Source organism: Stenotrophomonas sp. 99219_Sma, from assembly GCF_056480785.1.
Window position 1 is genome coordinate 1,740,033 of sequence record NZ_CM151117.1, and the last position, 223,241, is coordinate 1,963,273.

Consider the following 223,241-nt stretch of genomic DNA (forward strand, 5'->3'; position numbering starts at 1 on the left):
CAGATCCCGCAGAAGGTGCTGACCAGCAAGGACTATGCACAGGGCCTGCGGGCGACCATCCATCCGGAGAAGGCCACGCCCAGCGACCTGCTGTCGGGCAACCCGACGCCGCTGGAAGACGACGAAACCACGCACTTCTCGATCATCGACCGCGACGGCAACCGCGTCGGCGCCACCCAGACCGTCAACCTGCTGTACGGCTCGGGGCTGATTCCCAAGGGCACCGGCGTGCTGCTGAACAACGAGATGGACGACTTCGCGCTGAAGCCGGGCACGCCCAATGCGTTCGGCGTGATGGGCTATGAAGCCAATGCGCCGAAGCCGGGCAAGCGCATGCTCAGCTCGATGACGCCGACCTTCATGGAGAACGCCGACAAGGTGGTGGTGCTGGGCACCCCGGGTGGCAGCCGCATCATCACCATGGTGCTGCTGGGCATCCTCGGCTACGACGACGGCCTGGATGCGCAGCAGGTTGCCGCACTGCCGCGCTACCACCACCAGTGGCTGCCGGACCTGATCGAAGCCGAGGACGATGCGTTCGACGCGGCGACGGTGAAGCAGCTGCAGGCGATGGGCCACAAGATCGACCTGCCGGGCAATGTCGCCGCGGGTGGCCGCGGTTCCAGCCACGTGTGGGGCAACCTGCAGACCGTGGAATGGGACCGCAGGGCCAACAAGCTGTTCGGTGGCAGTGACCCGCGCAACCCGGTGGGCAGTGCCCAGGTGGTGCCGGCACACTGATCCGGTGGTGCCGGCTGCGGGCCGGCAATCCGGCTGATTATCGAAACCCCGCCTTTGCCGGCGGGGTTTTCTGTTTCCCTTCTAGCGATTATTTAACGAGCCGGCGCCGATAATCGACACATGAAACTCTGGTCTATTCGTGGAAACTCGCAGCGGCTTGATGGCGGCGCGATGTTCGGCAACGCGCCGCGCGCGTTGTGGGAAAAATGGGCGGCACCGGACGAGCTCAATCGCATCGAGCTGGCCTGCCGTGCGCTGCTTGCCAGCCCGCTGGAAGGCAAGACGGTGCTGTTTGAAACCGGTATCGGCGCGTTCTTCGATCCGCGCATGCGCGAGCGCTACGGCGTGCAGGAAAGCCAGCACGTGCTGATCGATTCGCTGCGCGAAGCCGGCTTCGAGCACGAGGATATCGACGTGGTGGTGCTTAGCCACCTGCATTTCGATCATGCCGGTGGCCTGCTGGCGGCATGGAGTGAAGGGCGTGAGCCCGAGCTGCTGTTCCCCAACGCAACCTACGTGGTCGGCGCACAGCATTGGCAGCGCGCCGTGCAGCCACACCCGCGCGATCGCGCCAGCTTCATTCCGGAACTGCCGGGCCTGCTGCAGGCCAGTGGCCGGCTGGAAGTGGTGGACGGGGAGTACTCGAAGGCGCTCGGCCGCAGCGTGCGCTTCAGTTACAGCGACGGGCATACACCGGGGCTGATGCTGGCCGAGATCGTCGGTCACGCGCATCCAGGCGAAAGTGCGCATGGTGGCGTGGTGTTCTGTGCCGACCTGATCCCGGGCCGTTCATGGGTACACGTGCCGATCACCATGGGCTATGACCGCAATGCCGAGCTGCTGATCGACGAGAAGCGGCAGTTCCTGGAAGACAAGCTGGCGCGCAACGTGCGGCTGTTCTTCACCCACGACCCGCAGGTGGCATTGGCGCAGCTTGGCAGGGATGACAAGGGGCGTTTCGTGACCCTGCACGAGCAGGGTGAGCTGAAGGCACGCGCCCTGGGGTAATGGCATGGCCGGGCAATGCCCGGCCTTTTACTGATGACGGTATATCCACGCCATGCGTGGATGGCGTTTCATCCGGACACGACCATTACGACGCCTTCAGGCAGCTGCTCATGAAGGTCTTGCGCGCATCACCGGCCAGCTTTTTGGCGCCCGCGTCAGCGTTGCACTTGCGCATGCGTTCCTGCTGCGTATTGACCGGCTTGGCGTCGGCCGCGTGGCCGCTGAGGCAGGAGCTCTGTGCAGTCTTGTAGGCATCGCCCTTCAGCCCCTTGTTCTTGGCCGAACATTCGGCCATGCGCTGCTGCTGCGGAGTGGTGGCATTGGCAGCCAGGGGCAGGCCGACCAGCAGGACGGCGGCCAGCAGGAAAGAGGCTTTCATCGGGAGCTCCAAGGGTGGCGGGTGCGCGGAGCATTCGCTTCCCGGCGCCAAGAGCACGTGAAGAATCGCAACGCGGCCGCGATGGCCTGCGCTGTTGGGGTCAGACCCCTTTCGCGGCGAAAGGGCTCTGACCCCGGTTCTTCGGATCAGCCGACGCGGGTACCGAAGATGCGGTCACCGGCATCGCCCAGGCCCGGCAGGATGTAGCCCTTGTCGTTGAGCTGGGCATCGATGGCCGCGGTGTAGATCTCCACGTCCGGGTGCACGGCCTTGACCGCCTCGATGCCTTCCGGCGCGGCCACCAGGAAGATGCCCTTGATGCGGCGGGCGCCGGCACGCTTGAGCATGTCGATGGTGGCGATCAGGGTGCCGCCGGTGGCCAGCATAGGGTCCAGGATCAGCGCGTCGCGCTCTTCCAGGCGCCCGGTCAGGCGCTCGAAGTAGGGCACCGGCTGCAGGGTTTCCTCATCGCGCTGCAGGCCGACCACGCTGACACGGGCCGCCGGGATCAGCGACAGCACGCCGCTGAGCATGCCCAGGCCGGCGCGCAGGATCGGCACCACGGTGATCTTGGCGCCCGCAATGCGCTGCACGGTGACCGGGCCGGCCCAGCCGGGCAGGGTGTGCGGCTCGGTGTCCAGGTCGGCGGTGGCCTCGTAGGCCAGCAGCGTACCCAGCTCGTTGGCCAGTTCGCGGAAATCCTTGGTGCTGAGCGCAGCGTTGCGCATCAGGCCGATCTTGTGCTGCACCAGCGGGTGGCGCACTTCGACGATCTTCATGGTCGGGAAGGGAAAAAGGAGAGAGGGCGCCATTTTGCCGGATCGGCGGGCCGAACCCAAACCTGGCCCGGAGCGGCGTTACTCGAAATGTGCAGGCGCATGTCACGGCCATGCAACCTTGCGGACATACCGTGCAGACCCATTCTTAACAGGAATGGGGATTCCCAGTGCATATCAAGACTCCGTTGGCCGTTGCCATCACCCTGACCCTGGCGATGGGGGCCGCAGCCCCGCTGCAGGCGGCCGGGCAGCAGGCGGTTGCCGCCACCGGCGCCGTGGCCGCTGATGCGGTCGACCTGGACCGCATCGAAGTGCGCGCCCAGCTCGAATCACAGATCCGCGCGGTTGACCTCAAGCGCAGCAGTGATGCGATCGAAGACGCCGTGTCCTCCGATGCACTGGGCCAGTACCCGGACAAGAACGTGGCCGAGTCGCTGCAGCGCCTGCCGGGCATCAGCGTGACCCGCGACCAGGGCGAGGGGCGCTTCGTGGTCATCCGTGGTCTGGACGCCAACCTCAACAGCGTCAGCGTGGATGGCATCGCCATCGGTACGCCGGAGGATTCCAGCCGCGCCGCACCGCTGGACGTGATCCCGTCCGACTCCACCGAGCGCCTGCGCGTGGTCAAGTCGCCGACCCCGGACATGCCGGGTGATGCCATCGGTGGCGCCGTGCTGGTGGAATCGGCCTCGGCCTTCGACCGCAACGGTCGCAGCCTGCGTGGCAAGATCGAAGGCAGCCACCAGCAGTTGTCCGGTGAGACCAGCCCCAAGGCTGCCTTCAACTACAGCGAAGTGTTCAACGACACCTTCGGTGTGGCGCTGGGCGTGAACTACCAGAAGCGCAAGTTCGAGTCGGACAACACCGAAGTGGAGTATGACGGCAAGGACGATGCCGTCCCCGGCGATGTCACCGCGATCAACCTGCAGCACCGCAAGTACGAGATCGAGCGCAAGCGCATCGGTGCCAACCTCAACCTCGACTGGCGCCCGAATGAAGACAGCAAGTACTACCTGCGCACGCTGTACAGCCAGTTCGACGATGCGGAGACCCGCCAGCGCGTGATCTTCAACTTCGACGACGCGAAGATGGTCAAGACCGGCACCGACCAGTACCGCCTGGATGGAATGCCGAAGGATTCCATCGACAAGCGCATGCGCTACCGCACCAAGAAGGAAAACACCTTCGCGGCCAGTCTCGGTGGCGAGAACAAGCTGACCAACGCCGTGGTCGATTACCGGATCGGCTACACCCGTACCGAAGAGCGCGTGAACGACGAGATGGAGGCCCGTTTCAAGCTTGATGGCAAGGCCTTCAATGGCACCCTCGACCAGCGCAGCCGCCTGCCCAGCTACAGCTTCGACAACCCGCAGTGGCTGGACAACAGCAACTACGCGTTCGACCGCTTCGTGCTCTCGCCCAAGCAGGTCAACGACAAGGAACACAGCGCGCAGGTCAACGTACGCTTCGACGGCGACAGCAGCAGCATCAAATTCGGCCTGCTGGGTCGCTGGCGCGACCGTGACGTGAATGTGGACGAGCGCGAACTGCGTGTCGGCCCGAAGGTGGCGCTGTCGAGCTGGAGCACCTCCTCGCCGGAGCACCGCCACGGCAACCTCGGTGACGGCATGGATTCGGCCGCGATGCGTGCCTTCTGGGCGGCCAATGGCGGCCAGTACAGCGCCCGTCCCCAGGATGCCGGTGGCAACGCGATGACATCGCTGGAAGAGGACTACGTGGCCAGCGAAGACATCTTCGCCAGCTACGCCATGGGTACCTGGGATGTGGGCGCGCTGCGCATCATCGGCGGTGTGCGCGTGGAAAACACCCAGTTCAAGGCGATCGGCAACCAGGTGGACGTGGCCGCCAACGGACGCAGCTTCACCGTCACCCCGCGGGTGGCCAACAGCAGCTACACCAACGTGCTGCCGGGTCTGCACCTGCGCTACGACGCGGCCGATGACTGGGTACTGCGCGCCTCGGCCAACAAGACCGTATCGCGTCCTTCCTTCGGCGATGTCTCGCCACGCGTGGGCTACAGCCGCGGCGACGAGGAAGTGCGCCTGGGTAATCCGGAACTGGATCCGTACGAGTCGAAGAACATCGACCTGTCGGTGGAGAAGTACATCGGCAGCACCGGTATCGTTTCACTTGGCCTGTTCCACAAGTCGATCGATGGCTACATCGTGCAAACGGTGCGGACCAATGATCCCGCTTATGGCGGCTTTGACGTGACCCAGCCGATCAATGGCCGCAAGGCCACCGTGCGCGGTGCGGAATTCAACTGGCAGCAGCAGCTGGCCTTCCTGCCGGACGGCCTGGATGGCCTGCTGGTCGGTGCCAGTGGCACCTGGCTGGATACCAAGTTCGATGCCGGCATCAAGGACCGTGCAGGCGAGGACTTCACACTGCCGCGCGCCTCCAAGCATGTCTACAGCGCACACATCGGCTATGAAAAGTACGGTGTGAGTACACGCCTGGCGGCGGTGTACCGCAGCGAGTACCTGGACAGCATCGGCAAGGGCCGGGCGTTCGACATCTACGTTGCACCGAACACCCAGCTCGATTTCTCGCTGGACTACAAGTTCACCCCGCGGGTGAGCATGTATTTCGAAGCACAGAACCTGCTGGACAAGCCGCTGGAGCTGTACCAGGGCACGCGCTCGCGCACCCTGCAGATGGAAGAGTACGGCCGCACCTATGCGCTGGGCCTGAAGGTGGCACTGTGATGGGGCGTGGCATCACCGTCCTGGCGGTCGCGCTCGCGGCGACCCTGGCCGCCGGCTGCACGCCGGCGACCGGCAACGATCCGGCCGCGGCCCCTACGGCAGCGAAAGCCGGGGGCGCGCGCACGGTGACCACCATCGCCGAAGCCTTCCTGTCACCGATGACCCCGGCCGACAACATCGATTCGCCGGCGGCGTGGCGTGCGCCGGATGGCAAGCTGTGGCTGATTGCCACCGCCAAGGCCACCGACAAGCTGGTGGTCTACGATGGCAGCACCGGCCAGCACCTGCGTGACGTTGGCAGCAGCGGCACCGGGCCAGGGCAGTTCGATCGCCCAAACGGCATCGCGGTGACCGACGACCTGCTGTGGATCGTGGAGCGCGACAATCACCGCGTGCAGGTGCTGAGCCTGCCGGACTTCGCGCCGCTGGCGACGTTCGCTGCGGACGACCTGCGCAAGCCGTACGGGCTGTGGGTCGACCGCCGTGCCGATGGCTACAGCGTCTACGTTACCGACTCCTGGGACAACGGCGAGGATGCGCAGGGGCGTGACATCCTGCCGCCGCTGGCCGAGCTGGACAAGCGCGTGCGCCAGTACCACGTGACCCGCGACGGTGCGAAGGTCGAGGCGAAGCTGGTGGCCAGCATCGGTGACACCAGCGAAACCGGTGCGCTGCGCGTGGTCGAGTCGATCTGGGGCGATCCGGAGAATGATCGCCTGTTGATCGCCGAAGAGGATGAGAGCTACGCCAGCGAGTTCAAGGTCTACACCCTGGCCGGACGCTTCACCGGCACCACGTTCGGCCGCGACGTGTTCAAGGCGCAGGCCGAAGGCGTGACCCTGCGTACCTGCGGCAAGGACGGCTGGTGGATCACCACCGAACAGGGCAAGCAGCGCAGCGTGTTCCATCTGTTCGACCGGCACACGCTGAAGCCGGTGGGCGCGTTCCAGGGGAATACCGTGGCCAACACCGACGGCATCTGGATGATGCAGCAACCCAGTGCGCGCTTCCCGCACGGCGCACTGTATGCAGTGCATGACGACCAGGGCGTGGTGGCGTTCGACTGGGAGAGCATCGCCAAGCAGTTGGCATTGCCGCTGGAGTGTGGCGCATGAGCCGGCAGTGCGTGATGCGCACGCTGGCGTTGGGCCTGCTGCTGGCACTGCCGTCGCTGTCGTTCGCAGCGGCCGAACCCAACACCCAGGTGCCAGCGGGCAGCCGCCACTACGCAGCGACGCCGGTGCCGGATCGCATCGTCGCCTCGCCGGCGGTGGATCCCAGCTACGGTTTCGCCGTGGCCTGGCGTACTGACGGCAGCGTGCAGGCACCGCTGCTCGAGATTGCCCTCGCCGGGGATTCGCCGGCCATCGAGGGCATCCGCCAGGTGCGTGCGACGACGCGAGCACTGCAGACCGAGAACGGGCTGTCGCACCATCATCGTGCCGACATCGCTGGCCTGCAGCCGGACACCCAGTACGTCTACCGCGTGCAGGGCAATGGCAGCTGGAGCGCCTGGAACCAGCTGCGCACGCTGGCCGCGGCCGACAAGCCGCTGACCCTGCTGTACTTCGGTGATACCCAGAACAAGAACGTCAGCCATGTCAGCCGCGTGGTGCGTGCCGCACAGAAGGCTGCACCGCAGGCGCGCATGAGCCTGTTCGCCGGTGACCTGGTCAGCGGCGGCGACAACATGGACGACAGCGAATGGGGCGAGTGGTTTGCCGCCACCGGATGGCTGGCGCAGGAAACACTGGTGGCCCCGGCGATCGGCAACCATGAGTACTTCGAGGAATTCGAGGACACGCCGCAGGAGCGTCGCGTGCTGGGCCGGCACTGGCCGGTGACCTTCGCGCTGCCGGGCAATGGCGCCACCGCCGCGCAGCAGACCAGCTACTGGTTCGATGCGCAGGGTGTACGCGTGGCGGTGGTCGATGGCACCTCGGCACTCGACCTCGGCACCGCCAAGGCGCAGGCACAGTGGCTGGACAAGGTTCTGACCGGCAACCCGCAGCCGTGGACCATCGTGCTGCTGCACCAGCCGTTCTACTCACCCCGCGAAGGCCGCGAGAACGCTGCGCTGCGTGACGTGCTGTTGCCGGTGGTACGCCGCCACAGCGTCGATCTGGTGCTGCAGGGCCACGATCACACCTATGGTCGCCGTGGCGAAGGGCATGCCGCGACGCCGCAGTATGTGGTGACCGTGGCCGGACCGAAGCAGTACCGCCTTTCCGACGAAGCACGCAGGACGATGGATCCGGTGGCCGAGGATACCCAGTTGTTCCAGGTGTTGAACATTGATCCGCAGCACCTGCGCTATGAAGCACGCACGGTGACCGGCCGTCTCTACGATGCCTTCGAACTGCGCCGTGATGCCAAGGGTGGCAAGCAGCGCACGGAGCTGACCGAAGGTCGCATCAGGCCACGCGACTGCCCGCGTGCACAGACCGCCAAGGGCCGTGCCGACCGCTGCTGGGAGTGAGAAGACGCATATGACCACGCCCCGGCGCATCCTTCCGCTCGCCGCCATCGGTGCCGCCCTGCTGTTGCTGGCCAGTGCGGTGACCGCTGCCGATACCGTATTGCATCCGTTCCTGGTGGCCCAGCCGAAGCAGGCCCCACAGGAGGTGAATCTGGCGGTGGAGATTCCGGCCGGCAGCTTCACCAAGTACGAGATCAAGGAAGACGGCCTGGTCCATGTGGACCGCTTCCAGTCGATGCCGGTCGCCTATCCGGCCAACTACGGTTCGATGCCGCGCACTCTGGCCGGTGACAACGATCCGCTGGACGCGCTGGTGCTGACCCGTGAACCGCTGCATCCGGGCGTGATCGTGCGCTTCCGGCCGATCGGCTATCTGAAGATGATCGATGGCGGTGAGCACGACGAGAAGATCATCGGCGTGCCGACCGATAAGGTCGACCCGACCTACGCCAGCATCCGCGACCTGAAGGATCTGCCGGAGGTCGAGCGTCAGCGCATCGAGGCGTTCTTCCGGGTCTACAAGGACCTGCCGGCCGGTCGCAACCCGGTGCAGCTCAATGGCTGGGGCAACGCCGCCGAGGCGCGGGTACTGATCAGCGAGGCGATGCAGCGTTTCGAGAAGTAGAGCCACGACATGCGTGGATTCAGTCCAGCAACGTCCCGATGAACGACTCGGCCTGCAGGCGGTCGCCCAGTACCCGGGCCACCGCCTGTACGGCTGCCTCCTGGTGTTCAGGACGGATGCCGCCATCGTCATCGTCGTTGTAGAGGTCATCGCCGGCATCGAGGTACACCGTGCCTGCAGCAGCCAGAGCCGCCATCAAGGTCGGCACATCGGCAGTGATCTCGCCGGCATCCAGCAGGCCCGCACCGTGGTGACTGAACAGCACACGGCCGTCATCCAGGTCGAGGATGAACGGATCAGCGCCGCGATCGGCAATCACCAGCCAGTTCGATGGCCAGTTGTCGATCGGATCGCCGCTGATGCCATGCCAGCGATAGCCGGCCTGGTGACTCCACACGCGTCGCAGCGGCGGTATCCAGACTTCGAGGCCCGGAATGGTGATTCCGGAGTTGCCCACCTTCGCATTGATCTCATGACCCAGCGGTCCCACCTGCGCGTAGAAGCACGCCAGCACCGGTGGTAACGGGAACGGTCCCTGCCAGTCACCTTCGTGCTGGGCCCGCAGCAGCCCGAAGCGGGCGAATGAGGCGTACAGATCATCCATGGCGGGTCCAACGAGGAGCGGCCCAGCAGCCTAGCAGACGGCGTCTGCGTGCAGCGCCTTCACCGCCGCTGGCTATCATGTCCGCCTTCAACAACGAAGGCGGTGTCTGTGTCGGTAGCGTTGGTATGGTTCCGCCGTGATCTGCGGCTGCAGGAAAATCCGGCCCTGCAGGCCGCGCTGGATGCCGGTCACGACGTGGTGCCGATCTACATCCATGCGCCCCACGAAGAGGGTGAGTGGGTGCCGGGTGCCGCCTCCGATGCGTGGCGCCACCGTTCACTGGCCGCGTTGGACGCCGACCTGCGCGTGCGCGGTTCGTCGCTGGTGCTGCGCAGTGGTGACAGCCTGCCGGCCCTGCAGTTGCTGATCGAGCAGACCGGCGCCGGGGCGGTGTACTGGAACCGCAAGTACGAACCGGCCACCCAGCCACGCGACGCCACCATCAAGCGCACGTTGCGCGAGCAGGGCATCGACGCACAGAGCTGCAATGGCAGCCTGCTGTTCGAGCCGTGGGACATCGCCACCCAGCAGGGCCAGCCCTACAAGGTATTCACGCCGTACTGGCGCAATGTACTCAGTCATTGGCGCCTGCCCGCGCTGCAGGCCGCACCGGAAGCATTGGCGACGCACGCGGTCGACAGCCTGGCATTGGATGATCTCCAGTTGGCACCGACGCTGGACTGGGATACCGGCTTCTGGGAGCACTGGCAGCCGGGTGAAGCCGGTGCGCTGGAAGCGCTGTCCGTGTTCGAGGACGGTGCGCTGCGCGGCTACCGCGAGCAGCGTGACCTGCCAGATCGCGTGGGCACCTCGCGACTGTCGCCGCACCTGCATTTCGGCGAAATCGCACCCTGGCGGATTGCCCATGCGCTGGAAGGGCTGCGCAGTGCCGACACCGACGCCGACATCGACGGCTACCTTCGCCAACTGGGCTGGCGTGACTTCGCCTACCACCTGCTGCATCACTTCCCGAAGACGCCGACCGACAACCTCAACCCGCGCTTTGACCGTTTCCCGTGGGCCACACCGAGTGCCGCGCAGCTGCACGACTGGCAGCGCGGCAACACCGGCGTGCCGATCGTCGATGCAGGCCTGCGCGAGCTGTGGCACACCGGTTACATGCACAACCGGGTGCGGATGATCGTGGCCAGCTATCTGTGCAAGCACCTGCGCGCGCACTGGCTGCATGGCGCGCGCTGGTTCTGGGACACCCTGGTCGATGCCGACCTGGCCAACAACACGATGGGCTGGCAGTGGGTGGCCGGGACCGGTGCCGATGCCGCACCTTACTTCCGCGTGTTCAACCCCGTGACCCAGGCCGAGAAGTTCGACCCCCAGGCCCGCTACATCAGCCGCTGGGTGCCCGAACTGGGGGCGCTGCCGGTGAAAGCGCGCTTCGCGCCGTGGCAGCATCCGTTGCTGCTGGCGGCACATGCCCCGGGCTATCCGCGCACGCCGCTGGTGGATCTGGCGGTTGGCCGCGATGCCGCGCTGGCTGCCTATCGGCAGTCGGGAGCGGGGTAAAGTGCGGGCCGAGCGATCCGGTCAGTTAGCTGAACGCGGCCCTGTCGACGTGCCCGATCATCATTCCGGCATCGCATCGGGCTGTTTATTCTCTTTGCGCCCGCAGGCCGCCGGCCGACCGGAAACCAAGGAGAACCTCATGATCCGCAATACCACCCGCAACGTCGCACTGGCCCTGATGAGTGCGGCCGTCCTGTCGGCCTGCGCCACCGGCGGCTCCTACGTACAGAGTGACCAGTACGGCAACCCGACCGAGCAGCAGAACCGCACCGGCCGCAACGCGCTGATCGGCACCGCCATCGGCGTAGCCGCCGGCCTGCTGACCGGTGACAGCGCCACGGAGCGTCGTCAGCATGCGCTGATCGGCGCCGGTATCGGCGCGCTCAGCGGCGCCGCGGTAGGCCAGTACCAGGATCGCCAGGAACGCGCACTGCGCGAGCGCACTGCCAACACCGGCATTGATGTGCAGCGCCAGGGCGACAACATCATGCTGAACCTGCCGGACGGCATCACCTTCGACTTCGGCAAGTCGACCCTGAAGCCGCAGTTCTACGGCTCGCTCAATGGCGTGGCAGGCACCCTGCGTGACTACAACCAGACCATGATCGAAGTGGTCGGCCATACCGACAGCATCGGCAGTGACGCGGTCAACAACCGCCTGTCGAAGGAACGTGCCGACTCGGTCGCGCAGTACCTGATCGGCCAGGGCGTGCAGAGCGTGCGCATCGAAACCCTGGGCGCCGGCAAGTCGTACCCGATTGCCGACAACAGCACCGATGCCGGCCGCGCCAAGAACCGCCGCGTCGAAATCCGCGTGATTCCCCTGAAGCAGTAACGCGTAGCGTTACGGTTCCGGCGTAGCCGGAACGAAAATGCCGCCCTTGCAGGCGGCATTTTCTGTAGGTGCCGAGCTTGCTCGGCACACCGATAGCGCTCCCGGTTGCGGTTTCTCCAAACGCCGCCGACCAAGGTCGGCATCTACCGAAAGCCACGTAGCCGGAACGAAAATGCCGCCCTTGCAGGCGGCATTTTCTGTAGGTGCCGAGCTTGCTCGGCACGCCGATAGCGCTCCCGGTCGCGGCTTCTGCGAACGGCGCCGACCAAGGTCGGCATCTACCGAATGCCAGGCAGCCGGAACGAAAATGCCGCCCTTGCAGGCGGCATTTTTGTGGGTGCCGAGCGTTGCTCGGCACGCCGATAGCGCCCGTAGAGTCGAGCTTGCTCGACTGAAGCGCAAGAGCAGTCGAGCAAGCTCGACTCTACGGAATGCCGGTAGATCCACGCCATGCGTGGATGCTTCCGGTCATGCGGCCGAAGCGGCCACCTTCTCCAGAATCCGCTTGCCGCTGCTTTCCAGCGCCGCGTCTTCCTTTTCCTTCTGCTGCTGCGCCAGCTTCGCGCCCGGGCACTGCGCCAGCATGTAATTGGCGTCGAAGTTGAGCTTCTCGACCAGGAAGTCGACGAATGCACGCACCTTCGGCGAGACCAGGCGGCCACCGGCGAACACGGCGTTGAAGTCCACTTCCGGCCCGGTCCAGCCAGCCAGCACGCGGCGCACCATGCCCGACTCAACGAACGGCTTGGCCATCACGTCCCCGGTCAGCAGCAGGCCTTCGCCGCACACCAATGCACCATTCAACGCAGACATGTCGTTGGCGGTCATCAGCGGGGTAACAGGGAAGTCGCGCAGCTCGCCGCCGTTCTCGCCCAGCTGCCAGGTGAAGCGCGGCGAGTTGCCGGTGTGGTACGGCTTGCGCATCGCCAGGATGCGATGGAACTGCAGCTCTTCCGGGTGCAGCGGCTCACCATAGCGTTCGATGTAGGCCGGGCTGGCGAACACCTGCGTGCGCAGGCTGCCCAGCTTGCGTGCCACCAGGTTGGAATCGGGCAAGGCACCCACGCGCAGGGCCAGGTCCGCCTCACCTGCAATCAGGTCCAGCTTCTCGTTGCCCATGTGCATGTCCAAGCGGATCTCTGGATACTGCGCATGGAACTGGCCCAGCAGCGGTGCAATCCAGGTGATGCCGATCGAGTAAGGCACGGTGAAGCGCAGCCAGCCGCGCGGACCGGACTGGAGCTGGCTCACCGCGCTCTCAGCTTCTTCCAGTTCGCGCGCGATGCGCTGGCAATGTTCGTGGTAGATCGAACCCGCTTCGGTCAGGCCGAGGCGGCGGGTGGTCCGGTGCAGCAGGCGCGCACCCAGGCGCGTTTCCAGCTCCTGCACTTTGCGACTGACCGTGGTCTTGGGCAGGCCGAGCGATTTGGCAGCGGCAATGAAACTGCCTTGCTCGACCACTTTGACGAAGATCAGCGTCTCGTTGAGATCGTGGGACATGGTCTGGGATCCTGGACGTCGGGGATGGGACAATCGTGACAGAACGATTGGACCGGGAGCGGGATGATTATTCCCCTTAATCAGGACTAATCAAGTAAAGGTTTGAGGTCTATCGTGGCGCCATTCGTTATTTGGAGCCCGTCCGCCATGAGCCTGCGCAACATTCTTGCCCGTCTCCGGAACGCCGGCCAGAGCACCCTGGACCTGGCAATGACCGTTGAAGTCCGCCCGAGTTCCTTGGTACACAAGGACTTCCGTGAGTTTACCGCGCCGATGCGTCAGCAGCGTGGCGGTGCCATCCGCCTGGCCCCGCACAAGGGCGACCGGCTGCGTCGAATCGGGACTATCCCGGATTTGGGAGGAAATGTCCCGTGAATGGGATGCTGACGCCCGAAGTCCTGGTCCTCGGCGGCACCGGTGCCGTCGGCCAGGGCGTGGTTGGCGCACTGCTGGAAGCCGGCAGCCCGGTGCTGGTGGTCGGTCGCGACCCGGGCCGGCTGGCGGCGCTGCATGAGCAGTTCGCCGATGAGCCGGGCCTGGAGACGCTGCTGGGTTCGCTCAGCGATGACGGCTCGGCGCGCGCACTGGCCGAACGCATCGCGCATCGCCCGCGTCCGCTGGCGGCAGTGATCGCCGCAATGGGCGGCCCTTACCGTCGCGGCCGGGTGACTGACCGCAACGGCGATGAACTGCTGGGCGCGATGCAGGCCGATCTGATGCCGCACGTGCACGCGGTGCGTCATCTGCTGCCGCTGCTGCAGGACAACGTGCATGCGCGCCGCTACGTGATGATCGGCAGCCCGGCCAATGCCAAGCCATGGGCGGGCTACGGCGAAACCTCGATCACCACTGCGGCGCTGCGTATGTACGCGCAGGTGGTGCACCAGGAAGCCCAGGCATTGGGCGTGCGCGCGCAGATGCTGGAAGTCTGCAGCCCGGTGTGTACGCCGGCCAACGCGGCCAATGCCTGCATCGAGTGGCCCAGCTCACTGCTGGTCGGCCGTCGCGTGGTCTCCCTGCTCGACGGCTGCCGCGACAACCGCGCCATCGTCCGCTGCGACAGCAGTGATGCCGAACTGCCGCGCGGCCTGCTGCACCTGGACGTTCCTCCCCTGTGGCGCGATACCGCAGGCGTCGCTTGACCTCGACCATGGTTGAGGTCGCAGGATACGCCGCCTGTTTTTGCAACACGTTCTCATCTAGCTGTACCACCCCTCCGTACGGATGCATGCCATGACTTCCCCCAATTCCACCCCACATCGTTTCGGCCATCGCATCGCGATGGTTGGCGTGTCGATCCTCGCCGCAGCCGTGCTGGCGGCCTGCAGCGGCGGCCACGCCGAAGAAGCCGGTGCACCGCCGCCGCCGCAGGTCAGTGCTGCACCGGTGCTGGTCAAGCAGGTCAGCCAGTGGGACGAGTTCAGCGGCCGCGTCGAAGCGGTACAGAGCGTTGAACTGCGCCCGCGCGTGTCCGGCTACATCGACAAGGTCAACTACGTCGAAGGCCAGGAAGTGAAGAAGGGCGAAGTGCTCTTCACCATCGACGCGCGCAGCTACCAGGCCGAGTATGATCGCGCCGCTGCCGAACTGGCCCGCGCCCGCACCCAGGCCACGCTGGCCCGCAGTGAATCCGAGCGTGCCAAGCGCTTGTCCGAGCAGCAGGCCATTTCCACCGAGACGGCCGAGCAGCGTCGCGCTGCGGCTGACCAGTCCGGTGCCGCCGTACAGGCGGCCCAGGCTGCGCTGGATGCGGCCCGCCTCAACCTGGAGTTCACCAAGGTGCGTGCGCCGATCGACGGCCGCGCCGGCCGCGCGATGGTCACCGCCGGCAACCTGGTCACCGCCGGCGACAGCGCCAGCGTGCTGACCACGCTGGTCTCGCTGGATACCGTGTTCGTCTACTTCGATGCCGATGAAAGCACTTTCCTTCGCTATGCACAGATGGCACGCAAGGGTGAACGCCCGAGCGAGCGTGACAGCGATCTGCCGGTGAAGGTCGGCCTGTCCGGCGAAGAGGGTTACCCGCATTCGGGCAAGGTCGACTTCCTCGACAACCAGGTGGCACGCAGCACCGGCACCATCCGCGTCCGCGCGCTGCTGGACAACGCCGATCGCCAGTTCACGCCGGGCCTGTTCGCCCGCGTGCAGCTGCTCGGCAGCGGCCAGTTCCAGGCCCTGCTGATCGACGAGAAGGCTGTTCTGACCGACCAGGATCGCAAGTACGTGTACGTGGTCGACAAGGATGGCAAGGCCCAGCGCCGTGACATCCAGCTCGGCCGCACCGCCGACGGCCTGCGTATTGTCGAGCACGGCCTGGCCGCCGGCGACAAGGTGATCATCGACGGCGTGCAGAAGGTCTTCATGCCGGGCATGCCGGTGCAGGCCAAGGCCGTGGCGATGCAGCCGCAGGCTGCGCCACCGGCACCGGGCCGCGATGCCACCGCCGCGCTGAACCACTGATCCGCCGTCTCCTGATCCGCGTCCCCGCTTAGCTGCCGGCGCCAGCAGCAGCCTTCCCTGCCTTCGTCATCTCGGCGAGGGGCGGGGAGGCTGTTGCCCGCCGAACGCCTTTCCCAGGAATTCCTCCATGGACTTTTCCCGTTTCTTCATCGACAGGCCGATCTTCGCGGCGGTGCTGTCGATCGTGATCTTCGCCGCAGGCCTGATCACGATTCCAATCCTGCCGATCAGCGAGTACCCGGAAGTGGTGCCGCCGTCGGTGGTCGTGCGCACGGTGTATCCGGGCGCCAACCCCAAGGTCATTGCCGAGACCGTCGCCACCCCGCTTGAAGAGGCCATCAACGGCGTCGAAGGCATGATGTACCTGAAGTCGGTCGCCGGCTCGGACGGTGTGCTGCAGATGACCGTCACCTTCCGCCCGGGCACCGACCCGGACGCGGCAGCGGTGAAGGTGCAGAACCGCGTGGCGCAGGCGCAGGCGCGCCTGCCCGAGGACGTGCGCCGGCAGGGCGTGACCACGCAGAAGCAGTCGCCGACCTTCCTGATGGTGGTGCACCTGACCTCGCCGAACGGCAAGTACGACACCCTGTACCTGCGCAACTATGCCCGTCTGCACGTCAAGGATGCGCTGGCGCGTATTCCGGGCGTGGGTGACGCGCAGATCTTCGGTGGTGGTGACTACGCCATGCGCGCCTGGCTGGACCCGGACAAGGTCGCCTCGCGCGGCCTGACCGCCAGTGACGTAGTGCGCGCCATGCGTGAGCAGAACGTGCAGGTCTCGGCCGGCCAGCTCGGTGCCGAACCACTGCCGAACAGCCAGTTCCTGACCCTGATCAATGCCCAGGGCCGCCTGAAGACTGAAAAGGAATTCGGCGACATCGTGCTCAAGAGCGGTGTTGATGGCGAGATCGTGCGCCTGGCCGATGTGGCCCGCCTGGAACTGGGTGCCGGTGACTACACCCTGCGTTCGCAGCTGGACGGCAAGAACGCGGTGGGTATCGGTATCTTCCAGTCGCCGGGTGCCAATGCACTGGAGATCCGTGACCAGGTCATCTCGACGATGGACGAGATGCAGAAGACCATGCCGGCCGACGTGAAGTACGAAGCCGTGTATGACACCACCATCTTCGTGCGCGACTCGATCAAGGCCGTGGTCTCCACGCTGCTGGAAGCGATCGCGCTGGTGGTGCTGGTGGTGATCCTGTTCCTGCAGACCTGGCGTGCGTCGATCATTCCGCTGATCGCGGTGCCGGTGTCGGTGGTCGGTACTTTCGCCGCGCTGTACCTGCTGGGCTTCTCGATCAACACGCTGAGCCTGTTCGGCCTGGTGCTGGCGATCGGCATTGTGGTCGATGACGCGATCGTGGTGGTGGAGAACGTCGAGCGCAACATCGAAGAAGGCCTGTCGCCCACCGCCGCGGCCCACCAGGCCATGCGTGAGGTGTCCGGCCCGATCATCGCGATCGCGCTGGTGCTGTGTGCCGTGTTCGTGCCGATGGCCTTCCTGTCGGGTGTCACTGGCCAGTTCTACAAGCAGTTCGCGGTCACCATCGCCATCTCCACGGTGATCTCGGCGATCAACTCGCTGACCCTGTCGCCGGCCCTGGCCGCGCGCCTGCTGAAGGCCCATGGAGCGCCGAAGGACGGCCCGAGCCGCTTGATCGACCGCCTGTTCGGCTGGGTGTTCCGTCCGTTCAACCGCTTCTTCAAGTCCAGTTCGGAGAAGTACGAGCGTGGCGTGGCTCGCATCCTCGGCCGTCGTGGTGCGGTGTTCGTGGTCTACGCGATCCTGCTGGTCGGTACCGGTGTGATCTTCAAGCTGGTGCCGCCGGGCTTCATCCCGACCCAGGACAAGCTGTACCTGATCGCGGGTGTGAAGTTGCCGGAAGGTTCGTCGATCGCGCGTACCGATGAAATGCTGCGCAAGGTCGCCAAGATCGCCCAGGAAACCGATGGCGTGGCCCACACCATCTCGTTCCCGGGTTTGAACGCGCTGCAGTTCACCAACACGCCGAACACCGGTGTGGCGTTCATTCCGCTCAAGCCGTTCGCCGAGCGTCATGGCCGTACCGCCGCGCAGATCAACGCCGAGATCAACCAGAAGATCGCCGGCCTGCAGGAAGGCTTCGCCTTCTCGATGATGCCGCCGCCGATCCTCGGCCTGGGCAACGGCAACGGCTACCAGATGTTCATCGAGGACCGTGGCAACCTGGGTTACGGCGCGCTGCAGAATGCCGTACAGGCGATGCAGGGCACCGTTGCGCAGACGCCGGGCATGGCCTTCCCGATTTCCAGCTACCAGGCCAATGTGCCGCAGCTGGATGCCGAGGTCGACCGCGTCAAGGCCAAGGCACAGGGCGTGCAGCTCACCGAACTGTTCGACACGCTGCAGACCTACCTCGGCTCGGCCTACGTCAACGACTTCAACCAGTTCGGCCGTACCTGGCAGGTCATCGCGCAGGCGGACGGTCCGTACCGCGAAACGGTCGAGGACATCGGCAAGCTGCGTACCCGCAATGACCGCGGCGAGATGGTGCCGATCGGTTCGATGGTCACCATCAAGCAGACCTTCGGCCCGGACCCGGTGCTGCGCTTCAATGGCTATCCGGCGGCGGATCTGGCCGGTGAAGCCGACCCGCGCCTGCTGTCTTCGGCCGAGGCGATGAACAAGCTGACCGAGATCGCCGGCAAGGTGCTGCCGGTAGGCATGACCACCGAATGGACCGACCTGAGCTACCAGCAGGCGACCCAGGGCAAGGCGGCCTTCATCGTGTTCCCGGTGGCGATCATGCTGGCCTTCCTGGTGCTGGCCGCACTGTACGAGAGCTGGTCGCTGCCGCTGGCGGTGATCCTGATCGTGCCGATGACCCTGCTGTCCGCGCTGTTCGGCGTGTGGCTGACCGGTGGTGACAACAACGTGTTCGTGCAGGTCGGCCTGGTGGTGCTGATGGGCCTGGCGTGCAAGAACGCGATCCTGATCGTCGAATTTGCCAGAGAGCTGGAGATGGGCGGCAAGGGTATCGTTGAAGCTGCGCTGGAAGCCTGCCGCCTGCGCCTGCGCCCGATCGTGATGACCTCCATCGCGTTCATCGCCGGCACCGTACCGCTGGTGCTGTCGCACGGTGCAGGTGCCGAGGTGCGCTCGGTGACCGGTATCACCGTGTTCGCCGGCATGCTGGGCGTGACCCTGTTCGGCCTGTTCCTCACCCCGGTGTTCTACGTGGCCCTGCGCAAGTTCGTCACCCGCAACGGTGGTGGCCAGCTGGTGCAGCACGGCGAGCCGACCATCCACCACTGACATGGAACCCCGTCGCCGCCGGTCGCTGGCCGGCGGCGGCTTCCCCCTCACGAGGCAAGAATCCATGAACTCTCATCAGAACAAGATCGCGCTGGTCACCGGCGCCACCCGCGGCATCGGCGCCGAGACCGTGCGCCAGCTGGCCCAGGCCGGCGTGCATACGCTGCTGGCCGGCCGCAAGCGCGAGACCGCCGTAGAGCAGGCGCTGAAGCTGCAGGCCGAGGGCCTGCCGGTGGAAGCCATCCAGCTGGACGTGACCGATGCCGCCAGCATCGCCGAAGCGGTCGAGCAGGTACGCCAGCGCCATGGGCGCCTGGACATCCTGGTCAACAACGCCGGCATCATGATCGAGAACCCGGCGCAGGCGCCGTCCGAACAGTCGCTGGATACCTGGAAGCGCACCTTCGACACCAACGTGTACGCGCTGGTCGCGGTGACCCAGGCCTTCCTGCCACTGGTCAGGCAGGCCAAGTCCGGGCGGATCGTCAACGTTTCGAGCATGCTCGGCTCGCAGACCCTGCACGCTGATCCGACCTCGGGCATCTACGATTTCAAGATCCCCGCGTACAACGCGTCCAAGGCGGCGGTGAACAGCTGGACGCTGGCGCTGGCGCATGAACTGCGCAGCACCCAGATCAAGGTCAACACCGTGCATCCGGGTTACGTGAAAACCGATATGAACGGCGGCCACGGCGAGATCGAGATCAGCGAAGGCGCGCGCTCCAGCGTGCAGATGGCACTGATCGGCCATGAAGGCCCGAACGGCAGCTTCACCTACCTGGGTGAGGTGCTGCCATGGTGATCCGCACGTTGGCGATGGCCGTCTCCAGCCTGGTGCTGGCAGGCTGTGTCAGCGTCGGCCCGAACTACAAGGCCCCGGTGCAGGAACCGGTGGTGCTGCAGGGGGCGCAGCAGCCGGTGTTCAGCACCACCTCGCCGGTGGCGAGCTGGTGGGCGCAGTTCGATGATCCGGTGCTGGAAGAACTGGTTCACGGCGCACTTTCGGACAACCTGGACCTGCGCGTGGCCGTGGCCCGCGTCAGCCAGGCCCGCGCGGTGTTCGTCGAAAGCCGCTTCGACCAGGCGCCCCACGTTACCGCGGGCGGCAGCTACGATCGCCGCAAGCAACCCGATCCGCAGCTGGGTGGGCAGCGGGTGTTCAGTGAAAGCTACCAGCTCGGCTTCGATGCGGGCTGGGAGCTGGATCTGTTCGGCCGCAAGCGCCGTGCTGCAGAAGCCGCCCGTGCCGACCTCGATGCCGAGCAGGCCAACCTGGCCGACGCACAGGTACTGATCGCCGCCGAAGTGGCACGCAACTACTTCGAGCTGCGCGGCACACAGAAGCGCATCGCCGTGGCCCAGCACACCCTGGTCAATCTGCGCGAGACGCAGAAGCTGACCGAGGCACGCTGGGAGCTGGGCGCCGGCAGCGAGCTGGACGTGCAGAGCAGTCGTGCCCGGCTGAAGGCGATCGAGGCCGACATTCCGCTGCTGGAAGTGGCCGAAACGCAGTCGCGCAACCGCCTGGCGGTTCTGCTGGGCCAGCGTCCGGAAACGCTGACCGCCATGCTTGCGCCGCACGAAGTGCCGGCATTCGCCAAGGCGCTGCCGCTGGGCGATACCCGCGAGCTGCTGCGCCAACGCGCCGACGTGCGCGTGGCCGAGCGTCGTCTTGCCGCCGCTACCGCGCGGGTGGGCGTGGCCACGGCGGATCTGTTCCCGCGGCTGTCGCTGTCCGGATTCGTCGGCTTCCTCGGTGGCGATGCCAGTGGCCTGGTCAATGGCAACAACAAGGCCTGGTCGCTGACGCCGTCGCTGAGCTGGGCGGCCTTCGATTTCGGCACCGTGCGTGCACGCCTGCGTGCCAGCAAGGCCGAGGCCGAAGGCGTGGCAGCACAGTATGAGCAGACGGTGCTGCTGGCACTGGAAGACACCGAGAACGCGCTGACCCGCTATTCCAAGCAGCAGGCGCGGCTGGCGATCGTGGTCGAGCAGGCGCAGGCGGCACGCCGTGCCGAGTCGCTGGCGCAGATCCGCTATCGCGAGGGCTCGGAGGACTTCCTGACCCTGCTGGATGCGCAGCGTACGCAGCTGGCAGCCGATGATGCGTTGGCCGCGGCCGAGTCCGAGGTCAACGTCAGCGTGGTGGGGGTGTACAAGGCGCTGGGTGGTTGGGGTCAATCACCGCAGCCGGCGAGTGTGGCGCAGGTGCAGTAACCGCAGGGGACGGAAGCAGTGGCTTCCGTCCCTTTCTTCTTTCAGGGCCAGCGATTGGCCGGTACCTCGCGCTCGCGCATGCGCACGATGCAGAAGCGATGGCCGGTCGGTGCTTCCATCACCCACCAGCGTTTGACGAAGCCTATCCGCCGCGCGCCGAGCTTCTCCAGGCGGTCGGCCTCGGCGTCGATGTCGTCACTCTCGATGTCCAGGTGCACCCGTGAAGGGTGATTGACGCGTTGCACCTCCACGTTCATGCCTGCGGGCGCGCCCTGCAGGTCGGCGTACTCGGCGCCGTCTTCGGCATAGGCGGGCTGCGCCTGCAGGCCGAGCGCGGCGGACCAGAAGCGGGCGCCTTCGTCGGCGGGAATGCCCTCGCAATCGATGATGAAACCGGCCAGGCGACTCTGGTGTGCCATGCCCTTCTCCACAGTTCGGGAACGGGGGCAGGGTAGCGCGGCGTGTGCTGTGGACGTTGTCACAGTCGTGACGTTTCTGACTCTGCCGGAAGCCGTGTCCGCCGTGTAACTAGTGGGGCAGATTCCAGGGAGTACATACGATGAGTGATGACAGGCGGGATACCCAGCGCATGCTGTTTGGCGACCCGGGGCCACCCGGCGCGGGCCTTTCGGTGGCGGTCGTTGTGCTGCTGGTGCTGGCGACGATGGCCGCTGCGATCGGTTTCCTGCGACTGCCTGATCCGATGCTGGGGCTGGGCCTGATCGGCGTTGCCGTGTTCCTTGCTGTCGGCGCCCGCATCTGCCAGGCGCGCAACCAGCACCTGGCGTTGTACCGGCTGTTGTCGCGGCAGCCGCCGCGGTAGCCACGGCTGCCGCAGAGATTCAGTGCTTCGGCCAGTCCAGCTCGACCACCAGCGGGAAGTGATCCGACGGCAGCACGCCGTCGATGCGGCGGTCATCGGTGAGGAAACTGCGGGCATGGAAGCCGCGCACCAGCACCCAGTCCAGCTGCACGGTGGCCTTGCCGGTGAAGTCGTGGAAGGTCAGGCGTGGTCCCTGCGGTGCCTTCACCTGCGTGCGTGTGTCCTGCAGCAGGCGGGTGAACGCCTTGTAGGTGTCACCGCCGGGCTCGCTGTTGAAGTCACCGGTCAGGACCACCGGCAGGTCGGCAGGCAGGGCTTCCAGGTGCTTGCCGATCAGCTCGGCACCCTTCACCCTGCGCGGTTCGTCCTCGTCGCGGTAGGGCAGGTGGGTATTCATGAAGTAGAAACGGCGGCCATCGTCCAGGCGCCGGAACAGGGCCCAGGTGACCATGCGCGGGTACAGGTTGCCCCAGGTGATGCTGCCGGGGACTTCGGGCGTATCGGATAACCAGAAGTTGCCGGATTCCTCGATGGCCAGCACCTTGCTGTCGTAGAACACGCCCATGTGTTCATCGCCGCTGCCACCGCGGCGGCCTTCACCGAACCAGCGGTAGCCGGGCAGATGCCCGGACAGGAAGTCGGCCTGTTCCTTCACCAGCTCCTGCGTGCCGATCACGGCCGGGTGTGCATCGAGGATGACCTTGACCATGGCATCGCGACGGTCCGGCCAGCGCTTGCCCGGTTCGGTATCGGCCGGGGTACGGACATTGAACGACATCACTTTCAGTGGCACCGGCGCAGCAGCCCAGGCGACGGCAGGCAGAGCAAGCGCCAGCAGCGCACACAGCGCAGGGCGACGGAAACGCGACAACATCGTGGAATCCCTCCATTCCATGAAAACGGTTTCATGAAGCATGCCATGGACGGTGGGGTCGGCGATATGCCGGGATGGGCGGATGGAAGATGCCGGGCGGGCGGTGAAGGTCCCGCCCGGCGGATAGCGCGGGCGCGATCAGAAGGTCATGGGTTCTTAGTCGGCAGGCAGGTACCACTGGCCATTCTGGTCAATCCAGTACACCTGGATGTAGGGAGTGCCGTCCTCGTCGAAGTACGTCACTTCGCAACGTTGATGGTAATAGGGCCCCATCTTGACCCGGGCGCAGTTCGTGTTCTCCGGACCACCGCCACCACCGCCGGCGGTGGCCTGGGACGGCGTGGAGAGAGCTCCCACGGCAAACATCAGTGCGGCCATCGAGGCCAGGTGCAGTTTCATGGGCATCATCCTTGTGTCTGCAATCGCGCATCTGCGCGGTGTCGTGCAACTACCCCCGGGTAGAGCATGCACCCGAGCGGCAGCTGCTGCATGCGCGCCGGCCCGGCGGGCGGCCCGGCGCAGTCCCCTGCCGGCTCAGTCGCGCAGGTAAGGGTTGCCGTACTCGTCGATCCAGTACTCGGCTTCGTACACGTTGCCGAACTCATCGGTGTAGGTTTCCGTGCAGTGCTGGTGGACCCGGTTGTGGTCCACTTTCACCGGCACGCACGAAACATTTTCTTTCGGTCCCCCGGCATTGGCGTCCGCCACCGGAGCCAGGGTTGCCGTTGCCATCACCAACGCGGCCATCGCGGCCAGTTGCAGTTTCATAAGCATCGTCCTTGCTTTCTGCAATCGCGCACATGCGCATGGCGTGTGTAACACGCGAACCAGAGCGCCGGAAGTGTCTTGCCCGGATCAGTCCTCGATCTCGCCGCGCCGACTGGCAGCACGCACCGCCTGCGCGGTGGTTGCCACGCCCAGGCGCTGGCGCGCGCGTCGCAGATGATTCTCCACTGTACGGGCGGAAAGCCCCAGCGTGGCCGCGATTTCCGCCTGGCGACGGCCGGCGGCGACCCAGCGCAGCACCTCGCGTTCGCGCGTGCTCAACGCACTTCCGGAAAGCTCGGTGGGCGTCTCGGAAAGCCGGCGTGCGGCACGGAATGCTGCAGCTGCAGCAGCATCCAGCAGCAGTCGCGCGCTGGCCGATGCATCGATCGCTGTCCCGGCAAAACTGATCGCGCCTTCCAGCCCTGTGGTGCCGAACACCGGCACCTGCAGACCGTGCAGGCCTTCACCACGTGGCTGCTTTACCACCTGATAGCGTTCGCCGCGAACGCCCTGGCGCTTGCTCCAGAAGAACGGCGCGTCACTGTCCAGAACGTGGCGATTGACCGGACAGGCGTGCAGGTAGCGCGCGAGGTCGGTAGTGCTGCCGTCGCCGAACCAGTCGCCCTCGATCCAGTACACGCGCTGGGTACCGCGTTCCAACCCCGTGCCGGTGGCGAACACCAGCACGCGGTCGTAGCCCAGCGGTGCACAGATGCCGCGCAGTACCGCGCCCACCGTACTCAGTGAGCGGGCGCGTTCCAGTTCCAGCAACGCCTGCACCAGATCGCTCACGCCAGTCAGCGCCCGGCCAATGCGTCGAGCAGCGTGCGCGCGGCCAGCTTGCCCAGCGCATTGCCGGCCAGCGGGCTGTCGCCGGTCAGCAGCAGGCGGTCCTGCAGCACGCTGCCATCGATGCCGTCGTTGACGATCTGCACGCCCTGCTGCGCCAGGCGCTCACCGAAGAACCACGGCAGCTGCCCGGGCATGTAGCCGATCTCTGGCGTCTGCCGGTCCATCGCATCGGGGAAGGCACAGATGCGGTAGCCGCGGAACAGCGAGCCACCCTCGGCCTCGTCAACGCCTGCGGCCAGCAATGCGGCCGGGCCGTGGCAGAGGGTGATGATGTGACGTTGCTCGGCCATCGCCCAGTGCAGGGCCGCCTTTACCGCGCGACTCTGCGGCAGCCCGATGAGGGCGCCGTGGCCACCGGGAATGAACACGGCTGCATAGTCCGACGCGGCATCGAGGCCTGCCACCACTTCTTCCAACGGCAGTGGCTGGCGGAAGCGGGCTTCGTAGCGGTCGTACAGTCCGCCGATCTCCTTGTCCTCATGCGGGAACGCCCACCACTCGAACTTGGCGGCGTTGCCGGACAGCGTCGCCACATCGATGTCGAAGCCGGCCTTGTCCAGGTGGTACATCGGCAGCAGGGTTTCCACCGGATGGTTGCCGGTGGAGAACAAGTGGCCGTTGGCGGTGGGCAGATAGCGTTCGTCCGCAGCGATCATCAGCACCTTCCAGCGGCCATCGCGGCGCGCGTCGGGATAGTCGGCGCCGGACAGGTCGCTCTTCGCCGATGTGAACTGTGACAGCGAGTACGGCGACGGGAAGAAGGCGTCGCGCTCGGCCGGATCGGGGCTGGGGTGGCGGCTGGGCTCTTGCGTGTTCATGCGGACCTCCAGTGGGGTAGTGGAGCCAGCATAGAAGGGCGGATGCGTACAGGCGATGAGGGTTTTCCCCTCATTCGCGCGACGTTGCCACCTGTTGGCGCCAGGCATTCGGGCTCATACCGAAGGCGCGGCGGAAAGCACGACTGAATGCCGGTTCGGAGAGATACCCGACGTCTCCGGCGATCTGAGAAACCCGCCGGTTTCCGCTGCGCAGCAGCTCTGCGGCCAGTTGCAGCCGCGATCCAGCGAGATAGCGCATGGGTGACATGCCAGTGGCCAGGCTGAACCGCTGCGCGAAATTCGAGCGCGATTGATTCAGGCTTGCCGCCAGAGACTCGACCGTCCATGCCTGTGCGGGGTGTGCCTGCATCAACGCCAGTGCCCGCCCGATCAATGGGTCGGCCAGCGCATGCAGACGCTGGCAGTTGTGTGGACTGGAGGTTCCCAGCCAGTAGCGCAGCGTCCAGACAAACAACAGGTCGAGCAGGCGTGACAGCATAAGCCCACTGCCCAGGGTGGGCCGGGCCGCTTCAACCTGGATCGCGCCCAGGGTAACCGCCACCCAATCGGCCGAGCTGGCGGGAAATCCGTTTGGCATCCGGTCCACCCCGGGGACATGCAGCCAGCCGGGCAGGGCATCAAGCAGCAACTGGCTGCCTGGGCCGTCAAATCCAAAGGATGCCGTGGTCAGATGGACGGGCTGCAGAGCTTCGCCGGCACAGTCGATGCGATGTGTCCGGCCATGCGGCATCAACAGCAGCTCGCCGGCCTGCAGTGGCACGACCGCTGCATCCGCATGCAGACGTGCCGTGCCCTGTTCGATGAAATGGAAGCAGCCGCGCCCCTCGGCAATGATGCGGGTTCCATCGGGCTGCACGACGTGGCGGGTGATGTCGCCGCCGTGCATGCGCGAGGACTGGAAGATCGCAAACAAGGCATCGGATCCGGCCTGGAGCGATTCGGTGGTGTGGAGCCTTGGCATGGTTTTCAGGAGTCCGTGCATCGCCGCTGGCAGTGGCGATCCGTAGTCTGGTCGGGTGGCTTCAGGCAGCGCTGGTGGCTGTCGGGCAACGATCCCATCCAAGTGAGGAGTTCTGCAAGATGAGCAAGCCAAGCATCGTTCTGGTTCATGGTTTCTGGGGTGGCGCCGCGCATTGGTCCAAGGTGATCCTGGAACTCGATCGCCGGGGTTTCCACGACCTGCATGCCGTGGAACTGCCATTGACGTCGCTGGCCGACGACGCAGAGCGAACCCGGCGCATGATCCGCCAGATCCCGGGGCCGGTGCTGCTGGTCGGTCATTCCTATGGTGGCGCGGTGATCTCCGAAGCCGGAAACGAACCCAACGTGACCGGCCTGGTGTTCATCGCCGCGTTCGCGCCGGATGCGGGTGAGAGTCCCGGTGGCATTACCGAGCAACAGCTGCCGCAGGCGGCGGCCAATCTGGCGCCGGACAGCGACGGCTATCTGTGGCTGCAGCCCGGCAAATTTCACGAGAGTTTCTGCCAGGACCTGCAGGCCGACGAGGCGCGGGTGATGGCGGTCACGCAGAAGGCGCCGATGGCGAGCACGTTCGGTGATGCCGTCAGTGACCCGGCGTGGCGACACAAGCCGAGCTGGTACCAGGTCTCCAGCGCTGACCACATGATCCACCCTGACAACCAGCGGCGCATGGCGGCCCGCATGCAGCCACGTGCCAGCATTACGCTGGACGCCAGTCATGCTTCGTTGGCATCGCAGCCGGTAGCGGTGGCCGAACTGATCACCGACGCTGCGGCCCACGGACAAGGCTGAGTACGCCGGTCATGCCTCAGTGGCGGTGTCCCGGCCCGCCAGAGCACTGCTGCCGTGATGCCGCCACGCTTGCGTTACTTGTTCTGCCGGTCGTGCTCCTGCATGTCTTCATGCAGGATCCGCCGCAGTTCGACGATGGCTGGCGTGGCTTCCTGCACGCTGTGCCCGGACACGATCACCTTCTCCGAATCCGCGTGCGGAAGGTGCGAGCTCCAGTAGGGCACCAGCCCGTCGTCGGTCTTTTCCAGCGGACCATCTGCCTTGGCGCGCGCGATGATCGAGTGGTAACGCACCTTCGGTGCCATCGGCAGGTCGGCCACGGCGCGCACGAAGGGATCGTCCTTGTCCAGGTTCTGGATGCTGTTCATCTGGTAGCCGTGCTTGCCGTCGTTGCGATCGATCTTGCCGTCGTTGGCGATGGTGGCCACGTCCTCCAGGACGGTCAGTGGCAGCCGTACCAGGCGGCCGATCCAGCGGCCGAGGCGGGTGCTCGCCACATCGGTACCGCGGTGCGGTGTGGCAATGAATACCACGCGAGATACTTCCGGTTCCGGCAGGAAGGTCAGCACCGGCGCGCCCTTGGTGCGCAGCAGCTCCTGCTGCGCAGGCGTCATCTGTGCGGTCGCCAGCAGGGTCTCTACCAGGTGGTCGCCGGAAGAAGACACCATCAGCCGTGAGATCACCCCACCCATGCTGTGCCCGACCAGCACCATGTCATGAGAGGCCTGCGCCTTGCCGCTGGGGTCGAAGTGCTTGAACACCTCATCCAGCGTGTGGCGCATCGCATCGTGGCTCATCGCGATGGGCATGTTGGTCGGGTAGTAGAACTGCCAGACCTGGAAGTCCTGGCGGATCTCGTCGTCGCGCATCAGCTCGTTGGCGACGTTGACCCAGGCTTCCGGGCTGCTGGCCAGGCCATGGATCATCAGCAGCACGCGGCGGTTCGGGTCGTAGGGCTGCATCATGTACAGATGCGGCGTGTCGATGCCGCCCTTGCCACCGAACAGCGAACGCAGCGATTGGTGGCTGAAATTGGAGCGCGCCAGCCACAGTGCGTAGCCTGCGGTGAAGTTCGCGGCCAATGGCACCTGCTGCCCATGCAGGGTGACTTCCGTGACCTGGTAGGGATCGTGGATCTCCAGTTCCGGCTCGTCGTCGTGCAGTACTTCCCACAGGTTCTTTCCGGAGAAGCGCAGCAGCACCGTCATCGATGGCGACGGCATCTCGCTCCAGCTCTGCGTGACGGGCGTGGTGGCCTGCGCGGCGGCTGTGGTGGCCGGCGGCGTGGTGGCCGTAGTGGCGGCGGGATCATCCATCACGGCCACCAGTTCGGCACCGAAGCCATCGCGGCGATGCACGCTGCGCAGCGTGCCGGTGAACGACAGCGAGGCTGCCGGTACCAGTTCGGTGGGCGTACGCGTATCCAGCGGTGATGCTTGGCCCGACGGCGCCAGCACGAACGTCCAGCGGCCCAGCTGGAAGTGGCTGGCTTCACCATGCACGCGCCCGGTGGCATAGGCGTTGTACAACTGTACCGAGGCTTCCTGCACGGCCAGGTTGTAGTAGTCGCGCACCTGGGTCTGGCGGTCTTCGAAACCGCGCTGGTTGGCCGTGCGCTCGGTGAAGAACAGGTAGGCGTAGGCCTGCCGCGCGACCTGCATCCACGCGTCCAGGCGCGGCTGGAAGTCCGCATCCAGTTCGGTGATCGCGCTCTTGGCACGGCCTGACGTGGAGTACTCGCGCTTGGGCGCGGGCAAGGTCATCGCATACTGCAGCCACAGTTCGGCCAGGCTTGAGCGCTTGTCCTCCTCGCGCACCACGATGCTGCCTTCCATCGCCTCGATGCAGGGCAGGCCTGGCTTGGCGCAGACGCCTTCGTCGAGGCCGGCGACGCGCAGCGTCTCCATGGTGGCCGAACTGAGCTTGCCGGTGGTCAGGATGTCTCCGCGTTTCAGGGCGATGTACTGGCCGGGGGTGACCGAGGCCACCTGCACCGACGGCCCGAACTGGCGCAACGTCGCGCAGCCGCCCAGGGTGAGCAGCACGGTGATGATGAGGGTCGTGCGGCCGATGAAGCCCAAGCCCGTGGTTGCCATACGATCCTCCTGCGCGGTGGCGCCACTCTAGCGGTCGGCATGTCAAAGCGGAAGATACCGGGCGGTCGGTTTGGAGCGCGGAAATGCCGCCAACCGGGCGATTCAGGCATTCCCGTGTGACACTGGGGTGAACAGGATGAATGCGGGGCTGCGATGCGATGGCTTGAGACCCGTGTTCCTCCGCCTCTCGTGATGCTGTTGTGCGCCGCCATCGGCTATATGGTCAGCCGATGGCAGCCGGGCGGGGCGCTGCAGCTACCCGTGCCGGAGTTGCTTGCGGGTCTGGTGATGGCCTTCGGCGTGGTATTGAACCTGCTGCCGAAGCTGGCCTTCCGGCGCGTGGGCACCACGGTCAACCCCCTGCGGCCAGCGACGTCGAGCATGCTGGTCACGCACGGCGTGTACCGCTATACGCGCAACCCGATGTATCTGGGCCAGGCCACTGTCCTGGCAGGTGCCATGCTGTACCTGCAGAACCTGACCGCACTGCTGGCCGTGCCGTTGTTCGTGCTGTACATCAACCGATGGCAGATCATGCCGGAAGAGCGGGCACTGTCGGCCCGCTTTCCCGAGGCATACGCAGCCTTCCGCCAGCGGATACGGCGCTGGCTCTAGCGCGGGTCAGGCCGTCACGGTGTGATCTGGCACTTCACGGCAGCGGAATAGCCTTCGTAATCATCACCGGCAATCACGTGCAGGGTGTGGTGCTTGTCGACGCGCTTCACGTAGGACGGTGCTTCGGTGTTGGCGTATTCGTTGACCGTGGTCACCGACCAGGTCTTGGCCAGGCGCTTGGGGTCGACACCGTTCAAGTAGACGAAGATGCTCTTCTCGCCCTCGGCGACATTCACGTCGGCATGGGTGACGGTACCGCCGAACAGGGCGACCGGCGTGGTTTCCGGCTCGAACGTGCCACCAGGCTTCCTGGCCAGGCCGGCTGCCTGCAGGGCATCGATGGCCTCGGCTTCGCTGAAGGTCGAGCCTGCCTTGCAGGCCAGCAGGGCTTCGAGTGTTGCGGTGCCGGGCGGCGCGATGGCGGGTGCAGCCGCGTGCGCAGCCGGGGTCGCGGCACAAGCAGCCAGGAGCAGGGCAGAGGTGATGATCACGATTCTCATCGCAGGTCCTTCTGTAGGTAGTGGGCAGCAACACGGACGGAGGATGCCGCCTCATTGTGCGATGTTCCAGTCAGTGCCGCGTGCAGCAATGGATCATGACCCATTCCGGCTGCCGTCGTCCGATTCAAGCAAGACGGCCCCGTCGCCGCGTTGTGACAACTGGTCGCCAGGGTTTCGCAACGGACAGTCCTTCAGTGACAGGCAACCACAGCCGATGCAGCCGTCAAGCTGGTCGCGCAGCTGGACCAGGCTGCGGATGCGCTCGTTCAGCATGTCGCGCCAGTTGCTGGACAGCCTTGCCCAGTCCTTCGAACTGGGCGCCCGTTCGGCTGGAAGATCATCCAGCGCGATCTTGATCGTGGCCAAGGGAACGCCTGCACGCTGTGCGACCTTGATCACGGCAATGCGCCGCAGCACGTCGCGGCGGTAGCGGCGCTGGTTGCCGTTGTTGCGCCAGCCATGGATCAGTCCCTTGGCTTCATAGAAGTGGACGGTGGCAATGCTGACCCCGCTGCGACGCGCGACTTCGCCCACGGAAAGCGGAACGCTGACATCGATCTTCATGGCCGGGGTTCCTTGACCTCATCAATACATGAGGTTTTATAAGGCAGTTCCCTTTTTCCTGCATGTGAACCCTGGGCTGCAGGTCATGAATCATAGGTTTGAACGAAAATGGAACAGCAAGGCATCGCCGTCCCCGGCACCCGCTGGGGCGATCTCCTGTCCGGCCGCAATGCAGTGCGCTCACTTGCCCTGGCGGGCGGGGTCGCACTGCATGCGGTCAACGTCTACATCGCCACCACCATGTTGCCAACCGTGGTGGAGGACATCGGTGGCCTGGATCTCTACGCATGGAACACCACGCTCTTCGTGGTCGCGTCCATCCTGGGGTCGGCATTGTCGATCAAGCTGCTTGAACGTGCCGGGCCTCGTGGAAGCTATGCACTGGCGACGCTCATCTTCGCAGCCGGTGCCGTGATCTGCGCGCTCGCGACCTCGATGCCGATGATGCTGGTGGGGCGGCTGGTGCAGGGTGTTGGCGGCGGCTTCCTGTTCGCACTGGCCTACGCCATGATCCGGCTCGCGTTCGAAGAACCGCTCTGGCCCCGCGCGATGGCCCTGGTTTCGGGGATGTGGGGCGTGGCGACGTTGATCGGGCCTGCGGTGGGCGGCGTCTTCGCCGAATGGGGCGTATGGCGGGCCGCATTCTGGTCGGTCACCGCGGTTGCCGTGTTGTTCGCGCTGCTGGCGTCGAACGTCCTTCCGCAGAGGGAGGCATCGTCTTCAGCTGCGGCCAGGTCTTCGGTCCCGTGGCTGCAGATCCTGCTGCTGACCCTGGCCGTCATCAGCGTCTCCCTAGGCAGTACATCCTCGAGCGCAGTCAACAATTTCATCGGCATCGTGATGGCCGTGTTCCTCGTAGTGGTGCTGGTGAGGATCGAGTCCCGAGCGAAGCAGACGCTGCTTCCTTCCGGCGCTCTCCGGCTCCGCTCGCGGCTGGCCGCGTTGTATGGGCTGATGTCGCTGCTGGTGGTGATGATCACCAGCGGCGAGGTCTTCGTGCCACTGTTCCTGCAGGTGCTGCATCAGCAATCACCGCTTGCTGCGGGCTACCTCGCGGCGCTGATGGCGGCCGGTTGGACGCTCGGGTCGTTGGTCGGCTCCGGCTTCAGCGGGCGCGCCGTTGACCGGGCGTTGATGATCGGCCCGGCGCTGGGGTGGGTGGGCATGATCGGGCTGGCGCTGCGGGTGCCGGCTGCGGGCAGCGGTACGTGGTTGCAGATGGTGCCGATCTGCGTGGCGCTGGCCGTCATCGGGATCGGCGTGGGTCTGGCTTGGCCTCACCTGCTGACACGTGTTCTGACCTCTGCACCGCCGGAGGAACAGGAGCGCGCCGGTGCGTCGATCACCACCATCCAGCTGTTCGCCACCGCGGCCGGGGCAGCGCTTGCCGGGATGGTCGCCAATGCAGCGGGACTGATCGAGCCGGGCGGGGCCGAGGGAACCGCGCGTGCGGCCCGGTGGCTGTTTGCCACCTTCGCGCTGGCGCCGATGCTGGGCATGCTGCTGGTGAAGCGATGCCGCTTTCCGGCAGACGTGAACTGAGGAACGGAGGAGGGCGCAGCGACCTTGCCGGGCCGCTGCGCCATGCCATCAGTTGCTGGCTGCCTTCACGGCTTCGGCCGCGTCAATGATGCCTGGCCCGCAGCCACCCGGGCAGTTCGCTGCGGCGATCGGGTGCGCAGTGCGACGCAGGATGTCCTTGACCTGGTCGGTGGTCTTTGGCACCGGCGCCACCGCTTGCATCAGCGCGACGATGCCAGCGACGTGAGGCGCCGCCATCGAAGTGCCGGACATGAAGTCGAAGGCGTTGTTACCCACCGTGGACAGGATGCCCTGTGCCGGATGCTGACGGGTCGGGGCGCAGTTGGCCTGGCTAGGCGGCGTGGCCAGCGGCAGGAACTCGCCGACGGACGCGCGGCAGGACCAGGTTTCACCACCGGGTGCGGTGATATGGATGCCTGCGCCATAGTTGGAGTAGAACGCGCGTCGCCCGCCCTGATCGTTGGCAGCCACCGCGATCACGCCCTTGCAGTTCGCCGGAGCAAACTCGGACACATCCAGATTGCTGTTGCCGGCGGCGACCACCACGATCGTGCCCTGCGCGGTGATGTCGTCGATTGCATCCTGCTCGGCCGGCGAGCAGGCGCGGCGGCCGCCCAGGCTGAGATTGATGACTTCGGCCGGGTTCGCATTGGCCGGGACGTTGGGCACGTTGATACCGGCACTCCAGAGCATGCCATCGATGATGTCGGCGGAACCGCCATTGCCCTGGTTGCCGAGTACGCGTACCGGCACGACCTTCGCGTTGTAGGCCACGCCGGCCACGCCGATCTGGTTGTTGGTCACCGCAGCGACCGTTCCAGCGACGTGGGTGCCGTGTGCGATGCCCGAGGCATCGAAGGCATCCGCGTCGCGTCCATCGCCATCGTCGGAGCCGCCACAGCCGGGATTCATTCCGCCGATGATGCATTGCCAATCACTGAACGGACGGGTCGACGAGATCATGTCGTAGCCCGGCAGCAGGTTGGCCTGCAGGTCGTTGTTGTTGAGGTAGCCCGAATCGACCACAGCCACCACCACGCCCTGGCCAGTGGAGCGATCCCACGCGCCGGGCAGGCGCGCGCCACTGGTCGGATTGCTGTAGTGCCACTGCTCGCCGTAGCGTGGGTCGTTCGGTGTGGCGAATGCGCTCATCATGTAGTTCGGCTGCACATACTCGACGTCCGGATCGTCGGCGATGCGCTGCATCAGGATCTGCGCTTCCGGGAGGTCCAGTGGCTTGTCCGTGGTGACCACGTCGGCCCCGCCGCCCATGCGGCGTTGATGGGTTACGGACGCGGCTGCTGGCGGTGCGTTGCCGATCGAACGCTTGCTGCGCTGCTGGACGCCGAGGCGCTTCTTCAGCGCATCCTGCGCGGTGGTGGCGGAGACGCGCTTGCTGCTGCCGTCCCGGTACTTGACGATGAAACTGCTGTACTGCTCGTTGCTGGCCATGCCTCGCGTCCATACCCGTTCGGTGGGTTGGGCGAAGGCGGGGGCGCTGGCCAGGACCAGGGTGATGGCGCTGGCAAGGGAAACCCGAAGCGACGTACGCATGGATACAGTTCCTTTGTGGAAGATGTGTCGAGCAGGCCGTGCCCTTCGGGCTCGGCTTGGATGTGAAGGGTGCAGGTGTCCCGTGGTCTCCTTTTGATGGCGACCAAGGACGAACGGCTTCGCGGACACATCCCCCCCAAGGAGAGGGTGGGAAATTTCTGAAGTGGTTTAGTGATGTCGAAAGCGAGAGAAGATGGCGGTTGCCGACATTGCTTGACGGCATCGGACCGCGATTGCGCCGGGGCGTCGAACTTCGCAGCGGCGTAGAGCAGCCAATAAAAAAGCCCGGAAACCCACGCTGGTGGAATTTCCGGGCTTCTCCGGTCCTTGACGAACCGTTCGTTGGTGGAGGTGGGCGGAATTGAACCGCCGTCCGAAGGCACTCCATCCCCAGCACTACATGCTTAGCTCACCGTTGAATCTCATCCCCGAGCAGCACGGTGTGCAAAGCGCACCCGGGAACCAGCCTGTTGTGTTCTAGTGCCGGACTGACAGGCAGCCGCCCAGCGCGATTCCATGATAATGACTCTACGCTGCGAGCATGGACACAAGCAGTTTCGAGGCTCCGCCTAAGTCGGCAGAAGGTCACGCACCGCAGTTTTTAGGCTGCGAGAGCGACCGGAGCGTAGTTGTCGTCGTTGGCAACTAGAGTTTTGCAGCTGGATTTACGAGGAAAGCTACCCCCTCGGCATGCGCCAGGCGACTTCACAACCCCCGTCGAAACCAATGCACCCCCGGTTTCTTCAAGCATTGCAAGGCTTTGGGGCCAATGCCGTCATAAAAGCTGACACTGACCCTGCCCAACGAGACGGATCTTACGGCAATCTTCCTGAACAGTCACGCGGGTGAGCGTCCGTCTCCCAGCTGATTGGCACGTTGCGATCCCTTGGGACGCCGTGCTCGAATTTGCGGACATCACTCCACGGGGGCTCATGGCCATTTCCGTCAGCCCCGGCAACTGGGGACAGTATCGGATCGGGCAAGAGGTGCGCGCTGGCATGCTGTCGGCTGAATCGTCCTGGTGCATCCAGCCACACGCAGATCGTGCGGCGAAGGCCCTCGCGGCAGCGTTTCCGGCAACGGGTCCTGCACCAGGGCTGCAGGCCGATCCGTTGTTGAAGGCAGTGGCATCGGTCTGTGCTCAAGACGGGCCGCAATAGCGCCAAACGCTGAAGCGGGCCGGCGTAGGTGCGATCAGGCTTGATAGCATCCAGATTCCTGAAGTTGAGCCAGTGGAAGGACGCCATGACGCTAGACGTTGCAGTAACAGATGAACCCAGCGACGAAGCGCTGGAGGTGATTGGCACTGGCTTGGACCAGTTCAATCTGGAGGCTGCAGGGTGTGCCGATCGACGCGCGCTGGCGGTACTGGTTACCGATCCGGCCAGCGGCAAGGTAGTAGGGGGCCTTACCGGGCGAACCTCACTGGGCCTGTGGTTCGTGGATCTGTTCCATCTGCCAGCGGCCCATCGCGGCAACGGGCTGGGGTCGCGTGTGCTGAAGGCCGCAGAGGATGAAGCGCGGCGTCGCGGTTGCCGTTCCGGCGTGCTGTACACCCTCAGCTTCCAGGCGCCCGACTTCTATGTGAAGCATGGATGGGTCGTGTTCGGCCGGGTGCCATGCGATCCGGTCGGCACATGCAGGGTGTTCCTCAGCAAGGATCTGTCGGCGGGGTGAGCGCTGCGGGCGAGCCGCGCGTCCTGTCAATCCGCAACTTGTTGTAGAGCGTCTGTCATAGCGGATTGCTAACTTCGTGGGCACGAATTTGCGACACACTGGCGATGACCATCCGAGCCAGGACAGACACGGAGACCACGGGTGACCGATGCAAGCCAACAACGCAGCCTGCGGCAGCTGATCGGGCCGGTCGGTGCCGACTACCAGCGGCGTGCGTTGCCGCCGGGCTGGGTCTGGGCGGTGCTGGCGGTGCTGCTGGCGGCCACCTGGGTGACGGAGTTGCCGGCCACGGCAGCTGCGGCACTGGTCGCCAGCGCGGTGGTGGTGCACTGGTCGCAGCGCGGCCGCATCCATTGGCTGGGGTGGCGCCTGCCGGGCCTGGCAGTGCTGGCCGCCCTGCTGTGGGGGCCGGAAGTGCTGTCGCAGTGGTTCGAGCACGGGCTGGCTGTGGTGCTGATGTCGCTGGCCAGTCTCAGCATCGGCGTGCATGTGTGGCAGTCGCGACAGATGGCGCGCCAGCTGCAGGGCGCGGCCGATGCACTGGACGACGCCCAGTTGCTGGCGTTGCTGCCGGCTGATGCCGCGAACCTGGCCCAACAGTGGCGCTTGGGCGATGACCGTTACGCACCGGAGCTGGCGGTAGTGATGCACCTGGCGGTGATGCACGCGGCGCTGTCGCCGCGGATGCGCAGGCAGGGCATGCTGGCGGGGTGACCTGCCTTTTGTAGAGTCGAGATCCTATGTTCGTGGTCAAGCCTGCTGGAAGCAGGCTTGACCCACCTTCAGCATGGCCGGATCGAAGTCCCGGCCGCTTTTGAAGACACCCCAGGCGATCCTGGCCAGCTTTCTGGCCAGGATGTTGAAGACGGCGGTGCTGGGGTGACCGCGTTTTGACAGCTCGTCGTAGAGCGGTTGCCCCCGGCGACACCGCTTGAGCCCCATTGCGGCCATGTAGAGCATCTGGCGCAGCACTGGCGCGCCCTGTTTGGACAGCCGACGCCGTCCCGTTCTGCCGCCAGACTCGTTGGGCCGGGGATCCAGGCCCGTGCAGGCGATCCACGCGTTGGCGTTGGCCAACGGCCAGCGCGTCATGTAGTAAATCAGGTGAGCGGCGACGGCGGGGCCGATACCAGGGATGGTCAACAGGCGCTTGTAGAGCGTGCCATGCTCTCCATCGCGACCCAAGCGCTGCAGTTCGCTTTCCAGCTCGGACAGCGTCCCAGCCAGAGCGCAGAACAGATCTGACAGCTCCCCGGGGGCACTTTTGCTTACCCCGAAGGATTGCTCCAGGCGCGCGCGTGTCTTTACCAGCGTCTGCCGCTTGCGCAGCAAATCGTGCATCTGCTGCTGCTCGTCGGTACGCGGTACGTATTCACGCAGGCGATCGCTCTCCTTCTTCACGTACCGGGCGATCGCTTCGGCGTCCATGGCGTCCGTCTTGCCACGCGAGCCCGTCGCCCGGCCGTAGTGCTTGATCAGACGTGGATTGATCACATAGACAACGTGGCCTGCCTGGCCAGCCATCCGAGCCAACAACTCGTAGTACCGCCCCGTCGCCTCCATGCCAATCCGGCATCGCTGGGGCAAGGTGTTGAGCCACTGGGCTATGCCGGCCCGGGTGTTGGCGATCCTGTCGCCGGCCTTGCGGTCGGCCACTGCCGGTACGAACTCCTTGGAGTCCACGTCCACGCCAATATCGAGAGAATCAGACATTTGTACGGCTCCCAGCTATCTTTAAGGGGCTGGGGTGGTACCGCACCGACGTTAGCTTGCCTACATCGACGATCCCCTTTGGGGGCCGTACGATCCTTTATCGACGTTCGTGTGCGGGATGGGGATCGCTCGACTCGTCTGTCGGCTAGTATCCGCAGATGCATGCTTGACGGTCCCTCCACCCTGGCTCCTACATACCGCGTAGGAGCCGGGAGGAACATACAAGCCATGCTCGACTGCTTTTCTTACCGAAGCCGAGCATGGCTCGGCTCTACAGAAGCCAAGGCAGTCGAGCATGGCTCGACTCTACAGGGTGATGCGCAGACGCCTTACGCGTCGCGGTTGCCGCGACGCATCACGCGCTGCTTCTCGATCGCCCAGTCGCGGTCCTTGGCGGCATCGCGCTTGTCGTGGGTCTGCTTGCCCTTGGCCAGCGCGACTTCGAGCTTGATCTTGTTCTTGCTCCAGTACATCGCGGTGGGCACGATCGTGTAGCCATCGCGCTCGACCTTGCCGACCAGCTTGTCGATCTCGCTCCGGTGCAGCAGCAGCTTGCGATCGCGCCGGTCGTTGGCCACGACATGGGTCGAGGCCTGGATCAACGGAGTGATCTGCGCGCCGATCAGGAAGATCTCACCATCCTTCACGTAGGCGTAGGCGTCGACGATGTTGCCGCGGCCAGCACGGATCGATTTCACCTCCCAGCCCTGCAGGGCCAGGCCGGCTTCGAAGCGGTCTTCGATGTGGTACTCGTGGCGGGCACGCTTGTTCAACGCGATGGTTTTGTTGGCCGTCGCGCTCTTTGCTTTATCCTTGCCGCTGTTCTTGCTCATTTCCGTATTGTCTCCGATTCGGGCCCGCCCGGTCGATTGCCGAAACGTCCTGTATTCATGCCTACTATCCGCCGCAGCGCCCTGGTCGAACATTCGGCCGCGCGCATGTTCGACCTGGTCAATGATGTCCAGGCCTATCCGCGCCGTTTCCGCTGGTGTTCGGCTGCCCAGATCCTGGAGCAGGGCGAGGACCGGCTGGTAGCGCGCCTGGACCTGGGCCTGGGCTCGTTCAGCACCTGGTTCCAGACTGAAAACACACTGCAGCGCCCGCACAGCATCGATATGCAGCTGCGCGATGGCCCGTTCAAGCAGCTGCACGGCCGCTGGGAGTTCCATGCGCTGGCCGAAGATGCCTGCAAGGTCACCCTGACCCTGGACTTCGAGCCCAGTTCGCGCCTGCTCGGTCCGGCGCTGGCATTGGGCTTCCAGAGCCTGGCCGACCGCATGGTCAACGACTTCATCCGCGTTGCCGACGAGGCCTGAGCGATGATCGAGGTCGAGGTGGTGCTGGCCTGGCCGCAGCGGGTGCTTTCGCGCCGGTTGCAGCTGGACGAGGGCGCGACCGTGGCCGAGGCCATTGCCGCTGCTGCGCTGGAAGGCAGTGCCGACTGCCCGGCGGCGGCCGTGCATGGGCTGCTGGCGCGCCCGCAGCAGGTGCTGCTGGATGGCGACCGCATCGAGCTGCTACGCCCGTTGCAGGCCGACCCCAAGGACAACCGCCGGCGTCGCGCGCTCGGCGGTTGATTCCTGTCGCCCGTCCGCGAGGACGGGCAGGGGGCGTCAGCGACCCTTCTTCTTCTTGTCCTTCGGCAGATTGCGGCCGAACTGGCGCACGGTCTGCTGGGCCAGGGCCTTGTCGTTACCCGGGAAGTAATCGCCTTCCCAGCGGGTCACGTTGTCATTGTCGAAGAACACGGTGAAGTTCTTCACCTCGGTACGGCCCAGGCGGTTCACGCGCTGGCTGGAGGTGTAGTCCCAGCGCTGGGCGTGGAACGGGTCCGGAATGGACGGGGTGCCCAGCAGCGCAGTGACCTGCTGCTTGCTCTGCCCGACCTGCAGCTTGGCCACGGCATCTTCCCGGATCAGGTTGCCCTGATAGATGGGTTGCTTGTAGATGATGCCGCACCCGGTGGTGGACAGGGCGACGGCGGCGACCAACAGGAGATTGCGCATCGGGACTGGCGGTTGGGGAAATCAAACCGATGATACACTCCCGGCGTGCCACCGCGACCCAATCCGAGGCAGCTGGCGCTAAATCGCCAATGAACGGAGACCTATGGAAACCCACGACCTGCGAAAAGTCGGCCTGAAGGTGACCCATCCACGGATGCGGATCCTGGCGCTGCTTGAACAGCGCAATGCCCAGCACCACATGACCGCCGAAGACATCTACCGCCAGCTGCTCGAGCATGGCGACGAGATCGGCCTGGCGACGGTCTACCGGGTGCTGACCCAGTTCGAGGCCGCCGGCCTCGTGCTCAAGCACAATTTCGAAGGCGGCCAGGCCGTCTACGAGCTGGACCGTGGCGGCCACCACGACCATATGGTCGACGTGGACAGCGGCAAGATCATCGAGTTCGAAAGCCACGAGATCGAGGAGCTGCAGCGCAAGATCGCCGCAGACCACGGCTATGAGCTGGAAGAGCACTCGCTGGTGCTGTACGTGCGCAAGAAGCGCAAGTAAGCCGTTCGGGCCAGCTGTATGCGACGAAACCCCGGGCCTTCCCGGGGTTTTTCGTTGCTTACGGCAGATCCGCGCCATGTGTGAGGGGCCCCATCAACACCTCCAGATCCACCGCCTCGGCCATGGCCCGGTTACCCGCATCGCCCGGATGCAGGTGGTCGCCGGAGTCGTAGGCGGCGGCCATCCGTGACGGATCGGCCGGGTCGCGCAGCGCCGGATCCAGGTCGATCACTGCATCGAACGGGCTGTCGCTGCGCAGCCAGGCATTGAGCTGCTGGCGCAGGGCCTCCTTGTCCGGCTGGTAGTAGTCGTCCAGCGGCGTGCCGGGCAGGGCGCCGGCGAACGGCGTCAGGGTGGCGCCGAGGATGCGTAGACCCCGCCGATGGGCCTGCTCGGCCAGGGTGCGATACCCCGCCTGCAGTTCGGCCAGCGTGGGCCGGGCCTGGTTCCGGGCGAAGGCGGTGCCGGGCCAGCTGATGTCATTGATGCCGATCAGCACGACTACGCTGACCACGCCTGGTTGATCCAGCACGTCACGCCGGAAGCGGGCCAGGGCGGATTCGCCCATGCCATCGCGCAGCAGCCGCCCCCCGGAAATACCGGCGTTGACCACGGCAACGCCCCGCGGTGCCAGACGCGCCGCCAGATGGTCGGTCCAGCGCTGGTCCTGATCGAGGCTGGCGGTGGCGCCATCGGTAATCGAGTCGCCGATCACCACCACGCTGCGTGCGCTGGCAGCGGCCTCGACCTCGATGCCGGCCAGGAACAGGCGGGCAGTGGTGCTGCTGGCCCCGCTCAGAGCTTGGGTCAGGCTCTGGTCGCCGGGCGCAATCCAACTGGTCTGCCTGCCCTCCCAATGGAACGTCTGTACCGGCATCGGTTCCGGCACAAAGACACTGATCTGCAACGCCTGGCGATCATCCGTGGCCAGTGGCAGCGGATCGCTCAGCCGTTCCTGACCGGGCTCGATCGATACGCCGGGCTGGCCGTCGAAACTGAGCGGCTGCGGGGTGACACCGGCGTGTGCGGCCACGCTGGCCGCCCCGATCCGCAGCGGCTGGGTGCCGTAGGCATTGCTCAGCCGCACCCGCAGCCGGGGCCCGCCCAGGCTGATGCGCGCGGTCTGGCGGAAGGTCTGGTCCTGCAGCGTGGCCGGGACCAGGGTCGGGAACAGGAAATCGGCGCCCCAGACCGGTTGCGGACTGGCCTGCCAGCTGGCGACCCAGTGCGGGGCCGGGGCGGCACTGGCTGCGCTGGAGAGGGCGATCAAGGCGGTCGCGGTGAGCTGGCTGAGGCGGTTCATCGGGCAATCCCGGGAGGAGGGAGGGCCATGGTGATTCTCCGTCGATCTGTGAACTAGACTGCGCATGGATAATCATCTGTGAACTGGATTCATCGCCATGGCGCGACCCGACATCAACCGATCCGGCGAACTGGAAGTGTTCGTGCGGGTGATCGAGACCGGTGGCTTCTCCGCCGCGGCCCGTACCCTGGACATGACGCCGTCGGCAGTCAGCAAGCTGGTAGCCCGGCTGGAGCAACGGCTGGGTACGCGCCTGCTGCAGCGCTCCACCCGCCAGCTGCAGCTGACCCCGGAAGGCTGCGCGTTCTACGAGCGCGGCCTGCGCGTGCTGGCCGACCTGGAGGAGGCCGAGCGCTGCGCCAGCGCCCATGCCGAGCCGCGCGGACGCCTGCGGGTCAATTCCAACGTGCCGTTCGGCCAGCATTTCCTGTTGCCGCTGCTGCCGGCGTTCCTCGAACGCAACCCGCAGGTGGGGGTGGATCTGACCCTCAACGACGAGGTGATCGACCTGCTTGAGCAGCGCACCGACGTGGCGGTGCGGGCCGGCCCGCTGAAGAGCTCCAGTCTGGTGGCGCGACGGCTGGGCGCGACGCGGATGATGATCGTGGCCGCGCCGGCCTATGCGCAGCGGCACGGCCTGCCGCGCAACGCTGAGGAGCTGCAGTCGCACAACCGTCTGGACATCGGCCATGCGCGTGCGATGCAGGGCTGGCCGCTGCTGCAGGACGGACGCGAGCGGATGGTGCTGCCCAGTGGCAATGCCCGCGCCAGCAATGGCAACGCTCTGCGGCAGCTGGTGCTGGGCGGGTTGGGCATGGCGCGGCTGGCGACCTACCAGGTGCAGGAGGACATCGCCGCCGGACGCCTGCTGCCGGTGCTGGAAGAGGCCAACCCCGGTGACCTGGAAGAGGTGCACGCGGTGTTCCTGGGGCAGGGCGGCTACCTGCCGCTGCGGGTGCGCGCCTTCCTCGATTTCCTGGTGGAAACGGTGGATCTGGCGCGGCCACGGGGGTAGTGCCGGCCGCTGGCCGGCAACCTCATGATCTTCGTTCACCTGTGTTGGGTTGCCGGCCAGCGGCCGGCACTACCTCGCGCGTTGTAGATCCACGCCATGCGTGGATAACCGCGAACAGGCCTCAGACCTGCAGCAGCTTGCGTGCGGCGGCACGCGCTTCCTTGCTCACTTCCACGCCGCCGAGCATGCGCGCCAGTTCTTCCTCGCGCGCCTTGCTGTCCAGCTTTTCCACTGCGCTCTGGGTCATGCCTTCCACCGGGGCCTTGCTGACCCGGTAGTGGGCATGGCCCTTGGAGGCGACCTGCGGCAGGTGGGTCACGCACAGCACCTGGCGCTTCTCGCCAAGGGCGCGCAGCTTCTGGCCGACGATGTCCGCCACCGCGCCGCCGATGCCGGAGTCGACCTCGTCGAACACCATGGTCGGTACCGCATCCAGGTCCAGCGCGGCCACTTCGATGGCCAGCGAGATGCGCGACAGTTCACCGCCGGAGGCCACCTTGCGCAGGGCGCGCGGTGGCTGGCCGGCGTTGGCCGCCACCAGGAATTCCACGCGCTCGGCACCCTGCGGGTCGGGCTTGCCGGCGTCCTGCGGCTCCAGTTCGATCAGGAACTGGCCACCGCCCATGCCCAGCTCGGCGATGATGCCGGTGGTGGTGGCCGACAGTTCGGCAGCGGCGCTGCGACGGCTGGCGGTCAGCACCTCGGCCTGTACGCGCCAGGCCGCAGCGGCCTTGTCGATTTCGCCGGCCAGGCGCTGCAGGCGTTCGTCGGCGCCGCGCAGCTGTTCGACTTCGGCATGCATGCGCTCGCGCTGCGCGCCCAGCTCGTCCATCGGCACGCGGTGCTTGCGGGCCAGGTCGTGCAGGCGGCCGAGACGACGCTCGTTCTCCTCGAACTGCTCCGGGTCGGCGTCGAGGTCGTCATGCACGCGGTCCAGCAGCGACAGGGCTTCGTGCAGCTGGATCGAGGCGTTCTCGATCAGGCCGTCCACCTCGCCCAGGCGCGGGTCGTGTTCGATCAGGCGCGACAGCTCGTGGCGCACCTGCTGCAGCAGGTCCAGCGCGGAACTGCCGTCGTCGCCATTGAGCTGGTTGCTGGCCGCCTGGCAGGCGCTCAGCAGGGCGCTGGCGTGGGCCTGGCGGCGGTGGCTGGCACCGAGTGCGACGATCGACTCCGGTTCCAGATCTTCGCGGTCCAGTTCGCGCAGCTGGTGCTCCAGGAAGCCGATCCGGTCACTGACGTCGCCCTGTTGCGACAGCGCCAGCGATTCATCGACCAGAGCCTGCCAGGCCGCGGCGGCGCGGCGCACCTGGCGGCGCTCGTTCTCGTTGCCGGCATAAGCGTCCAGCAGGGCCAGCTGCGACGGGCGCGTCAGCAGGGCCTGCTGTTCGTGCTGGCCATGGATCTCCACCAGCAACGAGGCCAGGTCGCCCAGCTGGGCCAGGGTCACCGGGCGGCCATTGATCCACGCCCGCGAACCGCCATCGGCGCGGATCACGCGGCGCAGCTGGCACTGTTCCTCGTCGTCCAGCTCGTTGTCGGCCAGCCACTGGCGCGCGGCCTGCAGCTGGTCCAGCGCGAATTCGGCGGAAAGTTCGGCGCGCGCAGCGCCGTGGCGGACCACGCCACTGTCGGCGCGCAGGCCGGACAGGAAGCCCAGCGCGTCGACCATCAGCGACTTGCCGGCGCCGGTCTCGCCTGAAACCACGGTCATGCCTGGCCCGAACTCCAGTTCGGTGGCGCGGACGACGGCAAAATCCTTGATCGAAAGATGTCTGAGCATGGGTAAGGGGGTATCAGCAGCCGCGCAACGCTAGCACGCGGGCGAGGGAGGTCCAATGACTTGCCAAGGTGATGCGCCGCCATTATCTAGTGTCCGTGTCTCACAGGTTGATTCCATGCACGGTTCTCCCGACCAGCTTGCCCCGCGTGCGCGCCATCTGCTGCGCACGCTGATCGCGCGTTACATCCAGGACGGTGAGCCGGTCGGCTCGCAGACGCTGGCGCGCGTGGCCGGCCTGGAGGTCAGCCCGGCCACCATCCGCAACATCCTCGGCGACCTGGAAGACCTGGGGCTGCTGGCCTCGCCGCACACCTCGGCCGGGCGCATCCCGACCGCGCATGGCTACCGGGTGTTCGTCGACAGCCTGCTGCAGATGCAGCCGCCGGGCGAGGGCGAGCTGGCCCGTCTGCGTCAGGAGCTGGCCAGCGGCGGCAGCACCCAGGCCCTGCTCGGCAGCGCCTCGGAGCTGCTGTCGGCGATGAGTCACTTCGTCGGCGTGGTCAGCGCGCCACGGCGCGAGCAGTTCGCCTTCCGCCAGATCGATTTCGTGGCGCTGGACGGGCGCCGGGTGCTGGCGATCCTGGTGTTTGCCGACAACGAGGTGCAGAACCGCGTCATCGAGACCCGGCAGGAGTTCGCGCCGGGCCAGCTGGAGCAGGTGGCCAACTACCTCAATGCGCATTTCGCCGGCCTGCCGATGGCCGAGATCCGCACCCGCCTGCTGCTGGAGCTGCGCGATGCCCGTTCCGAGCTGGAGCAGCTGCTGGCGCACAGCATCGAACTGGCCGAGCAGGCCCTGCAGCCGGCCGCCGACGACATGCTGGTGGCCGGCCAGACCCGCCTGATGGGGGTGCAGGACCTGTCGGACCTGGAGCGCCTCCGCGAACTGTTCGAGCTGTTCTCCAGCAAGCGCGAGATCCTGCAGCTGCTGGAGCGGACCATCCAGGCCCCAGGCGTGCGCATCTTCATCGGCGAAGAGACCGGGATGATGCCGCTGCAGGGGGTCTCGCTGGTCACCGCCCCGTACACCGCCAATGGCCAGGTACTGGGCGTGCTGGGCGTGATCGGCCCCAAGCGGATGGCCTACGACCGCATGATTCCGCTGGTCCAGGCCACTGCCGATGTGCTCGGCGCGGCCTTTTCACCGGCCGGGCGCACTCCCGGAACATCCGACGCTTGAAACGCAGCATCCCGCCCACACTAGGGTGGGTGGAGGCGGAGATTGACCGCCAGGGACCCAGACATGAACCACGAACATCCAGATATCGAATCCCAGCAGACTGCCGCCGATGCGGCCGCCGCCGCCGGCGTCAACGACGAAGTGGAGCGCCTGCGCGCCGAAGTCGAGCAGATCAAGGCCGATGCGCTGCGTGAGCGCGCCGACCTCGAGAACCAGCGCAAGCGTGTTGCCCGTGACATTGAGCAGGCCCGCAAGTTCGCCAACGAGAAGCTGCTTGGCGAGCTGCTGCCGGTATTCGACAGCCTGGATGCCGGCCTGAAGGCCGCCGGCGACGACCCGCATCCGCTGCGCGAAGGCCTGGAGCTGACCTACAAGCAGCTGCTGAAGGTCGCTGCCGACAACGGCCTGGTCCTGCTGGACCCGATCGGCCAGCCGTTCAACCCGGAACACCACCAGGCGATCAGCCAGGTGCCGACCCCGGGCGCCGCCCCGGGCAGCGTGGTGACCGTGTTCCAGAAGGGCTACCTGCTCAACGAGCGCCTGCTGCGGCCGGCGCTGGTGGTGGTGGCCGCCGATTGATCGGCCGGGCCATGCCCGGTCCCGGTCGTGCCAGGCCATGCCTGGCAAGGTTTTCCAGGCGCTGAACACAGCGTTCGGGAGGTGGCTTGAATGTTCCACGAGCCTCCCCCACATCGTATTCATCCACCGGCCGAGCGGCCGGACTGACCCCAACAAGCATCCTCAGGAGTCTCCCCCATGGGCAAGATCATTGGTATCGACCTCGGCACCACCAACTCGTGCGTGGCGATCATGGACGGCGGCAAGGCCCGCGTCATCGAGAATTCGGAAGGCGATCGCACCACCCCGTCGATCGTCGCCTACACCAAGGACGGCGAAGTCCTGGTCGGCGCCTCGGCCAAGCGCCAGGCCGTGACCAACCCGAAGAACACCTTCTATGCGGTGAAGCGCCTGATCGGCCGCAAGTTCACCGACGCCGAAGTGCAGAAGGACATCGCGCACGTCCCGTACGGCATCCTGGCCCATGACAATGGCGACGCCTGGGTGTCGACCAGCGACGGCAAGAAGATGGCCCCGCAGGAAATCTCGGCCAAGGTGCTGGAAAAGATGAAGAAGACCGCCGAGGACTTCCTCGGTGAGAAGGTCACCGAAGCGGTCATCACCGTGCCGGCCTACTTCAACGACAGCCAGCGCCAGGCGACCAAGGACGCCGGCCGCATTGCGGGCCTGGACGTCAAGCGCATCATCAACGAGCCGACTGCGGCTGCGCTGGCCTATGGCCTGGACAAGGGTGACAACAAGGATCGCAAGATCGTGGTGTACGACCTGGGCGGCGGCACCTTCGACGTCTCGGTGATCGAGATCGCCAACGTCGACGGCGAGAAGCAGTTCGAAGTGCTGGCCACCAACGGCGACACCTTCCTGGGCGGCGAAGACTTCGACAACCGCGTCATCGAGTACCTGGTTGAAGAGTTCAACAAGGACCAGGGCATCGACCTGCGCAAGGATCCGCTGGCCCTGCAGCGCCTGAAGGACGCCGCCGAGCGCGCCAAGATCGAGCTGTCCAGCGCCCAGCAGACCGAAGTGAACCTGCCGTACGTCACCGCTGACGCCTCGGGTCCGAAGCACCTGAACATCAAGCTGACCCGCGCCAAGCTGGAAGCGCTGGTGGAAGACCTGATCAAGAAGTCGATCGAGCCGTGCCGCGTTGCCCTGAACGATGCCGGCCTGCGTTCGAGCGACATCAGCGAAGTGATCCTGGTCGGTGGCCAGACCCGCATGCCGAAGGTGCAGCAGGCGGTGACCGAGTTCTTCGGCAAGGAACCGCGCAAGGACGTCAACCCGGACGAAGCCGTGGCACTGGGTGCTGCGATCCAGGGCGGCGTGCTGGGCGGCGACGTCAAGGATGTGCTGCTGCTGGACGTGACCCCGCTGTCGCTGGGCATCGAGACCATGGGCGGCGTGTTCACCAAGATCATCGAGAAGAACACCACCATCCCGACCAAGGCCTCGCAGGTGTTCTCCACCGCCGAGGACAACCAGTCGGCCGTGACCGTGCACGTGCTGCAGGGTGAGCGCGAACAGGCCCGCTTCAACAAGTCGCTGGCCAAGTTCGACCTGTCCGGCATCGAGCCGGCCCCGCGCGGCCTGCCGCAGGTGGAAGTGTCCTTCGACATCGACGCCAACGGCATCCTGCACGTGTCGGCCAAGGACAAGAAGACCAACAAGGAACAGAAGGTCGAGATCAAGGCCGGTTCGGGCCTGTCCGAGGAAGAGATCGCACGCATGGTCGCCGACGCGGAAGCCAACCGCGAAGAAGACAAGAAGTTCCAGGAGCTGGTGCAGGCCCGCAACCAGGCCGACGCCCTGATCCACGGCACCCGCAGCGCCATCACCGAGCACGGCAGCAAGGTCGGCGGCGATGTCATCGGCAAGGTCGAGGCGGCGCTGGCCGACCTGGAAACCGCGATGAAGGGTGACGACAAGGCACAGATCGAAGCCAAGTCGAAGGCACTGGAAGAAGCCGGCCAGTCGCTGTTCGCCGCCGCTTCGGCCGACCAGGGCGGTGCCGCCCCGGGTGCCGACGCTGGCAATGCGGGCAAGCCGCAGGATGACGTGGTGGACGCCGAGTTCACCGAAGTCAAGGACGACAAGAAGTCCTGATCCGGACCGACACGGGACGCTGGCCATCAGCGTCCCGTTGTCGCATCAGGGTCCTGACCGCCCACCGGTGTGTCGGGGCGCCCGACGCAAGAGCGGACCTGGTTCCGCTCTTCCGCTTTGACGAATCCCGACTTTCCGGAACCCGATTCACGATATGAGCAAGCGCGATTACTACGAAGTGCTGGGCGTTGCCCGCACCGCCAACGACGAAGAGCTGAAGAAGGCCTACCGTCGCTGCGCGATGAAGTTCCACCCGGACCGCAACCCGGGTGATGCGGCGGCCGAAGCCTCCTTCAAGGAGTGCAAGGAAGCCTACGAAGTGCTGTCCGACGGCAACAAGCGCCGCATGTACGACAGCCATGGCCACGCCGCGTTCGAGCACGGCATGGGCGGAGGCGGTCCGGGCGGCCCGGACATGAACGATATCTTCGGCGATATCTTCGGCAACATCTTTGGCGGTGGCGGCGGTGGTCCGCGCCAGGCCCGTCGTGGCGCCGACATCGGCTACGTGATGGAACTGGACCTGGAAGAGGCCGTGCGCGGCGTCGAGCGCCGCATCGAGATCCCGACCCTGGCCGAGTGCGGCGACTGCGATGGCAGTGGCTCCGAAGACGGCAAGGTCGAGACCTGCAACGTGTGCCATGGCCGCGGCCAGGTGCGCATCCAACGCGGCATCTTCGCCATGCAGCAGGCCTGCCACAACTGCGGCGGCCGCGGCCAGATCATTGCCAAGCCCTGCAAGACCTGCCACGGCAATGGCCGTGTCGAGGAAGACAAGGTGCTGTCGGTGAAGGTGCCGGCGGGCGTCGATACCGGCGACCGCATCCGCCTGCAGGGCGAAGGCGAGGCCGGTCCGGCCGGTACGCCGCCGGGCGACCTGTACGTGGAAGTGCGCGTGCGCGAGCATGCGATCTTCCAGCGCGATGGCGACGATCTGCACTGCGAAGTGCCGATCCGCATCTCGCAGGCGGCACTGGGTGACACCGTGCGCGTGGCCACCCTGGGCGGCGAAGCGGAGATCCGCATCCCGGCCGAGACCCAGACCGGCAAGCTGTTCCGCCTGCGTGGCAAGGGCGTGCGTTCGGTGCGCAGCCGCAGCGAAGGCGACCTGTACTGCCGTGTGGTGGTGGAGACCCCGGTCAACCTCACCAACGAACAGCGCAAGCTGCTGGAGCAGTTCGAAGCCACCTTCGTCGGTGAGGAAGCGCGCAAGCATTCGCCGAAGTCGGCCACCTTCATGGATGGTGTGAAGGGCTTCTGGGACCGGATGACGTCCTGATCCATCGACGCATGTGTTGAACGACAGCGCCGGGCAATGCCCGGCGTTTTCGTTTGTGGTGCCGCACTGCCGCCGCCGGGCATGGCCCGGCGCTACCGGAAAAACGCCGCCGGCGTCTGCCCGAGCTGGCGCTTGAACATGCTGGTGAATGCACTCGGGCTGTCGTAGCCCATCGCCAGCGCGACATCGATGACCTTGTCGCCGACCGCCAGTCGCTCCAGGGCGGCCAACAGCCGCGCCTGCTGCCGCCACTGCCCGAAGGTCATGCCCAGTTCACTGGCGAAATGACGCTGGATGGTTTTCACGTCCACCTGCAGCGCCTGCGCCCAGTCCTGCAGGGTGGCGTCGTCGCCGGGATGTTTCTGGATGTGCTGGCAGATCCGCTGCAGGCGCGGGTCGGAGGGCGAGGGCAGGTGTAGCGGCAGCACGTCCATGCGGTGCAGCTCGTCCAGCAGCAGGCGCACCACGCGGCCGTCGCGGCTGTCATCCACATGCGCGGTCTCGATCAGGCTGGCGGCGAGCAGCAGCTCGCGCAGCAACGGCGCTACCTGTACCGCGAACGCCTCGTCCGGCAGCTGCGGCGCGAAGTCCGGTTCCACATACAGGCTGCGCATATGCACCTCAGCGATGCAGTCCACCGCATGGGCCATGCCGGCCGGCACCCAGATCGCGCGGGTCGAGGGCACCACCCAGCGGCCGCCGTCCGCACGCACCACCATCAGTCCGGACATGGCGAACACCAGCTGGTGACGGCGATGCCGGTGGGGCGCGATGTGGGTGCCGGGTTTGTAGTGGCGGGCGCGGCAGGTCACCGGGCGGTGCACCGGAACCTCGTTCCACGGCGCAGTCTCGCGGACCGGGCAGGGAGTGTCCTTTTTGCGATATGCCATGACCCGAACGCGGCAGAAGGGAGGGGGAGGCCACCGTAGCATGCGTGGCTCGCCCCCAACCTGACTGTGTCCATGTCGACCCTGGCTTCTCCCGCAACGACCTCACGCCCGGTGGCCCCCGGCGTGCTGGCCGCCATCTCCACCTCGCATGTCGTCAACGACATGATGCAGTCGCTGATCCTGGCCATCTATCCGGTGATCAAGGGCGGCTTCAATCTCAGCTTCACCCAGATCGGTCTGATCACGCTGACCTACCAGCTTACCGCCTCGATCTTCCAGCCGTTGATCGGCATGGCCACCGACCGTCGCCCAGCCCCGTACTCGCTGCCGATCGGCATGGCCTCGACCCTGTGCGGCATGCTGCTGCTCGGCTTCGCACCGAACTACGCGGTGGTGCTGATGGCGGCGGCGATGGTCGGTATTGGCTCGGCCATCTTCCATCCGGAAGCCTCGCGCATCGCGCGACTGGCCTCGGGCGGCCGTCACGGCTTCGCGCAGTCGGTGTTCCAGGTGGGTGGCAATTTCGGAACAGCGCTGGGCCCGTTGATCGCTGCCGCAGTGATCGTGCCGTATGGCCAGCACGCCGCATCGTGGTTTGCCGGCGCCGCTCTGATCGGCATCGCTCTGCTGACCTATGTCGGCCGCTGGTACGCGTTGCATCTGGGCACGCCACGACCGGTCAGCACGGCTGCGATGGCGCCGCGGCATCCGCCGCGCACCGTGGCCAAGGTACTGGCGATCCTGCTGGTGCTGATCTTCAGCAAGTACTTCTACATGGCCAGCATCGGCAGCTACTTCACCTTCTACCTGATCCACCACTTCGGCATTCCGGTGGCGCAGGCCCAGCTGCATCTGTTCGCGTTCCTGGTGGCGTCCGCCGCCGGCGGCTTCCTTGGTGGCCCGCTGGGTGACCGCATCGGCCGCAAGCCGATCATCTGGACCTCGATCCTGGGCGTGGCGCCGTTCGCGCTGATGCTGCCGCATGCCGATCTGCTGTGGACGACCGTGCTGGCGGTGCTGATCGGCTTCGTGCTGTCGTCGGCGTTCTCGGCGATCGTGGTGTACGCGCAGGAGATGATGCCGCACCGCATCGGCATGGTGTCCGGCCTGTTCTTCGGCTTCGCCTTCGGCATGGGTGGGCTTGGGGCGGCTGTGCTGGGCCTGCTGGCGGACAAGACCAGCATCGAGTACGTCTACCAGTTGACCGCGTTCCTGCCGCTGCTGGGCATCGTGGCGGCGTGGCTGCCACCGTCGCGGCCTGCTGCTCACTGAGGGGGTGGGGTTTGCAGGGCTTGCAGCCCTGCACCTGCAGAGGCAACGTCAACGTCAAAAGCCTGCATTCCGCGGGTTGGCGGGGTGGGTCCGGTAGGTGTCGACCTTGGTCGACACGGTAGATCCACGCCATGCGTGGATGAATTCATTCGATATCTGACAGATGTGTCGACCAAGGTCGACACCTACCAACAGCCGCGCGGAACAACAGCCGCAGTTACCAACAGCCGCGTGAACCTGTCGAAGGTGGGGCGGTGTCGGATTGCGGGGTGTCAGCGGCATGGATGCCGCTGCCAAGCCTACAAGGACGTACTTGCGGCATCCCCGCACTCCGACACCGCCCCGCCACCCCACGGAAGGCCGCTTTGGCTTCGGCCGTTGCGATTGCCGTTGCATTGAGCAGGTGCAGGGCTGCAAGCCCTGCCGAAAACTCCCTTGGGCGTAGAATGCGGCCATGAGCGAATCCCTTGATAACCACCTGGTCCACGGCCGCCGCCAGCGGCCGGATGGTCCGTCGCCGATCGATGTCATCTCGGTCCAGTCGCAACTTGTCTACGGCCACGCCGGCAACAGCGCCGCCGTACCGCCGATGCGCGCACTCGGCGTGCGCGTGGCGGAGATCCCGACCGTGTTGCTGAGCAACGCGCCGTTCTACGACACCACGCGTGGTCGCGTGCTGCCCGCCGACTGGTTCGCCGACCTGCTGCTGGGCACCCACGAGCGCAGCCTGCCGCAGCGGGCGAAGATGCTGGTTTCCGGCTACTTCGGCAGCACCGCCAACGGTGCCGCCTTCGCCGACTGGCTGGACAACATCCTGCCGGCCTGTCCGCAGCTGCGTTACTGCCTGGATCCGGTGATTGGTGACACCCACACCGGCCCCTACGTGGAACCGGGCCTGGAGGCGATCTTCGCCGAGCGATTGCTGCCGCATGCCTGGCTGGTGACCCCGAACGCCTTCGAACTGAATCGTCTGACCGGTATGCCGGCACTGGCCGAGGCCGATGCCATCGCCGCCGCGCGCACGCTGCTGGACCGTGGCCCGCACTGGGTGATCGCGCACAGCGTGGGCGGTAACCCGGGTGAGCTGGTGACCCTGGCGGTCGGTCGCGAGGAAACCTGGCGCTGGACTTCGCCGCTGCTGCCGGTGGACGTGGCCGGCACCGGTGACGTGCTGATGTCGCTGGTGGTGTCGTTCCTGTTGCGAGGTGAATCGATGCAGCAGGCGATTTCGCGTGCGATTGCCGGTACCCATGCGGCGCTGGAGGCGACTCTGGACAATGGCTTCGAAGAGTTCGACGTGATCGCGGCGGCGCCTGCCGCACTGGCCGAAGGCACGCGCTTCCGTGCCGAACGCGTGGCATGAGCGGTCTGCACGAACGCACGCCGCGCACGGTCGGCATCGTCGGCAGTGCCGGCGCCTATGGGCGCTGGCTGAGCCGCTTCTTCCAGCAGCACATGCAGCTGCAGGTGATCGGCCACGATCCGGCGGATCCGGACTCGCATACGTCGGAACAGCTGCTGGCGCAGGCCGACGTGCTGGTGTTCTCGGCACCGATCCGGCATACGCCGGCTCTGATTGCCGAGTACGTGCGGCAGTCGGCCGGCCGTGAGCAGGACCGGCTGTGGCTGGACGTGACCTCGGTGAAGGAAGCGCCGGTGCAGGCGATGCTGGCCTCTCAAGCCGAAGTGGTCGGCCTGCACCCGATGACCGCGCCGCCGAAGGCGCCGACCCTGAAGGGCCGGGTGATGGTGGTCTGCGAAGCGCGGCTGCAGCACTGGCAGCCATGGGTCGATACGCTGTGCACGGCGCTGCAGGCCGAGTGCGTGCGGGCCACGCCGCAGCACCACGACCAGATGATGGCGCTGGTACAGGCGATGGTGCATGCCACCCACCTGGCCCAGGCCGGCGTGCTGCGCCAGTACCAGCCGCAGCTGGGCGATCTGGCCGCGATGATGCCGTACCGCTCGGCATCGTTCGAGTTGGACACGGCGATCATCTCGCGCATCCTGTCGCTCAACCCGGCGATCTACGAAGACATCCAGTTCGGTAACCCGTACGTGGCGCCGATGCTGGAACGGCTGGTCGGCCAGCTGCAGGCCCTGCAGGCGCAGGTCGGGCAGGGCGACGACCGTGCGCGTGGTGAATTCCGCGAGCAGCTGCTGTCGGCGAACCGCAGTGCCTTCGGCGAGCAGGCGCTGGCGGACGGCAACTACACCTTTGAACGCGTGGGTTATCTGCTGGCTGACCTGACCGAGCGTAATGCGTTGTCGGTGCACCTGCCGGAGGACCGGCCAGGCTCACTGCGTGAGCTGCTGAACGTGTTCGAGCAGCATCGCATCAGCCTGGCTTCGATCCATTCCTCGCGCACGCCTGGTGGCGAAGTGCATTTCCGCATCGGGTTCGTGGCCGGCAGCGATGCTGCGGCGATCACCCGGGCAGCAGCCGACGTGGACGCCAGCGGCATCGGGCGGGTACTGAGCTGAATTCATCCACAGGCGGTGTGGATGGTTCCTGAGCAAACGTGTGGATAACCTTGCTCAGGCCTTGGCAGCAAAGGCTGTCAAGATGCTTGGTGAAAAATTGATCACGCCTTTTGTAGAGTCGAGCCATGCTCGACCGCCTTGGGCAAAAGGCGTGTCGACCAAGGTCGACACCTACCAGAGGCAAGAAAGCGGGTCGATCAAGGTCGACACCCGCCAGAGCGGGGCGATACGAAATCGGGTAGCGCCGGGGTCATGCCCGGCGAACCTCAGATCGTCAGTCGCAGCTCGCCGCCACTGGTGGTGAACTCGCGGCCATCGCGCACCAGCGGCCGCCCGTCATCCAGTTCGTAGCGTGGCGTGGCTTCGGAGTGATGCCCGCTGCCATTCGCCTCGGGCTTGAACTCGATGATGATGTGGCTTTCGCCGTTGCTGTCGACGGCGGGGAACTGACGGAACGACATCGTGCACCTCCTTCAGCGGATGCGGTTGTTGCGCGGCCAGCTTGGCCGCGCCGATGTTAGCCGGACGTCATCAATCGATGAACTGCAGGCGCGCAAGTTCAGCGTACAGTCCACCTTCGGCCAGCAGCTGTGCGTGCGTGCCCTCGGCGACGATGCGGCCCTGGTCCATCACCACGATGCGGTCGGCCTTGAGCACGGTGGCCAGGCGGTGGGCAATGACCAGTGTGGTGCGGCCCGCCATCAGCCGCTCCAGCGCTTGCTGCACGCTGTGCTCGCTCTGCGCGTCCAGCGCGCTGGTCGCTTCGTCCAGCAGCAGGATCGGCGCATCCTTCAGCAGCGCACGGGCAATCGCCACACGCTGCTGCTGGCCACCGGACAGGCGGGCACCGCGCTCGCCCAGCTCACTGTCATAGCCCTGCGGCAACGCGCGCAGGAAGCCATCGGCCTCGGCAGCACGCGCGGCAGCCTCGACTTCGGCGTCGCTGGCCTGCAGGCGGCCATAGCGGATGTTGTCGCGCGCACTGGCAGCGAACAGCGTCGGCTGCTGCGGCACCAGCGCCAGCTGCGCACGCAGCTCGGCCGGGTCGACCTGGCGCACGTCGATGCCGTCCACGTCGATGCGGCCGCTGGCTGGATCATGGAAGCGCAGCAGCATCGAAAGCACCGTGCTCTTGCCCGCCCCCGACGGACCCACCAGCGCCACGGTCTCGCCGGGGTGCACGTGCAGGTTGAAGTGGTCCAGTGCGGCCTGGTCCGGTCGCTGCGGGTAGTGGAACACCACGTCGTCGAACCGGATCTCGCCACGCAGCGGCTGCGGCACCGCGTGCGGCTGTGCCGGCGCGCGGATCTCGATGTCTTCCTGCAGCAGTTCGCCGATACGGCCCATGCCGCCGGCCGCGCGCTGCAGTTCGTTCCACACTTCGGCCAGCGCGCCCACCGAGCCGCCACCGATCAATGCATACAGCACGAACTGGCCCAGCGTACCGGCGCTGAGGCGGCCGTCGATGACGTCGTGCGCGCCCAGCCACAACACACCGACGATGGCGCCGAACACCAGCAGGATGGCGCTGGCGGTGACCAGCGACTGTGCGCCGATGCGGCGACGGGCGGCGCCGATGGCATCACCGAGTGCCTTGTCGAAGCGCCCGCGCTCGTACGGCTCGCGTGCATGTGCCTGCACCGTGCGTACCGCACCCAGGGTTTCACTGGCCAGGCTGTTGGCATCGGCGATGCGGTCCTGGCTGTTGCGTGCGACCGTGCGCAGCTTGCGCGCGCCGATGATGATCGGCAGCACCGCCAGCGGAATGCCTAGCAGCGACCATGCGGCCAGCCGCGGGCTGGTGACGAACAGCATTGCCAGGCTGCCGATGACGGTGACCGTGCTGCGCAATGCTACGGACATGGTCGAGCCGACCACGCTGCGCAGCAGTTCGGTGTCCGCGGTCAGGCGCGAGACCAGCTCTCCGCTGCGGCTGCGGTCGTGGAAGCCGGCGCCCAGCTGGATCAGGTGGGCATACAGCTGGCTGCGCAGGTCGGCCACGACCTTTTCACCCAGCAACGATACGAAGTAGAAGCGCGCGGCCGTGCCCAACGCCATGACGACCGCCACCAGCATCAGCAGGGCGAAGGCGCGGTTGATCTGGCCGCCGCTGCTGAAACCGTGATCGATCATCTGCTTCACCGCCGGAGGCAGGCTCAGCGTGGCTGCAGAAGACACCGCCAGGGCCAGCAGCCAGGCGGTGAACAGGCCGCTGTGGCGGCGCACGAACGGCCACAGCGTGCGCAGGCTGCCGAGGCGCCGCAGCGGCGGGGTCGAAGCGGGGGCGTCGTCCTTGTCAGTCATCCTGGTCGTCGTCTTCTATGCGGATACGGTCACGGGTGGCGTCGCGCAGGCGGATTTTCAATGCGTCGACCTGATCGGCAGGCAATTCGATCCGCAGGCACACACCATTGGCATCGAACTGTTCATCGCGCTTTTCGGCACCGAAGGCGGGCAGGGTGGCATGCAGGGTACCCAGGTCCTCGAAGCCGGCCAGCAGCTGCAGCCGGGCCATCGCCACCAGCGGCAGGCGCGGGGCGGTGCGCAGGCACTCGGCGGCGGCGCCGCCGTAGGCGCGCACAAGGCCACCGGCACCGAGCTTGATACCGCCGAACCAGCGCGTCACTACCACCATCACCCGGTCGAAACCCTGGCCGTCGATCGCCGCCAGAATCGGACGTCCAGCCGTGCCGGCCGGCTCACCATCGTCGCTGGAGCGATAGTCCTGCCCATGCCGGTAGGCCCAGCAGTTGTGGGTGGCATCGGCCACCGCAACCTGCTGCAGGAACGCCATGGCCGCTGCGGCGCCATCGATCGGCGCGGCATGGGCGATGAAACGGCTGTGTTTGACTTCCAGCGTGTGGCTGACCGGCTGGGCGAGAGTATCGAGCATTCCCGTCATTCTACGGGGTTGCCGGGTATTCCCGTCCGCTTCAGTCGTCCAGCAGCGGGCGCAGGTCGCGCGGCAGGCGTGCTTCCGGGTACTGCTGCATGTAGCGCTCCAGGCTGGCACGGGCCAGATCGCGCTGGCCGTCGTCGCGTCGTGTACGGATCTTCTGCAGCCACTGCCGGCGCGGCAGTCGTGCGTCAGCGTCCACCTCGGCCTGCACGGCATCCGCGCTCAGGCCCGCATCGCTGCCGCGGCGCATGATGCCAGGTGCGGAACGGCTGGAAGCCTCGCGCTTCATCGAGGTGATTTCTACCCGGTCCAATGCCGGGGCCTGTTCGGCCTGCACGCTGTTGGACTCTGGCGTGCCTGCCGAGCGCGCCTTCAGCGAACCACTGGCGACAACCGGCGCCATCAGCGGCGCGGGTGCCGAGTAGGCGGTGGGAGCCGGAGGCGCAGGGGGGCTGCTGCCGGCGCTGCGGCCGGAGCGGGCGGCAGGGCCGTAAACGAGGTATCGGCGGCCGCATCCGCAGCCATCGATCGTGCAGCCTGGGCCGGCGCTTCAGCGGTCCCGGCCGGCGCAGGCTTGCTTGCGCGCGCGATGGCCGGTGCCGGGGCAGCGGCAACCGGGGCTGCCTCGGGTGCTGCGGGCGCAGCGGCCGGTTCCGCAGTCGCCACCGCGCTGTCGGCTGCACTGCGCTCAGCGGCCTGATCGGCAGCCGCGACGTCTTCTGCCGCAGCCGGTGCCGCCGCAACAGCGGCCTCACCCGCCGGAATCGGTGGCGGTTCCGGACGCAGCTGCCAGGCGATGCCGATGGCGAACACCATCGAGGCGGCGATGCCGAACACCGCCGGCCAACGCGGGCGTGTGCGCTGCGTACGTGGTGCTTCGGGAGAGGCGACCGCATCGGCAGCCGGAGCGTCCACGGCAGCGCGGGCCGCGGCCAGGATGGCGGCGTCCAGTGCGGCGGGCGGTGCCTGTTCGGCGCGACGGCCGAGCAGCCGGGCCAGCTCGCGTTCTTCCGGCGTCAGCGGTTCGTCTCGGTTCATGCGTTCAATCCCGCACGCAGCTTGTCCATCGCATAGCGCAGCCGCGATTTCACGGTTTCCCGGCCTACGCCGGTGATCTGGCCGATCTCCTCCAGGCTCAGTTCCTGATCCAGCCGCAGTTGCAGCACTTCGCGCTGCTCCGGCGGCAGTTGTTCCATCGCCAGCTGGATGCGGCGACGTTGTTCGAATTCGGAAAGCTCGCCTTCCGGGGTCTGTCCATCCTCGATCGCGGCCAAGCGCAGGTCGGCATCGGCCGGAGCAGCCGGCCGGTGGCGGGCGGCGCGCCAATGGTCGTTCAGGCGGTTGTGGGCGATGCGGAACAGCCAGGTGCTGAACGCCGCGTCCGGTTGCCACCCCGCACGGGCGCTGATCACCCGCTGCCAGACGTCCTGGAAGATCTCCTCGGCCAGCGCGTTGTCGCGCAGTTGCCGCAGCAGGAAGCCGAACAGGCGCTTGCGATGGCGCGCATACAGGCTTTCAAACGCGCGCAGGTCGCCACCGGCCCAGGCCAGCATCAAGGCTTCATCGGTTGGCAGTGCGCTGGCTTCCACGGCGTACAGGGTAAGGCCTGCAGGCGATGGCGCATAGCCGGTGGCGAGGGCGGGCAGGGCGAGGGTCATGGCTCGGAAGGGGCTACGGTCAGCAGGAAAAACGTACGGGCGCACGATTCGGGGTTTACGGGCTTCCATTGCCCCCCGGGTGGCGCGCTATGCTCGGCGGCTCAGGGGAGGCGACGCACTGACGGCGCCAAGAGATTGTCATTTGTCCACGCATGCTGAACCGGCGGAAGAGCCACCACACGAGGCCGTGCTGAGCACGGCGCTGGTGCGCGCGTTGCATGCGCTTCTGCCGGAAACGGCCGTGGTCCGCGTCGGCTGGGATGACCCGCAGCTTGGCCGTGGCCAGGGGGCCTGGCCGAGGGCGGCTGCCGGAGGTGATGCGGCAGCGCCAGGCGTGGGCGATGGCCAGCACGGCTGGGAACATGATGGGGCGCGCCTGCTGTTGTCGGTGGAAGGCGCGGTGCCTTCGCCGGCATGGTGGGGGGTTGCCCGGCAGGCGATGGAGCTGGCGCTGCAGCGCGGCCGCCAGGCCGGCCAGATCAAGGCGCTGGAAGAGGCCGAGCGGTTGCAGCAGGCCTTGTTCCAGATTGCAGATCTGGCCGGTGCCGACCTGGAAATGCCCGAGATGCTGCGCCACGTGCATGGTGTGCTGGGCACGCTGATGTATGCCGAGAACTGCTACATCGTGGAATACGACGATGTGCGCGACCAGATCCGTTTCCTGTACTTCGCCGATCAGGTCGATGATTTCGTTGCCGATCCCACGCAGAGCCATGACGCCAGCGAGATGCCGCGCAGCCTGACCGTGGCGTTGCTGCGTCATGGCAAGCCGCTCAGTGGTCCCTCGCGCGAACTGCTGGCGCAGGTGATGGAGCAGGAGCACGACCCGCAACGCGGGCCCGAAAGCCTGGATTGGCTGGGGGTGCCGATGCTGCGCGATGGCCGCGTATGCGGTGCCATCGTGGTCCAGAGCTATGAGCAGGCGGCCCGCTATGGCGAGGCCGAGCGCGCATTGCTGGGCTTCGTTGCGCAGCACGTGCAGACCGCGATGGACCGGCGCCAGGCGCAGGTGCGGCTGGAGCAGCAGGTGGCGCGGCGCACCCAGGAACTGCAGCGCGCCAATCACAGCCTGCAGGACGAGGTGGCCGAGCGTCGACGCGCCGAACAGCTGCAGACCGCCCTGTACAACATCGCCGAGATGGCGATGTCGGCCGACAGCCTGGCGCAGTTCTACGGACAGGTGCATGGGGTGGTCGGGCGCCTGCTCGACGCTCGCAATTTCTACATCGCCCTGGTCAACCCGGCCGGCAACGGCCTGGACTTCGTCTATTCGGTGGACGAGCACAACGCCAGCCGCGCGCCGCGACCGTTCAGCCGGGGCCTGACCGAATATGTCGTGCGCAACCGGCGGCCACTGTTGGCGTCACGCGCGCAGATCGATGCGCTGCTGGCCAGTGGCGAAGTGCGTGAATCCGGTGCGCGCTCGCACTGCTGGCTGGGCGTACCGCTGCTGCGCGACGACGAAGTGGTCGGCGCGATCGTGGTGCAGAGCTACAGCGAGAACAGCATTTTCAGCGTGCATGACCAGCGCCTGCTGACCTTCGTCGCGCAGAACATCGGTACCGGCCTGGCCCGTCAGCGCGACCAGCAACGGCTGCGCTCGGCGCATGCCGAGCTGGAAAAGCGCGTGGAAGAACGTACCCGCGAGCTGGCCGAGGTCAACGAGAAGTTGCTCGGCCAGATCGGCGAGCGCCTGCGTGCCGAACAGCGCCTGACCCACCAGGCCATGCACGATGCGTTGACCGGGCTGCCCAACCGCCTGCATCTGCTGGACCGCCTGCAGGATGCGCTGGCACTGGCCAAGCGTGAGGGCGGCCCGGTGTTCGCCGTGCTGTTCCTCGATCTCGACCGCTTCAAACTGGTCAACGACAGCATCGGCCATGCCGCCGGCGATCGCATGCTGGTGGAAGTGGCCAAGCGCATCGTCTCGATGGCCGGCACCGAGGACGTGGTGGCACGCTTGGGCGGCGATGAGTTCGCCGTGTTGCTGCAGTGCCCGCAGGGCTTGGCGCAGGCGTTGGACTTCGGCCAGCGGCTGCTGCTGGCCCTGCAGGAATCGATGTGGATCGCCGGGCGTGAGCTGTTTCCGTCCGGCAGCCTTGGCATTGCCTTGTGGAACCCGCGCTACCGGACCGGTGAGGAGCTGCTGCGCGACGCCGATGCGGCGATGTATCGTGCCAAGGCACAGGGTCATGATCGTTGCGCGATCTTTGACGAGGACATGCGCGAGCAGGCCATGCGCAGCCTTGATCTGGAAGCCGACCTGCGGCGTGCAATCAACAACCACGACTTCGTGCCGTTCTACCAGCCGATCGTGCGTCTGTCCGATGGCGAGGTAGTGGGGCACGAGGCGTTGCTGCGCTGGCAGCACGAGCGCCGTGGCCTGCTGCTGCCGGGGGCGTTCCTGGAGCTGGGTGAGGAAAGCGGCCTGATCGAGCAGGTCGACTGGCTGATCTACGAACAGGTGATTGCCGGCCTGGCCGAGGGCGGGCAGAGTTACGTCTCGGTGAACGTATCACCGCGCCATTTCCGCTCCGCCGGGTTCAGCGGCCGCCTGTTCGGCCTGCTGGATGCATGTGGTGCCGATCCGCGCCGGCTGCGCCTGGAGATCACCGAGGTGGCGCTGCTGGACGATGGCCCGCACACGCTGCGCATCCTGCAGGGCCTGCGCGAGCGCGGCATCCAGGTGCAGCTGGACGATTTCGGTACCGGCTTCTCGGCGCTGTCCTACCTGCACCGTTTCCCGATCAGTACGCTGAAGATCGACCAGAGCTTCATCGCCGGCCTGCATGGGCCGGAAGTGCAGAGCACGCGGGCGCTGGTCGAGGGCGTGCTGTCGTTGGCGCGTACGCTGGGCATCGAGACCATCGGTGAGGGCATCGAAACCGAGGCGCAGCGGCAGACCCTGCGCGAACTGGGTTGCGACTACGGCCAGGGCTATCTGCTGGGGCGGCCCGCACCGTGGAGCTGCGCGGCGGTCTGAGCCGCCGCGCAGGAAAGCATCAGCGCAGGGCGGCGCGACGCTTTTCGTCGATCCACTTCGAGGCCTGCGCCGGCTGGTAGTTCTTCATCCACTCCAGCATCTCTTCGATGTCCGAGCCGTACCACAGGTCCTGGCGCTGGTCCGGGTGCAGGAAGCGCTCTTCCACCATGCGGTCGATCATGCCGATCAGCGGGGCATAGAAACCTTCCACGTCGAGGAAGGCGCACGGCTTGTTGCCGATGCCAAGCTGGCGCCAGGTCAGCATCTCGAAGATCTCTTCCATGGTGCCGAAGCCGCCGGGCAGGGTGACGAAGCCATCGGCGAGGTCGAACATGCGCGACTTGCGCTCATGCATCGAACCAACGATTTCCAGTTCAGTCAGGCCGCGGTGGGCCACTTCCCAGTCGGCCAGCTGGCGCGGGATCACGCCGGTCACTTCGCCACCGGCGGCGAGCACGGCATTGGCCACGGTTCCCATCAGGCCGACATTGCCGCCGCCGTACACCAGGCGCATCCCGTCGCGGGCGATGCGGTCGCCCAGGGCAAGGGCGCGTTCGGTGTAGGCCGGCTTGCTGCCAGCGTTGGAACCACAGTACACACAGATCGATTTCATGGATCTTCCTGTCTCTTGGCCGGAAACGAAAACGCCCCGTCGCCGACCGCAGGGCGGTCAGGGACGGGGTGCCCAAGGATTATGAGGCCTTCAGGGGCCTTCTGTAGAGCCGCGCCGCGCTCGGCTGCTCTTCGTTCAGACCGCGGTGGGCCCCTGTAGAGCCGAGCCATGCTCGGCTGCTCTTCGTTCAGATCGCGGCTACGGCTGAGTCGAGCAAGCTCGACTCTACAAAGAACGAGACTTACGCCGCCGCTGCCTGCTCGCGGCGCGGGCCTTCACGCAGCGCCCGGCCGACCATCCCCACCAGCAGGTCCAGCTCTTCGCTGTCCATGCCGAAGTGCGGAGTGAAGCGCAGCGAGTTCTCGCCACCGTGAATCACGTTGATGCCGTGCTGGCGCAGCCATTCCTCGGTGGAGTTGGCGCCGTAGCACTTGAACTGCGGCGCCAGTTCGCAGGAGAACAGCAGGCCGGTGCCCTGCACCTTGGTGATCAGTCCGCCCAGCTCGTTCTTCAGCTGTTCAAGCTTGCGCACGGCCTCGGCACCACGCTCGGCGATGTTGGCGCGCACCTGCGGGGTCAGCTGGGCCAGGGTGGCGCAGGCCACGTCCAGTGCACGCGGGTTGCTGGTCATCGTGTTGCCATAGATGCCCTTGCGGTACAGCTGCGCGGCATGCTCGGTCACCGCCAGCACCGACAGCGGGTACTGCGCGGCGTTGAGTGCCTTGGAGTAGGTCTCCATGTCCGGCGGGTCCAGGCCTTCGAAGCCCGGGTAATCGACCACCGAGAGCACGCCATGCGCACGCAGGCCGGCCTGGATCGAGTCCAGCAGCAGCAGGCTGCCATGGGCATGGGTCAGTTCGCGGGCAACGGCATAGAACGACGGCGGCACCGAGCGGCCCGGGTCGCCTTCGCCCATCACCGGTTCCAGGAACACCGCCTCGATGAACCACTGGTTGCGTGCGGCATCCTCGAACACCTTGCGCAGGCCGGCTTCGTCGTACGGCGCCACGGTGATCACCGAATCCTCGCCACGGTAGCTGGCCAGGTGCTGCATGTAGCTCTTGCGGCTGGAGTCCGAATAGAGGGCAGGGCGGTCGGTACGGCCGTGGAAGCTGCCCTTGACCACCACGCGCTTGATCGCAGCACCGGCGTGGCGTGCGCCCGGGTCGGTCTGCAGCTTGGCGTTGACGTCGGCGATGCGCGCGGCCAGGCCGACCGCCTCGGAACCGGAATTCAGGCACATGAAACGGGCGAACGGGCAGCCGCCACGGCGGTGGCCGATCTCGGCGCGCAGGGCGGTGATGAAGCGCTGCTGCGACAGGCTGGGGGTCATGATGTTGGCCATCACCTGCGGGCGGGCCATCGCCTCCAGCACGGCGTCCGGGGTGTGCCCGAAGCCGAGCATGCCGTAGCCGCCGGCGTCGTACAGCACGGCGCCTTTCAGGGTGACCACCCACGGGCCGCGCGCAGCCAGTGCCACATACGGGGTCACCGCGTCATCGGCATAGAAATTGACGAAACCGTCCTGCATCGCGTCGATCTGCGCCTGTTCGTCCTGCGCCAGCAGCGGCCCGAGGTCGGCCTGCACGCGCGCGAATTCCTCGGCGGCGGCGTCCACCGCGGCGATCAGCTGCGGGTGGTTGGCGGACAGGGCGGTCAGGGTGGCGTCGTCCAGGCCGGAGGTGAGGCGGGTGCCGGGCTGGTTGCGCAGGGGGGCGAGGCGTTCGATGAAGCTCATTGCAGATCTCCTGAAACAATGGGTCGCACGGGTCTTCAAAAGCAAAACGCGCGTCATCACGCGCGCTTGGGGCAGGCTCGTGCAGCGGACTTCCGAGTCGATGCTAGCACTTGTTTTTTTGCGCGATAACCCCGCAGAAGCCTGCTGCATAGCAGCATTTTGCGCGACGTTCGCCGCGAAGCACGCCGGCTCGCAGACGCTGGACGTACAATGCGCGCCATTGTCGACCTGTTGCCGCCCACTGCCTTGAAGAAGTCCGATTTCAACTACGACCTGCCGGCTGAACTGATCGCGCAGGCGCCCCTGGCCGAACGTTCCGCAAGCCGCCTGCTGCTGGTGCCTCCGGCGCCCGATGCCTTCACCGACCTGCAGGTGCGCGACCTGCCGTCGCTGCTGCAGCCGGGCGACCTGCTGGTGTTCAACGACACCCGGGTGATCCCGGCGCGCCTGTTCGGGCAGAAGGCCAGTGGCGGCCGCGTGGAGATCCTGATCGAGCGCCTGCTGGGTGGCCAGCAGGCCCGCGCGCAGGTGGGCGCCAGCAAGTCGCCCAAGGCCGGCAGCCGCATCGCGCTGGATGCCGGTGGCGAGGCCGAGGTGCTGGGCCGCGATGGCGAGTTCTACGTGCTGCAGTTCCATGTGCCGGAATCGCTGGAACAGTGGCTGCTGCATGCCGGCCGCCTGCCGCTGCCGCCCTATATCCAGCGCGAGCCGGGTGTGGATGACCGCGAGCGCTACCAGACCGTGTTCGCGCGTGAAGTGGGCGCGGTGGCCGCGCCGACCGCCGGCCTGCATTTCGACGAACCGCTGCTGGCCGCATTGAATGACAAGGGCGTGGACTTCGGCCACGTCACCCTGCACGTGGGTGCGGGCACCTTCCAGCCGGTGCGTGCCGATGACCTGAAGGACCACGTGATGCACCGCGAGTGGCTGAACGTCGGCGCCGAGCTGGTGCAGCAGGTACGGCGCACGCGCGCCGCCGGCGGCCGGGTGATCGGCGTCGGCACCACCGTGGTGCGCGCGCTGGAAAGCGCGATGCGTGACGGTGAGCTGCTGCCGTTTGCCGGCGAGACCCAGATCTTCATCACCCCGGGCTACCGCATCCGCAGCGTCGACGCGATGGTGACCAACTTCCACCTGCCGGAAAGCACGCTGCTGATGATGATTTCCGCGTTCGCCGGCAAGCAGCGCGTATTCGAGGCCTACCAGCACGCGATCGAGCAGCGCTACCGCTTCTTCAGCTACGGCGACGCGATGCTGCTGTTCCCGCAGGCGGGGTAGGGCGCTGACCTCTGCCTGCTTGTGGTGGGTGCGCACCGTTGGTGCGCACTTGCAGATGACTGAAGGCCAGGGAAGCCACGCATGGCGTGGCTCTACTGTCTTCGGCGCTGTAGTAAATCCACGCCATGCATGGATCATTCCTTCCGCAAGTGGGTTCCGCCGGGCTGCTCAGCCCAAATCCACCTTGCATTCGCTGAGCGGAACGGACTGGCCGTCGGAGATGATCAGGTGGTCATCTTCAATGCGGGCCAGGCTAAGGCCGAGGTTGCGTGCCCCGGCTTCCACAGCCTTCCGCCATCCATCCAGATCGCCGTGGAAGGAAAGGGCGAGGAAGCGCTGGCCGTTGGGTAGGGTTATCCGGCAGCTGTCCGATACGATGCCACCGCTGCTCGCGGTGAACTCGCCAGCAGAGGCCAGCAATTTGCGGAACTGACTTGAAGCGCTGCTGGTATGGAAATTCTCGTAATAGATGAACTCCACTCCGGCTACAGGATTTATGCCCGGGGCGATTCGATCGGCTCGTTGCTCGATTTTTCCCCCAAGAATTGCTTCTAGTACCTCGCGGTCACTTCTATTCATCTTGGGCCTGATTTCCTGGCGAAATACGTAGTCCGCCCATCTTGGAGGGGCGACCAGTCAGGGCCAAGGCCAGATGCGACAGTCCAGCAGCCGCGTCGCTCAGGTCATTGGTTCCGTTCAGGCCTGAATGGGCGGTCGATCCGGTTTTGGGAGACAATAGGCGACTATTTGCCCGAATGACCGCTCCATGTCCCGATTGCAGTTCCAGCTCCAGACCCGCGACGGCCGTGCCCGCCGTGGCCGCCTGACCTTCCCGCGTGGCACGGTGGAAACGCCGGCCTTCATGCCGGTGGGGACCTATGGCTCGGTCAAGGGCATCCTGCCGGACCAGGCGCGTGCGCTGGGCGCCGAGATCATCCTCGGCAACACGTTCCACCTGTACCTGCGCCCGGGCCTGGACATCATCGCCGACCACGGCGGCCTGCACGGCTTCTGCCGCTGGGATGGCCCGATCCTGACCGACTCCGGCGGCTTCCAGGTGTTCTCGCTGGCCCACCGCCGCAAGATCACCGAGCAGGGCGTGACCTTTGCCTCGCCCACCGACGGTGCCCGTGTGTTCCTGGGCCCGGAAGAGAGCATGAAGATCCAGAAAGTGCTCGATTCGGACGTGGTGATGATCTTCGACGAGTGCACCCCGTACCCGGCTACCGAGGATGTGGCGCGCCGCTCGATGGAGCTGAGCCTGCGCTGGGCCCAGCGCAGCCGCAACGCGCATGACGAGCTGGGCAACGACGCGGCCCTGTTCGGCATCGTCCAGGGCGGCGTGCATACTGACCTGCGCAGCCGCTCGGCCGAGGCCCTGCAGGCGATCGGCTTCGACGGTTACGCCATCGGTGGCCTGGCCGTGGGCGAGCCGGAGCACGAGCGCAACGCCATGCTCGACCACCTGGACCCGGAACTGCCGGGCGACCGCCCGCGCTACCTGATGGGCGTGGGCCGGCCGGAGGACCTGGTCGAGGGTGTCGCACGTGGCGTGGACATGTTCGACTGCGTGATGCCCACCCGCAACGCGCGCAACGGCCACTATTTCACCTCGTTCGGTACCGTCCGCATCCGTAATTCCCAGTACGCGCGCGACATGGATCCGATCGAGCCCGGCTGCGGCTGCGTGGCCTGCACCGGCGGCTATACCCGTTCCTACCTGCGCCACCTGGACCGCTGCAACGAGATGCTGGCGCCGATGCTGGGCACCCTGCACAACCTGTTCTATTACGAAAAGCTCATGGCCGACATCCGTGCGGCGATCGAGGCGGGAACCTTCCTGGCCTTCCGTGAGTCTTTCTACGCGGCACGCGGGGCGGTAGCACCGCCCTTGTAACCCGAACACCCCCTGCCAAACGGCCCAAGGACGAACGCCCGGGGCCGTGGCATACTTCAAGGCTGACCCAGATCCGCGGTCGACACCTCGTGCCCGTGAAAGGGCCGAAGCGCCGCCCAACCAAAGGACCAACAATGAACCTGCTTGCCTTCCTGATTCCCGCCGCCCACGCCCAGGCCGCCGGCGGCCAACCGCAGGGCATGGGCCTGACCACGCTGCTGTTCCCGGTCATCCTGATCGCCATCATGTACTTCCTGATGATCCGCCCGCAGATGAAGCGGCAGAAGGAGCACAAGGCCATGCTGGAGAAGATCAAGCGTGGCGACGAAGTGCTGACCAACGGCGGCATCGCCGGCATCGTCACCGACATCGGCGACAACTTCATCACCATTGAAGTGGCGGACAACGTGCGCATCCGCGTGCAGAAGGGCGCTGTCGGCAACGTGCTGCCGGCCGGTACCCTGAAGTCGGCCCAGTAAGCCACTCCCTTTCCGATGCACAACCGCGGCGCCGGGGATGGCGCCGCGCGGGACCCAAGCAATGCTCGAATTTCCACGCTGGAAGTACGTCGTCATCCTGATCGTACTGGCGCTCAGCGCGCTGTACGCGCTGCCCAACATCTACCAGAAGGACCCGGCCCTCCAGATCACCGCCAACCGTGGCGGCCAGATCGACGATGCGCTGCGTGACCGTGTGCTGGCCGACCTGAAGAAGGCCGGTGTCGCCACCGTCGGTGCCGAGAAGGAAGGGGAAAGCCTGATCGTCCGCCTGCCGGACCTGAAGGCGCAGTCCGCTGCCAGCGACGCCCTGCGTGACACGGTCGGCGAAAAGTACACCGTGGCCTTGAACCTGGCCTCGACCGTGCCGGACTGGCTGGCCAACCTCGGCGGTCGCCCGATGGTGCTGGGCCTGGACCTTCAGGGTGGCGTGCACTTCGTGCTGCAGGTCGACCAGAAGGCCGCCCTGGACAAGCGCCTGGACGCCTACACCGAAGACGTGCGCAGCACGCTGCGCGACGCCCGCATCCCGTACCAGTCGGTGGAACGCCGCGCTGACAACAGCATCGTGGCGAACCTGAGCCCGTCCGCCGGTGACGACGCCGCGCAGCGTGCCCGCACTGCCCTGGTGAAGGCGCAGCCGACCCTCGGCTACGACGTCAGTGGCAATCGCATCACGGTGACCGTGCCGGAAACCGAGATCACCCAGATCGCCAACGGCGCCATCGAGCAGAACATCAACACCCTGCGCAACCGCGTGAACCAGCTCGGCGTGGCCGAGCCGATCATCCAGCGACAGGGTGCCGACCGCGTGGTGGTGCAGCTGCCGGGCGTGCAGGACACCGCCGAAGCCAAGCGCATGATCGGTGCCACCGCTACCCTGGAATACCGGGCCGTGGTGGACGGTAATCCGACAAGTGTCGCTGACAAAATTGCGAGTGGCCGTATTCCGCCGGAGGCGAAGATCTATCAGCGTCGTGATGGCGGTGGTCCGGTCCTGCTGAACAAGCGCGTGATCGTCACCGGTGACCAGATGGTCGGCGCGCAGGCGGTGACCGATTCGAACAGCGGCTCTCCGGCGGTCAGCGTGACGCTGAACAATGTCGGCGGCCAGCGCATGTTCGACTTCACCAGCGCCAACGTGAACAAGCCGATGGCGGTGGTCTACACCGAGCGCGTGCCGACCGTGACCGTCGTCGACGGCCAGGAAGTGCGTGGCTTCAAGGTCAACGAGGAAGTGATCTCGGTCGCCAACATCAACGGCGTGTTCGGCAAGAACTTCCAGACCACCGGCCTGCAGAAGAAGGAAGCCGAGGACCTGGCCAAGCTGCTGAAGTCCGGCTCGCTGGCCGCGCCGATGGACTTCGTCGAAGAGCGCGTGGTGGGCCCGAGCCTGGGTGCCGAGAACGTCAAGAACGGTATGCGCGCGGTGGTGTTCGCATTCCTGTTCACCCTGGTGTTCTTCAGCGTCTACTACCGCATGTTCGGCGTGATCACCTCGATCGCGATGCTGTTCAACCTGCTGATCGTGGTGGCGGTGATGTCGCTGTTCGGCGCGACCATGACCCTGCCGGGCTTCGCCGGTCTGGCGTTGTCGGTCGGCCTGTCGGTGGACGCCAACGTGCTGATCAACGAGCGTATCCGTGAAGAGCTGCGTGCCGGCGTGCCGGGCAAGACCGCGATCGTGACCGGTTACGAGCGTGCTTCCGGCACCATCCTCGACGCCAACCTGACCGGCCTGATCGTCGGTGTGGCGCTGTTCGCATTCGGTACCGGTCCGCTGAAGGGCTTCGCGCTGACCATGATCATCGGTATTTTCGCCTCCATGTTCACCGCGATCACCGTGTCGCGTGCGCTGGCGACGCTGATCTACGGCCGCCGCAAGAAGCTCCAGAACGTGGCCATCTGACGGGACGACACGCACATGAAACTGTTTCCGCTGCACATCCTCCCGAACGACACCAAGATCGACTTCATGCGCTGGCGCCATGTCGCGATGGTCGTCACGGTCATCGTGTTCCTGGCCTCGATCGCCATCATCGGCGTCAAGGGCTTCAACTACGCCCTGGACTTCACCGGCGGCACGCTGATCGAAGCCCGCTTCGACAAGGCGGTGGACGTCGAGCAGGTCCGCACCAAGCTCGAGGAAAGTGGCTTCGACGGTGCCCAGGTGCAGAGCGTCGGTGGCAACACCGATCTGCTGATCCGCCTGGCCCCGCACGGTGAGCACGCTGCCGGTACCGGCGACGCCGCGCACGAGGACAAGGCCACCGCCGCAGCCGTGGTGAAGGCCCTGTCCACCGCCGACAACCAGGCCACCGTGCTCCGCAACGAGTTCGTGGGTCCGCAGATCGGCAAGGACCTGGCGATGAATGGCCTGTACGCCACCATCTTCATGCTGGCAGGCTTCCTGATCTACATCGCGGTTCGCTTCGAATGGAAGTTCGCGGTCACCGCCAGCATCGTGGCGATGTTCGACCTGATCGTGACGGTCGCTTACGTGTCCCTGCTGGGCCGTGAGTTCGACCTGACCGTGCTGGCCGGCCTGCTGTCGGTGATGGGCTTTGCGATCAACGATCTGATCGTGGTCTTCGACCGCGTCCGCGAGAACTTCCGCAGCCTGCGCGTGGACTCGATGGAAGTGCTGAACCGTTCGATCAACCAGACGCTGTCGCGTACGGTGATCACCGCGGTGATGTTCTTCCTGTCGGCGCTGGCCCTGTACATGTACGGCGGCAGCTCGATGGAAGGCCTGGCCGAGACGCACATGATCGGTGCGGTGATCGTGGTGTTGTCCTCGATCCTGGTGGCGGTGCCGATGCTGACGATCGGTTTCCTGCGCGTCAGCAAGCAGGACCTGCTGCCGAAGGCGAAGGACATCGAGGCCCTGGCCCGTCGCCCGTAAGCACCTGCTGCACGCAGCACACAGAGAACCCCGCGCAAGCGGGGTTTTTTGTGTGCAGGGCTGGTACGCGTCATCGCATGCGCGCTGTCGCTCCCACGCTTCGCTGCGCGAACCGTGGGCCCCACTTACCAGCTCCCAGACCCCCGCCGCTTCGCGGCCGCCCCCTGACTCAGGGGGCTCTGCCCCAGACCGGTTCCGCGCGGCTGTTGGTAGGTGTCGACCTTGGTCGACACATCTGTCAGATATTGAATGAGTTCATCCATGTCGACCAAGGTCGACACCTACCAGAGCAGGATGCCGTTCCGACAGATCGCGGGAAGCTGTCGAAGGCGGGGTGGGTCCGGTTGCGGGGGTGTCCGCGGCATGGATGCCGCGGCCAAGCCTCCATGGACGGATTTACGGCGTCCCCCGCAACCGGACCCACCCCGCCAACCCACAGGAACCCAGCTTTTGAAGTTGCTCCGGCTCCGGCCGTTGCTCCGGCCTCTGCGGGTGCAGGGTGCAACCCTGCAGAACAAACCCCACCCTACGCCGCCGTCGGTTGTGCAATCTTCCCCCGCGCACTACGATCCTGCGGTTCGCGCGCGCAGGCGCGCGCCCGTATTCCTGCTGAGCGCCCCGCGCGCCGCATCTGCCAACCCGAGGTATCCATGGTCATCAAACCGCGCGTCCGCGGCTTCATCTGCGTCACCACCCACCCGACCGGCTGCGAAGCCGCGGTCAAGCAGCAGATCGACTACATCCGCGCACGTCCGCCGATCCAGAATGGTCCCAAGCGCGTGCTGGTGATCGGCGCCTCCACCGGCTACGGCCTGGCTGCGCGCATCACTGCCGCCTTCGGCAGTGGCGCCGCCACCCTGGGCATCTTCTTCGAACGCCCGGGTAGTGAAACCAAGCCGGGCACTGCGGGCTGGTACAACTCCGCCGCGTTCCACAAGTACGCCGACGAAGCCGGCCTGTACGCCAAGAGCATCAACGGCGATGCCTTCTCCGATGAAGTGAAGGCCAGGACCATCGAGATGATCAAGGCCGATCTCGGCCAGGTCGACCAGGTCGTCTACAGCCTCGCCGCGCCGCGCCGCAAGCACCCGAAGACAGGAGAGATCATCAGCTCCACGCTGAAGCCGATCGGCGAGCCGATCACCCTGCGTGGCCTGGATACCGACAAGGAAGTGCTGACCGAGACCCATCTGCAGCCGGCCACCCCGGAAGAAATCGCTGGCACCGTCGCGGTGATGGGCGGCGAGGACTGGCAGATGTGGATCGATGCGCTGGCCGACGCCGGCGTGCTGGCCAATGGCTTCACCACCACCGCCTTCACCTACGTGGGCGAAGAGATCACCCAGGCAATCTACTGGAATGGCTCGATCGGTGCGGCCAAGAAGGACCTGGACAACAAGGTGCTGGGCCTGCGCGAGAAGCTGGCCAGGATCGGTGGCGACGCGCGCGTGTCGGTGCTGAAGGCCGTGGTCACCCAGGCCAGCTCGGCCATTCCGACCATGCCGCTGTACCTGTCGCTGCTGTTCAAGGTGATGAAGGAAAAGGGCACGCACGAAGGCTGCATCGAACAGCTCGACGTGCTGTACGACATCCTCTACGGCGGCAAGGCCGATGGCGTGGCGGTCGATCGTCTGCGCCACGACCTGGTCGATGGCGATGGCCACACCGTCGCGCTGGTCGATGACGAAGGCCGCCTGCGTGCCGATTACAAGGAAATGGCCGCGGACGTGCAGGGCAAGGTGGTCGCGCTGTGGCCGCAGGTGACCAACGAGAACCTGTACGAGATCAGCGATCTGGCCGGCTACAAGGCCGATTTCCTGCGCCTGTTCGGTTTTGGCGTGGAGGGTGTCGACTACGAGGCCGACGTCAATCCGGACGTGAAGATCGAAAACCTGGTCGACATGACCTGATCAACGAAGAGGCCGGCGAAAGCCGGCCTTCTCTTTGGGTAGTGCCGGCCGCTGGCCGGCAATCCCGGGTACCTGAGGTTGCCGGCCAGCGGCCGGCACTACCATCGGTCACCCGAACTCGAAGCCCATCTCCGGCAACGCCGGGCCGACGAAGTCGCCCTGCACGTAGTCCACGCCGGCACTGAACAGCAACGTCATCGAATTGGCATCGCTGACGAACTCGGCGATGGTGCGGATGCCGGCTTCCTGCGCGCGCGCGGTGATCTGGCTGATGCGGTCGATGTTCTCGCGGGTGGCTGCCAGGTCGCTGGTGAAGCCACGGTCCAGCTTGAGGAACTGCGGCTGGAAGTGGGCCAGCAGCTGGAACGAATCCAGCCCCGAACCGAACTGCTCCAGGCCGATGCGGCAGCCCAGCGGTGCCACTTCGGCAAGGAACTGCTGTGCACTGCGCAGGTGGGTGAACACCTTCGCTTCCGGCGCATGCAGCCACAGCCGTTCGCCGGGCACACCCTGAGCCTGCAGCTCGCGGCGCAGGGTAGCGATCATCTGCGGGTCGTCGAAGGATTCCGGCGTCACTTTCACCAGCATCTGCGTGGCATGGCCTTCGCGTGCACGCTGGCCCAGCACCGCGATGGCCCGTGACACCACCCAGCGGTTGATGTCGGCCAGCAGGCCGTGCTCCTCCGCGATACCGAGGAACGCGGTCGGGCTCAGCAGCTCGCCATTGTTCTCCAGGCGCAGGTAGGCCTCGTACAGCTCCAGTGACTCGCCCTGCAGGTTCAGCACCGGCTGGTAGTGCAGCTGGAAGCCGTCACCGGCCAGCGCTTCACGGATTCGGGCGACCCAGCGCAGCACGCGTTCTTCCTCCACGCGGTCGGCGGCGGCCGGGTCGAAGATGCGGCAGGTATTGCCCAGTTCGGCGGCGGCCTGCGTGCATTCGCTGGCGCGTGCCAGCACCTGGCCGATGCTGGCGATCTTCTCGCCCACCTGCACGCCACCGATGCTGACCGTTACCGTGGCCGAGCGCGCGCCGATGCTGAAGACGTGCGCGGCGTAGGCTTCGCGGATGCGCTCGGCCAGCGCCACGGTCTGCGCATAGGGCCCGGCCTGCAGCACGGCGAAATTGTGTTCGCCGAAGCGGGCCAGCTGTGCGTCCTCGCCGACCACCTCGGCCAGCAGGCCGGCAAGGGCGCCGATCAGGGTGTCGGCCGAGGCCAGGCCAATGTCCGGCAGCAGGCGCGCGTAGTGGTCCGGCTCGATCAGCAGCAGGCCGAACTGGCCTTCGCTGCGCCCGGCCTGGGCCACCGCGCTTTCCAGCTGCAGCATGAAGGTCGGGCGATTGAGCAGGCCGGTGACCTGGTCGCGCTGGCGCAGGTCCTCGACCTCACGTGCCAGCTCGGGGTCGAATTCCATGCGGCGGCGGAGCACCACCTGCAGGCAGGATTCGCCTTCGTAGGTGGCAGCGGCAAACTCCATCGTCGCCGGGAACGCACTGCCATCCTCGTGGCGCGCGTCGAGCTGGTACTGCGGCGGCGGCGCCTCGCCACGGCTCAGCCCCTTCAGCAGCTGCTTGAAGCCCTCCACGTGCTGGGCGGCGACCATGTCCAGCAGCGAGATGCCTTCGATGTCGTCGAAATGTTCGTAACCAAACATGTCCAGATAGGCATCGTTGGCGCGGATGTGCATGCCTTCATGCACGTAGGCGATGGGGTCGCGCGAGGAGGCGATCAGCGCGTCGCAGCGGCGCTCGGTTTCGCGCATCTGCGCCTCGATGCGGCGCAGGCCACGACGCGCCTGCAGGTCCACCCACTGGTCGCGGACCACGGCGAGCAGATGCTCCGGACGTTGGCGCAGGGCGAGGGCGCGGATGCCGTGGCTACTGGCCTGCACCAGTTCATCCTCGTCGATGCGCTCGGCCAGCAGCACCAGCGGAATGTCCTTGCCGCTGGCAGCAATATGCTGGGCCACCAGTGGCAGCGGGATGCCCTGGGAGGGCGAAGCCAGCACCAGGTCGATGGCCTGGCTGGCCAGCACCTGGGCCAGCTCGGCTGCATCCTGCGGACGCCACGGGCGTACCGCGATGCCGCTGTTGCGCAGCGTGCTGACGATGGCTTCGGCATTCTCGCCGCTGTCATCGACGATCAGCAGGCGGATGGTGATGTCGTTCGCGTTCTGCATGCACTGCTCCCCAATCTGCAAATCTAGATACACGATGCGCGGCGAACCGTCCATGCGCGCACCCCTTGCACGCATCGAACGGCGATGTGGTTCACACCACGCCACCGGCTGCGTGGCCGCTGGCCCAGGCCCACTGGAAGTTGTAGCCGCCCAGCCAGCCGGTCACATCCAGCACCTCGCCGACGAAATGCAGGCCGGGTACGCGCTTGGATTCCATCGTCGAGGACGAGACCTCGGCAGTATCCACGCCGCCCAGGGTGACCTCGGCGGTGCGGTAGCCCTCGGTGCCACTGGCCACCAGCGGGAACGCGCCCAGCAGCTGTGCGGCCTGGCGCAGCACCGGCTCGTCCAGCTGGCGCACGGGCCGGTCGGGCAGCCAGTGTTCGCACAACCGCTGTGCCAGCCGCTTCGGCAGTACCTCGCCCAGCACCGTGCGCAGCTCGGCGGCAGGACGTTCGCGCTTCATCTGGCGCAACCACTCGCCGGCATCCTGGCCGGGCAGCAGGTCCAGCTCCAGCGCGTCGCCGGGTTGCCAGAACGAGGAGATCTGCAGGATCGCCGGGCCACTCACGCCGCGATGGGTCAGCAGCATGAAATTCTGGAAGCTCTTTCCGTTGCAGCGCGCCTCGATGGGCAGAGCGACGCCGCTGAGGTCGGCCAGCCGTTCCTGGTGCTTGCCGCTGAGCGTCAGCGGCACCAGCCCGGCGCGGGTCGGCAGCACCTGGTGGCCGAACTGTCGGGCCACTTCATAGCCGAAGCCGCTGGCGCCCATGCTGGGAATGGAGAGGCCGCCGGTGGCCACCACCAGCGAGGCGCAATGGAACAGGCCCTGCGTGGTGTGCACGCGGAATCCATCGCTGCCATGCTCGATGCGCTGCACGCTGCAGTCGGTACGCACCTGCACGCCTGCCGCCTGGCATTCGTCCACCAGCATCTTCACGATCTGCTTGGACGAGACATCGCAGAACAACTGGCCCAGCTCTTTTTCGTGATACGCGATGCCGTGCTTGCTGACCAGCTCGATGAAGTGCCAGGGCGTGTAGCGCGCCAGTGCCGACTTGCAGAAGTGCGGGTTGGCCGACAGGAAGTTGGCCGGGGTGGTGCCGGTGTTGGTGAAGTTGCAGCGGCCACCGCCGGACATCAGGATCTTCTTGCCGACCTTGTTGGCATGGTCGATCACCTGCACCTGGCGGCCGCGCTGGCCAGCCGTGATCGCGGTCATCAGCCCGGCCGCACCGGCGCCGATGACAACCACGTCGCAACGGATCGTGCTCATGCCTTGGCGCGCTTGCGCCAGTTCGGGATCACGTCGAGCTGGATCTGGTCGTTGAGCAGCTGCACTTCACCGTCCTGGATCAGCACGCTCCAGCGCATGGCGCGCTGGATCTGCTGGCCCCAGCGCTCGACGAATTCACCGTCCAGATCAACCACCGAGAGATTGTCGAAGCGTGCCAGGCCCTTGCTCTGCTTGCCCCACCAGATCTCCGAGGCGTTGCCGCCGTAGTTGATCACCTGCACCTGGCGGCTGCGGTTGCTGGCCTTGCGGATGCGCGACTCGTCCGGATGGCCCAGGTCGATCCACTGCAGGATGTCGCCGGTGTAGTCGTGTTCCCACAGATCCGGCTCGTCATCGGTGCTCAGGCCGCGGCCGAATTCCAGGCGGTCGCCGGCGTTCAGCGCGAAGGCGAGCAGGCGCACCATCAGGCGATCGTCGGTCTCGGACGGGTGCTGGGCCAGGGTCAGGTTGTGGGTCGCGTAGTAGCCGCGATCCATGTCGCTGATCTGCAGTTCGGCCTTGCGGATGGTGGCGGTGAGGGCCATGGGGGGTCCGTGGACTAAAGACGACAATGATAGAGGTTTGCTCCAGGGGTGTCCGTTGCCGGTCTGTCTGCGCAGCGTCAACGGTGGCACTCTTGCGCTCTTTCCCGTGGCCGGAGTGGACGCCATGACCTTGCCCAGCCGCCTGCAGCTGCCGCCCGGCCACTGGTCCAGCCTGCTCGATGGCCTGTGCGCGCGTTTCCCGCGCATCGACCGTGCGCAATGGCAGGACCGCTTCGCCCGAGGCCGCGTGCAGGATGCGCAGGGCAGGGCACTGGCGCCGGACATGCCTTGGCAGGTGGGGCTGGAAATCCAGTACTTCCGCGAGGTGGCCGACGAGCCGGTGATTCCCTTCGCCGAGACCATCCTGCATCTGGATGCGCACCTGCTGGTGGCCGACAAGCCGCACTTCCTGCCGGTGACGCCGGCCGGTGGGTATGTACGCGAAACCCTGCTGTCGCGCCTGGTCGCCCGCACCGGCAACACCGAGCTGGTGCCGCTGCACCGCTTGGACCGGCTGACCGCCGGCCTGGTGCTGTTTTCCACCCAGGCAGGCACGCGTGATGCCTACCAGCGGCTGTTCCGCGAGCGGCGCATCGGGAAGACCTACGAGGCGCTGGCACCGGCGCTGCCGGGGCTGGCGTTTCCGTTGCAGCGGGACAGCCGGCTGGTGCCAGGGGAGCCGTTCTTCCGCATGGCCGAAGTGCCGGGCGAGCCCAATGCCCGCAGCCGGATCGAGCTGATCGAGGCCGAGGGGCCGGTCTGGCGCTACCGGTTGCGGCCGGAAACCGGCCGCAAACACCAGCTGCGCGTGCATATGGCGATGCTGGGCGCCCCCATCGAGGGCGATGACCTGTATCCGCAGCTGATGCTGCGCCCGGATGAAACGGTCGAGGCGCCCCTGCAGCTGCTGGCGCAGGAGCTGGCCTTCGACGATCCATTGAGTGGGGAGCCCAGGCGGTTCAGCAGTCAGCGTCGCCTGTGCCTGCCGGGCCAGAGCGGGTAGGGCCGTTCAGCGAACCGGGCGCCGCGCAAGCCAGCGGTCCAGCTCGGCGGCGAACAGCTGCCGGTCGCGCGGGCCCAGCGGCGGTGGGCCCCCGGTCTGCACCCCGGCGCCGCGCAGCTCTTCCATGAAATTGCGCATCGACAGCCGCTCGGCCATGTTGTTCGGGGTGTACAGCTGGCCACGCGGGTTCAGCGCCACCGCCTTCTTCTCCAGCACCAGCGCGGCCAGCGGGATGTCCTGGGTGACCACCAGGTCACCGGCGGCGACCCGCTCGACGATGGCGCTGTCGGCCACGTCCAGGCCCTGGGGGACCTGGATCGAACGCAACCAACGCGACGGCGGGGTGCGGATCCACTGGTTGGCAACGAGGGTCAGTTCGATCCCGACCCGTTCAGCGGCCCGGAACAGGATGTCGCGGATGACGGTGGGGCAGGCATCCGCGTCCACCCAGATGCGGGGGAGGGCGGGTTCAGCTTGGGTTTCAGCTTCAGTCATTTACCCAGTGTAGGGTAGGAAAATCCTGAATGGGGACTCGGGGTTAGCCTCGATCGGCTGCCAGCCCTTGTCACGTCTAGCGGGCGGGGCCAGCCGATGAACGTCCGGGCTATCGCTTTTTGCAGAAAACACGCGTATCGTTCGTCCCACTGTGTTTGCTAGGGTCACCGTGAATCGTGGCCTGGTGCAGTTGATCTCACGATCCGCTCATCGATCCGCTTTACCAACGCCTGCAACTCAGTCTCGGCCCCGATACCCGGTGGCTGCGATTTTTTCAACATGTGTTTCAGGAGTTAGTCAAATGTCTGATCGTCAGACCGGCACCGTCAAGTGGTTCAACGACGCCAAGGGCTTCGGCTTCATCACCCCGGAAAGCGGCCCGGACCTGTTTGTGCACTTCCGTGCCATCCAGGGCACCGGCTTCAAGACCCTGCAGGAAGGCCAGAAGGTTACCTTCATCGCCGTCCAGGGTCAGAAGGGTATGCAGGCTGACCAGGTGCAGGCGGTCTAATCCGTCTGCTACCGTTTGGTAGCCAGAACGCCGGAAGCGAAAGCTTCCGGCGTTTTTTATTGCCCGCCGTTTTTTGTAGAGTCGAGCCACGCTCGACTGTTCTCAAAGCCAGTCGAGCATGGCTCGACTCTACAAAGGGCATGCACTGCGCGCGGTACGATGTGGGCCTCCCCAAGGATCACCCCCCATGCGCATCGTCCACCATCTGGAAAACTCCCGTTCCCTGCGCGTGCTGTGGATGCTGGAGGAGCTGGGGCTGGACTACGAACTGCGCCGTTATCCCCGCGATCCGAAGACGCTGCTGGCGCCGCCGGAACTGCGCAACGTGCATCCGCTGGGCAAGTCGCCGGTGCTGCAGGATGGCGAGCTGGTACTGGCCGAGTCCGGGTCGATCCTCGACTACCTTGCCGACCGCTACGACACCCAGCGCCAGCTGTCGCCGTCGCCGACGCCTGCCGATGGTGCCGAGCGCATCGCCTACCGCTACTGGCTGCACTACGCCGAAGGCTCGGCGATGCCGCCGCTGCTGCTGACCCTGGTGATGGGCCGCATCCGCAATGCGCCGATGCCGTTTTTCGCGCGCCCGATCGCACGCAGCATCGCCGACAAGGCCGAGCGCGGCTTCATCGGTCCGCAGCGGCGCCTGCACCTGGACTGGATGGAGCGCCGCCTGGCCGAAAGCCCGTGGTTTGCTGGCGAGCGCTTCAGTGCGGCCGACATCCAGATGAGCTTCCCGATCCAGGCCGCTGCCGCACGCGGTGGTGGCCTCGACGACAAGCCGGCACTGCGTGGCTTCCTCAAGCGTATCGGTGAGCGCCCGGCCTACCAGCGTGCCGAGGCCCACGGCGGCCACCTGCAGGCGCTCAGCGGCAATTGAGGCGGGCGGCGGCCGCCCCCATCTTCAACCCCATGGATACCGACAGCCCCCGTTTCGACAACCGCCTGCTGCATGCCCTGCCGGGCGACCCCGAATCCGGCCCGCGCAGGCGTGAAGTGCTGGGCGCGGCCTGGTCGCCAGTGATGCCGACCCCGGTGACGGCGCCCACACTGTTGGCTTGGGCGCCGGACGTGGCCGAAATGCTTGGCTTCGATACCGCTGAGGTCGAGAGCGAAGGCTTCGCCCGTGTATTCGGTGGCAACGCACTGTATGCAGGCATGCAGCCATGGGCGGCCAACTACGGTGGCCATCAGTTCGGCCATTGGGCCGGCCAGCTCGGCGACGGCCGTGCGATCTCGCTGGGTGAACTGGTCGCGCCGGATGGCCGCCACTGGGAGCTGCAGCTGAAGGGGGCCGGCCCCACGCCTTACTCGCGCGGCGCCGATGGGCGCGCAGTGCTGCGCTCGTCGATCCGCGAATTCCTGTGCAGCGAAGCGATGCACCATCTGGGGGTGCCGACCACGCGCGCGTTGTCGCTGGTCGGTACCGGCGACGACGTGGTGCGTGACATGTTCTACGACGGCCACCCGCGCGCGGAGCCGGGTGCCATCGTGTGCCGGGTATCGCCGTCGTTCCTGCGCTTTGGTTCCTTCGAACTGCCGGCCTCGCGTGGCGAAACCGCGTTGCTCCAGCAGTTGGTCGACGCCTGCATCGCCCGCGACTTTCCGGAGCTCGAAGGGCAGGGCGAGGCGCTGTATGGCGACTGGTTCGCGCAGATCGCGGTGCGCACCGCCGAGATGATCGCGCACTGGATGCGCGTGGGTTTCGTGCATGGCGTGATGAACACCGACAACCTGTCCGTGCTCGGCCTCACACTCGATTACGGCCCTTACGGCTGGGTCGAGGATTTCGATCCGGACTGGACGCCGAACACCACCGACGCGCAGGGCCGGCGTTATCGCTTCGGTACCCAGCCGCAGGTGGCGTACTGGAATCTGAGCCGATTGGCCCAGGCGTTGTCGCCGTTGTTCGCCGATGTGGCGCCGCTGCAGGCCGGTCTGGCGGCCTACCAGTCCACCTTCGTGGCCTGCACCCGTCGCGATGCCGCAGCCAAGCTGGGCCTGGCCGCTGCCGACGATGACGACCTGCAGCTCTACCTGCGCTGGCAGCAGTTGATGCAGGACGGTGCCATGGACATGACCCTGGCCTGGCGCGCGCTGATGCGCCTCGATCCGGCGGCAGCGGATGCGGCGCTGCTGGACGCGGTGTACTACGACGAGGCGCGCCAGCAGGCGGTGCAGGCGCCGTTGCAGCAGTGGCTGCAGGACTACGCGGCACGGTTGCAGGCCGATCCGCTGTCGGCCACTGAGCGCACGGCGAAGATGGCCGCGGCCAATCCGCTGTACGTGCTGCGCAACTGGTTGGCGCAGGAAGCCATCGACCGCGCCGAACAGGGCGATCTCGGCGGTGTTCATGCGTTGCAGGACGTACTGCGTGATCCGTACACCGAGCGTGCCGGGCTGGAGCATTTCGCCGGCAAGCGCCCGGCGTGGGCCGACAACCGCGCCGGCTGCTCGATGCTGTCCTGCAGCTCCTGAGGGTGGGTTTCGGCAGGGCTGCGCCCTGCACCCGCAGAGGCCAGGGCAACAGCCAGAGCAAAAGCGGATTCCGTGGTCTGGCGGGGCGGTGTGGGGCTGCAGGACACGCCGTAAACCCGTCCATGGGGGCTCGATGGCGCCATCCATGGCGCCAACGGTCCTGCAGCCCCACACCGCCCCGCCTCCGACAGATTCCCGCTGCTGTGGGTAGGTGTCGACCTTGGTCGACACGGTAGATCCACGCCATGCGTGGATGCTCTTCGTTCAATTCTCGAAACATTCGATTTCGATAGAGATCCATCCACGCATCGCATGGATCAACAGATCGCAGAAGTCTGTCGAAGGCGGGGTGGGTCCGGTTGCGGGAGTGTCCGCGGCATGGATGCCGCGGCCAAGCCCCCATGGACGGGTTTACGGCGTCTCCCGCAACCGGACCCACCCCGCCATCTCTCGGAATGCGGCTTTTGCTTTCGCTTTTGCTTGCGCGGTAGCCTCTGCAGGTGCCGGGCGCAGCCCGGCCGAACACCCCCAACAGGCAGGCGGCGCCCGGAACAGGTACCCTATGCCGCCATCAGATAGCCAACGTGACATGACCGACGCCATCGTCGCTCCGCAGTGGGCCTCCCGCCTGCGCGACATCGCCGACTTCCCCAAGCCCGGCATCCTCTTCAAGGACATCATGCCGCTGCTCGCCCACGGCGAGGACTTCCGCGGTGCCATCACCGCGATGGCCGACCGTTGGCGCGACCAGAAGCTGGACGCGGTGATCGGCATCGAATCGCGTGGCTTCATCCTCGGCGCCGCGATGGCGCTGGAACTGGGGGTGGGCTTCGTGCCGGTGCGCAAGCCGGGCAAGCTGCCGGGCCAGGTGCTGCGCGAGGAATACACGCTGGAATACCGCAGCGACTGCATCGAAGTGCACGCCGATGCGCTGCCGGCCGGTGCCCGCGTGGCAATCATCGACGACGTGCTGGCTACGGGTGGCACGCTGGTCGCCGCGTTGTCGCTGGTGCGCCGCCTGGGCGTTGACGTGGTCGGTGCCGGCGTGCTGGTCGAACTGGACGGTCTCGGCGGCCGCGCCCGCTGGGAAGCGGACCTGCCGCTGCACACCGAACTGGTGTTCTGATCGAAGGGTGGGTGCCAACCAAGGTTGGCATCTACCAGAGCGAATGGCCTGGAGCCGGTAGTTGCCAACCTTGGGTGGCAGCGCTGTTGCCGTTCGCTGTTCCCACAGAGTCGAGCATGGCTCGACTCTACAGGTCACCCGGTTACATCATCCGCACGCGGAAACGTCGGCCCTTGATCTTGCCGGCTTCCAGCTTGGCCACGGCCTTGTTGGCCTGCTCACGCGCGATCGCCACATAGGAGCGGGTTGGGAAGATCGCGATCTTGCCGATGAACTTGCTCGACAGGCCGGCGTCGCCGGTCAGTGCACCGAGGATATCGCCCGGGCGCAGCTTGTCGGTCTTGCCACCGTCGATACGCAGCGTGCGCATCGCGGCCTGCGGCAGCTCGGCCGGGCGCGAAGTCGCCAGCGGCGTCTTCTGCCAGTCCAGTGGCTGACCCATCTGCGCTTCGATGGCTTCGGCACGGGTCTTCTCGCGGCCGGCCACCAGGCTGATCGCCAGGCCGCTGGCACCGGCACGGCCAGTACGGCCCACGCGGTGCTGGTAGCTCTCCACGTCGGTCGGCAGCTCGTAGTTGATTACCGCCGCCAGCTCTTCCACGTCCAGGCCGCGTGCGGCCACATCGCTGGCCACCAGTACGTTGCAGCTGCGGTTGGCCAGCAGCAACAACACTTCCTCGCGGTCGCGCTGCTCCATGTCGCCGTGCAGGGCCAGTGCGGAGAAGCCGAACTGCTGCAGTGAGTTGGCCACTTCGTCCACGTCCTTGCGGGTGTTGCAGAACACCACCGCCGATTCCGGCGTGTACTTCAGCAGCAGGCCAGCCAGCGCCTTCTGGCGGTGCGCCGGTTCCACCTCGCAGAACAGGTGGCGGATCGCCGGAGCCTGGTCGGCACCCTCCACGGTCACTTCCACTGCGTCGCGCAGCAGGTCACGCGCCATGGCGCGGATGCTGTCGGGGAAGGTGGCGGAGAACAGCAGGCTCTGGCGGTCCCTGTGGGTGCGGCCGGCGATCTCGCGGATCGGCTCCTCGAAGCCCATGTCGAGCATGCGGTCGGCCTCGTCCAGCACCAGCGTGCGCACCGCGCCCAGGTTCAGCGCGCGCTTGCGTGCCAGCTCCTGCACGCGGCCGGGGGTGCCGACCACCACGTGCGGGTCGTGGCCTTCCAGCGACGCCAGCTGCGGGCCCAGCGGCACACCGCCGACCAGCAGCAGCAGCTTCAGGTTGGGGATGCCGGTGGCCAGCTTGCGGATCTGCTTGCCGACCTGGTCGGCCAATTCGCGGGTCGGGCACAGCACCAGCGCCTGCACGCGGATCAGGCTGGGGTCGATGGCCTGCAGCAGGCCGAGGCCGAAGGCGGCGGTCTTGCCGCTGCCGGTCGGCGCCTGTGCGATCACATCGCGGCCATCCAGGATGGCCGGCAGGCTCTGCGCCTGCACGGGGGTGAGGGTGGTGTAGCCGAGGGCGTCCAGGCCGGGCTGCAGGGCCGGGCTCAGCGGCAGGGTCGAGAAGTCAGTCATGGCGCATTGTACCCGTCCGCGCGGCCGCTCCCGCCTAATGGGGTGGGGTCGGATCCCTTTCCGCAGGAAAGGGCTCTGACCCCCAATTGGAGCCGCCATCCACGCATGGCGTGGATCTACTGGTGGGTGCCGACCTTGGTCGGCACGCTCCTGCTCAGCCAAGCACCGCCAGCACGCCCTGGTGGATCGCCAGGCCCCCGAACAGCAGCCAGGCGAACAGGATCAGTGCCAGCAGCAGCGGCTTCAGGCCGGCCTGGCGCAGCGCCGAGACGTGGGTGGTCAGGCCCAGCGCGGCCATCGCCATCGCCAGCAGCACGGTGTCCAGCTGCACCAGCCCCGCCTGCAGGCTGGCCGGCAGCAGATGCAGCGAGTTGAAACCGGCCACCGCCACGAAACCGAACGCGAACCACGGCACCACGATGCGCGCCTTGCTGCCGTCGGCGCCGGCCTTGCCGCCACGCGCCAGCCACAGCGACAGCGCGACCAGGAACGGCGCCAGCAGCATCACCCGCACCATCTTGGTGATCACTGCCGTATCAGCTGCCGCTTCGTTGACCGCGCGGCCGGCCGCCACCACCTGTGCCACTTCATGCACCGTCGCACCGGTGAACAGGCCGTACTGTCGCGCGTCCATCGCCAGCCAGCCGTGCGACTGCACCAGGGCATACAGCGCCGGGTACAGGAACATCGCCAGCGTGCCGAACACCACCACCGTCGACACGGCCACCGTGACCTGTGCCGCGCGGCCACGCACCACCGGTTCGGCGGCCATCACCGCTGCCGCGCCGCAGATCGCGCTGCCGGCACCGATCAGCATTGCCGCCTCACGCTCCATCTTGAACACACGCACGCCCAGCCAGCAGGCCAGGCCGAAGGTGCTGGCGACCACCAGCACGTCCATCAGCACGCCGCTGACGCCGACATGGCCGATGTCCTGGAAGGTCAGGCGCAGGCCGTAGAGCACGATGCCGGCGCGCAGCAGCCAGTGCTTGGAGAAGCCCACACCGGCTGCGCTGCTCGGCGCCAGCCGCGGGTAGAGGGTGTTGCCGACCACGATGCCGGCGACGATGGCGACGGTCAGTGCACTCAGGCCATGCGCCTGCAACCAGGGAAGCTCGGCCAGGTACAGCGACGCCGCCGCGATCAGGCCCACCAGCAGAAGGCCGGGCAGACGCGGCTGCCAGCGTTGGCGCAGGGCGGGCAGGGACCAGGGGGAGAGAGCGGGGGCGTTCATGACAGGGGCAGGGCTGGGGTGACGTGGCAAGCGTGCGCCTGAGTCTCTGACCTGTAAAACGAATAATATGGGTGAAACCTACCTATCAAACGGGTAAATAGCATGCGCCTGACCTTGCGCCAGCTGCAGGTCTTCGTCGCCATCGCCGACCATGGCAGCACCACTGCTGCCGGCCAGGCCATTGCGCTTTCGCAGTCGGCCAGCAGCGCCGCCCTGCAGGAGCTGGAAGCGCACTTCGGCACGCCCCTGTTCGACCGCATCGGCCGCCGCCTGGCGCTGAATGGCCACGGCCGCGCCCTGTTGGAACCCGCGCGCACGCTGCTGGTCAACGCCGCCGACCTCGAGCGCCAGCTCGCCGCCGGCGGTGACCCGTCGCAGGGCGCGCCACTGCGGCTGGTGCTGGCCGCCAGCACCACCATCGGCAATTACCTGCTGCCCCCACGCATCGCCGATCTGCTGCGCCAGGCGCCACAGGCCGAGGTCGACCTGCGCATCGACAACAGTGCCGGCGTTGTCGCCGCCGTGCAGCGACTGGACGTGGACGCCGGCCTGATCGAAGGCCCGTGCCACGAGCGCGGCCTGCAGGTCACCGCCTGGCAGCAGGACCCGCTGGTGATCGTCGCCGCCACCGATGCCCCCGCGCGCTGGTCGCTGGACGAACTGCGCCGCGCACGCTGGCTGCTGCGCGAACCGGGCTCGGGTACCCGCGAAGCGGTGGAGCAGGCCTTGTTGCCGCACCTGCGCGGTTTCGCGCAGACCCTGCAGCTGGGCAATACCGAAGCGATCAAGCAGGCCGCCATCGCCGGGCTCGGTCTGGCCTGTCTCTCGCGTCATGCGCTGGAAGAGCCGCTGGCCCTCGGCCGCCTGCGCGTGCTTGAGACCCCGTTGCCCGCCCTGCAGCGCACCCTGTGGCTGGTACGGCATCCCGGCAAGCAGTGGCTGCCGGGGTTGCAGGCGTTGCTGGGGGAGGTGGGGTAATCCATCAGAACCCCAGTTGATTCCATCCATCGACACTTCTTGTAGTGCTCATCCACGCATGGCGTGGATCTACTGTGTCGACCAGGGTCGACACCCACCAGAGCAGAATGCCGTTCCGACAGATCGCGGGATCCACTCCGCCATCCCGCAGGAAACCCGCTTTTGACGTTGCCGTTGAGGTTGCCGGCCAGCGGCCGGCACTACCGCGGGTGCCGGGTGCAGCCCGGCCGACGCCCCCAACCGGTACAATGGCCGGATGCCTCTGATTACCCTACAGAACGTCGACTTCAGCGTCGGCGGCCCGTTGTTGCTGGAAAAGGCCGAACTGTCGATCGAGCCGGGCGAACGCATCGCCCTGATCGGCCGCAACGGCGCCGGCAAATCCACCCTGCTCAAGCTGCTGTCCGGCGACCACAAGCCCGATGACGGCGAAGTCCGCGTGCAGCAGGGCGTGCGTGTCACCCGCCTGGAGCAGGAAGTGCCGCACGGCGCTGCTGGCTCGGTGTTCGACGTCGTCGCCGACGGCCTCGGCGAACTGGGCCAGTGGCTGGCCGAGTTCCACCACCTCAGCCATGCCGAAGTATTCGATGGCGAAGCCCTTGGCAACGTACAGGCCAAGATCGACGCCGCCAACGGCTGGGGCCTGGACCAGCGTGTCAGCGAAACCCTGACCAAGCTCGACCTGGATGGCGAGGCCGAGTTCGGCCGCCTGTCCGGCGGCATGAAGCGCCGCGTGCTGCTGGCCCGTGCGCTGGTGTCCAGCCCGGATGTGTTGCTGCTGGACGAACCGACCAACCACCTGGACATCGAAGCCATCGACTGGCTGGAAGCGTTCCTGAAGGGCTGGAGCGGCAGCGTGGTGTTCGTCACCCATGACCGCCGCTTCCTGCGTGCACTGGCCACCCGCATCGTCGAGATCGACCGCGGCCAGGTCACCAGCTGGCCGGGCGACTGGGCCAACTACGAGCGCCGCCGCGAGGAACGCCTCAACGCGCAGGCGCAGGAAAACGCCCGCTTCGACAAGCTGCTGGCGCAGGAAGAAGTCTGGATCCGCCAAGGCATCAAGGCCCGGCGTACCCGCGATGAAGGCCGCGTACGCCGCCTGAAGGCGATGCGCACCGAACGCTCGCAGCGCCGCGACCTCAGCGGCAACGTCAAGATGGAAGCCGCGCAGGGCGTCAGCTCCGGCAAGAAGGTCATCGACGTCAAGGACATTTCGTTCGCCTTCGGCGAGCGCACCATGGTCCGTGACTTCAGCACCACCATCCTGCGCGGCGACCGCATCGGCCTGATCGGTCCCAACGGCAGCGGCAAGACCACGCTGCTGAAGCTGCTGCTGGGCGAATTGCAGCCGCAGAAGGGTGAAGTCAATCCCGGCACCAATCTGCAGATCGCCTATTTCGACCAGTACCGCGCGGTGCTGCGCGAAGACTGGAGCGCCATCGAGAACGTGGCCGAGGGCCGTGATTTCCTCGAATTCAACGGCAAGCGCAAGCATGTGCATGCCTACCTGCAGGACTTCATGTTCACGCCGGAGCGCGCGCGTGCGCCGATCACCCGCCTGTCTGGCGGTGAGCGCAACCGCCTGCTGCTGGCCAAGCTGTTCGCGCAGCCGTCCAACCTGCTGGTAATGGACGAACCGACCAACGACCTTGACGTGGAAACCCTGGAGTTGCTGGAAGAGCTGCTGGGCGAGTACACCGGCACGCTGCTGCTGGTCAGCCACGACCGTGACTTCATCGACAACGTGGTGACCTCCACGCTGGTGATGGAAGGCGATGGCGTGATCGGTGAGTACGTCGGTGGTTACAGCGACTGGCAGCGCTATGCGGCCAGTCTGGCGACGCCTGCTGCGGCCCCGGCAGCCAAGCCGGCGGTCGCTGCACCGGCCGCCACGGCCGCTGCTCCGGCTGCGCCCAAGCGCAAGCTGGCCTACAAGGAAGCGCGCGAACTGGAGCAGCTGCCGAAGACCATCGAGAAGCTGGAAGGCGACGTCGAAGGGCTGACCTCGGCGATGAACGACCCGTCGTTCTACACCCGCAGCAGTGCCGAAGTAGCCGCGCACACCCAGCAGCTGGCCAAGGTGCAGGCCGAGCTGGATGCCGCGTACGCGCGCTGGGAAGAGCTGGAAGGCTGAGCGTCTGCCACGGCCGTCTCGCCCGGCGGGCGGCTGTGGCTTTTGATCTGATTCCGCCTTGAAGCGAGCCGAGCACCGCAGGTCCGGCGAGGGCGAAGAGGCGCGGGTGTCTGAGCGTAGCGAGTTCCCGCGCCGTCCCTCGGTGGGCCGAGGAGCGCAGGGTGCCGGTGCGCAGCATCGGCTCGCGGACGGCGGAGCGTTTCTTTTGGTTACTTTTCTTTGCGCGCAAAGAAAAGTAACGCCCATGAACGCCTCAGATTGCAGCAGTCATGATCCGCGCAGCGTGGTCATTTAACCCCGTGCAGATCCCGCAGCTGGCTCGGCCGGCTGCCGAAATACGCCGCCAGATCAGCGATGTCCTGATCGCTCAGGTCCTTCGCCTGTGGGGTCATCAGCGCATGCTGGCGGTCGCCGGCACGGTACGCCTGCAGCGCATGCGCCAGATAGTCGCCGTACTGCCCACCGAGCTTCGGGTAGGTCGCATCGATCGGCGCGTTGCCGTCGGCGCCGTGGCAGTCGATGCAGCTCTGGTTGGTGGCCTTGCTCTTCACCTTGGCGCGGGCCTCGCCGGCGGCCTCGCGGCCCGGTGGCAGGCCGGCGGAGGATGAAGAGCCGTGTTCGCCGCTGGCATGGCCCGGGTCGGCGGCGGATTTCTCGCTGTTTTCCACCTGCGACTGTGAACAGGCGGCCAGCAGCAGGGCAACGGACAGGGCGATGGCGTGACGCATCGGATGCGCGGCTTTCGACATGGGCGGGCCTTACTTGACGGTGGACAGGTAAACAGAGAGATCGGCGATCTCCTGTTCGCTGAAACTCATCGACTGCGCCTGCATCGTCGGATGCCTGCGCTTGCCCTGGCGGTACTCGGTCAGGGCCTGGGCCAGGTACTGCTGGGTCTGGCCGCCGATCTTCGGCACCCGGTAACTGGGGTAGGCGTTCTTGTAGCCGGTGATGCCATGGCACCCCTGGCAGGTGTAGGCCAGGACACGGCCATTGTCGAAGTTGCCGGTGGGGGCGGCAGGCGCCGGGGCAGCGGCGGGAGCCGGGGCCGGGGCAGGTGTGGCAGGAGCAGGAGCGGGCTGTGCGGCGGCCCCAAGGGGCAGGAGGACGGCCAGAGCGAGACAAGCGGCGAGCGGCTGCGGGCGCATGGTGTCGTTTCCGGGGATTCGGGTCTGGTCGTTCCGGCGTGGGGTACGGAACGACCCGAGTATAGCCCCAGGTTTCATCTAGCTGAAATGGGGGGCGGGCCGACCAGTGGCACGAAGACACCATGACCTTTGGGATATGGTGTTGCCGTGAAGTGGTGCATTACTTTGCTACCACACCTGTCCACGCATCCTCCAGGGATCTGACGATGTCGCACCCAACCTTCCTGTCAGGCCGTCGCAGCGGAATCTGCGCTGCCGCACTGCTGATCTCCACCTCCCTGCTGCTGGGCGGTTGCGCCGCAGGGCCCAATTCCGAAGCCAAGGCCGCCGAGACCAAGGAGGAGAAGAAGGTCGATGCGGTCCCGGTCGAAGTGGCCGTGGCCAGCCACCGTGCTGTCGCGGCCAGCTACACCGGTACCGCTGCGCTGGAACCACGCGCCGAGTCGCAGGTGGTGGCCAAGACTTCCGGCGTGGCGCTGGCGGTGCTGGTTGAAGAAGGCCAGCGGGTCACCGCCGGCCAGCCGCTGGTACGTCTTGACCCGGACCGCGCTCGGCTGGCTGTGGCGCAGAGCGAAGCGCAGATGCGCAAGCTGGAAAACAACTACCAGCGCGCGCAGAAACTGGTTGGCCAGCAGATGGTCAGCGCCGCCGACGTCGACCAGCTGCGTTACGACCTGGAAAACGTTCGCGCGCAGTACCGCCTGGCCACGCTGGAACTGTCCTACACCACGGTGGTGGCGCCGATCTCCGGCGTGATCGCGTCGCGCTCGATCAAGACCGGCAACTTCGTGCAGATCAACACGCCGATCTTCCGCATCGTCGACAACTCGCGGCTGGAAGCCACCCTCAACGTGCCCGAGCGCGAGCTGGCCACCCTGCGCGCCGGCCAGCCGGTGACGCTGGCCGCCGACGCGCTGCCGGGCCAGAGCTTCACCGGCACGGTCGATCGCATCGCACCGGTGGTGGATTCGGGCAGTGGTACGTTTCGCGTGGTCAGTGCCTTCGATGGCGCCGCGCACGCGTTGCAGCCCGGCATGTTCGGTCGCATCCGCATCGATTACGACCAGCGTGCCGATGCGCTGGTGGTGCCGCGCCTGGCGCTGCTCGACGATGGTGAGCCGGCGGTGTTCCGGGTGCGCGAAGGCAAGGTCGCACGCGTTCCGGTCAAGCTGGGTTACGCCGAGGGCCCGTGGGTGGAGATCCGTGATGGCCTGGCGGCCGGTGATCAGGTGGTCACCGCCGGCAAGGTCGCCCTGCGCGACGGCACCGCAGTGCAGGTGATCGCCGATCCGAAGGCAAAGGCGAAGACGGTCGCAGCGTCGGCCAAGCCGGCAGACAAGGCCGGGAGCAAGCAATGACCGCCCCGGGCCACGACCACGGTGCCTCGCCGGCGAGCGACGGCGCCGCCGCCAGCATGCGCGGCGGCCTGGTGGAATTCGCCACCCGCCGCCGCGTGACCATCGCCATGTGCACGGTCACCCTGTTGCTGTTTGGCCTGATCGCGCTGGGCAACCTCAAGGTCAACCTGCTGCCCGACCTGAGCTACCCGACGCTGACCGTGCGCACCGAGTACACCGGTTCGGCGCCGACCGAAATCGAAACCCTGATCACCCAGCCGGTTGAAGAAGCGGTCGGCGTGGTCAAGAACCTGCGCAAGCTGAAGTCGGTCTCGCGCACCGGCCAGAGCGATGTGGTGCTGGAGTTCGCCTGGGGCACCAACATGGACCAGGCCAGCCTGGAGGTGCGCGACAAGATGGAAGCGCTGAACCTGCCACTGGAGGCCAAGGCCCCGGTGCTGCTGCGCTTCAATCCGTCCACCGAGCCGATCATGCGCCTGGTGCTGTCGAACAAGGTGGCGCCGACCAGCGATGCCGATGCGGTCCGTGAGCTGACCGGCCTGCGCCGCTATGCCGATGAAGACCTGAAGAAGAAGCTGGAGCCGGTCAGCGGCGTGGCGGCGGTCAAGGTCGGTGGCGGCCTCGAGGACGAGATCCAGGTCGACATCGACCAGCAGAAGCTGGCCCAGCTGAACCTGCCGATCGACACCGTCATCAAGCGCCTGAAGGACGAGAATATCAACATCTCCGGCGGCCGCCTGGAGGAGGGTTCGCAGCGCTTCCTGGTGCGTACCGTCAACCAGTTCGCCGATCTGGAGGAGATCCGCAACCTGCTGGTCACCACCCAGGCGTCGAACGGCAGCGCGGCCGACTCGGCGTTGCAGCAGATGTTCAACATCGCCGCGTCGACCGGTTCGGCGGCAGCCATCGCGGCGGCATCGGCGGCGCAGAGCGCATCGTCCGGCGGTGGTTCCAGCGTGGTCGCCAACGGTGTGCCGGTGCGCCTGAAGGACGTGGCCACCGTGCGCCAGGGCTACAAGGAGCGCGAAGCGGTGATCCGCCTGGGCGGCAAGGAATCGGTCGAACTGGCGATCTACAAAGAAGGCGACGCCAATACCGTGTCCACCGCCGAAGCGCTGCGCAAGCGCCTGGAGCAGATCAAGGGCACGTTCCCGTCCGATGTCGAGATGACCACCATCGAGGACCAGTCGCGCTTCATCGAGCACGCCATCGCCGACGTCAAGAAGGATGCAGTGATCGGCGGCCTGCTGGCGATCCTGATCATCTTCCTGTTCCTGCGTGATGGCTGGAGCACGTTCGTGATCAGCCTGTCGCTGCCGGTCTCGATCATCGCCACGTTCTTCTTCATGGGCCAGCTCGGCCTGAGCTTGAACGTGATGTCGCTGGGCGGTCTGGCACTGGCCACCGGCCTGGTGGTGGATGACTCGATCGTGGTGCTGGAGAGCATCGCTAAGGCCCGCGAGCGTGGCCTGGGCATCCTGCAGGCGGCCATCGCCGGTACCCGCGAAGTGAGCATGGCGGTGGTCGCCTCCACCCTGACCACCATCGCGGTGTTCTTGCCGCTGGTGTTCGTCGATGGCATCGCTGGCCAGCTGTTCCGCGACCAGGCGTTGACCGTGGCGATCGCCATCGCGATCTCGCTGCTGGTGTCGATGACCCTGATCCCGATGCTGAGCTCGCTGAAGGGACGGCCGCCGCTGGCGTTCCCGGAAGAAGCGCCGAACGAACCGTGGCAACCGCAGAACCGCTGGCAGAAGCCGGTGGCACTGGGCCGTCGTGGTGCCGTGGCGACTGCGCGCTGGAGCTTCTACGCGCTGGCCTGGCTGGTGGTGCGGGCGTGGCGTGGCGTGGTGGCGGTGGTGGGCCCGGTGATGCGCAAGGCCAGCGATCTGGCGATGAAGCCCTATGCCGGTGCCGAGCGCGGTTACCTGCGCCTGCTGCCGAGCGCACTGGCGCATCCGGGCAAGGTGCTGGGTGTCGCCTCGATCATCTTCGTGGCGACCATGGCGCTGGTGCCGATGCTCGGTGCCGACCTGATCCCGCAGCTGGCGCAGGACCGTTTCGAGATGACGGTGAAGCTGCCGGCCGGCACGCCGCTGAAGCAGACTGATGCACTGGTACGCGAGCTGCAGCTGGCGCACGGCAAGGGCGAGGGCGTGGCGTCGCTGTACGGTGTCAGCGGCAGCGGCACCCGCCTGGATGCCAGCCCCACCGAGAGCGGCGAGAACATCGGCAAACTGACCGTGGTGATGGAAGGCGGTGGCAATGCACGCACCGAGGCCGAGATCACCGAGCGCCTGCGTGACACCATGGGCCAGCATCCGGGGGCACAGGTCGACTTCGCGCGGCCGGCGTTGTTCAGCTTCTCCACGCCGCTGGAAATCGAGTTGCGCGGGCAGGACATGGCCACGCTGGAAGTGGCCGGCCAGCGCCTGGCGGCGATGCTGCGCGGCAACGCGCACTACGCCGATGTGAAGTCGACGGTGGAAGAGGGCTTCCCGGAGATCCAGATCCGCTTCGACCAGGAGCGTGCCGGTGCGCTGGGCCTGACCACCCGCCAGATCGCCGACGTGGTGGTGAAGAAGGTGCGCGGCGATGTCGCAACCCGCTACAGCTTCCGTGACCGCAAGATCGACGTGCTGGTGCGTGCGCAGGAGGGCGACCGCGCCAGCGTGGAGAGCATCCGCCGGCTGATCGTCAACCCGGGCAGCACCCGTCCGGTCACGCTGGACGCGGTGGCCGATGTGGTCGCCACCACTGGCCCCAGCGAGATCCACCGCGCCGACCAGACCCGCGTTGCCGTGGTCTCGGCCAACCTGCGTGACATCGATCTTGGCGCAGCCATGCGTGAAGTGCAGCAGATGGTCGCCGAGCAGCCGCTGGGTGCGGGTGTCGGCCTGCACATCGGTGGCCAGGGTGAGGAGCTGGCGCAGGCGGCGAAGTCGTTGATCTTCGCCTTCGGCCTGGCGATCTTCCTGGTCTACCTGGTGATGGCCTCGCAGTTCGAATCGCTGCTGCACCCGTTCGTGATCCTGTTCACCATCCCGCTGGCGCTGGTCGGTGCGATCCTGGCGCTGATGCTGACCGGCAAGCCCATCTCGGTGGTGGTGTTCATCGGCCTGATCCTGCTGGTCGGCCTGGTCACCAAGAACGCGATCATCCTGATCGACAAGGTCAACCAGCTGCGCGAGGCCGGCGTAGCAAAGCACGAGGCGCTTGTGGAAGGCGCGCGCTCGCGCCTGCGGCCGATCATCATGACCACGCTGTGCACGCTGTTCGGCTTCCTGCCGTTGGCGGTGGCGATGGGTGAGGGCGCTGAAGTGCGCGCGCCGATGGCGATCACCGTGATCGGCGGCCTGCTGGTGTCGACCCTGCTGACCCTGCTGGTGATCCCGGTGGTGTACGACCTGATGGACCGTCGTGGCGATGCGTATTACCGCGAACGTGGCCGCAAGCATGCCGGTGAGATCGAGCCGGGTGCAGCGGACAGTGCGGCGGGTGCGGAGGAACCGGCATGAGTGTGGCCGAGTTCTCCATCCGCCGTCCGGTCACCACCATCATGTGTTTCGTGTCGCTGGTGGTGATCGGCCTGATCGCTTCGTTCCGGTTGCCGTTGGAAGCGCTGCCGGACATCTCCGCGCCGTTCCTGTTCGTGCAGATTCCGTACACCGGCTCCACCCCGGAGGAAGTGGAACGGACCATCATCCGTCCGGTCGAGGAGTCGCTGGCGACGATGACCGGCATCAAGCGCATGCGCTCGTCGGCCACCTCCGAAGCGGCGCTGATCTTCATCGAGTTCAGCGACTGGGACCGCGACATCGCCATCGCCGCCTCCGATGCACGCGAGCGCATCGATGCGATCCGCAGCGACCTGCCCGACGACCTGCAGCGCTACAACGTGTTCAAGTGGTCCAGCAGCGACCAGCCGGTGCTGAAGGTGCGCCTGGCCAGCACCACCGACCTGACCACCGCCTATGACATGCTCGACCGCGAGTTCAAGCGGCGCATCGAGCGCATTCCCGGCGTGGCCCGTGTCGACATCACCGGTGCGCCGCCGAACGAGGTGGAGATCGCCATCGATCCGAACCGCCTCAACGCGCACGGCCTGAGCATCAATGAACTGAGCGAGCGCCTGCGTACGCTGAATTTCTCGATCTCGGCCGGGCAGATCGACGACAACGGCCAGCGCGTGCGCGTGCAGCCGGTGGGCGAGATCACCGACCTGCAGGAAATGCGCGATCTGGTGATCAACGCCAAGGGCCTGCGCCTGGGCGATATCGCCGATGTGCGCCTGAAGCCGGCGCGGATGAACTACGGGCGCCGCCTGGACGGCAACCCGGCGGTTGGCCTGGATATCTTCAAGGAGCGCAGTGCCAATCTGGTGGAGGTGTCGCGCGCGGCACTGGCCGAGGTTGAATCGATCCGTGCCGAAGCGTCGATGCGCGACGTGCAGATCAAGGTGATCGACAATCAGGGCAAGGCGGTGACCTCCTCGCTGCTGGAACTGGCCGAGGCCGGTGCGGTCGGCCTGATCCTGTCGATCACGGTGCTGTTCTTCTTCCTGCGCCATTGGCCGTCCACGCTGATGGTGACCCTGGCCATTCCGATCTGCTTCACCATCACCCTGGGCTTCATGTACTTCGTCGGGGTGACGCTGAACATCCTGACCATGATGGGCCTGCTGCTGGCGGTGGGCATGCTGGTCGACAACGCCGTGGTGGTGGTGGAGAGCATCTACCAGGAACGCGAGCGCATGCCGGGGCAGCCGCGGCTGGCCTCGATCATCGGCACCCGCAACGTGGCCATCGCGCTCAGTGCCGGTACGCTGTGCCACTGCATCGTGTTCGTGCCGAACCTGTTCGGCGAGACCAACAACATCAGCATCTTCATGGCGCAGATCGCGATCACCATCTCGGTCTCGCTGCTGGCCTCGTGGCTGGTCGCGGTCAGCCTGATCCCGATGCTGTCCGCGCGCATGGCCACGCCCAAGCTGGTGCACTCGCAGACCGGCCTGATCGCGCGGCTGCAGCGCCGCTACGCCAGGCTGCTGGACTGGTCGCTGCACCATCGCGGCTGGAGCCTGCTCGGCATCGTGCTGGTGGTGCTGGTCAGCCTGGTGCCGATGAAGCTGACCAAGGTCGACATGTTCGGAGGGGATGGCGGCAAGGACATCTTCATCGGCTACATGTGGAAGGGCGCCTACACCTATCGGCAGATGTCCGAGGAAGTGACGCGCGTGGAGAACTGGATCGACGCCAACCGCGAGCGCCTGCACGTCAAGCAGGTGTACTCCTGGTACAGCGAGCAGGAAGGGAGCTCCACCGTGGTCACCCTGGACGAGAAGTACGCCAAGGACATCAAGGCGCTGCAGGAAGAACTGCGCAAGGGCCTGCCGAAGTCGGCCCGCACCGACTACTTCGTCGGCAACCAGGGCGGTGATGGCGGCGGTGGCGGCAACCAGGGCGTGCAGGTGCAGCTGGTCGGCGACTCCAGTTCGATGCTGCAGGAGATCGGCCAGGAAGTGGTGCCGCTGCTGGCCCAGCGTGCCGAGCTGCGCGACGTGCGCATCGACAAGGGCGAGAAGGGCGGTGAACTGAAGGTGCGCGTTGACCGCGAGCGCGCTGCGGCGTTCGGCTTCAATGCCGAGCAGGTGGCCAGCTTCGTTGGCCTCGCACTGCGCGGTGCGCCGATGCGCGAGTTCCGTCGTGGTGACAACGAAGTGCCGGTATGGGTGCGCTTCGCCGGCGCCGAGCAGAGCAGCCCGGAAGACCTGGCCGGCTTCAGCGTGCGTACCGGCGATGGCCGCAGCGTGCCGCTGTTGAGCCTGGTCACCGTCGATGTCGGTTCGTCAGCCACCCAGATCGGACGCACCAACCGCCAGACCACGCTGACCATCAAGGCCAACCTGGCCGAGAAGGTCACCGCGCCCGATGGCCGCAAGGCGATGGAATCGGTGCTCAAGCCGATGAACTTCCCGGCCGGCTATGGCTTCACCTTCGATGGCGGCGACTACGGCAACGACGACGAAGCGATGCAGCAGATGGTGTTCAACCTGCTGATCGCGCTGGTGATGATCTACGTGGTGATGGCGGCGGTGTTCGAGTCGCTGCTGTTCCCGGCGGCGATCATGAGCGGCGTGCTGTTCTCGATCTTCGGTGTGTTCTGGCTGTTCTGGATCACCGGCACCTCGTTCGGGATCATGTCCTTCATCGGCATCCTGGTGCTGATGGGCGTGGTGGTGAACAACGGCATCGTGATGATTGAGCACATCAACAACCTGCGGCGCGGCGGCATGGGACGCACGCAGGCGCTGGTGGAGGGCTCACGCGAGCGATTGCGGCCAATCATGATGACCATGGGCACGGCGATCCTGGCGATGGTGCCGATCTCGCTGACCAATACGCAGATGTTCGGCAATGGCCCGGAGTACGCGCCGATGGCGCGCGCGATTGCCGGCGGCCTGGCGTTCTCCACGGTGGTCAGCCTGCTGTTCCTGCCGACCATCTATGCGGTGCTGGATGACCTGCGCAGTGCGGTCACGCGACTGATCCGCCGCGCCCGCGGTCTGGAGATCGTGCCGGGTACCCCGGTGTAGTGGTCGAGCTTGCTCGACCGTAATGCGCGCCAACGTGTTGTGGTGTGGGGGAGGCCGGTCGTAGTGGGGCGGCCTCCCCCTTTTTTTGATGTTCTGCGCAGAGCATGCTCGGCCGATCTTTACGGTCGGCGTAAAGCGTGCCAACCAAGGTTGGCACCTGCCGGTCGCGCGCGCAGACGCCGTGCGGCCGGTAGCGCCGGGCCATGCCCGGCGGGGCGTTGCAATCAACCGGCGACCTTGCCCCACACCTTGAACGTGGTCAGCCACAGGCCCAGCATGCTGCCGATGTTGGTCAGCATGAAGGTCAGCACCACGCGGGTGACGCGGTTGCGATACCAGCCCTTCAGGCTCTGCGCATCGTCGCGCAGCTTCAGGAAGTCCTCATACGCCGGCTTGCGCAGGCGCGCTTCCACCAGGGCCGAGAATGCGCCGGTCGGGATGCTCAGGCGGAACGGCTTGAACGGCGCCACCGCGATCGCGGTGAGGATGCTCAGCGGATGGCCGCCGGCCAGCAGGCAGCCCAGGCCGGCGAGGCCGCCGGTATACATCGCCCAGGTCGCCAGCAGTTCGGTGCCCACGCCCAGACCACCGCGGTAGAAACCTACGCCGATGCCGGTCGCTACGATGGCCAGGATGCCCAGCGTGAACCACGGAATGTTGCGCTTCTTCGGCACCGCTTCGAGCTCGGCGCGCAGCGGTGCCGGTGCTTCGGTGTCGGTTTCCAGGTAACGCGCCAGGCCTGCCAGGTGACCCGCACCGACAACCGCTAGCACTTCACGCTGCTGCGGGTTGTGTTCCTCGCGCAGGCGCGTGGCCATGTAGCGGTCGCGCTCGCCGATGATGGTCTCGTACAGTGCCGGGCTCTCGCTGGCGAACTCGCCGAAGCTCGATTCCAGCATGTCGCCCTGCTTGAGCTTCTCGATCTCGTTCTCGCCCACTTCCTCGGACGAGAACAGGCCGGCGCCGAGACCGGCAACCAGCTTCAGCTTGCCGAAGAAGCCCAGCCGCTGCGAGGCGCGGCGGAAGGTCAGGCCGACCTCGCGGTCGATCAGGTGCACCGGCAGGTCGCGTTCGCGCGCCAGTTCCACTGCGCGCTTCAGTTCCGCGCCCGGCTCGATGTCCAGCTGTTCGGCCAGGCGGCGCTGATAGGCGGACAGGGCCAGGTTGGCGGCGAACAGGGCGACGCGGCCCTTGCGGATCACTTCGACCAGATCGAGCTTGGCCAGCGTGTCCGGGTCGCTCAGCGCCTGCAGGCGCTGCGGGTCCAGTTCAACGGCAACGGCATCGAAGCGGCCGCTGTCGATGGCTTTTTCCACCGCCTCGACGCTGGCGCGGGAGACGTGGGCAGTGCCCAGCAGGGTATAACGCACGCCGTCGCGTTCGACGACGCGCACCGGCTGGCCGGCGAACAGGTCGTCGCCGGTCTCGGGAAGGGTTTCAGTCATGGATTCATTCATTGGAAGGTGCGGTGTCGGCGCCATCGCCGAGCGCGCGCTGCATCTGCACGGTATCCAGCCAGCGGCCGTGCTTGCGGCCAAGGCCACGGAACACGCCGACCAGCTCGAAGCCGAAGCGTTCGTGCAGCTTGATCGACGCGGCGTTGGTCGGTTCGCCGATCACGGCTACCATCTGCCGGTAACCACGCGCCACGCAGGCATCGATCAAGGCCTGCAGCAGGCCGGTGCCCACGCCCTGGCCCTGGAACGCGGCATCGACGTAGACCGAGTTCTCCACGGTCCACTGGTAGGCAACGCGGGTGCGGTAGGTGTTGGCGTAGGCATAGCCGGCCACCTGGCCGTCGATCTCGGCGACCAGGTAGGGGAAGCCGCGATCGATGATGTCGCGCATACGGCGCAGCATCTCGGTCGCGTCGGGGATGTCGTACTCGTAGGTGTTGACGAAGTCGGTCACTTCCACCGCGTAGATCGCGGTGATCGCGGCGATGTCGGCCGGGCCGGCATCACGGATGAGGACGGCCATGCGCGGGCTCCGGCTCAGTCGATGTAGCGCTTGAGCAGGTCACCGTACGCGTCGATGCGGCGATCGCGCAGGAACGGCCAGATGCGGCGCACGTGCTCGCTGCGCTGCAGGTCGACATCGCACAGCAGCACGGTGGCGTCAGTGCCGGCTTCGGCCAGGAATTCGCCCTGCGGGCCGAGCACGTGGCTGTTGCCCCAGAACTGGATGCCCGACGCGCCCAGTGGCGATGCCTCGTGGCCGACGCGGTTGCAGCTCAGCACCGGCAGGCCGTTGGCCACGGCGTGGCCGCGGTGACTCAGCACCCAGGCGTCGCGCTGGCGGGTCTTCTCGTCCTGCACGTCGTCCGGGTCCCAGCCGATCGCGGTAGGGTACAGCAGCAGCTCGGCGCCGGCCAGCGCCATCAGGCGTGCCGCTTCCGGGTACCACTGGTCCCAGCACACCAGCACGCCGAGGCGACCCACCGAGGTATCGATCGGCTTGAAACCGATGTCGCCCGGGGTGAAGTAGAACTTCTCGTAGAAGCCCGGATCGTCCGGGATATGCATCTTGCGGTACTTGCCGAGCAGCGTACCGTCCTTCTCGAACACCACGGCGGTGTTGTGGTACAGGCCGGCAGCACGGCGCTCGAACAGCGAGCCGACCAGCACCACGCCATGCTTCTTCGCCAGCGCGCCCAGGCGCTCGGTGCTCGGGCCCGGAATCGGCTCGGCCAGGTCGAACTCGTCCACCGATTCGTGCTGGCAGAAGTACGGGCCGTTGTGCAGTTCCTGCAGCAGCACCAGCTTGGCACCCTGCGCAGCCGCCTCGGCCACGCGTGCTTCGATCACCGCCAGGTTGGCGGCGGCATCACCGTGGTTGCGCTCCTGGATCAGGGCGACGGTAAGGGGGCTGCGCGAGTTCATGCGGGGCGTTCCTGCGGGGGAAAACCTGCATGTTAGCGCGGATGGGCGGCGACGGCGTGTCGCGCGCTGAATGGGCCGCCCTTTGTAGAGTCGAGCCATGCTCGACTGCTCTCCGGTCAGTCGCGCGGAAAGGCAGTCGAGCATGGCTCGACTCTACAAGGAGAGCGCCGGGCGGGGCCCGGCGTCATCTGTCAGGCCTTCAACAACCCGGCCGGCAGCTGCATGGTGATGCAGTGCAGGCTGCCGTTCTGCCAGATCAGCGAGCGGCAGGGCACCTGCACGATCTCGCGGCCCGGGTGCGCCTGCGCCAGTACATCGCGGGCCAGGTCATCGGCCGGATCGCCATAGGCCGGCATCAGCACCGCGCCGTTGACGATCAGGTAGTTGGCGTACGAGGCAGCCAGGCGACGGCCTTCGTCGATCACCGGCTGTGCCCACGGCAGCGGGAACAGGCGGTACGGCTGGCCATCCTTGGTACGCAGCGCGGCCAGCTCATTGCCCATCGCCTGCAGTTCGGCGTAGTGCGAGTCGCTCTCGTCGTCGCAGGCCTGGTAGACGATGCTGTCAGCCGAGGCGAAGCGGGCGAGGGTATCGATGTGCGCGTCGGTGTCGTCGCCTTCCAGGTAGCCGTGGTCCAGCCACAGCACGCGGTCCTGCTGCAGCCAGTCGGCCAGGTCGGCGCTCAGGCTGGCGCGGTCGCGGTCCGGGTGGCGCTCGTGCAGGCACTTCCAGGTGGTCAGCAGGGTGCCTTCGCCATCGGTTTCGATGCCGCCGCCTTCCAGCGCGAACGGAATGCTGCGCACCGGTGCGTCGTTGAACACGCCGGCCTGGTCGAGCACGCCCACCAGCTGGTCATCCAGGGTGGCGTCGAACTTGCCGCCCCAGCCGGTGAAGCGGAAATCCAGCAGCTGGAAGCCGCCGTCGGCACGGCGCAGGGTGATCGGGCCGGAGTCGCGCAGCCAGGTATCGTCGTAGGCCGCCGTGGTGAAGTGGACCTTGTCCATGTCGATGCGGTTGGAGCGCAGCCGCATCTCGGCATAGGTCTCCACATCGTCGTCGGCCACGCAGATCAGCACCGGCTGGAAGCGGGTGATGGCCGCGACCAAGGCGATGTAGGTCTCTTCCACCTGGCCCAGGCGGTCGGCCCAGTCGGTGTCGGCGGTGGGCCAGGCAATCAGGACGCCGCTCTGGGCTTCCCACTCGGCAGGAAAACGAAGGGTCTGGTTCATGGTCTCGCTACACAGGCCCGCCCAGGGCGGGTAAAGGGATCAACGGATCGGCGGTTTCGGGCCGATTTCGTTCGGGTCCGCCTGGTTGGCCACCACGTCGATCACCTTCTGCTTCTCGAAGTAGACGGTGAACTGCGGGTACACCCAGCGGTTGATGGTCGGCCATTGCCGCTTCTGCCCGCCACGCGGCTGCAGCTGCTCGCTCGGCGCGCCGAACTGCGCCTGTACCTGCTGCATGCTCTGGCCGCGCACGGGCAGGGCACCGGCCGGCTTCTCGCGGGCACGGTCGACAAGCAGGGTATCGGCCAGCGCCGGCGTGGCGGTGGCCAGGGTGGCCATCACGGCCAGGGCGGACAGGTAACGCTTCATCTCGATCTACTCCCCAGTGGTCAAGAAAGGCGATTACAGCAAAAACGGCAGGAAAAAGCCGCATAAACAAAAAACCGCCCGAAGGCGGCTTTTTGCATCGGGTCGGCCCCGCGTAGGGCCAGCCGCAGCCGCGAAGGCTGTTGGGCTTAGCGCTGACGCGCCTTGAAACGCGGGTTCGACTTGCAGATGACGAAGATCTTGCCACGACGACGCACGACCTTGCAGTCACGGTGACGGGCCTTCGCCGACTTCAGGGAGGACAGGACTTTCATGGCATACCTCGGCGTAAACAGTAGTTGTTCGGGTGGAGCGTGGCCGCGATATGCGAAAGACAATCGGCAGTTGACGCTCGTTCAAGCCCGCCATTCTACCGGGCTTTTCCTCGTGGTTTCAAGTGGTTGCACAAAAGATCCCATTGGGGGCGTCTGACAGGGGCTAGAATGACCCCTTCACACGCTCTGGGAACCCCATGAATCCGCTCGCTCCCGTCCTGACCATCGACGGCCCTTCAGGGGCTGGCAAGGGTACCATCAGCCGCATCATCGCGCGCCGCATGGGCTGGCATTACCTGGATTCGGGCGCGCTGTACCGGGCGGTGGGCGTGGCCGCGAGCTGGGCCGACATCGATACCTCCGATGCCTCGGCGCTGGTCCGCTGCACCTTTGATACCCACGTTCAGTTTGTCGAGCAGGGTGAAGCCATGCGGGTCATGGTGAACGGGACCGATGCCACCGACGAGCTGCGCCTGGAGACCACCGGCGCGCTGGCCTCGGCCATCGCCGCCATTCCCGAGGTCCGGGCTGCCCTGAAGGAGCGCCAGCGCGCATTCAGGGAGCTGCCCGGCCTGGTCGCCGATGGCCGCGACATGGGCACGGTGATCTTCCCGGACGCCTCCTACAAGGTCTTCCTGACCGCCAGTGCCGAGGAGCGCGCCGAGCGCCGGCATAAGCAGTTGAAAGACAAGGGGGTTTCTGTTAACTTTGATGACCTCCTGCGCGAGATCATGGCCCGCGACGCCCGTGATGCTCAGCGTACCGTGGCGCCCCTGAAGCCGGCAGACGATGCTGTCCTCATCGACACCACAGGCATCGGCATCGCAGATGTCGTTGCCAGAGTGATGGATCTGCTTCCGGTTCCGGCTGCCTGATCCGTTCGCGCGGGAGCACTGCCAGCAGCATCGGTGGTGGTCGCGCATAGCAGTGCTGTACCAGCTCCGTCGCGCAATGATGCGTGGCGGTTTTCCTACTACACACGACCTGCGTTTCCGGGGTCGACCAACAGGCGGGCGGTCGCCATTCCCCTGAAGGGGACGCCACCGACCCATGTGTCCAACAGAGTAAATCTAATGACCGAATCATTTGCCGAACTGTTTGAAGCCAGCCAGGCCAATCTGGCCAAGCTGAAGCCGGGCGCCATCGTCAGCGGTACCGTTGTTGAAGTCCGCGGCGACGTCGTGGTGATCAACGCTGGCCTGAAGTCCGAAGGCATCGTGCCGATCGAACAGTTCCGTAACGACGCTGGCGAAATCGACGTCGCCGAAGGCGACATCGTCAAGGTCGCCCTCGACTCGATCGAGAACGGCTTCGGCGAAACCGTCCTGTCGCGCGAGAAGGCCAAGCGCGCGATGGTGTGGGACGAGCTGGAAGAAGCGTTGGAAAAGAACGAAACCATCACCGGCCGCATCAGCGGCAAGGTCAAGGGTGGTTTCACCGTGGACATCAAGGATGTCCGCGCCTTCCTGCCGGGTTCCCTGGTCGATGTGCGCCCGGTGCGCGATCCGGCCTACCTGGAAGGCAAGGAACTCGAGTTCAAGCTCATCAAGCTGGACCGCAAGCGTAACAACGTCGTGGTCTCGCGCCGCGCTGTCGTCGAAAGCGAGCACTCGGAAGAGCGCGAGCAGCTGATGGACAAGCTGCAGGAAGGCGCGATCCTGAAGGGTGTCGTCAAGAACCTGACCGATTACGGCGCGTTCGTGGACCTGGGCGGTATCGACGGCCTGCTGCACATCACCGACATGGCGTGGAAGCGCGTGCGTCACCCGTCGGAAGTCGTGAACGTCGGCGACGAGCTGGACGTCCGCGTGCTGAAGTTCGACCGCGAGCGCAACCGCGTTTCGCTGGGCCTGAAGCAGCTGGGCGAGGATCCGTGGGACAACATCGGCCGTCGTTACCCGGCCAACAGCCGCGTCTTCGGCAAGGTCTCCAACGTCACCGATTACGGTGCGTTCGTTGAGATCGAGCCGGGCGTCGAAGGCCTGGTGCACGTCTCCGAGATGGATTGGACCAACAAGAACGTCAACCCGTCCAAGGTTGTCCAGGTTGGTGATGAAGTCGAAGTGATGGTGCTGGACGTCGATGAAGAGCGTCGCCGTATCTCGCTGGGCATGAAGCAGGTTGCCGCCAATCCGTGGGAGACCTTCGCTGCCACCCACAAGAAGGGTGACAAGGTGTCGGGCCAGATCAAGTCGATCACCGACTTCGGCATCTTCATCGGCCTGGACGGCGGCATCGACGGCCTGGTTCACCTGTCCGACATCAGCTGGAACACCACCGGCGAAGACGTCGTTCGCAACTTCAAGAAGGGCGATACCCTGGACGCCGTCGTCCTGGCTGTCGATCCGGAGCGCGAGCGCATCTCCCTGGGCGTGAAGCAGCTGGAGCAGGATCCGTTCGGCCAGTACATGGCTGCCAATCCGAAGGGCTCCAAGGTCGAAGGCGTGGTGAAGGAAGTCGACGCCAAGGGCGCGATCATCGAGCTGGCTGACGGCATCGAAGGTTACGTCTCGGCACGCGACATCGCCAACGAGCGCGTTGACGACGCCACCCAGCACCTGAAGGTCGGCGACAAGGTCGAAGCCAAGTTCGTGGGCATGGACCGCAAGGGCCGTACCCTGCAGCTGTCGATCAAGGCCAAGGACGACGCTGAAATGCGCGAAGTGCTGGAGGAATACCAGTCCTCTTCGGCTTCCAGCGGCACCACCCAGCTGGGCGCGCTGCTGCGTGCACAGCTGAACGGCAACAAGTCCGAGTAATCGGCCTTACGCTGTTCGTTGTTTCCTGGACGGCCCGGGCATTGCCCGGGCCGTTTCAGGCTGAGATACCCCTGATGTGAGCCGGTAATGACCAAATCCGAACTGATCGAAATCCTTGCGCGCCGCCAGGCGCACCTGAAGGCCGATGATGTCGATCTGGCGGTGAAGTCGTTGCTGGAAATGATGGGCGGATCGCTGTCCGCCGGGGATCGCATCGAAATCCGTGGTTTTGGCAGCTTCTCGCTGCACTATCGTCCGCCGCGCCTGGGTCGCAACCCGAAAACCGGCGAATCGGTTGCCCTGCCGGGCAAGCACGTCCCTCATTTCAAGCCGGGCAAGGAACTGCGTGAGCGGGTCAGCAGTGTGCTGCCGCTGGACGCCGATCCGGCCTGAGCCTTCCGTCGCGCCACCGCGTGCGAATCCAGCCGCGAGTCGGATAAGCTACGGACTCCTGCCACTGGAGCTGTCGCATGAAGGTTTTTCGTCTGCTGGTCCTGCTGGCGGTTCTGATCCTTGGGTTGATCATCGGTGCGGTCAACATGACCGCGATGTCGATCAACCTGCTGTTTACCCAACTGCATACCTCGGTAGGCGTGGCCCTGATCGCCGCGCTGCTGGTGGGTGTCATCGTCGGTGCCGGCCTGGTGCTGGTGAGCGTGGTCATTCCGCTCTACAGCCAGTTGCGCCGCGCCAACAAGTCCGCTGTCGCCACGCCGGCACCGGTTGCTTCCCCCCAATCTTTTGATGGACGCTGATCGAAGATGGATTTCGTCACCGAGTGGTTCTGGTTCTTCCTGTTCGTTCCGCTGGCCGCACTGGCCGGGTGGGTGATCGGACGGCGTGGTGGTCAACGCCACGGTGACAGCCAGGTCAGCCGCCTGTCCAGCACCTACTTCCGCGGCCTGAACTACCTGCTCAACGAGCAGCCGGACAAGGCCATCGAGCTGTTCCTGCACATCGCCGAGCTGGACAAGGAAACCTTCGAGACCCAGGTCGCGCTGGGCCACCTGTTCCGCCGCCGCGGCGAAGTCGACCGCGCCATCCGCCTGCACCAGGGCCTGGTCAACCGCCACGACCTCAGCGATGCGCAACGCGTGCAGGCGCTGCTGGCACTGGGCGAGGACTACATGAAGTCCGGCCTGCTGGACCGCGCCGAGACCGTGTTCACCGAACTGGCCCAGCTGGATCAGCGTGCTCCGCAGGCACTCAAGCACCTGATCGGCATTTACCAGGCCGAGCGCGACTGGGAAAAGGCGATCGACAACGCGACCCGTTTCGAGGACGTCACCGGCGAGCCGATGGGCAAGCTGATCGGGCAGTTCGAGTGCGAACTGGCCGAACGCTTCCGCGGTGCTGGCAAGCTGGAAGAGGCGAGGGCAGCGATTGCCCGGGCCTACCAGGCCGATGCGATGTCGGTACGTGCCGGCATCATTGAAGGACGCCTGGAAACCGATGCCGGCAATCCGGAAGCGGCCGTACGCGCCTTCGAGCGTGCCGCGCGCAACGATCCGGAGTACCTGCCGGAGCTGCTGCCGGCGCTGATGCAGAACTACCGCAAGGTCGGCGATCTGGCAGGCGCACGCGCGTTCCTGTCGGAGATGACCGAGCACTACCGCGGCATCGCCCCGGTGCTGGCGCTGACCCGCCTGATGGAAGAGCAGGAGGGCGTGGCGCCGGCTCGTGCCTACCTGGGCCGCCAGCTCAAGGATCGCCCGTCGGTGCGTGGCGAGTCCGCGCTGATCGACCTGACCCTGGCTGAAGGCGCCGATTCCACGGCGACCCTGCACGACCTGAAGCACATCACCGACCAGTTGCTGGTGCGCAATCCGGCCTATCGCTGCACCCGTTGTGGTTTCGGTGCGCGCACCCACCACTGGCAGTGCCCGAGCTGCAAGGAGTGGGGTACGGTCAAGCCGCTGCTGAACTACGCGGTGCTCTGATCCATGCCGTGGCTCGTGATGGGCGCGCTGCTGGGCCTGGCCCTGCTGAGTGCGGCACTGACCTGGGCGGCGCGGGGTTACGCGCTGCGCCGGCAACTGTTTGACCAGCCGGGCGAGCGCCGCAGCCATAGCGTGGCGACCCCCCGCGGCGGCGGCATCGCCATTGTCATCAGCCTGCTGGTGACCGCCGGTGTTGCCATGTGGGCCTGGCCCGAAGCCCGTCCGAGCCTGCTGGTCGCCAGCCTTGGCCTGGCGCTGGTGGCGGGTATCGGCTGGTGGGACGACCACCGGCCGCTGCCGGCCATGCGCCGCCTGATGGTGCACTTCATCGCCGCCGCGCTGCTGGCCGCGCTGGTCAAGGTCCACGGTGGCAGCTGGCTGCTGGCCGTACTGGTCCTGCTGTTCACCGCCTCGCTGATTAACATCTGGAATTTCATGGATGGGATCAACGGCATCGCGGCCAGCCAGGCCATCGTGGTCGCGCTGGGGCTGGCGCCGCTGCTGCCCTGGCCGTACTCGCTGGCGGCGGTCGCGTTGGGCCTGGCCTGCCTGGGCTTCCTGCCGTTCAACTTCCCGCGGGCCCGGATCTTCATGGGCGATGTCGGGAGTGGCGCGCTGGGCTACGCGGTGGCGGCAGTGCTGGCACTGGCCAGCGTCAAGACCGACATCCACTGGATCCTGCTGCTGGTGTCGGCATCGCCGTTCCTTGTGGACGCAGGCTTCACACTGCTGGCGCGCATCATTTCGGGACAACGCTGGATGGAACCCCATACCCAGCATGTCTACCAGCGCGCGGTGCAGGCAGGAGCCAGTCACGCCCAGGTAACAGGGATGTACTTTGCTTTGGGCCTGTTCAGTATTACAGTGCTTAATGTCTGCTCCAATTTGCAGCCGAGGTGGGAGGCTGCCGTGGCGATCGCGTGGTTCATTGCGCTGAGCGTCCTCTGGCTCCTCCTGCGCAATGGATTGCGCCACCCAAAAGGAAATACCTGACTTATGGCTTCACCCTGGCGGGACAGAATCCTCGGCCTGATGCCGCGTTCGGCCATCGTCTGCCACGACCTGTTCATGGTCTGGGCATGCTGGCAGCTGCTCCACGCGGGGCGGTATTCGATCCTGGCCAACGCCCCCGAGCTCCCTCTCTGGAACGTCGACACCACGCTGGTGCTGCTGCTGCAGGGCATGGTGTTCTGGCGCGTGGGCCTCTATCGGGGCCTGTGGCGGTTCGCCAGCGTCAGCGACCTGCTGAACATCTTCAAGGCCAGCTTCATCGGCATGGTCGCCATCGTGCTGGTGCTGATGTGGAAGCGCTTCGACGGCGTGCCGATGTCGGTGCTGGTGATCTATCCGTTCGCGCTGTCGGCGCTGCTGGGCGCGCCGCGCCTGCTGTACCGGGCCTGGAAGGACTATCAGGCACTGCAGTCGGACTCGTCCGCGCGCCGCGTGCTGATCCTGGGTGCCGGCCAGGCCGCCGAGACCCTGGTCCGTGACCTGCGCCGTTCCGGTAATTTCGAGCCGGTCGGCCTGCTGGACGACGCGCCGCACCTGCGCGGCGCCAAGCTGCAGGGCCTGCCGATCCTCGGCACCCTGGACGATGCGCCGACAGTGGTCCGGGAGACGGCGGCCAAGCTGCTGGTGATCGCCATTCCGTCGCTGGACGCGGCGGGCATGCAGCGGATCGTCGCCATCTGTGAAAGCACCGGTGTGCCGTTCCGCACCGTGCCCAAGCTCAGCGACATCCTGCAGGGCCAGTCGCTGCCGGGGCAGCTGAAGGAAGTGGCGATCGAGGATCTGCTGGGCCGCAAGCCGATCATGCCGGACTGGAACCTGATCCGTGGCTGGCTGGGCGGGCGTACGGTGATGGTCACCGGTGCCGGCGGTTCGATCGGCTCCGAGCTTTGCCGCCAGTGCGCACGGCATGGTGCCGGCCGCATCATCCTGCTCGAGATCAGCGAACTGCTGCTGCTGACCATCGAAGGCGAGCTGCGGCGCAGCTTCCCCGATGTCGAGATCGAAGCGGTGCTGGGCGACTGCGGTGACCCGGCGGTGATCCGCCACGCCCTGTCGCTGCATCCGGTCGACACCGCCTTCCACGCGGCTGCCTACAAGCACGTGCCGGTGCTGGAGCGGCAGCTGCGCGAAGCGGTGCGCAACAACATCCTGGCCACCGAGAACGTGGCCCGCGCCTGCCTGGAAGCGCGCGTTGAGCATTTCGTGTTCATCTCCACCGACAAGGCGGTCGACCCGGTCAATGCACTGGGCGCCAGCAAGCGCTATGCGGAGATGATCTGCCAGAGCCTGGACCAGAAGTCCACGCATACCCGTTTTGTTACGGTGCGCTTCGGCAACGTGCTGGCCTCGGCCGGCAGCGTGGTGCCGCTGTTCCGCGAACAGATCCTGCGTGGCGGTCCGGTGACCGTCACCGACCCGGAAGTCAGTCGCTACTTCATGACCATCCCGGAGGCCTGCCAGCTGATCCTGCAGGCGGCCGCTTCGGCATCGCATGGTGCGATCTATACGCTCGACATGGGCGAGCCGGTGCCGATCCGCGTGCTGGCCGAGCAGATGATCCGCCTGGCCGGCAAGCAGCCGTACAAGGACATTCCGATCATCTACACCGGGCTGCGTCCGGGCGAGAAGCTGCACGAGACGCTGTTCTATTCGGACGAGGACTACCGTTCCACCGCGCACCCGAAGATTCTCGAGGCCGGTGTACGTACGTTCTCGCGTGACCTGGTGCTGGGCAATGTCCCGCGCCTGCGCGATGCCGTGGCTGGTTACGACACGACCAGCATCCAGGAGATCCTGTTCGCGACGATGCCGGAGTTCTCTCCCATCGAACAGGATGCTTACATTTCATCCGCTAAAGTCGTGCCCTTTCCGGCACGTGAGGCCAACAGGCACCAATGAGCAAGCGAATTCGCAAGGCAGTTTTTCCAGTGGCAGGGCTCGGGACGCGCTTTTTGCCGGCAACCAAGACGGTTCCGAAGGAAATGTTGCCGATCATTGATCGTCCGCTGATCCAGTACGCGGTCGATGAAGCGATTGAAGCCGGTTGCGACACGCTGGTGTTCATCACCAACCGCTACAAGCATGCCGTGGCCGACTACTTCGACAAGGCCTACGAACTGGAGCAGAAGCTCGAGCGCGCCGGCAAGCAGGAGCAGCTGGAGATGATCCGCCATGTGCTGCCCAATGGCGTGCGCGCGATCTTCGTGACCCAGGCCGAAGCACTGGGCCTGGGCCATGCGGTGCTGTGCGCCAAGGCCGTGATCGGTGACGAGCCGTTCGCGGTGCTGCTGCCGGACGACCTGATCTGGAACCGCGGCGACGGCGCACTGAAGCAGATGGCAGACCTCAACGAGGCCAGTGGTGCCAGCGTGATCGCCGTTGAAGACGTGCCGCACGACAAGACTGCCAGCTACGGCATCGTTGCCACTGACGCGTTCGACGGCCGCAAGGGTCGCATTTCGCAGATCGTGGAGAAGCCGAAGCCGGAGGACGCACCGAGCGACCTGGCCGTGGTCGGTCGCTACGTGCTGAGCCCGAAGATCTTCGAGCTGCTGGAGCAGACCGGCAGTGGTGCTGGTGGCGAGATCCAGCTGACCGATGCGATCGCGCAGCTGCTGAAGACCGAAGAGGTCGATGCCTACCGCTTCGAGGGCACCCGCTTCGACTGCGGCACGCACCTGGGGCTGGTGGAGGCGACGATCCGCTTCGCGCTGGACAACCCGAAGCTGGCAGGGCCGGCGCGGGAGAAACTGACGGCGATGTTGGCGGAGTAAGGGTTCTATCAAGCGCTCCGTGCTGCGCCTTGATTGATACGTGATGGGCGGGACGGGTGGGCCTTTGCAGGACACGCCGTAAACCCGTCCATGGGGGCTCGGTCGCCGCATCCATGCGGCGAACGGTCCTGCAAAGGCCCACCCGCCCCGCCTGTCATGTTTCCTGCGGGCGCGGACGGGAAGGGCGGAATCAAAGGCAAAAACAGAAACGAAAAAGGCAGCCAATGGCTGCCTTTTTCGTTTCCGCGAGCATCCACGCATGGCGTGGCTCTACTGCCCTTGCCTTTGCTCACTCCTCCGCCGGGGGAGGCTGGAAGGGCCGGGTCGGCAGGGCCGGACCCCGGAGGGGGTTCACGGCGTGTCCCGGGCAGCCCTGCCGACCCGGCCCACGCCATGAAGCCCAACGAGGCAACGCTTTGAACCTTACAGCGCCTCGAAAATACCCGCTGCGCCCATGCCGGTGCCGATGCACATCGTCACCATGCCGTACTTCTGCTGGCGACGGCGCAGGCCGTGCAGCAGGGTTGCGGTGCGGATCGCGCCGGTCGCGCCCAGCGGGTGGCCCAGGGCAATCGCGCCACCCAGCGGGTTGACCTTGTTCGGGTCCAGGCCGCAATCGCGGATCACCGCCAGCGACTGCGCGGCGAACGCTTCGTTCAGCTCAATCCAGTCCAGCTGGTCCTGGGTCAGGCCGGCCTGCTTCAGTGCCTTCGGGATCGCGGCAATCGGGCCGATGCCCATCACTTCCGGGCGCACGCCGGCCACCGAGAAGCTGACGAAACGGGCCAGCGGGGTCAGGCCGTAATCCTTGATCGCCTGTTCCGAGGCCAGCAGCACGGCACCGGCGCCGTCGCTCATCTGCGACGAGTTGCCAGCAGTGACGGTGCCGCCGAACTGGCCGTTGCGGAACACCGGGCGCAGCTTGGCCAGGCCTTCGGCCGAGGAATCCGGGCGCGGGCCTTCGTCGGTGTCGGCGATCTTGTTGCGGGTGATGATGCGCTGGCCATCGGCCAGGTCCGGCAGGTGCGAGACGATCTCGTACGGGCTGATCTCGTCCTTGAAGTCGCCGTTCTGGATCGCGGCCATGGCCTTCTGGTGCGAGGCCAGGGCGAAGGCGTCCTGGTCTTCGCGCGAGACCTTCCACTCTTCGGCGACCTTCTCGGCGGTGATGCCCATGCCGTAGGCGATGGCGACGTGGTCGTTGTCGAACACGCTCGGCGCCATGGCGATCTTGTTGCCCATCATCGGCACCATCGACATCGATTCGGTGCCACCGGCCAGCATCAGGTCGGCATTGCCCAGGCGGATTGCGTCGGCGGCCTGCGCCACGGCCTGCAGGCCGGAGGAGCAGAAGCGGTTCACGGTCTGCGCCGCGATGGTGTTCGGCAGGCCGGCCAGCAGCACGCCGATGCGCGCCACGTTCATGCCCTGCTCGGCTTCCGGCATGGCGCAGCCGATGATCGCGTCATCGATGCGGTTGACGTCCACGCCCGGGGCCTGGGCGACGACGCTGCGCAGCACGTGCGCAAGCATGTCGTCGGGGCGGGTGTTGCGGAACATGCCCTTGGGCGCCTTGCCAACCGGGGTACGGGTGGCGGCGACGATGTAGGCGTCCTGGATTTGCTTGGTCATTGCAGTGATCTCTCGAATAGGTTTTGTAGAGTCGAGCCATGCTCGACTGCCACAGCAGGGAGTGCCGACCAACGGTCGGCACCCACCGAAAGCAGGGAGGGGCGATCAATTACGCAGCGGCTTGCCGGTCTTCAGCATGTGCGCGATGCGGGCCTGGGTCTTTTCCTGCTGGGCCAGTTCGACGAAGTGCTTGCGCTCCAGGGTCAGCAGCCACTCTTCGTCCACCAGGGTGCCGCGGTCGACCTTGCCACCGCACAGCACGGTGGCAATGCGCTCGGCGATCTCGTAGTCGTACGGGCTGATGAAACGGCCTTCCAGCATGTTGACCAGCATCATCTTGAAGGTGGCGATACCCACGTCGCCGGCCACCTGGATGCGGCGTGCCGGCAGCGGCGGACGGTAGCCCGCTTCGGCCAGGGCGCGCGCTTCGGCCTTGGCGATGTGCAGGGCCTCGTAGCTGTTGAACACCACCTTGTCGGTGCTGCGCAGCAGGCCCAGTTCCTTGGCGTTGACCGCCGAGTTGGAGACCTTGGCCATCGCCACGGTTTCGAAGGTCTTCTTCAGTTCGGCGAACACGTCACCGCCCGGGCCAGCGGCCTGCGAGGCGCGCACGGCCAGTTCCTTGAGGCCACCACCGGCCGGCAGCAGGCCGACGCCGGCCTCGACCAGGCCGATGTAGCTTTCCAGGAAGGCCACGGTCTTGGCGCTGTGCATCTGGAACTCGCAGCCACCACCCAGCGCCAGGCCACGCACGGCAGCCACCACCGGCACCAGCGAGTACTTGATGCGCTGGCTGGTGCGCTGGAAGTTGGCGACCATCTCTTCGAACTGGTCGACCTTGCCGGCCTGCAGCAGGCCGAGCGCACCGGCCAGGTCGGCACCGGCGGAGAAGGGTTCCTTCTGCTGCCAGATCACCAGACCCTGGAAGTTCTTTTCGGCAAGTGACACGCATTCCTGCAGGCCGTCGAGCACGTGGTCGGACACGGTGTTCATCTTGGTCTTGAAGCTGACCACGGCGATGCCATCACCGTCGTGCCACATGCGTAGGCCGTCGTTCTCGAACACGGTCTCGCCCGGCGCGAACTTCTCGCCCAGCAGCGGATCCGGGAAGCGCTGGCGCTGATACACCGGCAGCGACGAGCGCGGCAGCTTGGCGTTGCGCGACGGGCTGTAGCTGCCTTCGGCGGCGTGCACGCCGTCGCGGCCATCGAACACCCAGTCCGGCAGCGGGGCGTTGCTCATGCTCTTGCCGGCGACGATGTCATCGGCAATCCACTGCGCCACCTGCTTCCAGCCGGCGGCCTGCCAGGTTTCGAACGGGCCCAGCGACCAGCCGTAGCCCCAGCGGATGGCCAGGTCGACGTCGCGCGCGGTTTCGGCGATGTCGGCCAGATGGTAGGCGCTGTAGTGGAACAGGTCGCGGAAGGTCGCCCACAGGAACTGCGCCTGCGGGTGCTGGCTTTCGCGCAGCTTGGCGAATTTCTCGGCCGGGTTCTTGATCTTCAGGATCTCGACCACTTCCGGTGCGGCGGCGCGGTCGGCCGGACGGTAGTCCTGCTTCTCCAGGTCCAGCACCACAATGTCCTTGCCGACCTTGCGGAAGATGCCGGCGCCGGTCTTCTGGCCCAGCGCGCCCTTGGCGATCAGCGCGTCCAGCCACTTCGGCGACTTGAAGAATTCATGCCACGGGTCGTTGGGCAGGGTGTCGCCCATGGTCTTGATGACGTGGGCCATGGTGTCCAGGCCGACCACGTCGGAGGTGCGGTAGGTGGCCGACTTCGGGCGGCCGACCAGCGGGCCGGTCAGGCCGTCCACTTCATCGAAGCCCAGGCCGAACTGCTGGGTGTGGTGGATGGTGGACAGGATCGAGAACACGCCGATGCGGTTGCCGATGAAGTTCGGGGTGTCCTTGGCGTACACCACGCCCTTGCCCAAAGTGGTGACCAGGAATTCTTCCAGGCCTTCCAGCACGGCGGCGTCGGTGGTGGTGGCCGGGATCAGCTCGGCCAGGTGCATGTAGCGCGGCGGGTTGAAGAAGTGCACGCCGCAGAAGCGGTGGCGCAGCTGCTCGGGCAGCACGTCGGCCAGCTTGTTGATGCCCAGGCCCGAGGTGTTGGAGGCCAGCACCGCGTGGTCGGCCACGAACGGCGCGATCTTCTTGTACAGGTCCTGCTTCCAGTCCATGCGCTCGGCGATGGCCTCGATGATCAGGTCGCAGTCCTTCAGCTGCTCCAGGCCGGACTCGTAGTTGGCCGGGGTGATGGCTTCGGCCAGCGACTTGCTGGCCAGCGGCGCCGGGCTCAGCTTGCCCAGGTTGGCGATCGCCTTCAGCACGATGCCGTCAGCCGGACCCTCCTTGGCGGGCAGGTCGAACAGCACGGTGTCGACGCCAGCGTTGGTGAGGTGGGCGGCGATCTGGGCACCCATGACGCCGGCACCCAGCACGGCGGCGCGGCGGACTAGCAGGGAATTGGACATGGTGTAGGGCCTTTGTTGGTCAGCAGTTACTGGGTGGAATCAAGGGGAAGCGGGCAGGGCGCTGGCGCGTGCGGCGGCGCGGAACCCGGCTTCGGCGAAATGGATCAGTTCGTGGGCGGCATGGGCACGATGCGCCGCTTCGGTGACACCGGCGGGACGCTTGATCAGCCCGAAGTCGGCCATGGCATAGGTGAGCGAGCCGGCCAGGAAATCCAGGCGCCAGTACAGCTCTTCCTTGCTCAGGTCGGGGGCGCATTCGGCAATCGCCTTGCCGAACGCACGCAGCACGTGACCGTAGTGGTCGGACAGGAACTTGCGCAGGTTGTCGTTCTTCTCGGCGTAGGCGCGGGCGATCACGCGCACGAAGGCGCCGCCGTTCTGGCGGTCCTGGGCCAGCGCCAGTGCCGGCTCGACGAAGGCGGCCAGCACCGGGCGCAGCTGCCCGGGGTGTTCGCTGCGGGCGCGCTCGAGCTGCGCCAGGCGCGCGCCGGTCATCTCGTCCATGCGGCGGCGGAACACCTCGTTGACCAGGTTTTCCTTGGAGCCGAAGTGGTAGTTGACCGCAGCGATGTTGACGTCGGCCTGACTGGTCACCTGGCGCAGCGAAGTGCCGGCGAAGCCGTGCTGTGCGAACAGCTCCTCGGCCGCGCCGAGGATCCGGTCCTTGGTCGAGAAGTGGGCGGGTTTGGCCATCGGCGGGCGGACCTTAATCAAACGATTGTTTGATACTAGGACCAGACGGTAGCGTATGGCATTTTGCAGTGCAGCAAAAATGCCCGGACCGGTCAGATTTCACTCAGGTGGGTGAATGGGCGCAAAGGGTAGTGCCGGCCGCTGGCCGGCAACCGCAGGCAGCCCGTGAGGCGCCAGCCTGCCGGCCAGCGGCCGGCACTACCACCCTGCCGCTTTATCTTTTACAATTCGCCTACGTTTATCAGGCTAAGCCCGCGTCCCGACGCGGGTTTTTTTCATGTTACCCTTCGGGCCATCAGCGGCCCGATTCCATTGGAGACATCCCATGGCGCTGGAGCGCACCCTTTCGATCATCAAGCCGGACGCCGTTGCCAAGAACGTCATCGGCGAAATCTACGCCCGCTTCGAGAAGGCCGGCCTGAAGGTCGTGGCCGCCAAGTACAAGCAGCTGTCGCGCCGTGAAGCCGAAGGCTTCTACGCCGTGCACCGCGAGCGTCCGTTCTTCAACGCGCTGGTCGAGTTCATGATCTCCGGCCCGGTGATGATCCAGGCCCTGGAAGGCGAGAACGCCGTCCTGGCCCACCGCGACCTGCTGGGCGCCACCAACCCGAAGGAAGCCGCTGCGGGCACCATCCGCGCCGACTTCGCCGAATCCATCGATGCCAACGCCGCCCACGGCTCGGACTCGGTCGAGAATGCCGCGATTGAAATCGCCTACTTCTTCGCCGCCACCGAAGTCGTTTCGCGCTGAGAGTAATGCCGTGAACGAGGTCGTACAGTCCCCCGCCATCCAGCCGCTGCCGAAGTCGGCACCCACGGCTGGCAAGCAGAACCTGCTCGACCTCGATCGCGCGGGCCTGGAGAAGTTTTTCGTCGAGGTTCTCGGCGAGAAGAAGTTCCGTGCCCATCAGGTGATGAAGTGGATCCACCATCGCTACGTCACCGATTTCGATGAAATGACCGACCTCGGCAAGGTCCTGCGCGCCAAGCTGCAGGCCCATGCCGAGGTGCTGGTTCCCAACATCGTGTTCGACAAGCCCTCCGCCGACGGCACCCACAAGTGGCTGCTGGCGATGGGCGTGGATGGCAAGAACGCCATCGAGACCGTGTACATCCCGGACAAGACCCGCGGCACGCTGTGCGTGTCCTCGCAGGTCGGTTGCGGCCTGAACTGCACGTTCTGCTCCACTGCCACCCAGGGCTTCAACCGCAATCTGACCACCGCCGAGATCATCGGCCAGGTGTGGGTTGCCGCACGCCACCTGGGCAACGTGCCGCACCAGATGCGCCGCCTCACCAACGTGGTGATGATGGGCATGGGCGAGCCGCTGATGAATTTCGACAACGTCGTGCGCGCCATGAGCGTGATGCGCGACGACCTGGGCTACGGCCTGGCCAACAAGCGCGTGACCCTGTCGACCTCCGGCCTGGTGCCGCAGATCGACCGCCTGTCTGCCGAAAGCGACGTGTCTCTGGCGGTGTCGCTGCATGCGCCGAACGACGCGCTGCGCGAGACCCTGGTGCCGCTCAACAAGAAGTATCCGATCGCCGAGCTGATGGCCTCGTGCGCACGCTACCTGCGCGCCAACAAGCGCCGCGAATCGGTCACCTTCGAATACACCCTGATGAAGGGCATCAACGACAAGCCCGAGCATGCCCGCGAGCTGGCCCGCCTGATGCGCCAGTTCGACAACGCGGTGCAGGCCAAGGATTCGGGCAAGGTCAACCTGATTCCCTTTAATCCGTTCCCGGGCACCCGCTACGAGCGTTCGGAAGAAGCGCATATCCGTGCCTTCCAGAAGATCCTGCTCGACAGCAACGTGCTGACCATGGTCCGCCGCACCCGAGGCGACGACATCGACGCCGCCTGCGGCCAGCTCAAGGGCCAGGTGATGGACCGCACCCGCCGCCAGGCGGAGTTCAACAAGACGCTGCAGGCGGGGAAGGGGAGCGATGCCACGGCCTGACCGCCTCTGGCTGGTTCTGTTCGCAGGCGTGCTGGCCGTTGCGGTCGGCGGCTGCAAATCCCATCCCAAGGCCAAGCTGGGCCCCAGCGAGGCGCCGGTCTACTCGGTCCGTGATCCGGACAGCGTGCGCCGCCAGGTGCGCCTGCAGGACCTGCTGGCCCTGGCCGCCCGCGACATGCAGGTGGGCAACCTCGATGCGGCCGAACGCAAGGCGCGCGAGGCGCTGAAGCTGGCCCCCGAGTCGCCCGATGCGCTGGTGCTGCTGGCCGGCATCGACGAGCGGCGTGGCCGCACCCAACAGGCTGGCGAGAGCTTCCGCAGGGCTGCCGAGCAGGCGCCGCAGCGCGGGGACATCCTCAACAATTACGGCGCGTGGCTGTGCCAGCAGGGCCGGCCGGCCGAGTCGCTGGTCTGGTTCGATCGTGCGCTGCAGGCGCCGGGCTACGCCACGCCGGCCGAGTCCCAGGCCAATGCCGGGGGCTGTGCACTGGATGCCGGCCAGTTCGAACGTGCCGAGCGCGACCTGCGTGCGGCGCTGGCAACGCTGCCGGGAAACCCGGTCGCGCTGGAGGCGATGGCCCAGCTCAGCTTCCGCCAGGGGCGCTTCATGGAGGCCCGGGCCTTCGCCGAACGTAGGATTGCGGCTGCACCCGCAACGCGTTCCGTGTTACAACTTGCGTCTCAAATCGAAGCGCGGCTGGGAGATCGGGCGGCATCTGACCGCTATCTTCAGCGCATTCGACAGGAATTTCCGCAGGAAGCGGGCTCCTAACTCCAGGGTTGATGCATTGTGATTGATGACCAGACTGTGAGCACTCTCGAGACTGCGGCCGGCTGCGGCAGCCGCCTGCGCCAGGCCCGCGAGGCGGCCGGACTGACCCTCGAAGATGTCGGCTCGCGCCTGCGCATGCCGGTCCAGGTGGTCAAGTCGCTGGAAGAGGAACAATGGCAGAAGCTGGGGGCGCCGGTGTTCGTGCGCGGCCAGCTGCGCAGCTACGCGCGCCTGCTGGACGTGGATGTGAGCCAGCTGCTGGAGCAGGCCCAGGTCGGCCCGGTGGTTCCGCCCACCCTGGTCAGCCATACCCATACCCCGCGTGCGCGCCGCATTGCCGAGAATCTCGGCCGTCGCGTGCTGTACGTCGGCATCACCGCCGTGCTGGCCGTGCCGGTGTGGTTCGCCACCCGCGGCCATTTCGATGGCAGCGCCACGCCGTCGCCGAACACGGCCTCGCTGGACGCGATCCCGGCCGCTGTGCCGGTGGCCCCGTCCGCTGCGGGTGTCGAGCCGGCAGCCCCGGCTGAAGTCGCGAGTGCCCCGGCCAGCAAGCCGGCCGCCACCCCGTATGTCGCTTCGCTGTCCCCGGTGCCGCGTTCGGCACCCGCTGCGCCCGCAGCCGCCAATACGCTGGAGATGCAGTTCAGCGGCGACAGCTGGGTCGATATCGGTGGTCCGGACGGCGCCACGGTCGAAAAGGCGCTGATCAAGTCCGGCGAGAGCCGCAGCTTCACGCCGGGCCAGGTGACCCGGGTGACCCTGGGCAACGCCTCGGCGGTCCAGGTTCAGCAGAACGGCGCTATCGTCGATCTGACCCCCTACCAGCGAGCCAACGTGGCACGCTTTCAGGTATCCTCTGAAGGCTCCGTAGTCCCGGTTTCGCACTGAGGCGCGGTTTCACCACCTTCGATTAATCCCAATGGTCCCTCCCGATGGGCGGGGCGAGAGTACGCATGGCGATCGACGATCTGCTCGACGAGCACGAACAAAGTGAACGCGTCCGCAGCTGGCTGCGGAAGAATGGCGCCAGCATCCTCGGTGGCGTAGTCATCGCCATCGGTGCCATTGCCGGTTGGCAGTGGTACCAGAAGGATCAGGGCGGCAAGCTGGCCTCGGCCAATGTCGAGTACCAGAAGGCACTCGTTGGCCTGCAGCAGAACAAGCTCGACGACGCCTCCAAGGCGGTCAAGGCGCTCGAAGCCGGCCCGTCCAGCATCTACGGCGACCTCGCGGCGCTGCAGCTGGCCAAGGCCCAGGTCGACGCCGGCAAGAACGAAGAAGCCCTGGCCACCCTGCGCGGCGTGAAGGTCGAAGGTGACCTGCAGCGCGTGGTCGACCAGCGTGTGGCCCGCCTGCTGGTGGCCACCGGCAAGAGTGACGAGGCGATCAAGCTGCTGGGCAGCGCCACCGACAGCAGCAGCCTGGAAATCCATGGCGACGCGCTGATGGCGCAGGGCAAGCGTGACGACGCCCGTGCACAGTACGAGAAGGCGCTGAAGTCGCTGGACGTGGCAGCGCCGCAGCGGCGCCTGCTGGAAACCAAGGTTATGGACGCCGGCGGCACCGTTGCCGCCCCTGCGGAGTCGGTTTGATGAGTCAGAAGGTCATGATCACCCGCGTCGCCACCGTGCTCCTGATGGGCATGGCCCTGACCGGCTGCAGCACCGTGAAGGGCTGGTTCGCCGGCAAGGACGCGGCCGCGAAGAAGGCACAGGAACCGGCTGAGCTGGTCAAGTTCGAGCCGACCCTGAAGGTCAACAAGGCTTGGTCGGTCAACCTCGGCAAGGGCGAGCGCCGCATCGGCGTGCGCCAGGGCCCGGCCGTGGCCAACGGCCACGTGTTCGCTGCGGCACTCACCGGTGGCGTGCACGCCATCGACCTGCAGACCGGCAAGAAGGTCTGGACCTGGGAGCCGAAGAAGGAAAAGAAGAAGGCCAAGCTGCGCCTGTCCGGCGGCCCGGGGGTCGGTGAGAACCTGGTCGTGATCGGCACGCTCGATGGCCAGGTCATCGCCTTGGACATCAACGATGGCAGCGAGAAGTGGCGCGCCCGTGTTCCGGGTGAAGTCATCGCCGCGCCGGCCATTGCCCAGGGCGCGGTCTACGTGCGCAGCAATGACGGCCGCATCACCGCATTCGATGCCGGCAACGGCACCCAGAAGTGGTTCAACCCGAGCGAGCTGCCGGCGCTGACCGTGCGTGGCAACGCGCCGGTGGTGACCGGCCCGGGCGTGCTGTTCATCGGCAAGGACGAGGGCGCGGTTGCCGCCCTGGCCCAGCAGGATGGCCGCACCCTGTGGGAACAGAATGTGGGCAACGGTGAAGGCCGTACCGAGCTGGAGCGCATGGCCGATGTCGACGGTGCGCCGGTGCTGGATGGCAACACCCTGTTCGTGAGCAGCTTCAAGAACCAGACGATGGCCATCGAAGGCCCGACCGGTCGCCCGCTGTGGGCGCGCGACCATGGTGGTGCCGGTGGCGTGGCGGTGTCGTCTGGCAATGTGTTCGTCACCGACAACAAGGGCGGCGTGTTCGGCCTGGACAAGGCCAGCGGTGCGGCGATGTGGTCGCAGACCGCACTGGCCCGTCGCTCGCTGACCGGCCCGGCACTGCACGGCGACTACGTCGTGGTCGGCGACTACAAGGGATACGTGCACTGGCTGCAGACCTCCGATGGTGCGATGGCGGCACGGGCAAAGAGCGGCGGTGACGCCCTGCTGGCCCAGCCAATCGTCGTAGACGGGGTGCTGCTGGTGCAGAACGTTGATGGCAAGCTGACCGCCTTCCGGTTGGCAAATTAAAAATTGGAGTAATCGCGATGCTGCCTTTGGTCGCCCTGGTTGGACGGCCGAATGTCGGCAAGTCGACTATTTTCAATGCGCTTACGCGCACCCGTGACGCCCTGGTCCATGACCAGCCCGGCGTCACCCGCGACCGCAACTACGGTGTCTGCCGTCTGGACGAGGACAATCATTTCCTCGTCGTCGACACCGGCGGTATCGCGGAAGAGGAAGAGGGTCTGGCAGGGGCTACCACCCGCCAGGCCCGTGCCGCTGCGGCGGAAGCCGACCTGATCCTGTTCGTGGTCGATGCCCGTGAGGGTACCTCGGCGATGGACGACGAGATCCTGGCCTGGCTGCGCAAGCTGTCGCGCCCGACGCTGCTGCTGATCAACAAGATCGACGGCACCGACGAGGACACCGTGCGTTCGGAGTTCGCCCGCTACGGCTTCGGCGAGATGCTGACCGTGTCGGCCGCGCACCGCCAGGGCCTGGACGACCTGCTGGACGAAGTGGTCCAGCGCCTGCCGGAAGAAGGCAGCGGCGAAGAGCTGGACAACGATCCGAACCGCATCCGCATCGCCTTCGTCGGCCGCCCGAATGTGGGCAAGTCGACGCTGGTCAATCGCATCCTCGGCGAGGAGCGCATGATCGCCTCCGACGTGCCGGGCACCACCCGCGACTCGATCGCAGTGGACCTGGAGCGTGATGGCCGCGAGTACCGCCTGATCGACACCGCCGGCCTGCGCCGTCGTTCGCGCGTGGACGAGGTCGTCGAGAAGTTCTCGGTGGTCAAGACCATGCAGTCGATCGAGCAGTGCCAGGTGGCCGTGCTGATGCTCGACGCCACCGAAGGCGTGACCGACCAGGACGCCACCGTACTCGGTGCCGTGCTCGACGCCGGCCGCGCGCTGGTGATCGCCATCAACAAGTGGGATGGCCTGACCGAGTACCAGCGCGAGCAGGCCGAAACCATGCTGTCGCTGAAGCTGGGCTTCGTGCCGTGGGCCGAGTCCGTGCGCATCTCGGCCAAGCATGGCTCGGGCCTGCGTGAGCTGTTCCGTGCGGTGCACCGCGCGCACGAATCGGCGAACAAGAGCTTCACCACCAGCGAAGTGAACAAGGCGCTGGAAGTGGCGTACGAGACCAACCCGCCGCCGACCATCCGCGGCCATGTCTCCAAGCTGCGTTACGTGCACCCGGCCGGGGCAAACCCGCCGACCTTCATCGTGCACGGCACGCGCCTGAAGGAGCTGCAGGAATCGTACAAGCGCTACCTGGAGAACTTCTTCCGCAAGCGCTTCAAGCTGATCGGCACGCCGGTGAGCTTCATCTTCCGCGAGGGCACCAACCCGTACGAGGGCAAGAAGAACGTCCTCACCGAGCGGCAGGTCAAGGCCAAGCGGCGCTTGATGAAGCACGTCAAGGGCAAGTGATGCAGAGAAAGGCGGCCGCAGGGCCGCCTTTTTCGTTTGTGGTAGTGCCGGCCGCTGGCCGGCAATCCCCCGTGTTCGCAGATACCGGTCGAGGCGGTCCGGCGCCCCGTGCCCGACAATATGGCCACGAGCATCGAAGAGCTTTCCCCCGCGTAGGCGTGTGAGCGCCTGGCCTACGGCGCCGCGATGATTGATGTGCGCTGGGCGGTCGCTGGGGGACCTACCTCGATGTGGAACTCGACGAGGGGACCTTTCAGCGACGGGATTTGGGCATGGACGCTTCTTTATGGCCAGGACCGGGTTCGACTTATGCAATTCCTGCTGTCATCTGCCTGGCTGAGGCCAGCACGAATTCATCCTGATAGTGACCGGCGGCAACAGAGAGTCCAACCGGGCAATTGTCGACAGTCAGCAACGGCATGGAAATCTCGGGCAGCCGCGCGACACCGGAAAAGGTGGTGATCGCCATTGTCCTATCGTAGAAGTCCAGCACGGCCTCCAGCGTCGTCAGCGATCCCTTGAGGGGGGCAATGACAGGCGTCGTGGGGAAGCAGATGACGGTTCCGGGCATGAGGAAAGCATTGATCCTCTCGAAGAACCATTCGCAGCGGGTGATGCTGTCGAGTGCGGTAAGCCGGTCGAACGATTGCACATTTCCATACGCCATGGAGAAGGCAAAGCCAAGCTCGGGCTTGTGTGTTTCGATCCAGCTGCCAACCGTGCTCTGGAATTCGGCCGTCTGCAGATTCCGAAGCGCCTTCACATTGCAATCGACTAGCGGAACGTCCGCGCCGACGATCTGCGAGAAGCGGACTGTCTCCGGCTCGATGCCTGTGCGGGTGGCGATCGCCTGCAAGGCGGCCTCCGCCTGGTTTCTCACTGCTTCGTCAGCAATGTCCAGCGCATCGGCGAGGACCAGGATACGTCGCAGCGGCGCCGGCTGGCTTGAGCTGCTGCGCAGCAAAACCCGTGTCGCTGCATCAAGCAGGTTCAATGATGCAGCAACGACGCCCACCGTGCTGACGCTCGGCATGAAGGGCAGCACGCCGGCTTCGGAAATCCGGTGCAGGGATGGGCGCATGCCCCAGATGCCGCACAGGCTCGCAGGAACACGGATCGAGCCGCCCGAATCGGTGCCGATGGAGAAATCGGCTACGCCATTGGCGACCGACGCTGCCGATCCACTTGAAGAGCCGCCGGGAATGCGATCTGGAGCCCTGGCATTCACCGGCGTGCCGAAGAATTGGCTTTCGCCATCGAGGCTATACGTGAATTCGTCCGCGACGACCTTGCCCACGCAGCGCGCGCCCGCAGCCAATACCTGATCGACGCAAAGCGCATTGAGCTTCGGCGCAGGATGCCTGGCCCGCCAGGCCGGGCTGCCATAGGAGGTCTTATGACCCGCCAGATCGATATTGTCCTTCACCGTGAAGGTTGTTCCCTCCAAAGGCCCTGCTCCAAGCGGTGCTATGTCGATCCTTTCGACGATCGAGCCGGACGGATCATCAGGGTAACTACTGTGCATGCTCATCTCGTGGTCGGTTCCGAAGCGTTGTGACGATTGTCCGTGCGAACATCGGCCTAATAGTATGAAACCCGAACGCTGCTGTTGCGGGCGCGCTGGGCGCGCCAGCCAGGCATGGGTTTGGTTCTCGATGTCTCGATCATGGCGGACTGCTGCGACGTGCGCGGCAATGCGGCAACGCGCATGGGATGCCTCGGCCGCGCCGCGATGTTGAAGCCGGTTGCACCTGGCTTGTGGCGGGGATCGATTCCGGCAGCTGCACCTGCCCCGTGATGCTTGCCCAGACCAGGGTCGTACCCAGTGCACCTGCCAGGTACGCCACCGACACCGCCCCGATCAGCAGGCCCGCGGCATGCTCCAGCCATGGAAGCAATCGGCAACACCCCTGTGCCCTGCGCGGGTGGCTGCCGAGCCACGCCATCAGCAGGCCGAGCGACAGCGCGACGCCACTCAGGCAGGCCACGTAAGCGGCCTGGGTGCCCGTGTCGGCAACGAGGCCGGTAACCAGGGCTGCAATCGCGAACTGCAGCATCCAGTTGCTGCTGCTGGCGAGCGCCAGCAGGCATCCTGCTTCGGCGTGCGGCCAACGGGAGCGGGCGCGCAGGCCCAAGGGCATCTGCAGGGAAAGCGGAGAGAACGGGGTCAAGCCGGCGTCGCGCAGGCACATGCCCGCCAGGCGCAGCAGCAGGAGGCAGCCCGCGCACTGCATCGCCAGCGTCCACAGGCCGCGGTTTCCCAGCATGCCCGCTGCAACGAAAGCCGTCGCACAGATGACGCCCGTACCGGTGGCGATACCGAACGACGCGGCCATGGCGGCGTGCCCGCCCGCGCCCATTGCGGTGCGCAGGATCTTCGCGTGATTGGAAGCAGGCAGGAGCATGGCGAAGCCGTACAGCACCGCGACGATGAAGAACTGCTGCACGTAAACCTGCCACCGACCTACAGAAAGTGCCGAGTGTGGGTTGGTGCGGACGCGCCGTATTGAACGCAATTGCGACAGGCGCGAATCGCCGGCATCAGCCCACCCACAGCGACACGACGATCCATAGCGCCAGCGCAATCATCAGGAGCCCTGCGGCGCGCTCCAGCCAGGGCAGGGCGCGTGCGAATCGGCCCAGCACCCACGGGTGGCCGACCAGCGCGGCTACCAGCAGATCCCAAAGCAGGACGATGCCGAACATCCACGCGCCATAGAAGAACTTCGTTGCGGCGTTGGCCTGGGGGCCATTGAGCATTGCCGCCAACGTTGCGTAGAACAGCGCATTCTTCGGGTTCAGCAGCGCAGACAGGGCGCCCAGCCCTGCCGCCTTCCACCATCCGTGTGCACCGCCCGCTGGCGATCCGGCGGCAGCTTCAGGTGCCTGCAGCGTCGTCGAACCCGCATGGCGCAGGAACAGCGTGCCGAGGTACAGCAGGAAGCCGCAGCCTGCCAACTGCACCGCAATGAATCCTGCGCTGCCCGCGCGCAGCATGGCCATTCCAGTGAAAGCCGCCACGATGAAGACGCCGTTGCCGACGGCGATGCCTGCGCAGGCGCCACTGGCGGTGCGCCAGCCAGAGGTGATCGCGGTGCGTGCAACGAGGAAGAAATCGGGACCGGGTGAGAGCAGGGCGAGAAAATGTACGGTGGCGATGACCAGGAACTGTTCCATCGGGTCCGGCGGCGGCTGGCGGGGGCGCCAGTGTGGGGATGCGCCGCGCGATGGTATTGAACGTTATTGCAGGCTCAGCGCCGGTACTGGCCCGGGGTCGCACCGGCGTGGGCCTTGAAGACCCGCTGGAAATGACTCTGGTCGGCAAAGCCCAGTGCATGCGCGACCACGGCCAGTGCCTGCCCTTCGCACAGCCGCCGCCGGGCCTCCTGGATGCGCTGGTCGATCTGCCAGGCGTGCGGGGTCAGGCCCGTGGCACGTCGGAAGGCGCGGATCAGCTGGTAGCGGCTCATGCCTGCCAGCGATGCGAGCTCCTGCAGGGCCGGGGTGTGTTCGAGCCGCTGGCGCAGAACGTCCATCACCGGTTGCACCCGCTGCTGCAATGCGGCGTCTTCAGGCGGGCCGGCGACGGCTACACCATCGTGTTCATCCAGATCGCCGACGAACGCGATCAGGGCCGCTTCCTTGACGCTGACCGGATCGTCGGAGAACAGCGTCTCGTTGAGCTGGCAGTACTGCTGGTAGCGCGGGCGATGGTGGGAAATCCGGATGGGTTCCTGCTGCCAATCGGGTCCGGGCAGGCCGTCATACTCGGCGCGGACATCGGCCATCCAGCGCGCGTCCAGGTGCAGCATCTGGTAGCTCCAGACCTGGCCGGGCAGGGGGTTGCAGGCATGCACGCGGCCTGCGGGTACGCCGACAAGATTGCCGGGTTGCAGCAGGCGCGGTCCTTCCGCCGCGCCGGTGAACACGCTGTTGCCGGCGTCCACCGCGCCGATCGAGAAAGTGTCATGGCTGTGCGGGCGATGGCAGGCGCGGCTGTCGCACGCCCGTCGGCTTTCGACGAAGGGCATGCGCGGGTCACGCCAGAATTCGGTGGCAGAGCGCATGCAGCGGTTCCGGGATGCAGGGAGCAACGCCCGCATGGTGCCATGTTCGGGGCAAGGCGCGTCGAGGGTGTCTGCGCGATAATGCGGCCATGAGCATCCAAGAGCTTTCCCCCGCGCAGGCGCGTGAACGCCTGGCCCACGGCGCCGTGCTGATCGATGTGCGCGAGACGCATGAACGGGCCGGGGGCATGGCCGAGGGCGCGCGTGGCGTGGCCAAGGGCGAGCTGCAGGCCGACCCGGCCGCGCATCTGCCGCGACTCGACCAGGAAATCCTGCTGATCTGCCAGAGCGGCAAGCGCTCGGCCGATGCCGCGCAGTTCCTGCTGGAGGCTGGATACACCAATGTGGCTTCCGTGAGCGGCGGTACCGTGGCCTGGCGCGAGCAGTCGCTGCCGCTGGTGCAGCCGCTGGCCAGCGCCGCCGACCGCGATTTCTACGACCGCTATTCGCGCCACCTGCTGCTGCCGCAGGTGGGCGAGGCCGGCCAGCGCCGGCTGCAGCAGTCGCGGGTGCTGGTGCTGGGTGCCGGCGGCCTGGGCGCGCCGGCCGGCTTCTATCTGGCCGCGGCCGGGGTAGGGCACCTGCGCTTCGCCGACCACGACCGGGTGGAGCGCAGCAACCTGCACCGGCAGATCGTGCATACCGAAGCCAGCGTCGGCCAGCTCAAGGTCGATTCCGCGCGCGAGCGGCTGCTGGCGCTGAACCCGTCGATCGAGGTCGAGGCGGTGCCCGAGCGGGTCACCTCCGAGAACGTGGATGCGCTGCTGGAGGGCGTGGACGTGGTGCTGGATGGGTCGGACAACTTCCCGCTGCGCTACCTGCTCAACGACGCCTGCATCAAGCACGCCACGCCACTGGTGTATGCCGCCATCGAGCGCTTTGACGGCCAGGTAAGCGTGTTTGACGCCGGCCGCCAGCGCGGTGTGGCGCCGTGCTACCGCTGCCTGTTTCCGGAGCCGCCGCCGCCGGAGTTTGCGCCGAACTGTTCCGAGGCCGGCGTGCTGGGTGTGCTGCCGGGATTGGCCGGCGTGCTGCAGGCCACCGAGGTGCTGAAGCTGCTGCTGGGCATCGGCGAGCCGCTGGTCGGCCGCCTGCTGCGCTTTGATGCGCTGGGCATGCGCTTCCGCGAGACCGGCATCCGGCCGGACCCGCATTGCCCGGTGTGCGCGCCGGGCGTGCCGTTCCCGGGGTATATCGATTACGCCGCGTTTTGCCGGGGCGGGTGAACCCGGCCGGGGAATGCCTTGGTAGATGCCGACCTTGGTCGGCGCTTTCGTGCCAACCAAGGTTGGCACCTACCGAAGCGGGTGCATGGTTTCGGAATCCGGCATCCGGCCGGGCCTGCACTGCCCGGTGTGTGCGCCGGGTGTGCCGTTCCCGGGGTATATCGATTACGCCGCGTTTTGTCGGGGCGGGTGAGGCTGGCCGGGGAGTGGATTGGTAGATGCCGACCTTGGTCGGCGCTCTTGTGCCAACCACGGTTGGCACCTACCGAAGCGGGTGCATGGTTGGCGCCCGCCGATGCGCATGCATGGTTTCGGAATCCGGCATCCGGCCGGACCCGCATTGCCCGGTGTGCGCGCCGGGCGTGCCGTTCCCGGGGTATATCGATTACGCGGCGTTTTGCCGGGGTGGGTGAGTTCGGCCGGGGAATGCCTTGGTAGATGCCGACCTTGGTCGGCGCTCTTGTGCCAACCAAGGTTGGCACCTACCGAAGCGGGTGCATGATTGGCGCCCGCCGATGCGCATGCATGGTTGGCACCCATCGACGCGCATGCATGGTTTCGGGATGATGCTGGGGTCGCTCCCTGCATCGTTCCATCTCCAAGACAATCCGGCGCAACATGCGTGCTATTGCCGTCATCGGCATTGCTCTATTGTTGAACCCGATTCTGGATCTTGGGGAAAACACCGCATGGCGGTAGAAGCAGCGACCAGCGAGCTGGTCAAGGTCGTGGCCCTGCTGGGCGCGGCGGTGGTGATGGTGCCTTTGTTCCGCCGGGCCGGCCTGGGCTCGGTGCTGGGCTACTTCGCCGCTGGCCTGGCGATCGGACCGTTCGGGCTGGGCTGGTTCTCCGACCCGCAGGCCATCCTGCATACCGCCGAGCTCGGCGTGGTGATGTTCCTGTTCGTGATCGGCCTGGAGATGCGGCCCTCGCACCTGTGGAGCCTGCGCAAGGAAATCTTCGGGCTGGGCACGCTGCAGATCGTCACCTGTGCGGTGGTGCTGACCAGCATCGCCAAGCTGTTCGGGTTGCCCTGGCAGGTCGCCTTCATCGGCGCCACCGGCTTCGTGCTGACCTCCACCGCGGTGGTGATGCAGCTGCTGGCCGAGCGTGGTGACATCGCGCTGCCGTCGGGGCAGAAGATCGTCTCCATCCTCCTGTTCGAAGACCTGCTGATCGTGCCGTTGCTGGCGCTGGTGGCCTGGATGGGCCCGAGCGCGGGCAGTGCCGATGGCGAAGGTTCGCGCTGGTTGTCGGTGGCGATCGGCGTCGGCGCCATCGTCGGCCTGGTGCTGGTCGGCCGCTTCTTGCTCAACCCGCTGTTCCGCGTGCTGGCCGAATCGAAGGCGCGCGAAGTGATGACCGCCGCTGCGCTGCTGGTGGTGCTGGGTGCGGCGCTGCTGATGCAGCTGTCCGGCCTGTCGATGGCGATGGGCGCGTTCCTGGCCGGCGTGCTGCTGAGCGAGTCGACCTTCCGTCACCAGATCGAGGCGGACATCGAACCGTTCCGCGGCATCCTGCTCGGCCTGTTCTTCCTCAGCGTGGGCATGGCGCTGGACCTGGGCGTGGTGGCTGGCAACTGGCAGCTGATCCTTGGCCTGGTGCTGGCGTTGATGGCGGCCAAGGCGCTGTGCATCTACGTGGTCGCGCGCATCATGGGCAGCGACCACGCGCAGGCCCTGGACCGTGGCGTGCTGATGGCGCAGGGCGGCGAGTTCGCTTTCGTGCTGTTCTCCGCCGCCGCATCGGCCGGCGTGATCAACCTGGAGATCAATGCCAACTTCACCGCCGTGGTGGTGCTGTCGATGGCGCTGACCCCGCTGGTGGTACTGGTCTACAAGCGCATCGCACCGAAGCCGACGGTGAACATGGACGGTGTGGACGAGGCCGACGGCCTGTCCGGCAGCGTGCTGCTGATCGGCTTCGGCCGCTTCGGCCAGGTCGCGAGCCAGTCGCTGCTGGCGCGCGACGTGGACGTGACCATCATCGACAACGATGTGGAGATGATCCAGAGCGCGGCGCGGTTCGGTTTCAAGATTTATTACGGCGATGGCACGCGTCTGGATGTATTGCATGCGTCCGGTGCAGCAACTGCGCGTGCGATTGCGGTGTGCGTGGACAAGGCCGAAGCGGCTGACCGCATCGTTGAACTGGTGGCGCACGAGTTCCCGCAGGCCAAGCTGATGGTGCGCTCGTTCGACCGCGAGCATTCGCTGCGGCTGATCCATGCCGGTGTCGATTTCCAGATCCGCGAGACGTTCGAGTCGGCGGTGCTGTTCGGCCAGGCCGCGCTGGTGGAACTGGGGGCGGATGAGGACGACGCGGTGGAGATTGCCGAGCAGATCCGCCGTCGCGATGCCGAGCGTTTCGAGCTGGAGATTGCCGGCGGTGGTTTGAATGCCGGCGCACGGATGATCTATGGCAACAGCCCGCAGGGCGTACCGACGCCGACGCCGTTCACCGCACCGAAGCGGGAGAGCAAGACGCTGAACCCGCAGGATGTGCCGGAAGAGGAAGAATAGCCCGGTAGTGCCGGCCGCTGGCCGGCAACCTCAGCGCACCACCCGTCGGTAGTGCCGGCCGCTGGCCGGCAAATACGGAAACGTTCCGACGTCATGAGGTTGCCGGCCAGCGGCCGGCACTACCGGAGGTTTGCAATTTGCGTAACCCCGGGGTCAGAGCCCTTTGCCTGCGGCAAAGGCATCCGACCCCATCAGGACCCATTCCGCGGTGGGCGAGGGGGCCTGAATCGGGGACAATAGCGTCCCCGCCGCCCCACGCCCGCTCCCGATGACCGATTCCGCCCCCCAGCTTCCTGCCCGCATCCTTGATGGCCGCCGCATCGCCGAGGACCTGCTCGACAGCCTGAAGGTGCGCGTCGACGCCCGCGTGGCCGCCGGCGGCAGCCGTCCGGGCCTGGCCGTGGTGCTGGTCGGTGGCGACCCGGCCTCGACCGTGTACGTGCGTAACAAGCGCCGTGCCGCCGAGAAGGTCGGCATCGAAGCGCATGACTACGACCTGCCGGCCGGTACCACCGAAGCCGAGCTGCTCGACCTGATCGACCAGCTCAATGCCGATCCGAAGATCAACGGCATTCTGATCCAGCTGCCGCTGCCGGGCATCCCGGACGCGCGCCGGTTGATCCAGCGCATCGACCCGCGCAAGGACGTGGACGGCTTCCACCCGGAAAACGTCGGCCACCTCGCCCTGCGCGAGTTCGGCCTGCGCCCGTGCACCCCGCGCGGCATCACCACGCTGCTGGGCCACACCGACCAGCCGGTGCGCGGCCGCAACGCCACCATCGTGGGTGTGAGCAACCACGTCGGCCGCCCGATGGGCCTGGAACTGCTGATTGCCGGCTGCACCGTGACCAGCTGCCACAAGTTCACCCCCAAGGACGTGCTGGAACAGGCCGTGCGCAACGCCGACATCCTGGTGGTGGCGGTGGGCCGTCCGGGCATCGTGCCGGGCGAGTGGGTGAAGCCTGGCGCGGTGGTGATCGACGTGGGTATCAACCGTCTGGACGACGGCCGCCTGGTGGGCGACGTCGGGTTTGAAGCGGCCGCCCAGCGGGCGAGCTGGATCACCCCGGTGCCGGGTGGCGTGGGCCCGATGACCGTGGCAACGTTGATGCAGAACACCCTGGAAGCCGCGGAAGCGCTGAGCTGACCTGCTGTTGGGGAGATCTGCCGTCGGTGGGTGCCGACCGTTGGTCGGCACAATGCCAGAGGGGTGGGGCTCCTGCTGGGGCACCGGTGTCTGAGAGAGAGTGCGGACCAACGGTCCGCACCCACCACAGGCAGGCCGACGACCGGCTGTTGGTAGGTGCCAACCTTGGTTGGCACGATCCGTCCGCCGCTGGACCCCAGATGGGGTGAAGGCCCCTCCCTGTTTGTGCCAACCAAGGTTGGCACCTACCAAAGGCGGTGCGTTTGGGTGCCCTGAACGGATCACCGCTGGCGCGACACTGTGTCGCGCAGAAATCCAATTCTGGCTACCAAAAAATGCTGTTCTTGGCTCCAGAAACAGGGTAAAATGTCGCGCTTCCCCACATCTCGGGTATGCCGATGCTGCGCATCCAGGCTGAAGCACTCACTTACGACGACGTCTCGCTCGTCCCCGCCCACTCGACCATCCTGCCCAAGGACGTCAACCTCGAAACGCGGTTGACTCGCGACCTGAAGCTCAAGCTTCCGATCCTGTCTGCAGCCATGGATACCGTCACCGAAGCCCGCCTGGCCATCGCCATGGCCCAGCTCGGCGGCATGGGCATCATCCACAAGAATCTCAGCCTGGAACAGCAGGCCGCGGAAGTGGCCAAGGTCAAGAAGTTCGAGGCCGGTGTCATCCGCGACCCGATCACCGTCGGCCCGGAAACCACCATCCGCGACGTGCTGGCCCTGACCCAGGCGCACAACATCTCCGGCGTGCCGGTGGTGGGCAGCGACGGCCTGCTGGCCGGCATCGTGACCCACCGCGACATGCGCTTCGAGACCGAGCTGGACGATCCGGTCCGCCACATCATGACCAAGAAGGATCGCCTGATCACGGTCAAGGAAGGCGCCGCCAGCGATGAAGTGCTGCAGCTGCTGCACCGCAACCGCATCGAAAAGGTGCTGGTGGTCAATGATTCGTTCGAACTGCGTGGCCTGATCACCGTCAAGGACATCCAGAAGAACACCGATTTCCCGAACGCTGCCAAGGACCTGTCGACCCGCCTGCTGGTCGGCGCTGCCGTCGGCGTGGGTGGCGATACCGATCGCCGCGTGGAAGCGCTGGTCGCCGCCGGCGTGGACGTGATCGTGGTCGATACCGCGCACGGCCACTCGCAGGGCGTGCTGGACCGCGTCAGCTGGGTCAAGAAGAACTTCCCGAACGTGCAGGTCATCGGTGGCAACATCTGCACCGGCGAAGCCGCACTGGCGCTGCTGGACAGCGGCGCGGACGCAGTCAAGGTCGGCATCGGCCCGGGCTCGATCTGCACCACCCGCGTCGTCGCTGGCGTCGGCGTGCCGCAGGTCACCGCCATTGATCTGGTGGCCGAAGCGCTGCAGGACCGCATCCCGCTGATCGCCGACGGTGGCATCCGCTACTCGGGCGACATCGGCAAGGCGCTGGCCGCCGGTGCCTCGACCATCATGGTCGGCGGCCTGCTGGCCGGTACCGAAGAATCGCCGGGCGAGACCGAGCTGTACCAGGGCCGTTCGTACAAGAGCTACCGCGGCATGGGTTCGCTGGCTGCCATGGAGAAGGGGTCGAAGGACCGCTACTTCCAGGACGCCGCCACCGCCGACAAGCTGGTGCCGGAAGGCATCGAAGGCCGTGTGCCGTACCGCGGCCCGGTGGGCGGCATCATCCACCAGCTGATGGGTGGCCTGCGCGCCACCATGGGCTACGTGGGCTGCGCCACCATCGAAGACATGCGCAGCAAGCCCAAGTTCGTGAAGATCAGCGGCGCCGGCCAGCGTGAGAGCCACGTCCACGACGTGACGATCACCAAAGAGCCGCCGAACTACCGCGCCTGATGCGCTTGCGAACTGCTCTTGCGATCACGGGCAGCCTGCTGATGGCAGGCTGTTCGTTGTCCGAACCGCCGCCGCGCTCCGGGTCTCCGGGCGCGGCGGTTTCGCAATTGCAGGACGTGCAGGCGTGCCAGAACGCGTTCTCGTTGCCGAAGGGCTGGCAGGTGCAGGCCGCTGGCGAGCAGCATTGGCTGCTGAAAGGCACCGGCGAGCGTCCGCTGCAGGTCACGCTGCAATGCATTACCGAGCTGCTGCACGGGCCGGATGATCCGGTGCTGACGCCGGTGCTGGGCGCGCTGGAGCCCGCGCGGATGAGCGTGCGCTGGGCGTCCTGGGGCGCTGCGGATTCGGGCTTCTCGATGGCCGCGCTGCAACGGCGCATCGTGTCCGGCACCGAAGTGCAGGAAATCGCCGAGCTGCCGCGCGCCGACCGCTCCAACCCCAACGCACCGCATGGCCTGCTGATGCTGCGCTGGGACGAGGAAGACCCCTCACATATTCAACAACGCGAGGCGTTCATCGCCACGCTGACGCAGAGCCTTGAAGCGCCGGGCGCTGCGAAAAACACCACTGGAACGGCACCATGACCAATATCCATAACGACAAGATCCTCATCCTCGATTTCGGCGCGCAGTACACGCAGCTGATCGCCCGCCGCATCCGCGAGCTGGGCGTCTACTGCGAAATCTGGGCGTGGGACCACAACCCGGCCGAGATCGCCGCGTTTGGCGCCAAGGGCATCATCCTGTCCGGCGGCCCGGAATCGACCACGCTGCCGGGTGCGCCGGCCGCGCCGCAGGAAGTGTTCGACAGCGGCCTGCCCATCTTCGGCATCTGCTACGGCATGCAGACCCTGGCCGCGCAGTTGGGCGGCGCCACCGAAGCCGCTGACCAGCGCGAGTTCGGCCACGCCGAAGTGAACGTCATCAACCCGGATGCACTGTTCAAGGGCCTGAGCGACCATGGCGGCGAGCCGAAGCTGAATGTCTGGATGAGCCACGGCGACCACGTCTCCGTTGCACCGCCGGGCTTCACCATCACCGCCACCACCGACCGCATTCCGGTGGCCGCCATGGCCAACGAAGAAAAGCGCTGGTACGGCGTGCAGTTCCACCCGGAAGTGACCCACACCCTGCAGGGCCAGGCGCTGCTGCGCCGCTTCGTGGTGGATGTGTGCGGCTGCCAGACCCTGTGGACCGCCGCCAACATCATCGACGACCAGATCGCCCGCGTGCGCGAACAGGTGGGCGATGACGAAGTGATCCTGGGCCTGTCCGGCGGCGTTGATTCGTCCGTCGTGGCCGCGTTGCTGCACAAGGCCATCGGCGAGAAGCTGACCTGCGTGTTCGTGGATACCGGCCTGCTGCGCTGGCAGGAGGGCGACCAGGTGATGGCGATGTTCGCCGAGCACATGGGCGTAAAGGTCGTGCGCGTGAATGCGGCCGACCGTTACTTCGCCGCGCTGGAAGGCGTGAGCGACCCGGAAGCCAAGCGCAAGATCATCGGCAACCTGTTCGTCGAGATCTTCGACGAAGAGTCGAACAAGCTGAAGAACGCCAAGTGGCTGGCGCAGGGCACCATCTACCCGGACGTGATCGAGTCGGCCGGCAGCAAGACCGGCAAGGCGCATGTGATCAAGAGCCACCACAACGTGGGCGGCCTGCCGGAGCACATGAAGCTGGGCCTGGTGGAGCCGCTGCGCGAGCTGTTCAAGGACGAAGTGCGCCGCCTGGGCGTGGAGTTGGGCCTGCCGCGCAGCATGGTCTACCGCCATCCGTTCCCGGGCCCGGGCCTGGGCGTGCGTATCCTGGGTGAAGTGAAGCGCGAGTACGCCGAACTGCTGGCCAAGGCCGATGCCATCTTCATTGATGAGCTGCGCAAGGCCGATCTGTACGACAAGACCAGCCAGGCGTTTGCCGTGTTCCTGCCGGTGAAGTCGGTGGGCGTGGTGGGTGATGCGCGCGCTTATGAGTGGGTGATTGCGCTGCGGGCCGTGGAGACGATTGATTTCATGACGGCGCATTGGGCGCATCTGCCGTACGAGTTCCTGGGCACGGTGAGCAACCGGATCATCAATGAGTTGCGGGGGGTGTCGCGGGTTGTCTATGACATCTCGGGGAAGCCGCCGGCTACTATTGAGTGGGAGTGAGTTGAAAGAACGAGGGCGCCGAGAGGCGCCCTTGTTGTATGCGGCGCGCGCCCTCGTGTTCTCATTTTGAAGCTCTTGGCGCGTTGAAGCTCTTGGCGCGTCGCGCTGGACTTGTACCAAGGCCAGAATCTGCGGGCTCGCCCCGGAAGAGTTGCCAGGGATATGTACCGTTCATCGACGTGGTGGGAATGACTTAGGAGAGGTTCCATCCTCAGATACCTTGGCTTTGGATGCCTGATATCTGCTGATGGCTGGAAATGAACGTCAAGACTGGCTTTCGGCGTATACGAAAACTAGTGTGAATCAGCTTACGATAGATGCGAGTCTGTCCACGTGCTGGATCATGTTCCTGCGCATGGAGAAGGCGGCGCAAAGGCTTGGATAAGAGCGAGGTGCAGCAAATGCTACTTCCGGAAGATATTGAGCTGGGATTTTCATTCTCTGGCTACGATAAGAGAAGTCGAGTACGCGTGATGCTGTTTCACCCAAAATGGGGAAGTTACCCACGGGGAACTTTTTTCTGCGACGATGGCTTCTTCCATGCTGATGAGGATCTGGTCTTCTCCGTTGTGCGCTGCACTGGCTGGCGGTCCATCAACGAAGATGTTCCATTTTCCGAGTTCGCTTGGGCTTCGCCTGCCCAGGTAAGGGTGTTGGGTGCGCTTCTTTTTTGTCAGACCTTTGACGGGGCTAGGATCCTTCTCTACCCGGTGGTTGGGCAGGAGTTGACTTTGAGTGCGGATGGGCTCTGTCTCGATGGACAGGACTCGGTCCGAATGATCAAAGAGAAGCTGCTGCTATCTGCGAAAGAGCAGCATCATCGAGCGAACATTCCGTGTGTTCCGGCCGGATTGGTGAGTGAGCCTTACGACCTGTTGGATCACGACCTTGATATGGGCCGCTTCCTGTCGTCGTATCAGAGGATAGATCCTTCAAACTTTGTACTTGTGCGAGGAATTCAGGCGTTAGTGAAGTCAGATATGTTGGGGCGGCATCGAGAGTTCGGTGAGGAATCGGTCATTGCCGCATTCATCGCGTTAGATGCTTCGTTCTCACTTGTCTTGCGGGAACTAAGGCTGGAGGGGCTGAATAATCCATCGGCGAATGATGCAGCCCGTTGGCTACATCGTGTTCTCTACGAGGCGTTTGGGCATGAGCCGCCCGGAGCACTGGAGAAATACTTTGAGGAATTCTACGCAAGTAGGATTTCAACGATGCATCCAAGCAATCGGTTCGGGGACTTTCCGTACTCGCCGACCATGTGGGACGACGCAATTTACTTGAGATCGCAGCTAAGGCAGGTCTTCTCATTCCTCGTGCATGGAAGGCATTTCACGGACTTCAAAGATGCGGTCGACGATTTCCGTGCTCAGCGCAATCTTGGGTCTGCGGTGTTAAATGGATGAAATTCCAATATTAAAGGGAGCGAGGGATGGGGGATGATGCCTTTAGCATCTGGGTGCCGCACCAGGCGTTCTACATTCAGTCGATGCTCTTCAATACGACATCGGCCTTCGAGTCGTGCGGAATTGCGGAGGGGATCATCAAGAGAATATTGAATGACGAGATTGATCCGCAAGAGGAGAGAGACGTTCTGCTGGACTGCTTGCAAAATATAGTAAACCAGTCCGGATCTATATCGCGGTACTTCTTCCCATCGCGTGATGGGGTGAAGGCGGGAGATAAGAAGAGTATTCACAAAGATCGCGGACGTTACCTATCAAAGGTCTTCGGTGTGGAGGGCGACAGCCCCCTGATGAATCGATCATTGAGGAATTCGATTGAGCACTTCGACGAGCGGCTTGATCTCTATCTTCAAGGTGGGATAGTTGGATGCATTTTTCCTAGCCTTGTTCTCCCTGAGCCTGAAGACTCGGATGTGCCTCATCACATCTTCAGGGCTTACTACTTGAGGGAAGGAATATTCCAAGTGTTAGATGAGAGATACAAAATACAGCCGATTGTTGATGAGGTGGCCAGAATTCATGATCTCTTAGTAAGATTTGATGGCAACGGTGGGGTCTTTCGTTTGTAGGAGTGAAATTTGCGCCTTGTCATTATTGTGCCCTAGGTGGCTCTCCAATGCTCTTGAGTAGGGCATTGTATTGATGGGGGTCTGAGGAGAATATTTTATCTAAGACAAAGTTGGCCACTTTGGATATCTCTGGAATTTCTATAGGTTTGAATCCACGATCTGGTGTCGATTCAAGATGAGAAAATTCATTGTTGAGTCGATTAATTAGGGAGATTGCAGTTGCGTCTTCATTTCCAAAGAATTTCTTGATTCGCTCAAGCGCATCGTTCTTGTCGTCGTGGTAGGGGAGCTTGAAGAACAAGAAGGCTTCTAGGAACTTGCGAAGGTTGTTCCCAAAGCTATAGAACGGCTCGTGCGCATCATGCGCGGTGTGTTGGTTCCGGCATTTGTATATCTGATGGAAGAGGTAGTTGAACTCAGTGACGTAGTCCTTCAGATAGGACGGCATCAGTAATATGTCGCTTGTGGGGCCATTTCGCTCCACCATGAAATGCTCACTGTCATCAACGCTCTTGGCCTTCCCTTCCCCAGTTGGCAACTTTTTTTTAGGTGTCGACAACCTCTTGAGATATTTTAAGAAGTCAAGGTTGTGAGTGGAGATGAAGAGCTGACGGTAGCGATAGCCATTAGATCCGTCCGCATTCTTGAACGGCTTGGCAATCAGGCTCTCGATCAGGCTGAACATGAAGAAGATGTGGTTCCCGTCTAGGCTGGAGATCGGATCGTCAATGTAGACAATCAAATCCTTGCCCTTGCTTTCAGGTTCTTCCAGTCTGGCAATGAAGTAGCAAAAGGCAATCAGACTGCATTCGCCTTCACTTAAGTTGTAGGCGGGTTTCCCATCTCGAACTATCTCAAATTTGACGACGTTCCTCTCCGCATTGTCCCTGGCCTCAAGCTTGATTCCATCATGACCAAAGAAATGGTTGAGCAAGGAATTGACATGCTCCGCACCTTTGCGTTCATCCTTTTGTTGGCTTAGGAGGAGGGAGATATGGGCTTCGAGCTTGATAATCTCGGCTTCCGCGTCACCATACGCAGTACTGGTAATGTCGGCGTCTGTCTTAAGGTCCGCTATGCGGGCCACCTCTGCATCGTAGTTGATGGCGCTGATGAAGGAGGCAACATCGGCGAGTCGTAATGCCTCTCGCGCGGAGCCCTTGTCCTTCTCTAGGGAGTCGGTTCGGCCATTGCTCTTTCCGATTAGATCATTTATATCGTGGGCACATCTCTGAATTGCCTCTGGATCATGCTTGGAGAGCGGCATGGCAACCTGCTGAAAGAGGTTGCTCTTTCTCGCATTTAATGCGGCCTTGAGCATTTCCAAGTCTTGCTTGTAAACCACTAGGCATTCAGTGAGTAATCCTTTGCTGGCCTCAAACGAAGCCATTTCCTCTGTATAGAACTTGTCGCCACTTAAAGTCAAGAAGCTAGGTATGGCTTGAATTTCGCTGGTGAGCAAGGCCATGCATGAATCGATGGATGACTCAAGATCAGATGATTCCTTGCTGAAATGTGAGTCCAGAACCTCCCACATGTTATGAGGAAGGCTCTGACGACAAAAGGCGCACGTGTCTCGCTTGTCTTTGTGCAGTGCTATGCCTTGCTTCACCCACGCTTGAAGGGTGGCCTCAATCAATAGCTCCTGAATCGCTTGAGTTGGCTTGATTAATCTTGAAAGTAGCTCTTCAGCGGTCTTGCTCAGTGAGTCGTGCTTGAGGCTGATCGTTACGGTGTCGGCAATGTCAGGTAGGGCCTCTTGCTTTAAGAGGTTTACCTTTATTGCTTGTTCTTCGGTTGTCAATGGCGTGAATCCGGCCTTTTTGACGGAAGTGATGTCCCTCTTGATGCTTTCTATGTTATAGACGGCGGGGCCATAGGTGCGGTTCTGCTTAATGTTCTCGTTGGCATGAGAGCGAAGCTTGCTTTCCAGTGCATCAAAAGCACTCTTATGGTTGTTCTTGTTCCGATCTCTTTCTTTCCTCTTGGTAGCTAGATCGTGCCGAAGGCCCGTCTTGGATTCTGAGCTGCCAAGTTTTTCCTGGATGGCTGTGATTTCATTCTCGATCTCCTTGTTCTTCTCACCGACGATTGCGAAGGACTTTATCTCCCCTCCAACGTCCTGATTGATCAGGAAGCTAAGATTTTCACTGACGAAATCCCGGTTGTAGACTCGGATATCGTAGTCATGGTCAGCGATGCTAGTCTGAGTTACATCACCTTTGTCTCCGCGGATGGTGAAGGTCGCGCCAGCGTAGTTTGAAGGCATGCGTCCCGTTTCGAGCGCCCGGAAGATTCGGGAAAGAGTGGTTTTACCAGAATAATTGCGACCATAGAGGATATTCAGACGCTTGAAATCCTGGACTGTGTTGCCACGATCACGCACGCTCTTCTTCCAGTTAAGACCACTGAAGCTTCCGAATTGGGTGATGTCAATCTGGTTAAACATGCCCCCTCCCCCTAAGAGTGACCATTGGTGTGGCGCAGACGTAGCAGTTGTAGATTATCTTTGGGGCTGCTGCAACTTTGAGAGTCTGACTGCACCAGCTATGGGTTCATTCTGGCGCGGATCAATATCGCGATGGAACCTCCAACGAATGTCCGCTTCTAGCCGGAATCGGACGTCGGTCGATACCTCGCTCGAGGAAGTCTGGCGCAGGTGTGCTTGGATCAAGTAGAACACTCCGGCCTAACCTCCCGGCAAGCCCACTCAACCAGCCCCCGGCAAGCCAAGAACAGGCCATCCACAACCCCCTCATCCAGATGCCGCTCCGGGTCTGCTGCCACCCGGCAGCGATCCGCTGCATGCAGCAGCTCCAGTACCGTCAGCGCCCCGACCATTGCGCGCTCGCTCCGCGCCAGGCTCACGCGGCGGCCGGGTGACACATCGGTTTCTGGCCAGGGATGACCATCAGCGCCCTCGCAGCCGCGCATGCGCTTGAGGATGCCGAGCAGGGAGTTCAGGTCGGGCAGGGGAGTGTCGTCGTTGATGGGTTCAACAACGGTGTACGAGGAGAAGGTGTCGGATTCGTTCATGGCGTCGGCTTCCGTGGCTGTGCTTAACAGCGCCACCGTGTGAGCGGGTGGCGGACGGTGCGGGTTGCAAACCGGGACGCAGAGAAGTGACCGGCGGGCCCGAAGGCCCCCACGCACCGTCCGCCATATAGGCCGACGGATTGCCAGCCGGCACCGCCCCAAGGACGGTGCCGACTGGCAAGCGTTTTCACTCTACGTCTCGGGTTTGCACGCCCGGCCACCCGTTGTCGGTGGCGCGCCATGGTGTTTACACCGCCGCTTCGAACGCCAATAGAAAATGGCGAACACGAAGTGGAATTCGAGAGCGAAGAACTATTGTTGCACGCAGCATTCGTGCAGGCCGCGACACCGCCGGACGCATTCGCGCAGCTGCTCCGTTGATTGCGAATCAAAGTGGCGCAATCGCCCACGCGACAAGCGAATAGCGCGACGACCTGCTTTGCAAAAGTTCTTAGTCCGCCTCGCCAAGCAACGGCGCGCGATCAGCCGCATAGCCCGAAAAGCGGTTCAAACCCGACACCGCTGACAAGCCCCCGGCTTCAACCAACGCCAGCCTCAGCCGCATTCCCCACCAGCAATTCAATCATCGCCCGCGCGGCCGCCGATTGCCGCCGATGCGGTGCATAGATCACCGAGAACGGCCGCGATCTCCCCCGCAACTGCGGCAGCACCTCCACCAGCTGCCCGCGCTGCAACCGCTCGCGCACGATGAACGCATAGCTCTGGCAGATGCCGATGCCTTGTTCGGCCAGCGACACCACGCCCAGCACATCGTCGGAGGTTTCGATGGACGAACGCGGCAGCCAGTCCACGTCGCGCCCGGCGTCGCGGAAGATCCACGGCGCAAGTCGCCCAGTACGCGGCATCACGAAGGGCAGGCACAGGTGCTGCTGCAAGTCGTCCAGCGTCTGCGGCGTACCCCGGCGCTGCAGGTACTCCGGCGCGGCCACCAGCAGCAGCGGAGCGTCCTCCAGCTTTCGCGCCACCAGCCCGCTGTCCGGCAGCTGGCCCAGGCGGATGGCCAGGTCGAAGCCTTCGGCCACCAGGTCCACGTTGCGGTTGGTGATGTTCAGTTCCACCTGCACCTGCGGGTACTGCTGCGCAAAGCGCGCCAGCACGGGCGGCAGCCGGTAGTGGCCATAGGTGGTGGGCACGCTCAGGCGCACGCGGCCGGCCAGCGCACCGTCCTGGGCCAGTACGTCGCGCTCGGCGTCGTCCAGCAGGCCGAAGGCGGTGCGCACCTGTTCCCGATAGAGCCGCCCGGCGTCGGTAAGGCCCACGCGGCGGGTGGTCCGCTGCAGCAGCTGCCGGCCCAGCCGCGCTTCCAGCCGGGTGACCGCGCGGCTCAGCACCGAGGGCGTGGTGGACAGCGCCACCGCGCCGGCCGTGAACGAGCCGTGCTCGACCACCGCCAGGAACACCTCCACATCGCCCAGGTAGTCGAACTTGCGGCTCATTTGGCTCTCCGGGGAACAGATGTTTTGCGATGGGGCCAATTTATCGCCGCTGGGGCGATGAATAAAGTGGCCGCCATTCCCCGATAGGAGCGACCCCATGAACCTGATGACCCGGCTGGCCGCAGCGCTGGCCCTGACCCTGGCCGCCAGCGGCGCGCAGGCCGCCAACGTGCTGGTGGTGCTGTCCGACGAAAACCACCTGGACCTGAAGGACGGCAAGGTGCTGTCCACCGGCTTCTATCTCAACGAGCTGATGCAGCCGGTCAAGCTGCTGCTGGACGCGGGCCACGAGGTGACCTTCGCCACGCCGCAGGGGCGGGCGCCGACGGTGGATGCGTCCTCGGTGACGGCGGCGTACTTCGGCAACGATGCCGCGCAGCTGACGCTGCACAAGGACCTGCTGGAAAAACTGGCGCTGACCTCGCCGACGGCCTCGCCGGTGGTCAGCCTGGCGCGCATCGAGCAGCAGGGCTACGCGCGTTTCGATGCGGTTTACATTCCCGGTGGCCACGCGCCGATGCAGGACCTACTGAAGAGCCCGGCGCTGGGGCGGCTGCTGGCCGACTTCCACCAGCGCAACAAGACCACCGCGCTGGTCTGCCACGGGCCGATCGCGCTGCTGTCCACGCTGCCGGATGCGGCGGGTTTCGTGGCAAAGCTGGAGGCGGGGGCGATGCCGGCTACGCCGAAGTGGATTTACAGCGGCTACCAGATGACGGTGATCAGCAACCAGGAAGAAGAGCAGGCCAAGCCGCTGCTGGGGGGCGGTGAGATGAAGTTCTACCCGCAGACCGCGTTGCAGCGGGCGGGTGCGACGTTCAGCAGCAACACCACGCCGTGGACCGGGCATGTGGTGGTGGACCGCGAGCTGATTACCGGGCAGAACCCGGCCTCGGCGCTGGAGGTGGGGCAGCGGTTGGTGGAGCGGTTGAAGTAGGGCGGATTCAGCATCGCATGCTGTGCCGTGGCACCATGATGGGCTGGCCTCGTCCTTCCGGGCGGGGCCGTTTTCCCAGGGGAGCCCTCGAACACGACATGCGAACGTCTTTTTTCATTCTCTCCGCCCTGTGCCTGGCGCTGCTCTCCGGTTGTGCCAGTGGCCCGGAGGAGCACGCCTCAAGCCGCGAGATCACCGGTGCGTTCGTGGCCGACGACGGCCAGCTGTACCTGCTGCCGCGCTTTGAAGAGCCGATGCGTTTCAATGCCGCGCCGTTCCGCGAGTACCGCGCGCTGATGGACAGCCCGCTGCGCGAGGCGGTGGCCTGCGCGCAGATGTACTTCCATGAGGATTGGCGCGACCCGGCCAACAAGGCCAAGGTGCACGGCAGCTATGCGCTGCTGCTGCGGCCGGAGCAGGTGACGCCGGAACAGGCCGCGCAGTTCAAGCTGGAGCGGATTGAAGTGCTACCGCGCGAGGCGAAGTATGTGGATGAGCGGGCGCGCTACTACCTGCCGCAGGACCGGAGCCGTTATGCGCTGGCGTTTGATCGGGCCTGCAATCTTTCAAAGAAGGGCGGCAGCTATTACAGCGCGCTGTTCGAGGGCGACGGCGAGCGGGTGAAGTTGCCGGATGCTACGGCGCTGGCGGAGAAGGGGAAGCTGGCACAGCCGATCAGTGCGCGGGCGCAGCGGATCCTGCCGGAGAGGGAGGACAAGCCGGGTGTGGGTTCGGCGGCGGGCAAGGTGCTCGGCGCGGCGTTGATCCCTGTGGCGGTGCCGGTGTTTGTGTTGAGTCTGCCGTTCCTGGGGCCGGATCATTGGAAGTGATGGGGCGTTGAGGGAGAGCCATCCACGCGTGGCGTGGATCTACTTGGGCATCGCCTGAAAGTTCATCCTGGAGATCTGTGTGCCCAGCACGCTGGAAACTGTTTTGAAGACCGTAGGCTTCATTGTCCTCGCGGCACTTCCGTTGGTGATCCTCTGGTTCACCCTTCGGCGAATGTCAGCGACCGCGCGTTCTGCATTGGGATCAGGGCTGCGTTTGGATCCCCCGCGCCGGATTTCCGGCACGTCCATGACCTTGGTGATGGTGGATGGCAAAGAGGATCGCGAGCACTATTTCTTTGATACAGAATCCTTCTACCTGCGACGTGGGCCGGTGCCCACGGCGGTTCCGCTTTCGCAGATCACCTCAGTCACACGAACGTCCGACGTCATCTATTCGCGCTATGTCTGGCAGGTGTGCTTCAGCAGAGCATCGGGTAGAAAGTGCGTGACGTTCACCAACAACCTGTCGCTGTTCAACCGCGACTTCCTGCTGTTCCTGGAGGCGGTGCGGAAGGCTAATCCGCTCGCGGCCGTTGAGCGAGCGAGTCTGTTCTTCTGAGTGCTGGATGATTCAGATGTGCGGGCGTTGAGGGAGTGAATCCACGCGTGGCGTGGATCTACAGCTTGGCCTGCCGCCAGCCACACAGCTTGCCCGCCAATGCTCCCAGGCTTTGGCATCAATGCCAGCCTTCATCGCGATGCCCTGCAGCTCCGCCCAATTCTTCGGCGAAGGCGAGGCCAGCAGCCCGCGCATGAAGGCCTGCATCTTCGCTTCGCCCACTTGCTTCTCCAACGAGAGCAGCAGCAAGGGCGCATAGACGTAGCGATACATCTCGCCCAGATCCGAGTTGCCGTCGATGGCATCGAACGCCGGCAGCGGCTTCTCCTGCATTTCGATGGCCGATTGCAGTCGCGCAATGTAGCGATCAGCCGCGGCATCGCCACTGATCTCGCGCAGCGCCTTGATCGACAGGAATTCCGCGCTGGATTCCAGCAGCACCCAGAAGTAGGGGCCCTGCGGGCGGTTCAGTGTGCCGAAGTAGTAATGGCCCATTTCGTGCGCGATGTACTGCACGCGTCGCTCGGCGTTCTCGCCCCCGGTCAGCAGTGAATCGGCCACGTTGCCGATGCTGCCGCTCATGGCGATGGTCGGCCAGGTGGCAAAGCCCCATTCGCTGCCCTCACGGTCGCGCTCGATCTGGTTGAGGGTGACCATGCGCAGGAAGGTGGGGCGGTCGGCCAGCGGCACGCCCATATAGCGGCTGTGCACGTCGGCTATCTTCTGCACGGTGCCGGAAAGAGCATCGACCTTGGCCGCGGGCAGGGTCTCGTTGAGGATCGTGACCTGCGCGGTGCGGGTGATCGGGCCGCTGCCGCCGAACAGCAGGATCGGTCGTGCGTTGTCGCTGCGGAAGCGGCCCTGCGCGCCTTCGATGGCCTGGCTGCCGTTGAGATACAGGAACCGGCAGCCGGCGCAATCCACCTGCAGGTCGTAGCGGCTTTCGCTGCTGCGCACGCGGGCCCTGGGATCGAACGCCTGCGGCAGCCATGCGGACTGTTCGGTGAAGCGGGCGCTGTCGCCGTTGAAGGCCATCAGGCCCTTGAAGTCGGTCGGGGCATCGTGCCGGGCGTAGACCGGGAAGGCGCCCACGTACTGCACGCAGAGCGTGGCGGGTGGCTTTGCCACGGTGTACACGCGTGCTTCGCCATCCACGCCGGGGGCATACCAGCCTTCGAAGTCCATCGGAGCGCCATCGCCATCGGTGACCCGGGCGACATTCAGGCCGGCGTTGAGCACGAAGGTGCCCATCGATTCGGCAGGGCGGTTGGATACGCAGACGTTGCCTTCCACGCGGCCGGTCGCTATATCCAACCGCACGCTGCCGGTGGTGAGCGGTGTGGCGTCTTGAGCAGGCGGCGCGGCCTGGCTGATGGCAGGGACGAGCAGTGCGGCAACAACGGCGGGCAGCAGGGCCTTGCAGGGGTTCATCGGGCCATCCATGGGTGGATTGGGGTGAATATAGGGGGGATGTGGATCTTTGCCGAGGGGCAGCATCCACGCATGGCGTGGATCTACTGATCCAAGCGTGCGGTGGATCCAGAGGGCTACACTGCCTACCTACGCCCCTTGGACGCTCACCCATGTTCTCTGGAAAGGTTGCGGTGGTTACCGGCTCCACCAGCGGTATTGGTCTTGGCATCGCTACGGCGCTGGCGCGGCAAGGCGCCGATATCGTGCTGAATGGCTTTGGCGATGCGGCGGAGATCGAACGCATCCGTACCAACCTGGAAACCGAGTTCGGTGTTCGCGTGGCGCATGACGGTGCCGACCTGTCCCGTGGCGAGGCGGTGCGCGGAATGATCGCCCACGCCGTTGCGACGATGGGGCGCATCGACATCCTGGTGAATAACGCAGGCATCCAGCACACCGCGTCGATCGAGGAATTCCCCATAGAGAAGTGGGATGCGATCATCGCGCTGAATTTGTCGGCGGTGTTCCATGCAACGGCGGCAGCCTTGCCCCATATGAAGCAGCAGGGCGCCGGCCGCATCATCAACATCGCATCCGTGCACGGGCTGGTGGGCTCGGTGAACAAGTCGGCCTACGTGGCGGCCAAGCACGGCGTGGTGGGGTTCACCAAGGTGATAGCGCTGGAGAACGCGGGCACCGGCATCACCGCCAATGCCATCTGCCCGGGCTGGGTGCGAACGGCGCTGGTCGAGCAGCAGATCACCGCATTGGCGGAGAAGGAAGGCACGGATCAGGAATCCGCTGCCCGTGCATTGCTGGCCGAAAAGCAGCCTTCGTTGCAGTTCGTGACGCCCGAGCAGCTGGGCGAGATGGTCGTGTTCCTGGCCTCGGATACCGCCGCCCAGATCACCGGCACGGCGTTGCCGGTGGACGGTGGCTGGACGGCGCGCTAGCGGACCCGCATCGGCCGCATTGCCGACGCCGCAGCAGCCAAGGCGCCTGCGGCGTCGTCCCGACGCAGCCGTTTACTTCGGCTTCGCAAACACATCCAATCCCTTGCCGGTCTCCAACAACGACTTCAGGCTCGACAGCACGATCGGCCAGCCTTGGCGGATGCCGGTATCCATGCCGCTGCCGGGTTCAAGCTCGTCGTGGGTAACCGTCAGCCGCACCATGTCCTGGTAGGGCACGACCTCGAAGGTCACCCGGCTGTAGGCAGCGGGGTTGTCGGCCTGCGAGGCGGCGGCCCAGGTGATGACCAGCCGCGAGGGCGGGGTGCTTTCCACCACTTCGCCGACCAGTTCAACCGAGCGCTTTTCGTTGGCGCGCACATGCTGCCAGCGAGAGCCGGGTTTCCAGTCCGAAACGTTTTCGTGGCCCCAGTAGCGGCTGGCGATCTCGGGGCGGGTGATGGCCTCGAACACCTTCTGCGGCGTGGAGGCGATGTAGATCACGTGGATGAAGCGGGTGGACTCTGCGGACATCGTCATTCTCCTTCCAGTTCTCGTTTCAGGTCATGCAGCAGGCCTAGGCGCTGCTGCTCGAACTTGCGTACCCAGCGCTCGTAGACTTCGTGCAGGGGCACCGGGTTGATGAAGTGCAGCTTTTCGCGGCCACGGCGCACGGTGCTGATCAGGTTGGCGTCTTCCAGCAGGCCCAGGTGCTGGGTGACCGATTGCCGGGCCATGTCCAGGTGCTCGCACAGCTGGCCGAGCGTCTGCCCGTTGTCTTCGCAGAGCAGGTCCAGCAGCGTCCTGCGCGTGGGGTCGGCCAGTGCCTTGAAGACCTTGTCTGTGTTGCGCGCGTTGTCTACCGCCATGGGAATGTCTTCAATTCCAGTTATCGATCCTGACGTCGTGTGGGTTGGGCTGGCCCTTGCCGGTTTCCAGCAGCGCCTTCAGGCTCATCAGGAACACCGCCCACTTGGTGCTGCAGTGGGAGGTGAACTCGACGCGCTCTTTCCAGCCTTCATGGGTGAACAGCACGATGCAGTAGTCACCTTCCTGTTTCAGCAGGAAGCGTGCGCGGGTGCCGATCCATTCGGCGGGGCCGGCGAGGAACCGCCAAAGCACGAGCTCGCCTGGAACAAGCTGCTCAAGTTTCATTTCCATGGCACCGATTTCCTGGCCGTTGTTCGTGAAGCGCACCTTGACCGTCCCGCCGGCCACGCGGTCGCCATGGGTGTCTTCAGCCCACCAGGCGGCGACGCCTTCGGGGGTGGCCAGAGCCTGGTACACCTGGCTTGCAGGGGCCTTGATGCCGACCCTGTGTGCGATATCGACCATTGCAGGTTCCTCGCTTGGGCGGACAGGTGCCGTCCTTGGGTGGACTATAGGCAGGTAAATGCCTGCATGTCAAATCCGGTGGACGGTGGACTGGATCAATACACTGGGCACCTGCCAGGCATGGCCTGGCACTACTGGATCTACGGAACGTCAGGGAGTGCATGCATGACTGAAGCTGGAAAGGACATCTTGAACATCCGCCGCGCCAGCGAGGCGGATGCCCCTGCGGTGCTGATGCTCTTCGACGAAGTTATCGAATGGTTCGTGTCGATCGGCAACCTGCAGCAATGGGGTAGTGAGCCGTGGTCCACGATGCTGCGCCGGATCACCCAGGTGACCGATGCGTGCGCGCTGCCGGGTGCATGGGTGGCGCAGAACGAGCAGGGTGACGTGCGCGCGTTCCTGGCGCTGGGCGAGTCGATGCCCTATGTGCCTGCGCCCACCGGCCCGGAACTGTATGTACGGGTACTGGTGGCATCGCGTGATGCCCGCGTGCGTGGCATCGGCCGGCGCCTGATGGCCTTTGCCGATGAGCAGGCGCGCGCTGCCGGGCTCGACCATCTGCGCGTGGACTGCTACGGCGGTGGCAACGGTGATCTGGTGCGCTTCTATGAGACCTGCGGCTACACGCGCATCGCGCCGTTCAATGTGGATGGCTGGCCGGGCATGCTGCTGGGGCGACAGCTCTGACGTGGCTGCGTCATTCGGTCGCAGCGTGCGTGCAGGAAACGGTACATCGGTTCGGCGCTAGAGTAGGGGCATGACCTGCATGGAATGGCTGTGTCATTCCACTGCGGGTTCCTGATGACCCCCTCCAGGAAGGAGCAACGCATGTACTACAGCAGTGGCAACTACGAAGCCTTCGCGCGCCCGCGCAAGCCCGCCGGTGTCGATGACAAGCGCGCATGGTTCGTCGGTTCGGGCCTGGCCTCGCTGGCCGGCGCCGCGTTCCTGGTGCGCGACGGCCGCATGGCCGGTGAGCGCATCACTGTCCTTGAGCAGCAGCAGATAGCCGGCGGCGCGCTGGATGGCCTGAAGGTGCCGGAAAAGGGCTTCGTGATCCGCGGCGGCCGCGAGATGGAAGACCACTTCGAGTGCCTGTGGGATCTGTTCCGCTCGATTCCGTCACTGGAGATCGAGGATGCCAGTGTGTTGGACGAGTTCTACTGGCTGAATAAGGACGACCCCAACTATTCGCTGCAGCGTGCCACGATCAATCGCGGTGAGGATGCGCACACCGACGGCCTGTTCACCCTGAGCGAACAGGCGCAGAAGGACATCATCGCGCTGTTCCTGGCCACCCGGCAGGAGATGGAGAACAAGCGCATCGACGAGGTGCTGGGCCGCGACTTCCTGGACAGCAACTTCTGGCTGTACTGGCGCACCATGTTCGCCTTCGAGGAATGGCATTCGGCGCTGGAGATGAAGCTGTACCTGCATCGCTTCATCCACCATATCGGCGGCCTGCCGGATTTCTCTGCGCTGAAGTTCACCAAGTACAACCAGTACGAATCGCTGGTGCTGCCGCTGGTGAAGTGGCTGCAGGACCACGGTGTGGTGTTCCAGTACGGCACCGAGGTGACCGACGTCGACTTCGATCTGGCGGCCGGCCGCAAGCAGGCCACGCGCATCCATTGGACGCGTGACGGTGTAGCCGGTGGCGTGGATCTGAGCGCGGATGACCTTGTGTTCATGACGATCGGTTCGTTGACCGAGAACTCGGACAACGGCGACCACCACACGGCTGCGCGATTGAATGAGGGGCCGGCGCCTGCCTGGGACCTGTGGCGACGCATTGCCGCCAGGGATCCTGCGTTCGGGCGTCCGGACGTGTTCGGCGCGCACATCCCGCAGACCAAGTGGGAATCGGCGACAGTGACGACGCTGGACGCACGCATTCCGGCCTACATCCAGAAGATCGCCAAGCGCGACCCGTTCAGTGGCAAGGTGGTGACCGGCGGCATCGTCAGTGTGCGTGACTCGCGCTGGTTGATGAGCTGGACGGTGAACCGCCAGCCGCATTTCAAGAACCAGCCCAAGGATCAGATCGTGGTCTGGGTGTATTCGCTGTTCGTGGATACGCCTGGAGACTACGTGAAGAAGCCGATGCAGGACTGCACCGGCGAAGAGATCACCCGCGAGTGGCTGTATCACCTGGGCGTGCCGGTGGAGGAGATCGACGAACTGGCTGCCACGGGCGCGAAGACGGTGCCGGTGATGATGCCGTACATCACCGCGTTCTTCATGCCACGCCAGGCCGGTGATCGCCCGGACGTGGTGCCGGAGGGCGCGGTGAACTTCGCCTTCATCGGCCAGTTCGCCGAATCGAAGCAGCGCGACTGCATCTTCACCACCGAGTATTCGGTGCGCACACCGATGGAAGCGGTGTACACGCTGTTAGGTATCGAACGCGGTGTGCCCGAGGTGTTCAATTCCACCTATGACGTGCGCTCGTTGCTGGCGGCGACCGGTCGCCTGCGCGATGGCAGGGAACTGGATATTCCCGGCCCGGCGTTCCTGCGCAACCTGCTGATGAACAAGCTGGACAAGACCCAGATCGGTGGCCTCCTGCGCGAGTTCAAGCTGGTGCAGGAAGACTGAGCGGGTGGAATGGTGGCAGCCGATGAAACCATCGGCTGCCTACGGGCCTCAAGCGACGCCGTCGGTCGTGCGGGTCAGGTGTTCCCAGGCGTCGATGCTGTCGCCCAGCGATGCGAGCTTCGCCCGCACCAGCTGCAGTGCGTCGCTGCCCAGCAGCAGGTGGCTGGGCGGCGCGTCGCTGTCGATGACCTGCAGCATGGCCTGCGCAGCCTTCAGCGGATCACCGAGCTGGTGGCCACTCTTTGCCTCACGCGCGCTGCGGATGGGGTCGAACAGCGCGTCGTAGTCTTCAATGCTGCGCGGTGCTCGCGCCATCGAACGGCCTGCCCAGTCGGTGCGGAAGGAGCCCGGCGCGACGGCGGTGACGTGGATGCCGAACGGCGCAACCTCCTTGCCAAGCACTTCGCTGATGCCTTCGAGTGCGAACTTGCTGCCGCAGTACCAGGCGATGCCGGGCATCGTGATGAAGCCGCCCATGGAGGTGATGTTGAGGATGTGGCCACGGCGGCGCGCGCGCATGTGCGGCAGCACGGCCTTGATCAGCGCGGCCGGGCCGAACACGTTCACCTCGAACTGGTGCCGCAGCTCGGCCAGCGTCGATTCTTCGAGGATGCCTTCGTGTCCGTAGCCGGCGTTGTTGACGAGCACGTCGATGCTGCCGACGTTGGTTTCGATTTCGGTGACGAGCGCATTGATGGCGTCGGCATCGGTGACGTCCAGCAGGCGGCCGAGCGCGCGGCCGGGCGCCAGCGTTTCAAACGATTGGCGGGTGGTTTCGTTGCGCACGGTGCCGACCACGCGATGCCCGGCCAGCAGGGCCTGCTGCGCAAGGGCGCGGCCGAAGCCGCTGCTGACACCGGTGATGAGGAGAAGGCGGGATGGGGACATGGGGAGGCGCTCATGGTGGACAGGGCTTGCACGTTAGTTCTTGAACGGTGCCCGCCCCAGGCCTAGGATTCGACCATTCTTGCCTATTCCTCTGGAGTGCCAGTGGTCGATTCCCTGCAACGACAGGTGCAGGCACGCATGGTCGGCCTGCTGAAGGCGTTGGCGGTGGAGGAGGGCTATACGCTCACGCCGCTGCCGGGGGTGCGGCTGCTGCGCTCCGACCGGCCTCTGGCACGCACGCCGGTGTTGTATGACCCCGGCATCGTGATCGTCTGCCAGGGCGTGAAGCGCGGTTACCTGGGCGGTCAGGTCTACCAGTACGACGCACAGCACTACCTGGCGGTATCGGTGCCGGTGCCGTTCACGATGGAAACCGATGCTTCTGCAGAGGCGCCGCTGCTGGCGATCTACCTGCATCTGGATCTGCAGTTGGCCGCGGATCTGTTGATTGAACTGGGCGAACAGGCGGGCACATCGGAGGCACCGGCACAGAGCATGATGTCCAGCCCGATGCAGGCGCCGATGCAGGCCACGGTGCTACGCCTGCTGGAGGCGCTGGCCGACCCGCTCGAAGCGGTCGTGCTGGGCCCGGCGCTGGTGCGTGAGGTGTACTTCCGCGTGCTGACCGGTGCGCAGGGCGGCGCGATGCGCGAGGCGCTGGCCATGCGCGGCCGCTTCGGCAGCATCGGCAGGGTGCTGCGTACGATCCACGCCTTGTATGCCACTGCGTTGGACGTGGGCCAGCTGGCGGCCGAAGCGGGCATGAGTGTGGCGACCTTCCACGACCACTTCCGCGCGATCACCGCCACGTCGCCGATGCAGTACGTGAAGTCGACCCGCCTGCACCAGGCTCGGCTGCTGATGCTGCGGCAGGGGATGACTGCCGAAGCGGCATCGTTGGCGGTGGGATATGCCAGCCCGTCCCAGTTCAACCGCGAGTTCAAGCGCCTGTTCGCGTTGCCGCCGGCGGCCGAGGTGGCGCGGATGCGGCGGAGTTTTGCCCTTCCGCCGGGGCCTGCAGATGCGGTGTACGTGTCTTCGCATTGAGCGGCCGCCGGGGTTTCCCAGGCTTTCTCGACACGCCGGCCAGCGGCCGGCCCTACCCACGGGGTTCAGCAGCCGACCAGCCGGTCCGCACCAATACCGCTGCGATGCTGGCTGCGGTATTCGGTCGGGCTGGCCTCGACCTGCCCGCGGAAATGCCGACGGAATGATTCCTGCGAACCAAAACCGGCCTGCTCGGCAATCCACTGCAAGGGCCGGTCAGTGGTTTCCAGCAGTTCGCGGGCGAAGGCCACGCGCTCGCGGATCAGCCAGTCGATGGGCGACAGGCCGGTGGCTTCCAGGAACTGCCGCTGCAGCGTGCGTTGGCTGAGTGCGGCCTGCTCGGCGAGGCTGCCAAGCGAGTGCGGCTCGCGCAGGTTACGGCGCATCCACTCCATCAGCTTCGCCAACCGCGTGGGCTCGCCGTTGGGGATGGCCCGGCTGACGCGCTGGCTGCGCCCGGCATCACGCCAAGGTGCCAGCACCAGTCGCTCGGCCACCAGATTAGCCACGCGCGCACCGTAATCCTTGCGCACCATGTGCAGCATCATGTCCATGCCGGTGGCCGAGCCGGCCGAGGTGATGATGCTGCCGGTGTCCACGTAGAGCACATCCTCGCGCACGTCGATGCGTGGGAAGTCGCGTGCCAGCGCTTCGGTGAGGCGCCAGTGAGTGGTGGCCTCGCGGCCATCGAGCAGCCCGGCCCAGGCCAGCACGAACGCACCGGAGCAGATCGACGCGATGCGTGCGCCGCGTGCATGGGCGCGGCGCAGTGCATCGAGCAGGGCCTGCGGCGGACGTTCGCTGGGTTCGCGCCAACCGGGGATGACGATGATGTCGGCGTCATCGACGCTGCTGAGATCGTAGGGCAGCTGCACCTGGGTGCTGCCGAGCATGCGCAGTGCGCCGGGCTCGCCGGCGCACAGCTGGGTGCGGTACCAGGCCACGCCCAGTTCAGGCCGTATCGGTGCGAACAGGCCGACCGCACAGCCGAACTCGAACAGCCCCTGGCCGTGGCAGGCGACGATGGCGACGAGCGGGGCGGCGGGATCGGCGGGTGGGCTGGGCATGGCTTGATGCTACGGGTGGCGGTGCGTGGCGCAGAGCGGTGCGCGGGCATGAGGTGATGCCTGCGGAGCATGTAGAGCCGAGCCATGCTCGGCTGTTCTTTGTGGCTCAATTGAATGGGCTTCGTCTGGCATTGAGCCGAGCATGGCTCGGCTCTACAGAGAGCAGTGCGCCGGTGCAGGCCGCCTAACGTCATTACCAGCAGTCATGTGGATGGCCGGATATGACGGTTGGGTGACGCGATCCCGCCTGTCGCGGTGGGTGAACAGGCCCTTGAATGGAAGCGTGTTTCCGGCCCACCCCCACGAGCCCCCATGCCTGCCGCCTACGCCCCAGTCCTGAGCACTCTAGCTGTCCTGATCGCCGCCGTCCTCGCTGCTTCGCCCAGCCATGCGGCGGAAGCCGATGCAGATCCTGCCACCACTGCAGCTACCGCCAATGTGGCGGCCTCCACGCTGGATGCGGTGGTGGTCACGGGTTCACGCACCAGCACGCGCACGGTGAAGAACAGCTCCACGCCCATCGATGTGATTTCCGCCGAAGACCTTGCCGCTACCGGGCAGGGCAACCTGCTGGAAGCGCTGCAGCGCAGCCTGCCGTCACTGAGCCAGATCGGCGGCTACCAGAGCGACCAGGAAAGCCTGATCCGCGGCTACCAGCTGCGCAACCTGTCGCCGGGCTACACGCTGGTGCTGGTCAACGGCAAGCGCCGCAATGCCAGTGCCTATGTGAGCGGTGCCAATGGGGGCGGCTTCCCCGGACATGCGTGGGCGGACCTGGCGTTGATTCCGGTCTCGGCCATCGACCATGTGGAAGTGCTGCGTGATGGTGCCTCCGCCATCTACGGCTCGGACGCGATCACCGGCGTGGTCAACGTGATCCTGAAGTCGCAGGCGCACGGTGGTGATGTGTCGGTGGAGAGCGGGCAGAGCACCGATGGTGATGGTTCGCGAACCAGCGTGCGCGCCAACGTCGGCCTGCCGTGGGGCGAGGATGGCTTCGTCAACCTGTCCGGCGAGACCACCCGCCAGCATCATGCGATCCGCACCCGTCGCTACATCGATGGCTACCTGAGCTATCCGGCAGTGGATGGCAGCGGCAATCTGGTGGCGCTTCGGCCGAACAATCGATTGCCAGCGGGTGCTGCGCCGAACCCGGCCGAGGCCAGCCGCAATGCCGAAGCCAATACCATCCTCAGCTCGCCGTCATATGCGTTGAAGGCCTTCGCGGTGAACGTGGGCCATGGCCTGGGCGAGAGCGCGCAGTTCTACGCCAATGCTACGGCCAGCGATCGCACCGCACAGGCGATCCAGAATTTCCGTCTGCCGGCGACCATCTTCACTACCTACAAGGCGCCCGGCGTGCTGAGCGTGTTTCCGGATGGCTTCCTGCCGGTGCTGGAAACCAAGGAAAAGCAGTACACCGGTACGGTCGGGGTAAAAGGCCAGATCGCGGGATGGGACTACGACGCCAGCCTGACCGGCAACCGCAGCACCGTGCGCACCTATACGCGTAACTCGGTGAACTACTCGCTGCCGTATCCCGGTTCACCCACCGACTTCTATGACGGCAAGCTGGACTACCAGCAGGGCATCGCCAACCTGGACCTGCGCCGCGGCTTCGAGGTGGCGGCATTTGCTTCGCCGCTGGAGGTGAGCGCGGGCGCCGAGTATCAGCACGAGCAGTACGAGCGCGGCGCAGGGCAATGGGAGTCGTATACCGGCTTCGGCGCTGCAGCCTTCGTCGGCTATTCCACCGCCGATGCGGTGAAGGCTACCCGCAACAGCAAGGCGGTGTACGTGGGTGCGGCCACCAACATCACCTCGCGCTGGTATCTGGATGCAGCCGCGCGTTGGGAAGACCATTCCGATTTCGGCAGTGTCTCTACCGGCCGCCTGACCACGCGCTTCGACTTCACCGACGCGCTGGGTGTGCGCGCCACGGTCAGCAACGGTTTCCATGCGCCCAGTCTGGGTGCGCAGTTCTACCAGGCCACCGGCAGTTGCCCGTGCGGCACCACGCTGGTGGCGCAGGTGTCTTCGCCCGCGGCGATTGCGTTGGGTGCCACACCGCTGAAGCCGGAAAAGGCCACCAACTACAGCCTGGGCGTGACCTGGGACCCGAGCCCGGCGTTCCATCTGGCGGTGGATGCCTATCAGATCGACATCCGCGGCCAGCTCGGCCAGTCCAGCCAGATCGGCTACAACGCGCAGGATCCGGCGCGCGTCACCGACAACAGCGGCACGGTGCTGAGTGCGGCGCAGAAGAACACCATCGATGCACTGCTGGGTTCGGCCGGCATCAGCATCCTGCCGGGTGATGCGTTCTACGCCAGCTACTTCACCAACGTGGGTAATACCCGTACACGGGGTGTGGAGTTGACCCTGGAGGCGAACCAGGAAACCGCGTGGGGCAAGCTGCGCTGGAGCTACGCGGCCAACGTCGGCCGTACCACGATCCAGAAGGTCAGCGACATTCCGGCGGCGTTGCAGGGCCTGCCGAACATCAACCTGCTGACCAGATCCAGCGAGTATGCGCTGCGCTTCCGCACGCCCAGCTATACGCAGGTGGCGGGGCTGGGCTGGCAGAACGGGCGCTGGCGCTCGAATCTGGACTTCACCTACTACGGGCCGATCAAGCGCCTGAACAACGGCGTGGAGTACAGGCAGCCGCCGGTGCTGGTGACCAACCTGTCCGGTGGCGTGGATCTGGGCGCGGGCTGGAGTGCGGCGCTGGGCATCAACAACGTGTTCGACAAGCGCACCCGCAAGGTGCCGGAATACGCGCGCAGCGCCACCGATGTGGCGAGTATCGAGACCACGTGGGACAGCGGCGATGTGCTGAGCAATGTGGGTGCGTATTGGTACGGGCGGGTCAGTTACCGGTTCTGAGGTGGGAAGCAGTCGAGCATGGCTCGACTCTACAAAAGCGAAGGGCAGCCGAGCATGGCTCGGCTCTACACGGGAGCAGTTCATGTCTTCTGCATTGAGGGTGGTTGCATTGGTGGGGTCGCCGACCAGCTCGGCGACGTCGCGCACGTTGTTGCTGGTACGGCATCTGCTGGACTCGCTGCAGCAGCGGGTGCACGCCAGCGTGGAGCTGGTGGAGCTGGCGCCGATCGCGCGTTCGCTGGGTCAGTCGCTGTCGCGTGGCGAGGCGAAGCCGGCGGTGGAACAGGCACTGCAGACCATCGAGGCGGCGGAGCTGCTGGTGGTCGCAGCGCCGGTCTATCGCGGCTCGTATCCCGGCTTGTTCAAGCACCTGGTCGACTTCGTCGAGCTGGAGGCGCTGGTGGATACGCCGGTGCTGCTGGCAGCCACCGGCGGCAGCGAGCGACATGCGCTGGTGATCGATCACCAGCTGCGGCCGTTGTTCAGTTTCCTGCAGGCGCACACGCTGCCGATCGGGGTGTATGCCACACCGGCCGACTTCGAGGGCGAGCACATCAGCAGTGCGGCCTTGCAGGCACGCATCGAACTGGCGACCGAGCGTGCAGCGAGGCATCTGGCCACGCAGGCACTGGCGGTAGCGGCGCCGCTGCGACGTATTGCCTGACGCCATAACCGACGGCGCTTTGCTTATGGCTACGCCGCATCTGCGTGGCCGGATCTGACCGCCGATTGTCGCCAGCCGTCGCTGCTGCGGCTGCTGGCATCTCTAGCATCGATATCGAAGCGGCATCGCATTGCCGGCCCCGATGAGGACGACCCCTGTGACTTTCGACGCAGCAAGCAAACCCATCCTGTTCCTGCTCGACCGTGAGTTCGAGGACGGCCAGATTCCCGGCCAGCGCTTCTTCTGTCGGCACAGCCTGCTGCTGGAGGGCGCGCTGTCGAGCATCGATGGCCTGGACGCGCAGCTGGATGTACGCCGCATCGGCTTCGCGCGGCCGCGCCGCGAGGTGATCGCCGAGATCGGTGAGCAGGACCAGTCACTACCCAAGCTGGTGTTGCCGCAGGGCGTGCGCAGCGAACTGGCCAGTGGCGCGCACCAGGACCGCCAGTACATCTCCGGTGCAGAGCCGATCCTGGCCGCGTTGAACGGCTTGCTCGGCATTCCCGTGGCCCACCCCTGAGCGAGAACGCGACCATGAGCTATCAGATCAGCGTGCTGGACAAGAGCCCGGTGGCCGAAGGTGCCTCGCCGGAGCAGGCATTACGCAACAGCCTGCAGCTGGCGCAGCGCGCCGAGCAGCTGGGCTACCACCGCTACTGGTTTGCCGAGCACCACGCTACGCCGACGCTGGCCAGCCCTGCACCGGAAGTGCTGGCTGCGTGGGTGCTGGCGCAGACCCGGCGCATCCGCATCGGCAGTGGTGGGGTGATGCTGCGCCACTACGCGCCGTACAAGGTGGCGGAGAACTTCAACCTGCTGTCGGCGCTGGCGCCGGGGCGCGTCGATCTGGGCGTGGGCAAGGCCCCCGGTGGCTTGCCGGCATCGACTGCCGCGCTGGCGGCTGGCCGGCCGCCGTTTACCGACTTCGACCAGCAGCTGCGCGACCTGGAAGGTTTCCTGTCCGGCACGCTGAGTGAAGACCACGCGCATGCCAACGCACAGGCTCGGCCGGTTCCGCAGCAGGCACCGGAGCGCTTCCTGCTCGGGGCCAGCCCGCAGAGCGCGCAGCAGGCGGCCGAGCTCGGCTGGCGCTTCGTCTACGCCGCGCACTTCGATGGTGACCCGAAGCATATCGAGGCCGCGTTCGATGCCTACCGCAGCGTTTCAACGCAGCCGCCGCTGCTGGCCACGGTGGCGTTCGCCGCACCAACTGCCGAAGCCGCAGCGCGTCATATCGGCGCGCTGCGCGTCTACAAGCTGCGCCTCGGCCCCGGCCAGACGGTGAATCTGCCCAGTCCCGAGGCGGCTGCCGAGTACGCGCGCCAGGTGGGCGTGGCTGACTTTCGTATCGAGGAAACGCGCCCCAGCGTGTTGTCCGGTGATGCGCAGCACGTGCGTGACGAACTGGATGCGCTGCACCGGCGCTTCGGCGTGGGCGAGTTCATCCTCGATGCGCCGGTGGCCGACCTTGATGCACGCCTGACATCCCTTGAACTGCTGTCGCCCGCGCCGCGCGCGGCGGTGGCCTGACCTGCAGGAGCGATTCCCATGAGCACGACCCCGCGCCACATTCCGTTCGGCATCATGCTGCAGGGTCCTGGCAGCCACATGCATGCCTGGAAGCATCCCTCCAATCCGGCCGATGCCAGCGTCAACCTGCAGTTCTACATCGACATCGCGCGTACCGCCGAGGACAACGGCATCGCCTTCGGCTTCGTGGCCGACGGCCTGTACATCAACGAGAAGTCGATCCCGCACTTCCTCAATCGCTTCGAGCCGATCTCGCTGCTGTCGGCGCTGGCCACGGCGACGAAGAAGATCGGCCTGGCGGGCACGCTGTCGACCTCCTACAGCGACCCGTTTACCGTGGCCCGGCAGTTCGCTTCGCTGGACCTGCTCAGCGGCGGTCGTGCCGGTTGGAACGTGGTGACCTCGCCACTGGAAGGCTCGGGCCGCAACTACGGTCGGCCGCATCCGGAGCACGCGTTGCGCTACCAGATCGCCGACGAGTACCTGGACGTGGTGCAGGGGCTGTGGGATTCCTGGGACGACGATGCATTCGTGCGTGAGCGCGACAGCGGCACGTTCTTCGCGCCGGACAAGTTCCGCCGCCTCGACCACAAGGGCCGCTTTTTCCAGGTGGAAGGGCCGCTCAACATCCAGCGTTCGCCACAGGGGCAGCCGGTGATCTTCCAGGCCGGGTCGTCCGACGATGGCATCGCGCTGGCCGGCAAGTACGCCGATGCGGTGTTCACCCATTCGCCATCGCTGGAGGAGACCCGCGCGTTCACCCAGAAGGTGAAGAACTCGGCGATCGCCCACGGCCGCAGCGGCAATGACGTGAAGATCTTCCCGGGCATCGGCCCCATCGTCGGCCGCACCGCGGAGGAGGCTGAAGCCAAGTACCAGGCAATCGCCGCACTGGCCACGCTGGAGGATGCGCTGGCGTACCTGGGGCGCTTCTTCGACCATCACGATTTCAGCCAGTACGATCCGGACGCGCCGTTCCCGGAGCTGGGTGACATCGGCAGCAATTCGTTCCGTTCCACCACCGACCGCATCAAGCAGGATGCGCGTGAGAAGGGCCTGAGCCTGCGCCAGGTGGCGCTGGAAGCGGTGAGCCCACGGCCAAATTTCATCGGTACGCCGGAGCATGTGGCCGACGAGCTGATCCGTTGGTTTGATGCTGGTGCCAGCGACGGCTTCATCCTCGGTTTCGCGGCACAGCGCGAAGGCCTGGACGATTTCGTGACCCAGGTGCTGCCGATCCTGCAGGCGCGCGGCTACCACCAGCGCGAGCTGGAAGGGCAGACCCTGCGCGCGCATCTGGGCCTGCCGTACAAGGCCAGCCGCCATGCGACCGATGCCGAGCCGGCGCGGAAGGCAGGGTAAGGCGATGAGCGGAGAAAGCGCGGCAGCACCGGGCCATGCCCGGCGGAATTCCCCAACGACTGGCGTGCTGCCGGAAATCGCGGCACGCGCCGAGGCGGCCATCGCGATCCGCCATGACCTGCATCGGCACCCGGAGCTGGCCTTCGAGGAACACCGCACCAGCGCACGCGTGGCCGAGCTGCTGCAGCAGTGGGGCTATGAGGTCACCACCGGCCTCGGCGGTACCGGCGTGGTCGGTACGCTGCAGCGCGGGCAGGGCAGCCGTCGCCTTGGGCTGCGTGCCGACATCGATGCACTGCCGATCCATGAGGACTCCGGCCTGGCCTACGCCAGCCAGAACGAGGGGCTGATGCATGCCTGCGGCCACGACGGGCATACCGCCATCCTGCTGTCCGCCGCGCACTACCTGGCCCATCACGGCCGTATCGACGGCACCCTGCAGCTGGTGTTCCAGCCGGCCGAGGAAACCGGTTCGGGCGCTTCGAAGATGATCGCCGATGGCCTGTTCGAACGTTTTCCGGTGGATGCGATCTATGGCCTGCACAACTGGCCGGGCGTGCCGGTGGGTCACTTCGGCTTTGTCGATGGCCCGGCAATGGCGTCGGTGGACTGGGCGCGGCTGAAGGTGATCGGCAAGGGCGGTCACGGCGCCGAGCCGCAGGGCAGTGTCGATCCGATTCTGGTGGCAGCGCACATCGTCACCGCGCTGCAGAGCGTTGTCTCGCGCAATGTGGATCCACGGCAGATGGGCGTGGTCACCGTCGGTTCGATCCACGGCGGGCAGGCCGCCAATGTGATCCCGGACGTAGTGGAGCTGAAGCTGACCGTGCGCGCCTACCTGCCCGAGGTACGTGACACCCTGCGGCGCCGTGTTACCGAGGTCGCCGAGCAGACCGCCGCCGCGTTCGGCGCGCGCGCGGAGATCGAGTTCCCGCGCGGCTTCCCCAGCGTGATCAACCATCCGCAGCAGACCGCCTACATCCGTGAGGTGGCCGTGCAGGGCTTCGGCAGTGAACAGGTGGTACCGGAGTTCGCGCCACGCACGGCCAGCGAGGATTTCGCGTTCCTGCTGCAGGCGCGGCCGGGCAGTTTCGTGTTCGTCGGCAACGGCGACAGCGCGCCGCTGCACAGCCCGCGCTATGTGTTCAACGACGCCGCCATCGCACCCGCCGCCAGCCTGTGGGCGCGGCTGGCTGAAGACTATCTGGTGAAGGACGTGGCATGAGCAGCAACGAACGCTTCCTCTACACCTCGGTGGATGATCCACTGGCGCGGCCGCTGTTCGATGGCCTGGAGCAGGAGTACGACAGCCGCTACGCCGACGTGCGTCGACGCATCGGCGGCAGCGCCCGCGAGGAGCTGCAGCGCTACCCGGCGCAGGCCTTTGCTGCCCCGGTTGGCGCGTTCGTGCTGCTGCTGCGCGATGGTGTGGCGATCTCCGGCGGTGCCTTCATGCCGCACCGCGATCCGGATACCGCCGAGTTCAAGCGCATCTGGACATTGCCAGGGCTGCGCCGCCAGGGCATCGCGCGGCGCGTGCTGCAGGAGCTGGAAGACCAGGCAGCGCGGCAAGGATACCGGCGGGTGTTCCTGACGACCGGCTTCCGCCAGCCTGAGGCTGTTGGCCTGTACCTCAGCCATGGCTACACCGCGCTGTTCGACCTGGAGGCCGACCCGGAAACGGTTGCGCATCTGCCGTTCGAAAAGCACCTGCGGGCAGCGACGCCTGTCGTTGCGCCTGCGCAGACCCAGCTGCAAGGAGCCCACGCGTGAGCACGCCTTCGACCGCGCTGGATGGCATTGCAACCCGGCCGGCGCCAGCACCGGCGCTGAAGATCGTGCCGGCCCGGCATCCGCTGCAGGTCTTCGGCACGGTGCTGGCACTGGCGCTGATCCTGATCGGGCTGCAATCAGTGCTGGGCAATCCGCGCTGGGGCTGGGGCACCTTCGCCGAGTGGTTCTTTGCACGCCCGGTGCTGGAAGGCCTGGGCCGTACGCTGCTGTTGACCGCACTCGGTACCGGTCTAGGCTTCGCGCTGGGCACCTTGCTTGCGCTGGCCCGGGTGTCCGGTTCACCGCTGCTGTCGGCGGTGTCGTGGGGCTATGTCTGGTTGTTCCGTTCGATCCCACTTCTGGTGCTGTTGTTGCTGTTGAACAACCTGGGCTACCTGTACACCACCATCGAGCTGGGCGTGCCGTTCACCGGTATCAGCCTGTTCTCGTACCCGACCACGCAGCTGATTGGTGTGTTCACCGCGGCGGTGCTGGGCCTGACCCTGAACCAGGCGGCGTTCTCGGCGGAGGTGATCCGTGGCGGCATCCTGTCTGTGGACCATGGGCAGTATGAGGCGGCCGCCGCGCTTGGCCTGCCGCGTGGCCGCCAGGTGCGCCGCATCATCCTGCCGCAGGCGATGCGCTCGATCCTGCCGGCCGCGTTCAACGATGTGATCGGCCTGGCCAAGAGCACTTCGGTGGTCTACGTGCTGGCGCTGCCTGAGCTGTTCTACACGGTGCAGGTGATCTACCGCCGCAACCTGGAAGTGGTGCCGCTGCTGATGGTGGCCACGGTCTGGTACCTGGTGATCCTCACCGTGCTGTCGTTGCTGCAGCGGCGCGTGGAGCAGCGCTTCGCACGCGGTCAGCTGCAGCGCGAGCGTTCGGTATCGCGTGTCTCGTCACCGACGCGCGCCACAGGTGAGGCTGCACCGCGCGTGGTCAATCGCCCGCGCATCGCCGCGCAGGTTGAAGCGGGCGAGGGGGCATCGGTATCGCTGCACGGTGTGGGCAAAGTGTTCGGCGACCAGCCGGTGCTGGAAGACGTGAACCTGGACCTGCGCGCTGGCAGCGTGACGGTGCTGATCGGCCCGTCCGGCGCCGGCAAGTCCACGTTGCTGCGGCTGATAAACCACCTGGAACGTGCCGACAGCGGTTACGTGACCGTCGGCGGCCAGCTGATCGGCTACCGCCGCGATGGTGACACCCTGTACGAGCTGCCCGAGCGTGAGATCCGCCGCCGTCGTGCGGAGGTGGGCATGGTGTTCCAGGGCTTCAACCTGTTCCCGCACCTGACTGCGCTGGAGAACATCATCGAGGCACCGATCGCAGTGCGTGGCGTGTCGCGCGCGCAGGCCGAGCAGCAGGCGCGCACGCTGCTGGAACGGGTCGGCCTGGCCGACAAGGCCGATGCCTTCCCGCGCCAGCTGTCCGGCGGCCAGCAGCAGCGCATCGCGATTGCTCGTGCGCTGGCCCTGCAACCGAAGGTGCTGCTGTTCGACGAACCGACCTCGGCACTGGACCCGGAGCTGGTGGCCGAAGTGCTTAGCGTGATCGAGGAGCTGGCCCGTTCCGGCACCACGCTGGTGATCGTCACCCATGAGCTGAGCTTCGCCCGTCGGGTGGCTGACCACGTGGTGATGATGGACCAGGGCCGGGTGATCGAGCAGGGCACGCCCGAGGCGCTGTTCGAGCGCCCGCGCCAGCAACGCACCGCCGATTTCCTGGCCAAGACCCTGTAACCCCGGAAGGAAGACCATGCGCCCTGCAGCACCGCGTCGCCCCTCACGCAGCACCCTGTTGATCGTGGGTGTGCTGGTCATCGGCATCGCCGGCATCGTCTATTCGCGCGTGCGTCAGGCACCGGATGCCGGCACCGTGGCCGCAGCCAGCCTGGCGGGTGCGAACACCGCAATCCTGAAGGGCACGCTCGATCCGAAGGCGCAGGCGTTGATTCCGGCCGACTATCGCTTTGTCACGCCTGGTACGTTCACCGTGGCCACCCATCCGGGGCAGCTGCCGCTGGCCGACTATGGTACCGACAGCAAGGACGTGGTCGGCATCGAGCCGGACATCGCGCGGCTGATTGCCGATGGGTTGGGCCTGAAGCTGGTGATCGTGCCGGTGGCGTGGGCGGACTGGCCGTTGGGGTTGGAATCAGGCAAGTACGATGCCGTGCTGTCGAACGTGACGGTGACCGAGGAGCGCAAGAAGAAGTTCGACTTCTCCAGCTACCGTTACGATCTGCTCGGCATCTACACGCGCACTGATGGGCCGATCCAGAAGATCGAAAAGCCGGCCGACGTTGCCGGGCTGAAGGTGGTGGTCGGTGCCAGCACCAACCAGGACCAGATCCTGCGCCAGTGGGACCAGCAGAACATCGCCGCTGGCTTGAAGCCGGTGGAGTACCAGTACTTCGATGACGCCGTGGTTGGGCGGCTGGCAGTGATCACCGGGCGCGCCGATGTCTCGTTCGAGCCCAACGCCACCGGCGCCTATTCGGCGCGCGATGGCAAGGTGCGGCGTGTGGGCCTGTTCCCGGGGGGCTGGCCGAACGCCGCGGCGATCTCGGTGACCACGCGCAAGGGCAGCGGCCTGGCTGATGCGGTGACGCAGGCATTGAACACCCAGATCGGCAGCGGTACCTATGCGCAGGCATTGGCGCGCTGGAACGTGGCCGAGGAAGCGGTGCCGCAGTCGCAGACCAACCCGCCGGGGCTGCCGACGCTCTGACGCCGGGCATCGCCCGGCAGCTACCGCTGCTTTTGTAGAGCCGAGCCATGCTCGGCTGCAGTTCGCGTGGTGTGCGATGCGTCGAGCATGGCTCGACTCTACAAGAGCATCCACGCATGGCGTGGATCTACTCGCAGAGTCTGACTTCTGTAGAGCCGAGCCATGCTCGGCTGCAGTTCGCGTGGTGTGCGATGCGTCGAGCATGGCTCGACTCTACAAGAGCATCCACGCATGGCGTGGATCTACTCGCAGAGTCTGACTTCTGTAGAGCCGAGCCATGCTCGGCTGCATTACCAGACCGCTTCCAACGTCCGGAACGGTTTCGCCAGGCGCACGCCCTCGGCATCGAAGTCGGAAACGCTGCGTCCATCCACGCGCACAGACTTCGGCGCGGTCCGGTTCGGCCACCACATGCGCACGGCGGTGTCCTTGCGCAGCCCCTCGCCAATCACCACTGTCAGCAGCCCGTCGCGCTGCCGCGCCTGCATCTGCAACGTGCCATACGCGGTCGGCAGACGCTCCACCGCCAATCCATCGCCCGCCACCCACGAAGGCGGTGTCCCCGGCAGCAATGACAACGCGTCATCGTCCTCGCGCATCAACATGCCGAACAGCGTGCGGCCGTATTCGGCACCGATCCAGGTATGCGGCATGTCGCCCAGATAGCGCGGGAAGCGCAGCCGCGAATGCACGACCTCGGCCAGCACCTGCCACTCAAGCGGGCGCCGATCATGCAGCAGGCCCTGCAGCAGTTCGTCGGCTGCTTCGGGTTGGCCCAGGTGCACATAGCTCAGCACATTGCGGATTTCGTAGGGCGTATAGGCATACAGCGCTCCGGGCTGGCTGCGCTTGCGCACATCCTCCAGATAACGCGCGAAGGTGGTCCGCAGTGCCTCGGCGGGCAGCACGCTCTGCGCACCGGTGGGGTCCAGTGCGATCGATACGCCGGTTGGATCGCCATCGCCCAGGTCGGCCGAGGAGGGAATGAAGTCGATGCCCTTCCACGCCATCGTCGCCCGGATCGAGGCGTGCAGCGCGTCGTAGAGCAGCTTGTATTGCTCGCGCGCCCAGGCAGCAGTCTCGTGGTCGCCCAGCGCCTCGGCCAGCCACGCGCCGTCGTGCCACCCCTTCAGGCCCCAGTAGTCATCCCAGTAGCTGTGGGTAGGGGACGGATAGCCCTCATGGCTGATCGACGGCGCAAGAATGCCCGCGAAGCGCTCCGGCGATGGCTGGTCGGCCTTGTAGCCGGGCACCAGCGTGCGCTCGCGCAGTTCCTGCAGGAAGCGCAGCGCCGCTTTCACTTTCGGCAGATAGGCACGTACCGACTCGGGCCCGCCATCGAGGCGCGCGACATCGGCCACCAGCGTCACGTACTGGCCCTGGCTGTCGTACTCGATGTCCGAACCAAAGCCGGTGTTGACACTGCCATCGTCGTTGAGGATCGGCGAGACCAGGCCGTTGGCATGCACGCCGTGTTCGCTGTACCAGGCCAGGTAGTCGCGCGCGACGCGGGCTTCACCCATGCGCAGCAGCACCGCCGAGGTGGCCATGCCGTCGCGGATGAAAGAGCGGTTGTAGTTGCGGGGCCCGGGCTGCATGGCAGGGCCGGTCTGGTTGATCAGCATGTAGGCAGCCTGCGCGCGCAGCATGTCGACCAGCGAGGGATCGGGCAGGCGCAGGCCGACCTGGCCGAGCTGGGCCTGCCAATCTGCGGACGCCTGCGTGGCCAGCGTCTCGAACGCTGCATTGGCATCACGGGGCAGCGTGGCCAGGTCAAGCGCAGGCGCTTCGGGCAGCACGCCATTGGCATCGGCAGCGGCGGTGCCGAGTGGGAACGCCACGACCACCGCATCGCTGGCACCGGGAGCGAGGCGGATCCGGTAGCTCAATGCGGCTGCGGCCAGTCCTTGCTCATCACGTGCCTGCTGCGAGGAAGGCAGTTCGCCGGCAGCGATGTCCGCGGTGATCTCCGTTGCGCCGTCCTTCCCGAACGGCGCAACGGCGGACGCAGCCACCGGCGTGAGCGAGTACAGCAGCGTGCGGCCATTGATGCGCACGGCCTGTCCGTCGATGCGCACGTCCCGGATCGGCGACAGCCCGCCGTTCTGCCACGGCGGATTCATCTGCATCGGACGCACGACCAGACTGAGCGTGCCGTCGATCCGGGTGCTGCCGGTGTTGTGCAGTCGATGGCGGAGGAAGGTCACCGGCTGGCCATCGCGCTCGATGGCGAACACCTCACTGCGCAGCTCCAGCCCAGGCTGCGGCGACCAGGTGGCCGAAGGCATAGGCTTCCAGCCATCGCGCAGGGCGTGCTGTACGGGCTGACCGGCGGCACCTGCAGCACGCCCGTCGGCGCTTCGCCAGATCGGCTGTACCAGCGGCGCACCCTTGAACGCTTCCAGGTTGCCGTATTCGTCGAAGATGGATTTCTGCCGACCCGCGTGCACACCCACGGCGGTCCAGTAGGTCTGCTGCATCTGCAGCGAGGCGGGGAACAAGGCACGTTGCGCACCGCTGGCGGCAATCTGGTAGCGCTTCATCGGCGTCATCACGGCTTTCGGGCCAAGCAGGCGCAGGCGCGCGATCTGCGGGGCAGCGCCGTCCACGGCCAGGCGGAATGCACGTAGAGGTTGTGCCGTGTCAGCAGCCAGCCAACTCTGCCGATGGCTGGCCGCCTGTGCATCGTGTGCGAGGTCCTGCCATCGGCCCTGTGCGTCCTGCGCCTGCAAGCGGGCGGCGCCGCGCCCGCCATCGGCCCAGTCGACCGCGAGACCGGCCGTGGGCTGGGTGCGAGGCAGCATGATCTCGAGCGTATGGGATCCACCTTTTCCGGCTGGAACCGCGACGGTGCCACCGCCTTGCCAGAGCGCCGCCGCCTGCGCTGCATGGACACCGCTGATGCGTGCGCTGAGCGTGCTGTCCAGCGGCTCCATTTCGAAGATCGACACGCCCCAATCGGAGGTGCGCTGTGGGCTGGCCAACCTCAGGTAGCGCGCCTGGCGTGGCGCGAAGGACAGCGTTTCCACGTCGCCCAGCGAATCGGCCATGGTGTACGCGGTCTGCCACTGGGTGCCGTCCAGCGAGGTCTGCAGTGAATAGCCCTCTGGATTGGAGACATCCCAGGTAAGCCGTGCGCCGGCCAGCATCGTCGGTGCGCCCAGATCGATCTGGAACCAGTGGCCCGGACTGAAGGCACCGCCGGTGACGGTCTTGGGGTCGCCGTCGATCAGGTGGCTGATCGCCATCGCCGGTACCTGCTGCGAGGAGGCGCTGGCCTGCCATTGGCTGCGAGGTGGCAATGTCTGTGCCTGCGCGGAGGATGCCAGGACGGCGAGCATCAGAGTGGCGGCGGGTCGCCATGGGGCAGGTGGGCGGGAGACCTTGGAGCGTTCGGCGCGCAACGTCATTACGGACAGCCTCGCAGGTTCGACCGGAATCGGGCGAGCGCTACGCTAGCAAGGGATGTAATCGGTTACATGACGCACTGCAGCGGCGCAGGCCGTTTCTGCGTAGAGCCGAGCCTACGCTCGGCTGCCGTTCGGGTAGGCGCAGCCGAGCATGGCTCGGCTCTACATGGCTTCCGGCAGGTCAAGCGGCATCCCTTATTACAGCTCTACCGTCTCCCACCAGCGCGTGCCCGCCTGCGGCGCCTGCATGTCCAGTGCTTCGCCCATCATCGGCGTGGCCACCGGCACGTTCTTTGCGCCAGCCAATGCAGTGATGCGCTCGAACGGTTGCTGCCAGGCGTGCAGCGCCAGATCGAAGGTGCCGTTGTGGATCGGCAGTAGCCACTTGCCGCGCAGGTCCAGGTGCGCCTGCAGGGTCTGCTCGGGCTGCATGTGCACGAAGGCCCAGCGCGGGTCGTAGGCACCGGTTTCGATCATGGTCAGGTCGAACGGGCCGTACTTCTCACCGATGGCCTTGAAACCGTCAAAGTAGCCGGTATCGCCACTGAAGAAGATGCGGAAGTCGCCGTCCTGGATCACCCACGACGCCCACAGGCTGCGATCGCTGTCGCCCAGCCCACGGCCGGAGAAATGCTGGCCCGGGGTGGCGGTCAGGCGCAGGCCGCTGGCTTCGGTGGACTGCCACCAATCCAGCTGTTCCACCTTGCTGGCGTCCACGCCCCACGCAATCAGCTGGTCGCCCACACCCAGCGGTGCGATGAAGCGCGCGGTCTTGCCGGCCAGCTGCATCACCGCGGCATGGTCCAGGTGGTCGTAGTGGTTGTGCGAGAGGATCACGCCGGCGATCGGCGGCAGCTGGTCGATGCTGATCGGCGGCGCGTGGAAGCGGGCCGGGCCCATCCACTGCACCGGCGAGGCGCGCTCGGAGAACACCGGATCGGTCAGCCAGTATTGGCCACGCAACTTCAGCAGGATCGTGGAATGCCCGAGCCGGAACAGGCTGCGATCAGGCGCGGCGTCCAGGGTGGCGCGGTCCAGCGGCAGCACCGGAATGGGGTGGGCGGGCACGGTGCCCTTGGGCTTGTTGAACAGGAACGTCCACCAGATCTCCGCGCCATCGCGCAGGCCCATCGCCGGACGCGGCAGGGCATTGCGGAACTTGCCGTCGCGGTACTGCGGCGAATCGGGGAAGTCGGGGAGGGACCAGGACTTGCAGAAGGTGTAGGCGGTCACGGCGAGGATTCCAAGCAAAAGGACAAGGAGCAGGCGCTTCATGGGTGACGTCCGCTGGGTACACTGCACAGTGTAGTTTCGTGTTTTTCAAAAGTACACTGCCGGGTGTAAAATGGTGTCGTCCGTTCAGTTATCTGGTTCCTGCCATGTCCCGTGCCCCGCAACGCCTGACCGACCGCAAACGCGAAGCCATCGTGCGTGCGGCGGTGGAGGAGTTCCGTGCATCGGGCTACGAGGCGACCAGCATGGACCGCATCGCCGAGGTGGCCGGGGTCTCCAAGCGCACCGTCTACAACCACTTCCCGAGCAAGGAAGCGTTGTTCTCGATGATCCTGGAGGAGCTGTGGGAGCGCAGCGTGGCCAGCGACGCACTGCCGTACCGCGCCGACCAGCCGCTGCAGGCGCAGCTGATGCAGCTGCTGGGGCAGAAGCTGGAGCTGCTCAGTGATGCCAACTTCATCGACCTGGCGCGGGTGGCGATGGCCGAGATCATCCATTCGCCGGAACGTGCGCAGGCCATCGTCTGCCGCATGGGCGAGAAGGAAAGCGGTGAGAGTGCGTGGATCCGCGCGGCAATCGCCGATGGCCGGCTGCGCCAGGTCGATCCGGAGTTCGCCGGCCACCAGCTGCACGGGCTGGTGAAGAGCTTTGCATTCTGGCCACAGGTGACGATGGGGCAGGCGCCGTTGAACGAACAGGAGCGCGCACGCGTGGCCGAATCGGCGGTGGCGATGTTCCTGGGTTACTACGCGGTCTAGCTGGCGGCGAAGCGGCGGAACTCGTCGGCCGGCAGCGCCGCCGAGTACAGATAGCCCTGGCCGACATCCACACCCAGTGCGCGCAGTTGCTGTTCCTGCGCGAGGGTTTCGGTACCCTCGGCCACCACGATCGCACCGCAGCGATGCGCGACTTCGACGATGAAGCGAACGATCGACTGCGACTTGGCGTCGGACAGGGTGGCAATCAACGCCTGCTCGATCTTGACCTCGGCAATGGCCAGCTGCGAGAGCAGGATCAGGGTTGAATAGCCGGCACCGAAATCATCCAGTGACAGCGTGACCTCCGCCGCCAGCAGCTGTGCGATGTTGGCATCGACCACGTCGCGCTCGACGATCTCGGTCCATTCGACGATCTCCAGGCGCAGCATCACGCCGGGCACATCGTGCAGTGCCAGCAATTCCTGCAGGCGCAGGCCGAAGTCGGGCAGGCGCAGTGACTCGGCCGAAACGTTCACGGCGATCTTCAGCTGCGAGCCATCGCGTCGGCACTGCTGCAGGAAGTGGATGGCCGACTGCAGCGTGGCCCATTCCAGTTCAGCCAACCGCCCCTGCCGGCGCAGCAGCGAGATCACCCGCATCGGCGCGATCAGCCGGCCCTCGCCGTCGCGCATGCGCAGCAGTGCTTCGGCGCCGACCAGCTGACGATCCTGCAGGCGATGCTTGGGCTGGTAGCACAGGGGGGCATCTCCCTGCTGCAGCCAGCGTTCGAGGGCGACTTCGATCAGGGCGTCGATCTCGCTGTCGCGCTGGATCGGGTCGTCGAAGAACACGACGCCGGATTCGATCGCACTCAGCGCCACGGTGATCGCGCGGAACGGAAGATGTCCTTCGTCGGCATCGGCGGGGGGCTTCAATTCGACCACCGCACAGCGGAACAGCGGCCGGAAGCCGGGCCAATCGCGGCCGACCCGATCGGCCAGGTTGCTGGCCAGCTCGGTGATCTGCGGCTGCGTGCGCAGTTCGAACAAGGTCAGGTCGCGCACCAGGATCGCCAGCGCGGCATCGCCGAACTGGTAGATCTCCAGCTGCCCGGCTGGCAGCGAGGGCAGCAGCCGATGCACCTCGTCGGTGCTGTCGCGCTGCCACAGGCCGTTGTCCTGCAGCGGACCATAGCGCAGGCGCAGATCGCGCAGGTTGCCCATCTCGGCCACGATCAGGCAGGCCTTGCCGATGCCGTCGTTGTCGCGCCAGTAATGTTGCAGGCGTTCGCCAAGTGCACGCATGTTGGGCAGGCCACTGATCGGATCGATGCGCAGCCAGGCCTGTTCGCGCTGACGCTGTGCATCGATCTGCGCATCGTTGTAGACCAGCGCGAACACCGCGCCGAGCATCAGCAGCGATAGTGGCAGTGCCAGCAGCCGCTGGATTGCCAACTCCTCCACGGGCAGCTGATTGGCGCCGATGATTGCGACGCCCAGTGCCAGGCCCAACGCAGTGACGGCGATACGCACGCCCCAGGCCTGCAGGATCACGCGCAGCGAGAGCTCATTGAGCATGCGCGGGTGCAGGCGCCTGCGCAGCCAGACGCCGGCCAGCATCTGCAGCGTGGCCTCGAGGCCGGCTGGCAGGAAATACTGGGTGCCGGCAAACTGGTAGCGCGCCAGCAGGCTGGCGGCCAGGCAGGTCAGGCCGCCGCGCCAACCGCCCAGCAGGCCACTGACCAGCAGGATGTCGAAGCCGAGGTGCAGCTTGACCACACCCTGGGTGTAACGGGCCACGAACCAGGAATTGAACAGGTAGATCAGGCCCAGCGCCACGCCGACATACAGGCGACGGCCTTCAATGGCGTGCCCGGCGCGGCGGGTGGCGATCAGCAGCACGCCGATCATGCCGATCACCGCCGTGGCCTGCAGCAGGTACAGCGGCAGGCTGGGCAGGGCGCTGTCCAGGACCTGGGCCGAGACCCGTGAAAGCGCATCCATAGCAGGTTCCCGCCTGTGACCGACGGCCAGTGACGAGCAGCGTAGTCGCAGCAGCGCGCAGGTTCAATTGCGCTGGCTGCGTTCGGGCAGGAGGTGTTCGGCCATGAAATCCACGAACGCGCGTACACGCGGCTGCTGATGGCGATGGCTTGGCCAGAGGGCCCAGAAGGTGCTTCGCTCAGTGCTCCATGGGTCCAGAACGCTGACGAGCGAACCGCGGTCCAGCGCATCACGCGTGGCGAAGTCGGGCAGGCACGCAATGCCATGGCCATCGATGGCCATGTGCAGGATCGTCTCAAGATGATTGGCAGTCATTGCGGCAGTCAGCCGCAGCTCGGTGCCTCCCTCATGCGTGGGCAGCGGCCAACGTTCGATCAGGCCGGTGCCGGGAAAGCGATGGAGGAGGCATGCGTGGCCGCTCAGATCATCCGGGTGCTGTGGCGTGCCGCGCTTGGCGAAGTACGCAGGGGCGCCCACACAGAGCAGGCGGGCACTGCCGAGGTTGCGGCCGTGCAGCCTGGAGTCGGCGGGGTTGCCCGTGCGGACAACGGCGTCGAAGCCCTCCTCGATGACATCGACAAGACGGTCGCTGAAGTGCAGGTCGAGTTCGATGGCGGGAAAGCGGTGCGCAAAGGCCGATAGCACCGGCAGCATCAGTCCGCTGGCGAGTGGAAGACTGACCTTCAGGCGACCGCTGGGCGCGGCTTGGGCGTCGGTCAGCTCGCGCTCCGCTGCGGCGACCTCGGTCATGATGCGACGGCAGCGTTCAAGGAACTGCTCGCCTTCGGCAGTCAGGCTGACGCTGCGGGTATTGCGATTCAGCAGGCGGGCGCCCAGGCGCTCTTCCAGCCGGGCGATGGTCTTGCTTGCCGCCGAAGGGGTGATGCCACGCTGTCGTGCTGCGGCCGCGAAGCTGCGTGCCTCGGCGACCAGAACGAAGAGGCTGAGACCGGCAAAGCTGTCCATGACATGGCCATTGATGACGTTCATGTCATTAAAGCACGGACACAACGATGGATTCTTAGGCGATAGCGTCGTCGATAGCATCAATGGGGTGGCGCCTGGCCACGCTGGAGCTTCATCGACATGTCTGTTGCCTCTGCTGAGACGGCCGGATCATCACGCATTGGAGTGGTGCTTGCGGGCTGCCTGACGGCGCTCACCATTCCGTTGAGCATTGCCAGCCCCGCCGTTGGCATTCCCGCCATCCGGGACGCGCTGGGCGGTTCCCCTGCGGCGTTGTCCTGGATCATCAACGCTTATCTGTTGACCTACGGCTGCACCACGCTGGTGGCCGGTGGGCTGGCCGATCTGCATGGCAGGCGCCGGATCTGGCTTCTGGGCGGCACGTCGTTTGCGCTCGTCACCGGCCTGATCCCCTTGATGCCCGGTGTGGCGTGGATCAATGCACTGCGACTGCTTCAGGGGATGGCGGCGTCGGCTGCGTTTGCCGGTGCGATGGCGTCGCTGGCGCAGGTGTTCGACGGCGAGGCGCGGGCAAGGGTGTTCAGCCTGATCGGCACCACCTTTGGTGCAGGAGCCGCAGGCGGTCCGCTGCTGGCAGGCGGGTTGATCGATGCGCTGGGCTGGGAATGGGTGTTCTTCCTGCCTGCGTTGCTGGCCGCCCTGACCGTACCGTTGGTCGCCCTGTCATCCGTCGAATCGAAGAGCACCGGTTCGCCACGCCTGGATTGGCTGGGCGCCGTCACCTTCATGCTGGCGCTGGGGTCACTCACCTACGCCATGATCGTGCTGCCGGAACGCGGCCTGTTGCATCCGCAGACGCTGGTACTGCTGGCGCTCTCGATGGTGTTGCTGGCCGCGTTCATTGCCGTCGAGCGCTCCCATCGAACACCGCTGCTGGATCTCGGGCTGTTCCGCAACCGGCGCTTTGTCGGCGTGCAGATTCTCGCCGCTGCGCCTGCATTCTCGTACGTCGTCCTTCTGGTGGTGCTGCCGGCGGGGTTCATCGGTGTTGAAGGGCTGCGGCCCACCGAAGCTGGACTGGCGATGGCAGCACTGTCTGCACCCTTGCTGGTTGTTCCCCTGGTTGCCGGTTACCTGCTGCGCTGGATTCCGGCGCGGACGCTGTGCTGTGCGGGCCTGCTGATCGGCGCGCTTGGACTCGCATGGCTGGCCCAGGTGTTCCAGCTACCTTCGGTGCGCTGGATGCCGATGCTGGTCATCGGGATCGGCATCGGTCTGCCTTGGGGGATCATGGATGGCCTGGCGGTCAGCGTGGTTGGCAAAGAGCAGGCAGGCATGGCCGCGGGCATCTTCAACGCAATGCGACTGGCAGGCGATTCCATTGCCCTCGCGCTTGTCGGCATCATGCTTTCTGCCCGGATTGGCGGGAGCGTAGCGCTGGAAGCCGGCGTCGTGGCCCGTGCAGCTGTGCACCGGCTGTCCATGGGCGACCTTGGCGGAGCGGTGGAGGCATTGCCCGGCGTTTCGAGAACGGCGCTGGCCCAGGCATACATGGAGTCCGTCCGTGGCCAGCTGTTTGTCCTGGCGATGGCGACCGTGCTGACCGCCATCGTGCTCGGGTACCTGTTGCGCGAAGAGGTCGAGCCTGGCCTGCGCAGAGTCGGTCAGTAGCGCGGGTCGGCGATGGCCGGCAGCACCAGTTCGCGCACGAAGCCGGACGGTGACAGCTGCAGCAACGCGCGCACCACCGCAACGACGTCGTGCACCGGCACCAGCTCGCCGTCGCCGCGCGCTGCGGCCTCTGCCACCGGCACTGAAAGTGCATCGTCGGTGTTGAGGTAGCCCAGCTGCAGGCTGGTCACCGCCAGGCGGCGATCGCGGAAGCCCTCGCGCAGTGCATCGGCGATGCCGTTGAGCGCGAACTTGGATGCGCCGAACGCCACTTCCGGGCGGCCGCTGCGTGGCAGTGCCGAGGTCGAGCCGGTCAGCACCAGCTGCGGGCGTGGTGCGCCCAGCACCCGCGGCAGCAGGCGCTGCAGCAGCACCAGGGTCGCGGTGATGTTGACGTCGACGAGTTGGGTGAGTGCGGCATCGGTTTCGTCGAGGAAGGCGTACTCGTCGCTGAAGGCGGTCTCTTCCCAGATGCCCAGGTTGTGGATCAGCACATCCAGATCGGCAGGTGCCTGTGCTGCGATGTGGTCGGCAGCCACGGTCGGCTGGGACAGATCGGCTTCGATCCACTGCAGGGTGACGCCCTCGGGGCATTCAATATCGCGCGGTCGGTTGCGTGAAACGCCGATGACGGTGTCGCCTGCACTGCACAGGCCTTCCACGAACGCCCGACCGAGGCCCCTGCTGGCGCCGATGACCATCAATTTCATGTTGCTTCCTTGTTGTACTGCGGCGGCCTCAGTCGACCGCCAGAACGGTGTCCCAATCGGCGAACGCACGCAGGCCGCTGCGTTCGGCGGTAATGATCGAGGCGGTGTTGTCGAGCTGGCAACGGTACTGCGGCTGCAGCCCGGCCGTCTGTGCGGACACGGCCATGGCGCGTACCAGCTGGCGCGCGTGCCCGCGACCGCGGGCTTCGGGAAGGGTCAGCACGCCCATGTCGGCCAGGGCCGGATCCAGGCTCCACGGGTACATGCTTCCCGCGGCAACCAGCCGCTCGCCATCGAAGGCGCCGAACACCTGCCAGTGGTCCAGCTCGACCCAGGCGGCATCCAGATCCTCCTCGCTCGCGCTGGCCTGGAACCCGTCGAACGCGGCTGCGTCGGCCGGGCCAAGACGGCGGATATGTGGCGGTGCAGGGCGCTCGGCCAGGGCCGCAAGTTCTGCGGCGGGGAAGTAGAAGACGCGATCCGCGCCATGCGTGCGCTGGCCGAGCTGCTGCAGGCGCAGTTGCAGCTGCGGGAGCGTCCAGCGCGGTTGCGCGTGCAGTTGCAGGCGAGCGGCCAAGGCCGGGCGCAGCAGTGCGCGCGCGGGGCCCGCGACCGGCTGCAGCAGCATGCCGTCCTCGCCCTCATCGAAATCATCGCTGCACGCCAACTGCAGCAGCGGATCATCCTGCAGCATGCGCTGCCCGGAGAACACGCTGCGCCAGGTCGCATCGATCAACGGGGCAAACACATCATCCATGACCGGTGTCTCGCTCAGTGCCGGGGCAGGTCCACCTGCAGGCCGGCGGCCTTCCATTCGGGGTAACCGGCGGCGAGCCGCTGCGCGGTCAGTCCGGCCTCGCGCAGCATCGCCACCGCATCGTTGGACAGCACGCAGTAGGGACCGCGGCAGTACGCGACAATGTGGACGGCACGCGGCAGTTCGTCCATCCGTGCACGCAGTTCTGTAACGGGAATGTTCAGCGCGCCGGGCAAGTGGCCCAGATCGAATTCCTCACGCGGCCGCACATCCAGCAGCACCACGCTGCTGCGTTGTTCCAGCAACTGCTCGACAGTCAGGCCTTCCAGAGCATCGCGGCGCTGCAGGCTGTCGTGGATCACGCCGTGCATCTCGCCGCGCTGGTGGTCGGCATAGTCGCGCAGCGCGGCCAGCAGGTTGCCCAGCGGACCCTCACCACTGCGGTAGAGGATGCGCTTGCCATCGCGTCGGGTCTGAACCAGGCCGGCACGGCGCAGCTGCTGCAGATGCTGGGAGGTATTGGCCACCGACAGCCCGGTCAGTTCGGCCAGGCGCTCCACTGCGCGCTCGCCCTGGGCGATGTGCTCCAGCAGGGCCAGGCGATGGGCATGGCCGAGCGTGCGGGCGATTTCGGCCAAGGCTTCCAGCGGTGAGAGCGGTGGCTCTGTTGCAGCGTTCATGCGGCGCACGCTAGCATCGCTCTATCATTCAAGCAAATAATTGAAGGTGCGCGATATGGCTGGCTTGGCGACATTCGTGATGGATGCGGTGGTAGTCGGCGTGGGAGCGACCGCTGTGATGGACCTGTGGGCGCTGGTGCAGCGGCGGCTGCTCGGCATTCCCTCGCTGGATTTCGCGATGGTGGGCCGCTGGTTGGGGCATCTGCCGCGCGGGCGCTTCCGCCACGATGGCATCGGCCGCTCGGCTGCGGTCAGTGGCGAGCGCGCGCTGGGCTGGACCGCGCATTACGTGATCGGTGTGGTCTTCGCCGCGTTGCTGCTGGCCGTGGTGGGGAACGGTTGGGTGCAGGCGCCGACACTGTGGCCGGCGCTGGCCTTCGGCATCCTCAGCGTCGCCGCACCGTTCCTCATCCTGCAGCCGGGCATGGGCGCGGGCATTGCCGCTTCGAAGACCCCGGCGCCGGGCAAGGCGCGCCTGCGCAGCCTGGTGGCGCACAGTGTGTTCGGCCTGGGCATGTACCTTTCCGCGTTGTTGTTGGCTGCGGTCCATGCAGGATGAGCGAGAATCCGTGGGGTCACCGGCAACAGGAACACCTCGGCATGGAAGCACCCAAACCCATCACTGATGACATGCCGCTGCCGTGGGCGTGGCAGGACGCATTGGCCGATGCGCGCATCGAGCGGCAATCGATCGGTGTGTCGCGTGCGGATGTTTCCCGCGTGCATCGGCCGGGCCAGGCCGATGCCTTCCTGAAGTCGGAAGTGATCGACGCCTTCAGTGAGCTGGGCGATGAGATCGCACGCCTGCGTTGGCTGCAGGCACAGGGACAACCGGTGCCAGCGGTGATTGCCACTGCCGAAGAGGCGGGCCGGCGCTGGTTGCTGATGAGCGCGCTGCCTGGCCGCGACCTGGCCTCGTCGCCGGAGCTCGCGCCGCAGCAGCTGGTGGAGCTGCTGGCCGACGCGCTACGCGGGCTGCATGCGTTGCCGGTGGCAGCCTGTCCGTTCGACCAGCGACTGGCGTCGCGCGTGCAGGTTGCGCAGGCCCGCGTTGAAGCGGGCCTGGTGGATGCCGATGATTTCGATGACGAACGCCTGGGGCAGAGCCCACAGCAGGTCTTCGCCGAACTGTGCAGTACCCGGCCCGACCATGAAGACCTGGTGGTCAGCCATGGCGATGCCTGCCTGCCGAACCTGATGGTGGCCGGGGGCCGCTTCACTGGTTTCATCGACTGTGGCCGGCTGGGTGTGGCCGACCGCTACCAGGACCTGGCGCTGGCCGTGCGCAGCCTTGTCTACAATTTCGACAACACGCGTTGGGTGGCGCCGCTGTTCAAGCGCTACGGCATGGTTGCCGACGAGCGCCGGCTGGCGTTCTACCGGTTGCTCGACGAGTTCTTCTGAGCCCGCGCATGGCTGGCGATGGCCGCGCAGATCAGGCCACCGACCACGCTCAGGTGTTCCAGCGCGAAGAACAGGGCCAGCTGCTGTTCGGCGCCGTGCTTGTTCCAGAAGGTATGCACGATGACGATGGTCAGCAGCATGAACACCGCCAGCGCGCCGCTGCCCAGCCAGAGCAGGCGATCGAGCAGCAGGCACAGTGCGCCGCCCAGCAGCACCACGGCGCTGGCGATGTTGAACAGCACAGGCGGTTGCAATCCGGCGGCCTGCATTTCGGCCACGCTGTTGTCCCACGCCAGCAGCTTGGCCAGGCCCGAGGACAGGAACACCACGGCCAGCAACAGCCGCGCGAGGAACCACAGCACGCGGCTGTCGAGCAGGGTGGTGATCATCCGTGGCATGCAGGAACTCCGGGTTGAGCGTGGGACAGGCCACGCAGCATCGGGCCTCAACCGCAGTTGAGGTCAAGGCTGGCTGAACGGAGCCCGACGTCGGCCGGATCGTCAGCTTCTAATTGGACGAACGTTCGTTCACTATTTGCGCCATGAACCGAGCCGACCGCAACGAGCAACGCATCGCGCAGATCCTGCAGGCCGCCCTGCAGTGCTTCCTCGTGAAGGGATTCCACCAGACCAGCATGCGTGACATCGCGCAGGCGGCCGGCGTCAGCCTGGGCAATCTCTACAACCACTTCCCGGGCAAGGAGGCGATCATCCTTGCGGTGGCGGTGGCCGAGAGCGAAGAACTGGCACCGTTGCTGCAGCGACTGGCCGCGTCCGATGGCGAACGCACACAGGTGATGGCCTTCCTGCAGGACTTCCATGCGCTGTGCCGGCAGCCGGAATGGGCAACACTTGCGGTGGAGGTGCTGGCCGAGAGTGCACGCAATCCGGCCGTCGCCGAGGCCTTCGCGGCCAATCGCAGGCAATTGCAGGCGACGCTGGCCGAAGCCCTGCAGCAGATGGCACAGCGCGAACGTCGGCGTCCCGTACTGGCGCCGGCACTGCAGGCGCAGGTGCTGCTGGATGCCATCGAAAGCGACGCACTGCGTCGGGGGCTGGGCGAAGCCGAGGGCACCGATGAAGCATCGCTGGATCTTGGCTTGCTCGCGCTGCTGCTCGGGGCACGCGCATGAGCGTCGTGGACCGGCGGTTGCACGGCCTGGACCTGGCCCGCTACCTGGCACTGGCCGGCATGGTGCTGGTGAATTTCCGTCTGGCGATGGCCGTGCCGGCAGAGGCTGATGGTTGGCTGGCAGGGTTCTTCCATCTGCTGGAAGGCAAGGCTTCGGCGACGTTCGTTACGCTGGCTGGCTTGGGCCTGGTGTTGGCCACGCAGCGGCAAGGGTGGTGGCCGGCCAGCGTGCAGACCTGGAGGCGCGCGCTGTTCCTGATGGTGCTGGGCCTGCTCAACCGGACCCTGTTCCCGGCCGATATCCTGCACTACTACGCGGTGTATTTCGCGTTGGCAGTGCTGTGGCTGCGTGCCTCGCCGCGGGTGTTGCTGGCCAGCATCGTGGGCCTGGCGGCCTGTTCGTTCTGGGCGTTGCTGCATTGGGATTACAGCCAGGGATGGAACTGGCAGACGCTGGAATACGCCGGTCTGTGGCAATGGCCGGGCGCGGCCCGCAACCTGCTGTTCAATGGCTTCCACCCGTTGATGCCGTGGCTGTGCTTCTTCCTGCTGGGCATGCTGCTGGCGCGCCTTCCGTTGTCGCAGCCTCGGGTGCAGCATGCATTGCTGGTGCTGGGCCTGTTGCTGATCGCGGCTGGACATGGCGTGCAGCAGCTCGCACAGGGAACGCTCTGGCAGGCGTGGCTGGGAACGCAGCCGATGCCGCCGGGACCCGCCTACGTGCTTACTGGTGCGGGCGCGGCCTGCAGTGTCATCGCCGCCTGCCTGTGGCTGGCACGGGTACATCCGGGCGACTGGCTGGAGCCGTTCACCGCGGCCGGGCGCATGACCCTGACCCTGTATGTGGGTCACATCCTGCTGGGCATGGGCACGCTGGAAAGCCTGGGCCTGCTCGATGGCAGTGCCTCGCTTGCGTCGGTGCTGCTGTGGGCGCTGCTGTTCCTGATGCTGGCGACCGGCGCGGCGTGGCTGTGGTCATGGCAGTTCGCGCGCGGTCCGCTGGAGGCGGTGATGCGCCGTATTGCAGGCTAGTTCTTTGGTCGTGCCGAGGTGATGTTGTGACGGACATGTCTGTGTCGTGGCGAGCGCATCTGCGATAGTGGCGGCAGGTAACACTTTCCGCTTGCATCCATGTCATTCGCTTCGGCGCAGCATCTCGGCGAAGTCCTGCAACAATCCTATGGCATCACCCCCACCGCCGTGGTGCCACGCCCGGTGGGCGCCGACGCCAATGCCAGCGTGTATCGCGTCGATGCGCGGCACGGGCAGTGGTGGTTGAAATGCCGCACCTACCAGGTCGACCCATCGGTGTGGGACAGCCTGCACTGGATGCGCGGCACGTTGGGTATCGATGAGATCGTCGCGCCGTGGCCGGCACTGACCGGTGGTGCGTCGGTGCAACGTTGGGGATTGCAGTTCACCCTGTTCCCTTATGTGGAAGGCCAGTCCGGGTTCGAGGCAGCGTTGAGCCGCACCCAGTGGAAACGGCTGGGTGAGGTGCTGCGGCGCCTGCACGGCGCGCAGCTGCCGGCGGAACTGCAGCAGGCGCTGCCGATCGTCCGGCTGGAAACTGCGGCGCTGGAGACCGTCGGGCAGTGGTTGGCCGGCGAGGGCCTGGCGGCCGCGAAGGACGGGCTGGGCCGCGCATTCGTTTCGGTATGGGACCAGCAGCATGCGCGCATTGCGGCGCTGCATTCACAGGCACGGGAACTGCTCGCGACCTTGCAGGACGTGCCGGTAGACCTGCACCTGTGCCACACCGATCTGCATGCCGGCAACCTGCTGATGGGCAATGACGGGGGCCTGCACCTGATCGATTGGGATGGCCTGTCGCTGGCACCGCGCGAGCGCGACCTGATGTTCATCGGTGCGGCGGTTGGCGGGCGCTGGGGGCGCGAGAATCCGCTGGGCTTCGAGGACGGCTACGGCAGCGACCGCGGCGATCCGCGCTGGATCGCCTGGTACCGGCACTGGCGCATCCTGCAGGACCTGATCGAGTTCCAGCAGGTGCTGCTGGGCAGCGATGGCGAGGAGCGTTCGCCGCAACTGCGCCGACAGTCGCTGCACTTCCTGGGGGAGCAGTTCGCGCCGGGTAATGTGTTCGATGCGGCGGAGCGGGTGTATCGGGCGTTGTAAATGCACGTCACCTGCCATCGATGAGGCGTCGCGCTTCGCGCGATGAGTCGAGCATGGCTCGACTCTACAGTTACGCTCGGCAGCTCTTTGTGCCGCCATCGTTGATCGGGCGGACAGGAATCATCCGCGCATGGCGCGGATCTACTCGGCGGGCTTGGCTGCCGCCGAGGCCGCTGCGCTTGCGGCGCGGCGCGACAGCACGGCCTCGCGATGGGCGATGTAGGCGTTGGCGGCGAGGATGATGCCGGCACCGATGATCGTCCAGCGGTCCACCGTTTCGTTGAACAGCAGCCAGCCGAACAGCGTCACCAGTGGCAGTTGCAGGAAGCTGATCGGGGTCAGTGCCGAGACTTCACCCAGGCGCAGCGCACGCGTCCACAGCAGCTGGCCGATGGTGCCGAGCACGCCGGTGGCCAGCAGCCACAGCCACGCCACGCCGGTGGGCCAGACCCAGACGAACACTGCCGGGATCAGCGACAGCGGCACCCAGAACACGTACGTGTAAAGCACCACGGTGTCGGCGCTGTCGATGCGGGTCAGCTGCTTGATCTGGATCGCCACCAGCGAACTGAGCACGGCCGCACCCACCGCCACCAGGCTGCCAGCGGTGAAGCCCGCGGTACCGGGGCGCACGATCACCAGTACACCGATGAAGCCGACGACGACGGCGGCCCAGCGGCGCACGCGCACGGTCTCGCCCAGCCACAGCACGGCGGCGATGGTGACGAACAGGGGCGTGGAGTAGGAGAGCGACACCGCCTGCGCTAGTGGCAGGTGGCCCAGTGCCCAGAATGCGCACAGCATCGAACCCAGGCCGATCGCACTGCGCACGAAGTAGCGCGGCAGCTGTTGGGTCTTCAGCGGCGCGTGGCCTGGCCGCAGCAGCATCGGCAGCAACGCCAGCAGGCCGAAGGCGTTGCGGAAGAACGCCACTTCCTGGGTGGGCACGTAGCGCGTGGCATAGCGGATCGCCACGGCCATCAGGCCGAATGCCATCGTGCTGCCGAGCATCAGCAGCGCCGCCCGCATCGGGGTGGCGCTGGGGGAGAGGGCGGGGGTGTTCACCACTGTGCGCCGAGCAGGCGGGGCTCCGGTTCGATTGGCACGCCGAACTTCTCCAGCACGGAAGCAGAGATGCGTCGCGCCAGCGCCAGCAGTTCAGCGCCGGTGGCGTTGCCGTGGTTGACCAGCACCAGTGCGTGGCTCGGCGCCACGCCAGCATCGCCTTCGCGGAAGCCCTTCCAGCCGCAGGACTCGATCATCCATGCCGCCGAGACCTTGCGCTTGCCGTCCTGGTCGGACGGGAACACCGGCAGCTCGGGGAAGTGCTGCAGCAGTACGTCGACCTGTTCCAGCGGCAGCACCGGGTTCTTGAAGAAGCTGCCGGCGTTGCCCAGTACATCCGGGTCGGGCAGCTTGCGGCGGCGGATCGCGATCACCGCATTGGCCACGTCGACCGCGCTGGGCAGCTCCACACCCTGCGCCTGCAGTTCCTCGCGGATGCCGGCGTAGTCCATGCGCAGGTCATGCAGCAGTGGCAGCTTCAGCTCGATGGCGGTGATCAGGTAGCGGTCCATCTGCTGCTTGAACACGCTGTCGCGGTAGGCGAAGCCACACTGTTCGTTGTCCAGCCGCACCCAGGCCTGTTCCTGGCAGTCCCAGGCTTCGACGGCCTGGATGAACTCGCCGACCTGCGCGCCATAGGCGCCGATGTTCTGGATCGGCGCGGCACCGGCGGTGCCGGGAATCAGGGCGAGGTTTTCCAGGCCGGACAGGCCTTCCTGCAGCGACCACATCACCAGGCCGTGCCACGGCACACCGGCACCGGCGCGGATCACGGCATGGTCGGCGCGATGCTCGAGGAAGCTGATGTCACGGTTACCGAACACCAGCACGGTGCCCGGCAGGTCCTCGGCGATCAGCACATTGCTGCCGGCACCCAGCACCAGCAGCGGGCCGCTGGCCACGTCGGGCAATGCCAGCACTTCCGGCAGCAGCGTGGGATCGTGCAGTTCCAGCAGCTGAGCGGCGCTGGCCTGCACATGGAAGGTGTTCAGGGCCTGCAGCGGCGCATTGCGGGTGAGCGTCCAGCGCAGCGGGGCGTTGCCGTCGACGGTATCCATGGGTGTGCTCACAGTGGGGCCACCGCGCCGCGGCTCGGCGCTTCGCGGCGGCGACGGATCGCCTCCACGCATTCGGAGACGAGGGCCGGGCCGCGGAAGATCAGGCCGCTGTAGCACTGCACCAGGGCCGCACCAGCAGCCATCTTGGCCACGGCGTCGGCACCGGACAGGATGCCGCCGACCCCGATCAACGGCACCGACTCGGGCAGCCGCGAACGCAGGCGGCGCAGTACCAGCGTGGACTGCTCCAGCACCGGCGCACCGGACAGGCCACCGGCCTCGTTGGCCAGCGGGTCGCCGGCCACCTTGCTGTGATCGATGGTGGTGTTGGTGGCGATCACGCCGTCCACCTGCAGTTCGCCCAGTACGCGGGCAGCGGCATCGATGTCGCGCTCGCTCAGGTCGGGTGCCACCTTGACCAGCATCGGCACGCGGCGGCCGTGGCGGGCCGCGAGATCTTCCTGGCGGTCGCGCAACTGGCTGACCAGCTGGCGCAGCGCGGTTTCTTCCTGCAGTTCACGCAGGCCGGCGGTGTTGGGCGAGGAGATGTTGACGGTGATGTAGTCGGCCAGCGGGTACACCTTGTCCAGGCAGGCGATGTAATCGTCCACGGCCTGTTCGTTCGGGGTGTCCTTGTTCTTGCCGATGTTGATGCCGAGCAGGCCGCGGCGGTTGCGCGCGCGCTCGACGTTGCGCACCAGCGCGTCCACGCCCGCATTGTTGAAGCCCATGCGGTTGATGATCGCGTTGTGTTCCGGCAGGCGGAACAGGCGCGGCTGCGGATTGCCGGCCTGCGGGCGCGGCGTGATGGTGCCGATTTCGACGAAGCCGAAACCCAGCGCGAACAGCGCATCGATGTGCTCGCCATTCTTGTCCAGGCCGGCGGCCAGGCCGACCGGATTGGGGAAGGTCAACCCGAACACCGTGCTGGGCATCGGCGCGATGCGTGCGGCCAGCAGCGGCGTGGTGCCGGTGCGGTAGGCCAGGTCCAATGCGGACAGGCCAAGGCCGTGGGCGCGCTCGGCGTCGAGCGAGAACAGGAAGGGGCGGGCAAGCGAATACATGCGTCGGTTCAGTCCAGCGTGCCGAGGAAGGCTCGGGTTCGATATTCAAAAGCGACCTGGCCGTCGACCGCGTGGGCGGCGAACAGGTCCTGCAGAGCGTCGATCATCGGCGCGTGGCGCGGATGACCGGCTTGCGGGGCATAGGAGGAGGACAGCAGGCGCCCGCGCAGGGCATCGAAGTCCAGGTGCTGCACGTTCGGCAGCTCGACCATGCCGCGCAGGCCGGAGCCGAACCAGGCCTGCATGGTGGCATCGTCCTGGTAGCGCTCGGCCACGGCGGAGTAGTCGGTGCCGTAATCCAGCAGCAACTGTTCGTAGCCGACCAGGAACGGACTTGCATCGAGCAGGCGCGAATTCCAGTAGATCAGTGCCAGGCCACCCGGGCGCAGGATGCGCTGCCACTCGGCGCGCACCGCCACGGTGTCGAACCAGTGGAAGGCCTGCGCGACACTGACCAGATCGATGCTGGCGTCGTCCAGTGTGGTGGCCTCGGCGCGGCCGTCGACCGCGCGGAACTGCGGGTACTGCGGTGCCAGCCATTGCTCGGCCGCGCCCCGCATGGCGGCATTGGGCTCAACCGCCACCAGCGGATGGCCGCTGGCCAGGAACAGGCGACTGGAAATACCGGTACCGGCGCCGATGTCGGCGACCAGCGCCTCGCGGCTGACGCCCATCGGGCCGTGCAGCCATTCCAGCAGCGCGGGTGGGTAATCGGGCCGGTAGCGGACGTAATCGGCGACGCGGCTGCTGAAGCGTTCAGTGCTGTCGGAGGCGGTCATGGCAGTCAGTTCGACATCGCAGCGAGCCAGGCCAGGCCGCCGAAGAACAGGATGAAGACCAGGATGGCGGCGATCACCGCGCCGACCATCACCCAGCCCAGTGCCAGACCGGTGACGGCCAAGCCATCGCCTTCCAGTTCATGCGGGCGGCGGCGGATCTCGGCGCGGGCCATGTGGCCGGTGATGATGGCCACGATGCTGGCCACGAAGGGCAGGACGGTCCAGCTGGCGATGCCCATGACCAGGCTGACCACGGCCAAGGCGCTTGTCTGTCGGGGTGCCACGCTCATCGGGGTCCTCCTTGGCAGTGTGCACATGATAGTGCCTCTGCCCGGGCAATCCCATGCCCGGCGGATGCGATGGTAGGCCTCGACCTTGGTCGACGAACCGCATTCCAGCCGTGGTAGGCGTCGACCTTGGTCGACGAAAGGCATGCCAACCAAGGTTGGCAACTACCGGAGTGCCGGTGTCAGCCCATCAACACCTGGCCACCATCCACGTTGAGCACATGGCCGGTGATCCAGCGCGCCAGCGGCGAGCACAGGAACAGGGCGGCATCGGCGATCTCACGCGGGTGGCCGAAGCGACCGAACGGAATCTTCGCCAACGTACCGTGGTACAGGGCGGGATCTTCGATGCGGCGGCGGTCCCAGAGGCCGTCATCGAACTCGATCGAGCCCGGTGCGATGGCATTGACCCGAATCCGGTCCTTGGCCAGCGCGAGGGCCTGCGAGGTGGTGTAGTGCGACAGCGCGGCCTTGGCGGCGGCGTAGGGCGCACCACCGGGACGCGGCTGCTGCGCGGCGATCGAAGACAGATTGAGGATGCAGGCGTCGCTGGATTTGCGCAGCCAGGGCAGGGCCAGGCGAGAGGTCCGAACCGCCGCCATCAGGTCGATCTGCAGGCTGGCGGCCCAGCCGTCCTCGTCGTCGGCCATGCCGTAGCCGGTGGCGTTGTTGACCAGCACGTCGATGCCGCCGAGCGCATCGGCGGCGGCCTGCAGCCAGGCCTGGATCTGGCTTGGATCGGCCAGATCGGCGGAAAACGTGTGCAGTTCGAAACCCTGTGCCTGTGCTTCGGCGCGCAGTGCATCCAGACCGGCCTGGCCGCGAGCGCAGATCGAGATCCGCGCACCGGCGCCGGCAAACGCCAGCGCCATTTCACGGCCAATGCCCTTGCTGCCGCCGGCGACCAGCACGCAGCGGCCGGTGAAATCAATCACCGGCTTGCCAGCCTGAAGAGCCGAGCCATGCTCGGCTGCATTTCCTGCGGTGTTCATGGCGCATCCTGCCGAGCATGGCTCGGCATTACAGAAAGCGTTACAGGTCGAACTTGATGCCCTGGGCCAGCGGCAGCGAATCCGAGTAGTTGATGGTGTTGGTCTGGCGGCGCATGTAGACCTTCCATGCATCCGAGCCGGACTCGCGACCACCGCCGGTGTCCTTCTCGCCACCGAAGGCACCGCCGATCTCCGCACCGGACGTGCCGATGTTGATGTTGGCGATGCCGCAGTCGCTGCCGGCCGCCGACAGGAACTTCTCGGCGGTCTTCAGGTTCTGGGTGAAGATCGAGGACGACAGGCCCTGCGGCACGCCGTTCTGCATGTCGATGGCTTCGTCGATGCTGTCGTACGGCATCACGTACAGGATAGGCGCGAAGGTCTCATGCTGGACCACGGCGTCGCTGTTCTTCAGGCCCGAGACGATCGCCGGCAGCACGAAGTTGCCTGCGCGATCGATGCGGGTGCCGCCGGTTTCGATGGTGCCGCCGGCGGCCTTGGCCTGGGCGATGGCATCGAGGAACTGCTGCACGGCGCCATCGCTGTTCAGCGGGCCCATCAGGTTGGCGGCATCGGTCGGGTCGCCGATCTTGCCTTCGACCTGCTTGTAGGCCTTGACCAGCGTGGCCAGCACGTCGGCATAGATCGAGCTGTGCACGATCAGGCGGCGGGTGGTGGTGCAGCGCTGGCCGGCGGTACCGACCGCGCCGAACACGATGCCCGGCACGGCCAGCTTCAGGTCGGCGGTTTCGTCCAGGATGATGGCGTTGTTGCCACCCAGCTCCAGCAGGCAGCGGCCGAGGCGGCGCGCGACCTTCTCGTTGACGGTGCGGCCGACCTGGGTCGAGCCGGTGAAGCTGATCAGCGGCACGCGACGGTCATCGACCAACTTCTCCGACAGCGCGGTGCCGGCATCGTTGATCAGGAAGAAGATGTCCGGGAAGCCGGCTTCGCGCAGGGCGTCGTTGCAGATCTTCAGCGAGGCGATGGCGGTCAGCGGCGTCTTGTTGGACGGCTTCCAGATGCACACGTCGCCACAGATGGCGGCCAGGAACGAATTCCAGCTCCACACCGCGACCGGGAAGTTGAAGGCCGAGATGATGCCGACCAGGCCCAGCGGGTGGTACTGCTCGTACATGCGGTGGCCGGGGCGCTCGGAATGCATGGTGTAGCCGTACAGCATGCGGCTCTGGCCCACGGCGAAATCGGCGATGTCGATCATCTCCTGCACTTCGCCATCGCCTTCCGGCTTGCTCTTGCCCATTTCCAGGGCGACCAGCGAACCCAGCGCGTCCTTGTGCTTGCGCAGCGCTTCACCGCACAGGCGCACGGCTTCGCCGCGGCGCGGGGCCGGCGTGGTGCGCCAGACCTTGAAGGCTTCCTGGGCGCGGGCGACGACGGTCTCGTACTCGGCCTCGGTGGTCGCGCGGACCTGCGCGATCGGCTCGCCGGTGGTGGGGTTGACCGGGGTGATCAGCTCACCGCTGGTCGCGCTCGACCACTCCCCGTTGCCCAGGTACGTGCCAGCGTTGATCGCGTCCAGGCCAAGGGACTTGAGCAGCTCGGAAGACATGCAGACTCCTGTGTTTCGTTACGTTGTTTGGCGCCATCGCGGGCAGGTGGGGGACGCGATGAACAGAACCGCCGATGGTAGCAGAGGGAGGTTGCTGGGCTTTGGTGCGGTGCGGGGTGGGGTGAGCTCGAGACTGTCAATTTGCCGACATGCGATCCGGACGTGGATGGATGATTTCGACGCAAAATGACGCACATTGACTCATTGTGACACATATGAAATTCACAATAATTCTAGGGACTTACGTAACTTCCTGACGATATCTTCAGTCAGTCCCCGACTTGACGTTCCTATCTTTTGCTTCGGACTTCATTCACAATCCCTCCACATTTAATTGACGCAGCCTCGATATTTCCGTGCTGGGTGGGGAGTCCATGCACGTGACCGCGGACGCTCCGGCGTCCGGTCGAGCAGGTATTGGAGAAGTGCTTTGCTACATGGATCAGTAGAAGACCTTCCCGCAGAGCGGGCCCGGGCGGGTCGCCGCCGCGTCGAGGCCCGAGCCGCCCTCGAGTTGGGGTTGCGCTTGGGCGATCTGTTGCTGCTGCCGGGTATGGCGGTGCTCTCCCACATTCTGCTGAACGGAGCAGGCGCGCCGGATTCCTCCCAGCGCATCGTGTTCGGCGCGGTGATCCTCAGCGCCATCGTTTGCTTCTCTGTAGCGCCGATGTACCGCAACTGGCGGATCCGTGGCCTTCTGGCTGATCTTTGGCTGTTGTTGCTGGCCTGGTCTGGCACCTTCGCGTTGTTCTCGCTCTACGTCGTCTTGGTCGGACTTGCCGATGCGGTCCCCTCTACCTGGCTGATCGGCTGGTATGCCTTTGGCTTGGGCTCCATGGCTGCACTGCGCGTACTGCTGAGAGTGCAGTTGCATCGCTTGCGTTCACGCGGGATGGATCATGAGCGGATCCTGCTGGTCGGGCTGCGGGCGCCTGCCTTGAGGCTGCACCGTCTGCTGCGTGGGAAGCCAGAGCTTGGCAAAGACGTCATCGGCTATTTCGCCAGTGCGGGCGATATCGCCACCCGTCGCGGTGGGGACGCGCCGTGCCGGCTGGGGCGACTGGAAGACGTCCCGCAGTACATGGATCAGCACCGCGGCGAATTCGACCAGGTCTGGGTGTCGATGCCGATGGGGCACGCGGCCGCGATCAAGGACATGCTCAAGCAGATCGAGCGATTTCCGGTGCCGGTGCGCCTGATTCCGGATACCACGGGGCTGGGTGCGTTGAATCCCGGCGTACACCAGGTGGGTGACGTGCCGATGATCGGCGTGCGCCAGGGTCTGGTGGATCATCGCTTCCGCCTGTTCAAGCGGGTTGAGGACATCGTTGTGGCGGGCATTGCGGTGATCCTTCTGGCGCCGCTGTTTGCCGTGCTGGCCATCGGCGTGAAGCTGAGCTCACCGGGGCCGGTGCTTTTCCAGCAGAAACGTCATGGCCTTGGCGGTAAAGAGTTCTGGATGCTCAAGTTCCGCTCCATGCGTGTGCACGCGGAGGGGCAGGGGCAGATCACCCAGGCAACGCGCGGTGATCCGCGCGTCACCCGGTTTGGCGCCTTCCTGCGCCGCAGCAGCCTGGATGAATTGCCGCAGTTCTTCAATGTATTGGGCGGGCACATGTCAGTGGTGGGGCCGCGACCGCATGCGATCCAGCACAACGACCACTATGAGCGGGTGATCGAACGCTACATGCACCGTCACTACGTCAAGCCGGGCATTACGGGCTGGGCGCAGGTGCATGGGTTGCGTGGCGAGACGCCGGAGCTTCGCTCGATGAAGAAGCGTGTGCAGTACGACATCGACTACATCCGACGCTGGAGCCCGACGCTGGATATGCGGATCATCGTGCTGACGGCGTTGAAGGTGCTGGGGCAAAAATCGGCGTACTGAGGTGGCCGATTTTTGGAACTGCGACGTAATTCCATGAATCTGTTGGCGATTTCATCGCCTGTAATGTACTTGTAAGGTATGCTATTCGGCTGCCGCCGGCCTCGGGTGCTCTGGTCGCGCGCGCCGCAAGGAATGCCACAGGATCCAGGTCAGTGTTCAAGAACGTTCTTTTTGTATGTGTCGGCAACATCTGCCGCAGTCCCTCCGCAGAAGTGATGCTGCGCCAGGCGGTCGAGGGCAAGGGGATCCAGGTGTCCTCTGCTGGTCTCGGTGCGCTGGTTGGCCATGGCATTGATGCCACGGCGCAGGAGCTGCTGGTCGAGCAGGGCATGGATGGCCTGGCCCATCGCGCGCGCCAGATTGATGACGCCATCCTGGGAGCCGCTGATCTGGTGCTGACCATGGAGCGCAAGCACGTGCGTCGCATCGCCGAGATCGCGCCGCAGGCATCTGGAAAAACCTTCCTGCTGGGCAAGTGGCAGCAGGATCGGGAGATTCCCGATCCATACCGCCAACAGCGACCGGCGTTCGAGCATGTTTATAAGTTGATGGCCGAGGGTGTGGCGAGCTGGGCGCGGCACCTCTGAAGTCCCGCTGCGTATTCCAGTCCTGTAGCCCTTTCCCCGCATTGAAGACCCCCAATTCATGACCACTGAAGCCCGTACCTCCGCACCGGAAGACAGCGACGAGATCGATCTGCGCCAGCTGCTTGGAACCTTGATCGACTACAAGTGGTGGATCGTCGGCATTACCGGGCTCTTTTTCGTGGTTGCGGTGGCCTATGCGTTGCTGGCCACGCCGATCTATCGTGCGGACGCAATCGTCCAGGTTGAATCGAAGGTGCCTTCGTTGCCAGGCCTGTCGGATATCAGCCAGTCGTTGGGTATGGGCACTGGATCTGCAGAGGCAACCACCGAGATCGCACTGATTACTTCGCGTTCGGTGGTCGGTAGTGCGGTCGATGCGTTGAAGCTGGATATCACCATCGAGCCCAACCGCTTCCCGCTGCTGGGCGGCTACGTTGCGCGCAAGGCCGAGCGCGCAGATTCGGAAGCTCTGGCTGATGTGCGCTTTGGCATGAGCCGTTTCGGCTGGGGTGGCGAGAAGCTGGAGATCTTCCAGCTGGACGTGCCGCGCGCGCTGCAGGCGCGACCGATGACGTTGGTCGTCGGCGAGAACAACAGCTATGAACTGTTTGACGAGGATGACAATCTTCTATTGAAAGGGCAGGTCGGCAAGGTCGCGAGCGGGAAGGGGGTGACCGCGCAGGTTGCCGAGATGCGCGCGCATCCGGGTATGCACTTTGAAGTGTCGCGCCAGCGCCATCTGACGGTCATCAACGATCTGCAGAAGGACATTGCCGTGAGCGAGTCCGGCAAGGATTCTGGGATCCTAACCTTGGCCTATGAGAGTGCCGACCCGGTCCTGGCGCAGAACTTCCTGCAGCAGGTGGCGCAGGCTTATGTCCGCCAAAATGTCGAGCGCAATTCGGCCGAAGCCTCTGCGCAGCTGACCTTCGTCAAGGAGCAGCTGCCGAATGTCCGCAACCAGGTGGATGCGGCGCAGAAGGCGCTGAGTGCCTACCAGACGCGTGCGAACTCCGTGGATCTGACCCTGCAGACCAAGGGGCTGCTGGATCAGGAAGTGGCCGTGGAAACCAGCATCCAGCAGCTTCGCCTGCAGCAGGCGGAGATGGATCGCAAGTTCACCCGTGACCATCCAGCCTATCAGGCGCTGATGCGCCAGATTGGCGAGCTGGAAGGCCGTAAGAGCGGCTTCCAAGGCCAGGTCAAGCAGCTTCCGGAAGCCCAGCAGGAGCTGCTGCGCCTGACCCGCGACCTGCAGGTCAGCAATGAGATGTACACCGGTATGTTGAATCAGGCCCAGCAGTTGGACGTGGCCCGTGCCGGCACCGTTGGCAATGTGCGCATCGTCGATGCTGCCGAGGTCGATGCCACTACGCCGGTCAAGCCGCGCAAGGCGGTGGTGGTGCTGATCGGTACCGTTCTGGGCGCGTTCCTGTCGGTGGCGCTGGTACTGCTGAAGCAGCTGCTCAATCGCGGCGTGGAAGACCCCGCGCAGATCGAAGAGCTGGGTCTCCCGGTATATGCCTCGATTCCGGTGAGTACGCAGCAGCAGACCGATTCGGTCCGCGGCAAGTTCCGCGCCGACGGCAAGTTGCATCTGCTGGCGGTGAAAGACCCGGCCGACCTGGCCATCGAAGCGGTGCGCAGCCTGCGCACGAGCCTGCACTTCGCGCGTCTGGAAGCCAAGAACAACATCGTGCTGATCTCTGGCGCGAGCCCCAACGCCGGCAAGACATTCGTGTCCTCCAACCTCGCGGCGGTGATCGCGCAGGCCGGGCAGCGCGTGCTGATCATCGACGCCGACATGCGCAAGGGAACCCTGCACAAGGCGTTGGGTGCAGCGCAGACCCCGGGCCTGTCTGACCTTCTGGTGGGCAAGGTTGATCGTTCTCAGGTGGTGCGAAGCCTTCCGGGCTTGGACAATCTGAGCTTCATCACGCGTGGCGACGTTCCGCCGAATCCGTCGGAACTGCTGATGCACGCCAACTTCACTGCGTTGCTGGAAGAGCTGGCACCGCAGTACGACCTGGTCATTGTGGATACGCCGCCGATCCTGGCCGTTACCGATGCTGCGATCATTGCCCATCACGCCGGTACCTGCCTGATGGTGGCGCGCTTTGGCCTCAACCAGGCGAAGGAGCTGGCGCTCGCCAAGCGCCGCTTTGAGCAGAACAACGTGCGCATCAAGGGTGCGATCTTCAACGCTGTTCAACGGCGTTCTGCTGGTTACTATAGTTATGGATACTACGAGTACAAATCTACGAATTGACTTGGTTCGGTGGTGGACGCGGCTCAGTAGGTACAACTCGCGTCTTTTCGACCGGTTAACATAGATCTATCTACTCGACGTCGCGGCGTCAAGATTTGAGTCGCACTGAGTATTTTTACGGCGAATTGAGGAGTGCATGGCCGGTCCTGGTTGGGTAGCAGCTTCGCAGGCAGTCAGGATTGCCAGCCAGCTGATTGGCGTTCTCGTCGTGGCTAGGATTATCGGTCCCGCTGAGTACGGGATTATGGCCATGGCTGGAGTTGTGACGAATTTCGCAATGATCTTTAGGGATCTCGGAACGTCGTCCGCACTTATCCAGAGGGACGAGCTTGACCGTGAGACCAAGACAGCGGTCTTCTGGTTCAACTTGGCGGTCGGCGTGTCAATTGCAATGGTCGTCCTTGCGTTCGCGCCTTTCATCGCGCTGGCATTTGAAGCTCCGAAGCTGGTGGCCGTGTTGGCAATGCTTGCATTAGCCTTTCCGATTTCTAGTGCAGGAGCCGCTCATCAAGCCCTGCTTGAAAGAGATCAACGCTTTCGACCAGTGGCGAGTGGGGAGATTGCGGGTGCTCTCTTGGGGGCTCTTGTATGCATCGCAATGGCGCTGGCTGGCGCCGGTGTCTTCAGCCTTGTTGCGCAAGCACTGATTGCAGCCCTAGTACCCCTTATTGCAGTGTGGCGGGCGCTCAAGTGGCGTCCTTCAGCATTTCGGCGCTATCACATCCATAGCCTGAGGAAGGTCATGGGGTTTAGCTCACATCTTGTGGGATTTAACCTTATAAGTTATGCGTCCAGGAATGCCGACAGCGTTGTTGCTGGCCGAATGTTCGGGGCTGCGCCATTAGGCGCATACAGCCTCGCATATCGAGTAATGCTGTTCCCATTGCAGAGCTTAACATTCGTTGCTACGAGAGTGCTCTATCCGCGACTGTCTCGACTAAAGGGAGACTATAGGGCAGTAAGCGAGATTCACCTTGGTACTGTTAGGGCGATTGCTGCTCTAGTGGCTCCACTGATGGCCGGAATATGTGTTCTGCGCGAGGAATTCATACAAATTATTGCAGGCCCTGGGTGGGTTCTCGCGGCAAATATTCTTATTTGGTTGGCGCCGACAGGTTTTTTGCAGTCAATTTCCAGTACAACGAGTGTTGTATTTATGTCCATGGGAAAGACGAAGGAATTATTGGCGATTGCCTCGTTTTCCTCCCTTCTGCAGATAATTGCGGTAGTGGTGGGGGCATTCTATGGGATCGAGCAAATGGCGGCTGCATACTTTGTCGCCAATATTGTGGTGTTGGTGGTTAATGCGTGCAGCTGTCGGGTCATGTTGGGTGTGGGAATTCTTGAGCCATTTGGCGCTCTAGTTCCCCCAGTTCTTTCGGCTGCGATGATGGCATTGCTGATATTCGCAGTTAAGGGGCGGGTTGCTGATTATTTTGGTGGGTCGATTTTTATTTCTTTGGTTGTCAGCGTTACCATCGGATCTGCGGTGTATCTGTTGCTGCTCTGGTTGATTTCGCCATCCTTTTTCCGTGCCTTGCTTGTCCTTTTTCGGAATAATTCGGAATCTCGTGAAAAAAATGATTAAATCTGATCGATTCCAATTTTCTGGCATCAATGGCTGGGGGCGGCCGTGAGTAGGGATTCGGTGCTCGTTATCCATGAGGTAGGAGAGCCGGGGCACTACGCGGGCTTGATGGAGGCACTCGGGCCTTCATGCAAAGTGGATTTCATTGAATTCTCTACTGGACTTCTTCTATATCGTCGAGTCCGAAAGAGATCTCTGTCGCTGGTAATCAAGGCGGTAAAGGATTTTCTTCGGTTGGCGACCTATGCTCTTTTCCCTTCACTGCTACGGGACAGGCTTGTTGTTGTGGGCATTGCTCCACTCGATTGGCGAGTTGGGATTATATCTCGAGTGCTTAAGCATGCGTCCGTCATTTATCACACATCTTGGACGGTGTGGGATGGGTCGTTCTTTCCTCGTGGCTCAGGTACGTCAATGCAGCGGGCCTGTTGGAGGAAATTCTTGGGGCAGGTTCCAGCAATTGCAGCGGTTACTCCGGTTGCGCGCGATTCGCTTCTTGAAAATTGGTCGGTTAATGCCAGTGCGCTGGTTGGCGTGGTCTATCACTCGTATGATAAGTCGGTATTTAACGTTCTCTCGAGAAATTCTTCCCAGAGGGACTCGTTGAGGCAACTCAGGTTGATATTTGCCGGGCGCCTGGTCCCAGAGAAGGGTATTGAGAGTCTGCTCCGCATCGCCACGTCCTGCCCTTGGGTCCAGCTATCGATAGTTGGTGATGGGCCGTTAAAGACTCTGGTGAGTACCGCAAGTACTAATTGCGACAACATTTTCTATCACGGCTACGTATTGGATAGAAACGAGTTGGCCGAACTTTATCGCGCGAGCGACGTTGTGGTCCAGCCATCGGTTCGTACCGGTCAATGGGAAGAGCTCTTCGGGATGGCGCTTGTGGAAGCAATGGCGTGCGGATGTGTGCCGCTCGCGTCCGCGCATGCGGGCCCGCTCCTAATCGTTGATGATCCGGAGATGTCCGGATTCTGTCTTGTTGATGAATCTAAATTCGAGGCGGCGGCTCTCGCGGTGTTGGAGAGCTTGCGCTCGGACAGTGAGCGCCTGCTCGATCTGTCACGGCGTAGCGTGCGGATCGCCGAGAGGTACGAGCGCGGGAACATCGCGATAAGTTGGCTCGAATTAGTGTCCCATTTGAGACATTCGGTTGAGAAAGGTCGTTCCTTCGATGGTCGCTGAAGAAAATCCTCTGATCGGGGTGGTTATCCTGAATTTCCGAAATGCCCTGGATACTGTTGAGTGTGTAAAGAGTGTTTTGAATTCTGACTACTCTTTCCTCAGGGTATATGTCGTAGACAATGATTCCGCTGATGGATCGCTTGAAACTATTGCGAGGGAGTTCGGAGGAGAGGCCCCGAGAGTTCGCATTATCGCTTCCGTGGAGAATGGAGGTTTCTCTAAAGGAAACAATCAGGGTGTCCGCCGTGCGGTAGAGGATGGCGCGGATTTTGTTTGGATATTAAACAATGATACTAAAGTATCCCCTGAATGTGCCAGGCGGCTGGTCGAGTGCTGGCGGCGGAATGATCGTGCTTCTCAAAAGATCGGTCCGATCGGGGCAAAAGTACTCGACTTTGATTACCCGCATCGGGTGCAAGGTATAGGTGGAAAATTTAGTTTGATCAAGGGATCTACTAGCCATATCGCTGAGGGGGCCATGGACGACGACTCGATCTGTGAGGCCTGGGCGAGCAGCACGTGTGATTATGCTATGGGGGTCAGCCTGTTTGTGTCTTCAGGTTTTCTGGCTGAGGTTGGCTTGTTGTGCGAGGACTATTTTCTCTACTTCGAAGAGCTTGACTGGAGCCGACGTGCAAGCAAGTTCGGCTGGACGCCTGGAGTCTGTCTTGAGGCGACTGTATACCATAGAGGGGGTGCAACTATTGGCTCAAGTGTGGAATGGGCTAGTCGGAGTGAGCTATCCGACATTGAAGGTCAGAGAAGTAAGTTTCGATTTCTAAGTAAGCATTATCCTTGGATGGTGCCTGTGGCCGTGGTGTTGCTCCTGCCTGTATTCTGGAATCGAATTCGTCGAGGTCAGGCGCAGAGGATAGGCAGAATGCTGTACGCCGCACTATCGGGGGCAGTGCAGAAATGAGTGCATCGGTGAGGTGGTGGCGTGAACTCGGCATAGCCTTGATCTATGTCTCCGGGCTGCTATATCACACGGCGATATTCAATCTGGCGTCGAGTGGTGTCCCGCTCTACTTCATCGGTGTTGGAGCTATGGTTTTTGCTCTTGCTGTTCGAGGGAGGGGGCCGTCTCTCTCTGATGTTTCCGTACTCTTCTTTTGCGTTGGCGCGCTTTTACTTGCGTCGCTGGCGCATATTCTAATGTCCAAATACTCTGCCTCTGAATTCACTCAGTTAGGGGCTAGGATATTCTTTCTTTTCTCGTTTTTCACATGTATAAATTTTGTCAGGGTCTTTGATCCGGATGGTCGAGTATTCATTCGTTCGGTGAAGTGGCTTACTGTCGCCTATGTGCTCTGTGGTTTCTACGAATTCTATGCCAAGCGGGTGGGGCTTGCCATTCCATTTGATTGGATCGCAAACAATAAGTCATATAGTGTTGCATCTGGACTTAATGGTGGATGGCTGGGGGAGTCAGCGATTCGAGTTAGGACGTTCTGGGCAGAGCCTTCATCAAGCGTAATTCCCGTTCTTCTGTCGCTTTTCTTCATTGTGAAGGGTTGGTTGTTCAGATCAATAATTTGGAACTGGATATGGTTCTTCCTTGTTCTTCTGTACGTGATTATTACTGGGTCTAGGAATATATATCTCTGCGCGCTATCCATGCTGGTTGTGCTTGGGGTTGTGCGGGTAATTGGGCGCGTTAACGGTGGTCTGGTTAAGCCGTTCTTTATCTTTTCTTCAGTGTTATCCGTCTTTATGGCGTTTACTTGGCAGTTGATTGTTTTGACGCTATTTGATGACCTCTCCGCCACTGGGCGCGCTTCGTCTGTCGCAGTGGGGCTCGGGATCTGGGTGCAGAACATTTTCTTCGGCACTGGCTACAATACGTTTGACATTGAAAGCTATCGATATTCGATGGCCGGCGCGCTGTACACTAGTGAGACAATTATCCAGAACTCTATTTTGGCTAATCTGCAGCAGGCGGGTCTTGTCGGGGCTATTGCTATATTTGCTCCGTTATATATGGCGATCAATAAGACATCTGCAAGATGGCGGGATCTTTCACCTTTCTGGATCGCATTGCTAATCCTGGCTGCCGTGAGTGCCGGGCTTGAATATTCCTCTGCTTTCTGGCTTCTTGTATCTGTGTTCTACGCGGCAAGTTTCGGGAATGATCTTGTCTCGGATTCGCGAACTAGAATGAATGGCGCTTCATGAAAATACTGACCGTGTTGCATGTGCTTGCATCAATTCCCAAGTCGCTCTACTTCAACATCAGCTACTTCGGCTTCGCTACTGGCTGTACGATGCCAGTACTTGTTTCATACAGGGTCTGGCTAAAGGAAATGCGTGGTACCGTCGTGCTGCCTAGGCGCGCTGGGTTCGGCTCGGTCAGGATCGGCTTCGGAAACATTGGAATATTTGATCGACGCCATTCACGCTCAATTTGGGAGGTCCGGGGACGCGTTGTCTTCGAAGGGACCTGCGCAATTGGTCATGGTTCTAAAATCAGTGTATCGGGGGATCTGGTTGTCGGGTCCAGCGTCGCGATGACTGCTGAATCGGTGGTAGTGGCAAAGCGCTCCGTAAGGATAGGGCGCGGCGTGCTTATCTCCTGGGACGTTCTGATAATGGACACGGATCTTCACGAGATACTCGGAGCTGATGGTGTCGTTGTGAACCAGGATGCTCCCGTTGTGATCGCCGATGACGTATGGATTGGATGCAGGACTCTGGTGCTGAAAGGTGCCCATATCGGTGCTGGTTGCATTGTTGCGGCAAGTTCCGTTGTGTCAGGTGAGTATAAAGATGTTCGCTGCCTGCTCGCTGGTGTTCCGGCCAAAGTTGTACGGCGGGGTGTTGCTTGGCGGCAATAGTACGGTGCCTACGTCGTCCTTTTCGAGGGAATTATTCAAGATGGATGGTGCTTAGTTGAAACTAATTATGAATCTTTCAATGGTTGGCGAGAAACCTACGGGTCTCGGTGTCTATTCGCTCGTCTGCGCCCGGGTGTTGTCGTCGTTTCGCTCGGGTATCATCGGTAGGCGCGGTCAATGGGGCAGCGATCTGGATGCTGGCGACGGTAGTGTAGTGGCGCCACCAGGCATCTCCATTGGCTCGGGTAAGTTCTCAGCTCTCAGAAGAAGCCTTTGGCTTCGGCGATTGAACTTTGATGCCGAAACACTGGTGTATTCGCCAACGCATCACGGACTAGGCAATCAGTACGGTCAGGTTATTACGCTTCACGATATGATTTGCTTGCGTTTCCCCTGGCAGCATCCGCTTCAGTACCTTTACTTCAAGTTCTACATGCCTCGTCTGTTGAAGCGGTGTCGTGCGGTCTTCACAGTCTCGGAGACGACGAAGGCTGATATTGCTGAAACGTACGGCTACCCGGCGGACGGAATTCATGTTGTCCCCAACAGCGTCGACTCGAAGACCTTTCGACCAGGGAACGTCCCGCCTTCTTCCGATTTCCTGCTGATGGTGGGGGCTCGCTATAGTCACAAGAATGTCGCAGAGGTGCTTGAGAGCCATGCGTCTTGGTCGTCGCACTACCGTCTCGTTGTAACTAGCTGCTCGGGAAGGTATCGCCGAGAGCTCGACGGCTTGATTGCAAAGTTGGGATTGGCCGATTCTGTGCAGTTCTATGATTATGTCTCGCTTAATGAGCTGATCGGCTTGTATCAGAATTGCGCCGCATTGATATATCCTTCGAAGTGGGAAGGGTTTGGTATTCCACCGTTGGAGGCCCTTGCTTGCGGCCGCCCAGTGATTGTCTCCGACATTCCGGTGCACCGGGAGGTCCTTTCTGATTCTGCAATCTACGTCACTCTTGGGTCCACAGAGTCGTGGGTATCCGCATTTGAAGTACTACGCGACTCATTGCGGGTGGAGCAGATGGTTGGCATGGGCCGAGAGCGAGTTCAGCACTTCTCTAGTGTGAATGCTCTGAAGATGCTCAGAAATGCGCTTCTTACGGTTGAGCCCGATCTGGAAATGCGTTGAATAGTTGAGGCGCAGGGTTACGAGGAACGGTTGCAAGTCGATGTTTATACTTAGTTTGGAATTCAGATGAGTATCGGAGTTCTTTTCCATATCTTCATGACTTTCGAATATTTGTTACTTCGTAGCACGTGCTGAGGTCGCTCTTTTGTTGGTAAGCTCCGGTGGCGATTGAAATGGATAGATCGGTGGCACGAGTTCTTGTTTTGCTTGCTTATTATAATGGTGCCGAGTGGATTGAGGAGCAGTTAAACTCTGTCTTGTTGCAGGAGGGGGTTGATATTCGGGTCATCGTTTTCGACGATTGCTCGGCTCAGCATCTTTCTGCCGAAACTGTTGTCGGCGGAATTGATTCGAGGGTAACGATCTATAATCGCAGGGTCAGCAGTGGCGGTGCTGGACAGAATTTCTTGCTCGCGTTGCGAGATGTGCAGGACGAGTCCTTTGACTTCGTTGCATTCTGCGATCAGGATGATCGCTGGGATTCCACAAAAGTTTCTCGCGCGGTTGCTGCCTTGCGCTCTGGGGCGGCCGTTGGATACTCATCTGCGGTTCGAGCCGTGTGGCCGGATGGGACCATCAAGCTTCTTGCGCAGAACCCCAGCACCACCGATCTCGATTTTCTATTCGAAGGCGCAGGGCAAGGCTGCACCTTTGTGATTGCGCGTAGTTTTGTTACTGAGCTACGGGCATTGGTTCAAGCTCATTCTGAGGTCGTATCCAGGCTTCATTATCATGACTGGTTCATCTATGCGATGTCTCGCGCCCTTCGAAGGCGCTGGGTGTTCGACTCGTCGCCAGGGATGTTCTACCGGCAGCACGAAAGCAATGATACCGGGGCTCGAACCTCGCTGCGTGGGATAACATCCAGAATTGCAAAGATTCAAGATGGTTGGTATGCCTCTCAGGTTTCGGGAATATTGGAAGTTGTAGGCCTTGTAAACAAGGATGTGCTTCCGGATGACTTCTTGAAGGTGCATCAGCGTCGCCATGGTTTAATTCGTAGGATCTCTCTGGCAAGAATTCTCCTCCTTCGAGGTAGGCGTAAATTGTCAGATCGCGGGATCCTGGCTGTTAGTGCGCTGTTGGGTTGGCTATAGACTTGAGGGTTGATATGAGTGAGGTCGCGGTTGTATTTGGCGGATCAGGATTTATTGGTCTGTGGTTTGCTGAGATGCTAATTCGGGAGCGCGGATACTCTAAGGTTTACTTGGCGGACATCGAATCTATTTCAGATAAGCCCTATCCTTTCAGGAGGCAGTTGGCGAAAGATAATGAGGCGGCGCTCGAATTTATTCAGATTGACGTCCGCAAGCCGATTGAATGGCGCCCGCCAGAGGGGGTTTCTCTCATTGCCAATTTTGCTGCTATTCATCGCGAGCCCGGCCACGAAGATTTTGAGTACTTCGAGACTAATATCAATGGTGCAAAGAATGTTTGCACTTGGGCGGATCAGGTCGGGTGCGCAGATATTGTTTTTACTTCGTCGATTTCTCCTTATGGGGTGGGCGAGGCAGAGAAGACCGAGGAGACAATTACCGTTCCCACAACGGCATACGGCAGTTCAAAGTTGGTGGCAGAAGAAGTCCATCGAACCTGGCAAGCTTCGGCTCCGGCACTGCGCACGCTTACAATAGTTCGACCGGGAGTTGTTTTTGGCCCGGGAGAGGGCGGGAATGTCAGTAGATTGGTCCGGGCAGTAAGTCGCGGCTATTTTCTGTATGTGGGAAATAGAAATACGCGCAAGGCTGGGATATATGTGAAGGAGCTCTGCAATGCAATCGCTTGGGTTCGCGACAGGCAGTTGGCGACAGGGGTTGGTGTGGAGTTGTTCAATGCCTCCATGAACCCGGGTCCCTCGATTTCTGACTACGTTGAGACTGCGAAGCGAGTCGGGGGTGTCAGGGCCGTTGTTCCAAGCGTCCCTTATCCACTCCTGCTGGTCGTCTCTTATGTGATTGAATCAGTGGCGCGGCCTTTGGGGATTCGACATCCGTTTAGCCCTGTGCGGATTCGGAAGCTTGTTCGCTCAAATAACGTATTGCCAGGTTACTTGTCTGCTTCTGGATATCAGTACAAGTACGATCTCGACTCTGCGTTCTCGGACTGGAAAAGGGAATGTCCTTCAGAGTGGACGTAATCGACTTCTTTGTCTCTGCCGCGACTAGTGGTGCGGGCTGTTTGTGGTAAAGGAGGGGGGCATTGACCCTTCTTCTTTCAGTCGGAGATGTGATCCAGATTGTCGAAGAAGAAGTCCGGGTCCCGCTCCGACGTCAACTGGTAGAGCGAGTAGCTTCGAGTCAACCGCGCGCCACCATCTCGATACAGTGGATTCCACGCGAACGTCGCACGTGCGCGCGTCGAACGAGGCAGCAGGAAGTCGAAGGGAATCGAAATGAAGATGCCCTTGTCGAAACTGCCTTCGCCAAAGTCCCTGGACGAAACATCAGTCTTGGTGACGTATGCGCCCATGTTGACGCCATTGTCGAAGGCGCGCGCAACCGATACCGTGGCGCCCCAGTCCTTCGCCAGGTAGCGGCCGGCGCTGATCATACTGGTGATCTTGTGCTCATCGCCCCACTGGTAATAGAAGCTGGCGTGGCCGGTGGTGGTGCTGTAGTCGCGGAAGCTGAAGCGCTGATCGAAGTCGCGCTGCTTCACCCAATTCAACTCGGCACCCACGGCCCAACGCTCGTTGAGCGGGCGGTAAAGGATCTCACCACCCACGCCGCCGTACATGGCCTCAAACAGGCCAGCGTAGGCCGAGCCATACAGATCTTTGCCCAGCTGATGATTGCTGGTGAACTGCAGGTTGGTCAGGGTCAGGTCTTCCGTAGTCAGGTACTTACGGATGTTCGTGCGGACCCGGGGCAGGTTGCTTGGCGCGTCGTAGCGGAAGCGGTCGTAGTTGTTGTACGCGTTATAGCTGAGCGTTCCGCTCAGCCAGCTATTCCGCGTAAGGTGGAAATTGGCGGAGTAGGTGCCTGCGACCTGGAACAGGAAGAAGCCATCAGGACCGCCGAGCTGCTGCTGGTATCCAATATTGAACGCGCCGTCGTAGCGTCGAAGTGGCGCCGCATATAGGCTCTCACGGCGCGGCTGCGCAGGCGCTGCCTGCTCGATGTGGCCCGCTAACTCGCTCAGCGGGATGCGATTGTCGAGGTAGCTGTTGAAGGTGCTGCGCTCGATGCTGCTCTCCACGACGGGAATGCCCAGGCGGGTATTCTCGATCGTGAACCATGTGGTATCGGATGGCAGTTCGGAATCCAGGATGCGCGCCGCCCGGCCAACACCCTGCGCCGGGTAGTAGAATCGACGCTGTTCGCCACTGACGATGACTTCCGATCCACGCCGGCTGATGCCCGTGACACGGAGGCCAGCGTTCTCTTCCAAAGTCCGGCTCAGTGCAGGCCAGTCGATGTCATCCATTGACTGCGCAGAGGGTACCGCGGATGCTCGCGTAACCGGAGGCGGATCCAGCAGTTTGGGCGTGGATTTCGCTCGTGCCACATTGCCGCGCAGGGTAATGCCGAGCATGGCCGTGTCGCCGCGTTCCCAGCCTAGGTGCAGTTGCACGTTGGGATTCACGGCGTAGCTTGCGCCCAGGTTGATCGGGCTCTTCTGCGTTTGATTGTTGTTCTGTGGTTCGTGCTTGTAGTCGTTGCCGTCGTACTCAAGCTTCAGCTGCAGGGGTTCCCAGGGGGTCTGGTAAGCGATACCGCCGAAGATGCCCACGGGGCCGCGGAACATGCCCTTGCTGTTGAAGTTGCCAGTGCCCTGCGCGCGCGGGCGCTCTTCAAAGCGATCGCTGATCATCCGAAGCGGATTCGAGAAATCGCCTCGATTGCCGATGTAACCGGTGGCGAGGCCGAGGCTTGCATCGATCGGCCCGAACCGCTTGCTTGCAACCAGGTATTCGCTGGAGAACAGGCCGGTACCGCCGATATCGCGGAAGCCTGCGGACAGCTCAGGCGCCCATCGGCTTTCCTGCCACAGCCGGACCTTCAGGTCGATCGACTTGTCCTTGTAGTTCTGCTTGCCGCTCAGCCATTCCGGGCCATAGCGTCGGTTCGCTACCGATACATAGCGGAACGCGCCTTCGACCCAGGGCAGGGGCTGCATCACCACGTTGTAGCGACTGTAGGGCGAGGTATGGCTTGCGGTGAAGCTCACCTCGCCGTCGTCGGCCATGCGTGCGGTGGGGGTCTGCAGCAGGCCGACGCCGCCCCAATCGCTGGCGGTTGGGGCAGGGGCTGTTTGTGCGTGCAGTACAGCGCTGACGCTCAGGCTGAGGAGGGCAACACTGGCGCGCGCCAGTGGGATGGAGCGATGGCGCATCAGTATGAAACTCCGGGTGCATCCAGCACCTGGGTGGCAAGGAAGCGCACGGCATCCTCGTTGACATCGGGGGCAATGTTGCGAATCTTGGCGGCGCTCAATGGTACGTAGATCACGGCGCCTGGCGCCAAGCGCACTGGAGCGCTCCGGTTCCACAGCGCCACGCCGAGTTGTTGCACCTTGCCGTCGGGTTGGATGACGTAGAGATCATCAGGGCTCGCCACCGGCAGCAAGGCACACGCGTTGCGGTAGCTTCGTGCGTCGAGTGTGGCTTGATGCTGCAGCTTGCACGGCTGTACGACCGCGCCAACAACCTGCACGGTTTCGGGTCGGCCGGGATAGACGACGCGGTCGCCGGCCAGCGCGGGTCGATTTTCCGCTGCACTGGCTTCCAGGCGGCGCGGATCAAGGAGCTGCGGTTCGCGCCCGGTCACTGGCAGGTCACCGAGCTCGCGCGCCAGCTGTGCGGCCGCGTCGGCAAGCTCCGGAGCATCCTGCTGGGAGGCGAGTGTTTCAAGATCGAAGAGCAGGCCCGCTTTGAGGCGGGTCTGTGGCGTCAGTGCACGTTGCCGAAGAAGGGCGGCGCCCAGCATATAGGCTTCTTCTTCCGGCGCTGCAGCAAGTGCGGCTGCGCTGAGGCGGGCCTCGGCGGGAAGCGTGTGCATGCCGGGATTGCGAACATGACCGGTCGCTTCGACGTTGATCGGCGATGAGGCGTGCGCATGTGAGGCCAGCGCCAGTGCCAGCCCAAGGATGATCGGTCGCAGTGTCATCGGTTCTGCAGGTCCTGCGAGTAGGGCTTGAGCTGGACAACTTCAAGGCTGGTGTCGGGTGCGATGGCCTGGATGCTCTTCCAGATGAACCCGTTGGCAGGATCGACCCAGTAGTGGTTGTCGCGCTTCCAGCCGTCGCCCTGAAGCCGCTCCCGCACGTGCAACAGCTCGCGCTCACTCTCCAGGATATGGACCTTCTCCTTGCCCAGGGTGGTCAGGGTGCCGGTGACGCTCATTCCATACCGGTAATCAGGCATGACGTCGTAACGGCGCTGCACTGTCGTGCCATCCGCTATCCGGTGCAGCGCGTGGAAGGGGGAGTCCCCTTCGAGCGTCATGTCCTGAAGCTCCGGGCTGCTGCCGTGGGTTCCGACGACGATGCCATCCCTGAGAAAGACGATGCTGCGCTCGGCGCTGTACCAGGCCTGGCGCCCGGAATCGATGTTGCCCAGTACCAGGATGGCGCCCCCTGCCGGACCGCTGACCTTGATCTGCGGGAATCGATTGGCGGCCACCTCGGTGGCCGTGGGTTCCACGTTGGGCTTGCCCCGAAGCGCCATCTGCACCGACTTGACGCTGGTCTTGCCCACAACGCCGCAACTGGTTGCGGTGATGAGTACAAGCAAGGCCAGCGCCACGGGGCGCTGGCGGTTTGCACGTCGGGTGGCAGCCTGAGCGATCCTGCTCACGGTAGAGACCACGTTACTTGTCCAGATCGTTGCGCGCGCTGGCAGCGTTGCTGATGATGGCGGTGAAGGGTAGCAGCTGGTTCACGAACCGGCTCCAGCGGGTCACGCCGGCGGCACCGACAAACACGACATCACCAGGCTGCAGGTCGAACTGGCTGGCCACGGCAAATGCAGCGGGTGACTTCGCTTCCAGGTGGAACACCTGCGACGGAGTGCTCTGCAGGTCATTCGAGCCGCGGATCACGTAGACAGCGTTGCCGTTGGAGGTGGTCTGCAACAGGCCGCGCGCTCGGCCAAGTGCCTGGCTCAGGGAAATCTCGCCGGTCTTGAAGTTCAGTGCACCGGGTTGATTGACTTCACCTACCACGAACACTTCCTTGTGATCCAGGTAAGGCACGTAAATATGATCGCCGGCAGCCAGGAACACATTGGTGTCGCCTCCGCCGTTGCGGCCAAGTCGATCCAGGTCGATGGTGTAGGTGGTGCCGTTGCGGGTGAGGCGTACGCCGGAGAGGTCCGCTTGCGTCGGGTCCAGGCCCGCTTGGCTGATGGCATCGCCCAACGTCAAGGGCACGACCGTGAGCGCAACGGTGGCGGGCTGGCGCGAGGCGCCGGTAACCCACACGCGTTGGCTTGCGTACGTCAGTAGTGATACATCCACCTGTGGCGCCTCGATGTAGCGGGCGAGCTTGGATGTCAGCTCTTCACGCAGCTCTGCAGGTGTCTTGCCCGACGCGCTGATCTTGCCGATGTAGGGATAGAACAGTGTTCCATCCGATTGGACGGGGCGGCCGGCAGCATTCAATTGCTGTTGGGGGCCAGCGGGTACCGTCAGTTCGGGATGATCCCATACTGTGATGTAGAGAATGTCGCCCGCACCGATGCGGTAGGGGCCCGGCTGATACTGGGTCAGGGCGGCGGGCAGTGCCGCGACATCGCGAGTGGCGCGCTCCATGGCGATCAGCTTGGGCGTGATCGGAATCAGTTCGATCTGGTCGTTGCCAATGGGCTGATCATCGCGAGCGAAGGTGCTCGAGCGAAGATGCTGGCCTGGCGCCCACATGCAGCCGGTCAGGGTGAGTGCCACCGTCATTGTGGCTACGAAACGCTTGCAGTCCATCGAAATCTGTTCCTGGCCCGATCGGGCATGAAAAAACCCTCGCCGAACTGACGCCCGGCGAGGGCGGGGTGCTACGTCGGCGTGTCGATCAGCGGGTGGTGCCGGTCGTGCCGGTGGTGCCCGTGGTGCCGGTCGGCGGGTTGGTGGTGCCGGTACCGCCGTTGTTGCCCGCGTCATCCTTGCTGCTGTCAGCAGCAACGCTATACAGCACGCCAGCAGCGGCGATGCCCAGACCCACGGTAGCGACGGTGGTCAGGGTGCCGGTGGCGGCAGCGCCAGCAGCTTCAGCGCCAGCAACTTCAGCGCTGGTTTCGGTGGCGACAGGAGCTTCCTGAGCGAACACCGGCGAGGACAGGCCCAGCAGGGCCAGGGCGGCAATCATCTTCTTCATCTACGGGGTCTCCTACTCCGTGAGGGAAATTTTTCCACCGCTATGTTGGCTGCTATTCATTTGCCCTGTCAAGGAACGTGAAGGAAATGTGGGGTCGCCCTGGCGATTCTCAGAAGTGTTGGAAGATCTCAGCCCTGCCGGAGATGAGCTTTGCTAGTGCAATGACGAGTTGGTGCGTGTGGACGTCCGGCAAGGCGAGGGGCAGGACCATTCCCGCGAGCACGGCAGCGACAACAGCCATCGCAGGGGCACGACCGACGGGTGATGCGGCGTGCAGTGCCCACGTGCTGCAGCTCAGTCCAAGTGCCAGCCCGGCAATGACTTCCGAAATGCTATGGGCATGCAGCGGGATTCGTGACCAGGCAATGGCGGTGGCCAACAGCGCGCCGATTACCAGGCCGATCGCCCGTGCGCGCTTGCCGGGGCCGGCAAGCAGTACACCAACGACCGGATAGACGACACTGGACATCGCGGCGTGCCCGGAGAAACCGGTGAAGTGCACGCTCTTGATGCCAATCCCCCAGCCCATGAAGGCCAGCTTTGAGGCAAGCGTGACGCCGGCGGTGACGGCGATGGCCAGCAGCCATCGCCATTTCAGGCGTGCGTCTGCACGGGGCAGGGTGATCAGTAGCACCAGGGCCATCGGCAGCAGCCAGCGGCTGTCGCCGAGGGCGGAGAGGGTTCGCCAGACGTCGGACATCCAGTTCACAACGGGTCGCGGCGGGCCAGCATATCTACTCCGAGGGCTCTGCAGAACGCCCCGCGCTTGGTCCATTCAGCCAGACGAGGTATCCTTTCCCGCTGCCAATGGCCCCGTAGCTCAGCTGGATAGAGCGTCCCCCTCCTAAGGGGAAGGTCGCCCGTTCGAATCGGGCCGGGGTCACCATTAATCAATGGCTTATGGAATTTCATGGCGAGCGACATTGCTCTACATCACCGTGCGTAATCCAGCTTTTGGCACAGTTGGCACAGCTGTTTGAACCATACGTTGTGCTGAAATCCGTACTGAAGGCCCCGCTTCGAGGCCCGGATGACGGTCCTCAATGACCTTGCTGCGTGGCACGGATGAACGCGTCACACAAGATCAGCCAGCAGTTCCGGGATTTCATCGCAGCCCTCGGCGGGGCAGCGGGCCTGATTACTGCATTACTGCGGGCTCAGTTTTTGTACTGGGAATCCTTGCAGGCTGGGCTGTCTTTCAAGAACGGCCGCCGTCTAAACCTTTTTCACCAGGGTCGATCGCTGATGGTCTAGCAGCGCTTGGCGCTCTTGTTGGTGCTGCATCTACCATCTTCATTGCCGTGCTTGCCTCTCGAGAGGTTGCTAGGCGGAAGAAGGAAGCGCTATCAATCTCAGTGTCAATTTCATGCTGGCCTGTGGTGGCGGACATGGAACTGGCCGTCCGTATAAGCAGAATCGTCCCCGAGGGACGGGAGTTCTCTCGCGCCGACATCAAACTACTAACCGAGGTAGCTCAGACCTTCATGACGCATGAAGAGCTAAGGGATTGGGCTTTGGTCTCCGGCCTCCCTGCTGACGTGCTTCAGAGTGTTGCCACTGGTCGCTCTTTGTTGCATCAAGCGAGCGTCCAAGTAAGGCTAATCCGCAGAAATTCTGATCGGGGTGAGGATGTCCCTGCTGTTGAAGTATGGAGCCTTGTAGTGAAGATTGAGGAGGCCGCCGAGAAATTGCGCTACGCGGCGGACTACCTACACCAACAGATCGGGGGCCGGGATGTCCCGCCTTGGCGAAGCTGGGTAGGTACAAGGGACATGAGAACGATCCAGAGAGAGTTGACTCGTCGTTATCACAAGATCTAAAACACCAATCGTTTCACCGCTTGGTCGTCCCCGTCTGGAGTGAGATGCGCGTAGTACTTCTCTGTTGTTGCATAGTCTGCGTGCCCAGCAAGGACTTGCACGCGACGAAGTGGAACACCTGCCATCACCATATGAGCGCAGAAAGTATGGCGTAGCCTGTGAAGGTGACCGCCCACTCCAGCAAGCTCACAGTCCTTCTTGAACCAGTCAGACAGGGTGTCCTTATGCACCGTGACGATCGGGTCGGGCAAGCGGCGCAGTGCCCACCTGGCATAGCGGTTCAGAGGAACCTCCCGCCACTTTCCTGACTTTGTCCGGCCTTCGCCGTTCTCGTCCGGATCGCTTTCCACGAGGAGGCGCCCGGCGACGACTGAGCTCTTCTCCAGGCCGATGATCTCTCCCCGCCGCAGTCCGGTGTGGGCCATAAAGAGCCAGAGCTGCGCCCGCGCGGGGTTCGCGCGATACAGCCGGCGCATCGCCGCCCGGTCATAGAACTTGACGGCCACGCTCCGCACGCCGCGCGGTGCCTTCACGGAGGCCAGCGGGTTCACGTCCAGCTCTTTCCACTCGACGCCGCGATTGAACACCGCCATCAGCCGTCGAATCTCCTTCCCCACTGTTTCCTTTTCGGAGTTGCGGGCCACCATGTCACGGCGCGAGTTCCTGGAATGGTGGGAGTTCCATAAGCGGAACCCCATTGACCCCGTGAGCCTGCACATCAAGCCCGCTGCCTTCGCCGCGTACATCACCGCCTCGCACAGCCAGGGCGGGACCAAGCGCTCCTTTCAGCACTACCTCGACGCCCTCGTGCCACGGTCCGATGAGGACGAGGCGCAGGACTGGTTCGACGGACTGGGATGACCATGACCGACACATTCGGGCGGTTCGCCGCCACGCCCATTGGCCCGGTACTCGCTGCGCGAGATGGCGGGCTCACCCTGGCCACCACCGGCGCCACCACGCTGGCCAGCCACGCGCGTTCCGACTTCAGCCTTGATGCCGGGACGGTGGGCGTGGAGTTTGCCGTGTGGGGTGATGACGCCGTTGCAGCACTCGTAGGATTCGCCACCGGTCCAGCAGCGCTGAACAAGGCGCTGGGTGCAGACCTTGCCAGTATCGGTTGGGACCTCGCCGCCGGGAGGCTGCTGCAGGCAGGCGGTGCGATCGCGACGGGCCTTCCGACAGCGACCCATGGCGACATTGTCGGGCTGCAGGTGGTCTTCGGGGCACCGCGCCAGATCCGGCTCTACCTCAACGGCGCGCAGATCCTGGTGCGCGAGCTGCAGCTGTCCGGGCCACTGTTCTTCGCCGCTTCGCTGGGCGCATCGAAGGCTGGCGGGCTCTGCCTGGCTGTCAACGCCGGCCAGTGGGGGCCGCGAAGCGAGGCCGCGGCTGCAGGCTGGCGGTTGCCCACGGCATCCGTCAGCCCGACCCGGTTGGCCGACGTGGACTGGCTGTCCGCACCCGGCGACAGCCCGGCGAATGCCCGTTACGAGGGATTGGTGGCCGAGGGCGTGAACCTGATCCAGGAACTGGCGTTCTGGCCGTGGGGTGGTGATCCGGTGTCCCAGGCAGCGGCTGCCGAGTGCGTCGTGGTCGATGCGGAAGGTTTGCTGGACGGGATGGCGGGCACCGGTGCCTCTGGCAGTTCGGTGCAGATCCTGCTGGCACCCGAGAGCGGGATGCGGGCCGACGCGGTCCCGGCTTTCCGTTGCGCGATCGAACAGATCGAGATCAACGACGATGGCACCAAGACACTGCACCTGCGCGATGCGCACGACTACCTGGACGAGACGATCAACCGGGGCGTGTTTCTGCCGAATGTCGCGTCATTGGCATGGAAGCCACAGCCGGTGGTGATCGGCGCGGTGGCCAGCATCCCTGCCATGGGCGCCAATTCGGACGCAACATCGATGTTCGTCGCTGACAGCCGGGTCTACGTCAATGCGGTGATGGACCGCGGCGACTTGATGGAGATCACCACCTACAACGAGGCCCCGGACGGGCAACAGCTGCTGCTGAAGTCGCCACCGGTGACGCCGGTGGTGGTTGACGCCTCCAGCATCGGCGCGGGCATGATGCCGGCACGGCTGGAGCAGGCGGTGGGTGATGTGATGGCCCGGTTGGGCCGAGCGGCGTGGTCGACCAGCGACTGCGCGGTGATCGACCAAGCCACGGGTTACATGGGGATCGGCTACTACGCAGGCACGGCCATCACGGGCCGCGCGGCGCTGAACTCGCTCCTGCCCAGCTACGGCGCCGGCTGCTATCAGGATCCTGCTGGCGTGTTGCGCTTTGTCCGCGTGACCGCGCCCGAGGCACATGCCGGTGCGTTCGCCTTCGACCTGTCGGAGGATGATCTGGCGGCTGATCTGGTCATGGTGCCCGATGACGCTCCCAACCTGACCCGACGCGTGGCCTACCGACCCAACGGCCAGGCGCTGGGCGCATCGGACCTGGTCACCGACGTTGTCGACGTGCCCCAGTCACGGCGCGATGAGCTGACCGGCCTCTACCGGGGGCAGGTGTATGGTGCTGGTGCGCTGCACGCCCACTACCAGCGGGCCGAGGCTGCGGACCCGGTCATCTCGTTGTTCTGGCACGCGGCCGATGCGCAGCAAGAGATTGAGCGCGTCTCGGGCATGTACCAGGTGCAGCGCCACTTCTACCAGCTCGCGGTCCGTGGTGATCAGGATCTTGCGCCGCTGCCCGGGCAGATCGGCCGGCTTACCTACGGTCGATACGGCCTTGAGGACGGCAAGCCGGTGCTGGTGCGTCGGGTAGAACGCAACCCTGCCACGGGGGACGTGGTGCTGACGGTGTGGGGCTAAGCCCCCTCCCTGATCATGTCCTCCAGCTGGCTTGCCAGATAGGCAATGTCGACCGATGGGTTGTATAGCCCACTGGTCCACTGGGACGGTGGTGCATTCGTCCGCAGCGAGAAGTTGGCGGATGCCTTCCTAACCGCTGGTTCGTAGAACGCGTCTTCCAGCCTGGTGAGCCGACGCTTGGAGCCATCGATCGTCCCTGTGGATGCGCGTTGCTTGAGGTGGGCTTTCAGCTCAATCAGGCGCTGTCGGTACTGATCGAGTTCATCCGCACTCAATGCTCGGTGGCGATCGCCTGCGTCAGCCAGTTCCTCAAACTCTGCATGCACTCGCTGCAGCTCGGCCAGCAAGCGCTGCGCCTCTTGGAGATTAAAAGTGTCCATTCAATTCGATCCTGAAAGCGGCCTCGTCCGTGTTGAAATCAGTGTGCGCGGAGGGGAGGCCGACGATCTCAACCGGTACTTGGCCTCCGGCGCGCTGCACACGCTGGAGTCTATTGCCGGATTGGATCAGGGACCTGTGAGACGACGGCTGATCGACTGCTTGGGGCGGCAGGTTCGGTCGCTGAAGCGAAACGAGGATGAAGTTCGCGCAGCGAAGAAGGCAGGGGCCCCGTGCTGATCGGATACGGCATGCCGGCCGTTGCGACGGTCACCCTCACGGGAGCCACGTGGCTCAGCGCGGATCAGGGCTCGGCACTCTTCGACGGCAAGCCCGGCAGGGCCTCGCGGATCCGGCGAACAAGCTCGCTGGCGATCACGTTTACCCTGGTCGCAATAGCAAATGGCGGGAGGCGCAAGCGCCCTCCCGCCAATCACTAGAGGAGTAGAGCGCATGCCTGCGGGCATTCAGACCTTCAATCTCGACGGATCGCTGGAGATTGATTACACCACCCGCTTGGGGCTGTTCATTGGCACGGTTCAGACCGACGCCGTGCACGGGAACTCGACCTGGGTGGGGCCACTGCCACCAGGGGATTTCCTCTTCTACGTGGTGCCGCCTCCGGCGCAGCCTGGCCGTACACCGAGTGTTTGGTATTCAGATGGCCGGGTGTACTGGGGCACTGATGTGGATGCCAACGGGCAGCCGGCCTTTTCCCTGGTTCCGGCAACTGTCCTTTACGGGGTTCACTGAAATGCTAGTAGGAGGGTTTGAGGCATACACCCCGTCCGGAACGGTGCAGGTCCGAAGTGACCTGCTCAACTTCCATCTACGTCACAAGTTCGATATCAACGAAGCTGGCGCCGTTGCGTACGAGGTGTCGGGGATCGTAGTAACCCGGTTCGTCACCCGTGACTTCCAGGCCAAGAGCCCAGTGGTTGCGGTCACCGGTCCGAACAACAACTTCGGGCTCAGCGTTATTCTGACCAATCTCGGTGGCAACAACTGGCGAGTGTCAGCCTACACTGGCTCATCGTTTGTGTTCGGTACGGTGTGGGTATACGACTCGGTTGTGACGGGAACGCCGGGCAAGACCGGCATCGAGGTCTACCGAGAGCACACCGGCGAGCTGGCTTTCGCTTCCTGGGCGAAGCCCCTACGCATAATGGGCGTGACGACTGCCCCGTTCGGGGCGGCAGAGGGCGCCTACATGCAGGTCCCGGCTGGTCGGCGCTACGCGGTGATCTCGTCTCGTTCGTGTCAGCGGATTGAGCGCGGCGTGGGCTTCCGGCTGACCGGGCCGCAGGGGGATGGGACCGGTGCAGCGGGTTCGGGGCGCTTCTACTATGCCGGCGCCACTGCCCTGATCCCGCAGTCCGACAATGCGACACAGTTCAGCGCATCCGGGCACTTCGTGCTGATCGATGTAACCGGCCATTGATTGTCGCTCTCATGCCTCCGCAAACCATGCAGCATCAGTCGGAAGCCACCTGGTGCGAGACGCAGGTTAGATTCAATGCCAACCGTTCATTCGCTAATTGAAATTGATCGATTTGAACTTTGTCACTTTGTGGACTCGCTGCTCTGGATACGATCAAAGGGCGAGCAAGATGTTCGCGATTGAAGAAATGGAGCATTTCGTGAAATCGAGTCTTCTGAGTATTTCTTTGCTTCTCACAATTGGTGGCGCGTCCGTCGCCCATGCAAGCGGGACTGACCTGGCATCCGTGGCGAATGCGGCGGTGCAGATGGATCCCAGTCTTGCTGTGCCGGCTGGTGTCACGCTGGCAGAACTCCACCGCATCTACCAAGGCAAGAACAACACCCACAGAATTCTTCACTACGATATTGCCTCGTGGGTGCGTTCGGGCTGGATGGACGAAGGGGTCATCGGGTTTATCTCCACGACACCCTTTGAGAACAGTCACCCGATTAGGGAGTGTTTCAGTCACACCCCATGGGATGGCTTCACCTCAAAGGACATGAATTGTGAGGGACAAGTCATTCCTCCCAATCAAGGGCCGATCGGCTATGTATCGTCGGTGCAGCTGCCAGGAACCGCACCACTGTATCGATGCGCTTACACGTGGAAGGGAAAGCTCCGTCATTTCGACACCCGCGATATCGGCTGCGAAGGCATCTCGGGCGCTCACAACGACGGGCCGCAAGGCTACGTCTTCATGTGATTGAGGGGCCGCCTAGCCGCTGGCTGGGCGGCTCACCTTACAGGCAAAAGCAATTCCTCGCTGTTGTTCCGCGGCGTGTTGACCGCGCGGCTGACGCGGTAGGCCTCTATCGCGCAACTCCGAGGGCAGGCGCGGCTACATGGCGTCCATGCGCTTGTTCCATCCAGATCACGAGCTAGATTCTGATCAGATCGAGCGCCGAATGGGTCATCTTGGAAGATGAATCCAACGGCGCTCACGATGGAAATATTAGGCGCTCTCCATCGGGGTCAGCAGATCGTTCGCGAGTCGGACAGCTTCGTCCATGGTGATAGCCATCATCATCGGATATCCCCAGAACTTTTCATAAATTGCGGCGAAGGCCTTAGTGGCGACGCGCTTTGCGGTGCTGGGCTCAATGTAGATCGCAGCTTTAACATAAGACCGCAGCTCGGCCTTGTTCCGCTTCATCCAGAGCGAGACCTGTTTTCGTTCTTCTGGTGATTCTTCGTGGTTGCTGCGATCCAGTCCTTCATCATTAATGAGGACGAATGGCTGCTTGCGTGCAAGCAATTGCTCGAACTCTTCGAACGGTGAGAGGCCCGGCGAATTGCTGGGAGCCTTGAAGCGCATCCAGACGATTGGAAAGTCGAGAGCATCGAGTTGCATGTTCTTCTCCTATGATGGTGGAGCACAATCGAAACGCTTGACTTGCCTGGAGGCTTTGGCTGGCTGGGGTGCGAGAGTGCTGGCTACTACAGTAGCCTCACGTGTCGTGGCCTTGTTTCATCAGAAGGTAGAATAAGTTCAAATTTGGGCCAAGGTTACAGTGTAACAAAAGCTGCCGACCAGTCTAAGGGAGCTATCGACAAGCTGGGCAGTGCAGGAATCGGATGCATTCAAGCAGATGTGCCGGTAAGTGGCCGGCGAACATCTGCTGATAGGCTTCTTCCAGAAGGGAGAGACGGTCGCGAAGGACCTGGGGCCCATCTGGCGATTGGGGGGGGGCTCGAAGGGTCGGCCGCTCGTGCCGCAGATCAGGCGGGCATCGTAAGGGGCATCGTAGGCTCCAACACTTGGTCGCATTCGACCAAGCGGGCGTTGCTGACTGCCTGACGCTCGCCGCATCCAGCGCAAGCGAGCAGGGTTCCTCCCGGCATTGTCTGCAGGTCCGGAGCGCTTGAATGGGTGACATGTCTGCACTGGTTGCAGCGGACAGTAATTGCACTTACGTGCTTCAACTTGCCCAGCTCGTCGCGGTCCGCGTCGAGGTCGATAACGTGAAAAAGGCCTGTATCTGGCATTGCTAACTACCGGAAAATTTTGCGCATGCTGCGCTTTGTGGTGCCTGCATCTTGTGACGAAGGTCCGAATTCAGCAACACCCGAACCTGACGCGTTCAGAACGATCCAACGACCTCACGCTCACATGAGCCCGCTGCTGCTACGGTGGTCCTTCATCAAGGAGGTGCGCAATGCCCATCAGGGCGGTTGTATATGTGAGCGGCGCCGGAGAGGGAATCGCCGGCGACAAGCTGGGCCTATCCAACGGAAAGCTGGATCAGATCGTGGATGACGCGGCCCGGTTCAACCGTAATGCTGGGGTTACGGGGGTGCTCCTCTTCGATGGCGGACGCTTCCTCCAATACATGGAGGGGCCAGAGGACGGATTGGCAGTGGCCTACTCCAGGGTTCTGGGTGCCACCAGCCACAACGGCATTGTGGAGCTGCAGCGGGGCAGGGTGGGGCAACGCCGCCTGCCGTTCTGGCCCATGAAATGGCTGCCAGTTGAGCCCGAGGAGCTTAAGCGCGCGGCCCATGCGGACTGGACCCGGTTCAATCAGCGCGGCGATGCCCAGGCCGCCTATGCGACCGCGATGGATCTGTTGGTCGCGTTAGTTGAGCCGTACGCCATCGCAGCCTAGCGCTTGCTGCTTGGCTCGCCGATTTGCTCGGTCAGAACCATCAGCGATTGCTCAAATGCGGCGGCGAAGAGATCGCCGCCATCGTGCTTGTGCTTCGCCGCGATGCTGGGAAGTAGGCGTAACCAGGTGTCGGTCAGCTGCTCGGGCGCCGGGTGGGTCAGTACACAAAACCCTCAGCGCGTACTCCGTTGCTTTCAAATAGCCGCGATGAACCTCGATCGCAACTTCGCAGGAGTGGAGGCGGTCCCGCAGTTCGGAGATGCCATCGGTCATTTTGGGTCCTCGATGTCGAGTGGATCGTCGGGCTTGGGGTCGAAGAGCGCCAGAAGTCGTTCGCGACGGCACTGCTCTAGCCAGTGATGCCAGATCTCCATTTCGTCCATCAATCCTGTCGTTCCGCAAGCAGGGCACGTAAGCGTGGTTCCCGTTCGATCCTTTTGAAAGCCTGCACCCTCAGTCATCGACGACCTGAGCCCACAGCTTTTACAGGTTGATCGCACCTGCTCCAATCGGATGATTGCGCCATTGGGCGCAAGCAGGGGCAGGATCGAATGGATCCTGAAAGCGTTGGGAGGGTGCATAGCCGTGCCGCTGGAGGGCTGGACACGGGAGCAAAGGATTCTGCACCGGAGAAGAGCCGCGAGACCCTACTGTGCTCGCCCTAAAGTGAACGCTTCATCACAGCGGGCTGAGCGGTGGTGTGCCTTCTCAGGATCTGCGACGGCCGGTCGTATCCTTCCAGCCATGTATTCCTCCGCCGGCTTCCGCACCGCCCCGATCCCCTCTGGCTGGGTCCAGACGGGTGAGCGCTGGGCGCTCTCGTACAACGGCCGCGAGACGGCCGGCGTCGAACCCGATGGCGGCCCTGGGGTGCGCCTATGGCTAGAAGGCCACAAGTTTTGGGAAGTAAAGGAAGTGCGCGCGGCCAACGCCCGGCAGGCGAAGCGGTACGCCGAGCGCTGGTGTGCGGCTAGGCTCTATCCCGATCTGCCCCTGCGCCAGGCTGTCGCCCGGCTGACCGACAGCACCCCGACCCAGCCGCCGCCGCCACTGCCCGGCCTGCCGCCAACCCGCGAGCAGCAGCAACAGGCCCGGCGCCTTGCCGAGGCCGGGCGGTCGGAACTGGCGCGAATCAAGGAGGCGCTGGAGCCGCGCCGACCGCCGAAGGAGACCAAGCCCAGGGCGAGGGATCCCATGAAGGCGTGGGTCAGGGCGGGGCGGGCGCAGCTCCGGGGCGGTTACTGACCAATGGCCGGTTTCCGGCTGCTCAGCAGCAGGCCGACGCCGGTAACGAGACATGCGGCTAGGGCTGCGATGGACAGAGGGAGATGGAATTCCTCGCGGCCAGCAATGGCAAACGCAACGTGGATTACCGCTGTGCCGGCACCGACTATCCCGCACAGGCGGGCATACGCTCGCGCGGATGGCTTGGCCAGCGCGACTTGGCGATACCCGTGCAGCAGGGCGCCCACAGCGGCCAGGTTGAAGATCAGGAACCCTTGGATGCCCCCAGGGACCCGGAACATGTTCCATTCGTGCCAGAACGCGGCGTCGATCTGGTGCAGGATCAAGGCCAGCAGTGTTGCCAGATACCACCGTTCCATGGGGCTTCCCGTCCAAAGGTGCGCGAATTCTAGCAGCGGGGCTCGGTTATGCAGAGCAGGGAGGCGCAGCGGGTCAAGGAAGCGCTGGAGCCGGCCAAGCCGCCGGCGACCAAGCTCCGCCCGAGGGACGCGCGCAAGGCGTGGGTGAGGGCAGGGCTGGAGCAGATGCGGGGGGGCTGAAAGATCCGACTACGCTCCGCCATGGCTGGGGATACTGCGTTTTACAGCGCTTGTGGCCCCCCGGCGGCGCGTAATCTGGCACAGCTTTGGCACAGATCGCACCAAGAGCATTGACGGATATAGCCGGATCGCCCCCCTCCTAAGGGGAAGGTCGCCCGTTCGAATCGGGCCGGGGTCACCATGAATCAATGGCTTGCGGCATTTGGCAGGCTTGCGAGAGTGTCTTGAAGCGCCAGTTGGTCCCACAGGTGAATGCGGGCTCTGCGCGGAAGTTCGCTACGCTGATGCTGTGGGCCTCTGCTCATTTCAGGCGGCCCGCAGCTTGCTGCTGTGGTCATTCATCCCGGCTTTTGTCGCGGAGCGCGAGGAATGCGGTGATTGCGCTTGCAGCGACGCCGAGCAAGAAGCCGAGGACCATTCCGTCGAACCAACTCAAGCTCGCCACGTTGCCCCCATGCAAAGACTGATGCGCGAACAGCGTTCTGCTGCTTGTGTTGTACTGCGAAGGGGCAAAGGTATGGTCCCGGGCTTTCGCCGACCTTACAGAGAACAATTCGCATCTTGGTGTTGCGAATCCCGGGTGATCTGCAGCAACAGATCTTCGCGGTTGTTCCAGGGCGCGTTCACCGCGCGGCTGACGCGGTAGGCCTCCATCACGTATCCAGAACGGCACTGCGGCCAGGTGGCTGCCGTGTGCTGCTTCGCCCAGGTCACTACCTCCTACCAGAAGCTGGTCCGCATGACCGACCAAAAAGCAAGGTTCCCGCGCGAACGAGCGCTTGCTTGGCGTTGAGGTTTTCCAAGAACCAAGCTGTGCTACTTCACGATAGTAATTGGCACATATGCCGGTGAGTGAGCCTTAACCCAATTCAAGACCGAAGTGGCTTCGACGGACCCGCCGGTTGCGCGTGAGTAGTGCCGCGCTGTCGCCCAGTCCGAACGATTCGGGCAGATCGTTGCTGCGTTCGCGGGATCTGCAATCGCCGGTCGTATCCTTCCGGCCTTGCCTCCTAGGCACAGCAACCAATCCTTCTGCACGGCTCCCGTTCCCTCTGGCCGGGCCAGTTGGGCGACATCTGGGTGCTGTGGCGAGTCGGAAAAGGCTTCGACCTTCGCGGCATTCAAGAGCTGGGGTTACTCCGAGCGGACACCACACAGGGTGATGGCCTCGATGTAGCGAGCCTGTCGACGCTTCAGGAACTTACTGTAGAACTTGATCTCGCTCCCCCCTCCGGTTTGGGGGGTGATCTCAACAAACTCCGCCGGGACCCCGCCATTGGAGGTCGACACGGAGTAGCCATTGGCACGGGGCTCAATCACGTACTGCCATCGCGATCCTCCGATGCTCACCTCTCCCCATGCATCGCGGACACAAGTAGCGGCAGCCAAGGGCTCTTGATTGGACGAGAATGCTGCTGCAGGTCCAGTACTTCGCATGTCGCCAACGGAGGTGCAGGCAGTCAGCAGCAGAAGTGTGATTCCGGTTGTTGCCATCCCGAGGTGTAGAGTCATTCCGTGCATGCAGCAGCTCCATTGGAAGTGAGGAACTGTGACGCAATCATGAGAGGGCTACAACAGTGTAGTCGTGAGGTCGGTCTGCTGCCGGCAGTGATCTCGCCCGTGGCAAAGGAGCCGATGGGGCCGTGGGTGAGGGCGGAGCAGTAGTAGATGCAGCCCAGTGTTTGAGCAGAATGGCCCCGAGCCGGTCCTATCCACTTCATAAGCCATTGATTGAACGCGCAGAGAGATCCCCGCTTTAAGGAAGGGTCGCCCGTTCGAATCGGGCTGGGGTTATCGGACTCAGGACGTTGGAACTCGCTTTTCAGGGTAGTGCCGGTTTGGCGCATCCCCGTCGCACAGAAACTCGACGCACTGCAAGAGGCAGCGATCATGGCTGCATGATGCCGCACATGTTGGTCATGAGATAAGGCTAAAGCACCTCCCGCAAGCCCGCTGCATATGCTGAAAACGGCGCGCATTGAGTTACCATCCGTTCTCGCCACATGGAGGAACGGATATGCGGAATCGGATGCTGATCATCCTGTTGATGGGCGGTCTCGCTGGCTGTTCTCCCAGCAAGGAGGAGCTTGAAAAACAGAAGGCTGAGGCAGTCAGGGTCGCGGTTGAGGCAGGTGTTCGCAAGGCGTTGAAAGATCCTGATTCGGCAAGGATCACGATTCGCCAAGTGTTTTCACTCTACGACGGTACGATCGCTTGCGGAACGGTGAACGCAAAAAACAGCTTCGGCGGCTACACGGGCGACATGACATTCGACATCGGCATCAATGCTGATGGAAGCCCCACCGCGCCGACCATTGCGAATGATGAAATGAGCAATGCTGTGTTCGCAGCCATGTGCGATTTCCAGAAGGAGTATGCTGCACGCCCTGGAAATGCTGGAAAGCCCTCAACGCCAGACCAGAGAAAGCAGCTCATCACTGCGTATGAAAAGCGGGTGCGAGAGGTGGTTCAAGAAGTGGCCTCCAGAAGGTAGAATGCACGCGTTTGGATCAGCTGCTAACCCACCGTGAGGAGGGTTATCTGTTCCTCCGGAGGATGCCGGTCGGCCGTTGGAATCAGACCGAGGTCCCCGCCACCGCATGCCACATACTCGCCGGGCTTATACAACAACCCCAGCCCGCCCAGCACCGCCGCCACCTCCTCGCGCTCGCCACCACGCAGCCCCTGCAACGGCAGCGGCAGGCAGTCCTCGCCGCACAGTCCCAGCAGTGCCGCCGCGCAGGCCATGACGCGAATCCCGCCGAACCGCTCATATAGGGACCACAGCGGCGCCAGCCGCGCAGACAGGGCAATAGCACCCTCTTCATCGTCACTACCCACGGCCCGCATGATCTGCAGCGCAACCTCGGGGAACAGTCCGGCGGTCACCGAATACCAGCCGTCACCCCCCGCCAGCAGCCCTCGCACCGCCGAGGCGTCACCACTGACGCCCAGCGTCACATGCGCGGGAACGCATGCACGGAGTGCAGCAACGCGCGCGTCAGCCTCGACGGGATCATCAGCAAGGCGCGGAATCTTGATCGAAGCGATGTTCGGCAGCGCCGCAATCCGGCCGTGCAGTGCATCGGTAAAGCGGAAATGCGTGGTGCCCGGATTGTCGTAGACGCAGATTGGCGTGCGGACCGCTGCGCATATTGTTTCGAACAGTGCTTGCACCTCATGGTCCTTCAGGGGCTGGTAAGACACGGGGGCGAGCAGCAGGCCTGCAGCACCTGCATCCTCGGCGTCCAGGGCCAGCTCCAGCACATCGCGGGTACGCAGTGCACCGATGCCGGCGATGACCGGTACGCCTCCTGCGTGCGCCAGGGCTTCGCGCAGCACGCGCTTGCGCTCGTGCTTCTCCAGATAGGCGTAGCTGCCAGTGGAGCCAAGCACGCCCATCGAATCAACACCGGAATCGGCCAGGCGCTCGATCAGTCCGGCAAACGCACGAAAGTCGATGCCGGCTTCAGAGAGCGGGGTCAGTGGAAACGCGCTGAGGCCTTTGAACATGGGATCTCCCGAAGGGGGAATGGGCTGGACGCCTGGAATTGTTTATTGTCCTATGACAAAACTCAAGTGTCGACACGCAGCGTGTCTAATCGCCACGAATGACGCACCATGCGGGTCATGAAACCAAACCTTTGCGCCGTCCAGCCTTCCCACTACGCCACCATTGCCGATTGGCTTGATTCCGCCGAGGTCACCCAGCGCTGGGCGGGCCCCGGCGTGCCGTTCCCCTTGCCGCCGGAACGGTTCGCGCAGGTGCTCGAACTCGGGCCGAGGCCTGGCTGGGCGCTGCTGGACGAGCAGGGCCAGTGCCTGGGCTTTGGCCAGTACTGGACGACCGACGCCGGCACCGCGCACCTGGGCCGCATCATTGTTTCCCCGCTGGCACGCGGGCGCGGCCTTGGCCGGCTGCTCATGCAGGCCTTGAGTGCACAGGCCATGCGCGAAGCCGGTGTGCAGCGCCTCACGTTGCGCGTCTATCGTGACAACACCGCTGCCGTGGCCCTGTATCGCGACCTCGGCTTCCAGCAGGTTGATGCGTCCTCGACGCCGGAACTTCTGTTCATGCAGCGCACGTCGGCCTGAACTTCGCTCATGCTGGCAAGGTGGCCTGCAGGGCAAACCATTGCTCGCGGGTGATGCGGCTGATGTGCTCGGTGCGGTAGTCGCCGAGGAAGCTGTTGAACTTGTTCACTTCGGTATGGTGATGCTGGAAACCGCATTTGCTCTGTGCGCTGAGCGATTGCAGGTTGTCAGCGAAGTAGCCGCACCACAGTGCGTCCAGTTCCAGCTGCATGAAGGCGTGCCGCATCACTTCGCGCACCGCTTCGGGCACCAGTCCGCGGCCCCAGTACGGAACGCCGATCCAGTAGGCGATCTCACCCTCTCGATCGCTGATCTCGAAGTTGCTGTCGGTGCCGATCAGGATGCCGACACAGCCGATCGCGTGGCCGTCCTCGCGGCTCTGCAGCGCGTAGACCTCTGGCCGGTTGAAGACGGTGCGGATGATTTCGGTACTTTCCTCAACGCTGGTGTGCACCGGCCAGCCGGCGATGGGGCCCACGCGCGGGTCGCGGGCGTACTCGTACAGATCGGCAGCGTCGGTGTCGCGCCAGGGGCGAAGGATCAAGCGTTCGGTGTGCAGCTGCATGTCAATTCCACGGGAACAAAGAGAGTGCACAGGCTAGGTCGCCAGGCGCGATCGGCCCAGAGCGGGACCTTGATGGTTTCGGTACTTTTCACAACGGGTGGCCGAGCCCGGGTATGCTGGGGCCCGGAATACAGCCGGATCGGCCCATGGACCGCGTACCCCAGCTCCTGGACCAGGACGAATCCATGCGCCTGGAGGTCAGTACGCTGGCCGAAGGGCAAGGCGTCCCGTTGTCGTTCGGCCACGCTTATCTGGCGCTGCTGGTATGCGTATCGGGGCGCGCACGCTTTGCACTGAACTTCCGCGAGGTAGCGGTGCAGCGGCACGATGTGCTGGTGCTGGCAGAGGACACGCTGGCGCTGCTGCGGCAGCGCTCACGCGGCTTTCTGGCGGTGGTCTGCCTGATGCCCAAGGCGCTGGCATCGGAGGTGGCCTATGTGCTTCCCAATGCACTGTTCAAGTTCCTGCACGATCAGCCCCACTGCGTGCCGTCGCCGCTGGACGTGCCGCTGCTGCAGGGCTGGCTGCAGCAGTTGATGGATGCGCAGCACAATGGCGGCCGCTATCGTCACGTGATGCTGCGCAACCTGCTGCAGACGTTCTTCCTCAAATTCGCAACGCTGTTGCCGGCGCGCAGTGTGGCCGTGGCGCAGGTCAGCCGACGCGAGCGCTTGGCCTGGAATTTCTGGGAACTGGTCGGTGAGCGCAGCACGCGCCAGCGCGACGTGCAGTCCTATGCCGACGCGCTGTGCATCACCCCGTTCTATCTTTCGCAGCTGACCCGCGAGTGCTTCGACGAAACGCCAAAGGCGTTGATTGATCGCCAGGTGGTGCTGGAAATCAAGGCGCTGCTGACCTACAGCGAATTGCCGATCGGTCGTATCGCCGAGCGACTGTGCTTCGAGGATGCGTCCTACCTGTGCCGCTACTTCCGGCGGCACACCGGGCAGTCGCTGACCGGCTATCGCCGGGCAGGGCAGGGCGGTACTAGTGCGACACGAACAAGGGCGCCGGTACTTCGGCCAGCAGATCCTCGGTGACCCCGCCGAGCACACGCTCGACCACCCGGCTGCGGCTGTAGGGGCCCAGCACCAGCAGGTCGGCGTCGGCATCGAGCACGTGCTGGCGGATGGTCGCGGCAACGCCGCCCTGGCTTGAACTGATCGCCTGGATCTCTACTTCGACGCCGTGCCGCGCCAGGTGCTGGGCCATCTCGGCGCCAGGTGTGGCCTCGGCCCTGGGCGTGTCGACCATCAGCAGGTGCACCGCTTTTGCACGTGCGAGCAACGGCAGCGCATCGGCTACCGCACGGCGTGCCTGCTTGCTGGCATTCCAGGCCACCACGATGCGATGGCCGACCTGGTCGCCATGCCAATGCGGTGGCACCAGCAGCATCGGCACGCCGGTCTGGCGCAGCGTTCCCAGCGGGTGCCAGCCAGAAGGGGCGCCGGGAGTACGCGGATAGCCGGCGATGATCAGGTCGCAGTACAGCGACTGCAGGGCCAGGTCGGC

The 223,241-nt window shown here is 64.9% G+C and carries 202 protein-coding genes, 2 tRNA genes, 1 other RNA gene and 1 pseudogene (2 of these 206 cut by a window edge); 118 read left to right on the forward strand and 88 right to left on the reverse strand.

Features of this window, described 5'->3' with window-relative positions; all coding sequences use genetic code 11:
• Positions 1 to 741, forward strand: partial view of a gamma-glutamyltransferase gene (gene ggt, locus ACZK13_RS08040; RefSeq protein ID WP_049400410.1) — the end only. The gene continues 990 nt to the left of window position 1, outside the view; 741 of the gene's 1,731 nt are visible here — the last part of the coding sequence; its start codon lies beyond the left edge, outside the window; it ends in the stop codon at positions 739 to 741.
• A 120-nt stretch (positions 742 to 861) separates the two neighbouring features.
• Positions 862 to 1,749: an MBL fold metallo-hydrolase gene (locus ACZK13_RS08045; RefSeq protein WP_049400411.1), complete on the forward strand. Its 888-nt coding sequence runs from the start codon at positions 862 to 864 to the stop codon at positions 1,747 to 1,749.
• 85 nt (positions 1,750 to 1,834) lie between these two features.
• Here ACZK13_RS08045 and ACZK13_RS08050 read toward each other — a convergent pair whose 3' ends face one another.
• Together ACZK13_RS08050 and upp are read right to left on the reverse strand one after the other, a co-directional pair.
• Positions 1,835 to 2,128, reverse strand: coding sequence for a PsiF family protein (locus tag ACZK13_RS08050; protein WP_032130275.1), 294 nt, complete (start codon positions 2,126 to 2,128; stop codon positions 1,835 to 1,837).
• A 146-nt stretch (positions 2,129 to 2,274) separates the two neighbouring features.
• Positions 2,275 to 2,907 carry a uracil phosphoribosyltransferase gene (upp, locus tag ACZK13_RS08055; RefSeq protein WP_005409099.1) on the reverse strand — a complete coding sequence of 211 codons (633 nt, stop codon included), beginning with the start codon at positions 2,905 to 2,907 and terminating at the stop codon, positions 2,275 to 2,277.
• A 215-nt stretch (positions 2,908 to 3,122) separates the two neighbouring features.
• Between upp and ACZK13_RS08060 the strand changes: the two genes are divergently transcribed.
• From ACZK13_RS08060 to ACZK13_RS08075, 4 genes are read left to right on the forward strand one after another with little or no spacing between them, the layout of a single operon-like run.
• Positions 3,123 to 5,636, forward strand: a complete 2,514-nt coding sequence (locus ACZK13_RS08060) for a TonB-dependent receptor (RefSeq protein ID WP_478482512.1) — start codon at positions 3,123 to 3,125, stop codon at positions 5,634 to 5,636.
• Positions 5,636 to 6,751: a phytase gene (locus tag ACZK13_RS08065; protein WP_478482411.1), complete on the forward strand. Its 1,116-nt coding sequence runs from the start codon at positions 5,636 to 5,638 to the stop codon at positions 6,749 to 6,751. The genes ACZK13_RS08060 and ACZK13_RS08065 overlap by 1 nt, the downstream gene beginning before the upstream one ends.
• A 14-nt stretch (positions 6,752 to 6,765) precedes the next feature.
• A complete protein-coding gene (locus ACZK13_RS08070) occupies positions 6,766 to 8,115 on the forward strand; it encodes a purple acid phosphatase family protein (protein WP_478482513.1) in 1,350 nt (449 codons plus the stop codon).
• Positions 8,116 to 8,125: 10 nt separating this feature from the next.
• The gene (locus ACZK13_RS08075) at positions 8,126 to 8,740 is read left to right on the forward strand and encodes an inorganic diphosphatase (protein ID WP_478445681.1); all 615 of its coding nucleotides are present in this window, start codon (positions 8,126 to 8,128) and stop codon (positions 8,738 to 8,740) included.
• Positions 8,741 to 8,759: 19 nt separating this feature from the next.
• On the opposite strand, the gene ACZK13_RS08080 is transcribed toward ACZK13_RS08075, so the two are convergent.
• Complete coding sequence (locus ACZK13_RS08080; protein ID WP_478482412.1) at positions 8,760 to 9,344, reverse strand: SMI1/KNR4 family protein; 585 nt, start codon at positions 9,342 to 9,344, stop codon at positions 8,760 to 8,762.
• 108 nt (positions 9,345 to 9,452) lie between these two features.
• On the opposite strand from ACZK13_RS08080, the gene ACZK13_RS08085 reads away from it, so the two are divergent.
• A complete protein-coding gene (locus ACZK13_RS08085; RefSeq protein ID WP_125895158.1) occupies positions 9,453 to 10,868 on the forward strand; it encodes a cryptochrome/photolyase family protein in 1,416 nt (471 codons plus the stop codon).
• 139 nt (positions 10,869 to 11,007) lie between these two features.
• The gene (locus ACZK13_RS08090; RefSeq protein WP_010484399.1) at positions 11,008 to 11,703 is read left to right on the forward strand and encodes a YiaD family glycine zipper/OmpA-like lipoprotein; all 696 of its coding nucleotides are present in this window, start codon (positions 11,008 to 11,010) and stop codon (positions 11,701 to 11,703) included.
• Positions 11,704 to 12,171: 468 nt separating this feature from the next.
• Here ACZK13_RS08090 and ACZK13_RS08095 read toward each other — a convergent pair whose 3' ends face one another.
• A complete protein-coding gene (locus ACZK13_RS08095) occupies positions 12,172 to 13,203 on the reverse strand; it encodes a LysR family transcriptional regulator (protein WP_005409107.1) in 1,032 nt (343 codons plus the stop codon).
• A gap of 147 nt (positions 13,204 to 13,350) precedes the next feature.
• On the opposite strand from ACZK13_RS08095, the gene ACZK13_RS08100 reads away from it, so the two are divergent.
• From ACZK13_RS08100 to ACZK13_RS08125, 6 genes are all read left to right on the forward strand, one after another.
• Positions 13,351 to 13,578, forward strand: a complete 228-nt coding sequence (locus ACZK13_RS08100; RefSeq protein WP_032128321.1) for a hypothetical protein — start codon at positions 13,351 to 13,353, stop codon at positions 13,576 to 13,578.
• Positions 13,575 to 14,345, forward strand: a complete 771-nt coding sequence (locus ACZK13_RS08105; RefSeq protein ID WP_049400332.1) for an SDR family NAD(P)-dependent oxidoreductase — start codon at positions 13,575 to 13,577, stop codon at positions 14,343 to 14,345. The genes ACZK13_RS08100 and ACZK13_RS08105 overlap by 4 nt, the downstream gene beginning before the upstream one ends.
• Positions 14,346 to 14,436: 91 nt before the next feature.
• Positions 14,437 to 15,663 (forward strand): efflux RND transporter periplasmic adaptor subunit, encoded by a 1,227-nt coding sequence (locus tag ACZK13_RS08110; RefSeq protein ID WP_032128263.1) that lies wholly within the window; start codon positions 14,437 to 14,439, stop codon positions 15,661 to 15,663.
• Between the two features lie 127 nt (positions 15,664 to 15,790).
• The gene (locus ACZK13_RS08115) at positions 15,791 to 18,961 is read left to right on the forward strand and encodes an efflux RND transporter permease subunit (protein ID WP_032128264.1); all 3,171 of its coding nucleotides are present in this window, start codon (positions 15,791 to 15,793) and stop codon (positions 18,959 to 18,961) included.
• A gap of 64 nt (positions 18,962 to 19,025) precedes the next feature.
• Positions 19,026 to 19,763: an SDR family oxidoreductase gene (locus ACZK13_RS08120; RefSeq protein WP_012510730.1), complete on the forward strand. Its 738-nt coding sequence runs from the start codon at positions 19,026 to 19,028 to the stop codon at positions 19,761 to 19,763.
• Positions 19,757 to 21,178: an efflux transporter outer membrane subunit gene (locus ACZK13_RS08125; RefSeq protein WP_032128266.1), complete on the forward strand. Its 1,422-nt coding sequence runs from the start codon at positions 19,757 to 19,759 to the stop codon at positions 21,176 to 21,178. Before ACZK13_RS08120 ends, ACZK13_RS08125 begins: the two co-directional genes overlap by 7 nt.
• A 41-nt stretch (positions 21,179 to 21,219) precedes the next feature.
• Here ACZK13_RS08125 and ACZK13_RS08130 read toward each other — a convergent pair whose 3' ends face one another.
• A complete protein-coding gene (locus ACZK13_RS08130) occupies positions 21,220 to 21,597 on the reverse strand; it encodes a VOC family protein (RefSeq protein WP_478482413.1) in 378 nt (125 codons plus the stop codon).
• Positions 21,598 to 21,737: 140 nt separating this feature from the next.
• Here ACZK13_RS08130 and ACZK13_RS08135 point away from each other — a divergent pair, with 140 nt between their 5' ends.
• Positions 21,738 to 22,001: a hypothetical protein gene (locus ACZK13_RS08135; protein ID WP_049423576.1), complete on the forward strand. Its 264-nt coding sequence runs from the start codon at positions 21,738 to 21,740 to the stop codon at positions 21,999 to 22,001.
• A gap of 19 nt (positions 22,002 to 22,020) precedes the next feature.
• Here the strand turns inward: ACZK13_RS08135 and ACZK13_RS08140 are convergent, their stop codons facing one another.
• The 6 genes from ACZK13_RS08140 to ACZK13_RS08165 all read right to left on the reverse strand — a co-directional run bounded on the left by ACZK13_RS08140 (position 22,021) and on the right by ACZK13_RS08165 (position 26,316).
• Positions 22,021 to 22,875, reverse strand: a complete 855-nt coding sequence (locus ACZK13_RS08140) for an endonuclease/exonuclease/phosphatase family protein (protein ID WP_478445685.1) — start codon at positions 22,873 to 22,875, stop codon at positions 22,021 to 22,023.
• Positions 22,876 to 23,031: 156 nt separating this feature from the next.
• Positions 23,032 to 23,274 (reverse strand): hypothetical protein, encoded by a 243-nt coding sequence (locus tag ACZK13_RS08145; RefSeq protein WP_180836698.1) that lies wholly within the window; start codon positions 23,272 to 23,274, stop codon positions 23,032 to 23,034.
• Positions 23,275 to 23,409: 135 nt separating this feature from the next.
• Entirely contained in the window at positions 23,410 to 23,643 is a 234-nt protein-coding gene (locus ACZK13_RS08150) for a hypothetical protein (RefSeq protein WP_032128272.1), read from the reverse strand.
• An 87-nt stretch (positions 23,644 to 23,730) separates the two neighbouring features.
• Positions 23,731 to 24,435 carry a PA1136 family autoinducer-binding transcriptional regulator gene (locus ACZK13_RS08155; protein WP_032128273.1) on the reverse strand — a complete coding sequence of 235 codons (705 nt, stop codon included), beginning with the start codon at positions 24,433 to 24,435 and terminating at the stop codon, positions 23,731 to 23,733.
• A gap of 5 nt (positions 24,436 to 24,440) precedes the next feature.
• On the reverse strand, positions 24,441 to 25,313 hold the full coding sequence (gene hchA / locus ACZK13_RS08160; protein ID WP_032128274.1) for a glyoxalase III HchA: 873 nt from the start codon (positions 25,311 to 25,313) through the stop codon (positions 24,441 to 24,443).
• A 70-nt stretch (positions 25,314 to 25,383) separates the two neighbouring features.
• Positions 25,384 to 26,316: an AraC family transcriptional regulator gene (locus ACZK13_RS08165; protein ID WP_235202873.1), complete on the reverse strand. Its 933-nt coding sequence runs from the start codon at positions 26,314 to 26,316 to the stop codon at positions 25,384 to 25,386.
• A 98-nt stretch (positions 26,317 to 26,414) separates the two neighbouring features.
• Here ACZK13_RS08165 and ACZK13_RS08170 point away from each other — a divergent pair, with 98 nt between their 5' ends.
• Positions 26,415 to 27,107: an alpha/beta hydrolase gene (locus ACZK13_RS08170; protein ID WP_125895148.1), complete on the forward strand. Its 693-nt coding sequence runs from the start codon at positions 26,415 to 26,417 to the stop codon at positions 27,105 to 27,107.
• A gap of 74 nt (positions 27,108 to 27,181) precedes the next feature.
• Here the strand turns inward: ACZK13_RS08170 and ACZK13_RS08175 are convergent, their stop codons facing one another.
• Complete coding sequence (locus ACZK13_RS08175; RefSeq protein ID WP_032128277.1) at positions 27,182 to 29,203, reverse strand: esterase/lipase family protein; 2,022 nt, start codon at positions 29,201 to 29,203, stop codon at positions 27,182 to 27,184.
• Positions 29,204 to 29,356: 153 nt separating this feature from the next.
• On the opposite strand from ACZK13_RS08175, the gene ACZK13_RS08180 reads away from it, so the two are divergent.
• Entirely contained in the window at positions 29,357 to 29,818 is a 462-nt protein-coding gene (locus ACZK13_RS08180; protein ID WP_125895150.1) for a methyltransferase family protein, read from the forward strand.
• 14 nt (positions 29,819 to 29,832) lie between these two features.
• Here the strand turns inward: ACZK13_RS08180 and ACZK13_RS08185 are convergent, their stop codons facing one another.
• Positions 29,833 to 30,318, reverse strand: a complete 486-nt coding sequence (locus ACZK13_RS08185; RefSeq protein WP_125895152.1) for a hypothetical protein — start codon at positions 30,316 to 30,318, stop codon at positions 29,833 to 29,835.
• Between the two features lie 93 nt (positions 30,319 to 30,411).
• Positions 30,412 to 30,882, reverse strand: a complete 471-nt coding sequence (gene soxR, locus ACZK13_RS08190) for a redox-sensitive transcriptional activator SoxR (RefSeq protein ID WP_032128280.1) — start codon at positions 30,880 to 30,882, stop codon at positions 30,412 to 30,414.
• 108 nt (positions 30,883 to 30,990) lie between these two features.
• Here soxR and ACZK13_RS08195 point away from each other — a divergent pair, with 108 nt between their 5' ends.
• The gene (locus ACZK13_RS08195; protein WP_478482414.1) at positions 30,991 to 32,424 is read left to right on the forward strand and encodes an MFS transporter; all 1,434 of its coding nucleotides are present in this window, start codon (positions 30,991 to 30,993) and stop codon (positions 32,422 to 32,424) included.
• Positions 32,425 to 32,472: 48 nt separating this feature from the next.
• Here ACZK13_RS08195 and ACZK13_RS08200 read toward each other — a convergent pair whose 3' ends face one another.
• Positions 32,473 to 33,978: a S8 family serine peptidase gene (locus ACZK13_RS08200; protein WP_223224726.1), complete on the reverse strand. Its 1,506-nt coding sequence runs from the start codon at positions 33,976 to 33,978 to the stop codon at positions 32,473 to 32,475.
• Positions 33,979 to 34,321: 343 nt separating this feature from the next.
• Positions 34,322 to 34,714: a transfer-messenger RNA gene (ssrA, locus tag ACZK13_RS08205) on the reverse strand.
• Positions 34,715 to 35,223: 509 nt separating this feature from the next.
• Here ssrA and ACZK13_RS08210 point away from each other — a divergent pair.
• Both ACZK13_RS08210 and ACZK13_RS08215 read left to right on the forward strand, forming a co-directional pair.
• Complete coding sequence (locus ACZK13_RS08210; RefSeq protein ID WP_346485746.1) at positions 35,224 to 35,655, forward strand: GNAT family N-acetyltransferase; 432 nt, start codon at positions 35,224 to 35,226, stop codon at positions 35,653 to 35,655.
• A 141-nt stretch (positions 35,656 to 35,796) separates the two neighbouring features.
• Positions 35,797 to 36,369, forward strand: a complete 573-nt coding sequence (locus tag ACZK13_RS08215; protein ID WP_032128284.1) for a hypothetical protein — start codon at positions 35,797 to 35,799, stop codon at positions 36,367 to 36,369.
• Between the two features lie 36 nt (positions 36,370 to 36,405).
• On the opposite strand, the gene ACZK13_RS08220 is transcribed toward ACZK13_RS08215, so the two are convergent.
• Together ACZK13_RS08220 and smpB are read right to left on the reverse strand one after the other, a co-directional pair.
• Complete coding sequence (locus ACZK13_RS08220; protein ID WP_478451066.1) at positions 36,406 to 37,368, reverse strand: IS110 family transposase; 963 nt, start codon at positions 37,366 to 37,368, stop codon at positions 36,406 to 36,408.
• A 329-nt stretch (positions 37,369 to 37,697) separates the two neighbouring features.
• The gene (gene smpB / locus ACZK13_RS08225) at positions 37,698 to 38,201 is read right to left on the reverse strand and encodes an SsrA-binding protein SmpB (RefSeq protein ID WP_010484447.1); all 504 of its coding nucleotides are present in this window, start codon (positions 38,199 to 38,201) and stop codon (positions 37,698 to 37,700) included.
• A 57-nt stretch (positions 38,202 to 38,258) separates the two neighbouring features.
• Between smpB and ACZK13_RS08230 the strand changes: the two genes are divergently transcribed.
• Both ACZK13_RS08230 and ACZK13_RS08235 read left to right on the forward strand, forming a co-directional pair.
• The gene (locus ACZK13_RS08230; RefSeq protein WP_010484449.1) at positions 38,259 to 38,684 is read left to right on the forward strand and encodes a type II toxin-antitoxin system RatA family toxin; all 426 of its coding nucleotides are present in this window, start codon (positions 38,259 to 38,261) and stop codon (positions 38,682 to 38,684) included.
• A gap of 3 nt (positions 38,685 to 38,687) precedes the next feature.
• Positions 38,688 to 38,945 (forward strand): RnfH family protein, encoded by a 258-nt coding sequence (locus ACZK13_RS08235; protein WP_032128285.1) that lies wholly within the window; start codon positions 38,688 to 38,690, stop codon positions 38,943 to 38,945.
• 36 nt (positions 38,946 to 38,981) lie between these two features.
• Here ACZK13_RS08235 and ACZK13_RS08240 read toward each other — a convergent pair whose 3' ends face one another.
• Complete coding sequence (locus ACZK13_RS08240) at positions 38,982 to 39,374, reverse strand: outer membrane protein assembly factor BamE (protein ID WP_010484453.1); 393 nt, start codon at positions 39,372 to 39,374, stop codon at positions 38,982 to 38,984.
• Between the two features lie 103 nt (positions 39,375 to 39,477).
• Here ACZK13_RS08240 and fur point away from each other — a divergent pair, with 103 nt between their 5' ends.
• Positions 39,478 to 39,885 (forward strand): ferric iron uptake transcriptional regulator, encoded by a 408-nt coding sequence (fur, locus tag ACZK13_RS08245; protein ID WP_005409235.1) that lies wholly within the window; start codon positions 39,478 to 39,480, stop codon positions 39,883 to 39,885.
• Positions 39,886 to 39,943: 58 nt separating this feature from the next.
• Here the strand turns inward: fur and ACZK13_RS08250 are convergent, their stop codons facing one another.
• A complete protein-coding gene (locus tag ACZK13_RS08250; RefSeq protein ID WP_478482415.1) occupies positions 39,944 to 41,188 on the reverse strand; it encodes an SGNH/GDSL hydrolase family protein in 1,245 nt (414 codons plus the stop codon).
• 97 nt (positions 41,189 to 41,285) lie between these two features.
• Here ACZK13_RS08250 and ACZK13_RS08255 point away from each other — a divergent pair, with 97 nt between their 5' ends.
• Entirely contained in the window at positions 41,286 to 42,203 is a 918-nt protein-coding gene (locus tag ACZK13_RS08255; RefSeq protein ID WP_049400304.1) for a LysR family transcriptional regulator, read from the forward strand.
• Between the two features lie 121 nt (positions 42,204 to 42,324).
• On the opposite strand, the gene recN is transcribed toward ACZK13_RS08255, so the two are convergent.
• Positions 42,325 to 43,986, reverse strand: a complete 1,662-nt coding sequence (gene recN / locus ACZK13_RS08260; protein ID WP_032128288.1) for a DNA repair protein RecN — start codon at positions 43,984 to 43,986, stop codon at positions 42,325 to 42,327.
• A gap of 115 nt (positions 43,987 to 44,101) precedes the next feature.
• Between recN and hrcA the strand changes: the two genes are divergently transcribed.
• The 4 genes from hrcA to dnaJ all read left to right on the forward strand — a co-directional run bounded on the left by hrcA (position 44,102) and on the right by dnaJ (position 49,127).
• Positions 44,102 to 45,166 (forward strand): heat-inducible transcriptional repressor HrcA, encoded by a 1,065-nt coding sequence (gene hrcA / locus ACZK13_RS08265; RefSeq protein WP_107432375.1) that lies wholly within the window; start codon positions 44,102 to 44,104, stop codon positions 45,164 to 45,166.
• A 63-nt stretch (positions 45,167 to 45,229) separates the two neighbouring features.
• Positions 45,230 to 45,745 (forward strand): nucleotide exchange factor GrpE, encoded by a 516-nt coding sequence (gene grpE, locus ACZK13_RS08270; RefSeq protein ID WP_032128290.1) that lies wholly within the window; start codon positions 45,230 to 45,232, stop codon positions 45,743 to 45,745.
• A gap of 177 nt (positions 45,746 to 45,922) precedes the next feature.
• Positions 45,923 to 47,848, forward strand: a complete 1,926-nt coding sequence (gene dnaK / locus ACZK13_RS08275; RefSeq protein ID WP_032128291.1) for a molecular chaperone DnaK — start codon at positions 45,923 to 45,925, stop codon at positions 47,846 to 47,848.
• A 154-nt stretch (positions 47,849 to 48,002) separates the two neighbouring features.
• A complete protein-coding gene (dnaJ, locus tag ACZK13_RS08280) occupies positions 48,003 to 49,127 on the forward strand; it encodes a molecular chaperone DnaJ (protein ID WP_032128292.1) in 1,125 nt (374 codons plus the stop codon).
• 92 nt (positions 49,128 to 49,219) lie between these two features.
• On the opposite strand, the gene ACZK13_RS08285 is transcribed toward dnaJ, so the two are convergent.
• Positions 49,220 to 50,017: an AraC family transcriptional regulator gene (locus ACZK13_RS08285; protein WP_049463047.1), complete on the reverse strand. Its 798-nt coding sequence runs from the start codon at positions 50,015 to 50,017 to the stop codon at positions 49,220 to 49,222.
• Positions 50,018 to 50,089: 72 nt separating this feature from the next.
• Between ACZK13_RS08285 and ACZK13_RS08290 the strand changes: the two genes are divergently transcribed.
• The 3 genes from ACZK13_RS08290 to ACZK13_RS08300 all read left to right on the forward strand — a co-directional run bounded on the left by ACZK13_RS08290 (position 50,090) and on the right by ACZK13_RS08300 (position 53,773).
• Positions 50,090 to 51,289, forward strand: coding sequence for an MFS transporter (locus ACZK13_RS08290; RefSeq protein WP_164162773.1), 1,200 nt, complete (start codon positions 50,090 to 50,092; stop codon positions 51,287 to 51,289).
• A gap of 454 nt (positions 51,290 to 51,743) precedes the next feature.
• On the forward strand, positions 51,744 to 52,652 hold the full coding sequence (pdxY, locus tag ACZK13_RS08295; RefSeq protein ID WP_478482416.1) for a pyridoxal kinase: 909 nt from the start codon (positions 51,744 to 51,746) through the stop codon (positions 52,650 to 52,652).
• The gene (locus ACZK13_RS08300) at positions 52,649 to 53,773 is read left to right on the forward strand and encodes a prephenate dehydrogenase (RefSeq protein ID WP_478482417.1); all 1,125 of its coding nucleotides are present in this window, start codon (positions 52,649 to 52,651) and stop codon (positions 53,771 to 53,773) included. The genes pdxY and ACZK13_RS08300 overlap by 4 nt, the downstream gene beginning before the upstream one ends.
• Before the next feature lie 266 nt (positions 53,774 to 54,039).
• Here the strand turns inward: ACZK13_RS08300 and ACZK13_RS08305 are convergent, their stop codons facing one another.
• The 5 genes and pseudogenes from ACZK13_RS08305 to ACZK13_RS08325 form a co-directional block, all read right to left on the reverse strand.
• Positions 54,040 to 54,234, reverse strand: coding sequence for a hypothetical protein (locus tag ACZK13_RS08305; RefSeq protein ID WP_005409247.1), 195 nt, complete (start codon positions 54,232 to 54,234; stop codon positions 54,040 to 54,042).
• A gap of 70 nt (positions 54,235 to 54,304) precedes the next feature.
• On the reverse strand, positions 54,305 to 56,077 hold the full coding sequence (locus ACZK13_RS08310; protein ID WP_478482418.1) for an ABC transporter transmembrane domain-containing protein: 1,773 nt from the start codon (positions 56,075 to 56,077) through the stop codon (positions 54,305 to 54,307).
• A complete protein-coding gene (locus tag ACZK13_RS08315) occupies positions 56,070 to 56,666 on the reverse strand; it encodes an IMPACT family protein (protein WP_049400110.1) in 597 nt (198 codons plus the stop codon). Before ACZK13_RS08315 ends, ACZK13_RS08310 begins: the two co-directional genes overlap by 8 nt.
• Positions 56,667 to 56,706: 40 nt before the next feature.
• Positions 56,707 to 57,710, reverse strand: a pseudogene (locus ACZK13_RS08320) (hypothetical protein).
• A complete protein-coding gene (locus ACZK13_RS08325; protein ID WP_229301232.1) occupies positions 57,707 to 58,225 on the reverse strand; it encodes an RNA polymerase sigma factor in 519 nt (172 codons plus the stop codon). Before ACZK13_RS08325 ends, ACZK13_RS08320 begins: the two are co-directional and overlap by 4 nt.
• Positions 58,226 to 58,472: 247 nt before the next feature.
• Here ACZK13_RS08325 and ACZK13_RS08330 point away from each other — a divergent pair, with 247 nt between their 5' ends.
• Positions 58,473 to 61,313, forward strand: a complete 2,841-nt coding sequence (locus ACZK13_RS08330; protein ID WP_478482419.1) for a bifunctional diguanylate cyclase/phosphodiesterase — start codon at positions 58,473 to 58,475, stop codon at positions 61,311 to 61,313.
• Positions 61,314 to 61,332: 19 nt separating this feature from the next.
• Here the strand turns inward: ACZK13_RS08330 and ACZK13_RS08335 are convergent, their stop codons facing one another.
• Both ACZK13_RS08335 and ACZK13_RS08340 read right to left on the reverse strand, forming a co-directional pair.
• Positions 61,333 to 61,926 (reverse strand): LOG family protein, encoded by a 594-nt coding sequence (locus ACZK13_RS08335; RefSeq protein WP_253145998.1) that lies wholly within the window; start codon positions 61,924 to 61,926, stop codon positions 61,333 to 61,335.
• A gap of 241 nt (positions 61,927 to 62,167) precedes the next feature.
• Positions 62,168 to 63,664: an aminotransferase class III-fold pyridoxal phosphate-dependent enzyme gene (locus ACZK13_RS08340; RefSeq protein WP_478482420.1), complete on the reverse strand. Its 1,497-nt coding sequence runs from the start codon at positions 63,662 to 63,664 to the stop codon at positions 62,168 to 62,170.
• A gap of 210 nt (positions 63,665 to 63,874) precedes the next feature.
• Here ACZK13_RS08340 and queA point away from each other — a divergent pair, with 210 nt between their 5' ends.
• The gene (gene queA, locus ACZK13_RS08345; protein ID WP_478482421.1) at positions 63,875 to 64,942 is read left to right on the forward strand and encodes a tRNA preQ1(34) S-adenosylmethionine ribosyltransferase-isomerase QueA; all 1,068 of its coding nucleotides are present in this window, start codon (positions 63,875 to 63,877) and stop codon (positions 64,940 to 64,942) included.
• A 168-nt stretch (positions 64,943 to 65,110) separates the two neighbouring features.
• Here queA and ACZK13_RS08350 read toward each other — a convergent pair whose 3' ends face one another.
• Positions 65,111 to 65,521 (reverse strand): hypothetical protein, encoded by a 411-nt coding sequence (locus ACZK13_RS08350; protein ID WP_478482422.1) that lies wholly within the window; start codon positions 65,519 to 65,521, stop codon positions 65,111 to 65,113.
• A gap of 187 nt (positions 65,522 to 65,708) precedes the next feature.
• Here ACZK13_RS08350 and tgt point away from each other — a divergent pair, with 187 nt between their 5' ends.
• The 5 genes from tgt (at position 65,709) to fabV (ending at position 72,151) form a co-directional block, all read left to right on the forward strand.
• On the forward strand, positions 65,709 to 66,839 hold the full coding sequence (tgt, locus tag ACZK13_RS08355; protein ID WP_478482423.1) for a tRNA guanosine(34) transglycosylase Tgt: 1,131 nt from the start codon (positions 65,709 to 65,711) through the stop codon (positions 66,837 to 66,839).
• 134 nt (positions 66,840 to 66,973) lie between these two features.
• Positions 66,974 to 67,318: a preprotein translocase subunit YajC gene (gene yajC / locus ACZK13_RS08360; protein WP_005409257.1), complete on the forward strand. Its 345-nt coding sequence runs from the start codon at positions 66,974 to 66,976 to the stop codon at positions 67,316 to 67,318.
• Between the two features lie 61 nt (positions 67,319 to 67,379).
• The gene (gene secD / locus ACZK13_RS08365) at positions 67,380 to 69,245 is read left to right on the forward strand and encodes a protein translocase subunit SecD (protein ID WP_253145987.1); all 1,866 of its coding nucleotides are present in this window, start codon (positions 67,380 to 67,382) and stop codon (positions 69,243 to 69,245) included.
• 15 nt (positions 69,246 to 69,260) lie between these two features.
• Positions 69,261 to 70,241, forward strand: a complete 981-nt coding sequence (gene secF, locus ACZK13_RS08370) for a protein translocase subunit SecF (RefSeq protein WP_253145979.1) — start codon at positions 69,261 to 69,263, stop codon at positions 70,239 to 70,241.
• Positions 70,242 to 70,891: 650 nt separating this feature from the next.
• A complete protein-coding gene (gene fabV, locus ACZK13_RS08375) occupies positions 70,892 to 72,151 on the forward strand; it encodes an enoyl-ACP reductase FabV (RefSeq protein ID WP_253145976.1) in 1,260 nt (419 codons plus the stop codon).
• Positions 72,152 to 72,259: 108 nt separating this feature from the next.
• Here fabV and ACZK13_RS08380 read toward each other — a convergent pair whose 3' ends face one another.
• The 3 genes from ACZK13_RS08380 to ACZK13_RS08390 all read right to left on the reverse strand — a co-directional run bounded on the left by ACZK13_RS08380 (position 72,260) and on the right by ACZK13_RS08390 (position 76,150).
• On the reverse strand, positions 72,260 to 74,329 hold the full coding sequence (locus ACZK13_RS08380) for a GGDEF/EAL domain-containing response regulator (protein WP_180836817.1): 2,070 nt from the start codon (positions 74,327 to 74,329) through the stop codon (positions 72,260 to 72,262).
• Between the two features lie 91 nt (positions 74,330 to 74,420).
• On the reverse strand, positions 74,421 to 75,605 hold the full coding sequence (locus ACZK13_RS08385; RefSeq protein ID WP_121503055.1) for a BaiN/RdsA family NAD(P)/FAD-dependent oxidoreductase: 1,185 nt from the start codon (positions 75,603 to 75,605) through the stop codon (positions 74,421 to 74,423).
• Positions 75,602 to 76,150, reverse strand: a complete 549-nt coding sequence (locus ACZK13_RS08390; RefSeq protein ID WP_049400101.1) for a YaeQ family protein — start codon at positions 76,148 to 76,150, stop codon at positions 75,602 to 75,604. Before ACZK13_RS08390 ends, ACZK13_RS08385 begins: the two co-directional genes overlap by 4 nt.
• Positions 76,151 to 76,274: 124 nt before the next feature.
• Between ACZK13_RS08390 and ACZK13_RS08395 the strand changes: the two genes are divergently transcribed.
• Positions 76,275 to 77,153, forward strand: a complete 879-nt coding sequence (locus ACZK13_RS08395; protein ID WP_253146068.1) for a pseudouridine synthase — start codon at positions 76,275 to 76,277, stop codon at positions 77,151 to 77,153.
• A gap of 6 nt (positions 77,154 to 77,159) precedes the next feature.
• Here the strand turns inward: ACZK13_RS08395 and ACZK13_RS08400 are convergent, their stop codons facing one another.
• On the reverse strand, positions 77,160 to 77,648 hold the full coding sequence (locus tag ACZK13_RS08400) for a YaiI/YqxD family protein (protein WP_010484520.1): 489 nt from the start codon (positions 77,646 to 77,648) through the stop codon (positions 77,160 to 77,162).
• 301 nt (positions 77,649 to 77,949) lie between these two features.
• On the opposite strand from ACZK13_RS08400, the gene ACZK13_RS08405 reads away from it, so the two are divergent.
• From ACZK13_RS08405 to ACZK13_RS08420, 4 genes are all read left to right on the forward strand, one after another.
• A complete protein-coding gene (locus tag ACZK13_RS08405; protein WP_004153307.1) occupies positions 77,950 to 78,159 on the forward strand; it encodes a cold-shock protein in 210 nt (69 codons plus the stop codon).
• A gap of 187 nt (positions 78,160 to 78,346) precedes the next feature.
• On the forward strand, positions 78,347 to 79,036 hold the full coding sequence (locus ACZK13_RS08410; protein ID WP_253146066.1) for a glutathione S-transferase: 690 nt from the start codon (positions 78,347 to 78,349) through the stop codon (positions 79,034 to 79,036).
• Between the two features lie 32 nt (positions 79,037 to 79,068).
• Positions 79,069 to 80,634 (forward strand): protein adenylyltransferase SelO, encoded by a 1,566-nt coding sequence (locus ACZK13_RS08415; RefSeq protein ID WP_253146065.1) that lies wholly within the window; start codon positions 79,069 to 79,071, stop codon positions 80,632 to 80,634.
• Positions 80,635 to 81,223: 589 nt separating this feature from the next.
• Positions 81,224 to 81,760 (forward strand): adenine phosphoribosyltransferase, encoded by a 537-nt coding sequence (locus ACZK13_RS08420; protein WP_032128313.1) that lies wholly within the window; start codon positions 81,224 to 81,226, stop codon positions 81,758 to 81,760.
• 142 nt (positions 81,761 to 81,902) lie between these two features.
• On the opposite strand, the gene dbpA is transcribed toward ACZK13_RS08420, so the two are convergent.
• Entirely contained in the window at positions 81,903 to 83,279 is a 1,377-nt protein-coding gene (gene dbpA / locus ACZK13_RS08425; protein WP_049400095.1) for an ATP-dependent RNA helicase DbpA, read from the reverse strand.
• 154 nt (positions 83,280 to 83,433) lie between these two features.
• The gene (locus tag ACZK13_RS08430) at positions 83,434 to 84,513 is read right to left on the reverse strand and encodes a YeiH family protein (RefSeq protein ID WP_478482424.1); all 1,080 of its coding nucleotides are present in this window, start codon (positions 84,511 to 84,513) and stop codon (positions 83,434 to 83,436) included.
• 102 nt (positions 84,514 to 84,615) lie between these two features.
• Between ACZK13_RS08430 and ACZK13_RS08435 the strand changes: the two genes are divergently transcribed.
• Both ACZK13_RS08435 and ACZK13_RS08440 read left to right on the forward strand, forming a co-directional pair.
• Positions 84,616 to 85,491: a LysR family transcriptional regulator gene (locus ACZK13_RS08435; RefSeq protein WP_125895769.1), complete on the forward strand. Its 876-nt coding sequence runs from the start codon at positions 84,616 to 84,618 to the stop codon at positions 85,489 to 85,491.
• A gap of 256 nt (positions 85,492 to 85,747) precedes the next feature.
• Entirely contained in the window at positions 85,748 to 87,628 is a 1,881-nt protein-coding gene (locus tag ACZK13_RS08440) for an ATP-binding cassette domain-containing protein (protein WP_478482425.1), read from the forward strand.
• A 287-nt stretch (positions 87,629 to 87,915) separates the two neighbouring features.
• Here ACZK13_RS08440 and ACZK13_RS08445 read toward each other — a convergent pair whose 3' ends face one another.
• Together ACZK13_RS08445 and ACZK13_RS08450 are read right to left on the reverse strand one after the other, a co-directional pair.
• Positions 87,916 to 88,377 carry a c-type cytochrome gene (locus tag ACZK13_RS08445; RefSeq protein WP_006361215.1) on the reverse strand — a complete coding sequence of 154 codons (462 nt, stop codon included), beginning with the start codon at positions 88,375 to 88,377 and terminating at the stop codon, positions 87,916 to 87,918.
• A 9-nt stretch (positions 88,378 to 88,386) separates the two neighbouring features.
• The gene (locus ACZK13_RS08450; protein ID WP_005413034.1) at positions 88,387 to 88,776 is read right to left on the reverse strand and encodes a c-type cytochrome; all 390 of its coding nucleotides are present in this window, start codon (positions 88,774 to 88,776) and stop codon (positions 88,387 to 88,389) included.
• A gap of 206 nt (positions 88,777 to 88,982) precedes the next feature.
• Between ACZK13_RS08450 and ACZK13_RS08455 the strand changes: the two genes are divergently transcribed.
• Genes ACZK13_RS08455 through ACZK13_RS08465 form a run of 3 tightly spaced genes read left to right on the forward strand, consistent with a single transcriptional unit; the run spans position 88,983 to position 96,729 of the window.
• Positions 88,983 to 90,134 carry an efflux RND transporter periplasmic adaptor subunit gene (locus ACZK13_RS08455; protein ID WP_121503068.1) on the forward strand — a complete coding sequence of 384 codons (1,152 nt, stop codon included), beginning with the start codon at positions 88,983 to 88,985 and terminating at the stop codon, positions 90,132 to 90,134.
• Positions 90,131 to 93,652 (forward strand): efflux RND transporter permease subunit, encoded by a 3,522-nt coding sequence (locus ACZK13_RS08460; protein WP_478482426.1) that lies wholly within the window; start codon positions 90,131 to 90,133, stop codon positions 93,650 to 93,652. Before ACZK13_RS08455 ends, ACZK13_RS08460 begins: the two co-directional genes overlap by 4 nt.
• Positions 93,649 to 96,729 (forward strand): efflux RND transporter permease subunit, encoded by a 3,081-nt coding sequence (locus ACZK13_RS08465; RefSeq protein WP_478482427.1) that lies wholly within the window; start codon positions 93,649 to 93,651, stop codon positions 96,727 to 96,729. The genes ACZK13_RS08460 and ACZK13_RS08465 overlap by 4 nt, the downstream gene beginning before the upstream one ends.
• A 224-nt stretch (positions 96,730 to 96,953) precedes the next feature.
• On the opposite strand, the gene ACZK13_RS08470 is transcribed toward ACZK13_RS08465, so the two are convergent.
• From ACZK13_RS08470 to ykgO, 6 genes are all read right to left on the reverse strand, one after another.
• Positions 96,954 to 98,174: a TraB/GumN family protein gene (locus ACZK13_RS08470; RefSeq protein WP_005409278.1), complete on the reverse strand. Its 1,221-nt coding sequence runs from the start codon at positions 98,172 to 98,174 to the stop codon at positions 96,954 to 96,956.
• A gap of 4 nt (positions 98,175 to 98,178) precedes the next feature.
• A complete protein-coding gene (locus tag ACZK13_RS08475; RefSeq protein WP_107432020.1) occupies positions 98,179 to 98,709 on the reverse strand; it encodes a GNAT family N-acetyltransferase in 531 nt (176 codons plus the stop codon).
• 14 nt (positions 98,710 to 98,723) lie between these two features.
• Positions 98,724 to 99,611, reverse strand: a complete 888-nt coding sequence (locus ACZK13_RS08480) for a carbon-nitrogen hydrolase (protein WP_005409280.1) — start codon at positions 99,609 to 99,611, stop codon at positions 98,724 to 98,726.
• Positions 99,612 to 99,802: 191 nt separating this feature from the next.
• Positions 99,803 to 100,840, reverse strand: coding sequence for an agmatine deiminase family protein (locus ACZK13_RS08485; protein WP_032130076.1), 1,038 nt, complete (start codon positions 100,838 to 100,840; stop codon positions 99,803 to 99,805).
• A 39-nt stretch (positions 100,841 to 100,879) separates the two neighbouring features.
• Positions 100,880 to 101,179, reverse strand: a complete 300-nt coding sequence (locus tag ACZK13_RS08490) for a hypothetical protein (RefSeq protein ID WP_423175526.1) — start codon at positions 101,177 to 101,179, stop codon at positions 100,880 to 100,882.
• A 176-nt stretch (positions 101,180 to 101,355) separates the two neighbouring features.
• The gene (gene ykgO / locus ACZK13_RS08495; protein ID WP_005409283.1) at positions 101,356 to 101,481 is read right to left on the reverse strand and encodes a type B 50S ribosomal protein L36; all 126 of its coding nucleotides are present in this window, start codon (positions 101,479 to 101,481) and stop codon (positions 101,356 to 101,358) included.
• Between the two features lie 197 nt (positions 101,482 to 101,678).
• Between ykgO and cmk the strand changes: the two genes are divergently transcribed.
• From cmk to galU, 8 genes are all read left to right on the forward strand, one after another.
• Positions 101,679 to 102,356: a (d)CMP kinase gene (gene cmk / locus ACZK13_RS08500; RefSeq protein WP_032130077.1), complete on the forward strand. Its 678-nt coding sequence runs from the start codon at positions 101,679 to 101,681 to the stop codon at positions 102,354 to 102,356.
• A 198-nt stretch (positions 102,357 to 102,554) separates the two neighbouring features.
• Positions 102,555 to 104,240: a 30S ribosomal protein S1 gene (rpsA, locus tag ACZK13_RS08505; protein WP_005416230.1), complete on the forward strand. Its 1,686-nt coding sequence runs from the start codon at positions 102,555 to 102,557 to the stop codon at positions 104,238 to 104,240.
• Between the two features lie 87 nt (positions 104,241 to 104,327).
• Positions 104,328 to 104,633: an integration host factor subunit beta gene (locus ACZK13_RS08510; RefSeq protein ID WP_005409286.1), complete on the forward strand. Its 306-nt coding sequence runs from the start codon at positions 104,328 to 104,330 to the stop codon at positions 104,631 to 104,633.
• A 77-nt stretch (positions 104,634 to 104,710) separates the two neighbouring features.
• The gene (locus ACZK13_RS08515; protein ID WP_010484569.1) at positions 104,711 to 104,995 is read left to right on the forward strand and encodes a LapA family protein; all 285 of its coding nucleotides are present in this window, start codon (positions 104,711 to 104,713) and stop codon (positions 104,993 to 104,995) included.
• 6 nt (positions 104,996 to 105,001) lie between these two features.
• Entirely contained in the window at positions 105,002 to 106,180 is a 1,179-nt protein-coding gene (gene lapB, locus ACZK13_RS08520; protein WP_005416232.1) for a lipopolysaccharide assembly protein LapB, read from the forward strand.
• Positions 106,181 to 106,183: 3 nt separating this feature from the next.
• Entirely contained in the window at positions 106,184 to 107,173 is a 990-nt protein-coding gene (locus ACZK13_RS08525; protein ID WP_049399455.1) for an MraY family glycosyltransferase, read from the forward strand.
• Between the two features lie 3 nt (positions 107,174 to 107,176).
• Positions 107,177 to 109,090, forward strand: coding sequence for a polysaccharide biosynthesis protein (locus ACZK13_RS08530; RefSeq protein WP_032130079.1), 1,914 nt, complete (start codon positions 107,177 to 107,179; stop codon positions 109,088 to 109,090).
• Positions 109,087 to 109,965 carry a UTP--glucose-1-phosphate uridylyltransferase GalU gene (gene galU / locus ACZK13_RS08535; RefSeq protein ID WP_019336276.1) on the forward strand — a complete coding sequence of 293 codons (879 nt, stop codon included), beginning with the start codon at positions 109,087 to 109,089 and terminating at the stop codon, positions 109,963 to 109,965. The genes ACZK13_RS08530 and galU overlap by 4 nt, the downstream gene beginning before the upstream one ends.
• Before the next feature lie 423 nt (positions 109,966 to 110,388).
• On the opposite strand, the gene ACZK13_RS08540 is transcribed toward galU, so the two are convergent.
• The 3 genes from ACZK13_RS08540 to ACZK13_RS08550 all read right to left on the reverse strand — a co-directional run bounded on the left by ACZK13_RS08540 (position 110,389) and on the right by ACZK13_RS08550 (position 114,768).
• Positions 110,389 to 111,597 (reverse strand): acetyl-CoA C-acyltransferase, encoded by a 1,209-nt coding sequence (locus tag ACZK13_RS08540; protein ID WP_478451368.1) that lies wholly within the window; start codon positions 111,595 to 111,597, stop codon positions 110,389 to 110,391.
• A 105-nt stretch (positions 111,598 to 111,702) separates the two neighbouring features.
• Positions 111,703 to 114,075, reverse strand: a complete 2,373-nt coding sequence (locus tag ACZK13_RS08545) for a 3-hydroxyacyl-CoA dehydrogenase/enoyl-CoA hydratase family protein (protein ID WP_180836855.1) — start codon at positions 114,073 to 114,075, stop codon at positions 111,703 to 111,705.
• Between the two features lie 39 nt (positions 114,076 to 114,114).
• Positions 114,115 to 114,768, reverse strand: a complete 654-nt coding sequence (locus ACZK13_RS08550) for a TetR/AcrR family transcriptional regulator (protein ID WP_006431024.1) — start codon at positions 114,766 to 114,768, stop codon at positions 114,115 to 114,117.
• Positions 114,769 to 115,093: 325 nt separating this feature from the next.
• On the opposite strand from ACZK13_RS08550, the gene ndk reads away from it, so the two are divergent.
• The 7 genes from ndk to der all read left to right on the forward strand — a co-directional run bounded on the left by ndk (position 115,094) and on the right by der (position 121,725).
• Positions 115,094 to 115,519, forward strand: coding sequence for a nucleoside-diphosphate kinase (gene ndk / locus ACZK13_RS08555; RefSeq protein ID WP_008265389.1), 426 nt, complete (start codon positions 115,094 to 115,096; stop codon positions 115,517 to 115,519).
• A 10-nt stretch (positions 115,520 to 115,529) separates the two neighbouring features.
• Positions 115,530 to 116,735, forward strand: coding sequence for a dual-specificity RNA methyltransferase RlmN (rlmN, locus tag ACZK13_RS08560; RefSeq protein WP_478482428.1), 1,206 nt, complete (start codon positions 115,530 to 115,532; stop codon positions 116,733 to 116,735).
• Positions 116,722 to 117,507: a type IV pilus biogenesis/stability protein PilW gene (pilW, locus tag ACZK13_RS08565; protein WP_121503074.1), complete on the forward strand. Its 786-nt coding sequence runs from the start codon at positions 116,722 to 116,724 to the stop codon at positions 117,505 to 117,507. The genes rlmN and pilW overlap by 14 nt, the downstream gene beginning before the upstream one ends.
• 18 nt (positions 117,508 to 117,525) lie before the next feature.
• On the forward strand, positions 117,526 to 118,398 hold the full coding sequence (locus ACZK13_RS08570; protein ID WP_478482429.1) for a RodZ domain-containing protein: 873 nt from the start codon (positions 117,526 to 117,528) through the stop codon (positions 118,396 to 118,398).
• A 65-nt stretch (positions 118,399 to 118,463) separates the two neighbouring features.
• Positions 118,464 to 119,102: a YfgM family protein gene (locus ACZK13_RS08575; RefSeq protein WP_049399466.1), complete on the forward strand. Its 639-nt coding sequence runs from the start codon at positions 118,464 to 118,466 to the stop codon at positions 119,100 to 119,102.
• Complete coding sequence (bamB, locus tag ACZK13_RS08580; RefSeq protein WP_121503076.1) at positions 119,102 to 120,310, forward strand: outer membrane protein assembly factor BamB; 1,209 nt, start codon at positions 119,102 to 119,104, stop codon at positions 120,308 to 120,310. The genes ACZK13_RS08575 and bamB overlap by 1 nt, the downstream gene beginning before the upstream one ends.
• A 17-nt stretch (positions 120,311 to 120,327) precedes the next feature.
• Positions 120,328 to 121,725, forward strand: coding sequence for a ribosome biogenesis GTPase Der (gene der / locus ACZK13_RS08585; protein WP_478482430.1), 1,398 nt, complete (start codon positions 120,328 to 120,330; stop codon positions 121,723 to 121,725).
• Positions 121,726 to 122,032: 307 nt separating this feature from the next.
• On the opposite strand, the gene ACZK13_RS08590 is transcribed toward der, so the two are convergent.
• From ACZK13_RS08590 to ACZK13_RS08605, 4 genes are all read right to left on the reverse strand, one after another.
• Positions 122,033 to 123,250: an amidase family protein gene (locus ACZK13_RS08590; RefSeq protein WP_478482431.1), complete on the reverse strand. Its 1,218-nt coding sequence runs from the start codon at positions 123,248 to 123,250 to the stop codon at positions 122,033 to 122,035.
• 139 nt (positions 123,251 to 123,389) lie between these two features.
• Entirely contained in the window at positions 123,390 to 124,172 is a 783-nt protein-coding gene (locus ACZK13_RS08595; protein WP_478482432.1) for a lysine transporter LysE, read from the reverse strand.
• A 94-nt stretch (positions 124,173 to 124,266) separates the two neighbouring features.
• Positions 124,267 to 124,902 carry a LysE family translocator gene (locus ACZK13_RS08600; RefSeq protein ID WP_478482433.1) on the reverse strand — a complete coding sequence of 212 codons (636 nt, stop codon included), beginning with the start codon at positions 124,900 to 124,902 and terminating at the stop codon, positions 124,267 to 124,269.
• A 74-nt stretch (positions 124,903 to 124,976) separates the two neighbouring features.
• Positions 124,977 to 125,792, reverse strand: a complete 816-nt coding sequence (locus ACZK13_RS08605) for a helix-turn-helix domain-containing protein (RefSeq protein ID WP_478482434.1) — start codon at positions 125,790 to 125,792, stop codon at positions 124,977 to 124,979.
• Positions 125,793 to 125,881: 89 nt separating this feature from the next.
• Here ACZK13_RS08605 and moeB point away from each other — a divergent pair, with 89 nt between their 5' ends.
• The 8 genes from moeB (at position 125,882) to ACZK13_RS08645 (ending at position 136,724) form a co-directional block, all read left to right on the forward strand.
• Positions 125,882 to 127,018: a molybdopterin-synthase adenylyltransferase MoeB gene (moeB, locus tag ACZK13_RS08610; protein ID WP_478482435.1), complete on the forward strand. Its 1,137-nt coding sequence runs from the start codon at positions 125,882 to 125,884 to the stop codon at positions 127,016 to 127,018.
• A gap of 689 nt (positions 127,019 to 127,707) precedes the next feature.
• Positions 127,708 to 129,540 (forward strand): monovalent cation:proton antiporter-2 (CPA2) family protein, encoded by a 1,833-nt coding sequence (locus tag ACZK13_RS08615; protein WP_478482436.1) that lies wholly within the window; start codon positions 127,708 to 127,710, stop codon positions 129,538 to 129,540.
• Positions 129,541 to 129,808: 268 nt separating this feature from the next.
• A complete protein-coding gene (folD, locus tag ACZK13_RS08620) occupies positions 129,809 to 130,687 on the forward strand; it encodes a bifunctional methylenetetrahydrofolate dehydrogenase/methenyltetrahydrofolate cyclohydrolase FolD (RefSeq protein WP_014036908.1) in 879 nt (292 codons plus the stop codon).
• 398 nt (positions 130,688 to 131,085) lie between these two features.
• Positions 131,086 to 132,543: an IMP dehydrogenase gene (guaB, locus tag ACZK13_RS08625; protein WP_005409308.1), complete on the forward strand. Its 1,458-nt coding sequence runs from the start codon at positions 131,086 to 131,088 to the stop codon at positions 132,541 to 132,543.
• A 107-nt stretch (positions 132,544 to 132,650) separates the two neighbouring features.
• Positions 132,651 to 133,127 carry a hypothetical protein gene (locus ACZK13_RS08630; RefSeq protein WP_478482514.1) on the forward strand — a complete coding sequence of 159 codons (477 nt, stop codon included), beginning with the start codon at positions 132,651 to 132,653 and terminating at the stop codon, positions 133,125 to 133,127.
• Positions 133,124 to 134,689 (forward strand): glutamine-hydrolyzing GMP synthase, encoded by a 1,566-nt coding sequence (guaA, locus tag ACZK13_RS08635; RefSeq protein WP_087922318.1) that lies wholly within the window; start codon positions 133,124 to 133,126, stop codon positions 134,687 to 134,689. The genes ACZK13_RS08630 and guaA overlap by 4 nt, the downstream gene beginning before the upstream one ends.
• A gap of 377 nt (positions 134,690 to 135,066) precedes the next feature.
• A complete protein-coding gene (locus ACZK13_RS08640) occupies positions 135,067 to 136,095 on the forward strand; it encodes a hypothetical protein (protein ID WP_157721522.1) in 1,029 nt (342 codons plus the stop codon).
• Between the two features lie 26 nt (positions 136,096 to 136,121).
• Positions 136,122 to 136,724, forward strand: a complete 603-nt coding sequence (locus tag ACZK13_RS08645; protein ID WP_478482437.1) for a hypothetical protein — start codon at positions 136,122 to 136,124, stop codon at positions 136,722 to 136,724.
• Between the two features lie 22 nt (positions 136,725 to 136,746).
• On the opposite strand, the gene ACZK13_RS08650 is transcribed toward ACZK13_RS08645, so the two are convergent.
• The 3 genes from ACZK13_RS08650 to ACZK13_RS08660 form a co-directional block, all read right to left on the reverse strand.
• Positions 136,747 to 139,173, reverse strand: coding sequence for an AAA family ATPase (locus ACZK13_RS08650; RefSeq protein ID WP_478482438.1), 2,427 nt, complete (start codon positions 139,171 to 139,173; stop codon positions 136,747 to 136,749).
• A gap of 221 nt (positions 139,174 to 139,394) precedes the next feature.
• Positions 139,395 to 139,760 carry a hypothetical protein gene (locus ACZK13_RS08655; RefSeq protein WP_087922322.1) on the reverse strand — a complete coding sequence of 122 codons (366 nt, stop codon included), beginning with the start codon at positions 139,758 to 139,760 and terminating at the stop codon, positions 139,395 to 139,397.
• 539 nt (positions 139,761 to 140,299) lie between these two features.
• Entirely contained in the window at positions 140,300 to 141,217 is a 918-nt protein-coding gene (locus tag ACZK13_RS08660; protein ID WP_478482439.1) for a LysR family transcriptional regulator, read from the reverse strand.
• Positions 141,218 to 141,314: 97 nt separating this feature from the next.
• On the opposite strand from ACZK13_RS08660, the gene ACZK13_RS08665 reads away from it, so the two are divergent.
• From ACZK13_RS08665 to ACZK13_RS08675, 3 genes are all read left to right on the forward strand, one after another.
• Positions 141,315 to 142,154, forward strand: coding sequence for a type 1 glutamine amidotransferase domain-containing protein (locus tag ACZK13_RS08665; RefSeq protein WP_478482440.1), 840 nt, complete (start codon positions 141,315 to 141,317; stop codon positions 142,152 to 142,154).
• Positions 142,155 to 142,252: 98 nt separating this feature from the next.
• Positions 142,253 to 142,984, forward strand: a complete 732-nt coding sequence (locus tag ACZK13_RS08670; protein WP_478482441.1) for a hypothetical protein — start codon at positions 142,253 to 142,255, stop codon at positions 142,982 to 142,984.
• A gap of 79 nt (positions 142,985 to 143,063) precedes the next feature.
• Positions 143,064 to 143,543: a hypothetical protein gene (locus ACZK13_RS08675; protein ID WP_478482442.1), complete on the forward strand. Its 480-nt coding sequence runs from the start codon at positions 143,064 to 143,066 to the stop codon at positions 143,541 to 143,543.
• Between the two features lie 12 nt (positions 143,544 to 143,555).
• On the opposite strand, the gene ACZK13_RS08680 is transcribed toward ACZK13_RS08675, so the two are convergent.
• A complete protein-coding gene (locus tag ACZK13_RS08680; RefSeq protein WP_478482443.1) occupies positions 143,556 to 144,974 on the reverse strand; it encodes a M1 aminopeptidase family protein in 1,419 nt (472 codons plus the stop codon).
• A 152-nt stretch (positions 144,975 to 145,126) separates the two neighbouring features.
• Between ACZK13_RS08680 and ACZK13_RS08685 the strand changes: the two genes are divergently transcribed.
• On the forward strand, positions 145,127 to 145,909 hold the full coding sequence (locus ACZK13_RS08685; protein ID WP_478482515.1) for a 3-hydroxybutyrate dehydrogenase: 783 nt from the start codon (positions 145,127 to 145,129) through the stop codon (positions 145,907 to 145,909).
• A 72-nt stretch (positions 145,910 to 145,981) separates the two neighbouring features.
• Here the strand turns inward: ACZK13_RS08685 and ACZK13_RS08690 are convergent, their stop codons facing one another.
• The 3 genes from ACZK13_RS08690 to ACZK13_RS08700 are packed head-to-tail and all read right to left on the reverse strand — an operon-like array spanning position 145,982 to position 147,241.
• A complete protein-coding gene (locus ACZK13_RS08690; RefSeq protein ID WP_478482444.1) occupies positions 145,982 to 146,440 on the reverse strand; it encodes an SRPBCC family protein in 459 nt (152 codons plus the stop codon).
• Positions 146,441 to 146,442: 2 nt separating this feature from the next.
• Complete coding sequence (locus ACZK13_RS08695; RefSeq protein WP_132809957.1) at positions 146,443 to 146,775, reverse strand: ArsR/SmtB family transcription factor; 333 nt, start codon at positions 146,773 to 146,775, stop codon at positions 146,443 to 146,445.
• A 10-nt stretch (positions 146,776 to 146,785) separates the two neighbouring features.
• Complete coding sequence (locus tag ACZK13_RS08700) at positions 146,786 to 147,241, reverse strand: SRPBCC family protein (protein WP_478482445.1); 456 nt, start codon at positions 147,239 to 147,241, stop codon at positions 146,786 to 146,788.
• Between the two features lie 165 nt (positions 147,242 to 147,406).
• On the opposite strand from ACZK13_RS08700, the gene ACZK13_RS08705 reads away from it, so the two are divergent.
• A complete protein-coding gene (locus ACZK13_RS08705) occupies positions 147,407 to 147,931 on the forward strand; it encodes an N-acetyltransferase family protein (RefSeq protein WP_478482446.1) in 525 nt (174 codons plus the stop codon).
• 141 nt (positions 147,932 to 148,072) lie between these two features.
• The gene (locus ACZK13_RS08710; RefSeq protein WP_478482447.1) at positions 148,073 to 149,842 is read left to right on the forward strand and encodes an oleate hydratase; all 1,770 of its coding nucleotides are present in this window, start codon (positions 148,073 to 148,075) and stop codon (positions 149,840 to 149,842) included.
• A gap of 48 nt (positions 149,843 to 149,890) precedes the next feature.
• Here ACZK13_RS08710 and ACZK13_RS08715 read toward each other — a convergent pair whose 3' ends face one another.
• On the reverse strand, positions 149,891 to 150,730 hold the full coding sequence (locus ACZK13_RS08715; RefSeq protein ID WP_180836897.1) for an oxidoreductase: 840 nt from the start codon (positions 150,728 to 150,730) through the stop codon (positions 149,891 to 149,893).
• A gap of 102 nt (positions 150,731 to 150,832) precedes the next feature.
• Here ACZK13_RS08715 and ACZK13_RS08720 point away from each other — a divergent pair, with 102 nt between their 5' ends.
• Positions 150,833 to 151,777 (forward strand): AraC family transcriptional regulator, encoded by a 945-nt coding sequence (locus ACZK13_RS08720; RefSeq protein WP_343205070.1) that lies wholly within the window; start codon positions 150,833 to 150,835, stop codon positions 151,775 to 151,777.
• 65 nt (positions 151,778 to 151,842) lie between these two features.
• Here ACZK13_RS08720 and ftrA read toward each other — a convergent pair whose 3' ends face one another.
• Positions 151,843 to 152,844: a transcriptional regulator FtrA gene (ftrA, locus tag ACZK13_RS08725; RefSeq protein ID WP_346484690.1), complete on the reverse strand. Its 1,002-nt coding sequence runs from the start codon at positions 152,842 to 152,844 to the stop codon at positions 151,843 to 151,845.
• Positions 152,845 to 153,156: 312 nt separating this feature from the next.
• Here ftrA and ACZK13_RS08730 point away from each other — a divergent pair, with 312 nt between their 5' ends.
• The 9 genes from ACZK13_RS08730 to ACZK13_RS08770 all read left to right on the forward strand — a co-directional run bounded on the left by ACZK13_RS08730 (position 153,157) and on the right by ACZK13_RS08770 (position 163,795).
• Positions 153,157 to 155,733 carry a TonB-dependent receptor plug domain-containing protein gene (locus ACZK13_RS08730; RefSeq protein ID WP_478482448.1) on the forward strand — a complete coding sequence of 859 codons (2,577 nt, stop codon included), beginning with the start codon at positions 153,157 to 153,159 and terminating at the stop codon, positions 155,731 to 155,733.
• Between the two features lie 82 nt (positions 155,734 to 155,815).
• The gene (gene msuE / locus ACZK13_RS08735) at positions 155,816 to 156,397 is read left to right on the forward strand and encodes an FMN reductase (RefSeq protein WP_253144469.1); all 582 of its coding nucleotides are present in this window, start codon (positions 155,816 to 155,818) and stop codon (positions 156,395 to 156,397) included.
• Between the two features lie 142 nt (positions 156,398 to 156,539).
• Positions 156,540 to 156,917 (forward strand): DUF3088 family protein, encoded by a 378-nt coding sequence (locus ACZK13_RS08740; RefSeq protein WP_219626372.1) that lies wholly within the window; start codon positions 156,540 to 156,542, stop codon positions 156,915 to 156,917.
• A gap of 14 nt (positions 156,918 to 156,931) precedes the next feature.
• Complete coding sequence (locus ACZK13_RS08745; protein WP_253144472.1) at positions 156,932 to 157,927, forward strand: MsnO8 family LLM class oxidoreductase; 996 nt, start codon at positions 156,932 to 156,934, stop codon at positions 157,925 to 157,927.
• Between the two features lie 18 nt (positions 157,928 to 157,945).
• Positions 157,946 to 159,289 (forward strand): LLM class flavin-dependent oxidoreductase, encoded by a 1,344-nt coding sequence (locus ACZK13_RS08750; RefSeq protein WP_414577679.1) that lies wholly within the window; start codon positions 157,946 to 157,948, stop codon positions 159,287 to 159,289.
• 4 nt (positions 159,290 to 159,293) lie between these two features.
• Positions 159,294 to 160,514, forward strand: coding sequence for a M20 aminoacylase family protein (locus ACZK13_RS08755; RefSeq protein WP_478482449.1), 1,221 nt, complete (start codon positions 159,294 to 159,296; stop codon positions 160,512 to 160,514).
• Positions 160,511 to 161,062, forward strand: a complete 552-nt coding sequence (locus ACZK13_RS08760) for a GNAT family N-acetyltransferase (protein ID WP_125892936.1) — start codon at positions 160,511 to 160,513, stop codon at positions 161,060 to 161,062. Before ACZK13_RS08755 ends, ACZK13_RS08760 begins: the two co-directional genes overlap by 4 nt.
• Positions 161,059 to 162,804, forward strand: coding sequence for an amino acid ABC transporter permease/ATP-binding protein (locus ACZK13_RS08765; RefSeq protein ID WP_478445727.1), 1,746 nt, complete (start codon positions 161,059 to 161,061; stop codon positions 162,802 to 162,804). Before ACZK13_RS08760 ends, ACZK13_RS08765 begins: the two co-directional genes overlap by 4 nt.
• Positions 162,805 to 162,820: 16 nt before the next feature.
• Complete coding sequence (locus ACZK13_RS08770) at positions 162,821 to 163,795, forward strand: ABC transporter substrate-binding protein (RefSeq protein WP_478478151.1); 975 nt, start codon at positions 162,821 to 162,823, stop codon at positions 163,793 to 163,795.
• A 290-nt stretch (positions 163,796 to 164,085) separates the two neighbouring features.
• Here ACZK13_RS08770 and ACZK13_RS08775 read toward each other — a convergent pair whose 3' ends face one another.
• The gene (locus tag ACZK13_RS08775; RefSeq protein WP_478482450.1) at positions 164,086 to 167,205 is read right to left on the reverse strand and encodes a galactose-binding domain-containing protein; all 3,120 of its coding nucleotides are present in this window, start codon (positions 167,203 to 167,205) and stop codon (positions 164,086 to 164,088) included.
• Between the two features lie 198 nt (positions 167,206 to 167,403).
• The gene (locus ACZK13_RS08780; protein ID WP_329914343.1) at positions 167,404 to 168,480 is read right to left on the reverse strand and encodes an MBL fold metallo-hydrolase; all 1,077 of its coding nucleotides are present in this window, start codon (positions 168,478 to 168,480) and stop codon (positions 167,404 to 167,406) included.
• 104 nt (positions 168,481 to 168,584) lie between these two features.
• Here ACZK13_RS08780 and ACZK13_RS08785 point away from each other — a divergent pair, with 104 nt between their 5' ends.
• Complete coding sequence (locus ACZK13_RS08785) at positions 168,585 to 169,196, forward strand: TetR/AcrR family transcriptional regulator (RefSeq protein ID WP_049398557.1); 612 nt, start codon at positions 168,585 to 168,587, stop codon at positions 169,194 to 169,196.
• Here the strand turns inward: ACZK13_RS08785 and ACZK13_RS08790 are convergent.
• Both ACZK13_RS08790 and ACZK13_RS08795 read right to left on the reverse strand, forming a co-directional pair.
• Positions 169,193 to 171,139, reverse strand: a complete 1,947-nt coding sequence (locus tag ACZK13_RS08790) for an EAL domain-containing protein (protein ID WP_049398556.1) — start codon at positions 171,137 to 171,139, stop codon at positions 169,193 to 169,195. The genes ACZK13_RS08785 and ACZK13_RS08790 overlap by 4 nt on opposite strands.
• Positions 171,140 to 171,202: 63 nt before the next feature.
• On the reverse strand, positions 171,203 to 172,129 hold the full coding sequence (locus tag ACZK13_RS08795) for a LysR substrate-binding domain-containing protein (RefSeq protein ID WP_430541999.1): 927 nt from the start codon (positions 172,127 to 172,129) through the stop codon (positions 171,203 to 171,205).
• A 96-nt stretch (positions 172,130 to 172,225) separates the two neighbouring features.
• On the opposite strand from ACZK13_RS08795, the gene ACZK13_RS08800 reads away from it, so the two are divergent.
• On the forward strand, positions 172,226 to 173,737 hold the full coding sequence (locus ACZK13_RS08800) for an MFS transporter (RefSeq protein ID WP_478482451.1): 1,512 nt from the start codon (positions 172,226 to 172,228) through the stop codon (positions 173,735 to 173,737).
• Here the strand turns inward: ACZK13_RS08800 and ACZK13_RS08805 are convergent.
• The 3 genes from ACZK13_RS08805 to ACZK13_RS08815 are packed head-to-tail and all read right to left on the reverse strand — an operon-like array spanning position 173,731 to position 175,884.
• A complete protein-coding gene (locus tag ACZK13_RS08805; RefSeq protein ID WP_478482452.1) occupies positions 173,731 to 174,447 on the reverse strand; it encodes an SDR family NAD(P)-dependent oxidoreductase in 717 nt (238 codons plus the stop codon). The two genes, ACZK13_RS08800 and ACZK13_RS08805, sit on opposite strands and share 7 nt — an antisense overlap.
• A gap of 28 nt (positions 174,448 to 174,475) precedes the next feature.
• On the reverse strand, positions 174,476 to 175,204 hold the full coding sequence (locus tag ACZK13_RS08810) for a GNAT family N-acetyltransferase (protein WP_478482453.1): 729 nt from the start codon (positions 175,202 to 175,204) through the stop codon (positions 174,476 to 174,478).
• Between the two features lie 14 nt (positions 175,205 to 175,218).
• Positions 175,219 to 175,884, reverse strand: a complete 666-nt coding sequence (locus tag ACZK13_RS08815) for an ArsR/SmtB family transcription factor (protein WP_478482454.1) — start codon at positions 175,882 to 175,884, stop codon at positions 175,219 to 175,221.
• Positions 175,885 to 175,939: 55 nt separating this feature from the next.
• On the opposite strand from ACZK13_RS08815, the gene ACZK13_RS08820 reads away from it, so the two are divergent.
• Both ACZK13_RS08820 and ACZK13_RS08825 read left to right on the forward strand, forming a co-directional pair.
• Positions 175,940 to 176,443 (forward strand): DUF2938 domain-containing protein, encoded by a 504-nt coding sequence (locus ACZK13_RS08820; RefSeq protein WP_180844098.1) that lies wholly within the window; start codon positions 175,940 to 175,942, stop codon positions 176,441 to 176,443.
• Positions 176,444 to 176,484: 41 nt separating this feature from the next.
• Positions 176,485 to 177,288, forward strand: a complete 804-nt coding sequence (locus ACZK13_RS08825; RefSeq protein WP_478482455.1) for an APH(3')-II family aminoglycoside O-phosphotransferase — start codon at positions 176,485 to 176,487, stop codon at positions 177,286 to 177,288.
• On the opposite strand, the gene ACZK13_RS08830 is transcribed toward ACZK13_RS08825, so the two are convergent.
• Positions 177,261 to 177,686, reverse strand: a complete 426-nt coding sequence (locus ACZK13_RS08830; RefSeq protein WP_088025763.1) for a DoxX family protein — start codon at positions 177,684 to 177,686, stop codon at positions 177,261 to 177,263. The two genes, ACZK13_RS08825 and ACZK13_RS08830, sit on opposite strands and share 28 nt — an antisense overlap.
• A 143-nt stretch (positions 177,687 to 177,829) precedes the next feature.
• Here ACZK13_RS08830 and ACZK13_RS08835 point away from each other — a divergent pair, with 143 nt between their 5' ends.
• The 3 genes from ACZK13_RS08835 (at position 177,830) to ACZK13_RS08845 (ending at position 180,555) form a co-directional block, all read left to right on the forward strand.
• Positions 177,830 to 178,420 carry a TetR/AcrR family transcriptional regulator gene (locus tag ACZK13_RS08835; protein ID WP_071228922.1) on the forward strand — a complete coding sequence of 197 codons (591 nt, stop codon included), beginning with the start codon at positions 177,830 to 177,832 and terminating at the stop codon, positions 178,418 to 178,420.
• Positions 178,417 to 179,451 carry a DUF418 domain-containing protein gene (locus ACZK13_RS08840; protein ID WP_478482456.1) on the forward strand — a complete coding sequence of 345 codons (1,035 nt, stop codon included), beginning with the start codon at positions 178,417 to 178,419 and terminating at the stop codon, positions 179,449 to 179,451. The genes ACZK13_RS08835 and ACZK13_RS08840 overlap by 4 nt, the downstream gene beginning before the upstream one ends.
• 99 nt (positions 179,452 to 179,550) lie before the next feature.
• Positions 179,551 to 180,555: a phosphotransferase gene (locus ACZK13_RS08845; protein WP_478482457.1), complete on the forward strand. Its 1,005-nt coding sequence runs from the start codon at positions 179,551 to 179,553 to the stop codon at positions 180,553 to 180,555.
• 141 nt (positions 180,556 to 180,696) lie between these two features.
• On the opposite strand, the gene ACZK13_RS08850 is transcribed toward ACZK13_RS08845, so the two are convergent.
• The 7 genes from ACZK13_RS08850 to amaB form a co-directional block, all read right to left on the reverse strand.
• Positions 180,697 to 181,584: a DMT family transporter gene (locus ACZK13_RS08850; protein WP_125892989.1), complete on the reverse strand. Its 888-nt coding sequence runs from the start codon at positions 181,582 to 181,584 to the stop codon at positions 180,697 to 180,699.
• Between the two features lie 32 nt (positions 181,585 to 181,616).
• Complete coding sequence (gene murB / locus ACZK13_RS08855; RefSeq protein WP_253143616.1) at positions 181,617 to 182,678, reverse strand: UDP-N-acetylmuramate dehydrogenase; 1,062 nt, start codon at positions 182,676 to 182,678, stop codon at positions 181,617 to 181,619.
• A gap of 8 nt (positions 182,679 to 182,686) precedes the next feature.
• Complete coding sequence (locus ACZK13_RS08860; RefSeq protein WP_032127499.1) at positions 182,687 to 183,742, reverse strand: quinone-dependent dihydroorotate dehydrogenase; 1,056 nt, start codon at positions 183,740 to 183,742, stop codon at positions 182,687 to 182,689.
• Between the two features lie 8 nt (positions 183,743 to 183,750).
• Positions 183,751 to 184,521, reverse strand: a complete 771-nt coding sequence (locus ACZK13_RS08865) for a class I SAM-dependent methyltransferase (protein ID WP_253143617.1) — start codon at positions 184,519 to 184,521, stop codon at positions 183,751 to 183,753.
• 5 nt (positions 184,522 to 184,526) lie between these two features.
• Positions 184,527 to 184,811 carry a DUF4190 domain-containing protein gene (locus ACZK13_RS08870; protein ID WP_253143618.1) on the reverse strand — a complete coding sequence of 95 codons (285 nt, stop codon included), beginning with the start codon at positions 184,809 to 184,811 and terminating at the stop codon, positions 184,527 to 184,529.
• Between the two features lie 179 nt (positions 184,812 to 184,990).
• Positions 184,991 to 185,800, reverse strand: coding sequence for an SDR family NAD(P)-dependent oxidoreductase (locus ACZK13_RS08875; RefSeq protein ID WP_478482458.1), 810 nt, complete (start codon positions 185,798 to 185,800; stop codon positions 184,991 to 184,993).
• A gap of 40 nt (positions 185,801 to 185,840) precedes the next feature.
• Positions 185,841 to 187,373: an L-piperidine-6-carboxylate dehydrogenase gene (amaB, locus tag ACZK13_RS08880; RefSeq protein WP_253143620.1), complete on the reverse strand. Its 1,533-nt coding sequence runs from the start codon at positions 187,371 to 187,373 to the stop codon at positions 185,841 to 185,843.
• Positions 187,374 to 187,899: 526 nt separating this feature from the next.
• Between amaB and ACZK13_RS08885 the strand changes: the two genes are divergently transcribed.
• From ACZK13_RS08885 to ACZK13_RS08935, 11 genes are all read left to right on the forward strand, one after another.
• Positions 187,900 to 189,261 (forward strand): undecaprenyl-phosphate glucose phosphotransferase, encoded by a 1,362-nt coding sequence (locus tag ACZK13_RS08885; protein WP_478482459.1) that lies wholly within the window; start codon positions 187,900 to 187,902, stop codon positions 189,259 to 189,261.
• 152 nt (positions 189,262 to 189,413) lie between these two features.
• Positions 189,414 to 189,848: a low molecular weight protein-tyrosine-phosphatase gene (locus ACZK13_RS08890; protein WP_346484673.1), complete on the forward strand. Its 435-nt coding sequence runs from the start codon at positions 189,414 to 189,416 to the stop codon at positions 189,846 to 189,848.
• A 58-nt stretch (positions 189,849 to 189,906) separates the two neighbouring features.
• On the forward strand, positions 189,907 to 192,117 hold the full coding sequence (locus ACZK13_RS08895; RefSeq protein ID WP_478482460.1) for a polysaccharide biosynthesis tyrosine autokinase: 2,211 nt from the start codon (positions 189,907 to 189,909) through the stop codon (positions 192,115 to 192,117).
• A 136-nt stretch (positions 192,118 to 192,253) separates the two neighbouring features.
• Entirely contained in the window at positions 192,254 to 193,705 is a 1,452-nt protein-coding gene (locus ACZK13_RS08900; RefSeq protein WP_346484671.1) for a lipopolysaccharide biosynthesis protein, read from the forward strand.
• 414 nt (positions 193,706 to 194,119) lie between these two features.
• Complete coding sequence (locus tag ACZK13_RS08905; protein ID WP_346495081.1) at positions 194,120 to 194,893, forward strand: glycosyltransferase family 4 protein; 774 nt, start codon at positions 194,120 to 194,122, stop codon at positions 194,891 to 194,893.
• Positions 194,883 to 195,812: a glycosyltransferase family 2 protein gene (locus ACZK13_RS08910; protein ID WP_478482461.1), complete on the forward strand. Its 930-nt coding sequence runs from the start codon at positions 194,883 to 194,885 to the stop codon at positions 195,810 to 195,812. The genes ACZK13_RS08905 and ACZK13_RS08910 overlap by 11 nt, the downstream gene beginning before the upstream one ends.
• Positions 195,809 to 197,068, forward strand: a complete 1,260-nt coding sequence (locus ACZK13_RS08915; RefSeq protein WP_478482462.1) for a hypothetical protein — start codon at positions 195,809 to 195,811, stop codon at positions 197,066 to 197,068. The genes ACZK13_RS08910 and ACZK13_RS08915 overlap by 4 nt, the downstream gene beginning before the upstream one ends.
• Positions 197,065 to 197,727, forward strand: coding sequence for an acyltransferase (locus tag ACZK13_RS08920; RefSeq protein ID WP_346484668.1), 663 nt, complete (start codon positions 197,065 to 197,067; stop codon positions 197,725 to 197,727). Before ACZK13_RS08915 ends, ACZK13_RS08920 begins: the two co-directional genes overlap by 4 nt.
• 55 nt (positions 197,728 to 197,782) lie before the next feature.
• Entirely contained in the window at positions 197,783 to 198,859 is a 1,077-nt protein-coding gene (locus ACZK13_RS08925) for a glycosyltransferase family 4 protein (protein WP_346484667.1), read from the forward strand.
• A 185-nt stretch (positions 198,860 to 199,044) separates the two neighbouring features.
• Positions 199,045 to 199,956, forward strand: a complete 912-nt coding sequence (locus tag ACZK13_RS08930) for a glycosyltransferase (protein WP_346484666.1) — start codon at positions 199,045 to 199,047, stop codon at positions 199,954 to 199,956.
• Positions 199,957 to 199,970: 14 nt separating this feature from the next.
• Positions 199,971 to 200,996, forward strand: a complete 1,026-nt coding sequence (locus tag ACZK13_RS08935) for an NAD-dependent epimerase/dehydratase family protein (RefSeq protein ID WP_346484665.1) — start codon at positions 199,971 to 199,973, stop codon at positions 200,994 to 200,996.
• Positions 200,997 to 201,073: 77 nt separating this feature from the next.
• Here ACZK13_RS08935 and ACZK13_RS08940 read toward each other — a convergent pair whose 3' ends face one another.
• The 6 genes from ACZK13_RS08940 to ACZK13_RS08965 all read right to left on the reverse strand — a co-directional run bounded on the left by ACZK13_RS08940 (position 201,074) and on the right by ACZK13_RS08965 (position 206,867).
• Positions 201,074 to 203,194, reverse strand: a complete 2,121-nt coding sequence (locus ACZK13_RS08940; RefSeq protein ID WP_346484664.1) for a YjbH domain-containing protein — start codon at positions 203,192 to 203,194, stop codon at positions 201,074 to 201,076.
• On the reverse strand, positions 203,194 to 203,967 hold the full coding sequence (locus ACZK13_RS08945; protein WP_346484663.1) for a capsule biosynthesis GfcC family protein: 774 nt from the start codon (positions 203,965 to 203,967) through the stop codon (positions 203,194 to 203,196). The genes ACZK13_RS08940 and ACZK13_RS08945 overlap by 1 nt, the downstream gene beginning before the upstream one ends.
• Positions 203,964 to 204,656, reverse strand: a complete 693-nt coding sequence (locus tag ACZK13_RS08950; protein ID WP_346484662.1) for a YjbF family lipoprotein — start codon at positions 204,654 to 204,656, stop codon at positions 203,964 to 203,966. The genes ACZK13_RS08945 and ACZK13_RS08950 overlap by 4 nt, the downstream gene beginning before the upstream one ends.
• A gap of 13 nt (positions 204,657 to 204,669) precedes the next feature.
• Complete coding sequence (locus tag ACZK13_RS08955) at positions 204,670 to 205,776, reverse strand: polysaccharide biosynthesis/export family protein (protein WP_132809992.1); 1,107 nt, start codon at positions 205,774 to 205,776, stop codon at positions 204,670 to 204,672.
• Between the two features lie 88 nt (positions 205,777 to 205,864).
• Positions 205,865 to 206,167, reverse strand: coding sequence for a hypothetical protein (locus ACZK13_RS08960; RefSeq protein ID WP_346484661.1), 303 nt, complete (start codon positions 206,165 to 206,167; stop codon positions 205,865 to 205,867).
• Positions 206,168 to 206,276: 109 nt separating this feature from the next.
• Positions 206,277 to 206,867, reverse strand: a complete 591-nt coding sequence (locus ACZK13_RS08965) for a phosphatase PAP2 family protein (protein WP_346484660.1) — start codon at positions 206,865 to 206,867, stop codon at positions 206,277 to 206,279.
• Between the two features lie 109 nt (positions 206,868 to 206,976).
• On the opposite strand from ACZK13_RS08965, the gene ACZK13_RS08970 reads away from it, so the two are divergent.
• A tRNA-Arg gene (locus ACZK13_RS08970) sits at positions 206,977 to 207,053 on the forward strand.
• Between the two features lie 930 nt (positions 207,054 to 207,983).
• Here ACZK13_RS08970 and ACZK13_RS08975 read toward each other — a convergent pair.
• Positions 207,984 to 208,634 carry a tyrosine-type recombinase/integrase gene (locus ACZK13_RS08975; RefSeq protein ID WP_478482463.1) on the reverse strand — a complete coding sequence of 217 codons (651 nt, stop codon included), beginning with the start codon at positions 208,632 to 208,634 and terminating at the stop codon, positions 207,984 to 207,986.
• Positions 208,635 to 208,692: 58 nt separating this feature from the next.
• On the opposite strand from ACZK13_RS08975, the gene ACZK13_RS08980 reads away from it, so the two are divergent.
• Positions 208,693 to 208,848 carry a hypothetical protein gene (locus tag ACZK13_RS08980; protein ID WP_295573909.1) on the forward strand — a complete coding sequence of 52 codons (156 nt, stop codon included), beginning with the start codon at positions 208,693 to 208,695 and terminating at the stop codon, positions 208,846 to 208,848.
• 2 nt (positions 208,849 to 208,850) lie between these two features.
• The gene (locus ACZK13_RS08985; RefSeq protein ID WP_346484657.1) at positions 208,851 to 210,818 is read left to right on the forward strand and encodes a hypothetical protein; all 1,968 of its coding nucleotides are present in this window, start codon (positions 208,851 to 208,853) and stop codon (positions 210,816 to 210,818) included.
• Here the strand turns inward: ACZK13_RS08985 and ACZK13_RS08990 are convergent.
• Positions 210,815 to 211,198 carry a hypothetical protein gene (locus ACZK13_RS08990; RefSeq protein WP_346484656.1) on the reverse strand — a complete coding sequence of 128 codons (384 nt, stop codon included), beginning with the start codon at positions 211,196 to 211,198 and terminating at the stop codon, positions 210,815 to 210,817. The two genes, ACZK13_RS08985 and ACZK13_RS08990, sit on opposite strands and share 4 nt — an antisense overlap.
• On the opposite strand from ACZK13_RS08990, the gene ACZK13_RS08995 reads away from it, so the two are divergent.
• From ACZK13_RS08995 to ACZK13_RS09010, 4 genes are all read left to right on the forward strand, one after another.
• Positions 211,191 to 211,436, forward strand: a complete 246-nt coding sequence (locus ACZK13_RS08995) for a hypothetical protein (protein WP_478482464.1) — start codon at positions 211,191 to 211,193, stop codon at positions 211,434 to 211,436. The genes ACZK13_RS08990 and ACZK13_RS08995 overlap by 8 nt on opposite strands.
• Positions 211,437 to 211,649: 213 nt before the next feature.
• On the forward strand, positions 211,650 to 211,949 hold the full coding sequence (locus ACZK13_RS09000; protein ID WP_346484655.1) for a hypothetical protein: 300 nt from the start codon (positions 211,650 to 211,652) through the stop codon (positions 211,947 to 211,949).
• Positions 211,950 to 211,992: 43 nt separating this feature from the next.
• On the forward strand, positions 211,993 to 212,637 hold the full coding sequence (locus ACZK13_RS09005; RefSeq protein ID WP_478482465.1) for a hypothetical protein: 645 nt from the start codon (positions 211,993 to 211,995) through the stop codon (positions 212,635 to 212,637).
• A gap of 169 nt (positions 212,638 to 212,806) precedes the next feature.
• Positions 212,807 to 213,382, forward strand: a complete 576-nt coding sequence (locus ACZK13_RS09010) for a hypothetical protein (RefSeq protein ID WP_346484653.1) — start codon at positions 212,807 to 212,809, stop codon at positions 213,380 to 213,382.
• A gap of 249 nt (positions 213,383 to 213,631) precedes the next feature.
• Here ACZK13_RS09010 and ACZK13_RS09015 read toward each other — a convergent pair whose 3' ends face one another.
• On the reverse strand, positions 213,632 to 214,030 hold the full coding sequence (locus tag ACZK13_RS09015) for a hypothetical protein (RefSeq protein WP_346484652.1): 399 nt from the start codon (positions 214,028 to 214,030) through the stop codon (positions 213,632 to 213,634).
• A gap of 805 nt (positions 214,031 to 214,835) precedes the next feature.
• On the opposite strand from ACZK13_RS09015, the gene ACZK13_RS09020 reads away from it, so the two are divergent.
• The gene (locus ACZK13_RS09020) at positions 214,836 to 215,285 is read left to right on the forward strand and encodes a BLUF domain-containing protein (RefSeq protein ID WP_346484651.1); all 450 of its coding nucleotides are present in this window, start codon (positions 214,836 to 214,838) and stop codon (positions 215,283 to 215,285) included.
• Positions 215,286 to 216,029: 744 nt separating this feature from the next.
• Complete coding sequence (locus tag ACZK13_RS09025; protein ID WP_346484650.1) at positions 216,030 to 216,530, forward strand: hypothetical protein; 501 nt, start codon at positions 216,030 to 216,032, stop codon at positions 216,528 to 216,530.
• On the opposite strand, the gene ACZK13_RS09030 is transcribed toward ACZK13_RS09025, so the two are convergent.
• On the reverse strand, positions 216,524 to 216,889 hold the full coding sequence (locus ACZK13_RS09030; protein ID WP_346484649.1) for a DUF6713 family protein: 366 nt from the start codon (positions 216,887 to 216,889) through the stop codon (positions 216,524 to 216,526). The two genes, ACZK13_RS09025 and ACZK13_RS09030, sit on opposite strands and share 7 nt — an antisense overlap.
• 292 nt (positions 216,890 to 217,181) lie before the next feature.
• Between ACZK13_RS09030 and ACZK13_RS09035 the strand changes: the two genes are divergently transcribed.
• A tRNA-Arg gene (locus ACZK13_RS09035) sits at positions 217,182 to 217,250 on the forward strand.
• A gap of 1,848 nt (positions 217,251 to 219,098) precedes the next feature.
• Positions 219,099 to 219,563: a hypothetical protein gene (locus ACZK13_RS09040; RefSeq protein ID WP_346484648.1), complete on the forward strand. Its 465-nt coding sequence runs from the start codon at positions 219,099 to 219,101 to the stop codon at positions 219,561 to 219,563.
• Positions 219,564 to 219,586: 23 nt separating this feature from the next.
• Here ACZK13_RS09040 and ACZK13_RS09045 read toward each other — a convergent pair whose 3' ends face one another.
• Complete coding sequence (locus ACZK13_RS09045) at positions 219,587 to 220,582, reverse strand: dihydrodipicolinate synthase family protein (RefSeq protein ID WP_346484647.1); 996 nt, start codon at positions 220,580 to 220,582, stop codon at positions 219,587 to 219,589.
• A 117-nt stretch (positions 220,583 to 220,699) separates the two neighbouring features.
• Between ACZK13_RS09045 and ACZK13_RS09050 the strand changes: the two genes are divergently transcribed.
• Positions 220,700 to 221,164, forward strand: a complete 465-nt coding sequence (locus tag ACZK13_RS09050; protein WP_478445878.1) for a GNAT family N-acetyltransferase — start codon at positions 220,700 to 220,702, stop codon at positions 221,162 to 221,164.
• A gap of 7 nt (positions 221,165 to 221,171) precedes the next feature.
• Here the strand turns inward: ACZK13_RS09050 and ACZK13_RS09055 are convergent, their stop codons facing one another.
• Positions 221,172 to 221,729 (reverse strand): GNAT family N-acetyltransferase, encoded by a 558-nt coding sequence (locus tag ACZK13_RS09055; protein ID WP_132809997.1) that lies wholly within the window; start codon positions 221,727 to 221,729, stop codon positions 221,172 to 221,174.
• A gap of 146 nt (positions 221,730 to 221,875) precedes the next feature.
• On the opposite strand from ACZK13_RS09055, the gene ACZK13_RS09060 reads away from it, so the two are divergent.
• Positions 221,876 to 222,769, forward strand: coding sequence for a helix-turn-helix domain-containing protein (locus ACZK13_RS09060; protein ID WP_293794812.1), 894 nt, complete (start codon positions 221,876 to 221,878; stop codon positions 222,767 to 222,769).
• Here the strand turns inward: ACZK13_RS09060 and ACZK13_RS09065 are convergent.
• On the reverse strand, positions 222,717 to 223,241 hold the 3' portion of the coding sequence (locus ACZK13_RS09065) for a universal stress protein (protein WP_329914377.1). 306 nt of this gene lie beyond the right edge of the window; only the last 525 of its 831 coding nucleotides appear in the window; its start codon lies beyond the right edge, outside the window; it ends in the stop codon at positions 222,717 to 222,719. The genes ACZK13_RS09060 and ACZK13_RS09065 overlap by 53 nt on opposite strands.

What these genes read in the sequence shown, in the direction of transcription:
- ACZK13_RS08385 (WP_121503055.1), bottom strand. Translation starts at nt 75,605, where the DNA reads ATGAGCACGATCCGTTGCGACGTGGTTGTCATCGGCGCCGGTGCGGCC.
- ACZK13_RS08825 (WP_478482455.1), top strand. Translation starts at nt 176,485, where the DNA reads ATGGAAGCACCCAAACCCATCACTGATGACATGCCGCTGCCGTGGGCG.
- ACZK13_RS08075 (WP_478445681.1), top strand. Translation starts at nt 8,126, where the DNA reads ATGACCACGCCCCGGCGCATCCTTCCGCTCGCCGCCATCGGTGCCGCC.
- ACZK13_RS08140 (WP_478445685.1), bottom strand. Translation starts at nt 22,875, where the DNA reads ATGTTGTCGCGTTTCCGTCGCCCTGCGCTGTGTGCGCTGCTGGCGCTT.
- ACZK13_RS08515 (WP_010484569.1), top strand. Translation starts at nt 104,711, where the DNA reads ATGAAGGTTTTTCGTCTGCTGGTCCTGCTGGCGGTTCTGATCCTTGGG.
- ACZK13_RS08745 (WP_253144472.1), top strand. Translation starts at nt 156,932, where the DNA reads ATGAGCTATCAGATCAGCGTGCTGGACAAGAGCCCGGTGGCCGAAGGT.
- ACZK13_RS08485 (WP_032130076.1), bottom strand. Translation starts at nt 100,840, where the DNA reads ATGAACCAGACCCTTCGTTTTCCTGCCGAGTGGGAAGCCCAGAGCGGC.
- moeB (WP_478482435.1), top strand. Translation starts at nt 125,882, where the DNA reads ATGAGCATCCAAGAGCTTTCCCCCGCGCAGGCGCGTGAACGCCTGGCC.
- ACZK13_RS08060 (WP_478482512.1), top strand. Translation starts at nt 3,123, where the DNA reads ATGGGGGCCGCAGCCCCGCTGCAGGCGGCCGGGCAGCAGGCGGTTGCC.
- ACZK13_RS08710 (WP_478482447.1), top strand. Translation starts at nt 148,073, where the DNA reads ATGTACTACAGCAGTGGCAACTACGAAGCCTTCGCGCGCCCGCGCAAG.
- ACZK13_RS09050 (WP_478445878.1), top strand. Translation starts at nt 220,700, where the DNA reads ATGAAACCAAACCTTTGCGCCGTCCAGCCTTCCCACTACGCCACCATT.
- ACZK13_RS08540 (WP_478451368.1), bottom strand. Translation starts at nt 111,597, where the DNA reads ATGACCAAGCAAATCCAGGACGCCTACATCGTCGCCGCCACCCGTACC.
- ACZK13_RS08310 (WP_478482418.1), bottom strand. Translation starts at nt 56,077, where the DNA reads ATGACTGACAAGGACGACGCCCCCGCTTCGACCCCGCCGCTGCGGCGC.
- ACZK13_RS08650 (WP_478482438.1), bottom strand. Translation starts at nt 139,173, where the DNA reads ATGTTTAACCAGATTGACATCACCCAATTCGGAAGCTTCAGTGGTCTT.
- ACZK13_RS08455 (WP_121503068.1), top strand. Translation starts at nt 88,983, where the DNA reads ATGTCGCACCCAACCTTCCTGTCAGGCCGTCGCAGCGGAATCTGCGCT.
- ACZK13_RS08680 (WP_478482443.1), bottom strand. Translation starts at nt 144,974, where the DNA reads ATGAACCCCTGCAAGGCCCTGCTGCCCGCCGTTGTTGCCGCACTGCTC.
- ACZK13_RS08335 (WP_253145998.1), bottom strand. Translation starts at nt 61,926, where the DNA reads ATGAAATCGATCTGTGTGTACTGTGGTTCCAACGCTGGCAGCAAGCCG.
- secD (WP_253145987.1), top strand. Translation starts at nt 67,380, where the DNA reads ATGCTCGAATTTCCACGCTGGAAGTACGTCGTCATCCTGATCGTACTG.
- ACZK13_RS09010 (WP_346484653.1), top strand. Translation starts at nt 212,807, where the DNA reads ATGTTCGCGATTGAAGAAATGGAGCATTTCGTGAAATCGAGTCTTCTG.
- ACZK13_RS08255 (WP_049400304.1), top strand. Translation starts at nt 41,286, where the DNA reads ATGGCGCGACCCGACATCAACCGATCCGGCGAACTGGAAGTGTTCGTG.
- msuE (WP_253144469.1), top strand. Translation starts at nt 155,816, where the DNA reads ATGTCTTCTGCATTGAGGGTGGTTGCATTGGTGGGGTCGCCGACCAGC.
- ACZK13_RS08165 (WP_235202873.1), bottom strand. Translation starts at nt 26,316, where the DNA reads ATGCACGGACTCCTGAAAACCATGCCAAGGCTCCACACCACCGAATCG.
- ACZK13_RS08600 (WP_478482433.1), bottom strand. Translation starts at nt 124,902, where the DNA reads ATGGAACAGTTCCTGGTCATCGCCACCGTACATTTTCTCGCCCTGCTC.
- ACZK13_RS08145 (WP_180836698.1), bottom strand. Translation starts at nt 23,274, where the DNA reads ATGAAACTGCACCTGGCCTCGATGGCCGCACTGATGTTTGCCGTGGGA.
- ACZK13_RS09030 (WP_346484649.1), bottom strand. Translation starts at nt 216,889, where the DNA reads ATGGAACGGTGGTATCTGGCAACACTGCTGGCCTTGATCCTGCACCAG.
- guaB (WP_005409308.1), top strand. Translation starts at nt 131,086, where the DNA reads ATGCTGCGCATCCAGGCTGAAGCACTCACTTACGACGACGTCTCGCTC.
- queA (WP_478482421.1), top strand. Translation starts at nt 63,875, where the DNA reads ATGCGCGCCATTGTCGACCTGTTGCCGCCCACTGCCTTGAAGAAGTCC.
- ACZK13_RS08615 (WP_478482436.1), top strand. Translation starts at nt 127,708, where the DNA reads ATGGCGGTAGAAGCAGCGACCAGCGAGCTGGTCAAGGTCGTGGCCCTG.
- ACZK13_RS08180 (WP_125895150.1), top strand. Translation starts at nt 29,357, where the DNA reads ATGCGATGGCTTGAGACCCGTGTTCCTCCGCCTCTCGTGATGCTGTTG.
- ACZK13_RS08490 (WP_423175526.1), bottom strand. Translation starts at nt 101,179, where the DNA reads ATGGCCACCCTGGCCACCGCCACGCCGGCGCTGGCCGATACCCTGCTT.
- ACZK13_RS08660 (WP_478482439.1), bottom strand. Translation starts at nt 141,217, where the DNA reads ATGAGCCGCAAGTTCGACTACCTGGGCGATGTGGAGGTGTTCCTGGCG.
- ACZK13_RS08200 (WP_223224726.1), bottom strand. Translation starts at nt 33,978, where the DNA reads ATGCGTACGTCGCTTCGGGTTTCCCTTGCCAGCGCCATCACCCTGGTC.
- ACZK13_RS08940 (WP_346484664.1), bottom strand. Translation starts at nt 203,194, where the DNA reads ATGCGCCATCGCTCCATCCCACTGGCGCGCGCCAGTGTTGCCCTCCTC.
- ACZK13_RS08440 (WP_478482425.1), top strand. Translation starts at nt 85,748, where the DNA reads ATGCCTCTGATTACCCTACAGAACGTCGACTTCAGCGTCGGCGGCCCG.
- ACZK13_RS08095 (WP_005409107.1), bottom strand. Translation starts at nt 13,203, where the DNA reads ATGTCCCACGATCTCAACGAGACGCTGATCTTCGTCAAAGTGGTCGAG.
- ACZK13_RS08590 (WP_478482431.1), bottom strand. Translation starts at nt 123,250, where the DNA reads ATGCACAGTAGTTACCCTGATGATCCGTCCGGCTCGATCGTCGAAAGG.
- ACZK13_RS08665 (WP_478482440.1), top strand. Translation starts at nt 141,315, where the DNA reads ATGAACCTGATGACCCGGCTGGCCGCAGCGCTGGCCCTGACCCTGGCC.
- ACZK13_RS08895 (WP_478482460.1), top strand. Translation starts at nt 189,907, where the DNA reads ATGACCACTGAAGCCCGTACCTCCGCACCGGAAGACAGCGACGAGATC.
- ACZK13_RS08575 (WP_049399466.1), top strand. Translation starts at nt 118,464, where the DNA reads ATGGCGATCGACGATCTGCTCGACGAGCACGAACAAAGTGAACGCGTC.
- ACZK13_RS08915 (WP_478482462.1), top strand. Translation starts at nt 195,809, where the DNA reads ATGAGTGCATCGGTGAGGTGGTGGCGTGAACTCGGCATAGCCTTGATC.
- ACZK13_RS08700 (WP_478482445.1), bottom strand. Translation starts at nt 147,241, where the DNA reads ATGGTCGATATCGCACACAGGGTCGGCATCAAGGCCCCTGCAAGCCAG.
- dnaJ (WP_032128292.1), top strand. Translation starts at nt 48,003, where the DNA reads ATGAGCAAGCGCGATTACTACGAAGTGCTGGGCGTTGCCCGCACCGCC.
- ACZK13_RS08800 (WP_478482451.1), top strand. Translation starts at nt 172,226, where the DNA reads ATGTCTGTTGCCTCTGCTGAGACGGCCGGATCATCACGCATTGGAGTG.
- ACZK13_RS08670 (WP_478482441.1), top strand. Translation starts at nt 142,253, where the DNA reads ATGCGAACGTCTTTTTTCATTCTCTCCGCCCTGTGCCTGGCGCTGCTC.
- folD (WP_014036908.1), top strand. Translation starts at nt 129,809, where the DNA reads ATGACCGATTCCGCCCCCCAGCTTCCTGCCCGCATCCTTGATGGCCGC.
- ACZK13_RS08920 (WP_346484668.1), top strand. Translation starts at nt 197,065, where the DNA reads ATGAAAATACTGACCGTGTTGCATGTGCTTGCATCAATTCCCAAGTCG.
- ACZK13_RS08850 (WP_125892989.1), bottom strand. Translation starts at nt 181,584, where the DNA reads ATGCGGGCGGCGCTGCTGATGCTCGGCAGCACGATGGCATTCGGCCTG.
- ACZK13_RS08545 (WP_180836855.1), bottom strand. Translation starts at nt 114,075, where the DNA reads ATGTCCAATTCCCTGCTAGTCCGCCGCGCCGCCGTGCTGGGTGCCGGC.
- ACZK13_RS08465 (WP_478482427.1), top strand. Translation starts at nt 93,649, where the DNA reads ATGAGTGTGGCCGAGTTCTCCATCCGCCGTCCGGTCACCACCATCATG.
- ACZK13_RS08755 (WP_478482449.1), top strand. Translation starts at nt 159,294, where the DNA reads ATGAGCGGAGAAAGCGCGGCAGCACCGGGCCATGCCCGGCGGAATTCC.
- ACZK13_RS08400 (WP_010484520.1), bottom strand. Translation starts at nt 77,648, where the DNA reads ATGACTGAAGCTGAAACCCAAGCTGAACCCGCCCTCCCCCGCATCTGG.
- ACZK13_RS08775 (WP_478482450.1), bottom strand. Translation starts at nt 167,205, where the DNA reads ATGACGTTGCGCGCCGAACGCTCCAAGGTCTCCCGCCCACCTGCCCCA.
- ACZK13_RS08125 (WP_032128266.1), top strand. Translation starts at nt 19,757, where the DNA reads ATGGTGATCCGCACGTTGGCGATGGCCGTCTCCAGCCTGGTGCTGGCA.
- ACZK13_RS08900 (WP_346484671.1), top strand. Translation starts at nt 192,254, where the DNA reads ATGGCCGGTCCTGGTTGGGTAGCAGCTTCGCAGGCAGTCAGGATTGCC.
- ACZK13_RS08935 (WP_346484665.1), top strand. Translation starts at nt 199,971, where the DNA reads ATGAGTGAGGTCGCGGTTGTATTTGGCGGATCAGGATTTATTGGTCTG.
- ACZK13_RS08910 (WP_478482461.1), top strand. Translation starts at nt 194,883, where the DNA reads ATGGTCGCTGAAGAAAATCCTCTGATCGGGGTGGTTATCCTGAATTTC.
- ACZK13_RS08230 (WP_010484449.1), top strand. Translation starts at nt 38,259, where the DNA reads ATGCCTACTATCCGCCGCAGCGCCCTGGTCGAACATTCGGCCGCGCGC.
- ACZK13_RS08130 (WP_478482413.1), bottom strand. Translation starts at nt 21,597, where the DNA reads ATGGCACACCAGAGTCGCCTGGCCGGTTTCATCATCGATTGCGAGGGC.
- ACZK13_RS08305 (WP_005409247.1), bottom strand. Translation starts at nt 54,234, where the DNA reads ATGTCGTTCCGTCAGTTCCCCGCCGTCGACAGCAACGGCGAAAGCCAC.
- ACZK13_RS08395 (WP_253146068.1), top strand. Translation starts at nt 76,275, where the DNA reads ATGACCTTGCCCAGCCGCCTGCAGCTGCCGCCCGGCCACTGGTCCAGC.
- ACZK13_RS09020 (WP_346484651.1), top strand. Translation starts at nt 214,836, where the DNA reads ATGCCCATCAGGGCGGTTGTATATGTGAGCGGCGCCGGAGAGGGAATC.
- ACZK13_RS08115 (WP_032128264.1), top strand. Translation starts at nt 15,791, where the DNA reads ATGGACTTTTCCCGTTTCTTCATCGACAGGCCGATCTTCGCGGCGGTG.
- smpB (WP_010484447.1), bottom strand. Translation starts at nt 38,201, where the DNA reads ATGAGCAAGAACAGCGGCAAGGATAAAGCAAAGAGCGCGACGGCCAAC.
- ACZK13_RS08780 (WP_329914343.1), bottom strand. Translation starts at nt 168,480, where the DNA reads ATGAAGCGCCTGCTCCTTGTCCTTTTGCTTGGAATCCTCGCCGTGACC.
- ACZK13_RS08875 (WP_478482458.1), bottom strand. Translation starts at nt 185,800, where the DNA reads ATGAACACCGCAGGAAATGCAGCCGAGCATGGCTCGGCTCTTCAGGCT.
- ACZK13_RS08460 (WP_478482426.1), top strand. Translation starts at nt 90,131, where the DNA reads ATGACCGCCCCGGGCCACGACCACGGTGCCTCGCCGGCGAGCGACGGC.
- ACZK13_RS08150 (WP_032128272.1), bottom strand. Translation starts at nt 23,643, where the DNA reads ATGAAACTGCAACTGGCCGCGATGGCCGCGTTGGTGATGGCAACGGCA.
- ACZK13_RS09055 (WP_132809997.1), bottom strand. Translation starts at nt 221,729, where the DNA reads ATGCAGCTGCACACCGAACGCTTGATCCTTCGCCCCTGGCGCGACACC.
- ACZK13_RS08480 (WP_005409280.1), bottom strand. Translation starts at nt 99,611, where the DNA reads ATGAACTCGCGCAGCCCCCTTACCGTCGCCCTGATCCAGGAGCGCAAC.
- ACZK13_RS09015 (WP_346484652.1), bottom strand. Translation starts at nt 214,030, where the DNA reads ATGCAACTCGATGCTCTCGACTTTCCAATCGTCTGGATGCGCTTCAAG.
- ACZK13_RS08955 (WP_132809992.1), bottom strand. Translation starts at nt 205,776, where the DNA reads ATGGACTGCAAGCGTTTCGTAGCCACAATGACGGTGGCACTCACCCTG.
- ACZK13_RS08475 (WP_107432020.1), bottom strand. Translation starts at nt 98,709, where the DNA reads ATGGCCGTCCTCATCCGTGATGCCGGCCCGGCCGACATCGCCGCGATC.
- ACZK13_RS08530 (WP_032130079.1), top strand. Translation starts at nt 107,177, where the DNA reads ATGGCTTCACCCTGGCGGGACAGAATCCTCGGCCTGATGCCGCGTTCG.
- ACZK13_RS08655 (WP_087922322.1), bottom strand. Translation starts at nt 139,760, where the DNA reads ATGAACGAATCCGACACCTTCTCCTCGTACACCGTTGTTGAACCCATC.
- recN (WP_032128288.1), bottom strand. Translation starts at nt 43,986, where the DNA reads ATGCTCAGACATCTTTCGATCAAGGATTTTGCCGTCGTCCGCGCCACC.
- ACZK13_RS08525 (WP_049399455.1), top strand. Translation starts at nt 106,184, where the DNA reads ATGCCGTGGCTCGTGATGGGCGCGCTGCTGGGCCTGGCCCTGCTGAGT.
- ACZK13_RS09040 (WP_346484648.1), top strand. Translation starts at nt 219,099, where the DNA reads ATGCTGATCATCCTGTTGATGGGCGGTCTCGCTGGCTGTTCTCCCAGC.
- ACZK13_RS09045 (WP_346484647.1), bottom strand. Translation starts at nt 220,582, where the DNA reads ATGTTCAAAGGCCTCAGCGCGTTTCCACTGACCCCGCTCTCTGAAGCC.
- ACZK13_RS08235 (WP_032128285.1), top strand. Translation starts at nt 38,688, where the DNA reads ATGATCGAGGTCGAGGTGGTGCTGGCCTGGCCGCAGCGGGTGCTTTCG.
- ACZK13_RS08785 (WP_049398557.1), top strand. Translation starts at nt 168,585, where the DNA reads ATGTCCCGTGCCCCGCAACGCCTGACCGACCGCAAACGCGAAGCCATC.
- ACZK13_RS08905 (WP_346495081.1), top strand. Translation starts at nt 194,120, where the DNA reads ATGCAGCGGGCCTGTTGGAGGAAATTCTTGGGGCAGGTTCCAGCAATT.
- ACZK13_RS08645 (WP_478482437.1), top strand. Translation starts at nt 136,122, where the DNA reads ATGGGGGATGATGCCTTTAGCATCTGGGTGCCGCACCAGGCGTTCTAC.
- fabV (WP_253145976.1), top strand. Translation starts at nt 70,892, where the DNA reads ATGGTCATCAAACCGCGCGTCCGCGGCTTCATCTGCGTCACCACCCAC.
- ACZK13_RS08430 (WP_478482424.1), bottom strand. Translation starts at nt 84,513, where the DNA reads ATGAACGCCCCCGCTCTCTCCCCCTGGTCCCTGCCCGCCCTGCGCCAA.
- ACZK13_RS08985 (WP_346484657.1), top strand. Translation starts at nt 208,851, where the DNA reads ATGACCGACACATTCGGGCGGTTCGCCGCCACGCCCATTGGCCCGGTA.
- ACZK13_RS08240 (WP_010484453.1), bottom strand. Translation starts at nt 39,374, where the DNA reads ATGCGCAATCTCCTGTTGGTCGCCGCCGTCGCCCTGTCCACCACCGGG.
- pilW (WP_121503074.1), top strand. Translation starts at nt 116,722, where the DNA reads ATGCCACGGCCTGACCGCCTCTGGCTGGTTCTGTTCGCAGGCGTGCTG.
- ACZK13_RS08070 (WP_478482513.1), top strand. Translation starts at nt 6,766, where the DNA reads ATGCGCACGCTGGCGTTGGGCCTGCTGCTGGCACTGCCGTCGCTGTCG.
- rpsA (WP_005416230.1), top strand. Translation starts at nt 102,555, where the DNA reads ATGACCGAATCATTTGCCGAACTGTTTGAAGCCAGCCAGGCCAATCTG.
- bamB (WP_121503076.1), top strand. Translation starts at nt 119,102, where the DNA reads ATGAGTCAGAAGGTCATGATCACCCGCGTCGCCACCGTGCTCCTGATG.
- ACZK13_RS08120 (WP_012510730.1), top strand. Translation starts at nt 19,026, where the DNA reads ATGAACTCTCATCAGAACAAGATCGCGCTGGTCACCGGCGCCACCCGC.
- ACZK13_RS08705 (WP_478482446.1), top strand. Translation starts at nt 147,407, where the DNA reads ATGACTGAAGCTGGAAAGGACATCTTGAACATCCGCCGCGCCAGCGAG.
- secF (WP_253145979.1), top strand. Translation starts at nt 69,261, where the DNA reads ATGAAACTGTTTCCGCTGCACATCCTCCCGAACGACACCAAGATCGAC.
- ACZK13_RS08175 (WP_032128277.1), bottom strand. Translation starts at nt 29,203, where the DNA reads ATGGCAACCACGGGCTTGGGCTTCATCGGCCGCACGACCCTCATCATC.
- ACZK13_RS08830 (WP_088025763.1), bottom strand. Translation starts at nt 177,686, where the DNA reads ATGCCACGGATGATCACCACCCTGCTCGACAGCCGCGTGCTGTGGTTC.
- ACZK13_RS08870 (WP_253143618.1), bottom strand. Translation starts at nt 184,811, where the DNA reads ATGAGCGTGGCACCCCGACAGACAAGCGCCTTGGCCGTGGTCAGCCTG.
- ACZK13_RS08685 (WP_478482515.1), top strand. Translation starts at nt 145,127, where the DNA reads ATGTTCTCTGGAAAGGTTGCGGTGGTTACCGGCTCCACCAGCGGTATT.
- ACZK13_RS08080 (WP_478482412.1), bottom strand. Translation starts at nt 9,344, where the DNA reads ATGGATGATCTGTACGCCTCATTCGCCCGCTTCGGGCTGCTGCGGGCC.
- pdxY (WP_478482416.1), top strand. Translation starts at nt 51,744, where the DNA reads ATGAGCGAATCCCTTGATAACCACCTGGTCCACGGCCGCCGCCAGCGG.
- dnaK (WP_032128291.1), top strand. Translation starts at nt 45,923, where the DNA reads ATGGGCAAGATCATTGGTATCGACCTCGGCACCACCAACTCGTGCGTG.
- ACZK13_RS08770 (WP_478478151.1), top strand. Translation starts at nt 162,821, where the DNA reads ATGCGCCCTGCAGCACCGCGTCGCCCCTCACGCAGCACCCTGTTGATC.
- ACZK13_RS08975 (WP_478482463.1), bottom strand. Translation starts at nt 208,634, where the DNA reads ATGGTGGCCCGCAACTCCGAAAAGGAAACAGTGGGGAAGGAGATTCGA.
- ACZK13_RS08730 (WP_478482448.1), top strand. Translation starts at nt 153,157, where the DNA reads ATGCCTGCCGCCTACGCCCCAGTCCTGAGCACTCTAGCTGTCCTGATC.
- ndk (WP_008265389.1), top strand. Translation starts at nt 115,094, where the DNA reads ATGGCGCTGGAGCGCACCCTTTCGATCATCAAGCCGGACGCCGTTGCC.
- ACZK13_RS08300 (WP_478482417.1), top strand. Translation starts at nt 52,649, where the DNA reads ATGAGCGGTCTGCACGAACGCACGCCGCGCACGGTCGGCATCGTCGGC.
- ACZK13_RS08470 (WP_005409278.1), bottom strand. Translation starts at nt 98,174, where the DNA reads ATGACTGAAACCCTTCCCGAGACCGGCGACGACCTGTTCGCCGGCCAG.
- galU (WP_019336276.1), top strand. Translation starts at nt 109,087, where the DNA reads ATGAGCAAGCGAATTCGCAAGGCAGTTTTTCCAGTGGCAGGGCTCGGG.
- soxR (WP_032128280.1), bottom strand. Translation starts at nt 30,882, where the DNA reads ATGAAGATCGATGTCAGCGTTCCGCTTTCCGTGGGCGAAGTCGCGCGT.
- guaA (WP_087922318.1), top strand. Translation starts at nt 133,124, where the DNA reads ATGACCAATATCCATAACGACAAGATCCTCATCCTCGATTTCGGCGCG.
- der (WP_478482430.1), top strand. Translation starts at nt 120,328, where the DNA reads ATGCTGCCTTTGGTCGCCCTGGTTGGACGGCCGAATGTCGGCAAGTCG.
- ACZK13_RS08285 (WP_049463047.1), bottom strand. Translation starts at nt 50,017, where the DNA reads ATGGCATATCGCAAAAAGGACACTCCCTGCCCGGTCCGCGAGACTGCG.
- amaB (WP_253143620.1), bottom strand. Translation starts at nt 187,373, where the DNA reads ATGTCTTCCGAGCTGCTCAAGTCCCTTGGCCTGGACGCGATCAACGCT.
- hchA (WP_032128274.1), bottom strand. Translation starts at nt 25,313, where the DNA reads ATGAACACGCAAGAGCCCAGCCGCCACCCCAGCCCCGATCCGGCCGAG.
- ACZK13_RS08715 (WP_180836897.1), bottom strand. Translation starts at nt 150,730, where the DNA reads ATGTCCCCATCCCGCCTTCTCCTCATCACCGGTGTCAGCAGCGGCTTC.
- ACZK13_RS08090 (WP_010484399.1), top strand. Translation starts at nt 11,008, where the DNA reads ATGATCCGCAATACCACCCGCAACGTCGCACTGGCCCTGATGAGTGCG.
- ACZK13_RS08760 (WP_125892936.1), top strand. Translation starts at nt 160,511, where the DNA reads ATGAGCAGCAACGAACGCTTCCTCTACACCTCGGTGGATGATCCACTG.
- ykgO (WP_005409283.1), bottom strand. Translation starts at nt 101,481, where the DNA reads ATGAAAGTCCTGTCCTCCCTGAAGTCGGCGAAGGCCCGTCACCGTGAC.
- ACZK13_RS08415 (WP_253146065.1), top strand. Translation starts at nt 79,069, where the DNA reads ATGGATACCGACAGCCCCCGTTTCGACAACCGCCTGCTGCATGCCCTG.
- ACZK13_RS08210 (WP_346485746.1), top strand. Translation starts at nt 35,224, where the DNA reads ATGACGCTAGACGTTGCAGTAACAGATGAACCCAGCGACGAAGCGCTG.
- ACZK13_RS08790 (WP_049398556.1), bottom strand. Translation starts at nt 171,139, where the DNA reads ATGGATGCGCTTTCACGGGTCTCGGCCCAGGTCCTGGACAGCGCCCTG.
- ACZK13_RS09000 (WP_346484655.1), top strand. Translation starts at nt 211,650, where the DNA reads ATGCCTGCGGGCATTCAGACCTTCAATCTCGACGGATCGCTGGAGATT.
- ACZK13_RS08690 (WP_478482444.1), bottom strand. Translation starts at nt 146,440, where the DNA reads ATGTCCGCAGAGTCCACCCGCTTCATCCACGTGATCTACATCGCCTCC.
- ACZK13_RS08510 (WP_005409286.1), top strand. Translation starts at nt 104,328, where the DNA reads ATGACCAAATCCGAACTGATCGAAATCCTTGCGCGCCGCCAGGCGCAC.
- dbpA (WP_049400095.1), bottom strand. Translation starts at nt 83,279, where the DNA reads ATGACTGACTTCTCGACCCTGCCGCTGAGCCCGGCCCTGCAGCCCGGC.
- ACZK13_RS08990 (WP_346484656.1), bottom strand. Translation starts at nt 211,198, where the DNA reads ATGGACACTTTTAATCTCCAAGAGGCGCAGCGCTTGCTGGCCGAGCTG.
- tgt (WP_478482423.1), top strand. Translation starts at nt 65,709, where the DNA reads ATGTCCCGATTGCAGTTCCAGCTCCAGACCCGCGACGGCCGTGCCCGC.
- ACZK13_RS08805 (WP_478482452.1), bottom strand. Translation starts at nt 174,447, where the DNA reads ATGAAATTGATGGTCATCGGCGCCAGCAGGGGCCTCGGTCGGGCGTTC.
- ACZK13_RS08050 (WP_032130275.1), bottom strand. Translation starts at nt 2,128, where the DNA reads ATGAAAGCCTCTTTCCTGCTGGCCGCCGTCCTGCTGGTCGGCCTGCCC.
- ACZK13_RS08605 (WP_478482434.1), bottom strand. Translation starts at nt 125,792, where the DNA reads ATGCGCTCTGCCACCGAATTCTGGCGTGACCCGCGCATGCCCTTCGTC.
- ACZK13_RS08860 (WP_032127499.1), bottom strand. Translation starts at nt 183,742, where the DNA reads ATGTATTCGCTTGCCCGCCCCTTCCTGTTCTCGCTCGACGCCGAGCGC.
- ACZK13_RS08250 (WP_478482415.1), bottom strand. Translation starts at nt 41,188, where the DNA reads ATGAACCGCCTCAGCCAGCTCACCGCGACCGCCTTGATCGCCCTCTCC.
- ACZK13_RS08350 (WP_478482422.1), bottom strand. Translation starts at nt 65,521, where the DNA reads ATGAATAGAAGTGACCGCGAGGTACTAGAAGCAATTCTTGGGGGAAAA.
- ACZK13_RS08795 (WP_430541999.1), bottom strand. Translation starts at nt 172,129, where the DNA reads ATGAACGTCATCAATGGCCATGTCATGGACAGCTTTGCCGGTCTCAGC.
- murB (WP_253143616.1), bottom strand. Translation starts at nt 182,678, where the DNA reads ATGGATACCGTCGACGGCAACGCCCCGCTGCGCTGGACGCTCACCCGC.
- ACZK13_RS08820 (WP_180844098.1), top strand. Translation starts at nt 175,940, where the DNA reads ATGGCTGGCTTGGCGACATTCGTGATGGATGCGGTGGTAGTCGGCGTG.
- ACZK13_RS08325 (WP_229301232.1), bottom strand. Translation starts at nt 58,225, where the DNA reads ATGCTGGCCTGGGCCGGTGGCGACCTGCGCGCGTTTGAAAGCCTGTAT.
- ftrA (WP_346484690.1), bottom strand. Translation starts at nt 152,844, where the DNA reads ATGCCCAGCCCACCCGCCGATCCCGCCGCCCCGCTCGTCGCCATCGTC.
- ACZK13_RS08405 (WP_004153307.1), top strand. Translation starts at nt 77,950, where the DNA reads ATGTCTGATCGTCAGACCGGCACCGTCAAGTGGTTCAACGACGCCAAG.
- ACZK13_RS08550 (WP_006431024.1), bottom strand. Translation starts at nt 114,768, where the DNA reads ATGGCCAAACCCGCCCACTTCTCGACCAAGGACCGGATCCTCGGCGCG.
- ACZK13_RS08865 (WP_253143617.1), bottom strand. Translation starts at nt 184,521, where the DNA reads ATGACCGCCTCCGACAGCACTGAACGCTTCAGCAGCCGCGTCGCCGAT.
- hrcA (WP_107432375.1), top strand. Translation starts at nt 44,102, where the DNA reads ATGCACGGTTCTCCCGACCAGCTTGCCCCGCGTGCGCGCCATCTGCTG.
- cmk (WP_032130077.1), top strand. Translation starts at nt 101,679, where the DNA reads ATGAATCCGCTCGCTCCCGTCCTGACCATCGACGGCCCTTCAGGGGCT.
- yajC (WP_005409257.1), top strand. Translation starts at nt 66,974, where the DNA reads ATGAACCTGCTTGCCTTCCTGATTCCCGCCGCCCACGCCCAGGCCGCC.
- ACZK13_RS08045 (WP_049400411.1), top strand. Translation starts at nt 862, where the DNA reads ATGAAACTCTGGTCTATTCGTGGAAACTCGCAGCGGCTTGATGGCGGC.
- ACZK13_RS08410 (WP_253146066.1), top strand. Translation starts at nt 78,347, where the DNA reads ATGCGCATCGTCCACCATCTGGAAAACTCCCGTTCCCTGCGCGTGCTG.
- ACZK13_RS08815 (WP_478482454.1), bottom strand. Translation starts at nt 175,884, where the DNA reads ATGAACGCTGCAACAGAGCCACCGCTCTCACCGCTGGAAGCCTTGGCC.
- ACZK13_RS08220 (WP_478451066.1), bottom strand. Translation starts at nt 37,368, where the DNA reads ATGTCTGATTCTCTCGATATTGGCGTGGACGTGGACTCCAAGGAGTTC.
- ACZK13_RS09060 (WP_293794812.1), top strand. Translation starts at nt 221,876, where the DNA reads ATGGACCGCGTACCCCAGCTCCTGGACCAGGACGAATCCATGCGCCTG.
- ACZK13_RS08110 (WP_032128263.1), top strand. Translation starts at nt 14,437, where the DNA reads ATGACTTCCCCCAATTCCACCCCACATCGTTTCGGCCATCGCATCGCG.
- ACZK13_RS08435 (WP_125895769.1), top strand. Translation starts at nt 84,616, where the DNA reads ATGCGCCTGACCTTGCGCCAGCTGCAGGTCTTCGTCGCCATCGCCGAC.
- ACZK13_RS08835 (WP_071228922.1), top strand. Translation starts at nt 177,830, where the DNA reads ATGAACCGAGCCGACCGCAACGAGCAACGCATCGCGCAGATCCTGCAG.
- ACZK13_RS08695 (WP_132809957.1), bottom strand. Translation starts at nt 146,775, where the DNA reads ATGGCGGTAGACAACGCGCGCAACACAGACAAGGTCTTCAAGGCACTG.
- ACZK13_RS08195 (WP_478482414.1), top strand. Translation starts at nt 30,991, where the DNA reads ATGGAACAGCAAGGCATCGCCGTCCCCGGCACCCGCTGGGGCGATCTC.
- ACZK13_RS08420 (WP_032128313.1), top strand. Translation starts at nt 81,224, where the DNA reads ATGACCGACGCCATCGTCGCTCCGCAGTGGGCCTCCCGCCTGCGCGAC.
- ACZK13_RS08960 (WP_346484661.1), bottom strand. Translation starts at nt 206,167, where the DNA reads ATGAAGAAGATGATTGCCGCCCTGGCCCTGCTGGGCCTGTCCTCGCCG.
- ACZK13_RS08840 (WP_478482456.1), top strand. Translation starts at nt 178,417, where the DNA reads ATGAGCGTCGTGGACCGGCGGTTGCACGGCCTGGACCTGGCCCGCTAC.
- ACZK13_RS08450 (WP_005413034.1), bottom strand. Translation starts at nt 88,776, where the DNA reads ATGCGCCCGCAGCCGCTCGCCGCTTGTCTCGCTCTGGCCGTCCTCCTG.
- ACZK13_RS08135 (WP_049423576.1), top strand. Translation starts at nt 21,738, where the DNA reads ATGAGTGATGACAGGCGGGATACCCAGCGCATGCTGTTTGGCGACCCG.
- ACZK13_RS08750 (WP_414577679.1), top strand. Translation starts at nt 157,946, where the DNA reads ATGAGCACGACCCCGCGCCACATTCCGTTCGGCATCATGCTGCAGGGT.
- ACZK13_RS08945 (WP_346484663.1), bottom strand. Translation starts at nt 203,967, where the DNA reads ATGACACTGCGACCGATCATCCTTGGGCTGGCACTGGCGCTGGCCTCA.
- ACZK13_RS08445 (WP_006361215.1), bottom strand. Translation starts at nt 88,377, where the DNA reads ATGTCGAAAGCCGCGCATCCGATGCGTCACGCCATCGCCCTGTCCGTT.
- lapB (WP_005416232.1), top strand. Translation starts at nt 105,002, where the DNA reads ATGGATTTCGTCACCGAGTGGTTCTGGTTCTTCCTGTTCGTTCCGCTG.
- ACZK13_RS08315 (WP_049400110.1), bottom strand. Translation starts at nt 56,666, where the DNA reads ATGCTCGATACTCTCGCCCAGCCGGTCAGCCACACGCTGGAAGTCAAA.
- ACZK13_RS08170 (WP_125895148.1), top strand. Translation starts at nt 26,415, where the DNA reads ATGAGCAAGCCAAGCATCGTTCTGGTTCATGGTTTCTGGGGTGGCGCC.
- ACZK13_RS08810 (WP_478482453.1), bottom strand. Translation starts at nt 175,204, where the DNA reads ATGGATGATGTGTTTGCCCCGTTGATCGATGCGACCTGGCGCAGCGTG.
- ACZK13_RS08185 (WP_125895152.1), bottom strand. Translation starts at nt 30,318, where the DNA reads ATGAGAATCGTGATCATCACCTCTGCCCTGCTCCTGGCTGCTTGTGCC.
- grpE (WP_032128290.1), top strand. Translation starts at nt 45,230, where the DNA reads ATGAACCACGAACATCCAGATATCGAATCCCAGCAGACTGCCGCCGAT.
- ACZK13_RS08380 (WP_180836817.1), bottom strand. Translation starts at nt 74,329, where the DNA reads ATGCAGAACGCGAACGACATCACCATCCGCCTGCTGATCGTCGATGAC.
- ACZK13_RS08100 (WP_032128321.1), top strand. Translation starts at nt 13,351, where the DNA reads ATGAGCCTGCGCAACATTCTTGCCCGTCTCCGGAACGCCGGCCAGAGC.
- upp (WP_005409099.1), bottom strand. Translation starts at nt 2,907, where the DNA reads ATGAAGATCGTCGAAGTGCGCCACCCGCTGGTGCAGCACAAGATCGGC.
- ACZK13_RS09025 (WP_346484650.1), top strand. Translation starts at nt 216,030, where the DNA reads ATGTATTCCTCCGCCGGCTTCCGCACCGCCCCGATCCCCTCTGGCTGG.
- ACZK13_RS08390 (WP_049400101.1), bottom strand. Translation starts at nt 76,150, where the DNA reads ATGGCCCTCACCGCCACCATCCGCAAGGCCGAACTGCAGATCAGCGAC.
- fur (WP_005409235.1), top strand. Translation starts at nt 39,478, where the DNA reads ATGGAAACCCACGACCTGCGAAAAGTCGGCCTGAAGGTGACCCATCCA.
- ACZK13_RS08290 (WP_164162773.1), top strand. Translation starts at nt 50,090, where the DNA reads ATGTCGACCCTGGCTTCTCCCGCAACGACCTCACGCCCGGTGGCCCCC.
- ACZK13_RS08340 (WP_478482420.1), bottom strand. Translation starts at nt 63,664, where the DNA reads ATGAGCTTCATCGAACGCCTCGCCCCCCTGCGCAACCAGCCCGGCACC.
- ACZK13_RS08740 (WP_219626372.1), top strand. Translation starts at nt 156,540, where the DNA reads ATGAGGACGACCCCTGTGACTTTCGACGCAGCAAGCAAACCCATCCTG.
- ACZK13_RS08845 (WP_478482457.1), top strand. Translation starts at nt 179,551, where the DNA reads ATGTCATTCGCTTCGGCGCAGCATCTCGGCGAAGTCCTGCAACAATCC.
- ACZK13_RS08965 (WP_346484660.1), bottom strand. Translation starts at nt 206,867, where the DNA reads ATGTCCGACGTCTGGCGAACCCTCTCCGCCCTCGGCGACAGCCGCTGG.
- ACZK13_RS08065 (WP_478482411.1), top strand. Translation starts at nt 5,636, where the DNA reads ATGGGGCGTGGCATCACCGTCCTGGCGGTCGCGCTCGCGGCGACCCTG.